Origin of the sequence: Pseudomonas macauensis (assembly GCF_047902425.1) — a bacterium.
Lineage (GTDB): Bacteria > Pseudomonadota > Gammaproteobacteria > Pseudomonadales > Pseudomonadaceae > Pseudomonas.
Genome location: NZ_CP138377.1, coordinates 1,792,048 through 2,019,897 on the forward strand (window position 1 = coordinate 1,792,048; position 227,850 = coordinate 2,019,897).

The 227,850-nt window shown below is 61.9% G+C and carries 207 protein-coding genes, 4 tRNA genes and 1 pseudogene (2 of these 212 cut by a window edge); 136 read left to right on the forward strand and 76 right to left on the reverse strand.

Going from position 1 to position 227,850, the window contains the following annotated elements; translation table 11 throughout:
• The 18 genes from SD196_RS08560 to SD196_RS08645 form a co-directional block, all read left to right on the forward strand.
• Nucleotides 1-289, forward strand: the 3' portion of a protein-coding gene (locus tag SD196_RS08560; protein ID WP_343578003.1) for a succinylglutamate desuccinylase/aspartoacylase family protein. 824 nt of this gene lie to the left of the window's left edge; only the last 289 of its 1,113 coding nucleotides appear in the window; its start codon lies off the left edge, out of view; the stop codon is at nt 287-289.
• A gap of 17 nt (nt 290-306) precedes the next feature.
• Entirely contained in the window at nt 307-1,071 is a 765-nt protein-coding gene (gene aotP, locus SD196_RS08565; protein WP_243808793.1) for an arginine/ornithine transport ATP-binding protein AotP, read from the forward strand.
• Between the two features lie 38 nt (nt 1,072-1,109).
• The gene (gene argR, locus SD196_RS08570) at nt 1,110-2,093 is read left to right on the forward strand and encodes a transcriptional regulator ArgR (protein WP_343578002.1); all 984 of its coding nucleotides are present in this window, start codon (nt 1,110-1,112) and stop codon (nt 2,091-2,093) included.
• Between the two features lie 254 nt (nt 2,094-2,347).
• Nucleotides 2,348-4,300, forward strand: coding sequence for an acyltransferase family protein (locus tag SD196_RS08575; protein WP_343578001.1), 1,953 nt, complete (start codon nt 2,348-2,350; stop codon nt 4,298-4,300).
• 399 nt (nt 4,301-4,699) lie between these two features.
• Nucleotides 4,700-5,920 (forward strand): aspartate aminotransferase family protein, encoded by a 1,221-nt coding sequence (locus SD196_RS08580; protein WP_275607998.1) that lies wholly within the window; start codon nt 4,700-4,702, stop codon nt 5,918-5,920.
• Nucleotides 5,921-6,073: 153 nt separating this feature from the next.
• Nucleotides 6,074-7,090 carry an arginine/ornithine succinyltransferase subunit alpha gene (aruF, locus tag SD196_RS08585; protein WP_275607997.1) on the forward strand — a complete coding sequence of 339 codons (1,017 nt, stop codon included), beginning with the start codon at nt 6,074-6,076 and terminating at the stop codon, nt 7,088-7,090.
• A gap of 11 nt (nt 7,091-7,101) precedes the next feature.
• Nucleotides 7,102-8,121, forward strand: a complete 1,020-nt coding sequence (astA, locus tag SD196_RS08590) for an arginine N-succinyltransferase (protein ID WP_275607996.1) — start codon at nt 7,102-7,104, stop codon at nt 8,119-8,121.
• Nucleotides 8,122-8,146: 25 nt separating this feature from the next.
• Nucleotides 8,147-9,613, forward strand: coding sequence for a succinylglutamate-semialdehyde dehydrogenase (astD, locus tag SD196_RS08595; RefSeq protein ID WP_343578000.1), 1,467 nt, complete (start codon nt 8,147-8,149; stop codon nt 9,611-9,613).
• Nucleotides 9,613-10,959, forward strand: coding sequence for an N-succinylarginine dihydrolase (gene astB, locus SD196_RS08600; protein ID WP_275607994.1), 1,347 nt, complete (start codon nt 9,613-9,615; stop codon nt 10,957-10,959). Before astD ends, astB begins: the two co-directional genes overlap by 1 nt.
• 9 nt (nt 10,960-10,968) lie before the next feature.
• Nucleotides 10,969-11,250 (forward strand): GTPase, encoded by a 282-nt coding sequence (locus SD196_RS08605; RefSeq protein ID WP_275607993.1) that lies wholly within the window; start codon nt 10,969-10,971, stop codon nt 11,248-11,250.
• Nucleotides 11,251-11,300: 50 nt separating this feature from the next.
• On the forward strand, nt 11,301-12,299 hold the full coding sequence (astE, locus tag SD196_RS08610; RefSeq protein WP_275607992.1) for a succinylglutamate desuccinylase: 999 nt from the start codon (nt 11,301-11,303) through the stop codon (nt 12,297-12,299).
• 219 nt (nt 12,300-12,518) lie between these two features.
• Nucleotides 12,519-13,523 carry a low-specificity L-threonine aldolase gene (ltaE, locus tag SD196_RS08615; RefSeq protein WP_331317184.1) on the forward strand — a complete coding sequence of 335 codons (1,005 nt, stop codon included), beginning with the start codon at nt 12,519-12,521 and terminating at the stop codon, nt 13,521-13,523.
• Nucleotides 13,524-13,645: 122 nt separating this feature from the next.
• Nucleotides 13,646-16,270 carry an alanine--tRNA ligase gene (alaS, locus tag SD196_RS08620; RefSeq protein WP_275607990.1) on the forward strand — a complete coding sequence of 875 codons (2,625 nt, stop codon included), beginning with the start codon at nt 13,646-13,648 and terminating at the stop codon, nt 16,268-16,270.
• 245 nt (nt 16,271-16,515) lie between these two features.
• Nucleotides 16,516-17,751: an aspartate kinase gene (locus tag SD196_RS08625; protein ID WP_343577999.1), complete on the forward strand. Its 1,236-nt coding sequence runs from the start codon at nt 16,516-16,518 to the stop codon at nt 17,749-17,751.
• A 185-nt stretch (nt 17,752-17,936) separates the two neighbouring features.
• Nucleotides 17,937-18,122 (forward strand): carbon storage regulator CsrA, encoded by a 186-nt coding sequence (gene csrA, locus SD196_RS08630; RefSeq protein WP_003085981.1) that lies wholly within the window; start codon nt 17,937-17,939, stop codon nt 18,120-18,122.
• A 60-nt stretch (nt 18,123-18,182) separates the two neighbouring features.
• Nucleotides 18,183-18,273: transfer RNA gene (locus SD196_RS08635), tRNA-Ser, on the forward strand.
• Nucleotides 18,274-18,382: 109 nt separating this feature from the next.
• A tRNA-Arg gene (locus tag SD196_RS08640) sits at nt 18,383-18,459 on the forward strand.
• Nucleotides 18,460-18,557: 98 nt separating this feature from the next.
• Nucleotides 18,558-18,634: transfer RNA gene (locus SD196_RS08645), tRNA-Arg, on the forward strand.
• A 70-nt stretch (nt 18,635-18,704) separates the two neighbouring features.
• Here the strand turns inward: SD196_RS08645 and SD196_RS08650 are convergent.
• Nucleotides 18,705-19,217 carry a DUF4124 domain-containing protein gene (locus SD196_RS08650; protein WP_343577998.1) on the reverse strand — a complete coding sequence of 171 codons (513 nt, stop codon included), beginning with the start codon at nt 19,215-19,217 and terminating at the stop codon, nt 18,705-18,707.
• Nucleotides 19,218-19,541: 324 nt separating this feature from the next.
• Between SD196_RS08650 and mgtE the strand changes: the two genes are divergently transcribed.
• Nucleotides 19,542-20,984 carry a magnesium transporter gene (gene mgtE, locus SD196_RS08655; protein WP_275607987.1) on the forward strand — a complete coding sequence of 481 codons (1,443 nt, stop codon included), beginning with the start codon at nt 19,542-19,544 and terminating at the stop codon, nt 20,982-20,984.
• 117 nt (nt 20,985-21,101) lie between these two features.
• On the opposite strand, the gene amrZ is transcribed toward mgtE, so the two are convergent.
• The gene (amrZ, locus tag SD196_RS08660; RefSeq protein ID WP_015476477.1) at nt 21,102-21,434 is read right to left on the reverse strand and encodes a transcriptional regulator AmrZ; all 333 of its coding nucleotides are present in this window, start codon (nt 21,432-21,434) and stop codon (nt 21,102-21,104) included.
• 481 nt (nt 21,435-21,915) lie between these two features.
• Here amrZ and phnN point away from each other — a divergent pair, with 481 nt between their 5' ends.
• Nucleotides 21,916-22,479 (forward strand): phosphonate metabolism protein/1,5-bisphosphokinase (PRPP-forming) PhnN, encoded by a 564-nt coding sequence (gene phnN / locus SD196_RS08665; protein ID WP_343577997.1) that lies wholly within the window; start codon nt 21,916-21,918, stop codon nt 22,477-22,479.
• Nucleotides 22,480-22,482: 3 nt separating this feature from the next.
• On the opposite strand, the gene SD196_RS08670 is transcribed toward phnN, so the two are convergent.
• Nucleotides 22,483-22,968 (reverse strand): GNAT family N-acetyltransferase, encoded by a 486-nt coding sequence (locus SD196_RS08670; protein ID WP_275607985.1) that lies wholly within the window; start codon nt 22,966-22,968, stop codon nt 22,483-22,485.
• A gap of 93 nt (nt 22,969-23,061) precedes the next feature.
• Between SD196_RS08670 and SD196_RS08675 the strand changes: the two genes are divergently transcribed.
• Nucleotides 23,062-23,138: transfer RNA gene (locus SD196_RS08675), tRNA-Arg, on the forward strand.
• Nucleotides 23,139-23,251: 113 nt separating this feature from the next.
• Here SD196_RS08675 and SD196_RS08680 read toward each other — a convergent pair.
• Nucleotides 23,252-24,322 (reverse strand): sensor domain-containing diguanylate cyclase, encoded by a 1,071-nt coding sequence (locus SD196_RS08680; protein WP_275607984.1) that lies wholly within the window; start codon nt 24,320-24,322, stop codon nt 23,252-23,254.
• Nucleotides 24,323-24,518: 196 nt separating this feature from the next.
• Between SD196_RS08680 and SD196_RS08685 the strand changes: the two genes are divergently transcribed.
• The 8 genes from SD196_RS08685 (at nt 24,519) to SD196_RS08720 (ending at nt 35,849) form a co-directional block, all read left to right on the forward strand.
• A complete protein-coding gene (locus SD196_RS08685; protein ID WP_416311262.1) occupies nt 24,519-25,370 on the forward strand; it encodes a LysR family transcriptional regulator in 852 nt (283 codons plus the stop codon).
• Nucleotides 25,371-26,051: 681 nt separating this feature from the next.
• Nucleotides 26,052-27,107, forward strand: coding sequence for a putative 2-aminoethylphosphonate ABC transporter ATP-binding protein (locus SD196_RS08690; protein ID WP_416311263.1), 1,056 nt, complete (start codon nt 26,052-26,054; stop codon nt 27,105-27,107).
• A 1-nt stretch (nt 27,108) separates the two neighbouring features.
• A complete protein-coding gene (locus SD196_RS08695; RefSeq protein WP_343577929.1) occupies nt 27,109-28,812 on the forward strand; it encodes a putative 2-aminoethylphosphonate ABC transporter permease subunit in 1,704 nt (567 codons plus the stop codon).
• Between the two features lie 124 nt (nt 28,813-28,936).
• The gene (locus SD196_RS08700) at nt 28,937-29,962 is read left to right on the forward strand and encodes a putative 2-aminoethylphosphonate ABC transporter substrate-binding protein (RefSeq protein ID WP_416311264.1); all 1,026 of its coding nucleotides are present in this window, start codon (nt 28,937-28,939) and stop codon (nt 29,960-29,962) included.
• Between the two features lie 205 nt (nt 29,963-30,167).
• Nucleotides 30,168-31,298 carry a TIGR03364 family FAD-dependent oxidoreductase gene (locus SD196_RS08705; protein WP_416311265.1) on the forward strand — a complete coding sequence of 377 codons (1,131 nt, stop codon included), beginning with the start codon at nt 30,168-30,170 and terminating at the stop codon, nt 31,296-31,298.
• 183 nt (nt 31,299-31,481) lie between these two features.
• A complete protein-coding gene (locus SD196_RS08710; RefSeq protein WP_275607978.1) occupies nt 31,482-32,504 on the forward strand; it encodes a transporter in 1,023 nt (340 codons plus the stop codon).
• A gap of 519 nt (nt 32,505-33,023) precedes the next feature.
• Nucleotides 33,024-34,262 carry a glutamine synthetase family protein gene (locus SD196_RS08715; RefSeq protein ID WP_331317357.1) on the forward strand — a complete coding sequence of 413 codons (1,239 nt, stop codon included), beginning with the start codon at nt 33,024-33,026 and terminating at the stop codon, nt 34,260-34,262.
• A gap of 252 nt (nt 34,263-34,514) precedes the next feature.
• Nucleotides 34,515-35,849: an MFS transporter gene (locus SD196_RS08720; protein WP_416311266.1), complete on the forward strand. Its 1,335-nt coding sequence runs from the start codon at nt 34,515-34,517 to the stop codon at nt 35,847-35,849.
• 46 nt (nt 35,850-35,895) lie between these two features.
• Here the strand turns inward: SD196_RS08720 and SD196_RS08725 are convergent, their stop codons facing one another.
• The 4 genes from SD196_RS08725 to flgA all read right to left on the reverse strand — a co-directional run bounded on the left by SD196_RS08725 (nt 35,896) and on the right by flgA (nt 38,408).
• Nucleotides 35,896-36,645, reverse strand: coding sequence for a flagellar brake protein (locus SD196_RS08725; protein WP_343577927.1), 750 nt, complete (start codon nt 36,643-36,645; stop codon nt 35,896-35,898).
• A gap of 99 nt (nt 36,646-36,744) precedes the next feature.
• A complete protein-coding gene (locus SD196_RS08730) occupies nt 36,745-37,206 on the reverse strand; it encodes a flagella synthesis protein FlgN (protein WP_275607975.1) in 462 nt (153 codons plus the stop codon).
• A gap of 47 nt (nt 37,207-37,253) precedes the next feature.
• A complete protein-coding gene (gene flgM, locus SD196_RS08735; protein WP_275607974.1) occupies nt 37,254-37,568 on the reverse strand; it encodes a flagellar biosynthesis anti-sigma factor FlgM in 315 nt (104 codons plus the stop codon).
• A gap of 132 nt (nt 37,569-37,700) precedes the next feature.
• On the reverse strand, nt 37,701-38,408 hold the full coding sequence (gene flgA, locus SD196_RS08740) for a flagellar basal body P-ring formation chaperone FlgA (RefSeq protein WP_370601070.1): 708 nt from the start codon (nt 38,406-38,408) through the stop codon (nt 37,701-37,703).
• Between the two features lie 117 nt (nt 38,409-38,525).
• On the opposite strand from flgA, the gene SD196_RS08745 reads away from it, so the two are divergent.
• The 29 genes from SD196_RS08745 to SD196_RS08885 all read left to right on the forward strand — a co-directional run bounded on the left by SD196_RS08745 (nt 38,526) and on the right by SD196_RS08885 (nt 70,403).
• Entirely contained in the window at nt 38,526-39,464 is a 939-nt protein-coding gene (locus SD196_RS08745; RefSeq protein WP_275607972.1) for a chemotaxis protein CheV, read from the forward strand.
• 128 nt (nt 39,465-39,592) lie between these two features.
• Entirely contained in the window at nt 39,593-40,414 is an 822-nt protein-coding gene (gene cheR, locus SD196_RS08750) for a protein-glutamate O-methyltransferase CheR (RefSeq protein ID WP_275607971.1), read from the forward strand.
• 1,069 nt (nt 40,415-41,483) lie between these two features.
• A complete protein-coding gene (gene flgB, locus SD196_RS08755; protein WP_275607970.1) occupies nt 41,484-41,891 on the forward strand; it encodes a flagellar basal body rod protein FlgB in 408 nt (135 codons plus the stop codon).
• 5 nt (nt 41,892-41,896) lie between these two features.
• Entirely contained in the window at nt 41,897-42,340 is a 444-nt protein-coding gene (gene flgC, locus SD196_RS08760; RefSeq protein ID WP_416311267.1) for a flagellar basal body rod protein FlgC, read from the forward strand.
• Between the two features lie 16 nt (nt 42,341-42,356).
• Nucleotides 42,357-43,049, forward strand: a complete 693-nt coding sequence (gene flgD / locus SD196_RS08765; RefSeq protein WP_275607968.1) for a flagellar hook assembly protein FlgD — start codon at nt 42,357-42,359, stop codon at nt 43,047-43,049.
• Between the two features lie 66 nt (nt 43,050-43,115).
• A complete protein-coding gene (locus tag SD196_RS08770; RefSeq protein WP_275607967.1) occupies nt 43,116-44,621 on the forward strand; it encodes a flagellar hook protein FlgE in 1,506 nt (501 codons plus the stop codon).
• Nucleotides 44,622-44,841: 220 nt separating this feature from the next.
• A complete protein-coding gene (locus SD196_RS08775; protein WP_416311268.1) occupies nt 44,842-45,591 on the forward strand; it encodes a flagellar basal body rod protein FlgF in 750 nt (249 codons plus the stop codon).
• A gap of 46 nt (nt 45,592-45,637) precedes the next feature.
• Nucleotides 45,638-46,423, forward strand: a complete 786-nt coding sequence (gene flgG / locus SD196_RS08780; protein WP_275607965.1) for a flagellar basal-body rod protein FlgG — start codon at nt 45,638-45,640, stop codon at nt 46,421-46,423.
• Between the two features lie 63 nt (nt 46,424-46,486).
• Nucleotides 46,487-47,179 carry a flagellar basal body L-ring protein FlgH gene (gene flgH, locus SD196_RS08785; RefSeq protein WP_416311269.1) on the forward strand — a complete coding sequence of 231 codons (693 nt, stop codon included), beginning with the start codon at nt 46,487-46,489 and terminating at the stop codon, nt 47,177-47,179.
• A gap of 95 nt (nt 47,180-47,274) precedes the next feature.
• The gene (locus SD196_RS08790) at nt 47,275-48,357 is read left to right on the forward strand and encodes a flagellar basal body P-ring protein FlgI (protein WP_275611985.1); all 1,083 of its coding nucleotides are present in this window, start codon (nt 47,275-47,277) and stop codon (nt 48,355-48,357) included.
• A 10-nt stretch (nt 48,358-48,367) separates the two neighbouring features.
• Nucleotides 48,368-49,567, forward strand: a complete 1,200-nt coding sequence (flgJ, locus tag SD196_RS08795; protein ID WP_275607963.1) for a flagellar assembly peptidoglycan hydrolase FlgJ — start codon at nt 48,368-48,370, stop codon at nt 49,565-49,567.
• Between the two features lie 12 nt (nt 49,568-49,579).
• Entirely contained in the window at nt 49,580-51,607 is a 2,028-nt protein-coding gene (flgK, locus tag SD196_RS08800) for a flagellar hook-associated protein FlgK (RefSeq protein ID WP_275607962.1), read from the forward strand.
• Nucleotides 51,608-51,622: 15 nt separating this feature from the next.
• The gene (gene flgL / locus SD196_RS08805; protein ID WP_275607961.1) at nt 51,623-52,894 is read left to right on the forward strand and encodes a flagellar hook-associated protein FlgL; all 1,272 of its coding nucleotides are present in this window, start codon (nt 51,623-51,625) and stop codon (nt 52,892-52,894) included.
• A 268-nt stretch (nt 52,895-53,162) separates the two neighbouring features.
• Complete coding sequence (locus tag SD196_RS08810) at nt 53,163-54,659, forward strand: flagellin (protein ID WP_343578020.1); 1,497 nt, start codon at nt 53,163-53,165, stop codon at nt 54,657-54,659.
• Between the two features lie 78 nt (nt 54,660-54,737).
• A complete protein-coding gene (locus SD196_RS08815) occupies nt 54,738-55,073 on the forward strand; it encodes a flagellar protein FlaG (protein WP_275607959.1) in 336 nt (111 codons plus the stop codon).
• Nucleotides 55,074-55,158: 85 nt separating this feature from the next.
• Complete coding sequence (gene fliD / locus SD196_RS08820; RefSeq protein WP_275607958.1) at nt 55,159-56,610, forward strand: flagellar filament capping protein FliD; 1,452 nt, start codon at nt 55,159-55,161, stop codon at nt 56,608-56,610.
• 127 nt (nt 56,611-56,737) lie between these two features.
• The gene (fliS, locus tag SD196_RS08825) at nt 56,738-57,118 is read left to right on the forward strand and encodes a flagellar export chaperone FliS (RefSeq protein ID WP_416311270.1); all 381 of its coding nucleotides are present in this window, start codon (nt 56,738-56,740) and stop codon (nt 57,116-57,118) included.
• A 14-nt stretch (nt 57,119-57,132) separates the two neighbouring features.
• Nucleotides 57,133-57,429, forward strand: coding sequence for a flagellar protein FliT (gene fliT, locus SD196_RS08830; protein ID WP_343577923.1), 297 nt, complete (start codon nt 57,133-57,135; stop codon nt 57,427-57,429).
• Nucleotides 57,430-57,689: 260 nt separating this feature from the next.
• Nucleotides 57,690-59,165 carry a sigma-54 dependent transcriptional regulator gene (locus SD196_RS08835; protein WP_343577922.1) on the forward strand — a complete coding sequence of 492 codons (1,476 nt, stop codon included), beginning with the start codon at nt 57,690-57,692 and terminating at the stop codon, nt 59,163-59,165.
• 123 nt (nt 59,166-59,288) lie between these two features.
• Nucleotides 59,289-60,512 (forward strand): sensor histidine kinase, encoded by a 1,224-nt coding sequence (locus SD196_RS08840; protein ID WP_343578019.1) that lies wholly within the window; start codon nt 59,289-59,291, stop codon nt 60,510-60,512.
• Nucleotides 60,513-60,517: 5 nt separating this feature from the next.
• Nucleotides 60,518-61,933, forward strand: a complete 1,416-nt coding sequence (gene fleR / locus SD196_RS08845; protein WP_331317231.1) for a sigma-54-dependent response regulator transcription factor FleR — start codon at nt 60,518-60,520, stop codon at nt 61,931-61,933.
• A gap of 1,134 nt (nt 61,934-63,067) precedes the next feature.
• Nucleotides 63,068-63,400 carry a flagellar hook-basal body complex protein FliE gene (gene fliE / locus SD196_RS08850; RefSeq protein WP_331317235.1) on the forward strand — a complete coding sequence of 111 codons (333 nt, stop codon included), beginning with the start codon at nt 63,068-63,070 and terminating at the stop codon, nt 63,398-63,400.
• An 11-nt stretch (nt 63,401-63,411) separates the two neighbouring features.
• Entirely contained in the window at nt 63,412-65,193 is a 1,782-nt protein-coding gene (gene fliF, locus SD196_RS08855) for a flagellar basal-body MS-ring/collar protein FliF (RefSeq protein ID WP_416311271.1), read from the forward strand.
• 6 nt (nt 65,194-65,199) lie between these two features.
• Entirely contained in the window at nt 65,200-66,216 is a 1,017-nt protein-coding gene (gene fliG, locus SD196_RS08860) for a flagellar motor switch protein FliG (protein WP_275607952.1), read from the forward strand.
• Nucleotides 66,217-66,999: a flagellar assembly protein FliH gene (fliH, locus tag SD196_RS08865; protein ID WP_416311272.1), complete on the forward strand. Its 783-nt coding sequence runs from the start codon at nt 66,217-66,219 to the stop codon at nt 66,997-66,999.
• On the forward strand, nt 66,989-68,344 hold the full coding sequence (gene fliI, locus SD196_RS08870; protein WP_343577918.1) for a flagellar protein export ATPase FliI: 1,356 nt from the start codon (nt 66,989-66,991) through the stop codon (nt 68,342-68,344). The genes fliH and fliI overlap by 11 nt, the downstream gene beginning before the upstream one ends.
• A gap of 88 nt (nt 68,345-68,432) precedes the next feature.
• Nucleotides 68,433-68,876, forward strand: a complete 444-nt coding sequence (fliJ, locus tag SD196_RS08875; protein ID WP_331317241.1) for a flagellar export protein FliJ — start codon at nt 68,433-68,435, stop codon at nt 68,874-68,876.
• 52 nt (nt 68,877-68,928) lie between these two features.
• A complete protein-coding gene (locus tag SD196_RS08880; protein WP_416311273.1) occupies nt 68,929-69,762 on the forward strand; it encodes an aminoglycoside phosphotransferase family protein in 834 nt (277 codons plus the stop codon).
• Nucleotides 69,750-70,403 (forward strand): DUF1345 domain-containing protein, encoded by a 654-nt coding sequence (locus tag SD196_RS08885; protein ID WP_331317245.1) that lies wholly within the window; start codon nt 69,750-69,752, stop codon nt 70,401-70,403. The genes SD196_RS08880 and SD196_RS08885 overlap by 13 nt, the downstream gene beginning before the upstream one ends.
• A gap of 16 nt (nt 70,404-70,419) precedes the next feature.
• Here the strand turns inward: SD196_RS08885 and SD196_RS08890 are convergent, their stop codons facing one another.
• Entirely contained in the window at nt 70,420-71,136 is a 717-nt protein-coding gene (locus SD196_RS08890) for a TorF family putative porin (RefSeq protein WP_331317247.1), read from the reverse strand.
• Nucleotides 71,137-71,361: 225 nt separating this feature from the next.
• Here SD196_RS08890 and SD196_RS08895 point away from each other — a divergent pair, with 225 nt between their 5' ends.
• The 29 genes from SD196_RS08895 (at nt 71,362) to SD196_RS09035 (ending at nt 98,895) form a co-directional block, all read left to right on the forward strand.
• Nucleotides 71,362-71,667 (forward strand): STAS domain-containing protein, encoded by a 306-nt coding sequence (locus tag SD196_RS08895; protein WP_275607946.1) that lies wholly within the window; start codon nt 71,362-71,364, stop codon nt 71,665-71,667.
• Between the two features lie 29 nt (nt 71,668-71,696).
• The gene (locus SD196_RS08900) at nt 71,697-73,394 is read left to right on the forward strand and encodes an ATP-binding SpoIIE family protein phosphatase (protein ID WP_370601084.1); all 1,698 of its coding nucleotides are present in this window, start codon (nt 71,697-71,699) and stop codon (nt 73,392-73,394) included.
• A gap of 56 nt (nt 73,395-73,450) precedes the next feature.
• Nucleotides 73,451-73,792: an Hpt domain-containing protein gene (locus tag SD196_RS08905; RefSeq protein WP_275607945.1), complete on the forward strand. Its 342-nt coding sequence runs from the start codon at nt 73,451-73,453 to the stop codon at nt 73,790-73,792.
• 81 nt (nt 73,793-73,873) lie between these two features.
• Nucleotides 73,874-75,172 carry a flagellar hook-length control protein FliK gene (locus tag SD196_RS08910; protein WP_416311274.1) on the forward strand — a complete coding sequence of 433 codons (1,299 nt, stop codon included), beginning with the start codon at nt 73,874-73,876 and terminating at the stop codon, nt 75,170-75,172.
• A gap of 350 nt (nt 75,173-75,522) precedes the next feature.
• Nucleotides 75,523-76,044, forward strand: a complete 522-nt coding sequence (gene fliL / locus SD196_RS08915) for a flagellar basal body-associated protein FliL (protein WP_207888084.1) — start codon at nt 75,523-75,525, stop codon at nt 76,042-76,044.
• 9 nt (nt 76,045-76,053) lie between these two features.
• Nucleotides 76,054-77,025, forward strand: coding sequence for a flagellar motor switch protein FliM (fliM, locus tag SD196_RS08920; protein ID WP_152222002.1), 972 nt, complete (start codon nt 76,054-76,056; stop codon nt 77,023-77,025).
• A 15-nt stretch (nt 77,026-77,040) separates the two neighbouring features.
• On the forward strand, nt 77,041-77,511 hold the full coding sequence (gene fliN / locus SD196_RS08925) for a flagellar motor switch protein FliN (RefSeq protein WP_152222004.1): 471 nt from the start codon (nt 77,041-77,043) through the stop codon (nt 77,509-77,511).
• Nucleotide 77,512: 1 nt separating this feature from the next.
• Complete coding sequence (fliO, locus tag SD196_RS08930; RefSeq protein ID WP_416311275.1) at nt 77,513-77,989, forward strand: flagellar biosynthetic protein FliO; 477 nt, start codon at nt 77,513-77,515, stop codon at nt 77,987-77,989.
• Nucleotides 77,990-78,012: 23 nt separating this feature from the next.
• Entirely contained in the window at nt 78,013-78,777 is a 765-nt protein-coding gene (fliP, locus tag SD196_RS08935; RefSeq protein WP_416311727.1) for a flagellar type III secretion system pore protein FliP, read from the forward strand.
• Between the two features lie 166 nt (nt 78,778-78,943).
• The gene (gene fliQ / locus SD196_RS08940; protein ID WP_275607942.1) at nt 78,944-79,213 is read left to right on the forward strand and encodes a flagellar biosynthesis protein FliQ; all 270 of its coding nucleotides are present in this window, start codon (nt 78,944-78,946) and stop codon (nt 79,211-79,213) included.
• Nucleotides 79,213-79,989: a flagellar biosynthetic protein FliR gene (gene fliR, locus SD196_RS08945; protein ID WP_331317256.1), complete on the forward strand. Its 777-nt coding sequence runs from the start codon at nt 79,213-79,215 to the stop codon at nt 79,987-79,989. The genes fliQ and fliR overlap by 1 nt, the downstream gene beginning before the upstream one ends.
• A 6-nt stretch (nt 79,990-79,995) precedes the next feature.
• On the forward strand, nt 79,996-81,132 hold the full coding sequence (gene flhB, locus SD196_RS08950; protein WP_416311276.1) for a flagellar biosynthesis protein FlhB: 1,137 nt from the start codon (nt 79,996-79,998) through the stop codon (nt 81,130-81,132).
• 123 nt (nt 81,133-81,255) lie between these two features.
• Entirely contained in the window at nt 81,256-82,521 is a 1,266-nt protein-coding gene (locus SD196_RS08955; RefSeq protein WP_416311277.1) for a TPM domain-containing protein, read from the forward strand.
• A gap of 265 nt (nt 82,522-82,786) precedes the next feature.
• Nucleotides 82,787-84,910 (forward strand): flagellar biosynthesis protein FlhA, encoded by a 2,124-nt coding sequence (gene flhA / locus SD196_RS08960; RefSeq protein WP_416311278.1) that lies wholly within the window; start codon nt 82,787-82,789, stop codon nt 84,908-84,910.
• A 15-nt stretch (nt 84,911-84,925) separates the two neighbouring features.
• A complete protein-coding gene (gene flhF / locus SD196_RS08965; RefSeq protein WP_331317265.1) occupies nt 84,926-86,236 on the forward strand; it encodes a flagellar biosynthesis protein FlhF in 1,311 nt (436 codons plus the stop codon).
• Between the two features lie 168 nt (nt 86,237-86,404).
• Complete coding sequence (fleN, locus tag SD196_RS08970) at nt 86,405-87,235, forward strand: flagellar synthesis regulator FleN (protein ID WP_015476555.1); 831 nt, start codon at nt 86,405-86,407, stop codon at nt 87,233-87,235.
• Nucleotides 87,232-87,981, forward strand: coding sequence for an RNA polymerase sigma factor FliA (gene fliA, locus SD196_RS08975; RefSeq protein ID WP_275607936.1), 750 nt, complete (start codon nt 87,232-87,234; stop codon nt 87,979-87,981). The genes fleN and fliA overlap by 4 nt, the downstream gene beginning before the upstream one ends.
• A 176-nt stretch (nt 87,982-88,157) precedes the next feature.
• The gene (locus tag SD196_RS08980) at nt 88,158-88,532 is read left to right on the forward strand and encodes a chemotaxis response regulator CheY (protein ID WP_085988857.1); all 375 of its coding nucleotides are present in this window, start codon (nt 88,158-88,160) and stop codon (nt 88,530-88,532) included.
• 19 nt (nt 88,533-88,551) lie between these two features.
• Nucleotides 88,552-89,337, forward strand: a complete 786-nt coding sequence (locus SD196_RS08985) for a protein phosphatase CheZ (protein WP_275607935.1) — start codon at nt 88,552-88,554, stop codon at nt 89,335-89,337.
• Nucleotides 89,338-89,368: 31 nt separating this feature from the next.
• Complete coding sequence (locus SD196_RS08990; RefSeq protein ID WP_416311279.1) at nt 89,369-91,594, forward strand: chemotaxis protein CheA; 2,226 nt, start codon at nt 89,369-89,371, stop codon at nt 91,592-91,594.
• 56 nt (nt 91,595-91,650) lie between these two features.
• Nucleotides 91,651-92,769, forward strand: a complete 1,119-nt coding sequence (locus SD196_RS08995; protein WP_275607933.1) for a protein-glutamate methylesterase/protein-glutamine glutaminase — start codon at nt 91,651-91,653, stop codon at nt 92,767-92,769.
• The gene (locus SD196_RS09000) at nt 92,769-93,509 is read left to right on the forward strand and encodes a flagellar motor protein (RefSeq protein WP_275607932.1); all 741 of its coding nucleotides are present in this window, start codon (nt 92,769-92,771) and stop codon (nt 93,507-93,509) included. The genes SD196_RS08995 and SD196_RS09000 overlap by 1 nt, the downstream gene beginning before the upstream one ends.
• A 14-nt stretch (nt 93,510-93,523) precedes the next feature.
• The gene (gene motD / locus SD196_RS09005) at nt 93,524-94,408 is read left to right on the forward strand and encodes a flagellar motor protein MotD (RefSeq protein ID WP_416311280.1); all 885 of its coding nucleotides are present in this window, start codon (nt 93,524-93,526) and stop codon (nt 94,406-94,408) included.
• Between the two features lie 49 nt (nt 94,409-94,457).
• Nucleotides 94,458-95,246 carry a ParA family protein gene (locus tag SD196_RS09010; protein ID WP_343577910.1) on the forward strand — a complete coding sequence of 263 codons (789 nt, stop codon included), beginning with the start codon at nt 94,458-94,460 and terminating at the stop codon, nt 95,244-95,246.
• A gap of 91 nt (nt 95,247-95,337) precedes the next feature.
• Complete coding sequence (locus SD196_RS09015) at nt 95,338-96,252, forward strand: CheW domain-containing protein (RefSeq protein ID WP_275607929.1); 915 nt, start codon at nt 95,338-95,340, stop codon at nt 96,250-96,252.
• Nucleotides 96,253-96,320: 68 nt separating this feature from the next.
• The gene (locus SD196_RS09020) at nt 96,321-96,800 is read left to right on the forward strand and encodes a chemotaxis protein CheW (protein ID WP_015476565.1); all 480 of its coding nucleotides are present in this window, start codon (nt 96,321-96,323) and stop codon (nt 96,798-96,800) included.
• A 1-nt stretch (nt 96,801) separates the two neighbouring features.
• Complete coding sequence (locus tag SD196_RS09025; RefSeq protein WP_275607928.1) at nt 96,802-97,212, forward strand: DUF2802 domain-containing protein; 411 nt, start codon at nt 96,802-96,804, stop codon at nt 97,210-97,212.
• A gap of 193 nt (nt 97,213-97,405) precedes the next feature.
• The gene (locus tag SD196_RS09030; protein ID WP_416311281.1) at nt 97,406-98,290 is read left to right on the forward strand and encodes a DMT family transporter; all 885 of its coding nucleotides are present in this window, start codon (nt 97,406-97,408) and stop codon (nt 98,288-98,290) included.
• Between the two features lie 119 nt (nt 98,291-98,409).
• On the forward strand, nt 98,410-98,895 hold the full coding sequence (locus SD196_RS09035) for a hypothetical protein (RefSeq protein WP_275607926.1): 486 nt from the start codon (nt 98,410-98,412) through the stop codon (nt 98,893-98,895).
• A 6-nt stretch (nt 98,896-98,901) separates the two neighbouring features.
• Here SD196_RS09035 and SD196_RS09040 read toward each other — a convergent pair whose 3' ends face one another.
• Nucleotides 98,902-99,237 (reverse strand): EscU/YscU/HrcU family type III secretion system export apparatus switch protein, encoded by a 336-nt coding sequence (locus SD196_RS09040; RefSeq protein ID WP_275607925.1) that lies wholly within the window; start codon nt 99,235-99,237, stop codon nt 98,902-98,904.
• Nucleotides 99,234-100,823, reverse strand: a complete 1,590-nt coding sequence (locus tag SD196_RS09045; RefSeq protein ID WP_331317281.1) for a flagellar hook-length control protein FliK — start codon at nt 100,821-100,823, stop codon at nt 99,234-99,236. The genes SD196_RS09040 and SD196_RS09045 overlap by 4 nt, the downstream gene beginning before the upstream one ends.
• A gap of 248 nt (nt 100,824-101,071) precedes the next feature.
• Between SD196_RS09045 and ccmA the strand changes: the two genes are divergently transcribed.
• The 10 genes from ccmA to SD196_RS09095 all read left to right on the forward strand — a co-directional run bounded on the left by ccmA (nt 101,072) and on the right by SD196_RS09095 (nt 108,496).
• Nucleotides 101,072-101,728 (forward strand): cytochrome c biogenesis heme-transporting ATPase CcmA, encoded by a 657-nt coding sequence (gene ccmA / locus SD196_RS09050; protein ID WP_416311282.1) that lies wholly within the window; start codon nt 101,072-101,074, stop codon nt 101,726-101,728.
• On the forward strand, nt 101,725-102,396 hold the full coding sequence (gene ccmB, locus SD196_RS09055; protein ID WP_207888060.1) for a heme exporter protein CcmB: 672 nt from the start codon (nt 101,725-101,727) through the stop codon (nt 102,394-102,396). The genes ccmA and ccmB overlap by 4 nt, the downstream gene beginning before the upstream one ends.
• Before the next feature lie 65 nt (nt 102,397-102,461).
• Nucleotides 102,462-103,208 carry a heme ABC transporter permease gene (locus tag SD196_RS09060; RefSeq protein ID WP_275607922.1) on the forward strand — a complete coding sequence of 249 codons (747 nt, stop codon included), beginning with the start codon at nt 102,462-102,464 and terminating at the stop codon, nt 103,206-103,208.
• Nucleotides 103,205-103,381, forward strand: a complete 177-nt coding sequence (ccmD, locus tag SD196_RS09065; protein ID WP_275607921.1) for a heme exporter protein CcmD — start codon at nt 103,205-103,207, stop codon at nt 103,379-103,381. The genes SD196_RS09060 and ccmD overlap by 4 nt, the downstream gene beginning before the upstream one ends.
• Entirely contained in the window at nt 103,378-103,860 is a 483-nt protein-coding gene (gene ccmE / locus SD196_RS09070; protein ID WP_275607920.1) for a cytochrome c maturation protein CcmE, read from the forward strand. Before ccmD ends, ccmE begins: the two co-directional genes overlap by 4 nt.
• A gap of 2 nt (nt 103,861-103,862) precedes the next feature.
• Nucleotides 103,863-105,836 (forward strand): heme lyase CcmF/NrfE family subunit, encoded by a 1,974-nt coding sequence (locus SD196_RS09075; protein ID WP_275607919.1) that lies wholly within the window; start codon nt 103,863-103,865, stop codon nt 105,834-105,836.
• Nucleotides 105,837-105,838: 2 nt separating this feature from the next.
• Nucleotides 105,839-106,381 (forward strand): thiol:disulfide interchange protein DsbE, encoded by a 543-nt coding sequence (gene dsbE / locus SD196_RS09080; protein WP_331317289.1) that lies wholly within the window; start codon nt 105,839-105,841, stop codon nt 106,379-106,381.
• A complete protein-coding gene (locus SD196_RS09085) occupies nt 106,378-106,848 on the forward strand; it encodes a cytochrome c-type biogenesis protein (RefSeq protein WP_371234366.1) in 471 nt (156 codons plus the stop codon). The genes dsbE and SD196_RS09085 overlap by 4 nt, the downstream gene beginning before the upstream one ends.
• On the forward strand, nt 106,845-108,056 hold the full coding sequence (gene ccmI, locus SD196_RS09090) for a c-type cytochrome biogenesis protein CcmI (RefSeq protein WP_416311283.1): 1,212 nt from the start codon (nt 106,845-106,847) through the stop codon (nt 108,054-108,056). Before SD196_RS09085 ends, ccmI begins: the two co-directional genes overlap by 4 nt.
• 23 nt (nt 108,057-108,079) lie before the next feature.
• The gene (locus tag SD196_RS09095; protein WP_331317296.1) at nt 108,080-108,496 is read left to right on the forward strand and encodes a hypothetical protein; all 417 of its coding nucleotides are present in this window, start codon (nt 108,080-108,082) and stop codon (nt 108,494-108,496) included.
• Nucleotides 108,497-109,612: 1,116 nt separating this feature from the next.
• Here SD196_RS09095 and SD196_RS09100 read toward each other — a convergent pair.
• A complete protein-coding gene (locus SD196_RS09100; protein ID WP_275607913.1) occupies nt 109,613-110,815 on the reverse strand; it encodes a GGDEF domain-containing protein in 1,203 nt (400 codons plus the stop codon).
• 219 nt (nt 110,816-111,034) lie between these two features.
• On the opposite strand from SD196_RS09100, the gene SD196_RS09105 reads away from it, so the two are divergent.
• Entirely contained in the window at nt 111,035-111,763 is a 729-nt protein-coding gene (locus SD196_RS09105; protein WP_416311284.1) for a biotin/lipoate A/B protein ligase family protein, read from the forward strand.
• Between the two features lie 74 nt (nt 111,764-111,837).
• Entirely contained in the window at nt 111,838-113,652 is a 1,815-nt protein-coding gene (locus SD196_RS09110; RefSeq protein WP_416311285.1) for a monovalent cation:proton antiporter-2 (CPA2) family protein, read from the forward strand.
• 45 nt (nt 113,653-113,697) lie between these two features.
• On the opposite strand, the gene SD196_RS09115 is transcribed toward SD196_RS09110, so the two are convergent.
• Entirely contained in the window at nt 113,698-113,928 is a 231-nt protein-coding gene (locus SD196_RS09115) for a hypothetical protein (protein ID WP_275607910.1), read from the reverse strand.
• 195 nt (nt 113,929-114,123) lie between these two features.
• Entirely contained in the window at nt 114,124-114,810 is a 687-nt protein-coding gene (locus SD196_RS09120; RefSeq protein ID WP_331317303.1) for an RNA pseudouridine synthase, read from the reverse strand.
• 103 nt (nt 114,811-114,913) lie between these two features.
• Between SD196_RS09120 and SD196_RS09125 the strand changes: the two genes are divergently transcribed.
• Complete coding sequence (locus SD196_RS09125) at nt 114,914-115,537, forward strand: hypothetical protein (protein WP_275607908.1); 624 nt, start codon at nt 114,914-114,916, stop codon at nt 115,535-115,537.
• A 17-nt stretch (nt 115,538-115,554) separates the two neighbouring features.
• Here the strand turns inward: SD196_RS09125 and SD196_RS09130 are convergent, their stop codons facing one another.
• Together SD196_RS09130 and SD196_RS09135 are read right to left on the reverse strand one after the other, a co-directional pair.
• On the reverse strand, nt 115,555-116,655 hold the full coding sequence (locus tag SD196_RS09130) for an AI-2E family transporter (RefSeq protein WP_343577902.1): 1,101 nt from the start codon (nt 116,653-116,655) through the stop codon (nt 115,555-115,557).
• 153 nt (nt 116,656-116,808) lie between these two features.
• Nucleotides 116,809-117,009, reverse strand: coding sequence for a hypothetical protein (locus SD196_RS09135; RefSeq protein ID WP_370601097.1), 201 nt, complete (start codon nt 117,007-117,009; stop codon nt 116,809-116,811).
• A 152-nt stretch (nt 117,010-117,161) separates the two neighbouring features.
• On the opposite strand from SD196_RS09135, the gene SD196_RS09140 reads away from it, so the two are divergent.
• The gene (locus SD196_RS09140; RefSeq protein WP_343577901.1) at nt 117,162-118,934 is read left to right on the forward strand and encodes an ABC transporter ATP-binding protein/permease; all 1,773 of its coding nucleotides are present in this window, start codon (nt 117,162-117,164) and stop codon (nt 118,932-118,934) included.
• Nucleotides 118,935-119,087: 153 nt separating this feature from the next.
• Nucleotides 119,088-119,924, forward strand: a complete 837-nt coding sequence (locus tag SD196_RS09145) for a S1 RNA-binding domain-containing protein (protein WP_275607904.1) — start codon at nt 119,088-119,090, stop codon at nt 119,922-119,924.
• A gap of 5 nt (nt 119,925-119,929) precedes the next feature.
• Here the strand turns inward: SD196_RS09145 and SD196_RS09150 are convergent, their stop codons facing one another.
• Both SD196_RS09150 and SD196_RS09155 read right to left on the reverse strand, forming a co-directional pair.
• Nucleotides 119,930-120,343, reverse strand: a complete 414-nt coding sequence (locus tag SD196_RS09150; protein WP_416311286.1) for a DUF5064 family protein — start codon at nt 120,341-120,343, stop codon at nt 119,930-119,932.
• 201 nt (nt 120,344-120,544) lie between these two features.
• The gene (locus SD196_RS09155) at nt 120,545-121,099 is read right to left on the reverse strand and encodes a magnesium transporter (RefSeq protein WP_275607902.1); all 555 of its coding nucleotides are present in this window, start codon (nt 121,097-121,099) and stop codon (nt 120,545-120,547) included.
• Between the two features lie 219 nt (nt 121,100-121,318).
• On the opposite strand from SD196_RS09155, the gene def reads away from it, so the two are divergent.
• Nucleotides 121,319-121,858, forward strand: a complete 540-nt coding sequence (def, locus tag SD196_RS09160; protein WP_370601657.1) for a peptide deformylase — start codon at nt 121,319-121,321, stop codon at nt 121,856-121,858.
• Nucleotides 121,859-122,039: 181 nt separating this feature from the next.
• On the opposite strand, the gene SD196_RS09165 is transcribed toward def, so the two are convergent.
• From SD196_RS09165 to SD196_RS09175, 3 genes are all read right to left on the reverse strand, one after another.
• Entirely contained in the window at nt 122,040-122,168 is a 129-nt protein-coding gene (locus SD196_RS09165; protein WP_256676115.1) for a hypothetical protein, read from the reverse strand.
• Nucleotides 122,169-122,249: 81 nt separating this feature from the next.
• Nucleotides 122,250-122,438 (reverse strand): hypothetical protein, encoded by a 189-nt coding sequence (locus SD196_RS09170; RefSeq protein WP_152222082.1) that lies wholly within the window; start codon nt 122,436-122,438, stop codon nt 122,250-122,252.
• 11 nt (nt 122,439-122,449) lie between these two features.
• Complete coding sequence (locus SD196_RS09175; protein WP_275607901.1) at nt 122,450-122,896, reverse strand: hypothetical protein; 447 nt, start codon at nt 122,894-122,896, stop codon at nt 122,450-122,452.
• Between the two features lie 219 nt (nt 122,897-123,115).
• Between SD196_RS09175 and SD196_RS09180 the strand changes: the two genes are divergently transcribed.
• On the forward strand, nt 123,116-123,550 hold the full coding sequence (locus tag SD196_RS09180; RefSeq protein WP_416311287.1) for a PGDYG domain-containing protein: 435 nt from the start codon (nt 123,116-123,118) through the stop codon (nt 123,548-123,550).
• A gap of 164 nt (nt 123,551-123,714) precedes the next feature.
• Nucleotides 123,715-124,620: a YihY/virulence factor BrkB family protein gene (locus SD196_RS09185; RefSeq protein WP_331317319.1), complete on the forward strand. Its 906-nt coding sequence runs from the start codon at nt 123,715-123,717 to the stop codon at nt 124,618-124,620.
• Here the strand turns inward: SD196_RS09185 and SD196_RS09190 are convergent.
• The 3 genes from SD196_RS09190 to SD196_RS09200 form a co-directional block, all read right to left on the reverse strand.
• Entirely contained in the window at nt 124,617-125,168 is a 552-nt protein-coding gene (locus tag SD196_RS09190; RefSeq protein WP_416311288.1) for a hypothetical protein, read from the reverse strand. The genes SD196_RS09185 and SD196_RS09190 overlap by 4 nt on opposite strands.
• A gap of 416 nt (nt 125,169-125,584) precedes the next feature.
• Nucleotides 125,585-126,709 (reverse strand): PilT/PilU family type 4a pilus ATPase, encoded by a 1,125-nt coding sequence (locus tag SD196_RS09195; RefSeq protein WP_416311289.1) that lies wholly within the window; start codon nt 126,707-126,709, stop codon nt 125,585-125,587.
• A 243-nt stretch (nt 126,710-126,952) separates the two neighbouring features.
• On the reverse strand, nt 126,953-128,713 hold the full coding sequence (locus SD196_RS09200; RefSeq protein WP_416311290.1) for a hybrid sensor histidine kinase/response regulator: 1,761 nt from the start codon (nt 128,711-128,713) through the stop codon (nt 126,953-126,955).
• A 25-nt stretch (nt 128,714-128,738) separates the two neighbouring features.
• Here SD196_RS09200 and SD196_RS09205 point away from each other — a divergent pair, with 25 nt between their 5' ends.
• Together SD196_RS09205 and SD196_RS09210 are read left to right on the forward strand one after the other, a co-directional pair.
• Nucleotides 128,739-129,395, forward strand: coding sequence for a response regulator transcription factor (locus SD196_RS09205; RefSeq protein ID WP_331317328.1), 657 nt, complete (start codon nt 128,739-128,741; stop codon nt 129,393-129,395).
• Nucleotides 129,396-129,606: 211 nt separating this feature from the next.
• Nucleotides 129,607-130,239, forward strand: coding sequence for a LysE family translocator (locus SD196_RS09210; protein WP_275607894.1), 633 nt, complete (start codon nt 129,607-129,609; stop codon nt 130,237-130,239).
• Nucleotides 130,240-130,285: 46 nt separating this feature from the next.
• On the opposite strand, the gene SD196_RS09215 is transcribed toward SD196_RS09210, so the two are convergent.
• Nucleotides 130,286-130,567: a peptidylprolyl isomerase gene (locus SD196_RS09215; RefSeq protein ID WP_152222096.1), complete on the reverse strand. Its 282-nt coding sequence runs from the start codon at nt 130,565-130,567 to the stop codon at nt 130,286-130,288.
• A gap of 267 nt (nt 130,568-130,834) precedes the next feature.
• Nucleotides 130,835-131,425: an NAD(P)H-dependent oxidoreductase gene (locus tag SD196_RS09220; protein WP_275607893.1), complete on the reverse strand. Its 591-nt coding sequence runs from the start codon at nt 131,423-131,425 to the stop codon at nt 130,835-130,837.
• A gap of 169 nt (nt 131,426-131,594) precedes the next feature.
• On the opposite strand from SD196_RS09220, the gene SD196_RS09225 reads away from it, so the two are divergent.
• Nucleotides 131,595-131,894, forward strand: a complete 300-nt coding sequence (locus SD196_RS09225; protein WP_331317332.1) for a putative quinol monooxygenase — start codon at nt 131,595-131,597, stop codon at nt 131,892-131,894.
• A gap of 7 nt (nt 131,895-131,901) precedes the next feature.
• On the opposite strand, the gene SD196_RS09230 is transcribed toward SD196_RS09225, so the two are convergent.
• Nucleotides 131,902-133,344: a sensor domain-containing diguanylate cyclase gene (locus SD196_RS09230; protein WP_275607891.1), complete on the reverse strand. Its 1,443-nt coding sequence runs from the start codon at nt 133,342-133,344 to the stop codon at nt 131,902-131,904.
• Nucleotides 133,345-133,582: 238 nt separating this feature from the next.
• On the opposite strand from SD196_RS09230, the gene SD196_RS09235 reads away from it, so the two are divergent.
• Nucleotides 133,583-134,431 carry a CAP domain-containing protein gene (locus tag SD196_RS09235; RefSeq protein ID WP_275607890.1) on the forward strand — a complete coding sequence of 283 codons (849 nt, stop codon included), beginning with the start codon at nt 133,583-133,585 and terminating at the stop codon, nt 134,429-134,431.
• A gap of 4 nt (nt 134,432-134,435) precedes the next feature.
• Here SD196_RS09235 and SD196_RS09240 read toward each other — a convergent pair whose 3' ends face one another.
• The 4 genes from SD196_RS09240 to SD196_RS09255 all read right to left on the reverse strand — a co-directional run bounded on the left by SD196_RS09240 (nt 134,436) and on the right by SD196_RS09255 (nt 137,516).
• Nucleotides 134,436-134,957, reverse strand: a complete 522-nt coding sequence (locus SD196_RS09240) for a hypothetical protein (RefSeq protein WP_275607889.1) — start codon at nt 134,955-134,957, stop codon at nt 134,436-134,438.
• Nucleotides 134,958-135,297: 340 nt separating this feature from the next.
• Complete coding sequence (locus SD196_RS09245) at nt 135,298-136,134, reverse strand: bifunctional allantoicase/(S)-ureidoglycine aminohydrolase (RefSeq protein ID WP_152222109.1); 837 nt, start codon at nt 136,132-136,134, stop codon at nt 135,298-135,300.
• Nucleotides 136,135-136,318: 184 nt separating this feature from the next.
• Complete coding sequence (locus SD196_RS09250; protein ID WP_331317339.1) at nt 136,319-137,203, reverse strand: LysR family transcriptional regulator; 885 nt, start codon at nt 137,201-137,203, stop codon at nt 136,319-136,321.
• Between the two features lie 70 nt (nt 137,204-137,273).
• A complete protein-coding gene (locus tag SD196_RS09255; RefSeq protein ID WP_343577896.1) occupies nt 137,274-137,516 on the reverse strand; it encodes a hypothetical protein in 243 nt (80 codons plus the stop codon).
• A gap of 224 nt (nt 137,517-137,740) precedes the next feature.
• On the opposite strand from SD196_RS09255, the gene SD196_RS09260 reads away from it, so the two are divergent.
• Nucleotides 137,741-138,064, forward strand: coding sequence for a hypothetical protein (locus SD196_RS09260; protein WP_275607886.1), 324 nt, complete (start codon nt 137,741-137,743; stop codon nt 138,062-138,064).
• Between the two features lie 822 nt (nt 138,065-138,886).
• On the opposite strand, the gene SD196_RS09265 is transcribed toward SD196_RS09260, so the two are convergent.
• The 7 genes from SD196_RS09265 to SD196_RS09295 form a co-directional block, all read right to left on the reverse strand.
• Entirely contained in the window at nt 138,887-139,354 is a 468-nt protein-coding gene (locus SD196_RS09265; protein WP_416311291.1) for a Bro-N domain-containing protein, read from the reverse strand.
• Between the two features lie 355 nt (nt 139,355-139,709).
• The gene (locus tag SD196_RS09270; protein ID WP_416311292.1) at nt 139,710-140,243 is read right to left on the reverse strand and encodes an REP-associated tyrosine transposase; all 534 of its coding nucleotides are present in this window, start codon (nt 140,241-140,243) and stop codon (nt 139,710-139,712) included.
• A gap of 154 nt (nt 140,244-140,397) precedes the next feature.
• On the reverse strand, nt 140,398-141,117 hold the full coding sequence (locus tag SD196_RS09275; protein WP_416311293.1) for a cyclodeaminase/cyclohydrolase family protein: 720 nt from the start codon (nt 141,115-141,117) through the stop codon (nt 140,398-140,400).
• A gap of 363 nt (nt 141,118-141,480) precedes the next feature.
• Nucleotides 141,481-143,433 (reverse strand): TniQ family protein, encoded by a 1,953-nt coding sequence (locus SD196_RS09280; RefSeq protein WP_416311294.1) that lies wholly within the window; start codon nt 143,431-143,433, stop codon nt 141,481-141,483.
• Nucleotides 143,433-144,374, reverse strand: a complete 942-nt coding sequence (locus SD196_RS09285; RefSeq protein WP_416311295.1) for a TniB family NTP-binding protein — start codon at nt 144,372-144,374, stop codon at nt 143,433-143,435. The genes SD196_RS09280 and SD196_RS09285 overlap by 1 nt, the downstream gene beginning before the upstream one ends.
• Entirely contained in the window at nt 144,361-146,280 is a 1,920-nt protein-coding gene (locus tag SD196_RS09290) for a hypothetical protein (protein WP_416311296.1), read from the reverse strand. The genes SD196_RS09285 and SD196_RS09290 overlap by 14 nt, the downstream gene beginning before the upstream one ends.
• Nucleotides 146,277-146,900: a TnsA endonuclease N-terminal domain-containing protein gene (locus SD196_RS09295; protein ID WP_416311297.1), complete on the reverse strand. Its 624-nt coding sequence runs from the start codon at nt 146,898-146,900 to the stop codon at nt 146,277-146,279. Before SD196_RS09295 ends, SD196_RS09290 begins: the two co-directional genes overlap by 4 nt.
• A gap of 300 nt (nt 146,901-147,200) precedes the next feature.
• Here SD196_RS09295 and SD196_RS09300 point away from each other — a divergent pair, with 300 nt between their 5' ends.
• Nucleotides 147,201-148,118: a hypothetical protein gene (locus SD196_RS09300; protein ID WP_416311298.1), complete on the forward strand. Its 918-nt coding sequence runs from the start codon at nt 147,201-147,203 to the stop codon at nt 148,116-148,118.
• 54 nt (nt 148,119-148,172) lie between these two features.
• On the opposite strand, the gene SD196_RS09305 is transcribed toward SD196_RS09300, so the two are convergent.
• Nucleotides 148,173-149,087 carry a DNA-binding protein gene (locus tag SD196_RS09305; RefSeq protein ID WP_416311299.1) on the reverse strand — a complete coding sequence of 305 codons (915 nt, stop codon included), beginning with the start codon at nt 149,085-149,087 and terminating at the stop codon, nt 148,173-148,175.
• Between the two features lie 188 nt (nt 149,088-149,275).
• On the opposite strand from SD196_RS09305, the gene SD196_RS09310 reads away from it, so the two are divergent.
• Nucleotides 149,276-150,193 (forward strand): site-specific integrase, encoded by a 918-nt coding sequence (locus SD196_RS09310; protein ID WP_416311300.1) that lies wholly within the window; start codon nt 149,276-149,278, stop codon nt 150,191-150,193.
• Between the two features lie 34 nt (nt 150,194-150,227).
• Here SD196_RS09310 and SD196_RS09315 read toward each other — a convergent pair whose 3' ends face one another.
• Complete coding sequence (locus SD196_RS09315) at nt 150,228-150,713, reverse strand: antitoxin Xre/MbcA/ParS toxin-binding domain-containing protein (RefSeq protein WP_416311301.1); 486 nt, start codon at nt 150,711-150,713, stop codon at nt 150,228-150,230.
• Nucleotides 150,714-150,865: 152 nt separating this feature from the next.
• On the opposite strand from SD196_RS09315, the gene SD196_RS09320 reads away from it, so the two are divergent.
• From SD196_RS09320 to SD196_RS09330, 3 genes are all read left to right on the forward strand, one after another.
• On the forward strand, nt 150,866-151,360 hold the full coding sequence (locus SD196_RS09320) for an HAD domain-containing protein (RefSeq protein ID WP_416311302.1): 495 nt from the start codon (nt 150,866-150,868) through the stop codon (nt 151,358-151,360).
• Nucleotides 151,361-151,381: 21 nt separating this feature from the next.
• Nucleotides 151,382-152,704, forward strand: a complete 1,323-nt coding sequence (locus tag SD196_RS09325) for a type II toxin-antitoxin system HipA family toxin (RefSeq protein ID WP_416311303.1) — start codon at nt 151,382-151,384, stop codon at nt 152,702-152,704.
• A gap of 110 nt (nt 152,705-152,814) precedes the next feature.
• Nucleotides 152,815-153,186 (forward strand): histone-like nucleoid-structuring protein, MvaT/MvaU family, encoded by a 372-nt coding sequence (locus SD196_RS09330; RefSeq protein WP_416311304.1) that lies wholly within the window; start codon nt 152,815-152,817, stop codon nt 153,184-153,186.
• 38 nt (nt 153,187-153,224) lie between these two features.
• Here the strand turns inward: SD196_RS09330 and SD196_RS09335 are convergent, their stop codons facing one another.
• The 10 genes from SD196_RS09335 to pqqA all read right to left on the reverse strand — a co-directional run bounded on the left by SD196_RS09335 (nt 153,225) and on the right by pqqA (nt 160,852).
• On the reverse strand, nt 153,225-153,593 hold the full coding sequence (locus SD196_RS09335) for a molecular chaperone DnaJ (RefSeq protein ID WP_416311305.1): 369 nt from the start codon (nt 153,591-153,593) through the stop codon (nt 153,225-153,227).
• Nucleotides 153,594-153,618: 25 nt separating this feature from the next.
• Nucleotides 153,619-154,269, reverse strand: a complete 651-nt coding sequence (gene hxsA, locus SD196_RS09340; protein WP_416311306.1) for a His-Xaa-Ser repeat protein HxsA — start codon at nt 154,267-154,269, stop codon at nt 153,619-153,621.
• Nucleotides 154,266-155,495: a His-Xaa-Ser system radical SAM maturase HxsC gene (gene hxsC / locus SD196_RS09345; protein WP_416311307.1), complete on the reverse strand. Its 1,230-nt coding sequence runs from the start codon at nt 155,493-155,495 to the stop codon at nt 154,266-154,268. Before hxsC ends, hxsA begins: the two co-directional genes overlap by 4 nt.
• 3 nt (nt 155,496-155,498) lie before the next feature.
• Entirely contained in the window at nt 155,499-156,986 is a 1,488-nt protein-coding gene (hxsB, locus tag SD196_RS09350; RefSeq protein ID WP_416311308.1) for a His-Xaa-Ser system radical SAM maturase HxsB, read from the reverse strand.
• Nucleotides 156,983-157,288, reverse strand: coding sequence for a His-Xaa-Ser system protein HxsD (hxsD, locus tag SD196_RS09355; protein ID WP_416311309.1), 306 nt, complete (start codon nt 157,286-157,288; stop codon nt 156,983-156,985). The genes hxsB and hxsD overlap by 4 nt, the downstream gene beginning before the upstream one ends.
• Nucleotides 157,289-157,572: 284 nt before the next feature.
• Nucleotides 157,573-158,721 carry a pyrroloquinoline quinone biosynthesis protein PqqE gene (pqqE, locus tag SD196_RS09360; protein ID WP_416311310.1) on the reverse strand — a complete coding sequence of 383 codons (1,149 nt, stop codon included), beginning with the start codon at nt 158,719-158,721 and terminating at the stop codon, nt 157,573-157,575.
• Nucleotides 158,693-158,971: a pyrroloquinoline quinone biosynthesis peptide chaperone PqqD gene (gene pqqD, locus SD196_RS09365; protein WP_259754690.1), complete on the reverse strand. Its 279-nt coding sequence runs from the start codon at nt 158,969-158,971 to the stop codon at nt 158,693-158,695. The genes pqqE and pqqD overlap by 29 nt, the downstream gene beginning before the upstream one ends.
• Nucleotides 158,971-159,720: a pyrroloquinoline-quinone synthase PqqC gene (gene pqqC, locus SD196_RS09370; RefSeq protein WP_416311311.1), complete on the reverse strand. Its 750-nt coding sequence runs from the start codon at nt 159,718-159,720 to the stop codon at nt 158,971-158,973. Before pqqC ends, pqqD begins: the two co-directional genes overlap by 1 nt.
• Before the next feature lie 49 nt (nt 159,721-159,769).
• Nucleotides 159,770-160,684 (reverse strand): pyrroloquinoline quinone biosynthesis protein PqqB, encoded by a 915-nt coding sequence (gene pqqB / locus SD196_RS09375; protein ID WP_416311312.1) that lies wholly within the window; start codon nt 160,682-160,684, stop codon nt 159,770-159,772.
• Nucleotides 160,685-160,780: 96 nt separating this feature from the next.
• Nucleotides 160,781-160,852, reverse strand: coding sequence for a pyrroloquinoline quinone precursor peptide PqqA (pqqA, locus tag SD196_RS09380; protein ID WP_416311728.1), 72 nt, complete (start codon nt 160,850-160,852; stop codon nt 160,781-160,783).
• A 614-nt stretch (nt 160,853-161,466) separates the two neighbouring features.
• On the opposite strand from pqqA, the gene SD196_RS09385 reads away from it, so the two are divergent.
• Nucleotides 161,467-161,571: a hypothetical protein gene (locus tag SD196_RS09385; protein ID WP_416311729.1), complete on the forward strand. Its 105-nt coding sequence runs from the start codon at nt 161,467-161,469 to the stop codon at nt 161,569-161,571.
• 66 nt (nt 161,572-161,637) lie between these two features.
• Here the strand turns inward: SD196_RS09385 and SD196_RS09390 are convergent, their stop codons facing one another.
• Both SD196_RS09390 and SD196_RS09395 read right to left on the reverse strand, forming a co-directional pair.
• Nucleotides 161,638-164,727 carry an efflux RND transporter permease subunit gene (locus SD196_RS09390; protein WP_416311313.1) on the reverse strand — a complete coding sequence of 1,030 codons (3,090 nt, stop codon included), beginning with the start codon at nt 164,725-164,727 and terminating at the stop codon, nt 161,638-161,640.
• Nucleotides 164,724-165,815 carry an efflux RND transporter periplasmic adaptor subunit gene (locus SD196_RS09395; protein WP_416311314.1) on the reverse strand — a complete coding sequence of 364 codons (1,092 nt, stop codon included), beginning with the start codon at nt 165,813-165,815 and terminating at the stop codon, nt 164,724-164,726. Before SD196_RS09395 ends, SD196_RS09390 begins: the two co-directional genes overlap by 4 nt.
• A gap of 757 nt (nt 165,816-166,572) precedes the next feature.
• On the opposite strand from SD196_RS09395, the gene SD196_RS09400 reads away from it, so the two are divergent.
• The gene (locus tag SD196_RS09400; protein ID WP_416311315.1) at nt 166,573-167,067 is read left to right on the forward strand and encodes a hypothetical protein; all 495 of its coding nucleotides are present in this window, start codon (nt 166,573-166,575) and stop codon (nt 167,065-167,067) included.
• Nucleotides 167,068-167,477: 410 nt separating this feature from the next.
• Nucleotides 167,478-168,212, forward strand: coding sequence for a hypothetical protein (locus tag SD196_RS09405; protein ID WP_416311316.1), 735 nt, complete (start codon nt 167,478-167,480; stop codon nt 168,210-168,212).
• Nucleotides 168,213-168,954: 742 nt separating this feature from the next.
• Here SD196_RS09405 and SD196_RS09410 read toward each other — a convergent pair.
• The 14 genes from SD196_RS09410 to SD196_RS09475 form a co-directional block, all read right to left on the reverse strand.
• Nucleotides 168,955-170,535 (reverse strand): GMC family oxidoreductase, encoded by a 1,581-nt coding sequence (locus tag SD196_RS09410; protein ID WP_416311317.1) that lies wholly within the window; start codon nt 170,533-170,535, stop codon nt 168,955-168,957.
• A gap of 57 nt (nt 170,536-170,592) precedes the next feature.
• The gene (locus tag SD196_RS09415) at nt 170,593-171,555 is read right to left on the reverse strand and encodes an alpha/beta hydrolase (protein WP_416311318.1); all 963 of its coding nucleotides are present in this window, start codon (nt 171,553-171,555) and stop codon (nt 170,593-170,595) included.
• A gap of 9 nt (nt 171,556-171,564) precedes the next feature.
• The gene (locus SD196_RS09420) at nt 171,565-173,202 is read right to left on the reverse strand and encodes a 3-(methylthio)propionyl-CoA ligase (protein WP_416311319.1); all 1,638 of its coding nucleotides are present in this window, start codon (nt 173,200-173,202) and stop codon (nt 171,565-171,567) included.
• A gap of 99 nt (nt 173,203-173,301) precedes the next feature.
• Complete coding sequence (locus SD196_RS09425; RefSeq protein ID WP_416311320.1) at nt 173,302-174,798, reverse strand: flavin-containing monooxygenase; 1,497 nt, start codon at nt 174,796-174,798, stop codon at nt 173,302-173,304.
• An 804-nt stretch (nt 174,799-175,602) separates the two neighbouring features.
• Nucleotides 175,603-176,007, reverse strand: a complete 405-nt coding sequence (locus SD196_RS09430) for a phosphate ABC transporter substrate-binding protein (protein ID WP_416311321.1) — start codon at nt 176,005-176,007, stop codon at nt 175,603-175,605.
• Nucleotides 176,008-176,018: 11 nt separating this feature from the next.
• Complete coding sequence (locus SD196_RS09435; RefSeq protein WP_416311322.1) at nt 176,019-177,125, reverse strand: hypothetical protein; 1,107 nt, start codon at nt 177,123-177,125, stop codon at nt 176,019-176,021.
• Between the two features lie 83 nt (nt 177,126-177,208).
• Nucleotides 177,209-178,828, reverse strand: a complete 1,620-nt coding sequence (locus SD196_RS09440) for a methyl-accepting chemotaxis protein (protein WP_416311323.1) — start codon at nt 178,826-178,828, stop codon at nt 177,209-177,211.
• Nucleotides 178,829-179,651: 823 nt separating this feature from the next.
• Nucleotides 179,652-180,350 carry a TetR/AcrR family transcriptional regulator gene (locus tag SD196_RS09445; protein ID WP_416311324.1) on the reverse strand — a complete coding sequence of 233 codons (699 nt, stop codon included), beginning with the start codon at nt 180,348-180,350 and terminating at the stop codon, nt 179,652-179,654.
• Between the two features lie 206 nt (nt 180,351-180,556).
• Nucleotides 180,557-181,339, reverse strand: a complete 783-nt coding sequence (locus tag SD196_RS09450; RefSeq protein WP_416311325.1) for an SDR family NAD(P)-dependent oxidoreductase — start codon at nt 181,337-181,339, stop codon at nt 180,557-180,559.
• Nucleotides 181,339-182,523 (reverse strand): acetyl-CoA C-acyltransferase, encoded by a 1,185-nt coding sequence (locus SD196_RS09455; protein ID WP_416311326.1) that lies wholly within the window; start codon nt 182,521-182,523, stop codon nt 181,339-181,341. The genes SD196_RS09450 and SD196_RS09455 overlap by 1 nt, the downstream gene beginning before the upstream one ends.
• 47 nt (nt 182,524-182,570) lie before the next feature.
• Entirely contained in the window at nt 182,571-184,685 is a 2,115-nt protein-coding gene (locus SD196_RS09460; RefSeq protein ID WP_416311327.1) for a 3-hydroxyacyl-CoA dehydrogenase NAD-binding domain-containing protein, read from the reverse strand.
• A 143-nt stretch (nt 184,686-184,828) separates the two neighbouring features.
• Nucleotides 184,829-186,631 (reverse strand): acyl-CoA dehydrogenase, encoded by a 1,803-nt coding sequence (locus SD196_RS09465; RefSeq protein WP_416311328.1) that lies wholly within the window; start codon nt 186,629-186,631, stop codon nt 184,829-184,831.
• 135 nt (nt 186,632-186,766) lie between these two features.
• Nucleotides 186,767-189,433 carry a LuxR C-terminal-related transcriptional regulator gene (locus SD196_RS09470; RefSeq protein ID WP_416311329.1) on the reverse strand — a complete coding sequence of 889 codons (2,667 nt, stop codon included), beginning with the start codon at nt 189,431-189,433 and terminating at the stop codon, nt 186,767-186,769.
• Between the two features lie 195 nt (nt 189,434-189,628).
• Nucleotides 189,629-190,210, reverse strand: coding sequence for a TetR/AcrR family transcriptional regulator (locus SD196_RS09475; RefSeq protein WP_416311330.1), 582 nt, complete (start codon nt 190,208-190,210; stop codon nt 189,629-189,631).
• Between the two features lie 637 nt (nt 190,211-190,847).
• Between SD196_RS09475 and SD196_RS09480 the strand changes: the two genes are divergently transcribed.
• The 6 genes from SD196_RS09480 to SD196_RS09505 all read left to right on the forward strand — a co-directional run bounded on the left by SD196_RS09480 (nt 190,848) and on the right by SD196_RS09505 (nt 197,569).
• Nucleotides 190,848-191,735 (forward strand): phytanoyl-CoA dioxygenase family protein, encoded by an 888-nt coding sequence (locus SD196_RS09480; protein WP_416311331.1) that lies wholly within the window; start codon nt 190,848-190,850, stop codon nt 191,733-191,735.
• A 168-nt stretch (nt 191,736-191,903) separates the two neighbouring features.
• Nucleotides 191,904-192,884 (forward strand): aminotransferase class IV, encoded by a 981-nt coding sequence (locus tag SD196_RS09485; protein WP_416311332.1) that lies wholly within the window; start codon nt 191,904-191,906, stop codon nt 192,882-192,884.
• A gap of 297 nt (nt 192,885-193,181) precedes the next feature.
• Nucleotides 193,182-194,546, forward strand: a complete 1,365-nt coding sequence (locus SD196_RS09490; RefSeq protein ID WP_416311333.1) for an NAD(P)/FAD-dependent oxidoreductase — start codon at nt 193,182-193,184, stop codon at nt 194,544-194,546.
• A gap of 180 nt (nt 194,547-194,726) precedes the next feature.
• A complete protein-coding gene (locus SD196_RS09495) occupies nt 194,727-196,205 on the forward strand; it encodes an FAD-dependent oxidoreductase (protein WP_416311334.1) in 1,479 nt (492 codons plus the stop codon).
• Nucleotides 196,206-196,214: 9 nt separating this feature from the next.
• A complete protein-coding gene (locus SD196_RS09500; RefSeq protein WP_416311335.1) occupies nt 196,215-196,871 on the forward strand; it encodes a c-type cytochrome in 657 nt (218 codons plus the stop codon).
• 35 nt (nt 196,872-196,906) lie between these two features.
• Nucleotides 196,907-197,569, forward strand: coding sequence for a hypothetical protein (locus SD196_RS09505; RefSeq protein WP_416311336.1), 663 nt, complete (start codon nt 196,907-196,909; stop codon nt 197,567-197,569).
• Between the two features lie 224 nt (nt 197,570-197,793).
• Here SD196_RS09505 and SD196_RS09510 read toward each other — a convergent pair whose 3' ends face one another.
• The 3 genes from SD196_RS09510 to SD196_RS09520 all read right to left on the reverse strand — a co-directional run bounded on the left by SD196_RS09510 (nt 197,794) and on the right by SD196_RS09520 (nt 201,435).
• On the reverse strand, nt 197,794-198,882 hold the full coding sequence (locus tag SD196_RS09510; RefSeq protein WP_416311337.1) for an AraC family transcriptional regulator: 1,089 nt from the start codon (nt 198,880-198,882) through the stop codon (nt 197,794-197,796).
• A gap of 25 nt (nt 198,883-198,907) precedes the next feature.
• Nucleotides 198,908-199,993: an AraC family transcriptional regulator gene (locus SD196_RS09515; RefSeq protein ID WP_416311338.1), complete on the reverse strand. Its 1,086-nt coding sequence runs from the start codon at nt 199,991-199,993 to the stop codon at nt 198,908-198,910.
• Between the two features lie 860 nt (nt 199,994-200,853).
• Nucleotides 200,854-201,435 carry a TetR/AcrR family transcriptional regulator gene (locus tag SD196_RS09520; protein ID WP_416311339.1) on the reverse strand — a complete coding sequence of 194 codons (582 nt, stop codon included), beginning with the start codon at nt 201,433-201,435 and terminating at the stop codon, nt 200,854-200,856.
• Between the two features lie 450 nt (nt 201,436-201,885).
• On the opposite strand from SD196_RS09520, the gene SD196_RS09525 reads away from it, so the two are divergent.
• From SD196_RS09525 to SD196_RS09550, 6 genes are all read left to right on the forward strand, one after another.
• On the forward strand, nt 201,886-203,304 hold the full coding sequence (locus SD196_RS09525) for a DUF1329 domain-containing protein (RefSeq protein WP_416311340.1): 1,419 nt from the start codon (nt 201,886-201,888) through the stop codon (nt 203,302-203,304).
• A 79-nt stretch (nt 203,305-203,383) separates the two neighbouring features.
• The gene (locus SD196_RS09530) at nt 203,384-205,000 is read left to right on the forward strand and encodes a DUF1302 domain-containing protein (RefSeq protein WP_416311730.1); all 1,617 of its coding nucleotides are present in this window, start codon (nt 203,384-203,386) and stop codon (nt 204,998-205,000) included.
• Nucleotides 205,001-205,053: 53 nt separating this feature from the next.
• On the forward strand, nt 205,054-207,426 hold the full coding sequence (locus tag SD196_RS09535; RefSeq protein ID WP_416311341.1) for an efflux RND transporter permease subunit: 2,373 nt from the start codon (nt 205,054-205,056) through the stop codon (nt 207,424-207,426).
• A gap of 10 nt (nt 207,427-207,436) precedes the next feature.
• Nucleotides 207,437-208,402 carry a WD40/YVTN/BNR-like repeat-containing protein gene (locus SD196_RS09540; protein WP_416311342.1) on the forward strand — a complete coding sequence of 322 codons (966 nt, stop codon included), beginning with the start codon at nt 207,437-207,439 and terminating at the stop codon, nt 208,400-208,402.
• A 305-nt stretch (nt 208,403-208,707) separates the two neighbouring features.
• Nucleotides 208,708-209,130 (forward strand): hypothetical protein, encoded by a 423-nt coding sequence (locus SD196_RS09545; RefSeq protein ID WP_416311343.1) that lies wholly within the window; start codon nt 208,708-208,710, stop codon nt 209,128-209,130.
• A 708-nt stretch (nt 209,131-209,838) separates the two neighbouring features.
• Nucleotides 209,839-211,797, forward strand: a complete 1,959-nt coding sequence (locus tag SD196_RS09550) for a PQQ-binding-like beta-propeller repeat protein (protein WP_416311344.1) — start codon at nt 209,839-209,841, stop codon at nt 211,795-211,797.
• 287 nt (nt 211,798-212,084) lie between these two features.
• Here the strand turns inward: SD196_RS09550 and SD196_RS09555 are convergent, their stop codons facing one another.
• Entirely contained in the window at nt 212,085-212,711 is a 627-nt protein-coding gene (locus SD196_RS09555; RefSeq protein ID WP_416311345.1) for a GGDEF domain-containing protein, read from the reverse strand.
• Between the two features lie 72 nt (nt 212,712-212,783).
• Nucleotides 212,784-213,575 (reverse strand): LuxR C-terminal-related transcriptional regulator, encoded by a 792-nt coding sequence (locus SD196_RS09560; RefSeq protein WP_416311346.1) that lies wholly within the window; start codon nt 213,573-213,575, stop codon nt 212,784-212,786.
• 129 nt (nt 213,576-213,704) lie between these two features.
• Here SD196_RS09560 and SD196_RS09565 point away from each other — a divergent pair, with 129 nt between their 5' ends.
• Together SD196_RS09565 and SD196_RS09570 are read left to right on the forward strand one after the other, a co-directional pair.
• Nucleotides 213,705-214,520 (forward strand): carbon-nitrogen hydrolase family protein, encoded by an 816-nt coding sequence (locus SD196_RS09565; protein WP_416311347.1) that lies wholly within the window; start codon nt 213,705-213,707, stop codon nt 214,518-214,520.
• A gap of 79 nt (nt 214,521-214,599) precedes the next feature.
• Nucleotides 214,600-215,694 (forward strand): polyamine ABC transporter substrate-binding protein, encoded by a 1,095-nt coding sequence (locus tag SD196_RS09570; RefSeq protein ID WP_416311348.1) that lies wholly within the window; start codon nt 214,600-214,602, stop codon nt 215,692-215,694.
• Between the two features lie 229 nt (nt 215,695-215,923).
• Here SD196_RS09570 and SD196_RS09575 read toward each other — a convergent pair whose 3' ends face one another.
• From SD196_RS09575 to SD196_RS09585, 3 genes are all read right to left on the reverse strand, one after another.
• Nucleotides 215,924-216,094 carry a DUF4917 family protein gene (locus SD196_RS09575; RefSeq protein WP_416311349.1) on the reverse strand — a complete coding sequence of 57 codons (171 nt, stop codon included), beginning with the start codon at nt 216,092-216,094 and terminating at the stop codon, nt 215,924-215,926.
• A gap of 19 nt (nt 216,095-216,113) precedes the next feature.
• The gene (locus SD196_RS09580; protein ID WP_416311350.1) at nt 216,114-216,935 is read right to left on the reverse strand and encodes a DUF4917 family protein; all 822 of its coding nucleotides are present in this window, start codon (nt 216,933-216,935) and stop codon (nt 216,114-216,116) included.
• 159 nt (nt 216,936-217,094) lie between these two features.
• Nucleotides 217,095-218,927: an AAA family ATPase gene (locus SD196_RS09585; protein WP_416311351.1), complete on the reverse strand. Its 1,833-nt coding sequence runs from the start codon at nt 218,925-218,927 to the stop codon at nt 217,095-217,097.
• Nucleotides 218,928-219,210: 283 nt separating this feature from the next.
• On the opposite strand from SD196_RS09585, the pseudogene SD196_RS09590 reads away from it, so the two are divergent.
• Nucleotides 219,211-220,356 (forward strand): annotated as a pseudogene (locus tag SD196_RS09590) (IS1182 family transposase); the annotation flags it as partial.
• A gap of 420 nt (nt 220,357-220,776) precedes the next feature.
• Here the strand turns inward: SD196_RS09590 and SD196_RS09595 are convergent.
• Nucleotides 220,777-222,024, reverse strand: coding sequence for a ribonucleotide-diphosphate reductase subunit beta (locus tag SD196_RS09595; protein ID WP_275607883.1), 1,248 nt, complete (start codon nt 222,022-222,024; stop codon nt 220,777-220,779).
• Nucleotides 222,025-222,359: 335 nt separating this feature from the next.
• Entirely contained in the window at nt 222,360-225,251 is a 2,892-nt protein-coding gene (locus tag SD196_RS09600; protein ID WP_275607882.1) for a ribonucleoside-diphosphate reductase subunit alpha, read from the reverse strand.
• A gap of 770 nt (nt 225,252-226,021) precedes the next feature.
• On the opposite strand from SD196_RS09600, the gene SD196_RS09605 reads away from it, so the two are divergent.
• The 3 genes in view from SD196_RS09605 to SD196_RS09615 are tightly spaced (at most 45 nt apart) and all read left to right on the forward strand, a layout consistent with a single transcriptional unit that may run on beyond the window.
• Nucleotides 226,022-226,726, forward strand: coding sequence for a response regulator (locus SD196_RS09605; protein WP_416311352.1), 705 nt, complete (start codon nt 226,022-226,024; stop codon nt 226,724-226,726).
• Nucleotides 226,727-226,771: 45 nt separating this feature from the next.
• Nucleotides 226,772-227,287, forward strand: a complete 516-nt coding sequence (locus SD196_RS09610; RefSeq protein WP_331320120.1) for a GNAT family N-acetyltransferase — start codon at nt 226,772-226,774, stop codon at nt 227,285-227,287.
• Nucleotides 227,284-227,850 carry the beginning of an ATP-binding protein gene (locus SD196_RS09615; protein ID WP_416311353.1) on the forward strand. The gene runs 1,053 nt beyond the window's last position, so 567 of the gene's 1,620 nt are visible here — the first part of the coding sequence; its start codon is at nt 227,284-227,286; its stop codon lies off the right edge, out of view. Before SD196_RS09610 ends, SD196_RS09615 begins: the two co-directional genes overlap by 4 nt.

The following is a 227,850-nucleotide window of genomic DNA, read 5'->3' on the forward strand; positions in this document are numbered from 1 at the left end:
GGCTCCGGCCGAATGCTGCGAGGGCATGCCCTTCGAAGGCACCGAATACCTCCATGCACCCCACGCCGGTGTCGTGAGCTTCCTGCGTAAGGCGGGGGAGTGGGTGGAGAAGGGCGACGCGCTGTTCGAGGTGGTCGACCCGCTGAGCGACAAGGTCAGCACCGTTTGCGCCGGGACTTCCGGCGTGCTGTTCGCCATCGAGCGTGGGCGCTATGCCCAGCCAGGGCTTTGGCTGGCCAAGGTGGCCGGGCGTGAGCCGTTCCGCAAGGGCCGGCTGATCAACGACTGAATTCGAGAACCGACACCATGTACAAACTGGAAATCCAGGACCTGCACAAGCGCTACGGCAACCACGAGGTGCTCAAGGGCGTCTCCCTGGCGGCGAAGGCGGGCGACGTGATCAGCATCATCGGCTCCTCCGGCTCGGGTAAGAGTACTTTCCTGCGCTGCATCAACCTGCTGGAACAGCCCCACGCCGGCAAGATCCTGCTCAACGGCGAAGAGCTCAAGCTCACCCCGAACAAGGACGGCGCACTCAAGGCGGCCGACGCCAAGCAGCTGCAGCGCATGCGCTCGCGTCTGTCGATGGTGTTCCAACACTTCAACCTGTGGTCGCACATGAGCGCCCTGGAAAACGTCATCGAGGCGCCGGTCCACGTACTGGGCGTGTCGAAGAAAGAGGCGCTGGAAAAGGCCGAGCACTACCTGGCGAAAGTCGGCGTGGCGCACCGCAAGGATGCCTACCCCGCGCACATGTCCGGCGGTGAGCAGCAGCGCGTGGCCATCGCCCGTGCCCTGGCGGTCGAGCCGGAAGTCATGCTGTTCGACGAACCGACCTCGGCGCTCGACCCCGAGCTGGTCGGCGAAGTGCTGCGCGTGATGCAGGATCTGGCCCAGGAAGGCCGCACCATGGTGGTGGTGACCCATGAGATGGGCTTCGCCCGCGAGGTCTCCAACCAGCTGGTGTTCCTGCACAAGGGCCTGGTGGAAGAGGCGGGCTGTCCGAAGGAAGTTCTGGCCAATCCGCAATCGGATCGCCTGAAGCAGTTCCTTTCCGGCAGCTTGAAGTAAGCTGTCTGTCATCCCGTGTCGCCTGGTGACCTCGTCGCATGACCGCACAACGCATCGGATTCCTCCTCTGGCCGCACACTCGTGCGCTGACCCTGGCGCTGGCCGAGGAGGCCCTGCGGGTCGCCCGCCGGCTGCATCCGGAGGCGCTCTACGATCCGGTGTTCATGAGTGCGGAAGCGGTCGCCGAGGCCGATGGCTGGCGCCTGCCGGGGCAGCCTTGGAATGGCGCGCTGGAGCAGTGCCAGCGCATCTTCCTGGTCGCCGACGAGGTTCCCCTGCCGGTCTCCGCACCGCTGGCCGCTGCGCTCAAGCAGCTGTCGCGCAGCGGCGTGAGCATTGGTGCGCTGTCCGCCGGCATCTACCCGCTGGCGCAGCTGGGCCTGCTCGACGGCTACCGTGCCGCCGTGCACTGGCGCTGGCATGACGACTTCACCGAGCGTTACCCCAAGGTCATTGCCACTAACCACCTGTTCGAGTGGGACCGCGACCGCCTCAGCGCCTGTGGCGGCATGGCTGTGCTCGACCTGTTGCTGGCCGTGCTTTCCCGCGACCACGGTGCGGAACTGGCGGGTGCGGTATCCGAAGAGCTGGTGGTGGAGCGCATCCGCGAAGGTTCCGAACGCCAGCGCATCCCGCTGAAGAACCGCCTCGGTTCCAGCCACCCGAAGCTCACCCAGGCGGTGCTGCTGATGGAAGCGAACATCGAGGAGCCGCTGACCACCGACGAAATCGCTCAGCACGTGTGCGTCTCGCGCCGTCAGTTGGAGCGCATCTTCAAACAGTACCTGACCCGCGTGCCCAGCCAGTACTACCTGGAACTGCGCCTGAACCGCGCGCGGCAGATGCTGATGCAGACCAGCAAGTCGATCATCCAGATCGGTCTGTCCTGCGGCTTCTCCAGCGGCCCGCATTTCTCCAGTGCCTACCGCAACTTCTTCGGCGTGACCCCGCGCGAAGACCGCAACCAGCGCCGCGGCCAGAGCGTCGCGGAGGCTACGCCGGTAGTCGCTGAGCGCGGCTGAATTAGCGGTAGCCATCACGTTTGGGCTGCCGATTCGCTTCATGGGCATTTAATGTCTTGCCTTCTCCACTTACCATCGCTCCCAGGCTCGCCTTGGCGGAGCCGCAAGCTGTCGTCCTGACGACCCTATGCGGGAGTCTTGCAGGGTGGCTCCATCTATTGCCCACAAAATGGCCGTAGTCAGGCTCTGCGAACCTTGCCGGTTCCGAGCAGAGGACGCTGAAACGGCGATGGTGGCTGTTTGTCGAGGGATCGATGAAAAGCGGTATTGCATATCGGCCGGATATCGAGGGGTTGCGGGCAGTCGCCATTCTTCTGGTGGTGGCAGCGCATGCGGGAATCCCCGGGCTCCAGGGGGGCTTCGTCGGGGTTGATGTCTTTTTCGTACTATCCGGTTATCTGATCAGCGGGCTGCTCATCAGCGAGATCCATCAAGCCGGCCGACTGGATATCGTCGCCTTCTACGTGCGGCGGATGCGGCGACTGGGGCCGGCGCTGCTGCTCATGCTGCTGGTGATCAGTCTGCTGGCGGTCGTCCTTCTACCGGCGCCCCGACAGCTGGTTCAAACCTACGCTGCAACCAGTGCGGCGTTGTGGGTCAGCAACTTCTATTTTGCCTTCGCCGACATCGACTATTTCTCCGCATCCGCGGTTGAAAATCTGTTCCTGCACACCTGGTCATTGGGCGTCGAGGAGCAGTTCTATCTGATCTGGCCGATGCTTCTGCTGGCTTTGCTGGGGCGGCGAGGGGCGGGTGTCGGGAAGAGGGTGACGGCCCAGGCCGCTATGCTGGTCATTGCAGTGGCGAGCCTCGTCGGTTGTGTTCTGCTCAGCCAGGCTGCACCGAAGCTCGGTTTCTACATGATGCCGGCCAGAATCTGGCAGTTCGCCTTGGGCGCGCTGGCCTGGATCATGGTGGACAGGATTCAGGGCCTGGGGCGTTCCGCCAGTGTGCCGCCGGCGGTCTTGCTGCTGGGCGGTTGGGGTGGACTTGCCGCGATCATCGGTGCCGCCACGCTGCTGAATGAAAATATGCCGTACCCAGGCTGGCGCGCACTGATCCCTTCTCTGGGGGCGGCGGCGTGCATTGCCTCGGGGGCGCTGACGACCCGCGCGGGTTCGGCGGGCCGAGCACTGGCGGTAGCACCTTTGCAATACCTGGGCAAAGTTTCCTACTCCTGGTACCTCTGGCATTGGCCATTGCTGGTATTGGGCGGTCTGATCATCACCGAGTACAGCCTGGGCATGCGTCTGGGGGTGGTGGTCTTGTCGCTGCTGGTTGCCATGAGTTCCTATCATCTGCTCGAGTCACCGTTGCGCCAGCGCGCCTTTTGGCTGATCCGGCCGGCCAGGTCGTTGCAATTGTCGTTTCTTCTCGTCGCAGCGGTAGCAGCGTTGGGCCCGCAGTGGCGCGCCAGCGTGAAAGCTGACCTGCAGCTGCCGGAACAGGTACGCAAGAATCAGGCGAGAACGGACGTGCCGGAGGTGTACTACATGGGCTGCGATGACTGGTACCGCTCCGCCGCACTGAAAGAGTGCTCCTACGGCAAGCCCGACGCCCCACACGTGGCAGTGATAATTGGTGACAGCATTGGCGCGCAATGGGTGCCAGCGATCCAGAAGATCTACAATCGCCCCGACTGGCGGGTGGTCATCTACACCAAGTCATCCTGTCCGATCGTCGATAAGCCGATTTTCTACGCCCGTATCGGTCGGGAGTTTTCCGAGTGCGCGACGTGGCGTCGATCTGTTCTGGAGCGTTTGGAAAACATGCAGCCGGATATTGTCTTCCTCGGGTCGGCTGCCAGTTACGAACTCAGTGAGGCGGATTGGTCCGAAGGGTTGGCGTCCGTCTGGGCGCGCGTCAGTCGTGTGGCCAGGCAGGTGCGAGTCATGCGTGCCACCCCGATACTGCCCTTCAACGGCCCTGACTGCCTCGATACGCCGCGTGCGGTGAAATGGCTGAAGGGGGGCAGCAACTGTGCGGCGCCAGCAGACAATGTGGCCGGCGATCAGTTGTATGGCATCCAGCAGCGCGTGGTCCGGCAATTCGCCAACGTCCAGTTGGTCGATCTGAACGACGTTGTCTGTCCTGGTAAAGAGTGCCAGGCCGAGCGGGATGGAATGGTTATTTTCCGGGACAACCAGCACCTGACCGCGAGCTATGTCGAATCTCTGAGCCCGCAACTGGAACAGCGCGTCCGCTGAGTACCGATCATCGCGGATTCCTGAAATGAAGAAACGGCGCCCTGGCGCCGTTTTTTCTTCCCGGTGCGCAATGGCTGGCCCGCCTGCGGATCGATCGTTCGCATCGGTGAGCTGCAATGGTGCTGGAGAGGTGCGCAGCAGAGCCTTTTATGCCCAGTCGCTCCCGGAGAGGCGCAGGATCTGTTTCGTGGTGCCGGGGATTGTTTCTCTGCAAGGGTTTCTTCGGCGGTTTCTGCGTTTACACTGCGCCTTCCCGACGCTTTCTGTCGCATTTCCGTAAAGCTCGGCAATCCGTGGGTTGGCGCTATAACAAGTTGTCGCATGGCGACAATGCCGACCTGACAATCGTCCCTACAATCCTTCCATCGATAGCCGCCTCAACCAGGCAGGAGAACACCGATGTCCGCTCCGCAAGCTCAGGTCCAACGTTCCGATTTCGACCAGGTCATGGTTCCCAACTATTCGCCGGCTGCCTTCATTCCGGTGCGTGGCGAGGGTTCCCGAGTCTGGGATCAGAGCGGCCGAGAGCTGATCGACTTCGCCGGCGGCATCGCAGTGAACTCCCTGGGCCACGCCCACCCGGCGCTGATGAAGGCGCTGACCGAGCAGGCCGGCAAGATCTGGCACGTCTCCAACGTGTTCACCAACGAGCCGGCCCTGCGCCTGGCCAAGAAGCTGATCGATTCGACCTTTGCCGAGCGCGTGTTCTTCGCCAACTCCGGCGCCGAGGCCAACGAGGCCGCACTGAAGCTGGCTCGCCGTTATGCCCACGACGTCTACGGCCCCGAGAAGTACGAGATCATCTCGATGGTCAACAGCTTCCACGGCCGTACCCTCTTCACCGTCAATGTCGGTGGCCAGGCCAAGTACTCCGACGGCTTCGGTCCGAAGGTGCAGGGCATCACCCACATTCCGTTCAACGACCTCGACGCGCTGAAGGCCGCCATCTCCGACAAGACCTGCGCCGTGATCATCGAGCCGGTACAGGGCGAGAGCGGCGTGCTGCCGGCCGACAAGGCCTACCTGGAAGGCGTGCGCAAGCTGTGCGATGAGAACAACGCACTGCTGATCTTCGACGAAGTGCAGAGCGGTTTCGGCCGTATCGGCTACCTCTACGCCCACCAGTACTACGGCGTGAACCCGGACATCCTGTCCAGCGCCAAGGGCCTGGGCGGCGGCTTCCCGATCGGCGCCATGCTCACCACCGCGAAGATCGCCGAACACCTGGTAGTCGGCACCCACGGCACCACCTACGGCGGCAACCCGCTGGCCTGTGCCGTGGCCGGTGCGGCCTTCGACGTGATCAACACCCCGGAAGTGCTCGAAGGCGTGAAAGCCAAGCATGAGCGCTTCAAGGTCCGCCTGGAGAAGATCGCCGCCGAGTACGGCATCTTCACCCAGGTTCGCGGCATGGGCATGCTGATCGGCGCCGTGCTGGCCGACGCCTGGAAGGGCAAGGCCAAGGACGTGCTGAACGCTGCCGAGAAAGAGGCCGTGATGGTCCTGCAGGCCGGCCCGGACGTGGTGCGCTTCGCGCCCAGCCTGGTGATCCCGGATGCGGACATCGACGAAGGCCTGGATCGCCTGGAGCGCGCCATCGCCAAGCTGACCCGCGGCTAACAGCTGCGACTAAGCTGAATCAGCGGCGGAGCGATTTCGCCGCTTCGCCGGCCGGGATGTTCCGGCCGGTCTTCCGAATGCCCTGGTGAGTGCGGCACAGGCTGTGTCGCGCCCACGAATCATGAACTTTTGTCTGGTTAGAGGAGTGACGCCATGCTGGTGATGCGCCCCGCCCAAGTGGCCGACCTGCAGCAGGTGCAGCGTCTCGCCGCGGACAGCCCGGTCGGCGTCACGTCGCTGCCGGACGACGCGGAACGTCTGCGGGAAAAGATCCTCGCCTCGGAGGCCTCGTTCGCCGCCGAAGTGAGCTTCAACGGTGAGGAAAGCTATTTCTTCGTGCTGGAAGACAGTCTGAGCGGCCGTCTGGTCGGCTGCTCGGCGATCGTCGCTTCGGCCGGCTTCTCCGAGCCCTTCTACAGCTTCCGAAACGAGACCTTCGTGCACGCCTCCCGCGAGCTGAAGATCCACAACAAGATCCACGTCCTCTCGCTGTGCCATGACCTTACCGGCAACAGCCTGCTGACCAGCTTCTACGTCGAGCGCGACCTGGTGAACACACCGATCGCCGAGCTCAACTCCCGTGGCCGCCTGCTGTTCATGGCCAGCCATCCGGAGCGCTTTGCCGACGCGGTGGTGGTGGAGATCGTCGGTTACAGCGACGACCAGGGCCAATCGCCGTTCTGGAATGCCATCGGGCGCAACTTCTTCGACCTCGACTACTCCGAGGCGGAGAGGCTCTCGGGCCTGAAGAGCCGCACCTTCCTTGCCGAGCTCATGCCGCACTACCCGATCTACGTGCCGCTGCTGCCGGACGAGGCGCAGGAGTCCATGGGGCAAGTGCACCCACGTGCGCAGATCACCTTCGACATCCTGATGCGCGACGGCTTCGAATCCGACAACTACGTCGACATCTTCGACGGCGGCCCGACCCTGCACGCGCCCATTTCCAGCATCCGCTCCATCGCCCAGAGCCGGCAGGTGCCGGTGCGCATCGGTGAAGGCGGCAAGGGCAACCGTGGCTACCTGGTCACCAACGGCCAGCTGCAGGACTTCCGCGCCATCGTCACCGAACTCGACTGGGCACCCGGCAAGCCGGTGACCCTGAACCAGGAAGCCGCCGACGCCCTGGGCGTCGGCGAAGGCGCCAGCGTGCGCCTGGTCGCGATCTGAGGGGAGAGAACATGATCGTCCGTCCCGTAACCAGCGCCGACCTTCCGGCTCTATTCGACCTGGCGCGCAGCACCGGCACCGGCCTGACCACGCTGCCGGCCAACGAGCAGCGCCTGCAGCACCGCGTGAGCTGGGCCGAGAAGGCCTTCCGTGGTGAAGCCGAGCGTGCCGACGCCGACTACCTGTTCGTGCTGGAAAGCGACGAAGGCAAGGTGGTGGGGATTTCCGCCGTGGCCGGCGCCGTCGGCCTGCGCGAGCCCTGGTACAACTACCGTGTCGGCCTCACCGTCAGCGCCTCCCAGGAGCTGGGCATCCACCGCGAGATTCCCACGCTGTTCCTGGCCAATGACCTCACCGGGCAGTCCGAGCTATGCTCGCTGTTCCTGCATGCCGACCACCGTACCGGCCTCAACGGCCGCCTGCTGTCCAAGGCGCGCTTCCTGTTCATCGCCGAGTTCCGCGAGCTGTTCGGTGACAAGGTGATCGCCGAGATGCGCGGCATGTCCGATGGCGACGGCCGCTCGCCGTTCTGGGAAAGCCTGGGCCGGCACTTCTTCAAGATGGAGTTCAGTCAGGCCGACTACCTGACCGGCGTGGGCAACAAGTCCTTCATCGCCGAGCTGATGCCCAAGTTCCCGCTCTACACCTGCTTCCTCTCGGAAGAGGCGCGTGCGGTGATCGGCCGCGTGCATCCGGACACCGAGCCGGCGCTGGCCATGCTCAAGGCCGAAGGCTTCAGCTACCAGGGCTACGTCGACATCTTCGATGCCGGCCCCGCCATCGAGGCGCCGACCGACAAGATCCGTCCGATCGCCGACAGCCAGACCCTGGTGCTGGCTATTGGCACGCCGGGCGACGACGCCGAACCCTTCCTGATCCACAACCGCAAGCGCGAGGAGTGCCGCATCACCGCGGCACCGGCGCGGGTGGCCGCCGGCTCGCTGGTGGTCGACGCGCTGACCGCCAAGCGCCTGCGCCTGTCCGCCGGGGCTTCGGTCCGCGCGGTGCCTCTCTCCGGAAAACGCAACTGACGCCGCAAGGCGTCAGGGGAGCCTGATGATGAATACCCACTACATTGCCGGCCAGTGGCTGGCGGGCGAAGGCGAGCCGCTGGAGTCCCTCTGCCCGGTCAGCCAGGCCGTGGTCTGGAGCGGTCGCGCCGCCTCGGCTGCACAGGTCGCTGCCGCCGTTGCAGCCGCGCGTGCCGCCTTCCCGGCATGGGCCCGTCGCCCGGTGGAGGAGCGTATCGCCGTGCTGGAACGCTTCGCCGCCACCCTCAAGGGCCGCTCCGAGGAACTGGCCCGCGCCATCGGTGAGGAAACCGGCAAGCCGCTGTGGGAAGCCGCTACCGAAGTGACCAGCATGGTCAACAAGGTTGCCATCTCGGTTCAGGCCTTCCGTGAACGCACCGGCGAGAAGAGCGGCCCGCTGGCCGACGCCACCGCCGTGCTGCGCCACAAGCCCCACGGCGTGGTCGCCGTGTTCGGCCCGTACAACTTCCCCGGCCACCTGCCCAACGGCCACATCGTGCCGGCCCTGCTGGCGGGTAACGCCGTGGTGTTCAAACCCAGCGAACTGACCCCGAAGGTCGCCGAGCTGACCCTGCAGGCCTGGATCGAAGCCGGCATTCCCGCCGGCGTGATCAACCTGGTGCAGGGTGCCCGTGACACCGGCGTCGCGCTGGCTGGTAACGACGACATCGACGGCCTGTTCTTCACCGGCTCCAGCCGCACCGGCAACTTGCTGCACAGCCAGTTCGGCGGTCGCCCGCAGAAGATCCTCGCGCTGGAGATGGGCGGCAACAACCCGCTCATCGTCGATGAAGTGAAAGACGTCGACGCTGCCGTCTACACCATCATCCAGTCCGCCTTCATTTCCGCCGGCCAGCGTTGCACCTGCGCCCGCCGACTGCTGGTGCCGCAGGGCGCCTGGGGTGATGCGCTGATCGAGCGCCTGGTGGCCGTGGCCTCGACCATCAAGGTCGGCCGCTTCGACGAGCAGCCGGCGCCCTTCATGGGCTCGGTGGTCTCGCTGGCCGCCGCCGAACATCTGATCAAGGCCCAGGAACAGCTGCTGGCCAAGGGCGCCAAGCCGCTGCTGGCGATGACCCAGCCGCTGGCCAGCGCCGCGCTGCTGACCCCGGGTATCCTCGACGTGACCGCCGTGGCGGAGCGCCCGGACGAAGAATTCTTCGGCCCGCTGCTGCAGGTGATCCGCTACGCCGACTTCGACGCCGCTGTGCGCGAAGCCAACGCCACCCAGTACGGCCTGGCCGCCGGCCTGCTGTCGGATTCCCGCGAGCGCTATGAGGACTTCCTCATCGAAAGCCGCGCCGGCATCGTCAATTGGAACAAACAACTGACCGGCGCTGCCAGCAGCGCACCCTTCGGTGGCATCGGCGCCTCCGGCAACCATCGCCCGAGTGCCTACTACGCCGCCGACTACTGCGCCTATCCGGTCGCCTCGCTGGAAAGCGAGAGCCTGAGCCTGCCTGCAACCCTGACCCCGGGAGTGAGCCTGTGATGACCGCCTATGAAATGAACTTCGACGGTCTGGTCGGACCGACGCACAACTACGGCGGCCTGTCCTACGGCAACGTCGCCTCGCAGAGCAACAGCCAGGCTGCGTCCAACCCGCGCGAAGCCGCCAAGCAGGGCCTGGCGAAGATGAAGGCGCTGATGGAAATGGGCTTCAAGCAGGGCGTGCTGGCCCCGCAGGAGCGCCCGGCCGTCGCCTCGCTGCGTGCCCTGGGCTTCTCCGGCAGCGATGCCGAGGTGATCGCCAAGGCCGCCAAGGAAGCCATGCCGCTGCTGGCCGCGGTCAGCTCGGCGTCCTGCATGTGGACTGCCAACGCCGCCACCGTCAGCCCCAGCGCCGACACCGCCGACGGCCGCGTGCACTTCACCGCCGCCAACCTGAACTGCAAGTTCCACCGCTCCATCGAGCACCCGGTCACCAGCCGCATCCTCGGCGCGATGTTCCGCGACGAGAAGCACTTCGCCCACCACGCCGCACTGCCGGCAGTGGCGCAGTTCGGTGACGAAGGCGCGGCCAACCACACGCGCTTCTGCAAGTCCTACGGTGAAGCCGGCGTCGAGTTCTTCGTGTTCGGCCGCAGCGCCTTCGACAGCCGTTTCCCGGCGCCGCAGCGCTACCCGGCCCGGCAGACCCTGGAAGCCTGCCAGGCGGTTGCCCGCCTGCACGGCCTGACGGACGACGGCGTGGTCTACGCCCAGCAGAATCCGGCCGTGATCGACCAGGGTGTGTTCCACAACGACGTGATCTCCGTGGGTAACGGCGAAGTGCTGTTCCACCATGAAGACGCCTTCCTCGACACCGAGCGCGTGCTGGCCGAGCTGCATGACAAGCTGGGCCGCCGCGGCGGCCGCTTCCAGGCCGTGTGCGTGCCGCGCGACCAGGTCACGGTCGAGGACGCGGTGAAGTCCTACCTGTTCAACAGCCAGCTGCTCACCCGCGCCGACGGCAGCATGCTGCTGATCGTCCCGGAGGAGTGCCGCAAGAACGAGCGCGTATGGAACTACTTGTCGCGCCTGACCGCCGAGGACGGCCCGATCCGCGAGGTGAAGGTGTTCGACCTCAAGCAGAGCATGCAGAACGGCGGCGGCCCCGCCTGCCTGCGCCTGCGCGTGGCGCTGACCGACGGCGAGCTGGCAGCGGTCAATCCGGGCGTGATCATGACCCCGACCCTGCACGACACCCTGGTCACCTGGGTCGACAAGCACTACCGCGATCGCCTGTCCGAATCCGACCTGGCCGATCCGCAACTGCTGGTGGAATGCCGTACGGCGTTGGATGAATTGAGCCAGATCCTTAAACTGGGCTCGGTTTATCCCTTCCAGCAAAACTGAGTGACCGACATGACCGAAAGCCTCCCGCTGATTCTCGAAGACAACAAGGGCGAGCGCCGCGAGACCCACACCGCGCGCCTGGCCATCCGCCTGGAAGGGCGCGAGCTGTGGCTGGAGGCCGACGGCAAGGGCGGCCTTACGATCTACGCCGACTCCCATGAGGACGACGCCGAGATCCCGCTGCTGGTGGTGCGCCCGCAGGCGGTGAACCAGTTGGGCCTGACTTTGGAGCTGGAAGCCGCCGAAGTCCACGAACATGGTCCAGACTGTGGATGTGACCATCACCACTGATCGCGGAGTCCACGGCCCATCCGGCCGCTGGGAATGATGGAGGCGTCCGCATGCTAGCCCTGGGCAAACTGCTCGAACTGACCCTCGCCGGCCGTGAGCCGACGGAAAAGATCCAGCTCACCGCGGACGGTACCCGTCTGCACTGGCTGGCGGAAGGCGCACTGGAAATCACCCCGTCCACCCTCCGTGACCAGGGCCGTGACCTGCTGCTTTCGGCTGGTATCCACGGCAACGAGACCGCCCCCATCGAGCTGCTCGACCGCCTGGTGCAGCGCATCGCTCGTGGCGAGCTGAAGCCGGCGGCGCGCATCCTGATCCTGCTGGGCAACCCCGAAGCCATGCGCCGCGGCGAGCGTTACCTGGAACAGGACATCAACCGCCTGTTCTGCGGTCGCCACGAGGAGGGCAGTGGCAACGAAGCCCTGCGCGCCTCCGAGCTGGAGCGCCTGGCCGCAGCGTTCTTCGCTCGCGACGGGCGAACCCGTCTGCACTACGACCTTCACACCGCCATTCGCGGTTCGAAGATCGAGCAGTTCGCGCTCTACCCCTGGAGCGAGGGGCGCCAGCACTCCCGCGACGAACTGGCGCGCCTGCGCAGCGCCGGCATCGACGCCGTGCTGCTGCAGAGCAAGCCGGGCATCACTTTCAGTGCCTACACCTACAGCCACCTGGGCGCCGAAGCTTTCACTCTGGAGCTGGGCAAGGCGCGGCCGTTCGGGCAGAACCAGGCGGTCAACCTCGATCGCCTGGAAGGCATGCTGCAGGGACTGATCCGTGGCGATGCGCCGGAAGCCGATGGTGAGCAACTCGATGGCCTCAAGCTGTTCGCCGTGTCCCGCGAAGTGATCAAGCACAGCGACCATTTCCGCCTGCACCTGGACGATGCGGTGGATAACTTCACCGAGCTGGACCAGGGCTACCTGCTGGCCGAGGACATCGGTGGCACCCGCTGGATCGTGGAGGAGCAGGGTGCGCGGATCATCTTCCCCAACCCTCGGGTGAAGAACGGACTGCGCGCCGGCATTCTGGTCGTTCCCACCGAACTCTGATGGTAGCGTAGGGCGTATAACGTTCGACGTTATACGCCGATTGACCTTGCTCCCAAGGCACTCCAAGTTCAGCCATGGCGCCGACGGCAAGCCAGGGTGAAACGGCGTACAACCGCGAACGGTTGTACGCCCTACGAAAGCCTTGAACCCAACCCTTGTCCCGTCTCTGGCGAGCGCTTAGCATCGGTCCTTTCCGCCTGATGCCCGAGGAGCTCCGCCATGTCTACCATCGACCTTCGCAGCGATACCGTCACCCTGCCCACCGCCGGGATGCGCGAGGCCATGGCGCGTGCCGAACTGGGCGACGACGTCTATGGCGAAGACCCCACCGTCAACCGCCTGGAAGCGACCCTGGCAGAGCGTCTGGGCTTTGCCGCCGCGCTCTTCGTGCCCACCGGCACCATGAGCAACCTGCTGGGGCTGATGGCCCACTGCGGCCGCGGCGATGAATACATCGTCGGCCAGCAGGCGCACACCTATAAATATGAAGGCGGTGGCGCCGCCGTCCTCGGCTCCATCCAGCCACAGCCGATCGACGGCGAAGCCGACGGTTCGCTGGACCTGGCCAAGGTCGAGGCGGCGATCAAGCAGGACGACTTCCACTTCGCCCGCACCCGTCTGCTGGCGCTGGAAAACACCATGCAGGGCAAGGTCCTGCCGCAGGCCTATCTCGCCGCCGCACGGGAGATGACCCGCCGCCGTGGCCTGGCCCTGCACCTGGACGGCGCGCGCTTGTACAACGCGGCGGTCAAGCTGGGCGTGGACGCCTGCGAGATCACCCGCCACTTCGATTCCGTCTCGGTATGCCTGTCCAAGGGGCTTGGCGCGCCGGTGGGCTCGGTACTCTGCGGCGACGCCGAGCTGATCGGCCGCGCGCGCCGTCTGCGCAAGATGGTTGGCGGGGGCATGCGCCAGGCCGGCGGCCTGGCAGCGGCGGCGCTGTATGCGCTGGACCATCAGGTCGAGCGTCTGGCTGAGGACCATGCCAACGCCGAAACGCTGGGCCGTGGCCTCGCCGAACTGGGCTATGCCATCGAGCCGGTACAGACCAACATGGTCTACGTCGGCATCGGTGAGCAGGCCGGTGCGCTGGCTGCCCATCTCGCCGAGCGCGGCATTCGCGTCAGCCCGGCGGCGCGCCTTCGACTGGTCACGCACCTCGACGTGAAATCGGCGGATATTCCGCGTATCGTGGAAGCTTTCGCTGCCTTTCGTCGCGACTGAGCATGCGTGAGGCGCAATAGGCGCCGTCTATCGCACAAACACTCTGTACCCAGTACGCAGGGCCGATCATAATGCGGCCCTTTGCCGGCGATTTGTGGCCGTATTTTTCCGTGGAAGAATCTATGAAAAGCGCTGAAATCCGTGAAGCCTTCCTCCGCTTCTTCGAAGAGAAGGGGCACACCCGCGTTGCGTCCAGTTCGCTGATCCCCGCGAACGATCCGACCCTGCTGTTCACCAACGCAGGCATGAACCAGTTCAAGGATTGCTTCCTGGGCCTGGAAAAGCGCGCCTACACCCGCGCCACCACCAGCCAGAAGTGCGTGCGTGCCGGCGGCAAGCACAACGACCTGGAAAACGTCGGCTACACCGCGCGCCACCACACCTTCTTCGAAATGCTGGGCAACTTCAGCTTCGGCGACTACTTCAAGCGCGACGCCATCACCTACGCCTGGGAATTCCTGACCTCCGACAAGTGGCTGAACCTGCCCAAGGAGAAGCTCTGGGTCACCGTCTACGCCACCGATGACGAGGCCTATGACATCTGGACCAAGGAAGTCGGCATTCCCGCCGAGCGCATGGTCCGCATCGGCGATAACAAGGGCGCTCCCTACGCGTCGGACAACTTCTGGGCGATGGGCGACACCGGTCCGTGCGGTCCGTGCACCGAGATATTCTTCGACCACGGCGCTGACATCTGGGGCGGCCCGCCCGGCTCGCCGGAAGAAGACGGCGACCGCTACATCGAGATCTGGAACAACGTATTCATGCAGTTCAACCGCACCGCGGACGGCGTCATGCACCCGCTGCCGGCGCCGAGCGTGGATACCGGCATGGGCCTCGAGCGCATCAGTGCCGTGCTGCAGCACGTCCACTCGAACTACGAGATCGACCTGTTCCAGAGCCTGCTGAAGGCTTCCGCCGACGCCATCGGCTGCGCCAACGACGGCGCTCCGTCGCTGAAAGTCGTGGCCGACCACATCCGTTCCTGCGGCTTCCTGATCGCCGATGGCGTGCTGCCGTCCAACGAAGGCCGCGGCTACGTGCTGCGCCGCATCATCCGTCGCGCCTGCCGCCACGGTAACAAGCTGGGCGCCAAGGGCACCTTCTTCCACAAGATCGTTGCCGCGCTGGTTGGCGAGATGGGCGAAGCCTTCCCCGAGCTCAAGCAGCAGCAGGCGCACATCGAGCGCGTGCTCAAGACCGAGGAAGAGCAATTCGCCAAGACCCTGGAGCAGGGCCTGAAGATCCTCGAGCAGGACCTGTCCGAGCTCAAGGGCAGCGTCATCCCCGGCAACGTGGTATTCAAGCTGTACGACACCTACGGCTTCCCGGTCGACCTGACCAACGACATCGCCCGCGAGCGCAGCCTGACCCTCGACGAGGAAGGCTTCGAGCGCGAGATGGAAGCCCAGCGCGAGCGTGCCCGCTCCGCCAGCGCCTTCGGCATGGACTACAACAGCCTGGTGAAAGTCGACGGCGACACCCGCTTCCTCGGCTACCAGGGCGTCTCCGGCGCCGGCCAGATCATCGCCCTGTTCAAGGACGGCAAGGCCGTCGAGCAGCTGGGCGAAGGCGAGGAGGGCGTGGTCGTCCTCGACCAGACTCCGTTCTACGCCGAATCCGGTGGCCAGGTCGGCGACTGCGGCTACCTCGCCGGTGCCGGCGTGCGCTTCGACGTGCGTGACACCACCAAGGCCGGCGGTGCGCACCTGCACCACGGCGTGGTTGCCCAGGGCAGCCTGAACGTCGGTTCCGCGGTGAAGGCCGAGGTCGATGCTTCCGTGCGCCAGGCCACTGCGCTGAACCACTCCGCGACCCACCTGCTGCACTCCGCGCTGCGCCAGGTGCTGGGCGATCACGTCCAGCAGAAGGGCTCTCTGGTGAACAGCCAGCGCCTGCGCTTCGACTTCAGCCACTTCGAGGCGATCAAGCCGGAGCAGCTGAAGCAACTGGAAGACATCGTCAACGCCGAGATTCGCAAGAACACCGAAGTCGAGACCGAAGAGACCGACATCGACACCGCCAAGGCCAAGGGCGCCACGGCGCTGTTCGGCGAGAAGTACGGCGACCTGGTGCGCGTGCTGAGCATGGGCGGCGACTTCTCCGTCGAGCTGTGCGGCGGCACCCACGTGTCCCGTACCGGCGACATCGGCCTGTTCAAGATCACCAGCGAAGGCGGCGTGGCCTCCGGCGTACGCCGTATCGAGGCGGTTACCGGCGCTGCAGCGCTGGCCTACCTGAACGGTGCCGAAGAGCAGCTCAAGGAAGCGGCCGGCCTGGTCAAGGGCAGTCGTGACAACCTGCTGGACAAGCTGTCCGGCCTGATCGAGCGCAACCGTCAGCTGGAAAAGGAGCTGGAACAGCTCAAGGCCAAGGCCGCCAGCGCCGCCGGTGACGACCTGGCTTCCTCGGCCATCGAGGTCAGCGGCGCCAAGGTGCTCGCCGCGCGTCTCGACGGTGTGGACGGCAAGGCGCTGCTGGCGCTGGTCGACCAGCTCAAGAACAAGCTCGGCAGCGGCGTGATCCTGCTCGGCGGCGTGTTCGAGGAGAAGGTCGTGCTGGTTGCCGGCGTGACCCAGGACCTGACCGCCAAGCTCAAGGCTGGCGATCTGATGAAGCAGGCCGCTGCGGCTGTGGGCGGGAAGGGCGGTGGTCGCCCGGACATGGCCCAGGGCGGTGGCGTCGATGCCGGCAAGCTGGACGAGGCTCTGGCGCTGGCGCGTACATTTGTCGAACAGGGCCTCTAAGAACCTGCTTACGATCTGCTGCGCGTCGGCATAACGGCGTTGAAATCGGTTTCGGGATGCTCATTTACTGTGTGTAAACTCCGCTCCCTCAACCGATTTCGCCTTGTTCTGCTCTAGCTCGCGAGATCGTAAACAGGCTCTAAAGGCCCTGAAATACCGGGGTCCGCAGCGCGTCCGGCGGGCCTTGGCAGCATGCGGTGATGCATGTTAAATGGGCGCCCTTCAGGAATCAGGCGGCTTTTGAAATGGCTTTGATCGTACAGAAGTTTGGAGGGACCTCCGTCGGCACCGTCGAGCGAATCGAGCAGGTGGCCGAGAAGGTGAAGAAATTCCGTGAGGCGGGCGACGACATCGTCGTGGTGGTGTCCGCCATGAGCGGCGAGACCAATCGCCTGATTGGCCTGGCGAAACAGATCATGGACCAGCCGATTCCGCGCGAGCTGGACGTCATGGTTTCCACTGGCGAGCAGGTGACCATCGCGCTGCTGAGCATGGCGCTGATCAAGCGTGGCGTGCCGGCGGTGTCCTACACCGGCAACCAGGTGCGCATCCTGACCGACAGCTCGCACACCAAGGCGCGTATCCTGAGCATCGACGATGCCAACATTCGCGCAGACCTGAAGGCCGGCCGCGTCGTCGTGGTCGCAGGCTTCCAGGGTGTGGACGAGCACGGCAACATCACCACCCTCGGCCGTGGCGGTTCCGACACCACCGGCGTGGCCCTGGCCGCGGCGCTGAGGGCCGACGAGTGCCAGATCTACACTGATGTCGATGGCGTCTACACCACCGACCCGCGCGTAGTGCCGCAGGCGCAGCGCCTGGACAAGATCACCTTCGAGGAGATGCTGGAAATGGCCAGCCTCGGCTCTAAGGTCCTGCAGATCCGTTCGGTCGAATTCGCCGGCAAGTACAACGTCCCGCTGCGCGTGCTGCACAGCTTCCAGGAGGGTCCGGGCACCCTCATTACCCTTGATGAAGAGGAATCCATGGAACAGCCGATCATCTCCGGCATCGCCTTCAACCGCGACGAAGCCAAGCTGACCATCCGTGGCGTACCGGATACTCCCGGCGTTGCTTTCAAGATCCTTGGTCCGATCAGCGCTGCGAACATCGAAGTCGACATGATCGTGCAGAACGTTTCGCACGATAACACCACCGACTTCACCTTCACCGTGCACCGTAATGACTACCAGGCCGCCCTGGAAATCCTCAAGCAGACCGCCACCAGCATCGGTGCGCGCGAAGCCACTGGCGACACCAACATCGCCAAGGTTTCCATCGTCGGTGTCGGCATGCGTTCCCACGCCGGTGTCGCCAGCCGCATGTTCGAGGCTCTGGCCAAGGAATCCATCAACATCCAGATGATCTCCACCTCGGAAATCAAGGTTTCCGTCGTCATCGAAGAGAAGTACCTGGAGCTGGCGGTGCGTGCCCTGCACACGGCGTTCGAGCTCGACGCCCCGGCCCGACAGGGCGAGTAAGGGGAGTGATACCCGAAAGGCGCGGCTACCCCGCGCCTTTTGTCGTTTTTGATCAGGCGCTAGGAACTTTCATTCCGACAGGACTGGTCAATACTTGGGTGAAGGATTCGCGCACTTGATCTACACGAATCTGCCACCATTTCTTTTTTGCAGACTGTTTATCCGTAATTCGTAAGGAGAAAGGAATGCTGATTCTGACTCGCCGGGTCGGAGAGACCCTGATGGTCGGTGATGACGTCACCGTGACTGTGTTGGGCGTCAAGGGAAATCAGGTGCGAATCGGTGTGAATGCGCCGAAGGAAGTCGCTGTGCACCGTGAGGAAATCTACCAGCGCATCCAGAAAGAGAAAGACCAAGAACCAAACCATTAATTTTTCTAAAATTTTTCTTTGCAAACGGGGAAAACATGGATATCATGCGCCCCGTGTTGCGGAGAGGTGGCCGAGTGGCCGAAGGCGCTCCCCTGCTAAGGGAGTACACCTCAAAAGGGTGTCGGGGGTTCGAATCCCCCCCTCTCCGCCATTGCATCCTCTGGTGCGATGAGTTGTCCGGTTACGTAAGTGACTGAAATGATTGAAAAATCTTGTTGACAGCTCAGAATAATCGCTCTAGAATTTGCGCCCTCATCAGCGCACTCATAGCTCAGCTGGATAGAGTACTCGGCTACGAACCGAGCGGTCGGAGGTTCGAATCCTCCTGAGTGCGCCATATACGAGGCAACGCGAAAGCGGGGCTTCAGTGGCGAAAGGGCTGAAAGGCCAATAGCTGCAACCAGTTGGTGAATCTGGTTAAACTTTACCGACGACGCACTCATAGCTCAGCTGGATAGAGTACTCGGCTACGAACCGAGCGGTCGGAGGTTCGAATCCTCCTGAGTGCGCCATATACGAAAGGGCCTGCAGAAATGCAGGCCCTTTTTCTTTGTGCGGCGAAAAACTTCCCCGTCAGGGTTCTCAGCGTTTCGCCTTGCCAGCCACGCAGCCATCCTCGTCGAAGGTCACGCTGCGCGCGCCGTGCCTCTTGTCCGCCTCATAGTGATAGCGCAGCGTCCCGTTGTTCTGGCTGACCTTGTCCGGCCTGCCGAGGGCGCTTTCCACGTCTCTGCGGGTCATCCCGGTCCTGATCCTGCCTTCGATGATCGCCTTGCGCCTGGCTGCGCCGGTAACGCGATTGCCGCAGCCGTTCTGCTGCTCGCCCACTACCACGACGCCTTCATCGCTCTCCTGGATTTTCCCGCGTGCCGCTGTGCGGGGTAGTGCTGCGGGCCTGGGGTTCGCCAGCGGTACCGGTTTGCCGTTGCCTGGCGTGGGGTTGGAGGCTTCCTGTCGGTCCTGCTGCTGATCGGTGGAGCAGCCATACTGGCTGAAGAGGACTTTCCCCGCGGCGGATGTGCAGCGGAACACCGTTGCCGCTTCGCTGGTCGGTAGCAGAAGCAGGGTCGAAAACAGCAGGGCGGGCAGGCGCATGATGTCCTCCGTGAAGGCGGGCCTGCCAGGCAGCCTAGGACCTGGATTTGTAATCCGGTGCTGGGTGTCTTGTCGGGGATTTCGCGCGTCGAACCGAGCGATGAACCCGTACTGAGCTTTCGGGCGCAAGCGATTGTTCTTGCCGCTATTTTGTAACGCGTATTGCACCCCGGAGTGTTATCATTTCCCGCATCTGCCCTTGATGGGCGCATGGGACAACCACCATGGACTTACCCAGTAGTTACTCAGAACCCCGATTGCGTAAACACGACCTGATGTATTGATCCCCAATGGCGCGTTCTGCCACTGGGGGTGGAGCGTGCTATGACCGAAGTAGAAGCCAAGAAGCCGCAGGAAAGCCTGCAGGACCGCCTCAACCAGGTGGTCGACCTGCTGCACAAGCACAAGCTGGTGGAAGACCTGACGCACCGTCAGGAAGGCCAGCATCACGATCTCGTCGAAAACCTGGTCCACCGCCAGAACCTTGCCGAACTTCAGCGCAAGCTGGACGAGCTGCACCCGGCCGACATCGCCCACATCCTCGAATCGCTCCCGCTGGATGACCGCCTGACGGTCTGGCAACTGGTCAAGGCCGAGCGCGACGGCGACATCCTCCTTGAAGTCTCCGACGCCGTGCGGGAAACCCTGATCGCCGACATGGACGATCATGAGATCCTCGCGGCGGCCAAGGACATGGATGCCGACGAACTCGCGGACCTGGCGCCGGAGCTGCCGCGCGACGTGGTCCATGAGCTGATGGAAAGCCTCGATGCGCAACAGCGCGAGCGTGTGCGTTCGGCGCTCTCCTACGAGGAAGACCAGGTCGGCGCGCTGATGGACTTCGAGATGGTCACCATCCGCGACGACGTCAGTCTGGAAGTGGTGCTGCGTTACCTGCGCCGCCTCAAGGAGCTGCCGGGTCATACCGACAAGCTCTTCGTGGTCGACTATGACGGCGTGCTCAAGGGCGTGCTGCCGATCAAGCGCCTGCTGGTGAATGATCCGGACAAGGACGTGGCCGAGGTCATGGCAACCGATCCGGTGACCTTCACCCCCGACGAGGACGGCTACGATGCCGCCCAGGCGTTCGAGCGCTACGACCTGATTTCCGCCCCGGTGGTGGACAAGAACGGCAAGCTGATCGGCCGTCTGACTATCGACGAGATGGTCGACCTGATCCGTGAGGAGAGCGAGAGCGAAGTGCTGAGCATGGCCGGTCTGCGCGAAGAGGAAGACATCTTCGCCTCGGTCTGGAAGTCGGTGCGCAACCGCTGGGCCTGGCTGGCCACCAACCTGATCACTGCCTTCATCGCCTCGCGGGTGATCGGCCTGTTCGAAGGCTCCATCGAGAAGCTCGTGGCGCTGGCCGCGCTGATGCCCATCGTCGCTGGTATCGGCGGTAACTCCGGTAACCAGACCATCACCATGATCGTCCGCGCCATGGCGCTGGATCAGATCCAGACCAACAGCGCCAACCGCCTGCTGCGCAAGGAACTGGGCGTGGCCCTGGTGAACGGCCTGGTATGGGGGGGGGTGATCGGCCTTGTCGCCTTCTACCTGTATGGCAACTGGGAACTGGGTGCGGTGATGACTGGCGCGATGACGCTGAACCTGCTGCTGGCGGCGCTGATGGGGGTGCTGATCCCGATGACGCTGCTGCGCCTGGGGCGCGACCCGGCCATGGGTTCCAGCGTGATGATCACCGCCATGACCGACAGCGGCGGTTTCTTCATCTTCCTTGGGCTGGCGACGTTGTTCCTGATGTAAGCCGCTCCGCCGAAAAGGCCGCCCGCGAGGCGGCTTTTTTGTGCCCGGGATTTCCCTGGAAATTACAGGCATGAAAAAGCCGGCTCAGGGCCGGCTGTTTTCGGTCTTGCGTACGACTCAGGCGTCGTTTTGCGCCATTTCGGCGTCGTGCGCGATCAGGGCGATCAGCGCGTTCTGCTGGCGATGGGTCAACTGGCGGAAGCGTTGCAGCAATTCGCGTTCGTGCAGGCTCAGCTCGGGGCTGTCCAGGCGAATGCCGAGATTGTCCTGCAATGCGCCTTCCTGAAGCAGGCTCTGCTCCAGGCGCGCGATGATCTCGGAGTTCATGCTGCGATGGTGGCTACGAGCGACTTCAGCGATACGCTCGCGCATGCCTTCCGGCAGACGTACGACGAATTTGTCAGCGGTGCGGCTGGAGTAGGTAGGGGTTGCCTGTTTCAATGGGCGCATACATTAAACCTGTAAGTCAGGGAGGCCGATGCCATGGGTCAGCGTTCGTTCAGGCCCTTTGACAGCGGTTTCCGTTGGTCGTTCAGCGCGTCGTCAACGGTTTCGGAAAAAACCAATAACTTGACGTCAAATCTGCGACATATTGTGGCTCGGGTGAAGGCTAAATGCCAGCACCAATCATCCGAAATGCGACGTCCTCGGCAGACCTTCCTTTCGACGGGTTCAAGTGACGTCAGGCCCGATATTGACAGCGTAGCCGAACTGCGGAGGGCTCCGCTCCGTCACTGCGACGGGGGGAGGCGTGTATCCGATGAGGGGGCGCGCATGATGGCACAGCGGGCAGGCCAGGGGCAGGGTTGGCCGGTGTTAACTGCATTTTCCGACAGCAATTCTTCTGACCTCCTGCGTGGCTGACGGTATCATCTGGCCCGCGGATCAGAAACGACGTAGCGCCGAGCCGCCGGCCCCTCCAGAGAGTGTCATGACCCCAGGCAGACTCATTTACCTGATGGGCCCATCGGGCTCCGGCAAGGACAGCCTGTTGCAAGCCGCCAGTACTCCCCTGGCGGCGCGGGACTGCCGGATCGTCCGGCGCGTCATCACCCGTTCCGCCGAGGCGCGTGGCGAAGAGGCGCATTCGGTGAGTGTCGAGGAGTTCGCCCGGCTGGAGCAGACTGGCGCCTTCGCCATGAGCTGGCGCGCCAACGGCCTGCACTATGGCATCCCCCGCGAGATCGATGACTGGCTCGCCGCTGGCCACGACGTGTTGGTCAATGGTTCACGTAAGTACCTGCCCGAGGCGAGGCGCCGTTATCCGTGGCTGATCGCGGTATTGCTGCGGGTCGAGCCCGAGGTACTGCGGCAGCGCCTGCTGAAGCGGGGGCGCGAGACGCTGCCGGAGATCGAGGCGCGCCTGGCCCGCAACGCGCACTTCGCCGACGGCCTGCCCGGACCGCTGGTGGAGCTGGACAACTCGGTATCCCTCGACGTCACCGTCGGCCATCTGCTGGACCTGCTCGATCCGCCGGATGCCCAGGCGGGCTGAGCGTCAGTCCAGGCGCAGTGACAGGCTGACACCGTGAGGTGCGAACCCCATCGCCGCATAGAAGCGGTGGGCCATTTCCCGGTCCTGGTGGCTGGACAGCGCCAGCTTGTAGCAGCCCCAGCCGCTGGCCCATTCCACGGCGCGCCGGATCAGCGCCTGGCCGATGCCCTGGCCGCGGGCACGGCTGTCCACCACCATGTCTTCGAGAATCGCCGAGCGGGCGAAGCCGTGGGCGATGTGCTCGATGAGGTGCAGGGTGCAGGTGCCCAGCAGGATGCCGTCGCGTTCGGCCACCAGCGTGACCCGTGTCGGGCGCTGGTTGCCCAGTTCCAGCGCGAGCAGCGCGATGTCCGGGCTCGGATCCTGGAGGCCCAACTGCTGCAGCAGGGGCGCAAGGGCAGGGGCGTCGTCCGGCGTGGCGACACGCACGTCGAAGGTGGCGAAGGGCGAATCGGGCGTCGCTTCGTGGTCTGCTGGGCTGCTGTTCACGGTATTCCTCCCCTGTTGAAAAAATTATGGACCCGTCCGGTGGCAGCGGCATGACAAAATCGCCATCGCTCGTTAACATGCCGACCCGATCGTGTCCCGGTAGCTCAATTGGATAGAGCGTCCCCCTCCTAAGGGGAAGGTTGGAGGTTCGACCCCTCTCCGGGACACCAGCATGCCAAGGCCCGCACTCGCGGGCCTTTTGTTTTTTCAGGGGCGGTGAGGCTTTCGCTCGCCCTTGGAATACGACAGGTAATTCGTCGATGCGCTACGGTGCCGGTTGGACTCAGGGACTGTAGCTCACCCGGTTGCGTCCGTTGTGCTTGGCCTCGTAGAGCGCCTGGTCGGCCTTGATCAGGGCCTTGCTCAGGCTGCCGTTCGCGCCGAGGCGAGCGAGGCCGAGACTGATGGTGACCGATGGGGTGCCAGGCTGTTCGGCGACGGCGCGGCGCAGCCGATCCATGTGCTGGCTGGCTTGCTCGGCGCTGATGCCCCAGAGGTACAGGCCGAACTCCTCGCCACCCAGGCGGGCGAATTCGAAGCCGTCCATTTCGCTGCGGATCGCGTGCGCCACGCGGGTCAGTACCTCGTCGCCGACATCGTGTCCGTAGTTGTCGTTCACCCGCTTGAAGTGGTCGATGTCGACCATCGCCAGATAGCGCTCTTCGCTGGCGTCCTCACCCAGGCGCCGGCCGACACGGGCCATGAACGAGCGGCGGTTGGGCAGGTCGGTGAGTACGTCGAGATAGGCCTGGTCCACCAGCAGCCGGGCCATGGCGTAGTTGTGCAGCTTGGCCTGGCTCAGGTGATGGAAGATGTAGACCGTCAGGGCACTGATGAACAGTGGGTAGCAGATCAGCATGCTGCGCCGCTCGTCGAAATGCGGCACGTCGCCCAGCAGCGGGTTGAGCAGCACCCAGGTCACCACCAGCACGGCGAAGAAAGCGGGGCGGTTCAGCGGCATGGCGGTGGCGCTGTAGAGGATGGTCGCCGCGGCAATCACCAGCCAGGTCGAGCGTAAGGCTTCGGGCAGCCCATCGATCACTAGGCGGGCTGCCACGCAGAAGACGGTGACGAAGATCAGGTTGATCACATAGAAATGCTGTGCCTTGCGCACCTTGGCGGACACCAGGGTGATGGCGGCGAAGGCGGCGAGAAAGATCAGCGAGCCGATGCCGAAGCCCTGAAAGGCCTGGAAGCTGACGATCAGGTCGAACAGGAACCACATGCCGATGCTGACGCAGAACACCAGCAGGCTGAGCCCGTGCAGCCGTTCGAAATCATGCTGGAGGAATTCGGCCCGTAGCTCGGGCGATATGCGTTGCTTCAGTACTTCGGATTCAATCGTCTTGAACATTTACCGCCCTGTGCACGAGTGGGTCGCCGGCGCGAGCATAGCCGAACGGCCGAAGCCCCGCGCGGGTCGCTCGTACAGGGCCGTTGCGCTGGTAGCCCGTTCGAAGGATCCCAGCACTTGCTGTAGCATCTCGCGATGCTGGCCTGCGCGCCTGGAAAGTGTGTTGAAGAATTCTACGAACGAGCGGATCTAGCGGATGCTGAGTGCAGAACTGAAGGCCTTCTATCGGGTTGCGAAGCTGGGCAGCATCACCCAGGCGGCGAAGAAGCTCGGCCTGAGCCAGCCCACCGTCACCACCCAGATCCGCAACCTGGAAAGCCAGTACGCGGTGGAGCTGTTCTACCGTGGCGGCCGCCGCCTGACCCTGAGCGACGAGGGCGCGCGCCTGTTGCCGATGGTCGAGGCGTTGTTGCAGCAGGAAGCCGACATCGAGTTCTACCTGCGCAATTGCGGGCAGATGCAGGGTGCGCTGCGCATCGGCGCCACTTCTCCTTATTACGTGCTCGGCCTGATCAAGACCTTCCGTGAGCGCTTCCCGCAGATCGAGGTGTCGGTGGAGATCGGCAACTCCCAGCAGGTGCTCGAAGCGCTGGTGGAGTGTCGGGTCGACCTGGCGGCCTCCTCACAGCAAGTGGACGATGCGCGCCTCACCCGCGTGGTGCTCGGCAGCGATCCGTTGGTGCTGGCGGTGCATCGCAGCCATCCACTGGCGATGCAGCAGTCGGTGGCGTTGGGTGATCTGCGCAGTCACTGCCTGCTGATGCGCGAGGCGGGCTCCACCACCCGCCAGCTTACCGAGGCGATGTTGCAGGACGCCGGGGTTACCCCGGCCTCGATGCTGGAGATCGGCAGCCGCGAGTCGATCCGCGAGGCGGTGATCCGCAACCTGGGAGTGAGCATCATCGCCCGCCAGGAGGTGCCGGATAATCCGCAGCTGTGTGTGCTGGAGATCGTTGGCGCGCGGCGGATCGATGAGTACCTGTATTGCCTGAAGGATCGGCGGCAGGCGCGGTTGCCGAGTGCGTTTCTGGGGTTGGCGCAGGTGTAGGCGTGGGCGCCACGCCTGCGCATTCACCTGTAGGCGCGGATTCATCCGCGATGGATTTCGCGGACAAGGTCCGCTCCTACGGGAGCGCACGTACCGCGCAGGCTCTAACTCTTAGCTTCTGAGGACTTCCAGAGAAACATCCGCACACGCCGGAGCGCCCCTTCAGGAGGCCGAGTGGAATCGGAGTTTCAGGGGTTGAGCGACATGGATGTCGCGAGAGACGCGATGGGCCAGGGATGGCCCTTCGCGGCGTGCCCCTGAAACTCCGATGGAGCGAGGGAATTTTTCGCCTAAGCGAAAAACCGGATGCAGGGGCAAGCGCTTTGGTTACTTTCTTGGGGGCGGCCATCCGTCGTTTGAGAAAGTGACTCGCCCGAGGGGGCGAAACCCAATACATCCGAACACACAGAAGCGGCGCAGACACACCCAATTCCAAAGAAGAGCATCGCGGACGAAGTCCGCTCCTACGGGTGAGTCCTGCGCTTTTCTCGTAGAAACGGCACCCCGCGTAACCCAACCCATCGCAAAATTTTTCATCCCTATACCAAAATTTGCCTATGGATCTATCGGTGCACTTTTCCTCATCGCAATAGAGCCGTCGCATTCGCTCCCTAGCATGAACCTCGTCAAATCACGTCGCTGCCCACGGCGGCGTGAGCCAAAAGAACACGAGGTACCGCCATGCACACGACCATCGCCGGCACGCCGCTCAGCGTGCGCCACATCCGTAAACGCTTCGGCCAGTTCGTCGCCCTCGACGGCGTTTCGCTGGACGTCAAGGCGGGCGAGCTGGTCTGTCTGCTCGGTCCCTCCGGCTGCGGCAAGACCACGCTGCTGCGCTGCATCGCCGGCCTGGAGCGCCAGGACGAGGGCACCTTGCACTTGGGCCAGCGCGACGTGTCCCTGCTGCCGCCGCAGGCGCGCGACTACGGCATCCTGTTTCAGTCCTACGCGCTGTTCCCCAACCTGACCGTCGAGCAGAACATCGCCTACGGCCTGGCCAACGCCAGCAAGGACGAAGCCCGCCACCGCGTAGCCGAGATGCTGGAGCTGGTTGGCCTCTCCGGCAGCGAGAAGAAGTACCCCGGCCAGCTCTCCGGCGGCCAGCAGCAGCGTGTGGCGATGGCCCGCGCGCTGGCGCCGAGCCCGTCGCTGCTGCTGCTCGACGAGCCGATGTCGGCGCTGGACGCCCGTGTGCGCGAGCACCTGTGTGGTGAGCTTCGCCAACTGCAGAAGAGCCTGGGCATCACCACCGTAATGGTGACCCACAACCAGGACGAAGCCATGCTGATGGCCGACCGCATCGCGGTGATGAACCACGGTCGCATCGAGCAGTACGGCACCGCCCAGGAGATCTACAGCACCCCGGCCACGCCCTTCGTCGCCGAGTTCGTCGGCCAGGGCAACTGGTTGCCGTTCGAGCGCGGCAATGATGGCCATGCGCGCGTCGGCAGCCTCAACCTGCGCCTGCAGAACCAGGCCGCGAGCGCCTCGGGTCGGCTGTTCTGCCGTCCGGAGGCGATCAGCGTGAACCCGGTGGTGCATCAGGAAAACCTGTTCCGCGCGCAGATCCGCGAAATCACCTTCCTCGGCAACCGCTGCCGCATGAGTTTCGAGCTGGAGCAGCTGCCGGGCCATCCGCTGCTGGCTGAACTGGCGCCGGAAGACATGCCGCGCCTGGGCACCCCGGATATCTGGGTATCCCTGCCGCCCCGCAGCCTGCAGGTGTTCGCCTGAGATGGATGCCGTGGTGAATCACAATCCGGCGCTGTCCGCCGGCAAGCTCCGTGGAGATCTGGGCGATCGCCTGTTCGTGCGCGGCGGCAAGTGCCTGCTGCTGGTCCTGCTCACCGTTGCGGTGCTGCTGCCGCTGCTGGCCATCTTCTGGCGCGGCTTCAGCAGTGCGGCGGGGCAGGGCGGTGGCGTTGCCGCGATGGGCGAACTGCTGCGCAGCGATAACTTCCACTGGCTTCTGGGCAACAGCCTGAAGGTTTCGCTGAGCGTGGCGTGCATCGTCGTGCCGGCGGCTTACCTGTTCGCCTACGCGCTGCAACGCACGCTGATCCCGGCCAAGGGCCTGTGGCGGGGGATTTCCCTGCTGCCGCTGCTGGCGCCCTCGATGCTGCCGGGCATCGCGCTGATCTACCTGTTCGGCAACCAGGGCCTGCTGCGCGGCTGGGTGCCGGACAACATCTACGGCTTCTGGGGCATCGTCCTGGGCGAAGCCATCTACACCTTCCCCCATGCGTTGATGATCCTGCTGTCCGCGCTGTCGCTGGCCGATGCGCGCCTGTTCGACGCCGCCTCCAGCATGGGCGCCAGCCCCTGGAAAGCCTTCCGCAGCATCACCTGGCCGGGCTCGCGGCAGGGTGTGTTCGCCGCCTTCTGCCTGGTGTTCACCCTGACCATCACCGACTTCGGCGTGCCGGTCGTGGTGGGCGGCGACTATCAGGTGCTGGCGCTGGAAGCCTACAAGGCGGTGGTCGGCCAGCAGCAGTTCGGCCGTGGCGCGCAGATCGGCATGATCCTCCTGCTGCCGGCGCTGCTCAGCTTCGCCGTGGACACCTGGCTGCGTCTGCGCCAACGCGAGGCCATGAGCGGTCGCGCGCAGGTCTACCATCCCAAGCCGTCGCGCCGCCGCGATGCCGCCTTCCTTGCCGTCGTCGTACTGATCAGCACGGTATTGCTGGGTGTGCTGGGCATGGCCGTGTACTCCTCGCTGGTGAAGTTCTGGCCGTACAACCTGTCGCTGTCGCTGCATCACTACGATTTCGACACCACCGCCGGCGGTGGCTGGCTGGCCTACCGCAACAGCCTGACCATGGCCGCCTGTACCGCCATCATCGGCAGCGCGGTGATCTTCACCGGCGCCTACCTGATGGAGAAGACCCGCGAGCAGCCATGGCTGAACCAGCTGCTGCGCATGCTCTGCTTCGTGCCGATGGCCGTTCCCGGCCTGGTGCTGGGCCTGGGCTACGTGTTCTTCTTCAACCTGCCGAGCAACCCGCTGCATGTGTTCTACGGCAGCATGGCGCTGCTGGTGGTGTGCACCATCGCCCACTACCTGACCACCGCGCAGATGACCGCTACCGCGGCGCTGCGCCAGCTCGACGGCGAGTTCGAGGCTGCCGCGCTGTCGCTGAAGATGCCGCTGTGGCGCCACTACCTGCGCGTCACCGTGCCGATCTGCCTGCCGGCGCTGCTGGACATCATCCGCTACCTGTTCGTCTCGGCGATGACCACGGTATCGGCGGCGATCTTCCTCTACAACCCGGACACCATCCTCGCCGCCGTCGCCGTGCTGAACATGGACGACTCCGGCAACGTCGGCGGCGCCGCCGCCATGTCCACCCTGATCCTGATCACTTCCGCCGCCGTGTCGCTGCTGCTGGCCGGCGCCTCGCGCGGCCTGCTGCGCCGCTCCCAGGCCTGGAGGAAGTGATCGCCCAGAGTTTTACGTTGCACGTAAGTAGCGCTTCACCTGCCGCTCTGAACCAGAAACTCAACGTTGCACCTATCGTCATCCCCGCCAAGGTGGGGACCCAGAAAACGCCAAGGAGCTCCACATGTTCAAACGTCTTGCCCTCGCTGCCGCCGTGGTTGCCGGTTTCGCCGCACAGGCCCACGCCGCCGACACCGAACTGACCGTCTACACCGCCCTGGAACCGGAACAGCTGACCGCCTACAAGCAGGCCTTCGAAGCCGAGAACCCGGACATCAAGATCAAGTGGGTACGCGACTCCACCGGCATCGTCACCGCCAAGCTGCTGGCCGAGAAGGACCGTCCGCAGGCCGACGCAGTGTGGGGCCTGGCCGCGTCCAGCCTGGCCATCCTCGATGCGCAGGGCATGTTGGAGAAGTACGCGCCCAAGCACCTGGGCGCCATCGGCAAGAACTACCGTGACCCGGCCGACCCGCCGGCCTGGGTGGGCATGGACGTGTGGGCCGCCACCATCTGCTTCAACACCGTGGAAGCCGAGAAACTCGGCCTGGAAAAACCCATCAGTTGGCAGGACCTGACCAAGCCGGAATACAAGGGCAAGATCGTCATGCCGAACCCGGCGTCCTCCGGCACCGGCTTCCTCGACGTCTCCGCCTGGCTGCAGACCTTCGGCGAGAAGCAGGGCTGGGCCTACATGGACGCCCTGCACGAGAACATCGGCCAGTACGTCCACTCCGGCTCCAAGCCGTGCAAGCTGGCCGCCGCTGGCGAGTTCCCGATCGGCATTTCCTTCGAGTACCCGGCCGTGCAGCTGAAGCGCCAGGGCGCGCCGCTGGACATCGTCCTGCCGAAAGAGGGCCTGGGTTGGGAAATCGAGGCCACCGGCATCATCAAAGGCACCCAGCATGAAGACGCGGCGAAGAAACTCGCCGACTTCTCCGCCAGCCCCAAGGCCATGGAGCTGTACAAGGAAAACTTCGCCGTGCTGGCCCAGCCGGGCATCGCCAAGCCGCAGACCGAGCTGCCGGCCGACTACGAGCAGCGTCTGATCAAGAACGACTTCGCCTGGGCCTCGAAGAGCCGCGACGAGATCCTCGCCGAATGGCGCAAGCGCTACGACGGCAAGTCGGAGAAGGTCGCGCAGAAGTAAGGTCCGGCGCTGGCGGCTCCCTCTCCCCAACCCTCTCCCTGAAGGGAGAGGGGGCTGTTCGGTGTGCTGGTTCGGTTTCAGCGTCTGCCTGTGCCTTTGATGGTTTCAGGATGAACTCAGGGTTTCTCTTCGCAGAGGAGAGCTCCCTCTCCCTTCAGGGAGAGGGCGGGGGAGAGGGGCTCTTCGCCACGCAGGAAATATCCCCATGACCCACACCCACTGCGACGTCGCCATCGTCGGCGCCGGCATCCTCGGCCTTTCCCACGCGTACGCCGCCGCCCGCCGCGGCCTCTCCGTACGCGTCTTCGAGCGCACCGCCACGCCCCTGGGCGCCTCGGTGCGCAACTTCGGCCAGGCACTGGTTACCGGCCAGCCGCCGGGCGTGATGTCGGACCTGGCGCGCGCCAGTCGGCCGATCTGGGCGCAGTGGGCAGAGAGCGCCGGTTTCTCCCTGCGGCGCAATGGTTCGTTGCTGTTCGCCCGCAGCGAAGCCGAGGAGCATCTGCTGGAAGCCTTCTGCACCGGCCGCGCCAGGGAGCTGGATTACCGCGTAGCCCTGCTGCGCGGCAGTGAGCTGAACGACCTCTACCAGGGCCATTTCCGCCACCATCGCGCCGCGCTGCTGGGCTTCGACGACCAACAGCTGTATTCCCGCGAGGCGCTGCCGAGCCTGATCGACTACCTGCGCCGCGAGCACGGCGTGCAGTTCCATTTCTCCACCCTGGTGCGTGACGTCGACACCGGCGTGCTGCGCACCACGGCGGGCAGCTTCACCGCGAGGCAGGTGATCGTCTGCTCCGGGCATGACTACCAGACGCTGTTGGCCGAGGTCATCGCACCGCTGCAGCCGCAGGTGTGCCGCCTGCAGATGCTGCGTGTCCGCCCGCAGGTCGACTTCGGTCTCGCCCACTCGATCCTTACCGGCCTGAGCTGCGTGCATTATGGTGCCTTCTCCGACCTGCCCGAGGCCGAGGCGGTGCGCGAGCAGATTCGCCGCGAGACGCCGGAGCTGGAAGAGCAGGGCATTCACCTGCTGGTCAGCCCGACGCCCCATGGCGAGCTGATCATCGGCGACTCCCACCACTACGGCAACGACGCGGCGCCGTTCAATGCCGAGGCCGTGGACAAACTCATGCTGCAGCTGGCCGAGGACACCCTGGGCATGCGCGTGGACGTGGTCGAGCGTTGGCAGGGCGTTTACGGTTCGCGCGGACCGGGGCCGTTCTCGGTGCTGCAGGCCGCCGACGGGATTACCGCCGTGCTGATGCATACCGGCGTGGGCATGAGCATCGGCCCGGCGCTGGGCGAGCGCACTGTCGCGGCGCTGTTTGGCTGAGGCCTGTCACATGGCTGTCATCCGTCGTTCATGGGCCTCTGATAACACCAGAGGGCGGGCGTGATCTGCTCTTCGTAGGAGCGAGCTTGCTCGCGAACAGTCCGTGCCGTGCGGGTTCGCGAGCAAACTCGCTCCTGCAAGGCCGGTTCAAGTCCGCAGCACGGTCTCAAGAATCGCAGTCCCATGAACCACAGCATCGTCCAGAGTCACCAGGATTCCGACCTGTTCGGCCTGCTTTATGGCTTCAGCTTCCGCCCTGGCCAGCCCGGCCTGGAAATCGACTCGCCCACCGCGCTGCAGCGCCTGCGGGAGCCGCGCACCGAGGATGAGTTCCTCTGGCTGCACCTGAACCTGGCGCACGCGGCCTGCGAGCGCTGGATGAAGTCGCACCTGGAGCTGCCCGACTACTTCTTCGAGACCCTGCGCGAAGGCTCGCGCTCCACCCGCATCGAGCATGTCGACGGCGCGCTGCTGGCGGTAGTCAACGACGTGGTGTTCGACTTCGGCAGCCGCATGTCCTCGGATGTCTCCACCCTGTGGGTCTGCGCCCGCGGCCGCTTGCTGGTGACCGCCCGCGCCCAGCCGCTGCGCTCGGTCGATACCCTGCGTTCCTCGGTCAAGCACGGCGAAAGCTTCCGCTCTCCGCTGGAGCTGCTGGTGCATCTGCTGCGCGACCAGGGCGATATCCTCACCCGCATCCTGCGCGAGACCAGCATCAGCGTGGACCGCATCGAGGACCAGTTGCTGTCGGCGCGCCTGTCCGACAACCGCGCCGACCTGGGCGCCATGCGCCGCGTGCTGGTGCGCCTGCAGCGCCTGCTGGCGCTGGAGCCGGGCTCGCTGATGCGCCTGCTCAACCGCCCGCCGGTATGGCTGAAAGACGACGACGTGCGCGTGCTGCGCGAGGCCACCGAGGAATTCTCCCTGGTGATCAACGACCTCACCGCCCTGGGCGAGCGCATCAAGCTGTTGCAGGAAGAGATCGCCGCCAAGCTCAACGAGCAGAGCAACCGCACCCTGTTCACCCTCACCGTGGTCACGGTGCTGGCGCTGCCGATCAACATCATCGCCGGCTTCTTCGGCATGAACGTCGGCGGCATTCCGTTCTCCAGCGATCCGGAAGGGTTCTGGATTCTCGTCGTGCTGGTGGCCAGCTTCACCGGGCTGGCCGGGCGCTGGGCGTTTCGCAAGCGGGATGATTATTGAGACAAGGTTGCCTGAAACCTAGGGCGCATGACGCTCCGCGTCATACGCCGATTGGCCATGAGCACCTGCTTGCTCGGGGGCGGATAAGGAGCATTTGCCCGGTTCGTGTATGGCGCGGGCGATGCGGCGTACAACCGCGAGCGGTTGTACGCCCTACGTTACTGCTGGCAGCGGCGATCCCGGGGGACACACCGGCTTCACCTGTAGGAGCGGGCTTGCTCGCGAATGAGCAGGCAGCGAGGCAGGTTCGCGAGCAAGCTCGCTCCTACAAGGTTGGGCTCCCCTTGGCGATTTTTCCCGTAGGAAATTCCCTTCTCCGTACCGCTTGAAATATCGAACGCGTGGTGCGTATTTTGTACAGGCGGCGCACCGTGCGCGGCCTCCTGTTACAAAGACGAAGTACAAGGATAAGAAGTCATGAGTAGCGATCTACGCAGCCCGCTCGCCGAGCGCCTGGCTGGAGTCGAAGAGATCGAGTGCGTCACCCCCGACCTCAACGGGGTGCCGCGTGGCAAGGTGATGACCGGGGAAGGATTCCTCACCGGCCGCCGCCTGCAGCTGGCGCGTGGTGTCCTGCTGCAGTGCATCATGGGCGGTTACCCGCCTGCGAGATTCTACGGCAGCGATGATGGCGACCTCGCCCTGGTCGCCGAGCCGACCCAGATCCATCGCCTGCCCTGGAGCGACGAGCCCCGCGCCTTTGCCATCTGCGACGCGGTCGAGCTCGACGGCCAGCCCTCCGGCCTGTCCACCCGCGGCCTGCTCAAGCGGGTGCTGGCGCGCTACGCCGAGCGCGGCTGGAGCCCGGTGGTGGCCACCGAGCTCGAATTCTTCGTCTTCGCTCCCAATCCCGACGCCAACGAGCCCTTCCAGGCTCCGCTCGGCCCGGACGGCCGCCGCGAGATCGGCCACTCGGCCTTCAGCGTATCCTCCAACAACGGCCTGCGTCCGTTCTTCCAGGACGTCTACCGCTGCATGGCGGCGGTGGGGCTGGAGCGCGACACCTTCATGCACGAGATGGGCACCAGCCAGTTCGAGATCAACTTCCTGCACGGCGACCCGGTGCTGCTGGCCGACCAGACCTTCCTGTTCAAGCACCTGCTCAAGGAGGTCGCGCTCAAGCATGGCCTGATCGTGGTGTGCATGGCCAAGCCGCTGGCGAAGACGCCGGGCAGCTCGATGCACATCCACCAGAGCATCGTCGATGGCGAAGGCCGCAATATCTTCACCGACGCCAACGGCGAAGCCACGCCGGCCTTCCGCCATTTCATCGGCGGCCAGCAGGCGTGCCTGGCGGACTTCACCCTGCTATTCGCCCCGAACGTGAACTCCTTCCAGCGCCTGTGCCATCCTTACGCCTCGCCGAACAACGCCTGCTGGTCCTACGACAACCGCGCCGCCGGCCTGCGCATTCCGGCCAGCGCGCCGGTGGCCCGTCGCGTGGAGAACCGTCTGCCGGGCGCCGACGCCAACCCGTACCTGGCGATTGCCGCCAGCCTCGCCGCTGGCCTGCACGGCATCGAGCGTGAACTGGAGCCGACCGAGGCGATCCAGGGTGAGTTCGAGGTGCCCGAGGCACTGCTGCTGCCGTGCACGATGTACGACGCCCTGCAGCGCCTCAAGCGCAGCCAGCTGGCGCGCGAGGTGTTCGGCAACGAGTTCATCGATGGCTACACCGCGACCAAGTCGATGGAGCTGACCAGCTTCTTCGACGAAATCACCCCGTGGGAGCGCCGCGTGCTGGCCGCCCAGGCCTGATCGCTGCGCGGGCACGCCGACACAGTCGCGCCGAAACACCGGCGCGGCTGCGATCGGTGGGCATTTCTCCGACATCCTCGTGCATCCCGCCGCCATCCTTCAGGATGCCCGACGGCACGCGCCGCGACCCCCTCTGTTCCAGGCCCGGCAGGCCTCTCGACGCGCCCTCCGGCAGGCTCTAAGGTGTCACGGCAAGTCCCGCTTTCCGTCACCCGGGTGCCGTCCCGGGGTTGTTCTGGGCCAGGAGGTCCGATGCTCCGGATCGTCACCGCTTTTCGCGCTCTGTACTTCGCCGCCGTCATGCTCCTGACCGGTTCCGGTCTACTCAGTACCTACCTCGCTTTGCGCCTGGGCGCGGAGAAGGTCGATGGGCTGTGGATCGGCGCCATGATGGCGGCCTACTACCTTGGCCTGGTGCTGGGCGGCAAGATCGGCCACCGGCTGATCGCCCGCGTCGGCCACATCCGTGCCTACGTTGCCTGCGGCGGCTTGGTGACGGCGGCGGTGCTGGGCATCGGCCTGTTGCCCTGGCTCGGCTTCTGGCTGGTGCTGCGGACGGCCATCGGCCTGGGCATGATGTGCCAGTACATGGTCATCGAGAGCTGGCTCAACGAACAGGCGGAGGCGCGCCAGCGCGGCCTGGTGTTCGCCGGCTACATGGTGTCGTCCTACCTTGGCCTGGTGCTCGGCCAACTGGTGCTGGTGGTGCACCCGGGGCTGGGGCCGGAGCTGCCGATGATGATCGCGCTGTGCTTCGCCCTGTCGCTGATTCCGGTGGCGATCACCCACAAGGTCCACCCCGCGCCGCTGCGCCCGGCGCCGCTGGAACCGCGCTTCTTCCTCAAGCGGGTGCCGCAGTCGCTGACCACGGTGCTGGTGTCGGGCCTGGTGATCGGCGCCTTCTACGGCCTCGCGCCGCTCTATGCCTCGCGGCAGGGATTGAGCACCGAGCAGATCGGTCTGTTCATGGGCGGCTGCATCTTCGCCGGCCTCCTGGTGCAATGGCCGTTGGGCTGGCTGTCGGACCGCTATGACCGCGCCGTACTGATCCGCAACGCGGCGATTCTGCTGCTGCTCTTCGCCTTGCCGCTGGCGCTGCTGCCTATGTTGCCGTTGCCGGACCTGTCGTTGTCCCTGGCGCTGCTGTTGCCGATGGGCTTCCTGGTCTGCCTGGTGCAGTTCACCCTCTATCCGCTGGCGGTGGCGTTTTCCAACGACCACGTCGAGGGCGATCGCCGCGTATCGCTGACGGCGATACTGCTGGTGACCTTCGGCGTCGGCGCCTGTATCGGGCCGCTGGCGGCCGGCGCGCTGATGAAGCTGTTCGGCGCGAACATGCTCTACGCCTTCGTCTGCGCCTGCTCGCTGATCCTGATCTGGCGCGTGCAGCCGGAGAAGGTCAGTGGCGTGCACCGAGTCGACGAGGCGCCGGTCAAGCACGTGGCTACGCCGGACAGCCTGGCGTCCTCGCCGCTGTCGGCAGCGCTCGATCCACGGGTCGATGACCGCGCAGTGGAGATACAGATGAAGGGCGCCGACAGTTCGGTGGCGGCGCCTGAAGCGGAAGAGGAAAGCCGGCCCGCATAGGGCGGCCGCAAGGGAAGGGCGGCAAGCGCTTGCCGCCCAGGGCGAACTAGAACAGCTCGTCCTTCTCGAAGCGCCGGGCCTCGCGCTGCAACTGGTAGACGAAGCGATCGATATTGCGCTGGACCAGGCCGCTGACCTGCTGGAAGCGCAGGCCAGCGAAGCTGAAGCCGACCTTTTCCTCGAAGTGCACGTGGCGCAGTTCCACTTCCAGGGTGATGGCGCCGAAGGGCAGGCGGGCGGTGAAGCGCTCGTAGACCTGTCCCGGTTGCAGGCGGTCGCTGACGTTGCCGTCCAGGCGAACCTTGCATCCCGTGGCGGAAATATCGATCAGGTTGCCCTTGAGCGGGACCTTGAGCTTGTCGCCGGCGATTTCCACCGCCACCGGCTGGCTCTGGCTGACGCCGGCGCGGTAGGCATTGCGACGCTGGTGGTAGAGCACCTCGTCCGGCACCGGTAGCCAGTAGCAGCGGGCGCCGTCGATCTCGGCGAAATAGGCGTTCTGCTTCGATTCCCAGGCGATGCGCACCCCCTCGTGGAAAGCCTCGATGCGCAGCGGTTCGCCGTTCTGCAGGAAACGCTCGCCGTCGTTGGGGATCAGTTCGTCCAGGGCGATCAGGTTGCGCTCGCGATTGACCTCGACGACGAAACTCTGGAAGCGCTGGCTGCGGCCTTCGAAGGTGACCACCAGGGGATCGTGGCTGTCCATGAGCGTCCGCAGGCTGGCATGGATTTCCACCGGAGCCTTGAGCACTTTCGGTGGTTGAGGGCCGTTTTCCTCGACAAACAGGTTGGCCACGGTCCGCGGATCTCCATCTAGATTGTGTTTGTTATAGGTATGGCACGGGGCTATGCCGATGCTGGCATTGTGCCCAAAGGCGGGCCGTCAGGCCAGTGCTCAGGCCTGGCTGAGCGGACGCTGGCGGCTGCTCTGGGTCGAGCTGCCACGGCGGTCGTAGAGATTGGGGGTGTCCTGCCCACGCAGGATGTCGAGCAGGCGGCCGGTGCTGGCCTGGCCTGCACGGATGATCCGGCCGTTGCGCTGGTTGGCGTCCTGGCACTGGTCGAGCAGGGCGCCCAGTTCGTCGCCACGTACCAGCAGCTCGCCGTTGCCACTGCGCTGGGCGAATTGCTCGAGGCCCTGGCGATCCACGCTGACACCGGCCTGCTGCAGGGCGGCGGCGCGCTCGCGGCCGTTGCGTTCGAGCTGCTGCATCAACGGTACCTTGCGTTCCAGCAGCTGTTGCAGCTGCGCCAGATCACGCGCTTGCAGCGCCTGGTATTCGTCGTCGATCAACTGCAGCAGCTGTCGGGCTGCGTCGATGTCACCGTTGATCAGGGAGAGCAGGGCATCGGACATCTTGGGCTCGGCACTTTTGCTAGCGGGTCCCCGGCGCGACGCTCAGGTCAGCGCTGGGATTCGAAATCGAGCAGCTTGCTGGCGACTTTCTGACTGTCGACCTGGTAGCTGCCGTCGGCGATCGCCTGCTTGATGCGGGCCACTTTTTCCTTGTCGACCACGGGCTGGTCCTTCAGTTGATCGCTGACTTTCTGCAACTGCTGGGCGGTATCGCTGAGCTGTACCGATTCGCCGCTCTTGGCCGGGGCGGTGGTGGCGGCAGACTCGGCCGGGGCTTCGCTGCGACCGTTCTGCGCAGCCCCGCTACGGCCAGTGGTGGCTGGCGTAGAGGCCGGGTTCAGCCGGTTGAAGTCGATAACCATGTTGGAAACCTCTGGAGGTATTTGGACGCTTGCCAAGCTTTTCGGCCGGCTGGCGGAAAACTTTAGGCCGATTTTTTGCGCACCTGAGCACAGTTTAGTGAAGGCTGCGCCCATCATGCCAGACTCGGCGGACTACAGGCTGACTTCGACGGCGCCGGGCTCCACCACACGTGCCTTGACGATACGCTGCGAGCGCAGGTTGCGCACGCGGATCTGCTGTCCGGGCACGCCGTCGGACAGCGCCTCGCCGGGCATCACCACGTTGATGGCGCTGGTGCGCGCGCGGATCACCACCTGGTCTCCCTTGCGGATCGCCTCGGCCTGTTCGAGGAAGACCGGCGCAAGCACCTGGTCGTTCACCGTGGCGCGCTTGAGCTTGAGGCCGATCACCCGCTGCGGGTCGGTCAGGTAGCCCTGGGTCAGCGGACCGACGTCGCGTTCCACCATGGAGATGTCGGCGGCGTCGATGACGTGGTCGCGCTTGAGCGGCTGGGTGGTGACGACGACCTGGCGGAACAGTTTCACCGTGGCCGGCACGAACACCGTCCAGGGCGAGCTGCCGTCGCAGCGCACCCGCACTGTGACGCGCCCGACCGGCTGCGCCGGGCTTTCCAGGGCTTGCGTCAAGTCCTTGTCGCACTGCGCCAGGCGCAGACGGGGATCGATGCGCGCCACTTCGATTTCATAGCGCGCTTCAATTCCGCTGCTCTGCAGATAATCTTCGACTTTGAATTCAAGAAAGCCCTGGGTCGAGCCGATAAGGATTTCAGGCGCGGTGAAGGCGTCGGCCCGCGTGGAGCCGGCACTGAGCGCAGCGCACACACCGAGCAGGGCGGCCATGAGGTCGCGCGCGCTTCGGAGCTGTCGGAAAAATGTCGTTGCCTGTTTCATGCAACGGGTTAAGCAATGGTCGTGCCGCCTGCCAGGTCAGGCGGCGTTGCGTGCAGGGGAGGCTCAATGGCCGGAGTCATGGATTCAGTCAACCAGCGGACGCAGCTGGTCGGCCAGAATCGTCTCGAGCTGCTGCTGTTCCGGCTGAACGGCAGCCAGTTGTACGGGATCAACGTGTTCAAGGTGAAAGAGGTACTGCAGTGCCCGCGCCTGACCGTGATGCCCAAGTCCAGCCAGGTGGTGCGCGGAGTGGCGAACATCCGCGGCGGCACCATTCCGATTCTCGATCTGTCGCTGGCCACCGGGCGCCAGGGGCTGCGCGACATCGGCAACAGTTTCGTGATCATCACCGAGTACAACACCAAGGTGCAGGGCTTCCTGGTGCATTCGGTGGAACGCATCGTCAACATGAACTGGGAGTCGATCCATCCGCCACCCAAGGGCACCGGCCGCGACCACTACCTGACGGCGGTCACCCGGGTCGACAACCAACTGGTGGAAATCATCGACGTGGAGAAGATCCTCGCCGAGGTGGCGCCAACCCCCGAGGATATCTCCGAGGGCGTGCTGGATGCCGAGACCCAGGCCCGCGCGGTGAGCAAGCGCGTGCTGGTGGTGGACGACTCCTCGGTGGCGCGCAAGCAGCTGGTGCGTTGCCTGGAAACCGTCGGCGTCGAGGTGCTGGCGCTGGGCGACGGCCGCCAGGCGCTGGACTACCTGCGGCAGATGGTGGAGGCGGGCGGTCATCCGGGCAGCGACCTGCTGATGGTGATCTCGGACATCGAGATGCCGGAAATGGACGGTTACACGCTCACGGCGGAAATCCGTCACGACCCGCGCATGCAGGACCTGCATATTCTCCTGCATACTTCGCTGTCCGGGGTGTTCAACCAGGCCATGGTGAAGAAGGTCGGCGCTGACGACTTCCTCGCCAAGTTCCGTCCCGATGACCTGGCCGCCCGCGTGGCGGAGCGGATCAAGGCGGTGGATGGCACGGCGGCCTGAGTCCGCGAATTGAATCGAGCGGTGCCGGTGCCGCTCGGGGCCAAGGATTCGGCTATGGTTTTTTGAGCACCGGTCAGGCGTTTGCCGTCGTGTCGACGGCAAACGTCCATGAGTGAAGAGGTCTATCTGTGACATCCACCAATACTGAATTCGAGCTGTTCCGGGATTTCCTGGAGAAGACCTGCGGCATCCTCCTGGGCGCCAACAAGCAATACCTGGTCTCCAGCCGCTTGAACAAGTTGATGGAGCAGCAGGGCATCAAGTCCCTCGGCGAGCTGGTACAGAAGGTCCAGGCCCGCAGCCAGCTGCGCGAGCAGGTGGTGGATGCGATGACCACCAACGAAACCCTGTGGTTTCGCGATACCTATCCCTTCGAGGTGCTGAAGAACCGGGTGCTGCCGGAGATGATCAAGGCATCGCCCGGACAACGTTTGCGCATCTGGTCGGCGGCCTGTTCTTCGGGGCAGGAGCCTTACTCGCTGTCGATGTCCATCGACGAGTTCGAGCGCACCAACCTCGGCCAGCTCAAGGCGGGTGTACAGATCGTCGCCACTGACCTGTCCGGCTCCATGCTCACCGCGTGCAAGGCCGGCGAGTACGACAGCCTGGCGATCGGCCGTGGGCTGTCGCAGGATCGCCTGGTCCGCTACTTCGACCAGAAGACGCCGGGACGCTGGACGGTCAAGCCGGCGATCAAGAGCCGCGTGGAGTTCCGGGCACTGAACCTGCTGGACAGCTACGCCACGCTCGGCAAGTTCGACATGGTGTTCTGCCGCAACGTGCTCATCTATTTCTCCGCCGAGGTGAAGCGCGACATCCTGTTGCGTATCCATGCGACGTTGAAACCGGGTGGTTATCTGTTCCTCGGCGCGTCCGAGGCACTCAATGCGTTGCCGGATCATTACCAGATGGTTCAGTGCAGTCCGGGGATCATCTACAAGGCCAAGTAATTGGTCTTTTCCGCTGCTGGACTGAGGGCATTCTCTGTTCGCGGTGTTCCGGCCCTTCTTCGGGCGTATAACGTTTAATGCGTTATACGCCGTCTTGTTCGGTGTTTCTGCGCCGCAGCGGCGTGTGTTGGGAGATTTTGTTTCGCCCCCTCGGGCGACCTACTTTGGCAAATGCCCCAAAGTAGGCAAAGGTCTCGTCCCGGCATCCGGGTCTTCGCTTCGCTCAGACTTCCCTCCTTCCGGTATCGCTCCGAGGGTCGGCGTAAAGGGCCGTCCCTGGCCCTTTACGCCTCTCGCGGCATCCATGCCGCTCGCCCCTCTGCGCAATACCTACACTCGGCCTCCTGACGGGACTCTGCGCGCGCCTGGGACTTTGGCTGCTTCATGCTGGATTGCTCTTCGTAGTATGGCGTGGAGCGAAGCGATACCCATCACGGCGGATAACGCTGCGCGTTATTCGCCCTACAGGTGTTCATCCTTCGACGCGAGGGCAATAGCGAGCCTTTGCGGACAAAGTCCGCTCCTACGAAAAACGGTTTCCAGAAAAATCTCCGCGCACACCGGGGCGCCCCTTCAGGAGGCCGAGTGGAATCGGAGTTTCAGGGGTTGAGCGGCATGGATGCCGCGAGAGCGTCGTCGGGCCAGGGATGGCCCGTCGACGCGGGCCCCTGAAACTTCGATGGAGCGAGGGAATTTTTCGCCTAAGCGAAAAACCGGATGCAGGGGCAAGGCCTTTTGGTTCCTTTTGGGCCCCAAAAGGGACTCGCCCGAGGGGGCGAAACAAAATCTCTCAGTACACGCCGAAGCGGCGCAGAAATGCCCAACCCCACGCATCGCGGACGGAGTCCGCTCCTACGAAAAGCGACCGGGAGCGGCAATGATGGAAGAGCGCGGCAAGTTTGCCGCTTTATCCCCGGCGGCAAGGGAAACCGGTTGCCGCTTGCCGCTGTTTGCCGCCCTTTGCCGCTCCCGATTTTCTCTCAAGCCATTGAATTAAAAGGATATATAAATCTGGCACGCACCTTGCTGAAGTGTTGGCAAGCCCACACCGGCAAACAGGTTCGCGACCATGAGCATCAGCTTCGACAAAGCCCTCGGCATCCACCAGCAAGCACTGAGCTTCCGCTCCCAGCGCGCTGAAGTCCTGGCCAACAACCTGGCCAACGCCGACACGCCGAACTACAAGGCGCGCGACCTGGATTTCGCCTCGGTGCTGGCCGCCCAGTCCGACAAGCTCAAGAACGGCACCTTCAACGCTACCCGTACCAACGCGCACCACATCGCCGCCGAAGGCTTCGGCATGGGCGAGGATGCCCTCAAGTACCGCACGCCGTTCCAGCCCTCGATGGACCAGAACACCGTGGATGAGCAGATCGAGCAGTCCAACTACGCGGAAAACTCCGTGCAGTTCCAGGCCTCGTTCACCTTCCTCAACAACAAGTTCAAAGGGCTGATGAACGCCCTGCGCGGGGAGTAATCGCCATGTCGCTTGCCAGTGTCTTCAACATCGCCGGTACCGGCATGAGTGCCCAGACCACCCGTCTGAACACCACTGCCTCGAACATCGCCAACGCCGAGACCGTTTCTTCCAGCGTCGACCAGACCTACCGCGCCCGCCATCCGGTGTTCGCCACCATGTTCCAGCAGGCCCAGGGCGGCGACCAGGGTTCGCTGTTCGGCGACACCGACCATGCCGGTTCCGGCGTACAGGTGCTGGGCGTGGTCGAGGACAAGAGATCGTTGATCCCGCGTTACGAGCCCAATCACCCGGCCGCCGACAAGGACGGCTACGTGTACTACCCGAACGTCAACGTGGTGGAAGAGATGGCCGACATGATCTCCGCCAGCCGCGCGTTCCAGACCAACGCGGAAATGATGAACACCGCCAAGCAGATGATGCAGAAGGTCCTGACCCTGGGTCAGTAAGCGCTGAGGAAGCACGATGAGCATCGATAACAGCAGCATCAACGGCGCCAACTCCGTACTGGACCAGTACTCGGTCAAGAAGGAGAGCAGCGGCACCACCGGCAAGAACAACCTTGGCAAGGACGAGTTCCTCAAGTTGCTGGTGGCGCAGATGAACAACCAGGACCCGATGTCGCCGCAGGAAAACGGCGAATTCATTGCCCAGCTGGCGCAGTTCAGCACCGTGGAAGGCATCCAGTCGCTGAACTCGAGCATGGACAGCATGCTCTCCAACTACCAGTCGTCCCAGGCCCTGCAAGCCTCGTCCCTGGTAGGGCGCAAGGTCATCGTGCCGACCGACAAGTCGATGGTCGATACCGCCGAGACCTTCAAGGGCACCTACACGCTGCCGGTTTCCACGGCCAACAGCTGGGTCAACGTCTACGACGACAAGGGCACCCTGGTGAACCGCGTCGAGATGGGCCAGCAGACCGCCGGCAACGTCAACTTCATGTGGGACGGCAAGGATTCGAGCGGCAATCTCATGCCGCCGGGGCGCTACAAGTTCGAGGCGCAGACCAACTACGAAGGCAAGACCTACGCCCTGACCACTTTCCTGCCGGCCAACGTCGACAGCGTGACCCTCGGGCAGAACGGCGGCGAGCTGACCCTGAACCTCGCGGGGCTCGGCAGCATCGGCCTTTCCAAAGTGCAGATCATCGGTCAGTAACCTGCCGCTGGCGGGCTTTTCGCCCGACCGAACAGATTCGTCGGCGATACCGACAAGGAGATAAAGATGTCTTTCAATATCGGGCTCAGCGGTATCAAGGCCGCCTCCAGTGACCTGAATACCACCGGCAACAACATCGCCAACGCCAGCACCGTCGGCTTCAAGCAGTCGCGCTCGGAGTTCTCCGATGTGTATGCCGCCTCCGTGCTGGGTTCCGGCAGCAACCCGGTCGGCAGCGGTGTGCTGCTGTCCAACGTTTCGCAGCTGTTCAACCAGGGCACCATCGATTCCACGCAGAACGCGCTGGACATGGCCATCAACGGCAACGGCTTCTTCGTTACCAGCAACAATGGTGCGGTGAGCTATACCCGTGCCGGTTACTTCGGTACCGACAAGAACGGCTACGTGGTGGACAACAACGGCTACCGCCTGCAGGGCTATGCGGTGAATGCCCAGGGCCAGCTGCAGAACGGCGTGGTCGGTGATCTGCACATCGAAACCGGCAACCAGGCGCCGAAGGCCACCAGCCAGATCGACCAGACCTTCAACCTGAACTCCACCAACACCACGCCGACGGTCACCCCGTTCAACCCCAACGACCCGACCACCTATAACTCGTCCACTTCGGTGAACATCTACGACAGCCAGGGCAACGCCCACGTGCTGACCCAGTACTTCACCAAGACCGGCCCCAACGACTGGACCATGAACGTGCTGGTGGATGGCCGTAACCCGGCCAATCCGACCGACGACACCACGGCCATCAGCGCTGCCACCACGGCGGCCGGTGTTGCCGGGGCGACGGCGGCGGATGTCTCCAATGCCGTGGCGGCCTCCACCGCAACGCCCGCCGCCAAGGCCGCTGCCGCTGCCGCCGCTGCGGCGGCCGGCGCGACTCCGGCCAGCGTGCTGGCTGCCGTCAGTGGGATGGGTAGCAGTCCGTACCAGGTCAACCTGAACTTCAGCGCAGCGGGCCAGCTGCTGACCCAGACCCCGGTGAACAACGGCACTGGCAATGCCTTCTCGGTGAATCCCACCGACGGCACACTGGTCATGGGTGACTGGGTTCCGGCCATCTCCGACGGCAAGACCCCGCCGACCTGGAGCGCCAACGGCGCCACCGCCAACGCCGGCGGCGTCACCCTGGACATCCGCAAGTCCACCCAGTACGCCACCGCCTTCGCGGTGAACAGCGTCAACCAGGACGGCTACACCACCGGCCAGCTCTCGGGTCTGGAGATCGATGACCAGGGCAACATCTTCGCCCGCTACACCAACGGCCAGTCCAAGGTGCAAGGGCAGGTGGTGCTGGCGAACTTCGCCAACGTCCAGGGCCTGACCCCGATCGGCAAGACCTCCTGGGTGCAGTCCTCGGAGTCCGGCGAGCCGGTGATCGGCACCCCGCGCTCGGGCACCCTCGGCGCGTTGCAGTCCGGCTCCCTGGAGGCTTCCAACGTCGATCTGTCCAGCGAGCTGGTGGACCTGATCGTCGCCCAGCGCAACTACCAGGCCAACGCCAAGACCATCCAGACCGAGGATGCGGTCACCCAGACCATCATCAACCTGCGGTAAGGAATCGCCCCTACAGAAAAGCCCAGGCGGCAAATCCCCCTTGCCGGTGGCGGCAGACCATCGCCGCCGGCGGCTTCGAAAGGCTCCTTCGGGAGCCTTTTATTTTTTAAAATCCTTTTATATCAGTGCTTTGGGTGTGAATTTCGATTCTGGCACGCCCCTTGCTGAATAGCCTCCAAGACACCCGCGACCGGCAATCGCCGCGGGCCTGGAGGATTCGATGGACAAGATGCTGTACGTCTCGATGAGCGGAGCGAGCCAGAACACCCTGGCGATGCGCGCTCACGCCAACAACCTGGCGAACATCTCCACCAACGGCTTCCGCCGTGACTTCGAGCAGGCGCGCTCGATGCAGGTGTTCGGCGACAGTTTCCCGGCGCGGGTCTACGCCATGACCGAGCGTCCGGCTACCGACTTCACCCCCGGCAGCCTGCAGGAAACCGGCCGCGACCTCGACGTCGCCGCCAAGGGCGATGCGTGGATCGCCGTGCAGGCGCCCGACGGTGGTGAAGCCTATGTCCGCACCGGCAGCCTGGAGATCGACGCCCTCGGCCAACTGCGCACCGGCGACGGTTTGCCGGTGATCGGCAATGGCGGGCCGATTGCCGTGCCGCCGCAGGAAAAGATCGACATCGGCGAAGACGGCACCATCAGCATCCGCGGTCTGGGCGACAGCCCCAGCGTGGTGGCCGAGGTGGACCGCATCAAGCTGGTCACCCCGGACCCGAAGAAGCTGGAGAAGGGCCTCGACGGCCTGGTGCGCATCAAGCAGGAGCCAGGGCAGCCGGCGCCGCAGGCCGATGCCAACGCCAAGATCGAATCCGGCTTCCTCGAAGCGAGCAACGTCAATGCGGTGGAGGAGATGACTTCGATCCTCTCGCTGTCCCGCCAGTTCGAGCTCCACGTCAAGATGATGCGCACCGCCGAAGACGATTCGGCGGCCATGGCGCGGGTTTTGCAATTTAGCTAATCACCAGATCGAGGCGCCATGAATCCGGCGCCCGAGGAGAACGACGATGCTTTCGGCACTGTGGGTCAGCAAGACGGGGCTTTCGGCCCAGGACATGAACCTGACCACCATTTCCAACAACCTGGCGAACGTTTCGACCACGGGCTTCAAGCGCGACCGCGCGGAGTTCCAGGACCTGCTGTACCAGATCAAACGTCAGCCCGGCGCCAACTCCACCCAGGACAGCCAGTTGCCCTCCGGCCTGCAGCTGGGCACCGGTGTGCGCATCGTCGGCACCCAGAAGAACTTCACCGAAGGCAGCCTGCAGACCACCGACCAGCCGCTGGACATGGCGCTCAACGGTCGCGGCTTCTTCCAGGTACTGATGCCCGACGGCACCGTCGGCTACACCCGTGACGGCAGCTTCCACCTGAACTCCGACGGCCAGATCGTCACCGCCAACGGTTACGCGCTGGAGCCGGCCGTGGTCGTGCCCAACGAGACCCAGACCTTCACCGTCGGCCAGGACGGCACCGTCTCGGTGACCACCCCGGCCAACCCGCAGCCGCAGATCATCGGCAACATCCAGACCGCCGACTTCGTCAACCCGGCCGGCCTGCAGGCGATTGGCAACAACCTGTTCCTGGAAACCGGCTCCAGCGGCGCGCCGCAGGTCGGCACGCCGGGCCTGAACGGCCTGGGCACCGTGCAGCAGAACACCCTGGAAAACTCCAACGTCAATGTGGTCGAGGAGCTGGTGAACATGATCACCACCCAGCGCGCCTATGAGATGAACTCCAAGGTCATCTCCACCGCCGACCAGATGCTGTCGTTCGTGACCCAGAACTTGTAGTGAATGACGGAGCCCCCGGGCTCTGGTGAAACCGTAGTCGCTCTCCCCGAGAGGTAGCTGTAAATGAACCGTTCCCACCTTCTTCCGCTGCTGGCCATCGCCGCGCTGGCCGGGTGCGTCAGTCCTCCGCCGAAACCGGATGACCCCTATTACGCCCCGGTGATGCCGCGCACCCCGATTCCCGCCGCGCAGAATAACGGTTCGATCTACCAGAGCGGTTTCGACAACAACCTCTATGGCGACCGCAAGGCCTTCCGCGTGGGTGACATCATCACCATCACCCTCAACGAGAAGACCCAGGCCAGCAAGAAGGCCAACTCGGACATTTCCAAGGACAGCAAGACCAAGCTCGGCCTGACCTCGATGTTCGGCAGCGGCCTGACCACCGACAACCCCATCGGCGGCGGCGACCTCAGCCTGAGCGCCGAGTACGGTGGCTCTCGCGATGCCAAGGGCGACAGCCAGGCAGGGCAGAGCAACAGCCTGACCGGTTCGGTCACCGTCACCGTGGCCGAAGTCATGCCCAACGGCATCCTCGCCGTGCGCGGCGAGAAGTGGATGACCCTGAACACCGGCAACGAGCTGGTGCGCATCGCCGGCCTGATCCGCGCCGACGACATCGCCACCGACAACACCGTGTCCTCCACCCGCGTGGCCGATGCGCGCATCACCTACTCGGGCACCGGTGCGTTCGCCGATGCGAGCCAGCCGGGCTGGTTCGATCGCTTCTTCCTCAGCCCGCTGTTCCCGTTCTGAGCAGGGTGAATGTCATGGCCATTGTAGGAGCGAGCTTGCTCGCGAAATTCTCTGCTAAAGGTGTTCGCGAGCAAGCTCGCTCCTACATCTTCCTGATGCTCTGCGCGTTGCTGATGATTCCGGCCGCCCACGCCGAGCGCCTGAAGGACATCGCCACCATCCAGGGCGTGCGCAGCAACCAGCTGATCGGCTACGGCCTGGTCGTGGGCCTCGACGGCAGCGGCGACCAGACCACCCAGACGCCCTTCACCCTGCAGACCTTCAACAACATGCTGGCGCAGTTCGGCATCAAGGTGCCGGCCAACGTCGGCAACGTGCAGCTCAAGAACGTCGCCGCGGTGTCGGTGCACGCCGACCTGCCGGCCTTCGCCAAGCCGGGCCAGACCATCGACATCACCGTCTCCTCCATCGGCAACGCCAAGAGCCTGCGCGGCGGCAGCCTGCTGATGACCCAGCTCAAGGGCATCGACGGCCAGACCTACGCCGTGGCCCAGGGCAACCTGGTGGTCGGCGGCTTTGACGCCGAGGGTCGCGATGGCTCGAAGATCACCGTCAACGTCCCCTCGGCTGGCCGCATCCCGGCTGGCGCCACCGTGGAGCGCGCGGTGCCGAGCGGCTTCGACCAGGGCAACAGCCTGACCCTGAACCTCAACCGCCCGGACTTCACCACCGCCAAGCACATCGTCGATCGCATCAACGAACTGCTCGGCCCGGGTGTCGCCCAGGCCATCGACGGCGGCTCGGTACGGGTCAGCGCGCCGCTGGACCCGAACCAGCGCGTGGACTACATGTCGGTCCTGGAAAACCTCGACGTGCAGGCCGGCGAAGCGGTGGCCAAGGTCATCATCAACTCGCGCACCGGCACCATCGTGATCGGCCAGAACGTGCGAGTGTCGCCGGCCGCCGTGACCCACGGCAGCCTCACCGTGACCATCACCGAAGACCCGATCGTCAGCCAGCCCGGCCCGTTCTCCAACGGCCAGACCGCCGTGGTGCCGCGCTCGCGGGTGAACGCCGACCAGGAAGCCAAGCCGATGTTCAAGTTCGGCCCGGGCACCACGCTGGATGAAATCGTCCGCGCCGTTAACCAGGTGGGCGCCGCGCCCAGCGACCTGATGGCGATCCTCGAAGCCCTGAAACAGGCCGGCGCGCTGCAGGCCGACCTGATCGTGATCTGAGGAAGCCGCCGTGGATGCCAAACTCTTCTCCGCCGGTTCCTCCGGCACCAATTCCGGGGCCTACACCGACCTCAACCGCCTGGCACAGCTGAAGAACGGCGCCGGGCGCGACAGCGAAGGCAACATCCGCAAGGTCGCCCAGGAATTCGAATCGCTGTTCATGAATGAAATGCTCAAGTCGATGCGCTCGGCCAACGACGTGCTCGCCGAAGGCAACTTCATGAACACCGCGACCACCAAGCAATACCAGGAAATGTACGACCAGCAGCTGGCCGTCAGTCTCTCCACCAAGGGCCATGGCATCGGCCTGTCGGACGTGCTGACCCGCCAGCTGTCGCACATGAACAGCGGCAAGCGCACGGGCGCCGCGAACCCCTTCGCCAAGGTCGCCCAGACCTCCGCCTGGCCGTCCACCACCGGCGTCAACGCCAGCGGCAAGCCCTTGCCGCAACCCGCTGAAGGCCGCGACGACTCCAAGCTGCTCAACGCCCGTCGCCTGTCCCTGCCGGGCAAGCTGGCCGACCGCGTGATGGCCGGCATCGTGCCGGGCGCCGCCACTGCGGACGAGCAGGGCAAGCCGCTGGCCGGCAACGACTGGCAGACCGCCAAGTCCTACGCCAATGCTGTGGACGCCATCGACGCCGCCGCCGGCGCCCAGGATGTCAGCGGCCGCCGCTACGCCCAGCCGCCGCTGGCGCCGGGCAAGTCGGCCTTCGGCTCGGCGGACGAATTCGTCGCCACCATGCTGCCGATGGCGCAGAAGGCCGCCCAGCGCATCGGCGTCGATCCGCGCTACCTGGTGGCCCAGGCCGCGCTGGAAACCGGCTGGGGCAAATCCATCATTCGCGACCAGGACGGCTCCAGCAGCCACAACCTGTTCGGTATCAAGTCCGGTTCCAGCTGGGACGGCGACTCCGCGCGGGCGGTGACCAGCGAATACGTGAACGGCAAGAAAGTGAAGGAAGTCGCGGCATTCCGCTCCTACGACTCCTTCGAGCAGAGCTTCAACGACTACGTGAGCTTCCTGCAGAACAACGACCGTTATTCGGACGCGCTGGACTCCACCGAGCGCCCCGAACAGTTCATGAAGGAACTGCAGCGCGCCGGCTATGCCACCGACCCGAACTACGCCCGCAAGGTTGCGCAGATCGCCAAGCAGATGCAGGTGTACCAGGCAGTCGCCGCGGCGGACACTCCGCCCCTGGGATAAGGAAATAGGAACATGAGCGATCTACTGTCCATTGGCCTGTCTGGCCTGCGTTCGAGCCAGACCTCGTTGACGGTGACCGGCCACAACATCACCAACGTCAACACCCCCGGCTATTCCCGTCAGCAATCGGTGCAGCAGACCGGCATCCCGCAGTACAGCGGCGCCGGCTACATCGGTTCGGGCAGCCAGGTGGTCGACGTGCGCCGGCTGGCCAGTGACTTCCTGTTCTCCCAGGTGCGCACCGCCACCAGCCAGAGCAATGAACTGAGCGCCTTCCAGGGACAGATCGAACAGCTCGACGCCTTGCTGTCGGACACCACCACCGGCATCAGCCCGGCGCTGCAGAAGTTCTTCGCCGCGCTGCAGACCGCCGCCGCCAATCCCTCCGCCACAGAGGGCCGCGAGGCGCTGCTGGCGGAAGCGCAGGGGGTGTCGAAGTCCTTCAACACCCTGTACGACCAACTCGACAAGCAGAACAGCCTGATCAACCAGCAGCTCGGCTCGCTGGCCAACCAGGTCAATTCCCTGGCGACCAGCGTGGCGAGCTACAACGACGCCATCGCCAAGGCCAAGGCTGCCGGCGGCCAGCCCAACGACCTGATCGACGCCCGCGAGGAGACCATCCGCAAGCTCTCCGAGCTGATCGGCGTGCAGGCCGTGCCCCAGGACGACAGCAGCGTCAACCTGTTCATCGGCACCGGCCAGCCGCTGGTGGTGGGCACCACCACTTCCGCATTGCAGGTAGTGCCGGGCGCCGACGACCCGACCCGCTTCCAGGTGCAACTGGTCAGCGGCAGCGCCGTGCAGACCATCACCAGCCAGGTTTCCGGCGGCCAGATGGGCGGCCTGCTGGCTTATCGCGATACCGCGCTGGATGCCTCGTACAACAAGCTTGGGCAGATCGCCGTGACCTTTGCCGATGTCGTCAACAAGCAGCTTGGCCAGGGCCTGGACCTGTCCGGCAATGCCGGCAGCAAGCTGTTCGGCGACATCAACGACCCGACCATCACTGCGCTGCGGGTCGTCGCCTTGTCCGGCAACACCGGCACCGTCAGCCCCAGCCTGAACATCACCGATACCAGCAAGCTCGGCGTCAGCGACTACCGCCTGGAATACGACGGCACCAACTTCACCGCGCGGCGTCTCTCCGACAACGCGCCAATCAACGTCACCGTGAGCGGCACCGGTCCCTACACCCTGAGCTTCGCCGACGGCAGCGGTGGCGACCAGGGCTTCCAGGTGACCATGAACAGCCTGCCGCCGGCCGGCGACGGCTTCACCCTGCAGCCCACCCGCCGTGGCGCTGCAGACATCGAGACGGTGCTGACCAAGGGCGACCAACTGGCCTTCGCCGGCACCGCCCGCAGTGAGGCCACCACCAACAACCGGGGCACCGGAGCCATCGGCCAGCCCAAGCTCACCAGCGGCCCGTCGCCAGTGGTGAAGGGCGACCTGCAGAACCTGTTCGGCGCGGGTGGCCTGAGCCTGAGCTTCGATTCCACCACCAATACCCTGACCGGCACGCTGCCGCCCGGCGCCACTCTGAACTACGTGTCGCCCTCGACCAGCGGCCTGACCTCCGGGCAGACCAACACCTTGCGCCTGGACTACACCGACCCGGGCACCGGCAACCAATACAGCTACGAATTCACCCTGAGCGGCGTGCCCCAGGCCGGCGACAGCTTCACCCTGGGCATGAACACCAAGGGTATTTCCGACAACAGCAACGCCCTGGCGCTCTCCGGACTGCAGAGCAAACCCACCGTCGGCGGCACCGGCAGCACCGGTGCGAGCTTCAATGATTCCTACGGCGGCCTGGTGGAGCGCATCGGCACCCTGACCGCACAGGTGCGCAACAACGCCGACGCCAGCGCCACCGTACTCAAGCAGGCCCAGGACAACCGCGACTCGCTGTCGGGCGTGAACCTGGACGAAGAGGCGGCCAATCTCATCCAGTTCCAGCAGTACTACAGTGCGTCGGCCCAGGTGATCCAGGTCGCTCGTTCCCTGTTCGACACGCTGATTGGCGCGTTCCGCTGATAGAGGAAGTTGACCATGCGCATCTCCACCATCCAGGCATACAACAACTCGGTCGGCGGCCTGCAGAAGAACTACGGCAACGTCACCCGCACCCAGGAGCAGATCAGCACCGGCAAACGCATCCTCACCCCGGCGGACGACCCGGTGGCCTCGGTGCGCCTGTTGCAGTTGAGCCAGGAGCAGTCGCTCAACGACCAGTACAAGAGCAACATCACGGCGGCGAAGAACAGCCTTAACTCGGAGGAGTCGATTCTCAACTCCGTGGGTAATGTTATTCAGCGTATTCGCGAGATCGCTGTGCAGGCGGGCGATGGTGCCCAGGACAGCAGCGACAAGGGCGCCCTGGCGACCGAGCTCAAGCAGCGCGAAGACGAATTGCTCAATCTGCTCAACAGCAAGGATGCCAGCGGCAAGTACCTGTTCTCGGGCAGTCAGGGCGACAAGCAACCCTTCGTGCGCAATCCTGATGGCTCGTATTCCTACCAGGGAGACGAAAGCCAGCGCCAGGTGCCGATCGCAAGTAGCACCTTGCTGAGCATCAGCGATAGCGGCAAGGCGTTGTTCGATGATGTGACCAACGTCAACCGCGTAACGACTTCGGGGGGCGCCGCCAATACCGGAACGGGGCGCATCTCCTTGGGGACTGTGATCGACAAGCAGGCTTACGACGGCAGCTTCCCTTCCAGTGTGCCACCAGCGGCCAGCGATGGTATCGGCATCCGTTTTCTCGATAACGTCAATTACGAGGTTTACGACCTCAATGACCCGGCACTGCCCGGGGGGTATACCGCGCTTTCGACGGGCGCCATAGACAGCGATGACAAGACTCAGGACAAGATCACCTACGGTGGCGTCAGTGTCATCATCGACGGTCATCCGGCGGCGGGGGACGATTTCAGCATCAAGCGGGATCCGTCCAGCGAGAAGAAGGGGCTGCTCAACGTGGTCGCCGACCTGCGCAAGGCACTGGAGGGGGCTACCGACAACCAGGAAGGCAGCTACGCCATTCGCGACGCGACAGGGATCGCCATGACCAACCTGGATGCCGCCAGTAGCCAGGTGCTCTCCGGGCGCGGGCAGATCGGGGCGCGACTCAATACCATCGACTCCACCGAGACCTTTATCGACGACGTGAAACTGGTGAACACCGGCGTCATCTCCGACCTGCAGGACCTGGACTATGCCGAGGCGCTGTCGCGCCTGTCGATGCAGTCCACCGTCCTCCAGGCCGCGCAGCAGAGTTATGTGAAGATCAGCGGGCTGAGCCTGTTCAACTTCCTCAACTGAGTTCGCCCAGCAAACGAAAAAGCCCACGTGCCTAAAGCCGTGGGCTTTTTTGTCGATAACCCGAATGATCGCAGTTATTCACTGGAAAGTGTCGGTAAGTGGCTGCAAGTGTTTGATCTGGAAGATGAAAAAAATCTCTTGAATTTTTTCTAAAGCTCCCCGGATCAACGCCGATACATAAGTCGAATGCGAATTCTTGGTGTCCCTGAGCAAGCAGGCCGAGATATCGCAAGCTCAGGAACGAACAGGACCTCTGAAGGAGACCATCATGGCCCTTACCGTCAATACCAACATTGCTTCCCTGAACACCCAGCGTAACCTGAACAACTCGTCCAGCTCCCTGGGCACCTCGCTGCAGCGTCTGTCCACCGGCTTCCGCATCAACAGCGCCAAGGACGATGCCGCCGGCCTGCAGATCTCCAACCGCCTGTCCAGCCAGATCAGCGGCTTGAACGTTGCCGTGCGCAACGCCAACGACGGCATCTCCCTGGCGCAGACCGCTGAAGGCGCCCTGCAGCAGTCCACCAATATCCTGCAGCGCATGCGTGACCTGTCCCTGCAATCGGCCAACGGCAGCAACGACTCTACTGACCGCGCCGCCCTGCAGAAAGAAGTAGGCGCCCTGCAAAGCGAACTGAACCGTATCGCTGACACCACTACCTTTGGTGGTCGCAAGCTGCTCGACGGCTCCTTCGGTTCCACCGCCTTCCAGGTCGGTGCCAATGCCAACGAAACCATCAACGTTGCTATCGGTGATGCCAGTGCTACCAAGATTGGTGCTTACACCTCCGATAAAGCAGGCACTGGTTTCGGTGTAGCTACCGCTGCTGCAGCTGATGCCAACATGACCGACTTCAAGATTTCTTCGAACGGCAAGCAGTATGACGTTCAAGATATCAAGGCGGGCGATACTGCTGCTGCTATTGTCAGCAAAGTCAATAATGCAGGCTCCCCGGTCAAGGCCTCTGCCCGTACCGACGCAGTTCTGACCCAGGGTGCAGCTTCGAAGAGCTTCGATCTGAAAATCGAAGTATTCAACTCGGACAGCGGCGCAGCTAGTGCAGACTCCACTATTGATCTGAAGACGGTGACTTCCTTCGATCAGGTAGTCAGCGCAGTGAACTCCAGCGGTGCTGGTATTACCGCCAAGAAGAACGGCGACGGTACCCTGGAGCTGAGCTCGGCAACCGGCGCTACGTTCAAGATCACTGGCAAAAGCTACACCGACGTGGGTGGTACCACCGCTGGTGCAGCTGCTGACATGACTGTACAGGTCCGTTCCGCTGAGGATTCCGATGGTGACAACCTGGGTGATTTGTCTACTGCCGCCAACATCGGTGCGGGTACTGCTTTCGCCAACGGCGCAGTCAAGTTCAGTTCCTCGGCGGCCTACTCTCTGTCGGGTACGGCTGGTGTAGCTGTGCTGACCGGCGAAGCTTCCGGCTCCCTGTCGAAAATCAGCGACGTTGATGTCAGCACCGCCTACGGCGCGCAGAATGCCATCGACGTAATCGACGCGGCCATCGCCTACATCGACTCCCAGCGTTCCGACCTGGGTGCCGTGCAGAACCGCTTCGACAACACCATCTCCAACCTGCAGAGCATTGCCGAGAACGCCGACAACGCCCGCAGCCGCATCAAGGACACCGACTTCGCCGCTGAAACCGCGAACCTGTCCAAGAACCAAGTGCTGCAACAGGCCGGTACTGCGATCCTGGCCCAGGCCAACCAGCTGCCGCAGTCGGTACTCAGCCTGCTGCGCTGATCGACGGCAGCGAGTTGACGTGACCACAGGAGGAGGGGGCGACCCTTCCTCCTTTTCGGCTTTTACGAGGATCGGAAGATGGATGTGAGTAAGGTTACTTCCATTGCCGGGCTGGGATCGTTCGAGCGGACGCCGAGTATTCGTCCGGTCCGGGAGGCAGTTACCCCCGACCAGGCGGCCGATCAGCAGGACTCGAAATCGCTGGACTCCGCTGTATCCGACATCCAGTCGTTCGTGCAGGGGATCCGGCGCAATCTCAACTTCAGCATCGACGACGCCACCGGTGAAGTGGTGGTGAAGGTGATTGATGCCGAGTCCGGCAAGGTCGTGCGGCAAATGCCTTCCGAGGAAGTGCTGAAACTTGCCGCCCGGCTCGACGATATTCGCAGTCTGATGTTCGAAACCCGCGCCTGAGGCGAGGTGTGTAACACTGGCACGAAGCCTGCAGGTCTGCGCGGTGACCGGTGGAGCCGGAACAGGATTTTGACGGAGGTGTGAAATGGGGATGACCATCACGGGTACGGGCACTGGCCTGAACATCGACAATATCGTTCAGACCATGGTGGCTGCCGAAAAGGCGCCCAAGCAGAACCAGCTCGATACCCTGGAAAAAGCCACCACCACCAAGATCACCGGAATCGGCTCGCTCAAGAGTGCCTTGAGCACGTTCCAGACGGCGCTGGAAGCGCTGAATAAGACCGCTAATTTCCAGGCCCGCTCGGCTACTTCTTCCAAGAATGACCTGATCGGCGTCACCGCCACCGACAAGGCCGGCATCGGCAGCTATCAGATCGAAGTCAAGCAGTTGGCCGCTGCCAGCAAGGTTGCGCTCGCCGCGATTCCTGCCAACGGCGACAAAGCTGCAACCTTTGGCCAGGGCACCTTGAGCATCAAGCTCGGCGACACTGCGCTGCCGGACATCAAGATCGACAGCAGCAACAACACCCTGGCTGGCGTGCGCGACGCCATCAATACCGCCGGCAAGGATGCGGGAGTCTCCGCCACTATCATCACCGACGAGCATGGTTCTCGCCTGGTGCTGAGCAGTTCCAAGACCGGCGCCGGCAAGGATATTTCCGTAGCGGTCAGCGGTGATGACGGTAGCGGTAGCGCCAAGCTGACCGACCTTGCCTTCACTCCGCCGGCGGTTCCCACCGACCCGACTATCCAGGATCCGCCCGCCGTCAGCGATCCTTCCGGCGCGCGCATGCTGGTGCGTTCCAAGAGTGCCGAGCTGACCGTCGATGGCCTGAAAATCACCAGCGAATCCAACACCGTCACCGATGCCCTCGAAGGCGTGACCCTGAATCTCAAGGGTGTGACCGAAGCTAGCACCCCGGTGACAGTGGGTGTGAGCCTGGACCAGTCGGGGGTCAAGAAGAACATCCAGTCCTTCGTCGACGCCTACAACGCACTGGTCAGCACCATCAATTCGCAGACCAAGGTCACCAAGGTTGGCGACGACAAGGCGCCGGTGACAGGGGCACTGGTCGGTGACGCGACGGCGCGCGCTATCTCCGCATCCCTCCATCAGGAGCTGGTGAATGTCCAGGGTGACGGCAAGATCCGTGCGTTGGCGGATCTTGGCATTACCACCCAGACCGACGGCACGTTGGCCATCGACAGCACCAAACTGGACAAGGCAGTGACCGGCAACTTCGATGAAATAACCGCGTTGTTCACGGGGGATAACGGCCTGGCTGCCCGCCTGACCGATCGTGTGAAGCCCTATACCATCACTAACGGTATCCTCGATCAGCGCAACAGTTCGTTGCAGGCAACGCTCAAGAGCGTGGATAAGCAGCAGGTGACGTTGGACGCCCGCATGACTGCCTTGCAGGAGCGCCTGTACAAACAGTTCAACGCGATGGATGCCTTGGTCAGTCAGCTCACCCAGACCACCAACAGCCTGACCAGCCAACTGGCCAGCCTGCCGTTCGCCAAGGGCTGATCCGGTAACTGCCGTGCCGCGCCCGGCTTTGTGCCGGGCGTGACAAAAAAATCTCAAGAAGCCTTCAAGCTCCTGCTTCACTGGCCGATACCTTGGTCAGTAGATGAATTCCCCGCAGGAGCCTGCCATGTACGCCATGAGAGCCATGAAGCAATACCAGCAAGTCAGCCTGGAAGCGCGCGTCGCCGAAGCGTCGCCGCACAGCCTGATCCAGATGCTGATGCAGGGTGGTCTGGAGCGCATGGCGCAGGCTCGTGGCGCCATCGAGCGTGGCCAGCTGGCCGAGCGTGGCGAGCTGATCAGCAAGGCCATCGGCATCGTCGGCGGTCTGCGCGAGGCGCTGAACCTGGAGCTGGGCGGCGAACTGGCGTTGAACCTCGATCGACTTTACGGTTACATGACCGAGCGCCTGCTGGAGGCCAACCGCAGTGGCGATGCCGCGATCCTCGACGAGGTGTCCGGCCTGCTGCGTGAAGTGAAATCGGGCTGGGATGCGATCTCCGCCTGAAGGAAGGACGAGTCATGAATCAGGCCATGCAACAACTCAACGAAACCCGCGCCGCGCTCTCCGCCGCGATGCACAGCAAGGACTGGGACGCCATCGGCGAACTGGACCGCATGTGCCGCGAGCAGGTGGACGTGGCCATGCAGGACGCCGAGCGCGACGAGCAGGCCCTGCGTGACACCATGGAGCAGCTGCTGACGCTCTACGGTGAGCTGGTCAAGGTCTGTACCGCCCAGCGTACCGCCATCGGCGAGGAACTGACCGCCGTGCGTCGCTCCAGCCAGGGCGCCAAGGTCTACCAGATGTTCGGCTGATCCGGTCGGATCAGCTTCCCCCCGGCGGCCCGCGGGCCGCCGCCGTGTTTGTGCGAACCGCTCCTCGGTTCGATTGCCATGATCCGGGTCAACGCCCTTCGTCGGGCAGTATCAAAAAAAGCACGCCATAAATTTGACTCTTCCCGTGTTTTTGACTTTACTAGTGGCCAAATGCTGGCGATCACGGGGAATTGTGTCATCGCCAGGCTCGTGTCAGCAGCCGTTCGACGGCCTCAAAGCCCCGGGATGACAAGCTAAAGATGTGGCGCGAAACCAAGATTCTCCTGATCGACGATAACCAGGAACGGTGCCGTGACCTCTCGGTCATCATCGGCTTCCTCGGCGAGGACCAGATCGCCTGCGGCAGCCACGACTGGCGCCAGGCGGTCGATGCGTTGCCCAACGGCAGCCGCGACGTGCTGTGCGTGCTGCTCGGCAACGTGGACAGCAAGGGTGGGGCGCTGGAGCTGCTCAAGCAGCTGGCGACCTGGGATGAATACCTGCCCGTGCTGCTGATCGGCGAGCCTGCGCCTGCCGACTGGCCCGAAGAGCTGCGCCGCCGCGTGCTGGCCAGCCTGGAAATGCCGCCCAGCTACAACAAGCTGCTCGACTCCCTGCACCGCGCCCAGGTCTACCGCGAGATGTACGACCAGGCCCGCGAGCGTGGCCGCCAGCGCGAGCCCAACCTGTTCCGCAGCCTGGTCGGCACCAGCCGCGCCATCCAGCAGGTGCGGCAGATGATGCAGCAGGTCGCCGACACCGACGCCAGCGTGCTGATCCTCGGCGAGTCCGGCACCGGCAAGGAAGTGGTCGCGCGCAACCTGCACTATCACTCCAAGCGCCGCGACGCGCCTTTCGTGCCGGTGAATTGCGGGGCGATCCCGGCGGAGCTGCTGGAAAGCGAACTGTTCGGCCACGAGAAGGGGGCCTTCACCGGCGCCATCACCAGCCGGGCAGGGCGCTTCGAACTGGCCAACGGCGGCACCCTGTTCCTCGACGAGATCGGCGACATGCCGCTGCCGATGCAGGTCAAGCTGCTGCGCGTACTGCAGGAGCGCACCTTCGAGCGCGTGGGCAGCAACAAGACGCAGAACGTGGACGTGCGCATCATCGCCGCGACCCACAAGAACCTCGAAAAGATGATCGAGGACGGCAGCTTCCGCGAGGACCTGTACTACCGCCTCAACGTCTTCCCCATCGAGATGGCCCCGCTGCGCGAGCGCGTGGAGGACATCCCGCTGCTGATGAACGAGCTGATCTCGCGCATGGAGCACGAGAAGCGCGGTTCGATCCGCTTCAACTCCGCCGCCATCATGTCGCTCTGCCGCCACGACTGGCCGGGCAACGTGCGCGAGCTGGCGAACCTCGTCGAGCGCCTGGCGATCATGCATCCCTACGGCGTGATCGGCGTGGGCGAGCTGCCGAAGAAATTCCGTCACGTCGACGACGAGGACGAGCAACTGGCGAGCAGCCTGCGCGAGGAGCTGGAAGAGCGCGCGGCGATCACCGCCGGACTGCCGGGTCTCGACTCGCCGGCCATGCTGCCGGCCGAGGGCATCGACCTGAAGGATTACCTCGCGAACCTGGAGCAGGGCCTGATCCAGCAGGCGCTGGACGATGCCGCCGGCGTCGTCGCCCGTGCCGCCGAGCGCCTGCGCATCCGCCGCACCACCCTGGTGGAGAAAATGCGCAAGTACGGCATGAGCCGTCGCGAGGAGGAGATGGCGGAGGATTGACGCCTCCGTCATGCTCGTTTCTCTAAATCGTTGAAAATAAACGAGTAAATTTTAGGCACGCGGTTTGCTAAGACTCATCCGACCGACAGTTCTACGACGTCGGACGGATGAGAGAACCGCATGATGCCAGTCGCCCAACGCCAGTCCGAAACCACCACCCTTGCGTCTGTTGCAGAGAACAGGCCGGTGGAGGAGAGCAGCCGCGCGAATCTGGAACAGGCTTTCGCCCTGTTCAACCAGATGTCCAACCAGCTCAGTGAGTCCTACAGCCTGCTGGAGGCGCGCGTCACCGAGCTCAAGGGCCAGCTGGCCCTGGTCAGCGCCCAGCGCATGCAGGAGCTGGCGGAGAAGGAGCGCCTGGCCAATCGCCTGCAAAGCCTGCTCGACGTGCTGCCCGGCGGCGTCATCGTGCTCGATGCCCAGGGGGTGGTGCGCGACGCCAACCCGGTGGCCTGCGCGCTGCTCGGCAAGCCGCTGGTGGGCATGCTCTGGCGCGAAGTGATCGCTCGCAGCTTCGCTCCCCGCGCCGACGACGGCCATGAAGTTTCCCTGCGCGATGGTCGCCGCGTGTCCATCGCCATCCGCTCGCTGAACGGCGAACCCGGCCAGCTCATCCTGCTCAACGACCTGACGGAAACCCGTCGCCTGCAGGATCAACTGGCGCGCCACGAGCGCCTGTCCGCGCTGGGCCGCATGGTCGCCTCGCTGGCTCACCAGATCCGTACGCCGCTGTCCGCCGCCATGCTCTACGCCAGCCACCTGAGCGAGCAGGAGCTGCCGCTGGAGCAGCAGCAGCGCTTTGCCGGGCGGATCAAGGAGCGTCTGCACGAACTGGAGAACCAGGTCCGCGACATGCTGGTGTTCGCCCGTGGCGAACTGCCGCTGCCGGATCGCCTGGCACCGACGCAGCTGTTCACCAGTCTGCGGGCCGCCGCCGAATCCCACGTTGCCGGCCTGAACGTCCGTTGGCAGTGCGACGCCCGCGTGGGCGAACTGCTGTGCAACCGCGATACCCTGGTCGGCACGCTGCTCAACCTGGTGGAAAACGCCATCCAGGCCGCCGGTCGCGACGTGCGCCTGAAGGTGCACCTGTATGCGCGCGGCGACAGCCTGCGCCTGTCCATCAGCGACGACGGCCCGGGCATGAGCGCTGAAACCCTGGCGCGCCTGGGCGAACCCTTCTTCACCACCAAGACCACCGGTACCGGCCTCGGGCTGGCCGTGGTCAAGGCCGTTGCCAAGGCCCACCAGGGCGAGCTGCGCCTGCGCTCGCGCCCTGGCCGTGGCACCTGCGCCACCCTGATCCTGCCGCTGATCGTGGCTCAATCCATCGCTCACAAGGAATGAACACCATGGCCGCCAAAGTCCTGCTGGTCGAAGACGACCGCGCCCTGCGTGAAGCCCTGTCCGACACCCTGATGCTCGGTGGGCACGACTTCGTCGCCGTCGACTGCGCCGAGGCCGCGCTGCCGGCCCTGGAGAAAGACGCCTTCAGCCTGGTGATCAGCGATGTGAACATGCCGGGCATGGACGGGCACCAGTTGCTGGGCCTGATCCGCGCACGCCATCCGCAACTGCCGGTGCTGCTGATGACCGCCTACGGCGCGGTGGACCGCGCGGTGGAAGCCATGCGCCAGGGGGCGGCGGATTACCTGGTCAAACCCTTCGAGCCGAAGGCCCTGCTGGAGCTGGTGGCGCGTCATGCGCTGGGTACCGTCGCCAGCAGCGAAGGCGACGGTCCGGTGGCGCTGGAGCCGGCCAGCCGGCAACTGCTGGAGCTGGCCGCCCGTGTCGCCCGCAGCGACTCCACCGTGCTGATCTCCGGCGAGTCCGGCACCGGCAAGGAAGTGCTGGCGCAGTACATCCATCAGCAGTCGCCGCGTGCGGCCAAGCCGTTCGTCGCGATCAACTGCGCGGCGATTCCGGACAACATGCTCGAGGCCACCCTGTTCGGTCACGAGAAGGGCGCCTTCACCGGCGCCATTGCCGCCCAGCCGGGCAAGTTCGAGCTGGCCGACGGCGGCACCATCCTGCTCGACGAAATCTCCGAAATGCCGCTGGGTCTGCAGGCCAAGCTGCTGCGTGTGTTGCAGGAGCGCGAGGTGGAGCGCGTCGGTGCGCGCAAGCCGATCAGCCTGGACATCCGCGTGCTCGCCACCACCAACCGTGACCTGCTGGGCGAAGTGGCGGCGGGGCGTTTCCGCGAGGACCTGTACTACCGCCTTTCGGTATTCCCCCTGGCCTGGCGCCCGCTGCGCGAGCGTCCGGCGGACATCCTGCCGCTGGCCGAGCGCCTGCTGGCCAAGTACAGCCGCAAGATGAACCTGGCGCCGGTCAGTCTCGGCGCCGACGCTCGCGCCGCGCTGCTGGCGCACCCGTGGCCGGGCAACGTGCGCGAGCTGGACAACGCCATCCAGCGCTCGCTGATCCTGCAGCAGGGCGGCCAGGTGCAGGCCGCCGACCTCTGCCTGACCGCGCCCATCGGCCATGCGCCGCGCCCGGCGCTGGCCGCCGTGCCGGCGCCATCGGCGCCGCAGGTTCCGGCGAGCGTCGAAATTCCGTCACCCTCCGTGCTGGAGGCCGGCGCCCTGGGTGAGGACCTCAAGCGCCGCGAGTTCCAGATGATCATCGATACCCTGCGCAGTGAGCGCGGCCGCCGCAAGGAGGCCGCCGAGCGCCTGGGCATCAGCCCGCGGACCCTGCGTTACAAGCTGGCGCAGATGCGCGATGCGGGGATGGATGTGGAGGCGTATCTGTACGCCAGTTGATGGTTTGACTTGTTCCCCTCTTGGCCCGCCGTTGTGCGGGCTTTTCTTTTGGGGACTCTGAGGGGGCAGCCCGTAGGAGCGGACTTTGTCCGCGATGCTTTTGGTTGTTGTTTGGGTGTTCAGCGTCGCTGCGGTGTGCTCGGATGTTTCTTGTTTCGCCCCCTCGGGCGAGTCACTTCTTCCAAACGCCGAAGAAGTAACCAAGAAGGCTTGCCCCTGCATCCGGTTTTTCGCTTAGGCGAAAAATTCCCTCGCTCCATCGAAGTTTCAGGGGCCCGCGTCGACGGGCCATCCATGGCCCAACGACGCTCTCGCGGCATCCATGCCGCTCAATCCCTGAAACTCCGATTCCACTCGGCCTCCTGAAGGGGCGCTCCGGTGCGTGCGGATATTTCTCTGGAAGTCTTTAAAGCCAGAGCCAGAGCCAGAGCTAGAGCTAGAGCTAGAGCTATGCGGTGCGTATGCCTTCGTAGGAGAGACGGGGGCGCCTAGCCCTTGTCCGCGAAATCCGTGCTGACAGGGAGGTGCCCGGGTTTGTCGCCAACCTGTAGGAGCGAGCTTGCTCGCGAACCGAGGCTGATCGCGGACGGAGTCCGCTCCAACAAGAGCCACATGTATCCGTAGGAGCGGACTCCGTCCGCGATGCTCTTGCTTTTCGTAGGGAATAACGCGCAGCGTTATCCGCCGAGATGGGTATCGCTTCGCTCCACGCCATCCTGCGAAGAACACCCACCGTCACCGTCATCGGCGCCGGATGTCGGGGCAAGCCCTTTTGGTTCCTTTTGGGGCTCTATAAAGGGACTCGCCCGAGGGGCGAAACAAAATCTCCCAGCACACACCGATGCGGCGCAGAAACGCCGAGCAAGACGGCGGATAAAGCTCGAGGCGTTATGCGACCTTGCTCCAGGCAGGCGAGATACGTAGGTATTTCCCTGTTGGAGCGGACTCATCCGCGATGGATTTCGCGGATAAGATCCGCTCCTGCGGGAGCCGCGCCTTACGGCTCCGAACACCCCATCCCAGAGCCTTCCCATCAAAAAATCCCCATCCCCCAAACCTGGCACCCAAGTTGCAATCCCCTGTGCAAAGCGCCGCGCGGCGTCAAAAAACCGCGGCCAGTCGGAGGGGTAGGTAATGAGTCAGGGTGTCGAATTCAATCGTCTGCTGCTGGAGATGCGCTCCATGCAGATGGAGGCCATGGCCAAGTCGAAGGCGCAGGCTGCGCAACCGACCGAGCCGGGCGCGCCGAGCTTCTCGCAGATGCTCACCCAGGCAGTCGACAAGGTGAACGGCACCCAGCAGGTCGCCACCGACATGGCTACCGCCTTCGAAGTCGGCCAGAGCGGCGTCGATCTCACCGACGTGATGATCGCTTCGCAGAAAGCCAGTGTGTCCTTCCAGGCCATGACCCAGGTACGCAACAAGCTCGTCCAGGCGTACCAGGACATCATGCAGATGCCGGTCTGAGGTAGCAGGTCATGGCTGACGCCACCGTAGACAGTCAGGTTCCCGCCAAGCTCGGCGCAGCGAAAAAGCCGCTGCTGGGCCTGACCTTCCTCGAAAACCTCGCGGACATGCCGGTGCTGCGCCAGGTCGGCCTGCTGGTTGGCCTCGCCGCGAGCATCGCCGTCGGCTTCGGCATGGTGCTCTGGTCGCAGCAGCCGGACTACAAGCCACTGTACGGCAGCCTCAACGGCGTCGACGCCAACAAGGTGGTCGAGGCGTTGAGCGCTGCCGATATCGCCTACAAGGTCGAACCCAATTCCGGTGCGCTGCTGGTGAAGGCCGACGACCTCGGCCGCGCACGCATGAAAGTCGCCAGCGCCGGCGTTGCGCCGACCGACAACAACGTCGGCTTCGAGATCCTCGACAAGGAACAGGCCCTGGGCACCAGCCAGTTCATGGAAGCGACCAATTACCGTCGCGGCCTGGAAGGCGAGCTGGCGCGCACCATCTCCAGCCTGAACAACGTCAAGGGCGCCCGCGTGCACCTGGCGATCCCGAAGAGCTCGGTGTTCGTCCGTGACGACCGCAAGCCCAGCGCCTCGGTGCTGGTCGAGCTGTACCCGGGCCGCAACCTGGAGCCGAGCCAGGTGATGGCGATCGTCAACCTGGTGGCGACCAGCGTGCCGGAACTGGACAAGTCCCAGGTCACCGTCGTCGACCAGAAGGGCGCCCTGCTGTCCGACCAGCAGGAGCTCTCCGAGCTGACCATGGCCGGCAAGCAGTTCGATTACACCCGCCGCATGGAAAGCAACCTCAACCAGCGCGTGCACAGCATCCTGCAACCGGTACTGGGCAATGGCCGCTACAAGGCCGAAGTCTCCGCCGACGTCGACTTCAGCGCGGTGGAGTCCACCTCCGAATCCTACAACCCGGACCAGCCGGCGCTGCGCAGCGAGCAGACCAACAACGAGGAACGGCAGAACAGCAACGGCCCGCAAGGCGTGCCGGGGGCGCTGTCGAACCAGCCGCCGGGGCCCGCCAACGCGCCGCAGACCACTGCGCAGAACGCGCCGTCCGACTACGTCGCGCCGGGTCAGCCGCTGAAGGATGCCAACGGCCAGCCGATCATGGACCCGAAGACCGGCCGGCCGGAACTGGCGCCGTATCCCACCGACAAGCGCCAGCAGAACACCCGCAACTATGAGCTGGATCGCTCGGTGAGCTACACCAAGCAGCAACAGGGCCGCCTGCGCCGGCTTTCCGTCGCGGTGGTGCTGGATGACCGGATGATCACCGACGCCAAGACCGGCGAGGTGACCCACAAGCCGTGGAGCGCCGATGAATTGTCGCGCTTCACCCGCCTGGTGCAGGACGCCGTCGGCTACGACGCCAGCCGTGGCGACAGCGTCAGCGTGATCAACGCGCCGTTCGCCCCGGAGCAGGGCGAGGAAATCGTCTCCCCGCCGTTCTACTCGCAGCCCTGGTTCTGGGATGTGGTCAAGCAGGTGCTGGGCATTGTCTTCATCCTGGTGCTGGTACTGGGCGTGCTGCGTCCGGTGCTGAACAACCTGTCGGGCAACAAGGGCAAGGCCCTGGTGGCCGGCGGCGCGGGCGCTGACGGACTGGGCGAGCTGGGTGGCCTCGACGGCGAGCTGTCGGACGACCGCGTCAGCCTCGGCGGCCCCGCCAGTATTCTGTTGCCGAGCCCGTCCGAGGGTTACGATGCGCAGCTCAATGCGATCAAGAGCCTGGTCGCGCAGGACCCCGGGCGTGTGGCTCAGGTGGTGAAAGAGTGGATCAATTCCGATGAGTAACCGCACATGAGCGAACCTCGGGCGAACGCCAAACTGAGCAAGGTCGACAAGGCCGCCATCCTCCTGCTGTCCCTCGGCGAGACCGACGCGGCGCAGGTGCTGCGGCACATGGGCCCCAAGGAAGTGCAGAAGGTCGGCGTGGCCATGGCGCAGATGCGCAACGTGCACCGTGAGCAGGTCGAGCAGGTGATGGGCGAGTTCGTCGAGATCGTCGGCGACCAGACCAGCCTGGGCGTCGGCGCCGACAGCTACATCCGCAAGATGCTCACCCAGGCCCTGGGCGAGGACAAGGCCAACAACCTGATCGACCGCATCCTGCTGGGCGGCAACACCAGTGGCCTGGACAGCCTGAAGTGGATGGAGCCGCGCGCCGTGGCCGACGTGATCCGCTACGAGCACCCGCAGATCCAGGCCATCGTGGTCGCCTACCTCGATCCGGACCAGGCCGCCGAAGTGCTCGGCCACTTCGACCACAAGGTGCGCCTGGACATCGTCCTGCGCGTGTCCTCGCTGAACACCGTGCAGCCATCCGCGCTCAAGGAGCTGAATCTGATCCTGGAGAAGCAGTTCGCCGGCAACGCCAACTCCACCCGCACCACCATGGGCGGCGTGAAGCGCGCGGCGGACATCATGAACTTCCTCGACAGCTCGGTCGAAGGCACGCTGATGGACGCCATCCGCGAGGTGGACGAAGACCTCTCGGGCCAGATCGAAGACCTCATGTTCGTCTTCGACAACCTCGCCGACGTCGACGACCGCGGCATCCAGGCGCTGCTGCGCGAGGTGTCCTCCGACGTGCTGGTGCTGGCGCTCAAGGGTTCCGACGAGGCGATCCGCGAGAAAATCTTCCGCAACATGTCCAAGCGTGCCGCCGAACTGCTGCGCGACGACCTGGAGGCCAAGGGCCCGGTGCGCGTCAGCGAAGTGGAAAGCGCGCAGAAGGAAATCCTCACCATTGCACGGCGCATGGCCGAGTCGGGCGAGATCGTGCTCGGCGGCAAGGGCGGCGAGGAGATGATCTAAGTGGTGCCCCCGGCCAAAGACGAGCAGGAGCTCAGCGAGCTGATCCGCGCGCGCGATGTCTCGGGCTTCGACCGCTGGTCGCTGCCCAGCTTCGACCCGATCAAGCCGCTGCCCGAACCCGAGCCGCAACCCGAACCGTTGGCCGAGGAGCCGCAGATCGAGGAAGTGCCGGAGGAAGAGGTCAAGCCGCTGACGCTGGAGGAACTCGAGGCGATCCGCCAGGACGCCTACAACGAGGGCTTCTCCACCGGTGAGAAAGACGGCTTCCATGCCGGCCAGTTGAAGGCGCGTCAGGAAGCTGACGCGGCCCTGCAGCCGCGCCTGCAGAGCCTGGAAACCCTGATGGGGCAGCTGCTGGATCCGATCGCCGAGCAGGACCAGATGCTCGAGGCGGGCATGCTCAGCCTGGTGACCCACGTGGTGCGCCAGGTGGTGCAACGCGAGCTGGCCACCGATTCCAGCCAGATCCGCCAGGTGTTGCGCGAGGCGTTGAAGTTGCTGCCAATGGGCGCCGGCAATATCCGCATCCAGGTCAACCCGCAGGACTTCGAACTGGTGAAGGCCCTGCGTGACCGCCACGAGGAAAGCTGGCGGATCATCGAGGACGACAGCCTGCTGCCCGGCGGCTGCCGCATCGAGACCGAACATTCGCGCATCGACGCCAGCATCGAGACGCGCCTGGCCCAGGCGGTCAAGCAGCTCTTCGAGCAGCAGCGCGACCAGGCGACCCACGCACTGGCGCCGGATCTGCACCTCGACCTGGACGCGCCCGATGCGCCTTGACCGTGTCAGCTTCGCCCGCCGTCTGCAAGGCTACAGCGAAGCGGTGAACCTGCCGGCGCAGCCGGTGGTGGAGGGCCGCCTGCTGCGTATGGTCGGCCTGACCCTGGAGGCCGAAGGCCTGCAGGCCTCGGTCGGCAGCCGCTGCCAGGTGATCAACGACGGCGGCTATCACCCGGTGCAGGTGGAGGCCGAGGTGATGGGGTTCTCCGGCAGCAAGATCTACCTGATGCCGGTGGGCAGCCTCGCCGGCATCGCCCCCGGCGCCCGTGTGGTGCCGCTGCCGGATTCCGGTCGCCTGCCCATGGGCATGTCCATGCTCGGTCGCGTGCTCGATGGCGTCGGCCGCGCGCTGGACGGCAAGGGCGGCATGCGTGCCGAGGACTGGGTGCCGATGGAAGGGCCGATCATCAACCCCCTGGCGCGCGACCCGATCCACGAGCCGATGGACGTCGGAATTCGCTCGATCAACTCCCTGCTCACTGTCGGCCGTGGCCAGCGCCTGGGTCTGTTCGCCGGTACCGGTGTGGGCAAGTCGGTGCTGCTGGGCATGATGACCAAGTTCACCAAGGCCGACATCATCGTGGTCGGGCTGATCGGCGAACGGGGCCGCGAGGTGAAGGAATTCATCGAGCACATCCTCGGTGAAGAGGGCCTCAAGCGCTCCGTGGTGGTCGCATCGCCCGCGGACGACGCGCCGCTGATGCGCCTGCGTGCCGCGCAGTACTGCACGCGCATCGCCGAATACTTCCGCGACAAGGGCAAGAACGTCCTGCTGCTGATGGACTCCCTGACCCGCTACGCCCAGGCCCAGCGCGAGATCGCCCTGGCCATCGGCGAGCCGCCGGCGACCAAGGGCTATCCGCCGTCGGTGTTCGCCAAGCTGCCGCGCCTGGTGGAGCGCGCCGGCAACGGCGAGAAGGGCGGCGGCTCGATCACCGCTTTCTACACCGTGCTCAGCGAGGGTGACGACCAGCAGGACCCGATCGCCGACGCCGCCCGTGGCGTGCTCGACGGTCACTTCGTGCTGTCGCGCCGACTGGCCGAGGAAGGCCATTACCCGGCCATCGATATCGAAGCCTCGATCAGCCGGGTGATGCCCCAGGTCACCAGCCCCGAACACCTGCGCGACGCCCAGCGCTTCAAGCAGCTGTGGTCGCGCTACCAGCAGAGCCGCGATCTGATCAGCGTCGGCGCCTACGTAGCCGGCGGCGACGCCGAGACGGACCTGGCGATCCAGCGCTTCCCGATCATGCGCCAGTTCCTCCGCCAGGCCCTGGACGAGAGCCAGAACCTCGACGACAGCCGTTTGCTGCTCGATGCCGTGGTCAGCGGCAAGGCCGGCTGATGCGCATGATCCCCGGCACTGAGCTTTTCGCTCCCTCTCCCTTAAGGGAGAGGGTTGGGGAGAGGGCCGCACGGCAGAGGGCTAACCTGTGAACCGCCGCGCCGAACGCCTCGCCCCGGTGGTGGACATGGCCCTCAAGGCCGAACGGGAAGCCGCGCGCCAGCTCGGCCTGGTGCAGAACCAGCTGCTGCAGGCGCAGCGCAAGCTCGCCGAGCTCGAACGCTATCGCCTGGACTACCAGCAGCAGTGGATTCGCAATGGCCAGCAGGGCGTAACCGGGCAGTGGCTGATCAACTACCAGCGCTTCCTCTCGCAACTGGAAACCGCCGTCGAGCAGCAGAACCGTGCCGTGGAGTGGCACCAGGGCAGCGTCGACAAGGCCCGCGCGGCGTGGCAGGAGAAGTACGCCCGCCTGGAAGGCCTGCGCAAACTGGTGGAACGCTACCGCGAGGAAGCGCGCGCCGCCGCCGACAAATACGAGCAGAAGCAGCTCGACGAATTCGCCCAGCGCCTGAAGCCTTCGCCGGATTGAGCAGGGGCGCGTGCTAGGCTCCAGTCAGACCTTCGATTGGAATGCCCGCTCCATGCCTGTCCCGCCGTCCGAGTCCGATTTCTCCCGTTACTTGCGCCTGTGGAGCCTTACGCCCGAAGGCGACCCCATCGTCACCCACAGCAGCCATTTGCTGCCGGTGCGCTGGCAGGGGCGTGCGGCAATGATCAAGGTTGCCCTGGAGGCGGAAGAACAGGCCGGCTCGCGGGTCATGCGCTGGTGGGATGGGGAGGGTGCGGCGCGGGTCTATGCCCACGACAGCGACGTGATCCTGATGGAGCGTGCCGAAGGCGGGCGCTCGCTGATGCACATGGCCTTGAACGGCGAGGACGATCAGGCCAGCCGCATCGTCTGCGATGTGGTGCAGCGCCTGCACCGGCCGCGCGGCAAACCCTTGCCGGAGCTGATCGGCCTGCGTGATTGGTTCCGCGATCTGGCGCCCGCCGCCAAGCGTTACGGCGGCGTGTTCCCGCGCTGCCTGGAGACCGCCGAGGCGCTGCTGGCCAGCGAGCACGACAAGGCGGTGCTGCATGGCGATGTCCACCACGACAATATCCTCGACTTCGGCCAGCGTGGCTGGCTGGTGATCGATCCCAAGCGCCTCTACGGTGAGTGCCTGTTCGACTACGCCAACCTGCTGTGCAACCCGGATCTGCCGACCTCCCGCGAACGCGGACGATTTCTCCGCCAGCTGGACGTGATCGTCGAGCATGCCGGCGTGGACCGACGCCGCCTGCTGGAGTGGGTACTGGCTTTCGCCGGGCTGTCTGCCGCCTGGTTCCTCGATGACGGCCAGGGCGCCGATAGCGACCTGGCAGTGGCGCACCTGGCGGCGGCGGAGCTGGAGCGGATGACATGCTGCGCCTGAATCGCGCCTTCCTCAGCGCACACCCGCGCCTGATCGCCGCCTTCGCCGGCGGCCTGCTGGTGACGCTGGCCTGCTACCGCCTGGAACCGATGGTCCGGGTGCTGGTGGGATGGAACAGCATGGCCTGGCTGTACGTGTTGCTGATCGGCTGGCTGGCCTGGCGCGCCGACCCGCAGGAAGTGCGGCGCCTGGCCGAGGTCGAGGACGAGAACGCCGAGGCGGTGCTGGTGCTGATCAGCGTTGCCGCGCTGGCCAGCCTGGTGGCGATCGTCTTCGAACTGGCCGCCGCCGGTCATGCCGAGGGCGGTGAAAAACTCTGGCGCTACGCCTTCACTGCCAGCACCGTGCTGGGTTCCTGGTTCCTCATCGGCATGGTGTTCACCATGCACTATGCGCGGATGTTTTACTCCTCCGAGGACGGCGAACCGGTGCTGCGTTTTCCGGATGGGGAGACGAGCCCGGACTACTGGGACTTCCTCTACTTCTCCTTCACCTTGAGCGTGGCGGTGCAGACTTCCGACGTGGCGGTCGCCTCGCGGGCCATGCGCAAGGTGGTGCTGGCGCACTCGGTGATCGGCTTCCTGTTCAACACGGCGATACTGGGACTTGCGATCAACCTGGGCGCGGGGCTGATCGGGTAGGGAGCATGCCGCCACGTTAGAACAGCGGCTTCGACGCCTTGAACATCACCGCCGTGTCGCAATAGACGTTGTGCCCGGAGTACGCGCTGCAATCGCTGCCAGTCAGGCTGCTGCCGCTGTAGGAGAAGTTCAGGTCGATGCCCAGCCAGGGGCGACTGAGGTTCACTGACCAGTCGCCAAAGTCGCTGACGCTGCCGCCACCGCTCAGGCTCGCCGGCGCGGCGAGGTTGTAGGTGGAGTACTTGAATGACACATCGAAGCCCAGGTCCGGCTCCAGCCCCAGGTCGGTGAACAGCGTGGCGCTGCTGCGGCCGCCCTGGCTGCTGTAGGCCGCGCCGAGGCGGCTGCCGAACACCGAGAGACCGCCGTACAGCGCCTGGCTGTCGAAGTCCGGTTGCTCGGGGCGGGTATAGCGCAGGGTGCCCAGCTCATAGCCCAGTCCACCGTCGCCCAACGGGTGCTTGAAGCCCGCGTAGGTGTCGATCTCCAGGGGCTTTTCCTGCTCCAGGTTCGAGGTCCAGCTGCCGACGTACCAGCCGCTGGCATGGCTGGCGTCCACGCCGCCCTGGGCGCTGTTCGCCTGGCCGGGCCGGACCAGCCCCTGGGCCATGCTGCGGGTCGGCGCATTGGCGAACTTCAGCTCGAAATCACCCAGCTCGCGCTGCATCACCTGGGCATGCGCGACCGGCAGCGTGCTGACAGCGCAGGCCACGACGAGAATGGACTTGTACATGCTCCCCCTCCATTGCCTGGTGCGGCCCGACGTAGACGCATCGCCGTGGACCGAACCTTCGAAGGGTAACGGCATTTGCCACGCCCGTGGGGACCGGTGGTCCATTTCAGCGGAGTTCGACAAGACCGGGTGATGGCGTTCCAATGGCTGCCAAGGTTGCCGCTGTCATGAGTTGCTGCTACATCTTCAAACTCCTGCGTGCCGATCATCGATAAGGAGAATCCCATGGCCATCACTTCCGTTCCTTCCGCTGACGGCCAGGAGCTGACCATCGTGGTCCAGGGTCGCTTCGATTTCGGTGCGCACCAGGAATTCCGCGACGCCTACGAACGCGTCGACATCACGCCCAAGCGCTATGTGGTCGATCTCAAGGGCGCCACCTACCTGGACAGCTCAGCGCTGGGCATGCTGCTCCTGCTGCGCGACCACGCCGGCGGCGAGAACGCACAGATCAGCCTGGAACACTGCAACGCCGACGTGCGCAAGATCCTCGCCATCTCCAACTTCGAGCAGCTGTTCAAGATCAGCTGAACTCGACTGTCCTGCATCCGAGAGCGGCCATGGCTGATTTCCTCACGGTCCTGATCGCCGACGACAACGCCGCCGATCGCCTGCTGCTGTCCACCATCGTCAGCCGCCAGGGGCATCGGGTGATCACCGCGTCCAATGGCCTGGAGGCCCTGGCGCTGTTCGCCCAGGAGCGCCCGCAACTGGTGCTGATGGATGCGCTGATGCCGGTGATGGACGGCTTCGAAGCGGCGCGACGGATTCGCCGGCAGGCCGGCGAGGAGCTGGTGCCGATCATCTTCCTCACCTCGCTGAGCGAAACCGAGGCGCTGGTGCAGAGCCTGGAGGCGGGCGGCGACGATTTCCTCTCCAAGCCCTACAACCGGGTCATCCTCGAAGCCAAGATCCGCGCCATGGGCCGCCTGCACCACCTGCAGCGGATGGTGCTGGAGCAGCGCGACCTGATCGCCCGGCACAACGAGCACCTGCTCAACGAGCAGCGGGTGGCCAAGGCGGTGTTCGACAAGGTGGCGCACTCGGGCTGCCTCAACGCGGCGAACATCCGCTACCTGCAATCGCCCTTCGCGCTGTTCAACGGCGACCTGCTGCTGGCCGCGTTCAAACCCTCCGGCGGCATGCACGTGCTGCTCGGCGACTTCACCGGCCACGGTTTGCCGGCGGCCATCGGCGCCATGCCGCTGGCCGAGGTGTTCTACGGCATGACCGCCAAGGGCTACCCGATGGCGGACATCCTTCGCGAGATGAACGCCAAGCTCAAGCGCATCCTGCCGGTGGGGGTGTTCTGCTGCGCGGCGATGCTCAACCTGAGCTTCCAGCGCGGCCTGGTGGAGGTGTGGAACGGCGGATTGCCCAATGGCTATCTGCTGCGCCACGACAAGCGCGAGGCGCTGCCGCTGGTGTCGCGCCACCTGCCGCTGGGCATCCTCGATGCGGCCGCGTTCAACGAGCACTACGAGGTCTACGCCATGGAGGAGGGCGACCGCGTGTTCCTCTTCTCCGATGGCGTGACCGAGGCGCGCAACGCCGCCGGCGAGATGTTCGGCGAGCAGCGTCTGCGCGAGGTCTATGAGGCGGAGGCTGTGCCGTCGCGCCTGTTCGATAGCATCCAGACGGCGCTGGCGCGTTTCCGTGGCGAGGTGCAGGACGACGTCAGCATGCTGGAGGTTGTGCTGGTGCCGGAGCATTCGCTGCAGCGGCCGCCGCTGGCGTTCTCCGACAGCGGCCTGAGCAGCCCGCTGGACTGGTCCGCCAGCTTCGAGTTCCGTGCGCCGACCCTGCGGCACTTCAATCCGCTGCCGTTCCTGCTGCAACTGCTGATGGAGGTGCAGGACCTGCGGCCCAAGGGCGGCGCGCTCTACACCGTGCTCGCCGAGCTGTATTCCAACGCCCTGGAGCACGGCGTGATGGGCCTGGATTCCTCGCTCAAGTGCGATGCCTCCGGGTTCGCCCGCTACTACCAGCAGCGCAGCCAGCGCCTGGCGCAGCTGCGCGACGGCTTCGTGCGCTTCCATCTCGACCTCGCGCCCCACGGCGAGGGCGGGCGCTTGCTGGTGCGGGTGGAGGACAGCGGCGATGGCTTCGACGTCGGCGCGGTGCTGGCTTCCCAACGCGCCGCCGGCAGCCTCTGCGGGCGCGGCTTGACGCTGGTGCGGCAACTGGCCGACCGCTGCCAGTGGTCGGGTGATGGCAAATCGGTGTCCGTGGAGTTCTTCTGGTCGGCTCAGGCATAATCCGGCCTTCGCTTGCCATCCAGCCCTGTGGCGAGCAGTCCTACCGGGAGTGCCGAATGTCCGTGCCGCATCTCGATGACGCCGTGCAGCGCAACCTGCTGGAGATCATGGAAGACGAGTATCCGCTGCTGGTGGAGACTTTCCTGAGTGATTCCGAGGAGCGTCTGAGCAGCATTCGCGCGGCTTTCACCGCCGCCGACGGCGCCGCATTGCGCCATGCCGCGCACAGCTTCAAGGGCAGCTGCGGGAACATGGGCGCCACCGTGCTGAGCGGGCTGTGCAAGCAGCTCGAAGACGCCGCCCGGCACAACGACCTGGCTGCCGCACAGGGGCTGATCGCGAAGGTCGAGCACGAGTTCACCATCGTTCGCACGCTGTTGCTGCCCGGTCGCGCCTGATCCTCTCCGCCAGATCAAACAGAGAATTGGCCCGCCCCTTGCTATCTCCGTGATGGATATTCACATCAACGGAGAACTCCGATGGCTGTCGCCCCGGATATTTTATTGACGCCCACGCCGGACCCCAGGCCCAAGGCGGCGCTCTCCAAGCCTGCGCAGAATTCGCCCGACCCCGCCAACGACAAGGGTTCCAGCTTTGCCGACGTCTACGCGCAGGAGAAGCGCCCGGCGGCCAGCGAGCGTCCCGACAAGGCGGCCAAGCCCAAGGCCGAGAAGCCCAAGGACGCCTCCGACAAGGACGCCAAGACCAGCGATTCCAAGGATGCCGCTGCCGCCGACAAGCCAGCGATTGCCGATGACGGCAAGGCCTTGCCGGCCGACGGCGAGACCAAGGTGGCCGATAGCGAGGAGAAGCCCGAGGCCACCCTCGACCCGCTGCTGATGCTGGGCATGACCGGCCAGTTGCCGGCCCCGACCAGCGAAGCGCCGCCCCTGGTGATCAGCACTGGCGTGGGCCAGCAGACCGTGGCCAGTACGGACGGCGACCTGGAAAAGCTCAACGCACTGCCGGGCGTGACCCTGGCCCTCGACCAGGGCGCGCAGGACCAGGCGCAGCAGCTCCAGCAGACGCAGGTGGCCGGTGACGTGGCTGCCAAGGGCGCTGACAAGCCGGTGGAAGGCAACGGCAAGGCCGACCTGTCGGCAATGCTTTCGGCGTTGACCCCGGATACGACGGCGAAGGCTGCCGACGGCAAGCTGGCCGAAGGTGCACTGCAGACCAGCGCGGACCTGGGCCAGGCCTTGCCGGAGCTCCAGTCCCAGGCCAAGCCCGAGGCGCCACGCAACGAGTCCTTCGCCGCGCGGCTGGAGTCGCTGACCCAGGCACTGAATACGCCGCAGGCCATGACCAACCGTCCGGTGAACCCGCTGGTGCCGGGGCAGCCGGTGTCGGTGCAGCAGAACGGCTGGACCGACCAGGTGGTGGACCGGGTGATGTGGATGTCGTCGCAGAACCTCAAGTCCGCCGAGATCCAGATGGACCCGGCCGACCTCGGGCGCCTGGAAGTGCGCATCCACATGAGCGCCGACCAGACCCAGGTGAACTTCGTCAGCGCCAACGCCAACGTGCGCGAAGCGCTGGACAGCCAGCAGCACCGCCTGCGCGAGATGTTCAGCCAGCAGGGCATGGGGCAGCTCGACGTCAACGTCTCCGACCAGTCCGCCCGCGGCTGGCAACAGCAACAGGGCGGCGATGATCGCGGTGGCTCGCGCCGGGTCGCCGGCTCCGATGGCGACGACGAGCCGATGATCAGCGGCGTGTCCGAGATCCGCCCGCAGGTGGCGGCGCAGGGCAGGGGGCTGGTGGATTACTACGCCTGATGCTCAAGCCGTAGGGCGTACAACCGTTCGCGGTTGTACGCCGATACACCATGCCTGTCTGCCGCCCCAGGGGCGAGCCGGACGCCCAGTTCATACCCGAGCAGGCCGGCGGCCACGGTTAATCGGCGTATAACGCGGAGCGTTATACGCCCTACGCCTAGGGCAACTCTTGCGTGGCGTGTGCGATCGCGCGTCGATGTGCCTCGGAAATTTCTCTCCCCGCCCCGTGACTTCCTCCGTCTAGCCTGTAATATCCGCGGCGGCGCCAGTCCGACAATTCCAAACTGGCACAGCCCTTGCTCCTACCCCGGTATCTGCGCATCGCGCCGGAAAAGTGACGGATATTTGGCATGGCCAAGAAAGATCAGACGCCTCCCTTCCCAGACGGACAGGCCCCCGGCAAGGGCAAACTGAAGCTCATCATTCTCATCGCCCTGGCATTCCTGCTGGCGGTGGGGCTGTCGGTCGGCGGCACCTGGTTCTTCCTGAGCAAGCACGCCAAGCCCGCCGAGGCGGAGGCGAAGGCCGAGGAAGGCGCCGCACCGGGCAAGAAACAGGCGATCTACGAAATCCTCGCGCCGTCCTTCGTGGTCAACTTCAATCAGAACGGCCGCCAGCGTTACCTGCAGGTGGCGGTGGCGCTCATGGGGCGCGACCAGGCGCAGATGGATGCGCTGCGCGAGCAGATGCCGCTGGTGCGCAACCAACTGGTGATGTTGTTCTCCAGCCAGAATTTCGACTCGCTGGTGACCCCGGTGGGCAAGGAGATGCTGCGCCAGCAGGCGACCTCCAGCCTTCAGGAACTGGCGAAGAAGGCGACCGGTCAGTTGACCGTGGAACAAGTGCTTTTCACCAACTTCGTATTGCAGTAGGTACCCGCCATGGCCATGCAGGATCTACTTTCCCAGGACGAGATCGACGCGTTGCTCCACGGCGTCGACGACGGCCTCGTGGAAACCGAGTCCGACGTCGAGCCGGGGGCGATCAAGTCCTACGACCTGACCAGCCAGGACCGCATCGTCCGGGGCCGCATGCCGACCCTGGAGATGATCAACGAGCGCTTCGCCCGTTACACCCGCATCAGCATGTTCAACCTGCTGCGCCGCTCGGCGGATGTCGCCGTGGGCGGCGTGCAGGTGATGAAATTCGGCGAGTACGTGCACTCGCTGTACGTGCCCACCAGCCTCAATCTGGTGAAGATGAAGCCGCTGCGCGGCACCGGCCTGTTCATCCTCGACGCCAAGCTGGTGTTCAAGCTGGTGGACAACTTCTTCGGCGGTGACGGCCGCCACGCCAAGATTGAGGGCCGCGAGTTCACCCCCACCGAGTTGCGGGTGGTGCGCATGGTCATCGAGCAGGCCTTCGTCGACCTCGCCGAAGCCTGGCACGCGGTGATGCCGATCACCTTCGAGTACGTGAACTCCGAGGTGAACCCGGCGATGGCCAACATCGTCAGCCCCAGCGAAGTGGTGGTGGTCTCCACCTTTCACATCGAGCTGGACGGCGGCGGCGGCGACCTGCACATCACCCTGCCGTACTCGATGATCGAGCCGATCCGCGAGATGCTCGATGCCGGCTTCCAGTCCGACGTGGACGACCAGGACGAGCGTTGGATCAACGCCCTGCGCGAGGACATCCTCGACGTCAGCGTGCCGCTGGGCGCCACCGTCGTGCGCCGCCAGCTCAAGCTGCGCGACATCCTGCACATGCAGCCCGGCGACGTGATCCCGGTGGAGCTGCCCGAACACATGATCATGCGCGCCAACGGCGTGCCTTCCTTCAAGGTCAAGCTGGGTTCGCACAAGGGCAACCTGGCCTTGCAGATTCTCGATCCGCTCGAGCGCCCGCGCTGAGCAAGAGGACCCACCATGGCAGATGAAGACAACGTGACTCCCGAAGAACAGGCCCTGGCCGATGAGTGGGCCGCCGCGCTCTCCGAATCGGGCGACGCCAACCAGGACGACATCGACGCACTGATGGCCCAGGGCGGCGCCACCCCGGTGGCACCGGCCGCGCCGCGTGCGCCGATGGAAGAATTCGGCATGGCGCCCAAGGCGCCGACCATCGCCGGCCTGGAAGGGCCGAACCTGGACGTGATCCTGGATATCCCGGTGACCATTTCCATGGAGGTCGGCAACACCGACATCAGCATCCGCAACCTGCTGCAGCTCAACCAGGGCTCGGTGATCGAACTCGATCGCCTGGCCGGCGAGCCGCTGGACGTGCTGGTCAACGGCACCCTGATCGCCCACGGCGAGGTGGTGGTGGTGAACGAGAAGTTCGGCATCCGCCTCACCGACGTGATCAGTCCCAGCGAACGCATCAAGAAGCTGCGCTGACATGGCCCGCCTGTCCGCGATCCTCAGTGCATTGCCTCTGGCGGGGCTGTCCATGCTGGCGTTCGGCGACGACGCTAAGGCGCCGGTGTCGACGCCGGCCATCGTCCACGCCAGCTCCGCCCCGAGCATGATCACCGGCAGCGCTGGCGCGCAGTTGCTGCAACTGCTGCTGGGGCTGGTGCTGGTGGTTGGCCTGATCTTCCTGCTCGCCTGGCTGGTGCGCCGGGTGCAGCAGGTCGGCCCGCGCGGTAGCCAGGCGATCCGCCTGGTTTCCAGCCAGGCCCTCGGCCCGCGCGATCGGCTGGTGCTGGTGCAGGTGGGCGAGGAGCAGATCCTGCTTGGCCTGACGCCGGGTCGCATCACCCCGCTGCACGTCTTGCGCCAGCCGGTGCATGCCGCCGAGTCGGAGCCGGTGCAGCCGGAATTCGCCCAGCGCCTGCTGGAGTTGCTGAACAAGGACAAGGGCCGCCCGCAGTGACCCGTTCGCCGAATCTTTCCGCTCTGCTCGGCGCGCTCAAGCGCAGCGCGCCGCTGCTTCTGGGGCTGCTGGCGCTGGCCGTGCCGCAGGCCTTCGCCGCCGATCCGACGCAGATCTCGGCGATCACCGTGACCACCAACGCGCAGGGGCAGCAGGAGTACTCGGTCAGCCTGCAGATTCTGCTGATCATGACGGCGCTGAGCTTCATCCCGGCGTTCGTCATGCTGATGACCAGCTTCACCCGGATCATCATCGTCTTCTCCATCCTGCGCCAGGCGCTGGGCCTGCAGAGTACGCCGTCGAACCAGGTGCTGATCGGCCTTGCGCTGTTCCTCACCCTGTTCGTCATGGCGCCGGTGTTCGACAAGATCAACGCCAACGCGCTGCAGCCCTACCTCAATGAGCAGATTCCCGCGCAAGAAGCGCTCAGCCGCGCCGAGGTGCCGCTCAAGGCGTTCATGCTGGCGCAGACCCGGCAGTCGGACCTGGAACTGTTCGTGCGCCTGTCCAAGCGCACCGACATCCAGAGCGCCGACGCCACGCCCCTGACCATCCTGGTCCCGGCGTTCGTCACCTCGGAGTTGAAGACTGCGTTCCAGATCGGCTTCATGATCTTCATCCCGTTCCTGATCATCGACCTGGTGGTGTCCAGCGTGCTGATGGCGATGGGCATGATGATGCTGTCGCCGCTGATCATCTCGTTACCGTTCAAGATCATGCTGTTCGTGCTGGTGGACGGCTGGGCGCTGATCATCGGCACGCTCGCCGGCAGTTTCGGGACGGTGTAGCGATGTCGATTCCCGTCGGCGCAACGGTATCCGGTGGCACCGTAGGATGGCGTGTAGCGAAGCGATACCCATCGATCTCCGGGCCGACTCCGCTGATGGGTATCGCAAGCTCCACCCATCCTACGAATGGGCTTCCCACTGGGGCCGCTGTGCAAGAGGAGCAACCATGACTCCCGAAGTTGCCGTAGACCTGTTCCGCGAAGCGCTCTGGCTGACGGCGATGATCGTCGCCATCCTGATCCTGCCCAGCCTGCTGGTGGGCCTGGTGGTGGCGATGTTCCAGGCCGCCACCCAGATCAACGAGCAGACCCTGAGCTTCCTGCCGCGCCTGATCGTGGTGCTGCTCACCCTGATCGTGCTGGGGCCCTGGCTGATACGGCAGCTGATGGAGTACACCCAGACGCTGATCAGCAGCATCCCGACGCTGATCGGCTGATGCTGGAACTCACCAACGCGCAGATCGGCGGCTGGGTCGGGGCCTTCCTGTTCCCGCTGTTCCGCATCGCCGCGCTGCTGATGGTGATGCCGATCTTCGGCACACAGCTGGTGCCGACCCGCGTGCGCCTCTACCTGGCCCTGGCGATCGCCGTGGTGCTGGTGCCGAACCTGCCACCCATGCCGCAGGTGGATGCGCTGAGCGTCAAGGCCATGCTGCTGATCGGCGAGCAGATCCTCATCGGCGCCATGCTCGGCTTCACCCTACAGCTGATGTTCCATGCCTTCGTCATCGCCGGGCAGATCATCTCCATGCAGATGGGCCTGGGCTTCGCCTCGATGGTCGACCCCACCAACGGCATCTCGGTGCCGGTGCTCGGGCAGTTCTTCACGATGCTGGTGACCCTGCTTTTCCTGGCCATGAACGGCCACCTGGTGGTGTTCGAGGTGCTGGCCGAAAGCTTCGTCACCCTGCCGGTGGGCGAGGGGTTGTCGGGCAACCACCTGATCACCGTCGCCGGCAAGCTCGGCTGGGTGATCGGCGCCGGGTTGCTGCTGGCGCTGCCGGCGGTCACCGCGCTGCTGGTGGTCAACCTGGCATTCGGCGCCATGACCCGCGCCGCGCCACAGCTGAACATCTTCTCCATCGGCTTCCCGCTGACTCTGATCATGGGCTTCATCATCGTCTGGATCGGCAGCGCCGACATTCTGTCGCAGTACCAGTCCCTCGCCAGCGAGGGCCTGCAACTGCTCCGTGAACTGGTTCGAGCGAGGTAGCCAGCGATGGCGGAAAGCGAGAGCGGTCAGGACAAGACAGAGGAACCTACAGAGAAACGGCGCCGGGAGGCGCGCGAGAAAGGCCAGCTGCCGCGTTCGCGGGAGCTGAACACCCTCGCTGTGCTCGTCGCCGGCGCCGGCGGCCTGCTGATCTATGGCGCGGGCCTGGCGGACGCACTGATGCGCCTGATGCGCGGCAGCTTCGAGCTGTCCCGCGAGACGGTGATGAACAGCGACAACATGCTCCGGCTGCTGGCCAATGCCGCGCAGATCGCCGGAGAGGGGCTGTGGCCGATCCTCGCGCTGCTGCTGGTGGCGGCGCTGCTCGGGCCGGTGGCTCTGGGCGGCTGGCTGTTCTCCAGCGAGGCGCTGGCGCCCAAGTTCAGCCGCCTGAACCCGCTGGAAGGGCTCAAGCGGATGTTCTCGGCCAAGTCCCTGCTGGAGCTGTTCAAGGCGCTGATCAAGTTCACCGTGGTGCTCGCCGTGGCGATCCTGGTGTTGCAGTCGGACAAGGACGACCTGCTGGCGATGGCCCACGAGCCCACCGAGCAGGCGCTGGTGCATTGCGCCCGGGTGGTCGGCTGGAGCGCCTTCTGGCTGGCCTGCAGCCTGCTGCTGATTGCCGCCGTGGACGTGCCCTACCAGCTCTGGGACAACCGCCAGAAGCTGATGATGACCAAGCAGGAAGTGCGCGACGAGTACAAGGACTCCGAGGGCAAGCCGGAGGTCAAGGCCAAGGTCCGCCAGATGCAGCGCGAGATGGCGCAGCGGCGGATGATGCAGGCGGTGCCGGACGCCGACGTGGTGATCACCAACCCGACGCACTTCGCCGTCGCCCTCAAGTACGACCCCGGCGCAACGGGGGCGCCCAAGCTGCTGGCCAAGGGCAACGACTTCATGGCGCTGAAGATCCGCGAGGTGGCCCAGGAGCACAAGGTCACGGTGCTGGAGTCCCCGGCGCTGGCGCGGGCGGTGTACTACTCCACCGAACTGGACCACGAGATTCCCGCCGGTCTCTACCTCGCGGTTGCCCAGGTGCTGGCCTACGTGTACCAGCTCAAGCAGTTCCGCGCCGGCAAGGGCAAGCGTCCGGGGCCGATGCCGGACCTGCCGATTCCGCCGGACCTGCGGCGGGACGAGTGAGGCCTGCATCGGTCCGGCGAACGGTTCTGCGGTTTCTGTTCGAGCGTACTATCTGTCTCCAGCATTACGCTTCCCATGGCCGACTCGATTGCGTCGGCCTCACTGCCTTCAGGGATGGAAGGAATGAACGACTGGATTCGCCTCGTATTCTGCCTGCTCATGCTGTTGAGCGCCCCCGTGGTCCACGCCGGAGCATTCAGCGAAGAGCCGGTGGCCGAGTCAGTCGCCGCCGACGCCGCGCGGGAACCTTTTGCGCAGACGGTGGCCGTGCCCGTGCTGGAGCGTCCAGTCACCGACCTGACGATGACCCTGGATGCGGTCTGGATCGCGGCCATGGAGCAACGCCTGCTCGCTCTGCAGCAGCGCAAGGGCTCGCAGGTCGCCGTGCTGATGGTGCCCAGCACCGGTGAGGACAGTATCGAGCAATACGCCACGCGGGTGTTCGAACAGTGGTGCCTGGGGCGCCAGGGCGTGGACGACGGCGTGCTGGTGCTGGTGGCCAAGGACGACCGGACCATGCGCATCGAGGTGGGCTACGGGCTGGAGGGGGCCATCCCCGATGTCACGGCTGGACGCATCATTCGCGATGAGATGGTTCCGGCGTTTCGCCAGGGCGACTTCGCCGGCGGCATCGAGCGCGCGGTGGGCGTCCTGGAGCGGCTGATCGATGGCGAAACGCTGCCGGAGGAGCGTCATGACAGCGGCCTGACCCGCGAGGGCTGGCTGCTGCTGATCGCCCTGGGCTGTGGCGCGGTGGCGGGCGTGGCGTTGCGCCGCAAACTGCTGGCCGCCCGTGTGGTCGTCGCTGTGTCGGCAGGGCTGATGGTGCTGCTGGCGTTTGGCGCAGGCCTGAAGACCGCGCCATTGTTCTTCATGGCCGTGTCGTTCTGCATGGCGCTGGGCGGGGCCGTCGGCGCCCTGGCGGCGTCTTCGCGCAAGTCCGCCTGGATCGTCGGCGCCATCGTCGGCTATCTCGTGGCGCTGTCGGTGGGTGCCAGCCGGTACGGCGCCGAGGTGCTGCTGTATGGCCTGGCAGGCCCCATCGGCCTGACCCTTGGGCTGGCGTTGCTGTGTTTGCCCTTCGTCCTCGCCCATGCCGCCTGGAAGCGCAGCCGGCTGGAGTTCCTCATTCGCCTGGCGCTGGCTTCGGGTATCGGTGCGTTCGTCATGACCATCACCGGTATCGTCGAACACCTCGGCGAATTCCCGGAGTCGCTGGCGCTGCTGCCGATGCTGTACTTCCCGATGCTGTTCGCCTTCATCATCGGCCGAGGCTCCAGTTCGGGCTCCGGTTCCAGTGGTGGCGGAAGCTCGTCATCCAGTAGCGGTAGCGGCTATTCCGGCGGCGGTGGCTCCAGTGGCGGAGGCGGCGCTTCAGGGAGCTGGTGAGGTAGGGCGTATAACGCTCCGCGTTATACGCCGATTGGCCTTGGTTTCGGGGTGCTCCGGGCCGGACTGGGGCATCGTCGGAATGCGTGGTGTATCGGCGTACAACCGCGAACGGTTGTACGCCCTACGGGCCTCTGGAACGGGTATTTCCGCCGCTTCGAAAAAGTTGGAACGCTTCCTGCTAAATCCCCTGCAAACGCCCTCCTGGGCGTCAAAAGTTTGATCCGGCGGGCGCAAGATCCGCCGCAGGGCAGGGGAGTCAAGGGTGGACCGCACGCAACTGATCAGCAACGTTCGCAGCAATCTGGCGGGCCTGGGCCGGGGCAATCTCGGCGTGCCGCTGCTGCTGCTGGCCATGCTGGGCATGATGACCCTGCCAATCCCGCCGTTCCTGCTGGACGTGCTGTTCACCTTCAACATCGCCTTGTCCATCGTGGTCCTGCTGGTCTGCGTGTACGCGCTGCGGCCGCTGGACTTCGCCGTGTTCCCGACCATCCTGCTGGTCGCAACGCTGCTGCGCCTGGCGCTGAACGTCGCCTCCACCCGCGTGGTGCTGCTCCACGGGCATGACGGCCACGCCGCCGCCGGCAAGGTGATCCAGGCCTTCGGCGAGGTGGTGATCGGCGGCAACTACGTGGTCGGTATCGTGGTCTTCGCGATCCTCATGATCATCAACTTCGTGGTGGTCACCAAGGGCGCCGGGCGTATCTCCGAAGTGAGCGCGCGCTTCACCCTCGATGCCATGCCCGGCAAGCAGATGGCCATCGACGCCGACCTCAACGCCGGCCTGATCGAACAGGCGGAAGCCAAGAAGCGCCGCGCCGAAGTGGCCCAGGAAGCCGACTTCTACGGCTCCATGGACGGTGCCAGCAAGTTCGTTCGCGGTGACGCCGTCGCCGGCCTGCTGATCCTCTTCATCAACCTCATCGGTGGCGTGGCCATCGGCATGCTCCAGCACTCGATGAGCTTCGGCGATGCCGGCAAGGTCTACGCCCTGCTGACCATCGGTGACGGCCTGGTGGCGCAACTGCCGTCGCTGCTGCTGTCCACCGCCGCGGCGATCATGGTGACCCGCGTGTCCAGCGCCGAGGACATGGGCCAGCAGGTCAACCGGCAGATGTTCGCCTCGCCCAAGGCGCTGGCCATCTCCGCCGCGATCCTGATCGCCATGGGCCTGGTGCCGGGCATGCCGCACATTTCCTTCGTCGGCCTGGGCGGCCTGGCCGCTGGCGGCGCTTACCTGATCTGGCGGCGCCAGCGCCAGGCGGCGCAGCAGGCCGAGCAGGAAGCCCAGCGCCAGCAGGAGCTGCTGCCGGCCCAGCGCGCCCAGGAAACCAAGGAGCTGGGCTGGGACGACGTGACCCCGGTGGACATGGTCGGCCTGGAAGTCGGCTACCGCCTGATCCCGCTGGTGGATCGCAACCAGGGTGGCCAATTGCTGGCGCGGATCAAGGGCGTGCGCAAGAAGCTGTCCCAGGACCTGGGCTTCCTGATGCCGTCGGTGCACATCCGCGACAACCTCGACCTGCTGCCCAACGCCTATCGTTTGACGCTGATGGGTGTCAGTGTGGCCGAAGCCGAGATCTACCCGGACCGCGAGCTGGCGATCAACCCCGGCCAGGTGTTCGGCACCTTGAACGGCATCGCCGGCAAGGACCCGGCCTTCGGTCTGGAAGCCGTGTGGATCGAGGCCTCGCAGCGCGACCAGGCGCAGTCCCTGGGCTACACCGTGGTGGACGCCAGCACCGTGGTCGCCACCCACCTGAACCAGGTGCTGCACAAGCACGCCCACGAACTGCTTGGTCACGAGGAAGTCCAGCAACTGATGCAACTGCTGGCCAAGACCTCGCCCAAGCTCGCCGAAGAGCTGGTGCCGGGGATGATTTCCCTGTCGACCCTGCTCAAGGTCCTGCAGGCGCTGCTGCAGGAGCAGGTGCCGGTGCGCGACATCCGCACCATCGCCGAGGCCATCGCCAACGTTGCCGCCAAGAGTCAAGATCCCGCCGCCATGGTGGCGGCAGTTCGTGTCGCGCTGTCCCGCGCAATCGTGCAAACCATTGTGGGACTAGAGCCGGAGCTGCCTGTGATCACGCTGGAACCCAGGTTGGAACAGATATTGCTGAACAGTCTGCAGAAGGCCGGACAGGGCTCCGAAGACGGCATGTTGCTGGAACCCGGAATGGCGGAAAAGCTGCAACGCTCGATGGTCGAGGCGGCGCAGCGCCAGGAAATGCTCGGCAAGCCGGCGATCCTGCTGGTGGCCGGTCCCGTCCGCGCGATGATGTCCCGATTCGCGCGGATGGCGGTCCCCACCATGCACGTGCTGGCTTACCAGGAAATCCCGGACAACAAACAAGTGACGATCGTCGCCACCGTTGGGCAGAACTGATTGAGGTCGCAGGCCATGCAGGTAAAACGCTTCTTCGCCGCCGATATGCGTCAGGCCATGAAACTGGTCCGTGACGAGCTGGGCCCGGACGCCGCGATCATCGGCAATCGCCGTGTCGCCGGTGGCGTGGAACTGACCGCGGCGCTGGACTACCAGGCCCCGGCGGCGGCCAGCAAGCCGAACCCGGCGCTGGAAGCCGAGCTGCGCAAGACCCAGGCGCGCATCGCCCAGGCCAGGGCCGAGCTGAGCGAGCCGACCCGCATGAGCGAGGCCGTGAGCAAGGACCGTCAAATGTACGACGCGCCGGCGCCGCGCCGCAGTGCTGCCGAGACCCTGGCGGAAGCCATGGCCGCCCCGGTTGCGCCGGCTGCCGCCAACGTCGGCCAGCAGGCGCTGGAAGCCATGCGCTTCGAGCTCAACGGTCTGCGTGAACTGATCGAAGTGCAGTTGGGCTCCATTGCCTGGAACCAGCTGCAGAACCAGCGTCCGAAACAGGCCAACCTGTGGCGCCGCCTGCAGCGCATGGGCCTGCCGGCGGACCTGTCGCGCAGCCTGCTGGAGAAGGTGGCCTCCATCGCCGATCCGAAGCAGGCCTGGCGCATGCTGCTGGCGCACCTGGCGCGCTCCATCAACACTCCGGAAATCGACCTGCTGGAGCAGGGCGGGGTGGTTGCGCTGGTCGGCCCGGCCGGCATGGGCAAGACCACCACCCTGGCCAAGCTGGCGGCGCGCTACGTACTGAAATACGGTGCGCAGAGCATTGCCCTGGTGTCCATGGACAGCTTCCGCATCGGCGCCCAGGAGCAGATCAAGACCCTTGGCCGCATCCTCAACGTTCCGGTGACCCTGGTCGATCCGGGTCAGTCGCTGATCCAGGCCATGGCGCCGCTGGCGCGCAAGCGCCTGGTGCTGATCGATACCGCCGGCCTGCCCGCCAACGATCCGGCGCTGCGCATGCAGCTCGAAGCCCTGGCGGCGCAGAGCCTGAATGTGAAGAACTACCTGGTGCTGGCCGCGACCAGCCAGAGCCAGGTACTCAAGGCCGCCTGGCAGAACTATCGTTCGTGCGGATTGACCGGGTGCATCCTGACCAAGCTGGACGAGGCTGGCAGCCTTGGCGAGGCGCTCGCTCTGGCAATTGGCCAGCGTCTCCCGGTAGCCTATCTGGCGGACGGCCCGAAGATTCCGGATGATCTGCAGGTTGCGCGCAGCCACCAGTTGGTCAGTCGCGCGGTGAGCCTGCAGGCGCCGGAAGAGCCGAGCGAGGACGCCATGGCCGAGCTGTTCGCCGGCCTGTACCAGCAGCCGGTGCGCCGCGCCAGCTGAACGAATTGAACGGCCCCATGGTGGGGTGACGGGCGGCCAGGTGGGCTGCCCGGCGAGGCGGATGCTCTGGGAGACGATCCGCGAACGCCGGAAGCGGTAGAGCACCGCGGCCGGCAGGGCCGCAGCGCCAGGGGGCGCGGCGGCTGAATGACGAGACAAGGTATTGATATGGGCATGCATCCTGTACAGGTAATCGCAGTCACCGGTGGCAAGGGTGGTGTCGGCAAGACCAACGTGTCGGTGAACCTGTCACTGGCGCTGGCCGACCTCGGCCGCCGCGTCATGCTGCTGGACGCCGACCTGGGCCTGGCGAACGTCGACGTGCTGCTGGGCCTGACCCCCAAGCGCACCCTGGCCGATGTCATCGAAGGCGAGTGCGACCTGCGCGACGTGATCCTCCAGGGCCCCGGCGGCGTTCGCATCGTTCCGGCGGCCTCCGGCACGCAGAGCATGGTGCACCTCACCCCCATGCAGCACGCCGGCCTGATCCAGGCATTCAGCGACATCAGCGACAACATCGACGTGCTGGTTGTGGATACCGCCGCCGGCATCGGCGACTCGGTGGTGAGCTTCGTCCGTGCCGCGCAGGAAGTGCTGCTGGTCGTCTGCGATGAACCCACTTCGATCACCGACGCCTACGCTTTGATCAAGCTGCTCAACCGCGACTACGGCATGACCCGCTTCCGCGTGCTGGCGAACATGGCCCACAGCCCCCAGGAGGGCCGCAACCTGTTCGCCAAGCTGACCAAGGTCACCGACCGATTCCTCGATGTGGCGCTGCAATACGTGGGCGCCATTCCGTACGACGAGTCGGTGCGCAAGGCGGTGCAGAAGCAGCGTTCGGTGTATGAGGCGTTCCCGCGCAGCAAGGCTTCCCTGGCCTTCCGTGCGATAGCGCAGAAAGTCGACAGCTGGCCGCTGCCGGCCAACCCGCGTGGGCACCTGGAGTTCTTCGTCGAGCGCCTGGTGCAGCATCCAACCACGGGTTCGGCCGTATGATGACGGCCTCCGGAGCGCGTATGTACAGCAAGGCGCAGGCGCAGAACTCCCAGGACCAACTGATCCAGCGGTACGCGCCGCTGGTCAAACGTATCGCCTACCACCTGCTGGGCCGCCTGCCGGCCAGCGTGCAGGTGGAGGATTTGATGCAGGCCGGCATGATCGGCCTGCTGGAAGCGGCGAAGAAATACGATGCCGGCAAGGGCGCGAGCTTCGAGACCTACGCCGGCATCCGCATCCGCGGCGCCATGCTCGACGAGGTGCGCAAGGGCGATTGGGCCCCGCGTTCGGTGCACCGCAATACCCGCATGGTCAGCGACGCGATCCGCACCGTCGAGGCCAGAACCGGTCGTGACGCTAAAGATCAGGAAGTCGCTGCCGAACTCAATATGAGTCTCGAAGAGTATTACGGCATTCTCAGCGACACCCAGGGCAGCCGCTTGTACAGCTTCGACGATCTGCTGCAGGACGGCGAGCAGGGCAGTGGCCTGGCCGAAGACGCTTCGCACCAGGGCAACGAGCCCTCCCACGGCCTGGAAGACGAACGCTTCCAGGCGGCGCTGGCCGACGCCATCACCAAGCTGCCCGAGCGTGAGCGGCTGGTGCTGGCCCTGTACTACGACGAGGAACTCAACCTCAAGGAGATCGGCGAAGTGCTGGGGGTCAGCGAGTCCCGGGTCAGCCAGCTGCACAGCCAATGCGCCGCGCGCCTGCGGGCACGTCTGGCGGAGTGGCGCGCGCACTGAGGTTCGGGTAGTTTCGCGTCGGATTTTTCTCAGGCTTCAGACGCAGGTTTCAGAATTCTTCCGGGCGACGTCCCTTTGACGCCGCCCACACGGGATGAGCGCACGGCGCTCGATGAATTGACGGCACGCCCGCCAGGACGTGCCTGGTATCGATGGAGGTCGGTTTGGACAAGAATATGAAAATTCTCATCGTGGACGACTTCTCCACGATGAGGCGCATCATCAAGAACCTCCTGCGGGACCTGGGGTTCACCAACACCGCAGAAGCCGACGACGGCACCACTGCGCTGCCGATGCTGCACAGCGGCAACTTCGACTTCCTCGTCACCGACTGGAACATGCCCGGCATGACCGGCATCGACCTGCTGCGCGCGGTCCGCGCCGACGAGCGCCTCAAGCACCTGCCGGTGCTGATGGTCACCGCCGAGGCCAAGCGCGACCAGATCATCGAAGCGGCCCAGGCCGGGGTCAACGGTTATGTGGTCAAGCCTTTCACCGCTCAGGTGCTGAAAGAAAAGATCGAGAAGATTTTCGAGCGGGTCGGCAGTTAAGGCTGACAGAGAGGGCGTTATGGATCTCGTCAACGAATCCGCGGGTGACTTCGAGTCGACCCTGAAAAAACACGCGCGCGAATTGGTCGATTGCCTGGATCGTGGTGAAGTCCAGACCGCCGTGCAGCTGATTTCCGAGCTCAACCAGGCGCGCGATCGCGGGCTCTACCAGGAAGTCGGCAAGCTCACCCGCGAGCTGCACAACGCCATCGTCAACTTCCAGATCGATCCCAATTCCCGCCACGCCGAGGAAATGTCGCAGATCGCCGACGCCACCGATCGTCTTTCCTACGTGGTGAAGATGACCGAGAAGGCGGCCAACCGCACCATGGACCTGGTGGAAGAGTGCACCCCGGTGGTGATGCACATCGAAACCCAGGCCAAGGAGCTGCAGGAAGACTGGGCGCGCTTCATGCGCCGCGAGCTGGGGCCCGAGGCCTTCCGTGACCTGGCCAAGCGCGTCGAGCAGTTCCTCTACATCAGCGCCCAGGACAGCCGCAAGCTCTCCGCGCACCTCAACGACATCCTCCTGGCGCAGGACTTCCAGGACCTCACCGGGCAGGTGATCAAGCGCGTCACCAAACTGGTCACCGAGGTCGAGTCGAACCTGGTCAAGCTGGTCTGGATGGCCGGCCAGGTGGACCGCTACGCCGGTATCGAGCATGACTACCAGGGCATGAGCGAGGCCGTCGAAAAAGAAAGATCGTCCAAGGGTGAAGGTCCGCAGATCGCTGCCGATACAAGAAAAGACGTCGTATCCGGTCAGGACGACGTTGATGACCTGTTGTCCAGCCTGGGTTTTTAAGCGTCGCCTGACGCTGTAGAGGGAGCACCGAATGAGCTTCGACGCCGATGACGAGATCCTCCAGGACTTCCTGGTGGAGGCCGGCGAGATCCTCGAGCAACTGTCCGAGCAACTGGTCGAGCTGGAAAGCCGACCCGATGACATGGACCTGCTCAATGCGATTTTCCGTGGGTTCCATACCGTCAAGGGCGGAGCCGGCTTCCTCCAGCTGAACGCGCTGGTGGAGTGCTGCCACATCGCCGAAAACGTCTTCGACATGCTGCGCAAGGGCGAACGCCGCGTGGATGCCGAACTCATGGACGTGATGCTGCAGGCGCTGGATACCGTCAACGTCATGTTCCAGCAGGTGCGTGACGCGCAGGAGCCGACCCCGGCTACGCCGGAGCTGCTCGCTGCCCTGTCGCGCTTGGCTGATCCGAACGCCGCGCCGGCCGAAGCTCCGGCGGCCGCCGAGCCCGTAGTCGAGCCAGCGCCGGCGGCTCCGGCAGCCTACGGCGACATCACCGATGCCGAGTTCGAGCAACTGATGGATGCGCTCGAACCCGCCGCCGACGCCCCCGCGGCATCGGCGGGTGCCGGTGGCGACGACATCACCGACGACGAATTCGAGGCGCTGCTCGACCAGTTGCACGGCAAGGGTCAGTTCGGCGGCGTCCAGTCGCCCGCCAGCGCCGCGCCCGCCGCGCCCGCCGCGCCCGCCGCGAGCGAAGCCGCTCCGGCCTCCAGTTCGGGTGACGACATCACCGACGACGAGTTCGAAGCGCTGCTCGACCAGCTGCATGGCAAGGGCCAGTTCACCGGCGCGAAGGAAGAGCCGGCCGTTGCTGCGCCTGTGGATAAAGCAGAGAAATCCACCGAGGCTTCCACTGCCGGCGGCAACGACAACATCACCGACGACGAATTCGAGAAGCTGCTCGACGAGCTGCATGGCAAGGGCCAGTTCACCGGCGCGAAGGAAGAACCGGTCGCCGCCGCCAAACCGGCCGCCGCGCCGCCGCCGGCCAAGCCTGCCGCACCGGTGAAGGCCCAGGCCGCCAAGCCAGCCGAGGCGCCGCGCCCGGTCGCCGCTGCCGAGAAGCCGGCCAGCGAAGCGGAAACCACCGTGCGGGTGGACACCGCGCGTCTCGACGAAATCATGAACATGGTCGGCGAACTGGTGCTGGTGCGTAACCGCCTGGTGCGCCTGGGCGCCAACAGCGGCGACGAGGCGATGGCCAAGGCCGTGTCGAACCTCGACGTGGTCACTGCCGACCTGCAGTCGGCGGTCATGAAGACCCGCATGCAGCCGATCAAGAAGGTCTTCGGCCGCTTCCCCCGTCAGGTCCGCGACCTCGCGCGCAACCTGAAGAAAGAGATCAACCTGGAGCTGATCGGCGAAGAGACCGACCTGGACAAGAACCTGGTCGAGGCTCTGGCCGACCCGCTGGTGCACCTGGTGCGCAACGCGGTGGATCACGGCATCGAAGGCCCCGACGAGCGCGAAGCCGCTGGCAAGGCGCGCTCCGGCCGGGTGGTACTGTCCGCCGAACAGGAAGGCGACCACATCCTGCTGTCGATCTCCGACGACGGCAAAGGCATGGACCCGGACGTGCTGCGCGCCAAGGCCGTGGAGAAGGGCCTGCTGGACAAGGACGCGGCTGACCGCCTCTCCGAGTCCGACTGCTACAACCTGATCTTCGCTCCGGGCTTCTCGACCAAGACCGAGATTTCCGACGTCTCCGGCCGCGGTGTCGGCATGGACGTGGTGAAGACCAAGATTTCCCAGCTCAACGGCATCATCAATATCTATTCCACCAAGGGCCAGGGCTCGAAGATCGTCATCAAGGTCCCGTTGACCCTGGCGATCATGCCGACCCTGATGGTGATGCTGGGCAACCAGGCCTTCGCCTTCCCGCTGGTGAACGTCAACGAAATCTTCCACCTCGACCTGTCGAACACCAACGTGGTCGACGGCCAGGAAGTGGTGATCGTCCGCGACAAGGCCCTGCCGCTGTTCTACCTCAAGCGCTGGCTGGTGCCGGGCGCCCAGTACGAGGAGCCGGGCGAGGGGCATGTGGTGATCCTCTCGGTGGGCACCCAGCGCATCGGCTTCGTGGTCGACCAGTTGGTGGGCCAGGAAGAGGTGGTGATCAAGCCGCTGGGCAAGATGCTGCAGGGCACCCCGGGCATGGCCGGGGCAACCATCACCGGTGACGGGCGGATCGCCCTGATCCTCGATGTGCCGAGCATGCTCAAGCGCTACGCGCGGCGTATCTGATTCTTGCGTGCGCGGGGACGCCCGCGCGCGTGGCAAGGCTTCATTCAGGAGTGTCTATGGCTGTCAAAGTCCTGGTGGTGGACGATTCGGGATTCTTCCGCCGCCGTGTCTCGGAGATTCTCTCCGCCGATCCGCAGATCCAGGTGGTCGGCACGGCTACCAATGGCCGCGAGGCGATCGACCAGGTGCTGGCGCTCAAGCCCGACGTGATCACCATGGACTACGAGATGCCGCTGATGGACGGCATCACCGCCGTACGAACCATCATGCAGCGCTGCCCGACCCCCGTGCTGATGTTCTCCTCGCTGACCCACGAGGGCGCGCGGGTGACCCTGGACGCGCTGGATGCCGGCGCGGTCGACTACCTGCCGAAGAACTTCGAGGACATCTCGCGCAACCCGGACAAGGTCCGCCAGTTGCTGTGCGAGAAGGTCCACACCATCGCCAGGAGCAACCGCCGCTTCGCCGCCTACGCCTCGTATTCCACGAGCGCTCCGGCTTCCGCCCCGGCGCCTGCCGGCAGCGCCCTGCGCCAGACCGCTCCCGCTTCGTCGGGTGGCGGCCATGCGCCGGCCGCCCCGGCCCCGGCGACCTCCGCCGCCCCAAAGCGTAAGCCCTACCGGCTGGTGGCCATCGGTACTTCCACCGGTGGGCCGGTGGCGCTGCAGCGGGTCCTGACCCAGCTGCCTGCCAACTTCCCCGCGCCGCTGGTGCTGATCCAGCACATGCCGGCGGCCTTCACCAAGGCTTTCGCCGAGCGCCTGGACAAGCTGTGCAAGATCACCGTCAAGGAAGCCGAGGACGGCGACCTGCTGCGCCCCGGCGTGGCCCTGCTGGCCCCCGGCGGCAAGCAGATGATGGTCGACGCCCGTGGCGCCGTGCGCATCCTGCCCGGCGATGAGCGCCTCAACTACAAGCCCTGTGTCGACGTGACCTTCGGTTCCGCGTCCAAGGCCTACGGCGACAAGGTGCTGGCGGTGGTCCTCACCGGCATGGGCGCCGATGGCCGCGAAGGCGCGCGCATGCTCAAGCAGGGCGGCAGCCAGGTGTGGGCGCAGGATGAAGCCAGCTGCGTGATCTACGGCATGCCCATGGCGATCGCCAAGGCCGGCCTGGCGGATGCGGTGTACAGCCTGGACGACATCGGTCGCCATCTCACCGAGGCCTGCGGCTGATGGATGTCCTCAGCATTGTCGGCCTGATCCTCGCGCTGGTCGCCATCGTCGGTGGCAACTTCCTCGAGGGCGGGCATGTCGGCGCGCTGGCCAACGGCCCGGCGGCGCTGATCGTGATGGGCGGCACCCTGGCCGCCGCACTGCTGCAGACCCCGGTGGCGGTGCTCAAGCGCTCGGTGCAGATGCTGCGCTGGATCATCCTGCCGCCCAAGGTGGACCTGGTCGGCGGCATCAACCATGTCGTGGGCTGGAGCATGACCGCGCGCAAGGAAGGCCTGCTGGGGCTGGAAACCGTCGCCGACGCTGAACACGATCCTTATGCGCGCAAGGGCCTGCAACTGCTGGTGGATGGCGCCGAGCCGGAGGCCATCCGCAGCATCCTCGAAGTCGACCTGTACAACCAGGAAACCCGCGACCTGGCGGCAGCCAAGGTGTTCGAAGCCATGGGCGGCTACTCGCCGACCATCGGTATCATCGGCGCGGTGATGGGCCTGATCCACGTGATGGGCAATCTCGCCGACCCCAGCCAATTGGGCAGCGGCATTGCCGTGGCCTTCGTCGCCACCATCTATGGCGTGGGCCTGGCCAACCTGCTGCTGCTGCCGGTGGGCAACAAGCTGAAGAGCATCGTGCACCGCCAGTCCTGCTACCGCGAGATGCTGATGGAGGGCCTGCTGTCCATCGCCGAGGGCGAGAACCCGCGCTCCATCGAACTGAAGCTGCAAGGCTTCGTCGGCTGAGGGAGCACACGCAGATGGCTCGCCGCAGACGTCACGAGGAACACGAGAATCACGAACGCTGGCTGGTGTCCTACGCGGACTTCATCACCCTGCTGTTCGCCTTCTTCGTGGTGATGTACTCGATCTCCTCGATCAACCAGGGCAAGTACAAGATTCTCTCGGAAACCCTGACCGGCGTGTTCAACCAGCCAGATCGCGCGGTCCGCCCGATCCCCATCGGCGAGGAACGGCCGCGCACCCAGCAGCCGGACCAGTCGCTCAACGAACCGATGGATGACGGCCAGGCCCAGGGCAGTCCGGATACCCTGGAACAGATCGCCAGCAGCATGCGCGAGGCGTTCGGCGAGCTGATCAAGAGCGACCAGGTCAGCGTGCGCGGCAACGAGTTCTGGATCGAGATCACCCTCAATTCCAGCCTGCTGTTCCCCAGTGGCGATGCGATTCCCAACGACACCGCGTTCAACATCGTCGAGAAGGTCGCCAGGATTCTGGCGCCTTACCGCAACCCGGTGCATGTCGAAGGTTTTACCGACAACGTGCCGATCCACAACAGCCAGTACCCGACCAACTGGGAGCTGTCGGCCGCCCGCGCCGCGAGCATCGTGCGCATGCTCGCCCAGGACGGGCTGGATGCCGGCCGATTGGCCGCGGTGGGCTATGGTGAATTCCAACCGGTAGCGGACAATGCGACGGCCGAAGGGCGCGCCCGCAACCGCCGGGTGGTGCTGGTGATCTCCCGCAACCTCGAGGTACGTCGCGCGGTGAGCGGCGTGGGCAGCGGCAAGGCGCAGCCGGACCCGGCGTTGCGACATGCTGGCACGCAACCTGCACCAGTGGTTGTCAGCGAGGCGCCCGGCAGTGGCGCCGTCAAATCTTCGTCATCGGCGGCAGGGGAGTGAGCGGCATGACACCCCTGAACCGATCCTGTGCCAGCGGGGAGCCAGCACTATGAAAGTCTGGGCGGTAGCCAACCAGAAAGGTGGCGTCGGCAAGACCACATCCTCCATCGCCCTGGCGGGCCTGTTGGCCGACGCCGGCAAGCGCGTGCTGATCGTCGACCTCGACCCGCACGGTTCGATGACCAGTTACTTCGGCCACGACCCGGACACCCTGGAGCACAGCGTCTTCGACCTGTTCCTGCACCAGGGCAACGTCCCCGAGGGGTTGCCGGAGTCGCTGCTGCTGCCCACCAGCCACGAGAACGTGCGCCTGCTGCCATCGAGCACTGCGCTGGCCACCCTGGAGCGCCAGTCGCCGGGGCAGAACGGTCTTGGCCTGGTGATCGCCAAGAGCCTGGCGCAGCTGTGGAACCAATTCGATTACGCGATCATCGACAGCCCGCCGCTGCTCGGCGTGCTGATGGTCAACGCGATGGCGGCCAGCCAGCACCTGGTGATTCCGGTGCAGACCGAGTTCCTCGCCTTGAAGGGCCTGGAGCGCATGGTCAACACCCTGAAGATGGTCAACCGCTCGCGCAAGCAGGCGCTGCCGTTCACCATCGTGCCGACCCTGTTCGACCGCCGCACCCAGGCTTCGCTGGGCGCGCTGCGGGTGTTGCGCGACACCTATCCCGATACGCTCTGGCAGGCGTTCGTCCCGGTGGACACCAAGCTGCGCGACGCCAGCCGCCACGGCCTGGTGCCGTCGCGCAACGATGCCAACAGCCGGGGCGTGATCGCCTACCGCGCGCTGCTCAAGCATCTGCTGGCGCAGGTGCCGGCGGCGCAGGTGGCCTGAGCATGGCGAGCATGAATTTCCGACGGGATGGTTCAAGTCTCGTCATCCGGCGGCCGATAGGCTGGAATGTTCCTTTGCGCGGTCATCAATCATGAGTCGTTCCGCTACCGCCACGCGTCCCCAGCTCGCGCTGCAGTCTTACCTGGATGCGCTGCTGCAGGATGCTTTCGAAGAGTTCGCAGGCGACCCCACCCCGGCTCCCGTTGCCGCGCCCGAAGCGCCGGCGCCGGTCGCCCTGGCCAGCGTCGAACCCGTCGCGCCGGAGGTCGTCGAGGCCCAGCCGTCCCTGGTGGAGCCGCAACGCGACAGCGTCAGCCTGGATGAATTCGAAGCCGCGGTGTTCGAGGAGCAGGTGCGCGATGCCCGCCTGAACTTCGCCCGCGAACCCGTTGCGCGGACGCTGGAGCCCGAGCCCGAACCGATGCTGGCGCCGCCCGCCGAGGTAGTGCCGCCGGCGCAGGGCGCGCAGGTCATCGAGCTGCGCCAGCCGGGCAGCGCCGAGCTGCCATCCGCGCCGCTGGCGCTGCTGGATAACGGTCGCCCGGTGTGGGCCGCCGAACCCTTCGAATGCCTGCTGTTCGACGTCGCCGGGCTGACCCTGGCGGTGCCGCTGGTCTGCCTGGGCTCGATCTACCCGCTGGCGGGCCACGAGCTGACCCCGCTGTTCGGTCAGCCTGACTGGTTCCTCGGTATCCTGCCGGGCAACCAGGGAGGCAACCTGAAGGTGCTGGACACCGCGCGCTGGGTGATGCCCGAGCGCTACCGCGACGACTATCGCGAAGGCTTGCAGTATGTGATTTCCGTGCAGGGCTACGAGTGGGGGCTGGCGGTGCACCAGGTCAGCCGCTCGATCCGCCTGGACCCGTCCGAGGTGAAGTGGCGCACCCAGCGCCAGCAGCGCCCGTGGCTGGCCGGCACGGTGATCGAACAGATGTGCGCGTTGCTGGATGTCTCGGCACTGGCCGAGCTGATCGCCAGCGGCGCAACGCGGCGCCCTCAGCACTGAGTGCGTCGATCCGTTAAACGAAAGCCACCACGCCGCCGCCGGCGTGGTACCAGAAGAGGCGAGGGGATATGAAGAAAACGTCTGCGCAAGGTGCCGAAGATCCGATTCTGCAGTGGGTCACCTTCCGCCTGGACAACGAGACCTACGGCATCAACGTGATGCAGGTCCAGGAAGTGCTGCGCTACACCGAGATCGCGCCGGTGCCCGGTGCCCCGAGCTACGTGCTGGGCATCATCAACCTGCGCGGCAACGTGGTGACCGTGATCGACACCCGCCAGCGCTTCGGCCTGGACCCGGCGCCGGTTTCCGACAACACCCGCATCGTCATCATCGAGGCTGACAAGCAGGTGGTGGGCATCCTGGTCGACAGCGTCGCCGAGGTGGTCTACCTGCGCCAGTCCGAGATCGAGACCGCGCCGAACGTTGGCAACGAGGAGTCGGCCAAGTTCATCCAGGGCGTGTGCAACAAGAACGGCGAGCTGCTGATCCTGGTCGAGCTGGACAAGATGATGACCGAGGAAGAGTGGTCGGAGCTGGAGAGCATCTGACGTGCTGTTGATTGCACTGGCGATCCTTGGCCTGGCCTGCGTGGGCCTTGCCGGGACCTGCGTCTGGCTGGCGGGGCGGCAGCGCGTCCAGCAGGCGCAGACGGCGGCGCAGGCCCAGCAGGTCGATGCGCTCGAACAGCGCCTGAAGGAGCTGGGCAAGCGCATCGAGTCCTACCAGCAGGTCAACGTCCGCATGGGCGAGGAACTGCGCGACCTGGGCAAGCAGCTCGCGCCGCTGCCCGAGCGGGTGACGCGCATGGAGCAGCGCGATCCCGCCAGCCTGTCCTTCAGCCAGGCCGCGCGCCTGGTCGGCATGGGCGCTTCCGCTTCCGACCTGACCCAGAGCTGCGGGCTGTCCCAGGCCGAGGCCGAACTGGTCGCGCGCCTGCATCAGGGCAAAGAGCGCGAGTAGGGTTGCGACCTTGGCGAGTGCGCGTGCGACTCGCCCCGACGCGCTGCTCGACAAAGGCTCCTGGCCGGTGCAACGTGAGCCCCCTTTGTCCGCGCCAATACCGATGAACCCTGCGTGCCGCCATGCCCTTGGCGGCTGAGCCCGTGTGGTGTGCGCATGTCGTTGATCTGCTCAGGGAAAGGCACTGACCCGCATGCACCGCCCGCACCTTGATTCGCGCCTTCCCGGTATCGCCTGTCTGCTGGTCACCGCCACTGGCTGGGCGATCAACTGGCCTGCCATGAAGCTGCTCCTGCAGGTCTGGCCGCCGCTATTCTCTCGCGGGCTGGCGGGGGTGATCGCCGCCGTCGTACTGGTCGCCATCGCCGCGCTGCAAGGGCAGCGGCTGATCCCGGAGCGCCAGGCGTTGCCCCGGCTCACAGCGGCTGCCTTTACCAACGTCTTCGCCTGGATGGGCTTTTCCACGCTAGCCATGAAGTGGATCAACGTCAGCGAAGGCGTGCTGCTGGTGTACACGATGCCGATCTGGGTCACGCTGCTGGCCTGGCCGTTGCGCGGCATACGCCCCACGGCGAGCGGTTTTGCCGCGCTGCTGCTGGGGTTGGCTGGTGTCACGGTGCTGCTGAGCGCCCACGGCCTCTCCATCGCTCCGGGGCAGGCGCTCGGTGTCGGCTTTGCGCTGGCCGCCGCCGTGCTGTTCGCGCTGGGTACGGTGCTCAATGGCGGGCCATTCCCGCTGGCGCCGATCGTCTCGACGGCGTGGCAGGTCGGGTTGGGGTGCCTGCCGATGCTGGTGTTCGGCATCGCCTTCGAGCATCCGCGCCTGGATGCCCTGGGTCCCGGCCCGCTTGCCTGCATGGTCTACATGACGTTCGTCCCCATGGGCGTCTGCTACCTGACCTGGTTCGCGGCACTGCAGCGCCTTCCGGCTTCCGTGGCGGCAACCGGCATGCTGCTGGTGCCCCTGCTGGGCGTGCTGTCCGCCACCGTCATGCTGGGCGACGCCATCGGCACGCGGGAAATCCTCGCCATGACCCTGACACTGAGCGGTGTGGCCTTGGTATTGAAGCGGCGCTGAGGGCCGGCGGCTGGCTCGTTGTAGTCCATTTGTTACGCGCTTTTCGGACTTGTCTGATAAGAAAGTTGTCAGAACGCCGTTAGATTGGTCCCGTCGAAACTTCCGAGAGGGCCACCGATATGGCCGCCATTTCGCGACGGGCCATGGTGCTTTGTTCTCATCCGGGCCGCCTGCTGGACTACAGCGTGCTGCTCAATCGCCTGGAGTTCTATCACCTGAGCCTGTGCCAGGACCTGGATGAGGTGCGCAAGGCACTGTCCAGCCAGCAACGCTACAGCCTGTTCATCCACGATGACTTCGTGCCCGGCGCCAGTGAGCTGATGAGCCTGAAGTCGCTTGGCCAGGGCAACGCCTTCCGCCAGTTCGTCCTGGTCGGGAGCTACAGCCCTGAGCAGAAGAGCGGGTTGTACCAGTGGGCATGGCGCAATCGTGTGCCGTTGCTGCAGGTGCTGGACAAGCCGCTGTCACTGGCGCAACTGCGCGAAGTTACCAGCAGCATGGTGCTCTACCACAGCGAGGACGAGCAGCCGATTCGCTCGTCCGTGGGCGAAATCCGCGATTACCAGGCGCCGGCCGAGGCGCGTCGCAGCGCTGGTCGCCGCTGAGCGGACTCAATCGGCCCAGCTGTCGGGCCCTTCCAGCAGCGGGGTAGCATCACCCACAGGCGCGGCTCCATTGAGCGGGCTCTTGCCCTTGAGGTACCAGGCGAAGGCGATGATCTCGGCGATGGTGCGATAGAGCGCCTCGGGAATCGCCTCGCCCAGCTCCAGCCGCGCCAGCAGGCGCACCAGGTCGGCGTTCTCGTAGATCGGCACTTCATGGTGGCGGGCGATGGCGAGGATGGTTTCGGCCAGCTCGTCATCTCCCTTGGCGGTGAGGGTCGGGGCTGTCTGTCCGTCGTAGTTGAGGGCGATGACCTGGCGGGGGGCTTTCTTCGATTTGCTCATGCGGTTTCATCCACCCAGCGTTGTTCCACGGCGGTGCGCTTGCCCTGGGGCGGCTTGCCCTGGCTGCAGGACAGTTCGCCAACCGTGAGGCCGGCGTCGTTCAGGCGCTGGCGCAGAGTGCCCAGTTCTCGATCGATCAGGCTGGCGGTGCTGGCGTGTTCGGCCCACAGCTGGCTGGCGATGCTGCCGTGGGCGAGGGTGGCCTGAACCTGCAGCGGGCCGAGCGGATCGAGGTCGAAGGCCAGTTCCACGCGCCAGAGCGTGTCACGCTGCTGCTCGCGCTCGCTGGCCTGCCGTTCTTCCTGCTGGATGCGCACCTGCAGCGGTACCAGTTGCTGTTGCTGGCGCAGGGGGATTTCCATCTGCCAGGTGTTGAGCAGGGTGCCGTCGGGCAGCACTTCGTTCTGCGACAGGCTGGACAGCTGATGGGTTTGCAGGCGCGCTACGGCGGCGGCGGCCAGCTTGAGCAGGGATTCCAGGTCGCCGTCCTCTTCCAGCTGGCGCGCCAGGCGGCTGGGCAGCGGGAAGCTGACGGCGGGCGGCGTGCGTCCACCGGTCTGGCCGAGCACGCCGAGGGCGTTGCGCACGAAGGCCGGCAGCGATTGCGCCAGATTGCTGGCACCGGCCAGGGCGTTGCCCGAAAGATTCCCCAGCACCGAGGCGGCGGTGCCGTTCTGCGCCGGCAACAGTTGGGCGATTAGGCGCAGCAGGTTGGCCTTGAGGTCCTGCGGCAGGCCTTCGGCGCCGCGCAGCAACTGGGCTTCGAGGAAGACGCCGCTCTGCTGGATGGCCTGGGCCACGCCCTTGGCGCTGCCAAGCTGGTGGGCGTCGGGGAGGGCGCTGAGCAACTTGTCCACCGCCTGGCGCAGCTCGGGGCTGAGCGATTGGCCGCGTCCGGCGCCCTGGAGGGCATGGAACAAGCCTTCCAGCGAACCTTGCCGGGTCTGCTGGCTGGCCAGTTGTCGGCTGAGGTCGAGCTGATCCAGGCGGCTGGTCAGCGGCAGGAACTGCAGGGCCTGCTGGTCCTGTACCCGCGCGCTGAGCAGGCTGCCCAACGGCAGCGGATGCGGGGATTCAAGACTGAGCTGGCGTCCCGCCAACGGCGTGTTCAACAGGCTGACCAGCACCTTGTAGATGACCTGGTCCGCCTTGCCCTGGGCGATCAACTGGCTGGCTTCGACCTTGCCTTGCAACAGCGTGCCCACCGGCAGCAGGTCGAGGTCCAGGCTTTCCAGCGGCGCCTGGCCGGTCATGGCCTGGTTCGCCGTGGCCTGGGTCAGCAGGGTGGCGGCGAGGTTGGTCTGCGACAGCGCCGACAATTGCAGCGTGCTGCCCTGGGGCAGGGCCTGCGGGCTTTCCGCACTGACCAGGGTCTGCTGCCCGCTGGCCAGCGTCAGGCGCAGCAGGAGCTGGAAGCTGACCTGGGTGTCGCGTACCGCGACCACCTCGGCCTGGGCCTTTTCGCCCGGCGGCAGCAGGTCGCCCAGGCTCTGGGCGAGCTTGAGGGTCAGTTCCGCAGAGCTAGGGGCACTGCGTGAGGGTGGTGTGGGCGGGAGCGGGCGGGAGGCGCCAATTTCGCTCGGCATCGGGAACCTGGCTGGGCATGCGGGACGGGTTGACGCCCAGTGTATCGGCGCGTGTTGCGGGCACTTTAGACCGTCCGGCGGCCAGGCGAGCGCCGGGTGCGCTGTTTTGACGTTACACCCTGTCGAAAAACCTGACGTCTGGCGTAGGAACGCCTGTGTATAATGCGCCGCCCGTGGCGCGCTTGGCGGCCCGGAGCGGTATGGCCGCTTTTTTGCACTACTGACTGTTTTCTGCCCGACGGTTGCCGATGCCCTTGACCCATCCACTTCTCGAAACCGTGGCGCTCGCCTGCGAGCGGGACTGGCGCATGCTGTTCGAGCGTCTCGATTTGCGACTGGGCGCAGGCGAGATGCTACAGATCGTCGGCCCCAACGGCAGCGGCAAGACCAGCCTGCTGCGGCTGCTCAGCGGGCTGATGCAGCCCACCGCCGGCGAGGTGCTGCTCAACGGCAAGCCGCTGGGCGAGCAGCGCGGCGAACTGGCCCGTCTGCTGCTGTGGATCGGCCACGCCGCCGGCATCAAGGGCCTGCTGACCGCCGAAGAGAACCTTGCCTGGCTCTGCGCCCTGCACCAACCGGCCAGCCACGATGCCATCTGGGAGGCCCTGGCCGCCGTCGGCCTGCGGGGCTTCGAGGATGTTCCCTGCCACACCCTGTCCGCTGGCCAGCAGCGCCGTGTGGCCCTGGCGCGCCTGTACCTGGACGCGCCGCCGCTGTGGATTCTCGACGAGCCCTTCACCGCCCTCGACAAGCAGGGCGTGGCGCAGCTGGAAGAACACTTGGCCGGCCACTGCGAGCACGGTGGTCTGGTGGTGCTGACCACCCACCACACCCTGGAACGCATGCCCGCCGGCTACCGGGCGCTCGATCTTGGCCAGCACGCACGGGAGGTCGCGGCGCGATGAGCAACGTCTTCACCCTGCTGCTGGCCCGCGAGACCCGCCTGCTGTTCCGCCGTCCGGCGGAGTTGGCTAATCCTTTGGTCTTCTTTGCCATCGTCATTGCGCTGTTCCCATTGGCGGTCGGCCCCGAATCGGAGATGCTCAAGAATCTCTCGCCGGGCCTGGTCTGGGTCGCTGCGCTGCTGGCGGTGCTGCTGTCGCTGGACGGCCTGTTCCGCAGCGATTTCGAGGATGGTTCGCTGGAGCAGTGGGTCCTTTCGCCGCACCCCTTGCCACTTCTGGTACTGGCCAAGGTGCTGGCACACTGGCTGATTTCCGGGCTGGCGCTGGTGCTGCTGTCGCCGCTGTTCGCCCTCATGCTGGGGCTGCCGGCGCGCTGCCTGCCCGACCTGCTGTTGTCGCTGCTCCTGGGCACCCCGGTTTTGAGCCTGCTGGGTGCGGTGGGCGCGGCGCTGACGGTGGGACTCAAGCGCGGCGGCCTGCTGCTGGCGCTGCTGATCCTGCCGCTGTACATACCGGTGTTGATCCTCGGTAGCGGCGCGCTGCAGGCCTCCCTGCAAGGCCTGCCAACCGCCGGGCACCTGTTGTGGCTGGCCAGCCTGACGGCGTTAGCATTGACGCTGACGCCCTTTGCCATCGCCGCCGGGCTGAAGATCAGCGTCGGCGAGTGAACGAACGATCGCCGGCCTGGGAAGCAGGACCGGCGGCAGACGAGAGCTTTGAATTACAGAGCCTGATGATGAACTGGACTTGGTTTCACAAGCTTGGGTCGCCCAAGTGGTTCTACGAGATCAGCGGACGCTGGATGCCCTGGTTCGCCGTCGCCGCGATCCTGTTGATGAGCGTCGGCATCGTCTGGGGCCTGGCCTTCGCGCCGCCGGATTACCAGCAGGGCAACAGCTTCCGCATCATCTATATCCACGTGCCGGCGGCGTTCCTCGCCCAGTCCTGCTACGTCATGCTGGCGGTGGCCGGCGCCATTGGCCTGATCTGGAAGATGAAGATCGCCGACGTCGCCGTGCAGTGCGCCGCGCCCATCGGCGCCTGGATGACCTTCGTCGCGCTGGTCACCGGCGCCATCTGGGGCAAGCCGACCTGGGGTGCCTGGTGGGTGTGGGACGCGCGCCTGACCTCGATGCTGATCCTGCTGTTTCTCTATTTCGGCGTCATCGCCCTCGGCCAGGCGATCACCAACCGCGACAGCGCGGCCAAGGCCTGCGCAGTGCTGGCCATCGTCGGCGTGGTGAACATCCCGATCATCAAGTACTCGGTGGACTGGTGGAACACTCTGCACCAGCCAGCGACCTTCACCCTCACCGAGAAGCCGCCGATGCCGCCGGAGATGTGGATTCCGCTGCTGCTGATGGTCGCCGGGTTCTACTGCTTCTTCGCCGTGGTGCTGCTGATGCGCATGCGCCTGGAAGTGCTCAAGCGCGAAGCCCGCGCGAGCTGGGTCAAGGCTGAGGTGGAGCGCGCGCTATGAGTTTCCAGTCCTTCGGTGATTTCCTCGCCATGGGCCACCATGGCCCCTATGTGTGGTCGGCTTACGCCATCAGCCTGGCGGTGCTGGCGATCAATGTCGCCTCGCCCATGCTGGCGCGCCGTCGTTACCTGCAAGAAGAGGCGCGTCGTCTGCGCCGGGAGGCCAACAAGTGAATCCGGTTCGCAAGAAGCGCCTGTACATCGTCCTCGCCATCGTCGCCGGCGTGGGCGTGGCCGTCAGCCTCGCGCTGTCGGCCCTGCAGCAGAACATCAACCTGTTCTACACCCCGACCCAGATCGCCAACGGTGAGGCGCCGCACGACACCCGCATCCGCGCTGGCGGCATGGTGGAGAAGGGCTCGCTCAAGCGCTCGGCGGACTCGCTGGACGTGGAATTCGTGGTCACCGACTTCGCCAAGGAAGTCACGGTGAAGTACCGCGGCATCCTTCCGGACCTGTTCCGCGAAGGGCAGGGCATCGTCGCCCTGGGCAAGATCGACGCCAATGGCGTGCTGACCGCCGATGAAGTGCTGGCCAAGCACGACGAGAAATACATGCCGCCGGAAGTCACCAAGGCGCTCAAGGACAGCGGCAAGCTGGAACACTACGAGGCCAGCCAGGCCGGTAGCGGCGCCGCGCAGGGGAGCAACTGAACATGGTTCCCGAACTCGGTCACCTCTCGCTGATCCTGGCGCTGTGCATGGCGCTGGTGATGTCCTTCTTCCCGCTGGTCGGCGCCTGGCGCGGCGACCGCCAGTGGATGAGCCTGGCGCGCCCGGCCGCCTGGGGGCAGTTCGCCTTCCTGGCGTTCTCCTTCGGCTGCCTGGCCTGGGCGTTCCTCCACGATGATTTCTCGGTGGCCTACGTCGCCAGCAACTCCAACAGCGCGCTGCCGTGGTTCTACAAGTTCAGCGCCGTGTGGGGGGCCCACGAAGGCTCGCTGCTGCTCTGGGCGCTGATCCTCGGCGGCTGGACCTTCGCCGTGTCGATCTTCTCCCGCCAGCTGCCGGAAGTGATGCTGGCCCGCGTGCTGGCGGTGATGGGGATGATCAGCACCGGCTTCCTGCTGTTCCTGATCATCACCTCCAACCCCTTCAGCCGCCTGCTGCCGCAGATGCCGGCGGACGGCAACGACCTCAACCCGTTGCTGCAGGACCCCGGCCTGATCATTCACCCGCCGATGCTCTACATGGGCTACGTGGGCTTCTCGGTGGCCTTCGCCTTCGCCATCGCCGCCTTGCTCGGCGGCCGCCTCGACGCAGCCTGGGCGCGCTGGTCGCGGCCCTGGACCCTGGTGGCCTGGACCTTCCTCGGCATTGGCATCGTGCTCGGCTCCTGGTGGGCGTACTACGAGCTGGGCTGGGGCGGCTGGTGGTTCTGGGACCCGGTGGAAAACGCCTCCTTCATGCCCTGGCTGGTGGGCACCGCGCTGATCCATTCGCTGGCGGTGACCGAGAAGCGCGGCGTGTTCAAGAGCTGGACAGTGCTGCTGGCCATCGCGGCCTTCTCGCTTAGCCTGCTGGGCACCTTCCTGGTCCGCTCGGGCGTACTGACTTCGGTGCATGCCTTCGCCTCCGACCCCGAGCGTGGCGTGTTCATCCTGGCCTTCCTGCTGGTGGTGGTCGGCGGCTCGCTGACCCTGTTCGCCCTGCGCGCGCCGGTGGTCAAGAGCCAGGTCGGCTTCGCCCTGTGGTCCCGCGAGACCCTGCTGCTGCTGAACAACCTGGTGCTGGTGGTGACCGCCTCGATGATCCTGCTGGGCACCCTCTATCCGCTGGTGCTCGATGCCATCAGCGGCGCCAAGCTGTCGGTCGGCCCGCCGTACTTCAACGCGCTGTTCGTGCCGCTGATCGCCATCCTCATGCTGGCCCTGGCGGTCGGCGTGCTGGTGCGCTGGAAGGACACCCCGACCCGCTGGCTGCGCAACATGCTCACTCCCGTCCTGATCGGTACCGTGGTGCTCGGCGCCGCCGGTAGCTTCCTGTACGGCGAGCTGCACTGGGAAGTGCTGACGGTGTTCATGCTGGCCGCCTGGGTGGTGCTGGCCGGTGTGCGCGACTTCTTCGACAAGGTCCGCCACAAGGGCGTGATCGCCGGTGCCGCGGGCCTGAACCGCAGCTACTGGGGTATGCAACTGGCGCACCTCGGCATCGCCGTCTGCGCCATCGGTGTGGTGCTCACCAGCCAGTTCAGCGCCCAGCGCGACCTGCGCATGGCGCCGGGCGAGTCGGTGGAGCTGGCTGGCTACCAGTTCCGCTTCGAGGGCACTCACCACTTCGAAGGCCCGAACTTCACTTCCGACAAGGGCACCATCGTCGTGACCCGCGACGGCTCGGAAGTCGCCACGCTGCACCCGGAAAAACGCCTGTACAGCGTGCAGAACTCGATGATGACCGAGGCCGGCATCCACGGCAGCCTGACCCGCGACCTCTACGTTGCTCTGGGTGAGCCGCTGGACAACGGCGCCTGGGCGGTTCGGGTGCACATCAAGCCGTTCGTGCGCTTCATCTGGCTGGGCGGCCTGCTGATGGCCCTGGGCGGCGTGCTGGCGGCGCTGGATCGTCGCTATCGCCTGAAAGTGAAAACGCGTGTACGCGAGGCCCTGGGCCTCGCCGGACAGGGAGCCTGAGTGTGAAGCGTGCGATCCTGCTGTTGCCCCTGGCGATCTTCCTGGTCGTCGCGGTATTCCTCTTCCGTGGCCTGTGGCTGGACCCCAGCGAGCTTCCGTCGGCGCTGATCGGCAAGCCGTTCCCGGCGTTCTCCCTGCCCAGCGTCACCGAACCGGGCAAGACCTACACCGAGGCTGACCTCAAGGGCAAGCCGGCGCTGGTCAACGTCTGGGGCACCTGGTGCCCGACCTGCCGCTTCGAGCACCCTGTGCTGACCGATCTGGCCGCCAAGGGTGTGGTGATCTATGGCATCAACTACAAGGACGATGCCGTCGCCGCGCAGAAGTGGCTGAACGAACTGCACAACCCCTACCTGCTGAACATCGCCGATGCCACCGGCACCCTGGGCGTCGACCTGGGCGTATACGGCGCGCCGGAGACCTACATCATCGACAAGGACGGCATCATCCGGCACAAGCTGGTCGGTGCCGTCGACGAGAAGGTCTGGCGCGAACAGCTGGCGCCGATCTACCAGGGGCTGGTGGACGAGGCGCAGGGCAAATGAAACGTCTTCTCGCCGCCGCCGCGCTCGGCCTTGCCCTTACCGGCATCGCCCAGGCGGCCATCGATACCTACGAGTTCGCCAACGACGCCGAGCGCCAGCGCTTCCGCGACCTGACCACCGAGCTGCGCTGCCCCAAGTGCCAGAACCAGGACATCGCCGACTCCAACGCGCCGATCGCCGCTGACCTGCGCAAGCAGATCTACGCCCAGCTTCAGCAGGGCAAGAGCAACCAGCAGATCGTCGAGTACATGGTCGACCGCTACGGCGAGTTCGTGCGCTACAAGCCTGAAGTCAGCGAGCGCACCTGGCTGCTCTGGTTCGGCCCGGCGGCCTTTCTGCTGCTGGGTGTGGGGGTGATCGGCGTCATCGTCGCCCGTCGCCGCCGCCCGGCCGCCGCCACCTCCACCACGCTGTCCGCCGAGGAGCAGGCGCGTCTCGACCAATTGCTGGATAACCAAGACAAATGATCGACTTCTGGCTCGCCGCTGGCCTGCTGTTGCTGGTGGCCCTGGCATTCCTGCTGATCCCTCTGCTGCGTGGCCGTCGCGCCCAGGCCGAGGAAGACCGCACCGCCCTCAACGTCGTCCTGTACCAGGAGCGCCTGGCCGAACTGACCGCCCAGCGTGATGCCGGCACCCTCGACGATGCCCAGCTCGAAGCCGGCCGCGCCGAGGCTGCCCGCGAGCTGCTGGCCGATACCGAAGGTGCCTCCGAGGACCGCCGCAGCCGTCTCGGCCGCGCCGCGCCGCTGCTGGTGGTGCTGGTCCTGCCGTTCCTCGCGCTGGGCCTGTACCTGCACTGGGGCGCCAGCGACAAGGTGGCCCTGGCCCGCGAGTTCGCCACCGCGCCGCACTCCATGGAAGAAATGACCGCCCGTCTGGAGCGCGCGGTGCAGGCCCAGCCGGACTCCGCCGAAGGCTGGTACTTCCTCGGCCGCACCTACATGACCCAGAACCGCGCCGCCGATGCCGCCAAGGCCTTCGAGCAGGCTGCGCGCCTTTCCGGTCGCCAGCCGGAAGTCCTTGGCCAGTGGGCACAGGCGCTGTACTTCGCCGGTAACAAGTTGCTGAGCCCGGAAGTGCGCGCACTGGCGGACGAAGCGCTGAAGAAGGACCCGCAGGAAGTCACCACCCTCGGCCTGCTCGGCATCGCCGCCTTCGAGGACGAGAAGTTCGCCGATGCCGTCGATTACTGGGGCCGCCTGGTCGCGATACTACCGGCCGATGATCCGTCCCGCGAAGCCATCGCCGGAGGCATCGAACGTGCCCGCCAGCGCATGGTCGAGAAGGGCGAGACGCCACCCGCCGCACCTGCCGCCCCGGCCACCGCCGGCGTGACGTTGAAGGTGAAGGTCGACCTGAGCGCCGCCGTGAAGGGCCAGGTCAAGCCGGACGATAGCGTGTTCGTCTTCGCCCGCGCGGTAAGCGGTCCGCCGATGCCGTTGGCGGTGAAGCGCCTGAAGGTCTCCGACCTGCCCAGCGAAGTGGCGCTCAGCGACGCCGATGCGATGATGCCGCAGCTCAAGCTCTCGGCCTTCCCGCAGGTGCAGTTGGTGGCGCGGATTTCCCGTGCTGGCAATGCGACGGCCGGGGAGTGGATCGGACGCAGTGAAGCGTTGTCTACTGCCCAGGCTGGCGAGCAGGCAGTGACCATCGACAGCCCGGACCAGCGCTGAAACAGATAGAAGAGGGTAGGGTGATGAAGGTTAGATTGCTGGCGCTGAGCGCCTTGCTGGTACTGGGTGGCTGCGTGGTGCAACCGCCGCAGCCGGAGCAGCCATCGGGGCCGACAACGGCACCAACGCAGCCGGGTACCACGACCACCAAGCCGCCGGTCAAGTCGTCTTCCTCGCCGATCACCCCGCAGCCGAGCAAGCAGCAGTCTACCTCCAAGCGCCCGCCCCAGTTCGCCCCGCCCCCCGGCGGCAAGGGCCGCTGGGATGCCAGCCTGGGCGTCTATGTGATGCAGGGGCAGAAAGACACCTATTACCGCCAGCGCACCTACTACCACTGGGATAACGGCTGGTACTGGAGCGTCGGGCCGCAAGGGCCCTGGACCGAGACCGACAGCACCGGCGTGCCGCCGGGGCTGACGCGCAAGTACAGCGCGCCGTAAGGTCTCCTACATAATCCTATCTGCTGCCGCCCTCATCGGAATTGCGGACAGGCTCCGTTCCTACACGGTTTTCGTAGGCGCGGACTTTGTCCGCGATGCTCTTGCTTTTTTCGGTGTCCAGCGTCGCTTCGACGTGCTCGGATGTTTCTTGTTTCGCCCCCTCGGGCGACCTCCTTTGGCAAACAACCCAAAGGAGGCAAAGGTCTTGCCCCTGCATCCGGGTCCCGCTTCGCGGGACTGATTCGCTTCGCTCACCCTTCGGGCCAGCCTTCGGCTGTTACTTCGCTGCGCTCCGTTTCCCTCCTTCCGGCATTGCTCCGAGAGTCGGCGTAGAGGGCCATCCCTGGCTCTCTACGCCTCTCGCGGCATCCATGCCGCTCGCCCCTCTGCGCAATACCTCCACTCGGCCTCCTGATGGGACTCTGCGTGCGCCAGGGACTGTGGGTGTTCTTCGTAGGATGGCGTAGAGCGAAGCGAAACCCATCACGGCGGATAATGCTGCGCGTTATTCGCCCCACAAGAGCATCGCGGACGGATACACGTGACTCCTGTAGGAGCGGACCTTGTCCGCGAAAGCCATCGCGGATGAATCCGATTCAACAGGGAATTGCCTGCGTATCGCGCATGCGTAGGAGCGAACTCCGGCCGCGATCAGCCGTGGTTCGCGAGCCTACAGGTTGGCGACAAACCCGGGTGCTGTCCTGTCAGCGCGGATTTCGCCGCGATGGCTTTCGCGGACAAGGTCCGCTCCTACGAAAAGCGGTTTCCAGAGAAACATCCGCACACGCCGGAGCGCCCCTTCAGGAGGCCGAGTGGAATCGGAGTTTCAGGGGTTGAGCGACATGGATGTCGCGAGAGCGTCGTTGGGCCATGGATGGCCCGTCGACGCGCGCCCCTGAAACTTCGATGGAGCGAGGGAACCCCGGCGAAGCCGGGGCCGGATGATGGGGCAAGACCTTTGGTTACTTTCTGTCGTTTGAGAAAGTGACTCGCCCGAGGGGGCGAAACAAAATCTCCCAGCACACACCGAAGCGGCGCTGGACACCCAAGCAAAAGCATCGCGGACAAAAGCATCATGTCTGGGGAAGAGGCGGTGGATGTAACGCTACCCAGCCCTCAATCAAACGTCCCCATCTGCGCCCCCACCTCGATCAACTCCACTCGATTGCGCCCGCTGGCCTTGGCCCGGTACAGCGCCTTGTCCGCGGCAGCATAGAGCAGCTCATAGGTGCCAGGTATACCAGCCTCCAGGCTGGCGATGCCGAAGCTGGCGGTCAGGTAGAGCAGGCCGTCCTTCATCGGCAACGGGGTTTCCTCCAGCAGCTTGCGGACCTTCTCGGCGATGCTGCGGGCCTGCGACTGGCCCGTGTCGGGCAACAGCAGCAGGAACTCCTCCCCGCCCAGCCGCGCCACGCTGTCGCCGCTGCGGGTGTAGTTGCGCAGCAGGTTGGCGGCATGGCGGATCACTTCGTCGCCCAGCGGGTGGCCATAGCGGTCATTGATGAACTTGAAATGATCCAGGTCCACCATCAGCAGGCTGACCGGCGCCGGCTGCCGGGATACCCGTGACAGCTCCATGGTCACCAACTGGTCGAACTGCCGTCGGTTGAACAGCCCGGTCAGCGGATCATGGCCGGCGAGGTATTCCAGCTGGCGGTTCTTTTCTTCCAGCTCCTGCCGCTGCTGGCGAAGGAACTGGCGCTGGCGCAGGTTGCGTACGTGGCCATGCCAGAGGATCAGCGACAGGATCAGGCCGATGCCGCAGATGGTCAGTCCACCCATCTGGTTGGACAGGCGCAGCTCCGGAGTTGCCTGGGTCAGCATCATCGTCACTTCGAAGGCGCTGAGCGCGAGGATGTAGAGGGTGATGGCATGGCGCGGACGCATCAGGATGATCAGGGCTGCGCCCACGGAACTCATCAGGAAGGGGGTGATGCTGCTGGTGACCTGCTGGTCCGCGCCGGTGATGGCGATGCCGAAGCCGAGCAGGACGGTGGCGGCCAGCAGGCTCAGGAGTTTCATGTACCACAGCGGCGCATTGCGCTGGGGGCGCGAGGCGAGCCAGGCGAGCAGGCCCAGGGCGCTGAACAGGATGGCGATGGTGGCGTGGATGCGGATGATGTCCAGGCGCCAGCCGTCGTGCTCCGGACTTGAGCCCTGCAGGTTGAGCCAGAACACCAGGATGTGGATGAGATCGAAAGCCACGGCGAACGCCGAGGCGAAATACAGCCGTCGCAGGTTTTCCCGGGCAACCGGCAACGCCATCGCGTTATTGACGGCGATGGAGTGCTGCAACTGCTGGAGCCATGTCCTGGACACGATTACTGCCCCTCCCTGGCCCATTCGGGCAGTTGGAGCATAGACAGCGGTGATGGCACTGTCGTGGCAAGGGGGAGAAGAAGTGCTCGGGTTGTTCACTGCCGCACACTGACGCTACCTTCGAAAAGTCGCTATGGCCGCAACTACCCGTCTCTGATCATTGTCGGATTCGCCTGCTGCGGGCATAGTCCGCCCCCCTGGATGCTGAAGGAATCGGTCATGAACAGAGTGCAATGCCTGCCGGTGGAAGAGGGCCTGGATACCGAGCGGGCCCTGCTGGACGATGCCTTCCATGGCCGCCGGGACAGTGGACTGCTGTTCTGGCGCCCGCTCCAGCAGGCGCTGGTGATGCCACGCCGGCTCAGCCGGCTGGACGGTTTCAGCACGGCGGAACAGACCTGTGCCGGCCTGGGCTGGCCGATTGCACTGCGTGACACCGGCGGTGAGCCCGTGCCGCAATCGCCCGCCGTGCTCAACGTCGCCCTGGTCTACGCGATTCCGCCGACGGACAACGAGCAGACGCGCATCGAAACCGCCTATCAGCGCCTGTGCCAGCCGCTCTGTGACTGGCTGGCCGCGCTTGGCCTGGACCCGGGGCTGGGCGAGGTGGAAGGGGCCTTCTGCGATGGCCGCTACAACGTCAACCTGACGGGGCGAAAATTGGTCGGCACAGCCCAGCGCTGGCGCCGTCGCCCCAGCGACGGCCGTTACGTGGTGCTAGCCCACGGCGCGATCCTGATGGAAAACCAGCGCGAGCCGATGGTCGAGGTGGTGAACGCCTTCTACCAGGACTGCGGGCTTGACGCGCGCTGCCGCGCCACCAGCCATGTGGCGCTGGACGAGCGTCACGCACAGCCGTGGGGCCAGGTGGAAGCGTTGGCCGGGCAGTTCCAGCGCCACCTGCTGGCCGAGGGCGTGGCCCTCGATGCCGGATTCGAAGGTACTTGAATCGAAAGCTGCCGGATTTGAACGACGTGGGTGGAGCTTCGTTTAGCCCCACTCCTTTCAAGGAGTCTTGATACATGGAACATGGGACGAATTACCTGCAGTCGGCAGTGGTCTTCCTGCTCGCTGCGGTATTCATGGTGCCGCTGGCCAAGCGCATGCAACTGGGGGCGGTGCTCGGCTACCTGTTGGCCGGCGTGTTCATCGGCCCTTCGCTGCTGGGGTTGATCGACAACCCGGAAAGCGTCGCCAGCCTATCCGAGCTGGGCGTGGTGCTGCTGCTGTTCATCATCGGTCTTGAGCTTTCGCCCAAGCGCCTGTGGGTGATGCGCAAGCAGGTGTTCGGCGTGGGCCTGGCCCAGGTGCTGCTCACCGCGCTGGCGCTGGGCAGCCTTGGTGTGCTGGCGTTCGATCTGCCGGCGAACGCCGCGGTGGTGATCGGTGGCGGCCTGGCCCTGTCGTCCACCGCTTTCGGCCTGCAGATCCTCGCCGAGCGCAAGGAGCTGAACAGTCCCTATGGCCGTCTGGCCTTCGCCATCCTGCTGTTCCAGGACATCGCGGCCATCCCGCTGATTGCCATGATCCCACTGCTGGGTGCGCGCGCCGATTCGGCGGCGGCCGGCGGCGATCTGGCTCACGTCATGGAAGTGGTCGGCAGCATCGCCGTGGTGGTGATCGGCGGGCGCTTCCTGCTGCGTCCGGTGTTCCGCTCGGTGGCGCGTACCGGCCAGGCCGACCTGTCCACCGCCACCGCGCTGCTGGTGGTGGTGGGCACCGCCTGGCTGATGGAAGAGGCGGGTGTCTCCATGGGCCTGGGCGCGTTCCTCGCCGGCCTGCTGCTGGCGGACTCGGAATACCGTCACGAGCTGGAAGCGCAGATCGAGCCATTCAAGGGGCTGCTGCTGGGGCTGTTCTTCATCAGCGTCGGCATGAGCGCCGACCTCAGCCTGTTCCAGAGCGAGCCGCTGCGGGTGATCGGCCTGACTCTGCTGCTGGTGGGCATCAAGCTGCCGCTGCTGTTCCTCATCGGCCGACTTGCCGGTGGCCTGGACAAGGTCTCGGCTCTACGCCTGGGCGTGCTGCTGGGGGCCGGCGGCGAGTTCGCCTTCGTGGTGTTCAAGCTGGCGCGGGCCCAGGGCCTGATGGATGCCGACCTGCATGCGCTGCTGGTGCTGGGCATCACCCTGTCGATGGCGATGACACCGCTGCTGGTGCTGGCCCTGGCGCGCAACATCAAGCCCAAGCCGGCCGTCCTGCGCGAGCCGCCGCCGGAATACCGCCAGCTGCCCGACGATGCACCCCGCGTGGTGATTGCCGGCATGGGCCGGATGGGCCAGGTGGTCGCCCGTATCATGCGCGCCCAGGGCGTGCCCTTCGTCGCGCTGGACACCTCGGTGGACACCATCGAGCTGACCCGCAGCTACGGCAACATCCCGATCTTCTATGGCGACCCGCTGCGCCCGGAAATCCTCCGCGCCGCCCAGGTGGAAAAGGCCGAGTTCTTCGTGGTCGCCACCGACGATCCGCAGACCAACATCGAGACCGCACGGCTGGTGCGCAAGCTCTATCCGCACATGAAGATCATCGGCCGCGCGCGCAACCGCCAGCACGTCTACCACCTGCTCGATGCCGATGCCAACCCGGTGCGCGAGACCTTCCACTCCAGCCTGGAAATGAGCCGCCTGCTGCTGACCGGACTTGGGCTGAGCGAGGAGCAGGTCGCGGCGCGTATCCGCCGCTTCAAGCGCCACGACGAAGCGGTGCTGATGGCCCAGTACCGTGTGTACGACGACGAGAAGGCGGTGATCCAGACCGCCCGCGAGGCGCGCAAGGAGTTGGAGACGTTGTTCGAGGCGGACCACCTGGAAGACCAGGGTATCGGCCATTCCTGAAGCGGGGCGCGACTGCGTCCGACAGGCTTTGTGGTTGGGGCGGCCTCAGGCCGCCTTCGCCAGCGCCGGTTGTTGCACGAGGGCCGGGCGCGGCTTGCGGACCTGCGGCCGGCGACGTTCGGGAATGGTGATCGGTTGGCCCGGCGAACGCAGGGTCAGCACCGCGACCACGCTGGCCAGCACGACGGTGGCCAGGATCACGCTGGCCAGGACGACGTAGAGCAGCAGCTCCACCAGGGAGCCAACCAGCAGCAGGAAGTCCAGTACGATTTGCATGATCCAATCCTCGTTAGAGCCGTGGGCGAATGTCGCGGGTTTCGGGTTCCTGCGAGCTGATGGGGTGAAGATGCCGCCTGGGCCCGGCGAAGAGAACTGAAAGCGCCTGCTGTTCACTATCGATGCCATCGATAGCAGCGCAAAACTGCGTACCAGAGCGGCTCCCCACGTTGCACGGGGAGCCCGGAGCGTCCCTTAGAAGCGTTCGCCCGGCTGCAGGTAGCGCCAGTGGCCGACCGGCAGCTTGGCCATGGCCACGCCGCCCAGGCGGATTCGGCGGATCGCTTCGACGCGCAGCCCGGCTTCCCGGCACAGCTTGCCGATCAGCCCCGGGCGCACTTGCTTGCCGGCGATGCGCAGGCGCTTCTCGCTCTGCCAGCTGGCCTTCAGCGGAAGACCCTGGACCATCTGCTTCAGGCCATGGGCATCCAGCTCGCCGCTGACCTCGATCACATACTCATGCTCGACCCGCGCGGCATCGTCCACCAGTTTGCGAATGACGCCGAAATTCTGGGTGAACACCAGCAGTCCACTGGCGCCGTCCTCCAGCGGGGTGGTCGGGCGTTGCTGGCGGAAGTGCTTGCGCAACAGGCGTTGCGACGAGGGATCTTCGCTCCAGCGTTGCTCTTCCCGCAGCAGCGCCACCGCATCTTCGACGCTGTAGCCGGCGGGCTTGTGCAGCAGCAGGGTGACTGGCGGCAGGGGCTCGGGCAGGGCGCCGGGCAGTAGTGCGACGTGCTCGGCATCGACCTTGAACTGCGGCTCTTCCACCGTCACGCCATCCACCGTCACCCAGCCGCCTTCGATGTACAGCTCGGCTTCGCGGCGCGAGCAGGGCAGCAGCTCGGCGAGGCGCTTGGACAGGCGGATGGGTTCGGACATGACGGAAGACCGCGGCAGGAAAAGGGGCTCCATTGTAACCGCAAGCCATCGGAGTGATCCGTACTCCTGCCGGTCAGACCTACAAACGGACGGGGACGGAACGATGCGGATAACCCTGATCGACGGGCTGCACTGGGATGTGGACGAGCGCGGCAGTGGCGGCCTGATCAACAAACGCGGCGACAAGGTGCACCTGCGCCAGGGCGACATGGACGGCGCCTGCGGCCCCTATTGCCTGGTGATGGCGATGCTGGCGCGCAACCAGCTGGGCCGGCGCCAGGCCAAGGGGCTGGCGCCGGTGGATTCGCGCACGCGCTACGGGCGTCTGATGCAGGCACTGGAGCAGCGCGAGACGCTGATCCGCGTCGGCACCACCGGCGACGATCTGTTGGAGCTGCTCAAGGTGATCAGCGACAAGGAGTTCCAAGTCGTAAGGGGCAGCGGTCGGCGCATGGTCGAGCTGACCCGCCGTTACCTGGAGGCGAACGTCCCGGTGGTGCTGGGCTTCCACGGCCGCAAGGACAGCGACATCCGCCACTGGGGGCTGGCGGTGGGCATGAGCGAGGAGGCGTTCTTCCTCCTCGATCCGGCCCATGACCTGCAGCGCGGCCTGGCCTGGAACGCGGTGCTGACGGCCCGCGCCAACGGCTCGCGGTTCGGCTACCGCTACCTCAATCCGAAAGGCACCTGGGCGGTGACGCTGAAGGAAATGGTCGCGCTGCCCTGAGGACCGGCGAGGGCGCTTCAGGGTGTCGGGTTGGCGGGCGGCTCGGCCAGCGTTTCGCGCTCGCGCACCCAGGACATGAACAGTTCGTAGCCCAGGGCCAGGACCACCGGGCCGACGAACAGGCCGATGATGCCGTTGCTGAGCATGCCGCCCAGGGCGCCGATGAGGATCACGGCCATCGGCACCTTGGCGCCGCGGCCGAACAACAGCGGCTTGAGCACGTTGTCGCTGAGGCCGCCGATGACAGTCCACACGGTGAACAGGATGCTCACCAGCAGCGAATCACCGGTCATGAACACGTAGATGATCGCCGGCAGGGTGATCAGCACGACCGGCAACTGGGTGATGCCCAGCAGCAGTACGCCCAGGGACAGCAGGCCGGCGCCGGGGATGCCCATGACGATGAAGCCGAGGCCGAGGATCATGGTCTGGATGAACGCCACGCCCACCACGCCCTGGGCCACCGCGCGGATGGTTCCGGTGCACAACTCGGCAAGGCCGGGGCCGCGCTCCGGGCCGGAGATACGGATGGCGATGTCGCAGGCAGTGCGGCTACCCAGCGCGCCGTAGGCCATGATCACGCCGGCGATGACGAAGGCGGCGAGGAACTGCATCAGCCCCATGCCGACGCCCGCCGCCTGGCCGGCGATCTTCTTCGCCACGCCTTGCAGATGCGGGGCCAGTTGGTGCGCCACGCCCATGAAGTCGGTGGCCACGCGATGCCAGAAGCGAAAGACGTACTGCCCGATCACTGGCCAGTTCTGTACCGAGTCCGGTGGCAGCGGAATCTGCAGGGTGCGGTTCTGGATCGCCTGCACCAGGTCGCGTACGGACTCGGCCATGGACAGTCCGATCACCACCACCGGCACCAGCAGGATCACCAGGCCCAGCAGCACGATCAGCGTCGCCGCGCTGTTCGGCCGTTCGCCCAGGGCGCGGCTGCACATCTGGTGCAGCGGGTAGAGGGTGATGGCGAGGATCACCGACCACAGCATCAGGTCGAGGAAGGGGTGGAAGATCCTGAAGCAGAAGAGGGCCAGCAGCAGAATCAGACCGGCGCGGATGAGCACATCCAGCAAATTGCGGGACAGCAGCTTTTCCGGGGGCGGGGGTAACATCGAGGGGCTCCTTGCATCGGTGGCCGGGGTGGCCAGGTCCTGACTAGTGGCGGACTCTGCCCGAGAGCAAGGTGTGGAGGCAATAAAAGATGGCGGGAATTGCGTGGGGAAACGGGCAGCCTGCCGGGGACCGGCAGGCTTGCCGAAAGGGGGTTACTTCTTGCCGAGGCTGATGTGGCGGCTCGGTGCGCCGTAGTTCTGACCGGTGACGCCCTTGGCGATCTGCTGGATCTCGCCGCCGGACTTCAGGAAGGCGGCAATCTGGGCGTCCAGGGACTCGCTGGTGGCGGTCGCTGCGGGGGCCTTGGGAGCGGCTTTCTGGCGGGTGGAGGGCTTGGAGGTCATGTCTGCCATACCTGTCTTCGCAAATTGGCCGGCCATTGTACACGAAATGAGCATCCTTCGGGGCGCTAATGGCATGAATGGTTCCAAGCCGCGCCGATCGTCGCCTGGGCGGCGTCCAGGGTGCTACGCTCGTGGGCCCTGATGTGCGCATCGAGTCGTCCATGCCCCTGCTGTCGTCCCGCCAGCGCAACGCCCTGCGCCTGGCCCGCTCGTTCCTCGCCCCGTATCGCTGGCGCGCCCTGGGGGCGCTGGTCGCCCTGCTGTTCACCGCCGCGATCACCCTGTCGCTGGGCCAGGGTATCCGCATGCTGGTGGACCAGGGCTTCGTCACCCAGTCCGAGCCGCTGCTCAATCGGGCCATCGGGGTCTTCTTCGTCCTGGTGGCGGGGCTCGCGGTGGGCACTTTCGTGCGTTTCTACCTGGTGTCGTGGATCGGCGAGCGCTTCGTCGCCGACATCCGCCGGCGGGTGTTCGACCACCTGATCGAGCTGCATCCGGGCTTCTACGAGAACAACCGCGCCTCGGAAATCCAGTCGCGCCTGACCGCCGATACCACGCTGCTGCAGACGGTGATCGGCTCGTCGCTGTCGATGGCTCTGCGCAACACGCTGATGCTGATCGGCGGCGTGGCGCTGATGTTCATCACCAACGCCAAGCTGACCAGCATCGTGGTTGCCGCGCTGCCCCTGGTGATCGCGCCGATACTGCTGTTCGGCCGCCGCGTGCGCAGCCTGTCGCGGCTGAGCCAGGACCGCGTCGCGGATGTCGGCAGCTACGTCGGCGAGACACTCGGGCAGATCAAGACGGTGCAGGCCTACAACCACCAGGCGCAGGATCGCCAGCGCTTCGGCGCCACCGTCGAGCAGGCTTTCGATACCGCGCGGCGGCGCATCATGCAACGCTCCTGGCTGGTCAGCGTGGTGATCCTGCTGGTGCTGGGCGCGGTGGGCGTGATGCTCTGGGTCGGCGGCATGGATGTGATCGCCGGGCGGATCACCGCCGGCGAGCTGGCGGCCTTCGTGTTCTACAGCCTGATCGTCGGCATGGCCTTCGGCACCTTGAGCGAGGTGATCGGCGAGCTGCAGCGTGCCGCGGGTGCGGCCGAGCGTATCGCCGAGCTGCTGCGGGCGCGCAGCGATATCCACAGGCCAGCCAGCGATGTGCTGCAACTGCCGCAGCGAGTCAGCGGCAGCCTCTCGCTGGAAGGGGTGCGCTTCGCCTATCCGTCGCGCCCGGAGCAGTGGGCCATCGACGGCATCGACCTGCGCGTCGAGGCGGGGGAAACCCTGGCGCTGGTCGGGCCCTCCGGCGCCGGCAAGTCCACGCTGTTCGACCTGTTGCTGCGCTTCTACGATCCGCAGCAAGGCTGCATCCGCATCGACGGCCAGCCCATCGCACAGCTCGACCCAGCCGACTTGCGTCGCAACTATGCCCTGGTGTCGCAGAACCCGGCGCTGTTCTTTGGCAGCGTGGAGGAGAACATCCGCTACGGTCGGCCCGATGCCTCCGACGCTGACGTCGAAGCCGCCGCCCGCGCGGCCCACGCACACGAATTCATCCTGCGTTTGCCGCAGGGCTACCAAACCCACCTGGGGGAGAGCGGCCAGGGGCTTTCCGGCGGCCAGCGCCAGCGCCTGGCGATCGCCCGCGCGCTGCTGGTGGACGCGCCGATCCTGCTGCTGGACGAAGCCACCAGCGCGCTCGACGCGGAAAGCGAACACCTGATCCAGCAAGCCCTGCCGGGGCTGATGAGCGGCCGCACCACACTGGTGATCGCGCACCGGCTGGCCACGGTGCTGAACGCCGATCGTATCGCGGTGATCGACCATGGCCGGCTGGTGGCGCTGGGGCGGCACGCCGAGTTGGTGACCAGCAGCCCGCTGTATGCGCGGCTGGCCGAGCTACAGTTCGGTCAGGCGGAACAGAACCTGTAGGCGCGAGCTTGCTCGCGAACCGTCTGATACCGGAGCCGCCGGTGTGAGTTCGCGAGCAAGCTCGCTCCTACAATCCTGCGGCGTTCGGCGGCTGAAGGCGCATCCTGGCGCCATTGCGCGTAGAATGCCCGCCCCGTTCACGAGGTAAGCGTCATGGCAGTCATAGGTCGGTTCAATTCGTTGCAGGTGGCCAAGCACACCGATTTCGGTCTCTACCTGGATGGGGAGAGCCACGGCGAAATCCTGCTGCCCAAGCGTTACGTGCCGAAGAACGAACCCACCGAAGTGGGCGACTGGCTCAACGTGTTCATCTACCTGGACAGCGAAGACCGCCTGATCGCCACCACCCAGAAGCCCAAGGTGCAGGTCGGCGGCTTCGCCAGCCTCAAGGTGGTGGAGGTCAACCGCGTCGGCCTGTTCCTCGACTGGGGCCTGCCCAAGGACCTGCTGCTGCCGCACTCGGAAGAGAAGCGCCCGCTGCAGGTCGGTGACTACTGCGTGGTCTACGTCTACCTCGACGAGCGCACCCGCCGCATCACCGCCACCGCGCGCCTGGACCGCTACCTGGACAACACCCCGGCCCGCTACAAGGCTGGCCAGCAGGTGGACCTGCTCGTCGTGGAACGCACCGACCTGGGCTACAAGGCCATCATCGACGGCAAGCACTGGGGCCTGATCCACAAGAACGAAGTCTTCAAGTTCATGCGTAACGGCCTGCGCGAGACCGGCTACATCAAGGAAATGCGCGCAGACGGCAAGATCAGCCTGAGCCTGCAGCCGGCCGGCGCGGGGCTTTCCGACGCGCTGAGCGAGCAGATACTCCAGGCTCTGCGCGAGGCCGGCGGCAAACTCGCCCTCAGCGACAAGAGCCCGCCGGAGCTGATCGCGCAGCAGTTTGGCGTCAGCAAGGGCAACTTCAAGAAGGCCATCGGCGGCCTGTACAAACAGGGGCTGATCACCATCCTCGACGACGGCATCGAGTTGGTTTGAACGATCTAGCCGCGCCCGCGCACGATGGATTCGGCCACTGCGCAACGCTGTTGCACCGGCGCAAGTGACGCCATGCGTTGCAGGTCCACCGGTTTGCCGGGTTGGGCTCTGAGCTGGCGGCGCAGGTCGTCGAAGACCTGATCGTGTTCCTTGCGAAAGCGCATCACTGGCCCTGGGCGCAGGCGCAGGCCGTGGCGGCGCAGCAGGCGGGTGGCGCTGCTGGCGAAGTTGAAGGCGAGGTCGCCGGGCAGCTCGAAGTCATCCTTGAACGGCTGGCCGTCGATCTCGCCGTCCAGCTGGAATCGCACCCGCGCATCACGGCTGGCCGGGTTCTCCACCTGGTAGCTCAGGCGGATGAGGTACTGCTGGCGGTCGATGCCCGGGATGGATTGAATGATGACCTGGGTGGGGCGGGTCATAGGGGCCTCCTGACGAGTGCTGGCGCCGCAAGCCGGCGTGAAAGCGTGGCCTGACGTGACGCTCGATACACGGGTTGTCCAAGACCTAGTTTCGAGGTTGGGCGCGCTCGTCGGTCTGATATGCATCAAGGAGGGCCGATTCCGGCCGCAGGAGGCCTCTCCGCAGCGCACGGGCGGCGCGGAAGGGGAGGCGCCCGAGCGTCACATCATGTGACGGAAGCGATTCCAGGCGTGCTCGACGGAGACCAGCCAACTCGGCATCGCCGAGCCGAAGCCGGCGATTTCCAGGCGCGGGTGGCTGCGCACCACCATGTCCAGCAGGGGCTCCTGGTCGGGTTTCACGTCGACGAAGAACACATGCTGGCCCGCATGCAGGCTGGGCTCGAAGCGGCGCGCATCACCGCTGGGGCGCTGCAGGCCGACGAAGCTGCCTTCCCACAGGCTGAAGCCCAGCAGCACCGCGGCGAGGAACAGTACCGGAATCCAGCCCGCGGCGGATTGCGTCCAGCCGCTCAGGTAGCCCACCAGCAGCACCAGCACCGCCAGCGCGGCGCCGATCAGCAGGCCGACCTTGCCCCAGTGCACCACGTCCCGCCTCATCATCGATGGCACCTGGTGCAATCGATGGTCCTTCAACTCGGCATCCTGGTCGCTCAGCACGTGCATCTGCTCCATGCTGATACCGCTTTGCGCGAGTTCCTGTTCGACGGTTTCCAGGTCGTCCAGGTTGTCACTGATGTAGTAATGCCTGTTCATGACGAACCTCCGCCCCCAACCGGTCATACCCCCAGGGTTTGACACCGATTTGTCGGGAATTTCGACATATCGCCGCCATTTGCTGAATTTCGTCAGGATTGAGTCTAGCACCGGCGGGGTGCCCTCCGTGGCGCGAGGGCCCAGTGGTCACCTGGCTTGCGCGATGCCCGCGCATGGCCGAGGATGCCGCTTTCCAGCGAGACTCAGGGCGAGGGCGAGATGATCCGCGAGATTCTCAAGATGGGTGATGAACGCCTGCTGCGCGTGGCGCCGCCGGTGCCCGCGTCGATGTTCGGCAGCGCGGAGCTGCAGACGCTGATCGACGACATGTTCGAGACCATGCACCACGTTGGCGGCGTCGGCCTGGCCGCTCCGCAGATCGGCGTGGACCTGCAACTGGTGATCTTCGGTTTCGAGCGCAGCGAGCGCTATCCGGATGCCCCGGCAGTGCCGCCGACCATTCTGCTCAATCCGGTGATCACGCCGCTGGGCGAGGAACTGGAAGAGGGTTGGGAGGGTTGCCTGTCGGTGCCAGGCCTGCGCGGCGCGGTGAACCGCCACCGTTCGATCCGCTACCAGGGCGTCGACCCGCAGGGGCAGCCTATCGACCGCAGCGTCGAGGGCTTCCACGCCCGCGTGGTGCAGCACGAGTGCGATCACCTGATCGGCCGGCTGTATCCGTCGCGGATCACCGACTTCAGCAAGTTCGGCTTTACCGAGGTGCTGTTCCCGGGGCTCGATCCGAAGGCGGATGATTGAGGTTGACCGCCGATTGGGCCGTGTCTGCGGCTCCGTGCATGGCCCCGGAACGATCCGAGGCCAAGGTCAAACGGCGTATAACGTTGAACGTTATACGCCCTACGCTTCAATGACGGGCGGGGTGGAGTTCGATAAGCGGATAGCCTCTCCCAAGGCTATCCGCGTGACGAGGGGCGAGCCCTCAGGACGGTTGCTGCGGGGTGCCCAGCAGCGTCTTGCCGGATTTCTTCTGCCGCTTGGCCATACGCTTTTCGTGTGCGGTTTTCAGCGGCTTCTTCTTGCTTTGCTTCTTCGCGTCGAGACCTTTCATGGCGTGTCCTCCGACGGGACGCCCTCGATCCGAGAGCGGACAGCTACAGCATAGCCTTCGCACGGCGTGCCGCTTCGCCGTTCAGCCGGTGGCGAGGCGTTCCAGCTCGCGGCGGACCATCGCCGCGTAGTGGGGCGGAGTCAGGCGATAGAGCTCCGTGGCCACCCAGGGCAGCCAGCGCGCGCCCATGGCCTCGCGCTCGGCCAGCAGGCGCCGGGCTTCGGCCTCGGCGCGCTGGGCGTGTTCCTGGTGGTAGTCGGCGCGGCTCATGGGGCGGGTGTTCAACTCTTGGCGCAGCTCAGGGCCTGCGGGTCGATGGTGATGCTGGCCAGCGGCTTGCCGTCGCTGCCGGTGTATTCGTGGGTCACGCTCAGGTGATGTTCGCGGAAGCGCTGCAGCAGCTCGGTCTGCTGGCAGGTGGTGCTTTCCAGCTGGGATTTCAGGCCGTTCTCGAACTTGGCCCGAGCGCCCAGGTCCATCTGGTCCATGCGCAGACTGGAAATCGCGTAGCGGTAATACAGCATCTTCTTCGCCGGGTCGAGCTGCACGCTGTTGAGGGTGGTGACCTTGTCCACCTGGTGCGGCAGGTTGGTGCGGGTGACCTGGTCGAAGTAGGCCACCGAGTCCTGGAGGAACTTGGCTTCGTCGGCGGCTTCGTCGGCCTGTACGGCCAGGCTGCTCAGCAGCAGGAGGGGCAGGGCGAGGCGGGGGATCAGACGGATCGGCATGCGATTTTCCTGTACGGCAATAGGATTGTGGCGCACAAGCGCCAGGGAGTTTATAGGCCATGACGCGGCGTTCTGCTGGCTGTTTGGCGAGCCAACCATTGCGTGGGGGCCCGCTCGCGGAGCCTGGCCATTCCGGTTAATCTGGCGGACCGCACGATCCGGGCGCCGGCCCGGTTTCATCCGTCACGCATTTTCGGAGGCAGGCCCGCTGCCGTTGCCATGCTCGAACTGACCCAACTCGACCTCTCCACCGATTCCGCCGCGCAACGTGTGGTCAAGGATGAAACCGTCACCGTCGAATTCGCCGCAACGCCGGGCGAGCTGATGAGCCTCGAAGGCCCGAACCGTTACGCACCGGGCGATGCAATCATCACCAGCGCGACGGGGGAGCGCTGGGTGGTCTCCCGTGAACGTTTCGACCCGAAATATCTGCCCGTCGACGCGGCGCTCGCGCACGGCCGGCCCGGTGCCTATCGCAATCGCCCGGCGGTGGTGCTCGCCCGGCGCATGGACGAGCCGTTCACCCTCGTGCGCTCGGCGGGCGGCGATCGTCTCACCGGTGCGGCTGGCGACTGGGTCATGCAGTACGCGCCCAGCGACTACGGTGTGGTGAAGGCGGAGCGTTTCGCCAAGGTCTATCGGCTGGCCGACTGAGTCGTCCGCGCGCAACTTCCGTCTGGCACCGAAGGCCCCCCAGCGGCTATGGTCTGTCCTGGCGGGCGCTCTGCGCCGCGCTTGTCATTGCAACTTTGCCCGCGCCGCGCAGGTCCACCCTGCAGCCAGCGGTCGGCGGGCGGCCAGCAGAAGGACGGAGCGGGATGCGATTCGTGGACATGCGGGGGCTCAGCCTGGGGCCCTGGAAACTGATCAGCCTGACGGTGAAGGAGTTTCTCGACGATGAGATGCCCACCTACGCCGCCGCGCTGGCCTACCAGGGGTTGTTCTCGCTGTTCCCCTTCCTGCTGTTCCTCATCGCCCTGCTGGGCTTCCTGCACCTGCCGGAGTTCTTCGACTGGCTGCGGGGGCAGGCCGACTACGTACTGCCGGCGCAGGCGCTGGAGCAGGTCAACCCGGTCATCGATCAGTTGCAGCAGCGCCAGGGCGGCCTGCTGTCGATCGGTATCATCGTGGCGCTGTGGTCGTCCTCGGCAGCGGTGCGTTCGCTGATGACCGCGCTGAATGCGGCCTACGACGTGCGCGAGAGGCGCCCGGCTTGGAAGCGCGTGCCGCTGTCGCTGCTCTACACCTTCGGTATCGTCGGCATGCTGCTGGTCATCGCCGCGCTGATGATCCTCGGCCCGCAGGTCATGGGCTGGATCGCCGCGCGGGTGGGGCTGGAGGATTACGTGGTGCTGCTGTGGAGCGTGATGCGCTGGCCGGCCATCGTCCTGCTGATGATGATGGCGGTGGCGGTGATCTATTACGTCACGCCCAACGTGAAGCAGAAGTTCCGCTTCATCACCCCCGGCTCGATGCTCGCGGTGGTGCTGTGGATCTGCGCGTCCCTGGGGTTTGGTTTCTACGTGAAGAACTTCGCCGACTACAACGCCATGTACGGCAGCGTCGGCGCCATCATCGTCCTGCTGCTGTACTTCTACATTTCCTCGGCGGTACTGCTGCTGGGCGCGGAGCTCAATGCGGTGATCGAGCACCATCTGCCCCACGGCAAGAGTCCCGGCGAGCGAACCTTCGAGCAGGCCTCGCCGGAACCGGACGAGCGCTAGCGCCGGACCTGCTGGCTGGCGAGGGCGGAAGGCTTGGCCAGCAGGTTGTCGACCACCGCCAGGGACTGCTCGAACGAGGGATAGCCGCTGCGGGCGACGTCCAGACCCGAGTAGGCCCGCTGGTAGCGCTGGGCCTTGCCCGGGTTGGCCGTGTCCACCAGGTAGGGCTCGGACCAGATCTTGTACAGCAGCGCCACGGCGTAGGGCTGGCCTGCATCGGCGGCCTGCTCCAGCAGCGGCAGCACTTCGTTCACCTGCGGGCCTTCCTTGATCTTCAGCAGCGCCTTGTAAAAGCTCACCTCGCCGCGTTCATCGTAGGGTTGGGCGCGATCGAGCAGGGCGTTCGCCAGCTCGTAGTTGTCCAGGTCGCCGGACGCGATCAACAGCTTGGCCTGCAACATGTCGTTCCGGTAGAGCAGGCGTTCGACATGGCAGCGCTGCCCGCTCATGGTGGCGTCGCACGGTGTGGTGGTGGAGCTGGAACAGCCGGCCAGCAGCAACGACAGGCTCAGAATGGCCGGCAGGTAAGGCGGTTGAGACAAGCCCATGTAAATCCCCCAGGGGCGAATGGCAGGGTTCGACCGGTCTGTGTGCGCCGGTTCTGTCTATTGGCCATCAGCATAGTCGCTTGCCTCTCAAGCAGCTTCGAAAGTGGGCTGCTACGGAAGGGCCGATGAGGGAGTCGATCCGTGCGCGGGGGCTGGTCAGCGGATTGAGGTGGGAAGGGTGAAGTAGCTCGCAGGATGGGTGGAGCGAAGCGATACCCATGCTGTCGGCGCACGGTATTGATGGGTTTCGCTTCGCTCTCCGACATCCTACAGGGACGCCAAAGACAGCACCGTAGGGCGTACAACCGTTCGCGGTTGTACGCCGTTACACCCTGCTCCGTCGTCGGCGCCGAAGCTGAACCGAGGGCAAGCGCCATCAGTTTCCACGAGGGAGCGGATTCTTGTCCGCGCCCGCTTCAGGCGCCGAACACCGGTCCCACGCTGTCGTCGTCCATCCCGCGTTCCAGCTTGATCTTCAGCGCCAGGTCCGTGCGCGAGTCGGCGAACTTGAGCGCGTCGGAGACGCTGATGCGGCCTTCCTCCAGCAGTCTGTAGAGGCTCTGGTCGAAGCTCTGCATGCCGCTTTCCAGGGCGCGCTCCACTGCGCCCTTGAGCTCCGGCAGCTCGTCGCGCTGGATGATGCCGCGGATGTGCGGCGTGCCCAGCATCAGCTCCACTGCTACCGCGCGGCGCTGGCGCGTGCCGGGGACCAGGCGCTGGCCGATCAGCGCCAGCAGGTTCTGCGACAGGTCGGCCAGCACCTGCGGCCGAGCTTCATCGGGGAAGAAACGGGTGACGCGCTCGATGGCATGGCGGCAACTGGTGCCGTGCAGGGTGGCCACGCACAGGTGGCCGGTTTCGGCGTAGTGCAGGGCGTTCTGCATGGTTGGCGCGTCGCGGATTTCGCCGAGCATGATCACGTCCGGCGCCTCGCGCAGCACGTTGCGCAGGGCATCGGCGTAGCTGTGGGTATCCAGGCCGACCTCACGCTGGTCGATGATCGATTTCTGGTGTGAGTGGAGGAATTCGATCGGGTCTTCGATGCAGACGATATGCCCGGAGCGGTGGCGGTTGCGGAAGTCCAGCATGCTCGCCAGGGTGGTGGACTTGCCCGAACCGGCCGCGCCGACCACCAGGATCAGCCCGCGATCCTGCATCGCCAGCTTGTCGAGGACCGGTGGCAGGCCGAGGCTGGCCACGTCCGGGATCACCTGCTTGATCAGCCGTACCACCATCGCCACTTCGCCGCGCTGGTAGTAGATGTTGGCGCGGAAACGGCCGAGCTCCGGCACGGTGATCGCCAGGTTCATCTCCAGGTCACGCTCGAACTCCGTCACCTGCTCGGGCGTCATCAGCTGCCAGGCCAGGGTCTTCACCTCGCCACTGGCCAGCACGCGCTCGCCGACCGGCCGGCTGTGCCCCTCGACCTTGATGTGCGGCGGTGCGCCGACGCTGAAGAACATGTCGGAGCCGGCGTTCTGCGGCAGCTGGCTCAGGTAGGTGAAGACATCGGGCAGGTCGCTGGTGCTGGTATTGATCATGGGAACGTCCTTCGGGCGGCGGTGGGCCCCTGCAAGAAGGGCGCGTCTGTACTCAGACTAGCCGGAGGTGCAGGTTGTAGGACGCAAGCGTAGGAAAGGTACGAAGAGCGCGCCTTGACCCACCGCAGGGCGCGTGAGGATGCGGAGTACGGGGCCTGCGGATGAACTGGCCGGCAGCCTGGGGCGTCTGCCATCCCGCCGGCGGTGTTGCGGTGCCGGTGTTGTGGGGAAGCTGCGTCGGCCCTAGGCCATTTCCGACGGTTGCCGGCAGGCGTTGATCGCCTCGCGCAGTTGCTCGGTGTCCACCGGCTTGTGCAGCAGGCGATAGCCGTGAGCGGTCGCCTCGCGAAGGCGTTCCGGAGAAGTGTCGCCGGTGATGATCAGTGCCGGCACCTGGCGCGACAGGTAGCTGCGGATGCGGCGGATCGCATCCTCGCCGGTCTGTCCTTCGCCCAGCCGGTAGTCGGTGAGGATCAGGTGGACGGGGGCCGGGCCGCGATGACTTGCCTCGATGTGCCGCTGGCAGGCCTGCAGTGCCGTGGTGCCCGGATAGACGCGGTGACCCCAGACCTCCAGCAGGTTGCCCAGGGCGTGCAGCACGTCTCGCTCGTCGTCCACCACCATGATGCCCAGGCTGTCGGTGCCGAACTCTTCGGCGCTGCTGTGGATGACCGGGCAGGGTGCCGGAGCGCGTACCCGCGGCAATCGGACCGCGAACAGCGAGCCGCGTCCGGGCCGGGATTGCAGGTGCAGGCCGTGGCCGAGCAGACGGGCAGTGTGACGGACTATCGCCAATCCCAGGCCGAGGCCCTGCTTGCGGTCGCGCTCGGCGTTGTGCAGCTGGACGAACTCCTCGAAGACCATCTCCTGCTGCTCGGAAGGAATGCCGATGCCGGTGTCCAGCACCTGGATTTCCACCTCCTCGCCGTGGCGGCGGCACCCCAGCAACACGCCGCCGCTCCGGGTGTAGCGGAAGGCGTTGGCCAGCAGGTTGTCCAGCAATCGCTTGAGCAGCACCGGGTCGCTGTCCACCCATAGCCGGCTGCTGCACACCCGCCAGTGGAGGCCGCGCTCGGCGGCGGTGCCGGCGAACTCCAGTTGCAGGTCGGTGAACAGCCGTTGCAGGGCGATGGGCTCGCGGGCCAGCGGCACCACGCCGGCGTCGAGACGGGAGATGTCCAGCAGGCCGTTGAGCAGGCTGCCCAGGTTGCCGAGCATGGCGCGCAGGCGCGTGGCGATATCCCGTGCCTGCACGGCATTCACCGGCCCGCGCTCGGCCAGCGAGGCGAGGGCGCCGACGAACAGGCCCAGGGCGTGAATCGGCTGGCGCAGGTCATGGCTGGCGGCGGCGAGGAAGCGGGTCTTGGCGCGATCGGCGGCCTGGGCGCGGTCGCGCTGCTCGCGCAGGTCCTGCACCAGTTCCGAGTTCTGCTGGCGCAGGCGAATGGTTTCGCACAGGCTGCGGTAGGTCACCCGGCTGTAATACAGGTTCACCCCGGCCAGGCAGGCGATGAAGAAGCTGTAGGTGGTGAACTGCTCGCCAGCCTGGCTCAGGCACAGCACCAGCAATGGCAGGAGCATGGCGGCGAGCGAGCCGATGTAGGCCGGCGGATAGGCCGACAGCGATGGTACCGCGCCGCACACCAGGCCCGTCAGCACGATGCAGGTGAAGGCGAACAGTTGCGGGTCGCCATGGGCGAAGCCGGCCCAGCCGAGCCAGCCCCACAGCAGGCTGCTGGCCCATGACAGCAGGGTGGCCGTCCAGGGCCAATACTTGCCCGGCGTGCCCGCGGGGGCTTGCCGGAAATACGCGCGTGCCAGGACAATCCGCCCCAGCGTCAGCACATAGAGCGCGGCCAGCCAGACGCCCATCATCGTCGGTGACAGGGCGGCCCGGAAGATGTACAGCACGGGCAGGGGTATCACCAGGTTGGCGAACAGCACGGCATAGGACTGGCGGAACAACAGATCGACCAGTTCGCGCTGATGAAGGCGGCTGTGCATTTCGATGGCCTCAAGGAGACGAACGATGGAAGGGAAGCGCTTGCGGGTGCTGATCGCCGACGACCACGGCATCGTGCGCGACGGGCTGCGCCTGCTGCTCTCGACCCTGGAACAGGTGGAGGTGGTCGGCGAGGCCGGCGACGGCATTCGCTTGCAGGCGCTGCTGGCGGAGTGCCCGGCCGACCTGTTGCTGCTGGATCTGAACATGCCGGGGCTCAATCGCCTGCAGGTCATCCACGAACTGCGCCAGCGCCACCCGCGCCTGAAGATCCTGGTGCTCACCGCCAACACCGAGCTGGCCACCGTGCGCTCGGTGCTCGATGCCGGTGTGCAGGGCTACCTGAGCAAGGGCGAGGAATCCGGCGAGCTGCTCGAAGCGATCGACGCCCTGCGTGCCGGGCAGACGTACCTGGCGCGTAGCCTGCGGTTCATCCTCGATGGCCCCCACGTGCGCCCGCGCGACGAAGCCGACCTGCTGGCGGCGGTGGAACTGACCAAGCGTGAACGGCAGATTCTCACCCTGGCCGCCCAGGGCCGCAGCGCGCGGGAGATCGCCGAGCACTTCAGCATCAGCCCGCTCACCGTGCGCAAGCACCGCGAGAACCTGATGCGCAAGCTCGACCTGCACAGCCCCGCGGAACTGACTGCCTACGCCGTGCGCCTGGGTGTCCCCAGCGCCTGATCCTTGCCTGTGCGTGCCACGCGTGCGAGGGCGCATGCCGTCGATTCCTTGCAACCTGTGGGAACACAGCCTAGCGCCGCCCTGGCGTGGAAAAAATACGGCAACCGCCGTATGTGCGTAGCGGGATCACGTCCCTAACCTTCCCGTCACTGGCTCGCCGCTCCCTTGTGAGGCGCCAGACCCCACTCGCGATCAAGGGAAGGATCAGATCATGCTGCAATCTGCCTACTGGGCCTCGTTCGCCTTGGCGACGTTGGCCTTTGCCTGCATGCCAGGCCCCGCCATCCTCTACATGACCTCGCAGACCCTCGCCCACGGCCGTCGCTCCGGCCTGCATGCGGCACTGGGCATCCACCTGGGCTGCTACGTGCACATCCTCGCTGCCAGCGCCGGGCTCGCCGCGTTGCTGCACCATGCGCCCACCCTGTACCTGGCGCTGAAGCTGGCCGGTGCGGCCTACCTGATCTGGTTGGGCGGCTCGATGATCCTGGGCCAGCGCCGACTGCTCGAAGGCGCTGAGGAAGCGGCCGAGGCGCATCCGCAGGTGCTGCGCGACAGCATCGTGGTGGAGATGCTCAACCCCAAGACCGCGCTGTTCTTCCTGACCTTCCTGCCACAGTTCGTCGACCCGGCCGCCAGCCTGCCGGTGGGCCTGCAGTTCTTCATCCTCGGGGTGATCGTCAACCTGGTGTTCTCCAGCGCCGACGTGCTCGCCGTGCTGTTCGCCTCGCTGCTGCTCGGCGTACTAGGTGAAGGGCGCGGAAAGCGCCTGATGCCGCGTGTGTGCGGCTCGATACTGGTGGGGCTGGGGGTGATGCTGGCGGCCCGGGGCGGACCGGTGTGAGGGGAGGCGCCGCGCCCATCGACGGGCACGGCGCGGGCGAAGCGGATCAGTCCTCGCGGCTGGTCACTTCCACCAGGTGGTAGCCGAACTGGGTCTTCACCGGACCCTGGACGACGTTCAGCGGGGCGCTGAACACGACCTGGTCGAACTCGCGGACCATCTGGCCCGGACGGAAGCTGCCCAGGTCACCGCCGCTGCGGCCCGACGGGCAGGTGGAGTTGTCACGGGCCACCTGGGCGAAATCGGCGCCGCCTTCGATGGCAGCTTTGAGTTCATTGCACTTGGCTTCGCTGGAAACCAGGATGTGACGGGCGGATGCACGGGCCATGGGATAACTCCTGAACAGGCAGTAGGAAAGGGCGAAGCCTAGCTGATTCGCGGGCGGAACCCAATGCCGGGCGTCCAGTGGTGCAGGAGATCAAGAGCCCCTAACCCTCTCCCGCAAGCGGGAGAGGGGACTGTTTGGTGCAGGATGAGGCCATGGTGTCAGCCGGCACTGACTGCTCCCTCTCCCTGAGGGAGAGGGCTGGGGTGAGGGGGAACCGCAGGCTCGGACTTTCCCGGACGCAGGCCGTTGCACCTGCGAGAAGCGCAGTCAGGCCTGGGTGCCAAACACCTCGGCCAAGTGCCGCCGGTAGCGCTCCACATCGCCCTCGATATCCGGACGCTTCATCACGTCCACGCAGAGGAAGGTCGGCAGCGGGCTCATGCCCAGGAACTGGTTGGCCTTGTGGAAGGGGAAGTACACCGCGTCCACGCCCTTGCCCTCGAAGAAATCGGTCGGATCGTCGAAGGCTTGCTGCGGCGCGTTCCAGGTGGCCGAGATCATGTACTGCTTGCCCTGCAGCAGGCCGCCGCTGCCGTATTTCTGCGAGGCGTCGGAGCGGGTGCGGCCGTCGTTGGCGTAGAGGCTGCCGTGGCCGGCGGTGAACACCTCGTCCAGGTACTGCTTCACGGTCCAGGGCGCGCCCATCCACCAGCCCGGCATCTGGTAGATCACCACGTCGGCCCAGAGGATCTTCTGCACTTCTTCGGCAATGTCGTAGCCGCCGTCGACGAAGGTTTCCTTCACGTCGCAACCGGCACGGTCGAGGTACGCGATGGCGGCCTCATGCAGGGTGGCGTTGTAGCGGCCGTCGGAATGGGCGAACTGCTTGCCGCCATTGATCAGCAGGATCTTTTTCATCGAAGGGAGTCTCGAAATGACAAATTCTGGATGGCGGCAGGATATCGACGTGCACGAAGCGGAAAAACCCGTTTCCGGACAAAGGATACGTGCGTGAGACTCACGAATGCTGAGCATTGATTTGCGTCAGGATAGGCAATCTTTCCCGCCCATCCCGGAGCCAATCTTCATGTACGCCTTCATCCTCCAGGCCCACACTCGTCCGGAACAATCCGACGCCTTCGAGAACCTGTTCCGTGCCTACCTCGCACCGAGCCGCGCCGAAGACGGCTGCGTCCAGTACCACATGCTGCGCGATGCCCATGATTCGACCCTGTTCACCTTCTTCGAGGTCTGGCAGAGCCGCGAGCATCTGGCCGTGCACACCGCCCTGCCGCACATGCGCGAATTCCATGAACGGCGCATGGACTACCTGCGCCGCGATTTCGACATCCAGGAAGTCGAGGTGATGGCGCCGCTCGCGGGCTGAGGCGTACTCAGGCCACCACCTGGTTGCGTCCCGCCGCCTTGGCCTTGTAGAGGTTCGCATCCGCCGCTGCGATCAGCGTTTCGATGCTGTCCGCCGGGGTTGCCGAGGTGCTCGCTACGCCGACGCTCACGGTCACCACGCCGAGTTTGCCCTTGGCGTGGGGCAGGGCGGTTTCCTCCACGGCGCGGCGGATCGATTCGGCCACGCGCTCGGCGGCAGAGAGGTCGCAGCCGGGCAGGATGACCACGAATTCCTCGCCGCCGTAACGCGCCACGCCATCCTCCGCGCGGCGGCAGCCCTGGCGGATGAGGTGTGCCACGTTGACCAGCGCCAGGTCGCCGCGGGGGTGGCCGTAGTGGTCGTTGTAGGCCTTGAACTGGTCGATATCCAGCATCAGCACCGCCAGGTGGCCGTCACCGCCGCGGCGGCGCTGCCATTCGAATTGCGCCTTCTCGTCGAACCAGCGGCGGTTGTGCAGGCCGGTCAGCGGATCGGTGTCGGCCTCGGCGCGCAGGCGGTCTTCCTTGGCGTCGCGGCGGCGCAGATGGCGACTGAGGCGGAAGGCGAAGAAGATCGTCGCGCTGTTGATCGCCAGCAGCAGCCCGCTGGTGATCCAGTTGCGTGCGCTCCAGGTCTGGAAGATTTCCTCCCGGTACAACTCGACCGATACCGTCACCGGGTAGTCGCCAACGCGCCGATAGCCGCGCCAGTAGGCATCCGAACCATTGGACTGCTGGCGGAAAAACTCCTTCTCGCCGCTGTCGACGAAGCTGCGGAACATCCTGGCCTCATCCTCGCGGTTGCGCGTTGGCGCCGCCGGCCACTGTGCCAGGGCGGTGCCGTCGAGCAGGCGGATCGACACCACCTCGTTCTTGCCCAGGTCCAGTTCGCGGACGAAGGTTTCCAGATGCCGCAGTTCCTTGATCGCCGCGACCACGCCGAGAACCTTGCCGTCCTTGTCCTGCACGGCGCGGCTGAGCGCGGTGCTGGGCGAGGGCGTCGGATAGGAGGGCATGAACGGGTGACTCAGGAACAGGCGCGAAGGGTTGGCACGCGGGCCCTTGAAATACTCGCGCCGGGACAGGTCCCTGTGCGCCTCGCTGACGTGGTTGAGGTCCACCAGCAAGTGGCCGTTCGCGTCGGTCACCACCAGCGTGCCCGCCATCATGGAACTGGCGGCGTGCCCCTGCACCAGTTCCTGCAGCACCTGCCGGGACAGCTCGGGGGTGGCCGAGCCGGCAATGACGTTGGAGAGTGTCTGCAGCGTCTGCAGATGCACATCCAGGTCGCGGTGGAGATCCCGCTCCACCAGTATCAGGGTGTTCTTGCCGCTGGCTTGGGCATAGGCCAGCGCATCCTGCCTCATCTGCAGCATGTGCCAGCCGGCCAGCAGCGACGCAGCCACCGCCAGCAGGAAAGTAATGAAGAAAATCCGGCGCGGGTAGAACACAGCACCTCCCGCCTTGTTCGGAGCCTGTTTGGAAAACGCTCGGTTATTTTCATTGTCCGACAGGCTGGAGGGCGTGCAATCGAAGTCAATCAAAGCCTTGTCACAAATCAGGTCGCCCCGAGAAATAACCCACGTGCAGGCCGCAAAGGCTCCTGACGCGGCCCGGATTGCTCGCCAACGCAGCCAAACGCCAAAGAATCACGCATCATGTACGCCATTTCGCCAAGGGGAATCCCGCATGGGTGCCACGTCGTTCATCCCGCGTAGCCTTCTGTTCTCGCTGGGTCTGCTGTCCGCCACCTTCGCCATTGCCGCCGACCAGGAGCAACTGGTTGACGCCATCAACGCCTATCGCGGCGAGGTGCAGTCCTGCGCCGGCAGCGCCTCGCAGGCCTTGCCGCCGCTGGCGGTGGAGCAGCGCCTGGCGATCCCCGCCGGCGTCGGCGACTGGAAGACCGCGCTGAACCAGACCGGCTATCCCATGAGCAGCGTGCGCATGCTCAGCCTCACCGGTCCGCGCGACGCGAACGCGGCGATGAAGGCGCTGCAGGAAAGCTTCTGCCAGGTGCTGCTCGACCCGCAGTTCGTCGACATTGGCGTGAACCGCGAGGGCGACGACTGGCGCATTCTCCTCGGCCGTCCGCTGCTGCAAGGCAAGCTCGGCACCTGGGAGGCCGAAGGCCAGCAACTGCTGCAGGCGATCAACGCCGCCCGCGGCCAGGCTCGCCAGTGCGGCGGGCAGAACTTCGGCAACGCTCCCGCGCTGACCTGGAACGCCACCCTCGGCAGCATCGCCGAAGGCCATAGCCGCGACATGGCCAACAACAACTACTTCGACCACAAGGGCCGCGATGGCAGTACCCCCGGCGATCGTGCGGAGCTGGGCGGCTACAGCTTCCAGCAGATCGGCGAGAACATCGCCGCCGGCCAGGGCAATGCGCGCAAGGTGGTGGACAGCTGGCTGTCCAGCCCCGGCCATTGCGCCAATCTGATGAACCCGCAGTTCCGCGAACTGGGCGCGGCCTACGCCGCCGACCCGAAGAGCGACGCCGGCATCTACTGGACGGCGATGTTCGGATCGCCCTGAGCCGTCACCGACCGCCGCTGACAGAGCCTGGCTCGCCGGCCTGGCGCTTCACCTTCGCCGCGAGGATGGCCGCCTCCACCGCCGCCAGCGTGCCCGAGGCGGGGGGCCGCTCGAAGACGCGGCTCTCGGCGAGCGAGGAGACGCGCTCGCCGCCGTCCAGCGTGAACTCCACGAACGCCAGGTGCTCCGACCAGGAGCGATAGCGCCGCACCATGAACAGGCTGTGGCGGCTGCGTACCGAGCTGATCTTTTCCAGGGGGATCTGCCGGTGGCTGTCCTTGCCGCACAGCACCAGCTCGCCCTTGTCGATGAAGGCCGGCTCGGCTCGCGAGACCCGCAGCCATTCCACCGTGAAGCGCCCGACCAGCACCAGCAGGCACAGCGGCAGGGCGGAAAACAGCGCGATTACGCCGCTGAACAGCTTGATCAGCGTGAAGGCGACCATTGCCAGCAGGATCAGCAGGGTGACGGCGCGGTAGAAATGGACGTTGTCGAACTCGGTCTGCGGCAAGAACCGAACTTCCATGTGCATGCTTCCTCGGCGAGTACGAAATGTCTATCAGCCAGACTTTTTTAGCAGACCGCGCGCCGCTTGCCACGCGAGGCGCGTCACGGTACGCAGGGACGTAGGGCGTATACCGTTCCGCGTTATACGCCGATTGACCATGGCTTCGCGGGACTTCGAGTTCAGCTGCGGAGCCAGTGCTGGTCGAGGTGAGTCGGCGTACAACCGCGAACGGTTGTACGCCCTACCGAATCCCGGCCACTCAACCCCGAATGCCACCCAAAGAAAAACCGGCGCCTTGGCGCCGGTTTTTCATGTGTCGCTGCGGTAGTCAGAGAGACTTCCCGCCCGAACCTTTCGCTCAGTGCGCTTGGTTCAGGGTCAGGCGCATATGACGGTTCACATCCTTGTACAGCAGGTAGCGGAAGCGACCAGGGCCACCGGAGTAGCAAGCCTGCGGGCAGAAGGCGCGCAGCCACATGAAGTCGCCGGCTTCCACTTCGACCCAGTCCTGGTTCAGGCGGTAGACCGCCTTGCCTTCCAGCACGTACAGGCCGTGTTCCATCACGTGGGTTTCAGCGAAGGGAATCACGCCGCCCGGCTCGAAGTTCACGATGTTGACGTGCATGTCATGACGCATGTCGCTCATGTCGACGAAGCGGGTGGTGCTCCAGCGGCCTTCGGTATCCGGCATCACCTTCGGCTCAATGTCCTGCTCGTTGGTGACGAAGGCTTCCGGCAGCGGTACGCCGTCGACCTTCTGGTAGTGCTTGCGGATCCAGTGGAAGCGGGTGTGCTGGCCGGAGGTGTTGCGCACCTTGTAGTCCGCGCCCGGCGGAATGAAGGCGTAGCCACCCGGCTGCATGTTGTGGACCTGGCCCTGCAGGGTCAGGGTCAGCTCGCCTTCGACGATGAACAGCACCGCTTCGGCGTTGACGTCTTGCTCCGGCTTGTCGCTGCCGCCGTTGGGGGCCAGCTCGACGATGTACTGGGAGAAGGTCTCGGCAAAGCCGGACAGCGGGCGGGCGATGACCCACATGCGCATGTTGTCCCAGAAGGGCAGGTGGCTGGTGACGATGTCACGCATCACGCCCTTGGGGATCACGGCATAGGCTTCGGTGAACATCGCGCGGTCGGTGAGCAGTTCGGTCTGTGCCGGGTGCCCGCCGTGCGGCGCGTAATAGCTGGTTTTGGCCATGGGGGATTTCCTCATTGTTGTCTTGCTGCCCGTCGCATCGCGCCGGGGCGAACAATTCGTGCAGAGCGGCGCGCTGCCTGAGCGCTAGCCGTCGCTGAGAGCCACGATATCCAGCGGCGTGTTCATGCACAAATTAAATGTTGGAATCCGCCGTATTCATTTATCGAATGCGAGGGCGCGCCGCTCAGCCCTGCGTGTCCTGGGCCAGAACCCGCGACAGCACACGGGCGAGCTCCTTCACCTTGGGGTCCGCCGCCGGGCGATGCAGCAGCGCCACCTCGAACACATCCACCGAGGGCAGGCCGGTGTTCTTCGGCAGCACCGTGTGCTCCGTCGTCACCGCTCGCTGCGGCAGCAGGCCGATGCCCATGCCGTCGGCAATGGCCGACTGGATGCCGGAGAGGCTCGAACTGGTGAAGCTGATATGCCAGCGCCGACCCACGGCCTCCAGCGCGGCGATCATCTCGTCGCGGTACACCCCGCGCGGCGGGAAGGTGACGATGGGCAGCGGGTCCAGCTCGATGCAGGGGTTCTTCGCACTGTCCACCCAGCGCGTCTTCTCCGGCCAGCAGGCCACCGCCTCACGGGCGTTCTGCCGTTGCTTGAGCAGCACCAGGTCCAGCTCGCCGCGGTCGTAGCTGGCGGAAATATCGCGGCTCAGGCCGCTGGTGACCTCCAGCTTCACCTGCGGATAGCGCCGGTTGAAGGCCGCCAACTGCTCGGTGGTGCGGCCGCTGGCGAAGTCATCCGGCACGCCGATGCGCACCGTCAGAGCCACCGTGGCGCCGGACAGCGCCTCGACCATCTCGTCGTTCAGCGCCAGCAGGCGCCGCGCATAACCCAGCAGCGTCTCCCCGGCGTCGGTGGGCAGCACATCGCGGTTGCCGCGCTCCAGCAGGCGATGGCCGGCCATTTCTTCCAGGCGGCGGATCTTCTGGCTGATGGTGGACTGGGTGGAGTGCAGGCGCGTGGCGGCCGTGGTGAAGCTGCCGCAGTCGGCCACCGTGACGATGGCCCGGAGCAGGTCGAGGTCGAACAGGCGGGTATTCGATTTTTCACTTTCGCTCATGGCGGTATCGACTTTCTGAATGTCGATTCCGCTTTTAGCAGCTCACCCCTGGCCCGGCAATCATCCCTTGCTAGTTGTCGGTGAACTTCGACCAGGGATCTCCTGAGCCCGCACGCCGGTCACCCTTGCGGCGATCCGCCTCGAAACGGATGCTCTGGCGCCGGTCGGTGCCGCTGCGGCGATCCTTCCCGTGACGGGTATCGACCATGAATTTCGGCTTGGCAGGCGCTGCGGATGCGGACGGCGGCGCCTCGTCTGGCTCCAGGGGGACCAGGCTGAGTTCGTCGAGGTTCAGCTTGCCTTCAGTGCTCATTGCGTCACTCCTGTGCATCGCACAGCACTTAGCGTAGATCAGGGCAGCACATTTGTAGGAGCGAGCCTGCTCGCGAACTCGCGCCATTTGTCATCATCCGCTCCCGGGGCGATCTCGGAGTACCAGGGGATATTTATGTGGCCAGTGCGCAGAACGATGTCGAATCCGCCATCTAGACTCTCCATGCCCAAGACATACCCCGTGGAATCACAAGGAGCGTCACCATGAAAGGTCTTTCCAAACTTCTGCCGCTGCTGGCAGTTACCGCCGCGCTGTCCGGTTGCATGAGCGATCAGGAATTCATCGCCTCCAACCAGCAGGCCGCCATCGGCGCCACCGAGTCGCGGGCGAAGTTCGAGCTCAATTGCCAGCAGGTGACGTCCAGCATCCTGTCGAGCAAGGTCACGCAGAACCGCATTGGCTACCAGCGCACCGAATACACCATCGGCGTTCGCGGCTGCGGTCGGCAGGCGACCTACCTTACCTATTGCCTTGATGCCACCAACTGCAATGCACTGAGCGATACCGCCCGCGTGGGGAACGAGTGAGTCTGCGCCGCTTCGGTGTGTGCTGAGAGTTTTTGTTTCGCCCCCTCGGGCGAGTCACTTTTCTCAAACGCCAGAAAAGTAACCAAAAGGGCTCGTCCCGGCATCCGGCCCCGGCTTCGCTCCGAGGGTCGGCGTAGAAGGGCCATCCCTGGCCCTCTACGCCTCTCGCGGCATCCATGCCGCTCGCCCCTCTGCGCAATACCTCCACTCGGCCTCCTGACGGGACTCTGCGCGCGCCGGCAACTTTGGCTGCTTTATGCTGGATTGCTCTTCGTAGGAGCGAGCTTGCTCGCGAACCGCCTAACGCCGGTGCGGCCGGGTAATTCTGTTCGCGAGCAAGCTCGCTCCTACAAGTGTTCGTCCTGCAACGTGGGCGCAATGGTGGGCCTTCGCGGACAAGGTCCGCTCCTACGAAAGCATGCGCACCGCTCTGGCTCTGGATTTAAAGATTTCCAGAGAAATATCCGAGCGCGCCGGAGCGCCCCTTCAGGAGGCCGAGTGGAATCGGAGTTTCAGGGGTTGAGCGGCATGGATGCCGCGAGAGCCGCGATGGGCCAGGGATGGCCCTTCGCGGCGGGCCCCTGAAACTTCGATGGAGCGAGGGAAGTCCCGCGAAGCGGGACCCGGATGCAGGGGCAAGCCTTCTTGGTTACTTCTTCGGCGTTTGGAAGAAGTGACTCGCCCGAGGGGGCGAAACAAAAACTCTCAGCACACACCGAAGCGGCGCATACACACCCACCCCGAAGCAAACAGAAACACAGGGCATGACCCGCGATCCGCCCACAACACGGAACGATGGGTTTCGCTCCGCTCTACACCATCCTACGAAGAGCCCTCCGGCCCCGGACTCAACTCCGGCCACTGCGGGTAGGGCACCCAGACCACCCCCTGCCACTTCAACACCGACAAGCTCGTCGGCCCTTGCAGTATTTCCCGGCGCGGCCCGCCAAGGCTGATGGGGCGCTGGTCGCGCAGGGTGGGAATGACGTGCAGCGAGAGCCACTGTCGGATGCTGCGGTTTTCCGGGTGGAAGTAGTGGATCAGCGTGGCGTACACCGCCGATTCGCCGAGCAGCAGCTCATCGATGTACTCGCCGCTGCCATCGAGCATCCAGGCGTGACGGAACTGGTCCTCGTCCAGGTTGCGCTCCACGCGCTCGGCCAGATAGGGGTAACCGATCAGCCGACCCAGGTCGTGGGCGCAGAACCAGCACTGGTCTTCCAGCAGCACGGCGCGCAGCTGGCGCTTGTGGCGGGTGAATACGGTGGGGATCAGGACCTCTTCAGACATGGCGCACCTCCGGGAAGGAGGGAGAAGCGGTTGGGCACAGCGAAGCGCCTTCGGGGCGAAGGCAAAGAGGGAAGGGCATATCCATTTCCTCAATGGGTACACCGCTGCTTTCGGGAGCAGTATTGCCGCTACGTGAAGCGTTTCTTAGGCGCTGGCCGCAACGCTATTGGTGGCGGGGAACTCGGTCAATCGTAGGGCGCATAACTGCGAAGCAGTTATCCGCCGATTTCTTCGCCGCCGCGCTGTAGCTGAAACCTGTGGTGCGCTTCTCAAGCACCATCGGCGGATAACGCTTCGCGTTATTCGCCCTACAAGAGCGTCGGCCCGGCATAGACATATAACCGCGCCATCGATCTCATCGCCGCTCCGCCGCCCGCACATCCAACGACAAGTCGCCCGCCCAATCGTGGGTATAAATGCCTTCGGCAACCGCCCGATGGAACGTGGAGTACGGCCAATCCTTCACCGCTGTTACCCAACCGTGTTTCACCGGATTGATATGGATGTAGTCGAAATGCCGCTGATAGTCCGTTTCATCGCGAATCAGGTGCTCCCAGTAGCGCGCCTGCCAGATGCCGCGTTGACCTCGTATCTGCTGTTCGATGCTCCGGGACTCGCCATGGGGAATGCGTCGAGCGAAGCCGGATTTGATGACCTTCCAGCGCGTGGCGAAATCGGCGTCGCTCGGTGGCTGTGTCCACAGGCAATGCATGTGTTCGGGCAGCACGACCCAGGCGTCGATGTAGAAGGGGTGATTGCGTTTAGTCTGCGCGATTACACGGCGCAGCAGGTCGATTTCTCGGACCAAAAGGTTTGAACGGCGGTCACGTAGCGTAACCGTGAAGAAGTAGGTGCCACCTTGCACCCAGGCGCGCCGGTAGTTTGGCATAAGGACCCTCCGCGTTCGGTTGGAGCTTGGAGGGTACCTTGGGAAACGGCGGATAACGCGGAGTGTTATTCGCCCTACATGAGTTTCAGCTTTGGCGTAGGCACGAGCTCAAATGGAGGTCTGGACTACTCGCTGAGGGGCGCAACTTTGAATGTCACTTATCTGCACTCTCTGTTTCAAGCTCCAACTGAATAGACTCTAGAGATTCAGCGCTGATCGCAGTAACACAGCTAAACGCTTTTGTTTGAAGTTCGTTCAGATTGCTCTGTAATCCTTGGAGCTTTTTTAGGTTGTCCGAAGCGTACTTTCTTTTCTTCAATGTCTTCAGGTTTAGATTGGTGATAAAAATGGATGACATGACGCTCGCCATCGCGGAGCTAATTGCAACCCCTGAGTCGCCTCTGATTGCACTCCATCCATGCTCAAACATGGTGATTCCAAATCTCATAAGCCTTAATGAGATATCTGCAATCTCAAAAGTGTAGTCAGTCGCCTTCTCCAAAAGGTCTGAAGACTCTGTTGAGAATCTTTTCTTCTCATTAGGGTCCGTGCTTTTGTCTCGAAGGACGCGTAACTCAACTACTCTTTCAAAGTCTTTGGCGTCTAGCTCAAAAAGCTCTTTCAAACGAGGCTCGATTTGCTCAAGTACAGCCTTCTTGATGAAGCCAAATTCTTTATGGTTATCTATGCATTCAGCTTTGTTGGCGCTTATGTCGCAAACCGTATTTATCATTTTTGCAGCAAGAAGTCCCAGCAATGCAGCTGCGCTTCCAGAGCCTGGAGATGCTCGTCCAGCGCCAAAGTCATTCAGTAGTTGATTCGTAGGACGCTCTAGCAGTTGCTGCTCAGTGTCTTTTAGTTCTATTTGTTGCACTGTTAATTTCCCTGTCAATAAAAAGCCCCGCACAGAGGCGGGGCTTTTATCTTTCTATCGCCGCCCCAACATTCCGTATTGGGTATAAAGCGTTTCTAATGGTCTTGACTTGCGGTCTTGCTACTACCGTGGCTTTTCAGACGAAATGCTTCCAGATGTTTAATGCTATCAGTGGGTTAGCGGTTGGCTAGATCTAAAATATTTCATAAGGATCTGGACTGGGCGCATAACTTTGCACGAAGAGTTGGATTAGATGTTAGTCAGCTGAAAAGAAGCTGCGTGCGCATCCATAGGCTAAAAGGGCTTGTTTGGCTGGAAAAGGAGGGGCAGGTGATAGACGTGATTTGGTATCAATCGTAGTTATTATTGTTTCTTATTGGTTCTTTGGGATGGTCTATAAATAGCGTTGATTTCCTCTCTCGTAAATGTAGTTTGCCCTTGGAGGTAGTCTTTATGGCTGTGAGGCAATGGGTGGATTTTGTTTTTAGCTATTTGCTGCTCAATGCTTCGCGGGCTCAACCAGTATTCTGATCTGGCCGTTTTTTCAGTGGTGTAAATGCTAAAGTGGTTTTTTACCTTTTCGGCATCTAGACGGCTCATTAGTGAGGTGGCTGATAATTTGATTTCCTTAATAAAATTGGAGGATACAAAACGGCAGTGGATCATTTTTGCTGAGCAACCGGATATTTTTGCAACTTCCGAAAATGTGAGAAGCCGGCGCCTCCAGCGAAGCGCTTGGTGCAGGCTTTTACGGGTGCAGAAATCACGGCCTGGAATTCCAGTTTTTCTTGTGGCCGGAGCAGTTATTAAAATACCCATGTTAATTAGAGTGGGAATATCTTTTAGTTCCAAGCTAAGCTTGTTGGCAGCCTCGCTAAATGTTACCCCTAAGGAGTTAGATAGTTTCTTTGGATCTTCACTGCTTCTAGGGGTTGTGAGAAATGAAAGAAGTTCGGGGTGGATGCAATTCTTAGGGTAGGCAATCAGTGAGGAGTTGAAAATCGCATTGCGAATTTCATGGATGCCGACGGATGTTAATAGCCGTTGAGCCGTCTTGGGTTTGATGCCAAGGTTCTTAGATATTTCACGATTGAGCACATAGGTGCGTTGGAAATTCTCAACCTCGCTGCAAGGGATCAGTACACCTATTTTTCTGTTAAATCGCTCACCCTTGAGAAGGCCAAAGTGGTGAAGACGTTGAATAGTTTTCTTGCTCGTGTTTAACGCATGCGCTACCTCCGTAGCGTTCATGAGTCTATTCGCGTTACACGGATAAGGCAGACAGTCAGCATCTTCCCAGGTAATTTTTAGGCTATCCGATAGCGAACGACACAGGTCTTCTACATGATATAGAAAAGCAGCGGAACCGGTGGAGGGCTTTTGGGTGCGAATGCCTTTCTTCGAGGTTTTATCAATGTTAAAGGAGAATCTAATTTCATCAGGGCTAAGTAATAGTTGACTGCAGTTACATGCCTGCGCGTGGAAAGTTGGTCTCTGTTGAGTTGCGGCAAAAAAATACTCGATGGCGTGGGCGCGCAATTGAGTGTTGTCCGACATAAGCCATGGTGCCAAGATCGCTCGACGATGTAGACAGGGATATAGTTTTTGCTGTTTTCGGATGTAACTAAAGAAATAGCCTTTGTCTCCGGTTGCGATATTCTGACAGTCAGTCAGTAATGTATGACGACACACAGAACTTTGCAGGTATCGGGTCGAATTTATCGCAGCGTAGAGATTTTTCATATATGTATCATCGGCCTGCTGGATTGCTTGTACGACAAGCATCGTTGAGTAATTATCCGCTGGCTGGGCCCTAAGTTGACGCAAGTCCTGACCGCACGGGCAGGAGAAGCCTTTTAGTTGGCGCCAACAAAAGGGTGCGTTACAGGTTGGGCACTTCAGATAGTAATACTGCTTGTGCTTTGGGCAAATGTCGCAGAAAACATACGAGTGCATGTAGTGTAAGTGGCCATCTTTCAGGCACTCCGGACAAATGGCCAGATCTTGGCGCAGCAGGTAAGCAGGTATTAGGATACCGTTAATTTTGAATGCGTCTGTACGATAATACATAGGCCTAATATTGAATATGGCTTTGAGAGAGCGTCGATTCTCGCTGCTCAGCGCGGGCTGCTCCATTAGCAACTTATATAATGGTGATCCCACCAATTGATTTTTAGCTATCCCGCCATTACCTAGCCGAAATGCCATGAGGAACTGGCCGACGCTCACGTAGCCATTTTTCTGCGCTAGTCGTAGGATTGTACTGGCAAAGCTTTCCTCGTTCTGGGGGATGGCGATGTATGGAAGTGTTTCCATTATTTTGCTCCATAAATTATTTTCTGCAGATCTGACAATGAGAGTTCGAAAGGATTTTTCTTCGTCAGACTTCGAGAGTAATGAATTCGCGTCGCAGAATAGGCTAGATCTTCAGATGTAAAGTTTCGATCATTTCTTTCCAGTGCACGCTTTAATGCAGAATGCAATAGTAGTCTTAGAATACGAAGGTTGCCGGTGCTGAATATATAAAGTGCGAGCAAAAGCTTTTCGTCGCAGAGCACAGGGATCTCATCAAATGGCATAACTTTGCTAATTTCTTGGGAGAAAGCTGCCACCAGTGTGGCGAAGATATTTACATCTTCCGGTGTACGTAGCGAGAAATTGTGCAGGTAGGCCCGGAAAGGAAACCTGCCGGCTAACTGCTCGTCGTCATCTACTATCATTTCACTTTTTCGAGTGCCGGAGAGGATAACGGTTCCTTTAAACGTATTGATCAATACTTTAACCCAATCGCACACAGCATTGCGCGTAGGCTCGGCTCCCCTTGAGATCAGATGCTGCCACTCATCCAGGATTATGATCTTCGTGTCGCAAGTTGCCAATAAAGTGAACAGCCGACTTTCCAGAGTACTAAGTGGGTGATTGTTCCTGTGTGACCCCAACTCCTTCAAGATATTATCTACAAGCCCTTTGATTGTCGCGCGAGGTGGGACTACGCAACTTATAACCGGCTGCATAGTTGAAACTCCACCATCGTTATGTGCAACGCGTGAGCCGCCGAAACGGGCTGTCAAAATGTCACAAATTCGTGTTTTTCCAGTGCCAGCATCTCCGAGCAGCAGTACTGAACTGGGTTCACGGCGATCCCGCGTTGTTTCGATGGACTCATTGATGATCTCCACTGCACCTTTAAACTCAGGATGGGCAACGGTGAATGAAGAGAATCTGGCGAGAATGTCTGATCTATCAGGGCTCCTCATGGCAGATGTCCTCCACATTAAATGTGTCGAACTTCGCTGACTCGATGATGCTTAGAGAAACCGAAACCGGTTGCTTAATGGCTTCTTCGGAGTGTATGTAGGGGCGCGACGACATTTGACTCTTTCCGGACGCGCGGGCTCTATTGCTGCGTTGCTTTGCAGAGCGCTTTGTGGCTTGCCTTTTGATCTCCTGAATGTCTTCGAACAGTTCTAGGCGCAGTTTCAAGGCCTCGCTGTCTTTGAAGTTGCGTCTGCCGTCATTTATCTCTCGCATGACGTTGAGGTGTACGCTCAACGTCAGTTCATGCTGATACGTAGGCCGGGTTGCATATGCTGGAATTATCTCCTTAGGAGTTTGGCGATGGGCTACCCATACCACGGAGAGGTCGCAAGGGTCATAATAAACGATGGCAGTTTGTTTCTTGCCCAAGCGTGCGGCTATTTCGGCCACGCCGGGTCCGGTCCACGAGAGCCAAAAAAGCTTTACGCGGCCGTTGGTCAGGCGGCGATAACAAATACTGCGGGTCAGCTGCTCGAGGTCTGATTGGCTGTAACGCTCCGGCGGTGGCGATTTGGCGAGGAGTTCCATCCGTTTTTGGTGGGGCGACATGAACAACTCCTCGTGGTAGCTGTTGTGGTAAATCTTTAACCACTTGGCAAATGCCGCCCTTAGCTGCTCGAGAGTGAGACAGGCGTGTTGTCGCGACTTGTAATCGCCGAGCTTAGCTGGCGACCCCTTGGTGGTGCCGGGCAACATATGCACCAGCCCCAGGTCAACGGTTCGGAAGAACCTCTCGACAAAGGCTTTCGCGTCTGGTTGACCAGGGGGGACGTAGCGCAAGGAAATACCAAGAGTTCCAGCGATGTTTTGGAGCCAGTCGTTAACATTCTCCGAGCCATTGTCCAGATCACAGTTGCGCATCTTTCCGCCGCTGTTGGGGTCGTCTTCTTCTCCTCGTATGGCACGAACGAGGGCGGAGACGACAAACTCGGCGCAGGGTGCGCCAATAGCCATATGCCAAGCGACGCATTCACGTGTGGCAGGATTGATGCCCGCAACCAGTACAGGACGTCCGAGCAGCTTGCCCGTTTGATCAACGATCTCCACATCCATAGTTTTCGCATCGAATTGCACGGTGGCGTATAGGTCGTCATCGACATGTAGGGCTCGACCGTGTTTGAACGTCTTATGCGCTGCTCTGTTTCCCTCGCGCATGCGCGCAGTGAGGTAACGATCGGTGTTCAGGACCTGCCGCCAGAACGTGGCGTAGGAAGGGGCTTTTAGCAGCGGAACTTCTGCCTTCATACGCTTTATGTTTTCCGCTTGAATGTGCCCTTTCAGCAAGCGGTAGGTGTACTGGATAGTTGGGCGTTCACGGGTCAAATAAACCGCGTTGATGTAATGCTTCATCAGCTCGATTACTGCGGGCTTAGTGGGACGCGGCCGGTTTTGGGGATAGTTGGGGAGCAACGCCAACGGATTGCGATTGTTGCGCAGATAGCGCATGGTCCAGTGATATACGGTAGCGAAGGATGGTTTGTGCTGATCTCCCAGGGAAGCGGCTGTTGCATCGATCAATTTACACAGACGGTTTCTCGAGCAGCCAGACAGCTCTTTTTGCTCTAGATAAGCGTCCACATAAGCTCGCCGATAATCATATTTCTTCCGGTCGGCTGCCGAGCGCAATAATCGAGAAGCGTCGCTGAGCTCGCCAGGAGCTGCTGCCATTTTGATAATGCTGCCTTGATGCTGCAGCACGGCAAACTCAGCGCGTGATAGATACCGCCGCTGGTATCCAGTGAGGGAGCACAGAGATATCTGGTCATTTAGGACGCAGGTCACGACGTAGGTCGTATTTTCCAGCAGGTACTGGGATCCGACCACTGGGGAATTTGAATTGATCATGATAGAACCTCCAGAACCGTGTCTTGCGTTAACGGGCGATTCAAATCCGCGCCAAAGATCCCATTAAAAATGGCCAGATACTTGGCGGAACAACTTACTGCTGGTAATTGCTGCAACAGCGCAGCGAGCGTCAGGTGCTTCTGCAAAAATTGCGTTCGGCTGACGAGGTATGTGTACTCTTCCGGACTCGTATTGAACGATCGTGAATACAGAATTCTCAGATTGCACAATTTATTATGTGTGCGAATATCACTGCTATCTAGGAGTCGTAATGTACTTCCGCGATCTCGTAGTAATTGCTCTGCAGCTCTAAGTTTTCGGTGGTACTTAGGCGGTAGCCCGTATCTATCTGGTTTTACCTCAACGTAAAAGAGTTCTTCATTGGCTTCGACTGAAAAATCTGGTGTGTAAATAAGTTTTTCTCCGAAATCAATGAGAGTCAACGTCTCGGGTTGGCTTTGGTACTTCAATACCTGTGTGTCGTACTCAAGCAGTATGCAGTAATCCGCCTCCAGCATGCTTTCGCAAATAACTTGGCAGTTATTCTTGCGTGATGGGAAAAGCACGACATTCTTGCCATAATGATATCGAGCCACATTTCTAGCCGCTGCAATAGTCATATCCGCCTCCGCTGCGCAGCACAATTCCCCGACTGAGTTTCAATACATTTTCTGAGCCGCCATTTTCCTTATTCCTTTGAGCAATTAACGACCTCTAATCATGCCTGATAGCTCTAGGAGTTTTGTTACGGATAACGTAACTATCTTAGTTGCATCAGTGTTTCGTGAAGTTTGCTACCAAGGGTTGCCTCTTGTCTCTGCGTGAAATTGTTTGCGATCGTCGGATGATCCGCTCTATTGCGTCGTTTTCAATAGAATAAAATTTCGCAGTATGTCCGGATGAGAGTGAGGACACGATGGATGCGCTACAGAATTCGCAGCGATAAGCAAGTAAACCAGATTAGAGGTATGCTCTTTTGGTATAGCTTGGCCGATGAGCTCGGTGTGCCTAATATATGTCAGGCGGTTCGCGAAGCGTGGGAGTATAAGTACCCGGAGCTAGACTGCCGTGGGCCTAATCGAAAATGGGGCGCGCGCGCGAAAGGTGCGCTACCAAATTATGATGCACAAAAGTTAATGACGGCAGAATTTCCCAAATTGAAGGAAATACTTGAGTCTCCGTTATGGCTGAGCTTGAATCAAACTATTGACCCTGTATTCATAAGTCGCTGCGCATCTACTATCCGAATTAATGGTTCTCCCTTGGCGTTAGATCCAGGGCGGGTTAATACTACTATGGCATTGGTATGTGGGGCACCGCATTGGTCGCGTCTTGCCTTTTTGATTCTCATACTTCGTAGCGAATCGCCTGAGTATGATTTGTATCGTTATTGGGTTGCGCGCAATTTTACATCTTATGTGTGCTTGGTTTTTGCACAAAGGCCGTTTTACTTGGTCAGTGAGAAAGTTTTTGAGGTCATAGATAGCTTATATCGAGCAAAGAAGTTCCGCGTTGATGCCATAGACAGATGGCCTGTCGACTGGCCGGACCTCAACGAAACAGTTTGTGCTGTCTCACGAGCTGCGGATAAATTGCATGCGACAGGGCGCGTAAACAGCTTTGAGGAAGGATTGTTTTTTTTATGGAGTGCTGTGCGCGGATTGAGTGCCAGTGAGAGATTAGGATTATTTGTCTCAATCTTCTTAGGTTTGCCAATATCTGATCGCTATCGAAAAAGCTTTTCACGAGAAAAATCAAAATGCACCGAAGTTGATATGGGAGTTGATGATTTGCTGTTAAGGAAGCTCGGCGGAAGTCGGATTTTTCGATCTCTATAGGCGGATTATAAGTGGTTTTATTCAGTCTGCCATTTCTGGGCTCTAAAATATATATTATTTGTTTATTCGTAGAATGGTTCTATATTTGGTTGAGAGTTTTTTTATTCGCTCTAGGTACATCGCCTTTTCTGCGGTATTTTTTTGTATTGTTTGTTTGAGTTGGTTGGTTTCTTTTTCGTTGAGCCTTACCAATTCTTGCTTTTCATTTTTTGCCTTATCAATTTCTCCTTCTTTAATGCGCAGTTCTTTGGAGTTTTGGCGTGCTTCGAGAAGGAGACGCTCGTTGTCTCTGCTTAGCTGTTCAATCTGAGCATGGAGAGAATAGTTTGCTTGTTGAAGTTGACGGATTTGAAGGTGAAACTGTTGGTATTCTCCTTCGTTCTTGCGTATGTCCTCTGTGCGCTGTCTTTCCACACTCTCTCGATAGTGAGCCAGCACGTCACGGCTATGCCTGTTCTTCTCTTCGAGTGATTGTATTTGGTTTTCTCGTTCAGAAGATATCGCTCTCAAGCTGCTTTCGATGCAGGCTAAACGATCTCGCTCGGCCTCAATTTTCTGCATCTGTTCTTTGAGGCTCTCTTCGCCCAAAAGCAATGCTTGTAGTTGGGTAGCCAAGTTTTCATTCATTTCTTCTAGATGCCGAATTCTTTCTTGAGAAAGTTTCTGTTCTGCACGGTACTCCAACTGCCTTCTAGTTAAATCCTCACGCTCATTTGCGACGGCATATTCTGCTTCTTCACGTATACGCTCTGAGATTTGACATATAAGTATTGATATTTCTTCGCTTAACGCCGGTGGCGTACTTGGCTCGTGCTCCGCTAATTCTTTTAAATATCTTTGAATGGTGGTTTTAGAACCGGTGTTGCCTAGTTCAACGCGTACGGCATCAATCGTCGGCTTATTACCTCGCGCGATAAGCTTATTTCTTGCAATTTTAACCACCGCTTTGTTGATGCCGCCGCGCGCCATTGCTTTGCTCCGACGATTTCGTACTGTATTACAGAGTATGGAAGTTACATGGTAATTTCGCTCGCAAAATCTTCCTGTGTCCGACGAGGTCGCATTTGATAATGGGGAGTTATCTAATGTGACTTTCTGTTTTCGGGTTTTGGGGCGAAAATGAGTTACAGATAGCCGTATGTTGCGGGAGGTGGCCTATGTACGATTCGCTTGAGCGGTACCGGCAAGCTGGTATCCGTCCAAATACGCAGAGAAGCTACCGATCTGCAGTCGAACACTTTGAAATGGAATGGGGTGGGGTCTTGCCTGCGACGAGTGACTCGATCGCCCGATATCTTGCAGACTACGGCGATTCTCTATCGAGTAATACTCTTCGATTACGGTTAGCAGCGCTTGCGCAGTGGCACCTGAATCAAGGTTTTAATGATCCGACTAAGTCACCTCTTGTCCGGCAAGTGCTGCGTGGCATAAGGGCTCTTCATCCGCGGTTGGAAAAGCAAGCAAGACCGCTTCAGGTTACCGAGCTGGAAGTGTGTGTAAATTGGTTGCAGAGTGATTTGCTTTCGATCAACTATCAGGAAGAACCAGGAAGATATCTGCGAGATATCCGAGACCGAGCCTTGCTGTTGATCGGATTTTGGCGTGCCTTTAGGAGTGATGATCTTTGTAATGTCCGTGTAGAGAACATAATGGTAGCGAGGGGGGAGGGGATGCAGGTATTTATTGGGTCTGGGAAAAGTGATAGGGAGAATATTGGCGCCACATATAGAACTCCGGCCTTGGTTAGGCTGTGCCCTGTGCAGGCATATATTGAATGGGTTGAATTGGCTAACTTGAAAGAAGGCGCTGTTTTTAGACCGATAGATCGCTGGGGGCATGTCGGTGATAAGTCGATGCACCCCAATAGTATTATTCCATTGTTGCGCTCGGTATTTTATCGTGCAGGTTTGGATGCATCGCTTTACAGCAGCCATTCCCTTCGACGAGGATTTGCCACTTGGGCGACTAGCGCTGGTTGGGATCTCAAGTCGTTAATGTCTTATGTTGGTTGGCGTGATCCGAAGTCTGCAATGCGATATATAGATTCTGGTGGTGACTTTGTCGGGTTTTTGTAGGGCGCCTCCAAGCGTATTCAGATATTAAATAGTGCTATGTGTAAACTCCATGCTTTATCCTCAATAACACGATGTTTACTGCTTGATGTCCGATTTCGTTGATTAGCAGGTCAATAGGCTTTTGATTGCACAAAGCAATGACGGGATGTGTAAGCCATTCCTCAGCTAATGCTTTTGAACCGAGGGCCTCATGAGCGTTTGCAAAGGTCTGTAAAAATAATATTAGTTTACAGCTTTGTTTTTGGCTTATTCTGCCTCGCGGTTTTTTTAGATGGTTTCTCTTAAGGCATAATATTGATCTAAGTGCGGCGGTACTCTTGAGAAGCGTGTTCTGTGATATCAAGGTTCTTGCGTTTTTTCGTTTTAGTCCTTTGCATGAAAGGAAATAGGTTGAGATATCTCCCGTTAGTATAAGAGGGGATTTTGATAGAATTTGGCATAGCTCGTCCTCCTCTTTCTTTGAGAGTGAAGGGTGGTCTAGGGATTTCCGTGTCTTGCTCTCTATATTGTATAACAACATTCTATCGTCTATTGAGTGCTGTATTATTTTACCGAGTTCCCTGTCGTGTACGGGAGCGTCATACCATTTGACAAGATCAGAGTATGGCGCAACCCTTAGCTTTGGAGCTGCTGGCCGACCAAAGGTTGGTCCCGCTCTGTAGCAGGCACGATATGAACTTCGCGAAGATACTTTTCCTAGATTACGATGGTGTACTTCACCCTGACGAAGTCTATTTGACTAAGAGAGGGCCAGTCCTCAGGACTGATGGCGAGCTATTTATGTGGGCCCCATTACTCACTGATCTTCTCGATGACTTTCCTTCGGTGCGTGTCGTTTTGAGTACTAGCTGGGTTCGTAGGCTGGGATTTCGCCGAGCCCTCAGCTTCTTGCCCATTGCAATTCAGGCAAGAGTTATTGGCGCGACCTGGCACAGCCAGATGTCTAAGGGGTTGGCTGGCGAGAGTGGATGGGACTCGCGCACTCGGTACGGGCAGATCGCCCGTTACGTTGCAAGATCACAGCTTTCGTCATGGCTCGCCATAGATGATGATTCACTTGGATGGCCTCCCGAGGCTGAAACTCACTTGCTCCGGTGTGATCCCGCTCATGGGATTTCGCAGCGTGGTTTGCTTGATGAACTCGATCGGAAATTGAAGGAAATGTAGAACCTAACGAATGAGGAATGTATGCCTGCGAGACTCGTAATTCAGACGTACGTGGCCGGGGAATGGCATGATGCTTTACTTATAAGCGTCTCGGATCATCTGGCGGGGAGACAATGCTCCTGTAGCGCAGTTTATCTGCACGAGTATCTCTATAAGTTTTTCGAGGAAAAAACATTTCCTTTGGAGTCTGCTGTTAGTGTAAACATCCCACTCTCTGAGGTTTGTTATCTGACTAATGGGTTGTTTTCGTTTTTGTACGATATTATTCCGGGAGGTGCTGCGCGCGATTATCTCGGGAGGATCTATGCCGATAGTAAACCTCGCGGGGTGAGTTTGGATTTTTTCCTTCTTAGCCGATGTACTCCGTCTCCTATAGGACATTTGCGCGTTAAGAGTTCTGTAAATGAATGTAGAGTGGTGCAACTAGAACCGTATTCCCGCGAAGAAATTAATAGAGGCGTCAGTATATTTTCTGACTCCGTAACAAGAGGGCGGTATCTCTTAGTCGGGGCAATGAGTGCGCAAGGCGATGCTCCGAAGCTGGCTGTTGTAGAAGGCCCAGATGGCGCCTTTTACGCTGATGCACAGCTTCCTGATTGCATGGCCAGAAGGCATTGGCTGGTTAAGTTTCCGAGGGGGCGTGCCACCGAGCGCGATAAAAATATATTGCGCGCGGAGTATTGTTATTATAAGGCTGTATCGCGAATAGGCTTAAATACAATATCTATTGATGGAATGACCCTTGAAGAGTTTGTCCAGCCGAGTCTTTGGTTGCCACGTTTTGACCGGAGAGTCGTCGAGAGTGGCGTAGAGAGGATTCCGGTTGAGTCATTCTACTCAATTTGCGATGAGTCCACGCGTGGAGCAAGTCTTAAGCATGAGAATGTCCTCCAAAAATTAATTGAGATTTGGACGTATAATGGCCAATCCTTGGATATTGAAGAGTTGATTTTCGAGTATCTTCAGCGTGATTTGTTGAATCGAATTCTCGGAAATTCAGACAATCATGGAAGGAACTCCGCGATCCTTAGAGCGCAAGGAGTTTTGCGCTTGGCTCCTATATACGATCTCGCGCCAATGGTGCTGGATCCCCAGGGCGTCACTCGCATGACTAAGTGGGAGTCGGAACGCGTAGGCAGACTGGATTGGTCTGACATCTGTCGAGGATTGAAGGGGCACATCGAACCGGATGCGTTTTTCGAGCGACTTAGAGCGGCTGCTGAGCAATTTAGAGCGCTACCTGATCTTTTGATTGATCTCCCTTTAGAAGTAAAAAATTCACCCGTGATTCCGCTCAGGTGCCTTGATAGACGATTAGCTGAATGGGACCTGCGCCAGTCGTGATTCGCTGATCATTTGGGCGAGAGTCGAATTTTTACATTGAGGAGTGTTGGAAAGTTATGCAGCACGCGGTAAGCTGGGTTTCATGGTAATCTCTCGTGAGGAAAAAGAAATTGTCAAAACTTGCTGAATTCCGTGCGGCGGAGAAAGCTCTAGCCGAGCAGTTGGCTCATCTGGAGTCTTTGAAGAATGACGGTGCGCTCAAGAAAGAGATTGAGTTTGAAGAAAAGCTCAAGGTCCTGATGGGCCAGTACGGGAAATCTCTGCGCGAAGTCGTTGCTATCCTGGATCCTGACTCAGTGAAGGACGCCGGCCGCCGTAGCTCGCTCGCTAGCCTGCCTGGCCGCCGCGCGCGCGCCGTCAAGGTCTACAAGAATCCCCATACTGGTGAAACTGTCGAAACCAAAGGTGGCAACCATAAGGTACTTAAGGCTTGGAAGGCCGAACACGGCAACGACACTGTGGAGTCTTGGCTCAGCGCCTGAAGCGCTTAAGCCTGTTGAGAATAGCGCCGCGTACGGCGCTAGTTCGTTGAATGGCGCTGAGTCGAGTAGTAGTAAGCCAGAACACTACCGATCAGTGGTCCTGCAAATGCTAAAACTTCGCTGAAGTATCGGCTTTGGAGTGCGCCACAAAGCAGCACTCCTCCCAGTAACATAAAGATGACAATGAACCCGACAAGCGCGGGAATACGCTTGTTGATACGTTCTGTCTTCGGCTCAGCCTGGCCAATCCCGCCGCACACCATACAGGGCAAGCCTGCGAAGCTATTTCCCTTCAGTTCGTTCTCTTTGATGCATACAGCACAGGACAGCTGTTGCTCTCCGTTGCGACAGGTTCCACTGCCTTCGCAGTGGGCGCATGGGTACAAATTCGACTTGATGTCATGCATCGTCATTTTCTTCTCTCACTACGGGTCAGGGAATGCGGATTCCTAACGCATTCAGCGTCGGCGTATCCATTCGCCCATTGATCTGCAGCCCGCTGTCCATTTGGAACGACATCAGCGCGCCGCGCGTCGTCTTGCCCAGGATCCCGTCGATTGATCCTTCGTAGTATTTGCGCACCATCAGTGCGGTTTGCACACGGAGTACAAGATTTGAAAGCTCGCTTGCTGCTGGGCGCGCCGGAGCTGTCCCGGTCATGGTGTCCGTACTGGGGGCGACAGAATAGTTGCTGAAGCTGTTCCCTGATCGCCTGATAGGGCTGGTGCCTCCGCTATCACTCGACCTGCTCGGGGCACTGTAGTAGGTGTTCGGTGTGTAACTCGGCGTAGGAGCGGCCGGAGGGCTGTAATAGCGCGGAGCACTGTAGCCACCCGATCCGCTGTAGTGAGAGCTATGCGAGCTGTGGGATCGATGAGAACTGTGCGAGCGGTGCGCGGCGTAGATATTCACGGCGTCGGGGGCGTTGAGCGTGTTCATGAACACGGGAGGTAGCGCATCGCTGCGTGGTTCCCAGGAGGCATCGGCAAGCGGCAGTTGGTTTGCTTGCGCGAAAGCCGTGCCGGCGACCGGCAGAAGCGTGATATGGCCGATCAGAATTTTCCAGCGATCGAGCAGACTCATGAGGTGCTCCTTGCGTAGGTACTGAGTTCTTCCGTGGATAGCGGACGAATACCGCGGCTCTGCCAACGGTCGGTATGGGATTTGAAGAAGCCTGCACATTGGCTAGCGGCGGCGCAGTTTTGGCACGCATCGATGAACAGATTCTTCCAGTCGGAAATGCTTTTTCGAGCAAAGCCCCATAGATGTGCGGGCAACACGCACAAGGGCAGGTTGTAGATCGAAATCGGCACGCCTCGGTTGTGCAGGAAAAAAACCGACTGGCCGAGCTGCTCCTGGTAATCCAGCGGATCTATCCAGAGTTGCTCATAATGCTTTTTCGCCAGGCCAGTACTTTCGATACCCATCAAGGCCACATGACGGGCGAAGGGAAGATTGCGGAATATGAAATGGGCCAACTCGGGCAACCTGGGCGTGGTCTGGCGATTCAGCACTACGCGTACTTCCACGATCTGATTGGCCCGGGCGAGGTTGTACAGTCCCGTCAGTGTTTCGCTGAACGCCCCGGGCGCCTGAACCAGGTGGTCGTGATCGTCAGCATTGTCAGCGTACAGAGGCACTCCCCAGCTTAATTTTTGGTGGTCCAACTGCTTCAGCTCGGAAATCCAACTGGGATCGCTCAAGAGCCTGCCGTTGCTGAGTAGATGGATCGACTTCTCTGGCAGAACTGACATGCACTTGGTGAGAATCTCCAGCAGCCCTTGGCGATAGAGCGTCGGCTCGCCGCCGCTGATGCCGAGGTGCTCTTCTCCCGGGTCCATCAGATCTATCAGGCGTAGGTTCTCCTCGATGTGCCAGCGGTCATCGACATCCTTTGGTGGTTGCGAGCACATGAGGCACAGACTGTTGCAGCGATCGGTGATGAATAGCAGGTTGGAATTTGCGCCCCTCCGATACAGCACGCGCACCAGATTGCTAGCGGGCGTGAGTGCAATGACGTCGCCGGGGCGGACAACATTGGGATCTTTTGGCGCATGCAGTTGCACTGCCGTACCGGGTAACTCTGGTGCGTCATCGGAGGGGCACAGAAACGCGCCCATTGGAAGCGTGCCCAGGTTCGGATGTTGCAGTAGCTCGTGCGACTCGAACCAGAGAGCCAGGTCCTGAAGCGTTGCAGGACCAGCACAGGCGGCTGTGCCTTTCTCGATGAACTCGCTGACAGTGATTACCTTCAGCAAGCGCGGGGCGGCAAGATTCTGGATGTCGAATTGAGTCTCTCTGCGCAGCATCAGCTACCCCCTGTAACCCACATGGGAGATGTCAGCGACTGAGCGACGCGTCAGCCAGGAGAGCAGAACACGCTGGACGCCATCGTCACCATCTCGCAGCAGGCGGAGCAGGTGTTGAAGCAGTCCCATATTCTTCTCGCAGAAACTGCTGAAGGCGCGATGACCAATCGGATCCCCCTGGCGGGCGAAGTGTTCAACAGGGTCTGCGCCGCAATACGGAACCAGCGCGCAATCGCTACAGCCCGGCAAGGCTTCTGCGATGCCGGCCTCGAGCAGTAGATGCATCACGGGCGCATTCAACAACTCGCGCAACGGTTGCCGGACACTACCCAACCGCAACCCGTCTTCGCCCATTTCAACAAGCATTCGGGCTTCGTCGGAGGGGTAAACATAGCCGTCGTAGTTGTAAACGAGGGCACCGGTCCCTGCGCCCATGGGGGAGCGCAAATCGACGTATCCGGACGAGAAGGGCGTCAGAATGTTGTTCAGCAGCAGCGCGGTGTAGCTCTCGGAAAGGTGGATACCTTGCTGGTTCAACTCCAGGAGATAGGCGAGAGCTTCCTGGTAGAAGAGAACGTAGCGCTCCATCGGGTAATCGAGACGCTGCGCGCTTTTGGAGGCGAAACCATAAGGACTTAGTGGTCGGAGTGAAATACTGGAGAACCCTTGCCGTACATACTCATCGATGATCGCTCGCGGTTGCTCCAGGCTCCTGGCGGTGAGCGTCGTGAGTGCCGATACCGCGCCATGGCCCAACTTAATCCGAACGCGGCGAATGCCTTCCAGGGTCCGTTCGTAGGAGTCGCGAGTAGGAGTGGGGCGATTGGCGTTATGGAGCTCGGCAGGTCCGTCCAGGGAAGTGGAAAACTGGATGCGGTGCTTGTGGGCAAAATCCAGGACTTCATCAGTCAGATGATGCAATGTGCTGGTGATGACGAACTGAATGTCGCGTTGTTCTGTCTCGTTTCGCTCGACAACACGCTCGACGATCTGGCGTATGCGATCAAAGGCGAGCAACGGCTCGCCCCCCTGGAATTCGACGGTGAGAGTGGGAGAGGTGGACTCAAACAGCCGATCTACTGCATCCATTGCATCTTGTGCAGTCAGGTCGTGGCCGTCGCCGGCAAGCGGAGCGCGCGAGACCTGGCAGTACTGGCAGGTGTGATTGCAGCGCAAGGTAACGACAAACAGATGCAAGGCTGGCCCCTGCAGAAGGAAGTCCTTGCGGCTCCGGAATTGCGCGGCCATCTCTGGCAGTGGATCGTGCTTGCCAGGTTCGTAGATGAAGTGCCGCGCCAGTAGGTCCTTGTAGAGTGCGGTGCCTCGCTGCAGGCGCTTGTCCAAGAGATCATGCAGTTGTGCATTCGTTATGGACAGGTGCTCCCCAGCATCACTGATGATCAACACGTCCTGTGGGCAGTCGCCCTGCATGCGCATGAATCTGAAGGGCAACAGCCGATAGCTACTGTCTTTGATGATGACCGCGCTCATTCAGAGCTGCAGCCGATCAGCGCCGTGCGAATCAGTGCTTCTCTGATGCCGGCAGTCTCCTGTTGGATTCGCTCACGCAAAGCGAAATCATTCAGCTGCTGGAGCAGCAGAGCTTTAACCCGATCGACGGAGAGTGTGGCGGCGTTAGCGGAGAGTGGATTCGGAGTGACTACCAGGGTAGTGCGCTGTCCCTGCTGCTGGACCTCAGCAACAAGATCTCTGGCAACGCTATAGGCTGCTCTTTGTATAACGCCGGACGAGTACGCCTGCTCGTCCAGCTGCAAAACGACCTGCCATGTCATGGGCTTCTGTCCCTGAATTCCCGATGCTTTGTCAGGGAGTTTGCCGTGTTTTGTGGCGGAAGGCCATCAAGCAGTGGGAGCGCTTCGCCATGGGGCATATAGGTAGCTATCTCTTGACCCTCCCATGAACTCGACAGCCTGAGCTCTGTGTAAGCTGGGATGTGTTGAGACAGTATGCTTCCGTCCGCTGGATCCTCAGCACGCCGCCATGGGACTTGCAACTATAAGGCTCGGCGATTGGGCGCAGCACGCTCGAAACTTCTGGTCAGAATGCACGGTACTACCTATATCCTGCATATGATCCGTGAAGCGTTTTCGTTGCGATATTGCAGTGAGTCTAAGGCTAGCGCGGCATTCTCGGCCTGCTGACGTGCCTCGAGGATCACGCTGTGGTGTGTCGACTTGGCGCACACCGGGTCGGTGGCCTCGGCGTCGCCGGTGAGCAGGAAGGCCTGGCAGCGGCAGCCGCCGAAGTCGCGCTCCTTCTCGTCGCAGGAACGGCACGGCTCGGGCATCCAGGCGTCGCCGCGGAAGCGGTTGAAGCCGAACGATTCGTACCAGATGTGCTGCAGGCTGTGATCGCGCACATTGGGGAATTTCACCGGCAGTTGCCGCGCGCTGTGGCACGGTAGCGCGGTGCCGTCCGGGGTGACGTCGAGGAACACGCTGCCCCAACCGCCCATGCAGGCCTTGGGGCGCTCCTCGTAATAGTCGGGCACGACGAAGATCAGCTTGCACGGGGTGCCTTCGGCAGCCAGGCGCTCGCGGTATTGCGCGGTGATCCGCTCGGCGCGCTGCAATTGCTCGCGGGTCGGCAGCAGCCCGGCACGGTTCAGCTCGGCCCAGCCATAGAACTGGCAGGTGGCGAGCTCGACGAAGTCGGCCTCCAGCTCGATGCACAGCTCGATGATACGGTCGATGCTGTCGATGTTGTGCCGGTGGGTGACGAAGTTCAGCACCATCGGATATCCGTGGGCCTTCACCGCGCGGGCCATGGCGAGCTTCTGGGCGAAGGCCTTGCGCGAGCCGGCGAGCAGGTTGTTCACCTCCTCGTCGGCGGCCTGGAAGCTGATCTGGATATGGTCGAGCCCGGCGTCGGCGAACTCCTTCAGGCGCTGCTCGTTGAGGCCGATGCCGGAGGTGATCAGGTTGGTGTAGAAGCCCAGCCCGCGGGCGGCGGCGATCAGCTCGGCGAGGTCCTGGCGCACCAGCGGCTCGCCGCCGGAAAAGCCCAGCTGCGCCGCGCCCATCTCGCGGGCCTGGCGGAACACCTCGATCCACTGCGCGGTGCTCAGCTCCTCGCCGCCCCTGGCGAAGTCCAGCGGGTTGGAGCAGTACGGGCACTGCAGCGGGCAACGGTAGGTCAGCTCGGCCAGCAGCCAGAGCGGCGGGCCCACCGGCGCCTCAGCGCAGCTCGATCCAGAATTGCGCATGGGCCACCTCGAGGAATGCCAGGATGTCTTCGTCGATGCCCGGCACGCCGGGGAACTCGGCGCGCAGGCCGTCGATGATGCCGGCGACGTCAGCCTGCCCGTCGACGCGGCCGAGGATCGCCCCGGCGCTCTCGTTGAGCTTCACCATCCCTTCCGGGTAGAGCAGCACGTGGCAGCCCTGGGCCGGCTCGAATTGCAGGCGGAAGCCCCGGCGCAGGGCCGGCACGCTGTCCAGCGAAGGCAGACTCATCACAGCAACCCCCTGTGCCATACGCGCTCGCTCGTCACCGTGTGGTACGGCGGGCGCTTCAGTTCATAGGCCATGCTCATCGCGTCGAGCATGCTCCAGAGCACGTCGAGCTTGAATTGCAGGATCTGGAGCATGCGCTCCTGGGCCTCGCGCGTGCGGTAGTGCTCCAGGGTGATGCGCAGGCCGTGCTCGACATCGCGGCGCGCCTGGGACAGGCGCTTGCGGAAGTAGTCGTAGCCGCTGGCGTCGATCCACGGGTAGTGCTGCGGCCAGCTGTCCAGGCGCGACTGGTGGATCTGCGGGGCGAACAGCTCGGTCAGCGAGCTGCTGGCGGCTTCCTGCCAACTGGCGCGGCGGGCGAAGTTGACGTAGGCGTCCACCGCGAAGCGCACGCCGGGCAGCACCAGCTCCTGGGACAGCACCTGCTCGCGGTCCAGCCCCACGGATTCGGCCAGGCGCAGCCAGGCCTCGATGCCGCCCTCCTCGCCGGGTGCGCCGTCGTGGTCGAGGAGGCGCTGCAGCCATTCGCGGCGCACCTCGCGGTCCGGGCAGTTGGCGAGGATCGCCGCGTCTTTCAGCGGAATGTTCACCTGATAGTAGAAGCGGTTCGCCACCCAGCCCTGGATCTGCTCGCGGGTCGCGCGGCCTTCGTACATGGCCACGTGGTACGGGTGGAAGATGTGGTAGCAGGCGCCCTTCGCGCGCAGGGCCTGCTCGAATTCGGCAGGAGTCATGGCTGACTGGCTCATGCTTAGGTCCTCTAAGGGGAAGTGCGCACTGGAGCTAATTTCTGGCGCGTTACAAATTGATGGCCATGCCGTCCCACGCCACCTCAATCCCTAGAGCATCCAGTTGGGCCCGTTCAGGCGAGTCAATATCGAGGATGGGGTTGGTGTTGTTGATGTGGATAAGCACCTTGCGCGGCCCGTCGATGCCATCGAGCACCTCGATCATGCCACCGGGGCCGCTCTGGGGCAGATGCCCCATCTCGCTGCCGAGCTTTTCGCCCACTTCGCAGACGCGCATCTCGTCGTCGCGCCACAGCGTGCCGTCTACCAACAGGCAGTCGGCGCGGCGCATCCACCCCAGCAATTCGTCGTCCACCTGACCCAGGCCCGGCGCATAGAAAAGCTTGCCGCCGGTGGACAGGTCCTCGATGAACAGGCCGATGTTGTCACCCGGATGCGGGTTGCCGCGGTGCGGTGAGTAGGGCGGTGCGCTGCTGCGCAGGGGGATGGCAGTGAAGCGCAGATCTGGGCAGGTGGGTACTTCGAATATGGGGCTTTCTAAATCAATGAGATTCCGGACCAGTCCGCCGTTCCAGTGTTGGAGCATGGTGAACAGTGGGAAGCCATTAGTCAGGTCCTGATGAACCATCTCCGTGCACCAGATCGAGAGTGGGCAACCCTCGCGCAGACTAAGAAGTCCGGTGACGTGGTCGATCTGGCTATCCATCAGGATAATCGCAGCAATGCCGGTATCGCGCAGGCTGCGGGCTGGTTGCAGCGGCGGAAAGGTTTCAAGCTGGGCGCCAATATCCGGGGAAGCGTTGCACAGCACCCAATCTATGCCATTGGCGCTGACGGCAATGGAAGATTGGGTTCGCGGCTGGGCGCGGACCTTGCCGCTGCGTACACCCTGGCAGTTGCGGCAGTTGCAGTTCCACTGGGGGAAACCGCCGCCCGCGGCTGAACCGAGAATCTGAATATGCATGAGAGGTATGTTCTGCCTCGGAGCTCTATAGAAAGTGCTCCAGGAAGCTGGGGCCGAAAAGCAGCCCCAGCTGTGGTGACGCGATGACTTCAAGCTTCAGCGATTTGCGAAGTACAGGGTCACTTCGAAGCCAAGGCGCATGTCGGTGAAGCTAGGTTTTGTCCACATGGTATGAGTCCTCTCAGTTGTTGATTTACTCGCTGAAGAAGTAGCCCACCAAACAGGTCGAATACGACCAGGTCGAGATTGGGTACTGCTCCTTCATTTGCGCTAAGCACAAGGCTAAGGGCCTTGATATGTCGATAGGCTTGGTTTTTGGTTTTCCGGTGCCGTGAATGTCAATCGGTCGCAGCATGCTGGAGTGGCAACTGGCAGACTTGGTCATTTGACCAACTATAGATTTTGGGACACGCCTAGGCAAGGGGCGTGTCGCATCTTTGGTTGGCTTGTCGTTACTGGGCTTGCCACCTTCCGGACAGCATTCGTGGGACGTTTTGAGGCTGAATGCCCGAAGGAGCGCAGGAGGGCTCTTTCGGGGGCTGGCGGGTGGGCTTGGCGATTCAGGCCGGCTCCATTTCTGCCACCTTGCTGATGGTCGCCGTCTCTGTAGGTACGCGGCGCTGGAAGCGATAGTCCTGCCGGGGCCGGCGCCGGGTGGTGCCGAGGGCAGGTTGCGTCATTGCCTGGCCGGGGAGGGAGGCAGTTTTCGCCAATAACTCGTCGAAGTGCGACTCACCAGAGCGCAGACCTTGCTCGGTGAGTCCCAGCGGTCGGTGGAACAGGTGGTCAAGGCGCTCGGCTATGCCGAGGCCGCCGCCTTCATTCACGCTTTCAAGCGTTGGGTGGGGTGTTCACCAGCGGCGTGGCGACGTGCCCAGCGATCCTGAGGGCACGCCGAAGGAGGGGAATCAATGCTTGGTTCAGCCGCTTTAACCGGGGCTTGGACCTCCAGTTCAGTCAGGTGCAGACCCTTGCCGACTACGCTGCTCCCATTGCAACAGGAGGGAGAGGGCGCTTGGAAGAACGGTGAGTGTCACGATGGTCGCGACTGCAAGCCCTCCAATGACCGCATAAGCCATTGGTCCCCAAAATATCTGCGGTGCAATTGGGATCATGCCGAGGATGGCCGCACATGCAGTCAGCACGATCGGGCGGGCCCTGTGCATTGAGGCATGCGCGATGGCTTCACGTGGCGATTGCCCCGCGTGGATATTGATGTCCACCTCCTCGATCAGAATGATTGCGTTGCGCACGATCATGCCAACTAAGGCAATTACGCCGAGCTGCGCGACAAAGCCCATGGGCGTCCCGGTAGGCAACATGGCCAGTACGACGCCGATGAGGCCGAATGGAGCCATTGCGAGCGCCAGGAACATGCGGGAAAAGCTACGCAGTTGCACCATCAGGAGCACGCACATCACCAGCGCTGTAATCGGCAGAACGGCGAGGACCGACGCGCTTCCCTTGGCGGCCTCCTCGACCACGCCACCTGTTTCGACTTTGTACCCTTTGGGCAGCTCCGAAGAGAATTGCGCTACTGCAGGTGCAAGAGCCTGCACCACCGTCGCAGCTTCCAGTCCTTCACGAATATCACCTTGGACGGTGATCAGAGGGAGACGCTGACGCCGCCAGATGATCGGTTCTTCGACGCCGTAACTGAGCTTGGCGATCTGGGTCAAGGGGATCGTATGGCCCTGGGCTGTTCGGATCTGGAGATTCGCGAGAGTCGCAAGGTTGGTGCGCTCACCGGTCTGCGCCCGAACGATCACATCGACGAGTCTGTCCTGGTCACGCACAGTCGTCACCGCCGAGCCGGAGAAGACGGTCGCCATAGCGCTAGCAACATCTTCGGACGAAAGGCCCAGCGCCCGCGCCTGAGTCTGGTCGATTTGGACGAGGACACTCCTTTGCGGCTCCCCTGATAGGAGATGTATCTCACGCGTGTCCGGGTTGGCGGAGAGCACGTTGGCAAGGCGCGCAGCAATGTCGTGAACCTTTCCCTGATCGGGGCCCGTGACGCGGTACTTGAGCGGCCAGCCGACCGGAGGACCCAGTTCGAGCGGCGTCGCTCGAGCGATAAGCCCTGCGAAGTCGGTTTTGAATATCTCGGCAAGCTTGGCTTGCAGCGCGTCACGCTCCTTTACACCCTTCGCTATCACGACCGTTTGGGTGACGTTTTCGTTCTGGAGCAAGACCTCCATGGGCAAGTAGAAGCGAATTGCGCCGGAGCCAACATAGGTGGAGAAGCGTTCGACGTTGGGGTCGTCCTTGAGCAGCTTTTCGAGTTTTGCCGCCTCGCGCTCCGTCGCTTCCAGCGATGCGTTCTGCGGTAACGTCAGGCTGACCAGCAGCTCGGGGCGGTCAGAGGGCGGGAAAAATTGCTGTTCGAGATGGGTGGCAGCTCCAAGCGACACCAGGAAGGCCGCACCTGCGAGCATGAGAGTCAGCGCACGATGCCCGAGGACCCAGGACAGCGCCCGTTCATAGGTGCCCATGATTGGGCCATTGCCATGGCCGTGATGCGGCAGTGCCTTGGGCAGAAGCAAGGTGCCGAGCAAGGGCGAAAACAGGACAGCGACTACCCAGGAAGCCGACAACGATATCAGCACTACCATGAACATCGAATAGCAATACTCACCTGCGCTCGATGCCGCGAAGCCGACAGGGATGAACCCCGCGATCATGACGAGCGTGCCTGTCAGCATCGGGAAGGCGGTCGACTCGTAAGCGAAGCTCGCTGCCCGTTTCAGGTTCCAGCCTTCTTCCAGCTTACCGACCATGGCCTCGACGGTGATCATCGCGTCGTCGACGAGCAGGCCGAGAGCGATGATTAGTGCGCCCAGGGATATGCGTTGGAGGCCTATGCCGGTCAGCTCCATGCCGATGAAAGTCAGTGCCAGAACAAAGGGGATCGAGATACTGACCACGAGGCCGGCCCGGACACCGAGCGAGAGGAATGACACCGCAAGCACGATCGCGACCGCTTCGGCCAGGACCGTCAAGAAACCGCTGACCGCCTGCTTCACGACAGTCGACTGGTCGGCTACCTGTAGCATTTCAATACCGTGCGGGAGCGCCGTCCTGACCTCATCCATGCGACTGCGTACCGCTTCCCCGAATTCGAGCAGGTTACCGCCGGCATCCATGGAGATAGCAAGGCCGAGTGCCTTTTCGCCGTTGACGCGGAACAGCGGCGCCGGTGGGTCAGCTGGAATTCGCCGGATGGTGGCGAGCTCGGTGAGTGGCACGAAGCGGTCGTTGGCTCGCAAGGTCACATTCCGGATGCTCTCCTCGGATGCGAAGCCGCCACTCACGCGCAATGCGATCTTATCGTCGGGCAGTCGCACCGTTCCGGATGGGATGACCGCATTCTGTGCTTTCAGAGCACGCAGTACCGCTTCTTCGTCAAGTCCGAAGGCGGCCAGCCGGCCAGCCGAGAACTCGACGACTATCTGCTCCTCCTGAACGCCCAGGAGTTGCACCTTACCGATACCAGGGATGCGCAGTAGCTCGGCACGCACACCTTCGAGGTAATCGCGCAGTTCACGGTCAGAGAAGCCCTCGGCCGTAAACCCAAATATCTGTCCGTAGGTGTCGCCGAACTCATCATCGAAGAAGGGGCCTTGTCTGCCGCTTGGGAGCGTCGAGGCGATATCGGCCATTTTCTTACGAACCTGGTACCAGGTTTCGGGGACAACTCGCGACGGTGCGTCATCGCGCAGGTTGACCATGATGACGGTTTCGCCAGGACGCGTGTAGCTATCGAGCCGGTCAAGATAGGGGGTCTCCTCGAGCTTTTTCTCGAGGCGGTCAGTCAGAAGCTTCGTCGTATCGTCAATGGTTGCGCCAGGCCAGCGGGCCGAGACCACCATGGTCTTGATGGTGAATGCCGGATCTTCGTTGCGGCTCAGCTGTGTATAGCTGATCGCTCCGCCGACCAGCGTGATCAGCATGAGGAAGAACATCAACGGTTTCTGGCCAATGGACCAGGCCGAGAGATTGAAGCCGCGCTTTTGCTCCGACAGTGTCGAATTCCGGCTCATTTGGCCACCTGCTCAGCGTCATATGCGACTTTCTGGCCGGGCCTCAGCTTACTGACGCCTGCTGTCACTACAGCGTCTCCGTCGGAGAGCCCGGACTCGACCAGCACCTGCTCGGCCGAATAGCGCGCGACCTCGATCGGCTTGCGCAGAAGCTCGTGAGTAGAAGTCTGCACAACGAAGACCGCGGGTTTGCCATCAACGCTGGTCACGGCCGACGCTGGAAGGGCGATCAGGGGCTTGCCGGGCAGAACGAGGTGTCCCACCACAGTGGCGCCCAGTGTCATGGCTGGCGGCGCGTCGGGGAGGTCTATACGGACACGGTATGTGCGCGTCGCTGCGTCCGCGGTTGGGCTCGCATCACGGATCGGGCCGATGACCTTTATCGAGGGATCGGACACCAGCGCCACTTCGACCTGTGCATCCAGGGGCACGGCAGTATTGAGCCGCTCGGAAACATCGAACACAGCGACTCGCTTGTGCGTTGAAGCGAGCTTGACCGCCAATTGCCCTGCATCGACGACTTGTCCGGTATTGACTGCCACGGCGCTAACGATGGCGTCATCGGGCGCGCGGAGCTCCGTGTATGTCAACTTGTTGCGCGCGGTGAGCAGGCCAGCTTTCGTGACATTGAGCCGCGCCTTCGCAGCACGCCAATTCGCCTCGGCTTCCTCGACCCGGGCGCGGGCGACAAACTGCTTTTCAAAGAGGCTGCGCTGCCGCTCAAGCGCCGATCCCGCAAACTGCTCTGCAGCCTGGGCGCTCATCACCTCAGCTTCGGCGGTCCGCACTTCGTTCTGGACATCGCTTGGATCCAGTGTCGCCAGGACCTGACCCTTAGCGACACTCGCGCCGACCTCCGCGCTGCGGGTCGCGATACGACCGCCGATACGGAAGCCCAGGTCGGTTTCAACCTCTGCCTGGATCTCGCCGGTCTGAGCAAGCTCCTCGCCGATCGTGGCGGACTTGATGATCATCGTCCGAACTGGCCGCGGGGGTTCCTCCGGCCGCTTCTCCTCTCCGCAGCCGACAAGGGTCAGCCCCAGGCTCCCCACTAAACTGCAGGCCAGTAATGTCTTGAACAGTGTCATGTAGGCTTTCCTCGCTTAGAGATGGGCTCCGCACTGCAGCGCATGCGCACTGCCAAGCAGGCGCGCCTCGCTGAAATCGGTCTCATATCGATAGATTCAAGCAAGCAGTCCCATCAGCTGCTTGCCCCTGTTACGCGGGCAACATTCGTGCGGATCAGGCGGACTTAATCGGACAGTGACGCGCTCGTTTACCGGTGGCCGGCGTCGGCCTGCTCGGTGTTGTTGTACGCATCAGATCCTCCTTGAGCAGTCGCGCGATGGCAGGCCACGAATGACGCCATTGCCTGGTCGGGCAACGCTCATCGCGTCACTCCGAACCAAAGGTTTAGCGTAACGAATGTTATATCAATTGTGAGAAGGTTCGAATAAGGCGCAAATGCAGAGCGCTTCCATTCGCTGAAAATTCTAGCGGCCTGTGCTCATGACGCCTGGGCCGTGGTGGAACCCTGCGGACGCTCTGTCTCGGCTACTCGTCAATCTCGCTCACGATTGTTCCAGGCGTAGGGGCCCTCTCCTGGCTGGAGAAACGCGCCAAGTGGTGTGGCTAAAGCCTCCATGCTTAGGCGGTGGTTGTGGCGAGAGCTGCACAAAATGTTAATAAGGTGGCGTGAAATGCCAAGCTGACGGGCTTCGTATTTTGAAAGACTAAAGCGCTTGCATACTAGGGACTGCCGTGTCGTTTTGTCTTTAAGTGAAGGACACATATTGGTCGTAATTTTTATTTTATTGTCGATATTTATTATTTATTGTTTCTGGCGTGATTTGGGTGGAAGCTCCTAGTTCTGAGTTTGTTAAATGGATGGCTTATGAGTTGAATGGTCGTGCAATGATGCATGCCATTACGGCGAATATGTCCCAACGTTTCAATGAAGGGCTGATGCATGCTTATTGGAGTTCCTATCATAAATTGGAGGAATTCAGCAGGCCCCAGTATGAGCGGGTGGCGAAAGTTTTTGAAATTGAGTTGCTTGATAAATTTTTTATTTTAATTAAGTCAAGAGTTATTTGTTGGCTGCCGGACTGCGTGATTCCATTGATTCTTACAGGTCTGCGCAAGAGAACCGTTGCCTATGTTGAGCGTTTGCGATGGCTAGCAGAGATCGGGCCTGCTGAAGAAAGGGAGTTTTTCGAATATATGGTTCGCCAAGAATTGTTGCAGGTAAAGCTGATGGACCTCGCACTTGGCAAGGAGTATCAGCTTGCCAGTCATCTAGTTGAGCGGTTCATAAATCAAGAATCCGCCGTGAGCTAATACTCCTCCATTTTTCGAACCCTCTTCCGGTGGTCTAGCAATTACAGATTCTTCAGGTATTCATTTCGCCGATATTTTTGTTGCGATTTTCTGCGATGACAGGCCACTCCAATACAGCTACTGCGAAAAGCTTGTCGTACCAAACGCTATTCAGCAAGTCTTCTCTGCCGCTGTGGGGATTGGCGAAACACTTAAACGTTTTCTGATCTAGAGGCTTCACCGCTTTAGCCCGCGCTTGGAGGCGAGCCTGATTGCAATGAAGGATCTGGCCAGCGTCAGGGCAAGGAAATTTTCGATATTACCCAGGCAACACAGATTCTCTTTCCAGTCTTTTTGACTGACCGTAAGTGATAAGTATTTGACTAAGAGGCTGCTCGCTTCCGAGGGCTTTCAACAATGGAGAGGTCAGAATGCAAAAAAACTTGACGGCAGCGGCACGTGTAACAGCATATGCTGCCATCCTCGGCGGGATATTGGCTTATACGACTGTCATTCTCTCAATGGTCGTGACGGGCGACGATACCAGTATGGTTCTAAATGGGGCAAAAATGCTTTCTCTCCCCGCCGAAACTCGAGATATTTACCGTTGGTCAATGCTGACAGATATTTTTGGGTTCTATTTACCCACGCTGGTTGTGGGCGGCTATCTCTGGCATGTCTTTCGCGATGAGGCTGGCGCTTTGGGAAGTATTGCTGTGCTAGCTATTGGATTCTACGTCACTGTTGGAATCATTGGTGCCTCCACCCAGCAAGCGGTCATATCGCCTTTGGTGCAACTCCATGAGCAGGGGGATGCGTCGGTAAAAGCGGCTGCGGAAGTGGCATGGTCAGCTATTGCTCACGCAGTGCAGTACGGATTGTGGTGGTCGGAAGGCTTGGTGGTGTTGTTTTGGGGGCTTGTAGTCGGCGGCCAGCTTAAAAAAGCGGGTTGCGGATGGTTCTCTCTACTTCTTCTAAAGCTTGTGGGAATTTCATTTACCTTGTTCCTGATCTTTGGATTCTTTAAGTCTCTTGACGATCTGATGAAGCTTATGGAAATGTCTTTCCTGATACTATATCCGTTGTGGTTGTTGATTTTCGGTGTTCAGTTGCTTCGGGGGAAAGGTGAGGTTTCCAGAGTGAGCGGCAGGGTGGGGGCAATCTGAGTGCCTGGTTTCTTATGGGCGGTTGCGCCACGCTGTAGCAGGGTGTGGTTATGTTGACTTTTTAGCGCCCTGCGGGGCGCTTTTTATTTTCACAGTGATTTGGAGGGATTCTGCTTTCTGCTTCGATACTCCCCATGTATATCCTGCTCAATGCCGCACGAAATGGCTTGTCGCTAACTTCGGGTCTCGCTGTGCCAGATTCCCTTCCGCCGCCTTGCGTCGAATTGCGGTCCAATAGACCCCTGATGTCCCGAGTGGCTCTCTAGGCATCATGGGCGCGCGTGCCCCGCAGTTCAGCCACTCAATGCAGCCCCACGCTCGTGTTCTGATATGCCAGTCGCAGGAGGAAGTCTATGACACCATTGGTGGTCGTTATTATGGATAGCGCTAGCACAGATCACCCCTTCCACCGGGGCTCTCCGCGACCCTAAGGGCTCGTCCGAATGAGTCGAGTGCGCTGGCAAAGAATGTTTCCCGCTTGGAAGCGACCAAGTGAAGCTGGACTCTATTTATTCTAGCCAGTCAGTTCTTCACGCTCGGCGGGTATCAACCACTCGTTGCGACGATTTGGCCGTTGGCGGCCTAGTCATGTCTGGTTGGCGTCCGGATAGGGGCGTCAGTATGGCGTGCCCAACGCTGCGCTAGCGGGATAGCGGACGGAAGTGGAATGGTTCGCTTCGTTCCCATCGAAGGGGCGGGTGGCAGCCAGCCCACGCTTAAGGAGCGTGGGCATTCATACGCTTTAGGCTGAGGTGACCCACTCGGCACCACGTTCGGCGATCATGATAGACGCGGCGTTGGTATTCCCACCGACCAAGGTCGGCATGATCGAGGCATCGATTACCCGCAGTCCTTCAATGCCGTGAACACGCAAGCGGCTGTCGACCACGGCCATCTCGTCCTGCCCCATCTTGCAGGTACCGACTGGGTGGTAGATGGTGTCGGCGCGCTTGCGCAGCAGCTCGATCAACTGCTCGTCGCTGTGCAAGTCCTTGCTGTACATGTCCTTCAGGTCGAAGCGCGTCATAGGGGCCTGGCTGATGATTTCGCGTGTCATGCGGTAGCCTTTGAGTAAGGTCTGCACGTCGTCGTCATGTGTCAGCAAATTGGGATCGATGCGCGGTGGCGCGCTCGGGTCGCCGGAGTTAAGGCCTATGCTGCCGATACTCTTGGGACGAAGCACGCAGACGTGGCAGCTGAAGCCGTGACCCCAGTGCAGCGTGCGGTTGTGGTTGTCCACCGCGCCGATCACCGAATGCAGCTGGATGTCCGGGCGCGCCAGGTCGGGCGACGTCTTGAGGAAGCCCCCGGCCTCCGCACAATTGCTGGCAAGCGGGCCATGTTTGTAGCGCAGGTAATCGACCAGCGCCTTTCCCATTTTCATGCCGCCTGCGAGCGATATGCCCAATAGTGAGGTGTCTCGGCTCTTGTAGCAGAGCACCACGTCCGGATGGTCTCGCAGGTTCTGGCCCACGCCGGGCAACTCGTGCTGCACACCGATGCCTTGAGGCTTAAGCTCTGATTCTGGACCAATGCCGGAGAGCATCAGTAGATGCGGGCTGCCGAAGGCGCCGGCGGCGAGCAAAACTTCTTTGCGAGCGTTCAGCTGCAGACGCTGGCCGTCGACCAGGACCTGCACGCCGACGGCTTGTTTTCCTTTGAGAACTACCCGCTCGGCGTAGGCACCGGTCAGGACGGTGAGGTTGCTACGCTCGCGGATCGGTTTGAGAAACGCAGTTGCGGTACTCCAACGGCGGCCATCTCGGATCGTCACTTCATAGTAGCCAACGCCCTGCTGCTGCGATCCATTGAAGTCGGGGTTGAAGTGATGACCAGCCTCTAGAGCAGCCTCTACAAAGGCTTCGGAAATGGGGTGGCGATGAGCTCGGCCGACGTACAATTCTCCGTCTCCGCCATGGAACTCATTGCTACCGCTGTGGTGCATTTCGCTCCTTCGAAAGTACGGCAGCACATCGGCAAAGGACCAGCCATCGTTTCCCAGGGCCTGCCAATCATCAAAATCGGTGTGGTGGCCTCGGATATAGATCATGCCGTTTATCGAACTACTACCGCCTAGTACTTTGCCGCGTGGCTGGTAGCCAACGCGGCCTCCGAGCCCTGGTTGTGCAACGGTGTGGAAGGCCCAGTTAACGTGACGAGTAGGTACGATTGCGGCTACGCCGATAGGAACATGGATGAGCGGCGAGCGATCTTCAGGGCCGGCTTCGATGAGGCAGACGCGGTTTTCCGGATTGGCGCTCAGGCGGTTAGCCAGGACGCAGCCGGCAGAGCCGGCGCCAACGATGATGTAGTCGTATGCCATTTTTGCGGGCCTTGCATGGGGGCAGGAATGATGTGAGCAGACCGGTTTTCGCTTCTGTCAGCCGTCCCAGGCTGTATGTTCGTTGATGAAGCGGCGGATACGTTGCTCAGCTGTTCGGGCTTGCGGTAGCGCCGGGATAAGCTGGAATACGTGGGGAAGTCGCTCCCAGATCTCCAGCTGCACGGGTACGCCGGCTGCATCGGCCTTGGCCGCAGCGCGCACTGAGTCATCCAAGAGCATTTCCGTGCTGCCTACTTGGAACAGCATCGGGGGGAGGTCGGCGAAATCTCCGAACAGAGGGGATACCGATGGTTGCGAGTAGGTATGGGGTGGCGCGTAGAAGTCTCGGATGGCAACGGCGAAGGGAAGCGTAAAAATAGGGTCTCGCGGAGCGTTGGTTAGAGCGCTCTTGCCACTGAGGGTCAAGTCGAGGAAGGGGGAGAGCAGTACCGCGCAACTCGGCAACGGCTGTTTTCTAGCCTTGAGGTGCTGCAATGTGGCCATGACCAAATTGCCTCCAGCGGAATCGCCTGCGATGACTATGTCTCTTGCCTTGAATCCCTGGTCCAGCAGCCATTGGTAGGCCGCAAGGCACTCATCCAGTGCAGTGGGGTATGGATGCTCTGGAGCGAGGCCGTAATCCACCAGCAGTGCGCGGGTTTTCAGGCCACGGCACCAAGACGCCACCATGGCGGCGTACACATCGGGCGTGTAGGCCACGAACGCCCCGCCATGAATGTAAAGCAGCACGCGATCCGGCCGGTAGCCTTCAGGCGATAGCCATTGAGCAAATGCGCCGTTGCAGTCCACATTTTCTCGTTTCACGTCCGCAAGGAGAGCCGGGGAGGCTTGTCGATTCAACTTGTCGAATCTTTGGCGGAGTTTCGAAATGTCGATGTGTCCTCCAAGCTTCGATTTCACTGTGAGTCGAAGCAGGAGACTGAGCAGTCCGATAGCAAAGCGTCCCTGAGGGTGATGGATAACGTGAGTGAAAGTGTTCGCCTGAATTTGTTGGCTCATGTGGCCACCTCACGCAATAGGGGCGTCGGCAGTGGGCCAGCAATAACCGCGCAGTTGTTCACGCAACTGCACTTTGCTGATCTTGCCGGTAGCGGTATGGGGAAGCTCGTCGATGAACATCACGTCATCGGGAATGCAGAACTTGGCAACCTTGCCCAGGTATTGGTCGAGGATTTCTTTGCGGCTCACGTCCTTGCCGACTTTCCTTACGACCACTAACAGCGGCCGCTCATCCCACTTCTGATGTGCCATTCCCAGTGCGGCGGCTTCAGCGACCGCAGGGTGGCCCATGGCGATGTTTTCCAGTTCGATGGAGCTGATCCACTCGCCCCCGGACTTGATCACATCCTTGGCGCGGTCGGTTATCTGCATGAAGCCGTCCTGGTCCAACGTGGCCACATCGCCGGTTGGGAACCAGCCGTCCACCAGTGGGCATTCGTCCCTGCCGAAATACTGGTGAAGAACCCAGTGACCGCGAACCATCAACGCGCCCGAGGTCTTACCATCTCGGGGTAGCTCATTACCCTGGTCGTCCACGATTTTCAGGTCGATACCGAACGGCGGGCGGCCTTGCTTGAGCTGTATGGCGAAGCGCTTCTCGTCATCAAGCCTGAGCTGCGATTGCTTGAGTGAATTGACCGTCCCGACCGGCGACATTTCCGTCATGCCCCAGGCGTGTTGGATCTTGATGCCGAACTCTTTTTCGAAGCTCTTCATGAGGACCGGCGGGCAAGCCGCCCCACCGACGATCATTCTCTTGATGCTAGAAAGCCCTGTACCGTGCCGTTGCATGTACTGCAACACACTAAGCCACACCGTTGGTACACCCGCTGTGAAGGTGACGCCTTCGTTCTCGAATAGCTCGAAGACGCTCTCGCCATCCAGGGCAGCCCCTGGGAACACCAGCTTGGCGCCAACCAGCGGCGCCGAGTACGGCAAACCCCAGGCGTTGACGTGGAACATGGGCACCACGGGTGCGACCACGTCGCTTGCAGAAAGGGCCAGGGCGTCCGGCAGCGAGCTGGACAGGGCATGCAGCAGGGTTGAGCGATGGGAGTAGAGCACCCCCTTGGGATTACCCGTCGTTCCCGATGTGTAGCAGAGGGCAGCCGCCGAGTTTTCATCGAGCGCAGGCCAGGTGAAGTTCGCGGACTCTTCGCCCAGTAGAGCCTCATAGCACAGGAGGTTAGGGATGCTCAGGGCCGGCATGTGTGCACGGCTGGTCATGGCTACCCAGTACTTCACGCTCGGGCAATTCGCTGCGATGGATTGGACAAGTGGTGCGAAGGTCAGGTCGAAACAGACTACACAATCTTCGGCGTCGTTCACGATCCAGCTGATCTGTTCCGGAAACAGTCGGGGATTGATGGTGTGGGTGACCGCACCCATGCCCGAGATGGCGTAGTACAACTCGAAATGACGATAGCCGTTCCACGCGAGGGTACCGACTCGATCGCCGCATTGAACGCCGAGCCTCTCCAGGGCATTGGCGGCTTGCTTGGCGCGTTGATGCGCCTCGGAATAAGTATAACGGTGGAGCGTATCTTCGACCGTCCGAGAGACTATCTCGGTATCACCGTGATAGCGCTCCGCGTGTTCCAGGATAGAAGACACGATCAACGGCAGCGTCATCATTTGGCCGTGCATGTTGTTTCCGCCTTTTATTTTAATGGGGCTCGACTGCCTGGATTGCCTTGTTGCCGGCGGCAATTGGAGGTCTATGGCGTCTTTCGGAAAGCCGGTGATTCAGCCGGCAATTCGAGAAGGTTGAATTCTGAAGCTCTCTTGCTTGGCGGGGAGAAACTTCAGATAACTGTCCTCGATAGGGTCTTTCAATAGCATCTTTTTGTCGCGCCCGTAGTGATGCAGAACTTCCCAAGGATAGGATTTGCCTTGTCTTGGCAATAAATGTTGATCCCGTTGAATGTATCCGGAGTTCAGGCCCAAAATTCCTTGATCTGTAGCGTTGTTTCCGTTGTCGTACGGAGTCACGACGTCTAGTTTGTAGGCTGCCATATGCTTGAAAAGGCGGCACAGATATTCGGCTGAAATCGTGGACTTCAGCGTCCAGGAAATATTGGTATAACCGAAGATCCAAGCGAAGTTGGGCATGTTTTCCATCAGCACGCCCTTGTAGGTCATCTGTTCGCCAATCGGGCACGGCTGGCCATCGATGGATAGCGACATGCCGCCCAGTAACTGCAATTTCAGTCCGGTTGCCGCGATAATGATGTCTGCCTGCAGTTCTTTGCCGGATTTCAGGAGAATACCTTTTTCGGTAAAGCGCTCGATGTGGTCGGTTTCAACGGAGGCTTTGCCGCTGCGAACGGCCTTGAACAGATCACCATTGGGGACGGCGCAGAGCCGCTCATCCCAAGGCATATACTTGGGAGTGAAATGACGCATGTCGACATCCGGGCCGATTTTTCTGCGGACATGGGAGAGGAAAAATGCGCGCATTAACTTCGGCCAGCGTCGGCACGCAAGATAAATTCCGCGATACATCAAAATGTTGCGCTTACGGCCCAAGCTCTTAGCCCAACTAGCCGGCATGATATACGACAATGCGGCAGTCACCGTGTCGACTGACGGCAATGAATAGATATAGGAAGGGGAGCGCTGCAGCATGGTGACATGTGCGGCGCTGCCTGCCATGGCCGGAATCAATGTAGCGGCAGTTGCGCCGCTGCCGATTACAACCACTTGCTTGCCCTTGTAATTGAGGTCTTCCGGCCAATGTTGCGGGTGGACCCGGACACCTTTGAAGTTCTCTTCGCCTGGGAACTTGGGAAGAAAACCATCGTCGTGGTTGTAGTAACCGGTGCAGCACACAAGGAATTTACATCTGTAGTGTTTGGTTTTGCCGCTCGGCTCATGCAGGACGGTCAGCTGCCACAGCTGTTGTTGACTTGACCAGTCTGCGCTGGTGATTTTATTCCCGAATTGAATTTTATTGGTGATGCCATATTCCGTTGCTGTGTCCTGAATGTATTGGCGAATTTCAGGACCATCGGCCAGCACTTTACGTTTGTTCCACGGACGAAACTTATAGCTGAAGCTGAGCATGTCCGAGTCTGACCGAATCCCCGGATAGCGGAAGAGATCCCATGTTCCACCGATACGGGAGCGGCGCTCAAGGATTGCCAAGCTTTTCCCTGGAAACTCTTTGATTAAGTGGCAAGCGGTACCAATACCTGACAAGCCGGCGCCGATGATCAAAATGTCGTAATGCTGGTTGCTCATACAGATCTCCGTGCTTATAGGGCTAAGCAGGGCAATAGATTGATAGAGGCGGCTCGGTCAGCGAAAAGTGCCTTCGATGATGGCTCTTGATAAGCCGCTTTGCTGGTGCTTGGCAGGTCAAGCAGTGGCAGGAGGCTCCGCTTGGTTCCGTTCGCCTTTTTCCGATCGGCCATGTCGCGTTCATTCGTTGATTGCTGCTGCGAGATTGGAAGGAGCAACAGGTAATCAGTGAGGGGAGTAAACGGTGGGCCAGCGAGGGGTTCCCTTCGGAAACGGCGCGTGGACGTTGAGGCAGGGCGTGCGGCTCGGGCGAGCGATGACTGGCCCACCAAGGCTGCCCTCGAGGATGTCAGGGTGCTTGGGAGCAGAATTTCTTGCGGAGTCTTTCATGAAGCTAGCTCCTGAAGCTTTTGTTGTTTTGCGGGACTCTAATGCGGTTTTCAAATTTACGCAACTAGTGTTATCAAAACTATCGTTTCGCGAATGGTGGGGTATGCATAGCTGCAAGATGGGCCGGTTCCGTGACCCTGCGCCAATGGACTCAAGGACGGTCCCGGCGCCACTGAGAGGAGCCAATGCCAGGTGGGTGCAGAGGACGAGGCGTCGACAGTGTCACTTGGACACGCACGGTGGGTGATAGCCCTGACGTGAGCGCCAGGCAGACAAAGCCTGGGCGCGCCGAAGTGGCGAACCAGGCGAGTTTCGCGTGACAGGCGAAGCAGGGCTGGGTGCGGCGGAGGAGGGCGCTTTGCGCGTGTCTCAGCGAGCGCTGGCTCGCGCATGCTGAGACCCGGCATTCATGGTTTAGGGCAGGGAGAAAAGTACTTTTACCTTATCGTTGATGGCGCCCTTGTCGACGTACCCGATGGCGTTTACCTCAGAGCCAACCATCCCAACTACCGAGGCGTCATCGGGAGCGCTTTCCAGGGGCTGGCCCTTACCTGTGAAGACCAGCCCAGACCAGTACGATTTCAGCTGCGATTCGCTCTTGTTAGTAATGCTGCCGTAGAACTTTTCCTTGGTGGGATTCCAGCCTTTCTGGTCGATTCCCTTGAGGCTGGTGTCCTTGCCCAGAAATATGTTGGCCACGTCCGACTGAGTGGGAGAGGCGGTCGCTCCTGCGTTCACGATCACGACCACCTCGCAATGGGCGATGCTGGAGGCCGTCGCCAGGGTGGTGGCGATAAGTGCGGTGATGAGTGGTTTCATGAGGACGCTCCTTAGAACACGAAGTCGACGCCGAGACTGATTATGTCGCCGTCGTAATTGCGCGAGGGACTGCCCGCCCCGCCATTGCTGGCCGCATACACCGCGTGATCGAAAGTTTCTTGGGCGTTCTCCACGAACGTGCCGCGATACCCCTTGCCACTGGTGTCGATCCGTTTGTACTCACCCTTAAGGACAAGATTCGGCGCCAGGTTGAAGTTCAGGCCATAAGTCCATGAGCTCTGGCGGCCGTTGTCTTCGTCGAGTTGGGCGTAAGTGATGTGGGCCAGTACCTCGCCAAAGCGCCTGCCACCCATGAGATAAAAGGCATCAGTATGACCTTGCTGATCGCCTTCAGTGTTGTTGCGGGTCCACTCGTTGGACGATACCCAGGTGCCGTCGTCGTACTGATAACCTATGGACGTGAACCTGCCTTTTTGACCATGAAGGCTCAGAAAATTAACGTTGGCGGGAGTGCCGTCTGGAGTGATGACAGACGTCGTGAGGTCCGCGTCGATGTCCGCTTCGGCATAACCCACACGTAGCATGCCGAAACCGTTGGTTTCCAGACTAACGTTGGCGGCGAAAATCTTTTTGTAGTCGATGTCGTACAGGTCATCCATAGCGAACAGGTTGCGGTTGACCGCCTGGCCGGCGCCCACCTGGAAAGCCAGGGATCCGATACCGGTAGGTACGGTATAGAGGATGTCTCCTCCCTCGTAGTTGCTCAGTTGCACCTGGCTGTAGACCTCGTCCGGTAGACGCAGCCATGGGTGGGTGAAGCCGACGTCGAGGGTCTCGGAATACATGTAAACCGGCGTACGCAGACGCCCGGCGCGCAGGGTCAATCCGTCCGCAGCTTTCCAGGAGAGGTAGGCCCACTCCAGATTGCCCTTCCAGGAGTCTTGCTCCGGCTTGAGAGTGCCTTGCACGGTCACGCCCAGCGTGTCGGTGAGCCCATACTGCAGCTGGCTACCTAGCCTGGAGAGCTGGTCACCGCGCCAGGAGTCCGTTGTCTGCCCATTGATGCCGAAGCTGCGCCCGTCATCTTCACCTCCTAGATGGCTCAAGGCAGCGGTGCCGAATCCGTTGAACCGATACTCACCCTGTTCCAGGGCCATGGCTGAAGTGCTCGCAATGAGGCCTGCGAGACCGAGTGCTCTAATGCCTTGCATGTGTCTACTGCTCTTGTTGTTGGGATGGGTCAGATACGGAACTGGGCGGTAGCGCTGCGAAGTTGATCTCCAGTGCTGACCAACTGTTCGCCAAGGCGCGCAGTAGCGTCGGCGCCGTGAGTGGTGGCCTGGGTGTCGTGCTGCAGCATCTCGGTGTCTCGCTGAATCGAGCGGGATAGGCCGATCTGCTCCTGAGTGAAACGAGCGATGCCGGCATTCAATTCATCGATCTGGCGAACGGCTAGGGTGATCGCCTCGAGAGTCTGCGTAGCCTGTTCAGAGTGTTCGATGCTGGCCCGAGCCTTGGTGCCATTAAGGGTCATGGCGTGCAGTACCCCGTTGGCGCTGTTTTGCAGACGCTGGATGATGCTCTGGATTTCCGCAGTGGAGGCGGCGGTTTTTTGGGCGAGATTGCGCACCTCGTCTGCCACAACGGCAAAGCCCCGCCCCTGCTCGCCAGCCCGTGCGGCTTCGATGGCGGCGTTCAGAGCGAGCAGATTGGTTTGTTCGGCGATGCTGCGGATGACCGTAAGCACTGATCCGACCTGCTGGGTCTCTTCCTCCAGCTGCTGCATGGCCTGCACCGAACTGAGCACGCTGTTACCCAGATCGCCGATGCTGGAAGAGAGGCTGTCGATATTCTGCCGGGCCTCATCGGCCTGCCGTGTGGCGGAGCTGGCTTCCTCCGAGGCTTGCCGGGAGCGCTGTGCCACTTCCTGGATGCTATTGGTCATGGTGCCGATGTCACGGTTAATCGAATCCGTACGTCCCTGCTGAGAATGCGCACTCTCCTCTGCGCCGCGCGTCAGTCGGTGAAGCTCCCTGGACATCTGCTCAAGGGGACTTGCCGTTTCGATGATCTGGCGAATGGTGCCCTGCAATCTGTCCAGCAATCCGTTGAACAGTCCGATCATTTCGCCAATCTCGTCCCCGGACTCGACATTGACGCGGCGAGTCAGGTCGCCGTCGCCGATGGCAATGGCCTTGAGCGATTCGATAACGCCCCGAACGTTGTTCATCACCTGACGGATTACCAAGATCGAGCCGAGGCTGACCACCAGCAACAGGCCGATGCTGAGCAGATATCCGACCTGGGTGGTGGTGGCATTGTCGGCCCTGACCTGCTTCAGACTGCTCTGGAAATCGGAGTAGGCATGGTTGCGAAACCTATCGCCGGCTTGCTGTGCACGCTTGAGGTCTGCTGCCATGCGATCAAGGTTCGGGCGCAAGTCCTCGAACGAGGCGCCGTTGAGCAATTGTTCGGATGACGCGAACGCATTTTCGGCGTAGCGCTGGATGGCTGATGACCAAGCCTGAAGCTCTTCGCCTGTGCCGCTTTGCTTGTCCGTCAGAGGCTCTAGGTCATGTAGGCTCGCGTTTACATCAGTGAATATCTTGCGTGCTTCATTCAAAGTCTCCCGCTCACCCGCAGCGACGGCGCCGTTCAGCAGTCCGGGAATTCGCGAGAACTCAAAATTCACCTTGTCGGCGGTCTCCAGGGAGGGATAGCTCCGGGTTTCGAGTGCCACCAGCCGACTGTTGTTGTTATCCAGTTGAAGACCCGTGTAGCCCACAAAAAGCAGGAGACCGATTAGGCCCACGGTGGGTGGCAGGGAAAGCTTCAGGGTCAGCGAAATGGCTTTGAACATGGATTCTGCTGCTCTCGACGGAACGAAGGGGCGGTTTGAGACCTGCTTTACCGGACGCGTTGATGAATTTGCCCACTAGCCTCGCCGGGCCCGCAGAGGCCGCAGTCGCTGAGCTACGGGCAAGCAGTGACCATCACAGCCGGCAATTGAATGTCGGTGCGTTAGTGGGCGGGTTATCGCCTCGCTCAGTTCAGGAGGGGCCCTACATAAGGGCAGATCGAGGTAACGTGTTCATTTCGGGCCTGTTTGCAGGCCGCCGGGCGCCGGCCGTATTGACCGTCTGTATCTGTGCCTCAGAGATTTTCGAGGACAGGCGTCGCCGTACCTCTGAGCTCGGCAAAGTGGACGTTCTGGTCTCAGCCAGAAAGAACGGGACTCCAAGCTGTGCCCTATGCGGGCTCTCATTGTGCTGGTTACGGCGTTGGTCGAAGGCGCCTCAATCCCCACTACTTCGACAAAGGACCCCGGCGGCAGTCTTGATTGCCTTCCCCGTGGGTCCCCACCTGTCCGCTTGGACCGCGACAGCGCCTTGATTTCCAGGTCCATCTCCGCTCCCGCCACATGATTGTGGTTTATTTATTATATCGGCTGTTTTGTAAAATACAGGAGTTTCGATTTGATGCAAAGCGGATTGGTGCGTGTGCGCACAGCCGGCACGAGATGCACGGCTGGAGGCATCGCGCTGCGCTGAATTTGCAGAGGGAAAGGGGCGGAAGGAAGGCAGATGCCCAGAGGTGGGCGGAGGATTGTGGCAGCGGGGATGGTTGAGGAGGGCCTGCACGTCGCGACGGATACAGTGTCGGCGAAGCCCTCCGAAGGGCGATTATTCCGCGGTGCTGATTGTCTTGGACGTGCGCCTTGAAGCTTTGGGTGGGGAAATAAGGACAATGAGCGCGTCGAGCAACGCCTGTCCCCGCTCTGCACTGAAGCGCTCGGGGTCGATAGGCAGCATCATGAGCCAGCCATCACTGAAGGCGCTGATCTGATCGGACAACACATCCGCGGGAATATCGTCGCGTATTTTCCCCTGGCGCTGGCCCTCTTCGATCAGCGAGGCAGAGATCTGGCGGAAATGGGTGTAACGCTGTTTGATCACGTTGCTGAATGCAGGCTCGTGGCGGGCATGTGACAGCAGTTGTAACCAGGCGAGCCAGCTGTCCAGATCGTCGAAAGTGATCCACTGGTGCCATTGCTGGATGAGTGACTTTACATCGAGGTGATCACGATTAACTTCCATGAGGGCCTCGACCTTGTCGAACAAGTTCTGGGCCACGGCGCTGACCATCTCCTCCTTGTTGGCAAAGTAGTAGGTCACTGCTCCGGTCGTGCATCCAGCATACTTCGCTACCTTGCGCATCGAGGCGCCGGCGTACCCATCCTCGGCAATAACGGCGATCGCTGCTGCTAGCAGCTCGGCCCGTTTCGCGCTGTGGTCACCAACAGGACGTCCGCGACGAGTGACGGAGTTGGTTTCGCTTTCATTGGCATCAGGTTCGGCGCAGTGGGGACGAGACTCTGGCATGGGGAGTATGTAATTTCATCGGTCAGTAAATCGGGATGGCAGTTGCTGCAATGATGCTGCTATTGCGACAAGGTCCCATTCAGCATAGGGAAAATGACCGAAGAAAGCACGTAGGGGACTCTCTTCCATGAACGATGCGATAAGAAAATGATGCAAGTCCCGCGCACTCATAGGCCAGTTTTTGTCTGGCCCATGAGTGCGTGCTGCTAGAGGCTTCCCACCAGCTGTCCGCCATCTACGGCTAGTACTGCACCGGTCATATAGGCCCCGGCTTCGCTGGCTAATAGCAGGAATGGACCCTCCAGTTCTTCCAATTCGCCAAGGCGGCGCATAGGTACTGCGTCGCGTATGTAGGCTTGACCTTTGTCACCGTCGAAGTAACCGTCGGTCATCTCTGTCTTGAAATAGCCAGGGGCGATGGCGTTCACACGGATGTGGTAGCGGGCAAGCTCCAATGCCAGCGATTTAGTCAGCTGCACCACGCCCGCCTTGGCTGCGCAGTAGTGGCTGTAGCCGGTGCCGACCCGCAAGCCAAGCATCGAGGCGATATTGACGATACTGCCGGGGCGCTCGGCCCTTGCCAGGCGTTGGGCGGCACACTGCGCTACGCGCCAGACGCCGTCGAGGTTGGTCGAGAGCATCATGCGCCACTCGTCTTCGGTAATTTCAAGAGGGCGCTGGCCGCTGCCGATGCCGGCGTTGTTGAGCACGACATCGACCACGCCAAAATGTGCCTCGGCAGCGTCGAATGCTGCCTCCACGCTGGCCCGCTCGGTGACGTCGAGGGCGACGGGCAGAGCCCGGCTACCCTCCCACTCGATGTCCTTGGCGACTTGTTCAAGCCGCTCTACACGACGGGCCGCGAGTACTACGTTAGCGCCGGCGCAGCCGGCGACCCGGGCCAAATGCGCACCGATACCGCTGGATGCACCGGTGACCAGCACGGTGCGGCCGGCCAGGGAAAACAGTTCAGTGAAGTCGCCTTTCATCAGAGCACCTCGAATAGGCCGGCTGCGCCCATACCGCCGCCGACACACATGGTGACCACTACGTACTTCACGCCACGGCGTTTCCCTTCGAGTAGGGCATGGCCAACCATGCGCGCACCACTCATTCCATAAGGGTGACCGATGGCGATGGCGCCGCCGTTGACGTTGTAGCGAGCGTTATCGATGCCGAGCTGGTCACGGCAGTAGATCGCCTGGCAGGCGAAGGCTTCGTTGAGTTCCCAGAGGCCGATGTCATCGACCTTCAAACCGTGCTGCTTGAGCAGCTTGGGTACCGCCAGCACTGGGCCGATACCCATTTCCTCCGGGGCCAGGCCGGCGACGGCGATACCGCGGTAGACGCCCAGCGGTTCCAGATTGCGCTGCTCGGCCAGACGCGCATCCATCAACACGCAAGCGCTGGCGCCGTCGGATAGCTGGCTGGCGTTGCCGGCAGTAATACACCCGCCTTCGACCACCGGTTTGAGTTTACTCAGGTCCTCGAGAACGGTTTGGGGGCGGTTGCCTTCGTCGCGACTTAGAGTGACCTCTTCGTAACTGACCGCACCAGTGGCCTTGTCGACGACCTGTTTGGTTGCGGTAACTGGGACTATCTCTCCTTCAAACAGACCGGCTGCCTGGGCCGCAGCGATGCGCTGCTGGGACTGCAGAGAGTACGCATCCTGGGCTTCACGGCTGATCCCGTACCGCTGGGAAACCAGCTCTGCGGTGTGCAGCATTGGCATGTAAGCATGCTCGGCGTGACGCATCACTTGCTCGTCGCGCTCGGCGATCGACCACTCCATGTGGCGATTCTGCACTAGGCTGATCTGCTCTTGGCCCGCACCGATGGTGACCTGCATGCCATCGACGATGATCTGCTTGGCAGCAGTGGCGATGGCCATCAGGCCGGAGGCGCACTGGCGGTCGAGGGTCTGTCCGCTGACAGACAGCGGCAGGCCCGAGGCTAGCGCTGCCATCCGGCCGAGGTTCCAGCCAGCAGTGCCGCCGGGCATGGAGGTGCCCATCACCAAGTCTTCGATCTCAGCGGCCTCTATGCCGGCGCGCTCGACGGCCGCGCGGATCGCGAAGCTCGCCATGCTGGGTGACTTGAGGTTGTTGAAAGCACCGCGGAACGCCTTGCCAATAGGCGTGCGGGCAGTTGACAGAATGACGGCTTCTTTCATGGAAGGGGAGTCCTGTAGGAGCGGCCCGTTGGGCGGGCCGGAATGATTCAGATCTTCTCGATGCGGTTTTGGCCGGCGGCGACGAGGCGCTCAAGCAGTGGTGCCGGCTGGAACCACATCTCGCCGTAGGCGCCGAGTTCCTGGCGATAGTGGTGGATGCCGGCGAGTACCTTTTCCAAGCCCAGCTTCTCGGCATAGTGCATCGGGCCGCCGAGGTGGGCGGGGAAGCCGTAGCCGTTGATCCAGACCAGGTCGATGTCGCTCGCGCGCAGGGCGATGCCCTCGTCGAGCAGTTGGATGCCTTCGTTGATCAGCATGAACAGGCAGCGATCGTGGATCTCCTGGTGGGAGATCGTTTCGCGGCGGGAAACGCCCAGTTCAACGGCAATGCGCTCGGCCAGGGCCGAGACTTCTGGATCCTCCTTGCGGTCTCGCCCCTCATAGAGGTAGAAGCCGCGGCCGGTCTTTTGGCCGAAGCGCCCCAGCTTGTACAGCTCGTTGCCAATGATGTGGTAGCTCGGATCGTGTTCGGTGGCGGCGCGGTTGGCCTCACGCACGAGGAAATTCACGTCGACGCCGGCCAGGTCAATCATGCTCAGCACGCCCATGTTCATGTCGATGCTGGTGAGCACTGTGTCGACCTGGGCCGGGGTGGCGCCCTCCAGCACCAGGCGATGGGCTTCCCGGTTGTAGGGTTCGAGCATGCGGTTGCCGATGAAGCCGAAACATACGCCGGAGATCACCGGCAGTTTGCCAATGTGCTTGGCGATGTTCATGGTGGTGGCCAGCACGTCCGGCGCGGTGGCTTTGCCACGAACCACTTCGAGCAGGCGCATGACGTTGGCCGGGCTGAAGAAGTGCAGCCCGATCACGTCCTGCGGACGTGAAGTGGTCGCCGCGATGACATCGACATCGAGCGACGAGGTGTTGCTGGCCAGAATGGTGCCTGGTTTACACACCTGGTCGAGAGTGCGGAACACTTGCTGCTTGATCTCCAGTTTCTCGAATACTGCCTCGATCACCAGATCGGCATCGGCCAGGTCGGCGTAATCGACGGTGCCGAACAGCAACTCCATGCGTTGTTCCAGTTGCTCGGTGGTCAGCTTGCCGCGCTTGACGCTGATCTCGTAGTTCTTGCGGATATTCGCAAGACCGCGGTCCAGTGCTTCGCTCTTGAGCTCCAGCAGGGCTACCGGAATGCCGGCATTGACGAAATTCATGGCGATTCCGCCGCCCATGGTGCCGGCGCCGATCACCGCGACTTTGTCGACCTTGCGCAGAGGGGTGTCCTTGCTAACGCCAGGAATTCGCCCGGCCTCGCGCTCGGCAAAAAACACATGACGCAACGCGGCTGACTGCGAGGAAGCCTCGGCTTCCTTGAACAACGAACACTCTCGGGCCAGGCCTTCGCTCAACGGCAGGTTGCACGCAGCTTCCACCGCGGCGAGTACCAGGCGCGGCGCCAGGCGGCTCTTCCAGCGCGGCTCGTTCGCGGCACGGAACTGGGTGAAGAAGTCGGCGGCGACGCTCTCGCCCGGACTATCGAAGCGGCTGGCGCGACGGGCCGGGGCGCCCTGGGCGATCAGTTCACGGGCGAAGGTCCGTGCGTCGTCCAACAAGCTTTCGGTGCTACCGGCCAGTCGGTCGAGCAGGCCTAGTTCGAAGGCGCGACCGGCGCTGATCGGTTGGCCGGAAATCATCATTTCCAGTGCTGGCTCGACTCCGATAAGGCGAGGAAGTCGTTGGGTGCCGCCGGCGCCCGGCAGCAGCCCCAGATTGATTTCCGGCAGGCCGATGCGAGCTTTGGGCTCACTGATCCGGTAGCCGCAGGCCAGGGCCAGTTCCAGCCCTCCGCCGAGGGCGAGGGTGCCAATGGCTGCGATCAGCGGCTTGTCCAGTTCGGTCAGGCGCACCAGCACGCCGGGGAGGTCCGGAGCGGCGAAGGAAGCATCTGTACCAAATTCGGTGATGTCGGCACCGGCGCAGAACAGACCTTGCTCACCAAAGAGGACAATGGCCTGCACGCGGGCGTCATCTGCAGCGTGCTCGCAGGCGTCGAGAATGGCGGCACGCAGGGATTGGCCGAGGGCGTTGACCGGGGGGTGGGTCAGGCCGATCAAGGCAAGGCCGTCTTCGATGCGGTAGTTAACCAATGTGGTCATGTCAGATCCTTCGGTAATCAGATGAAACGTGTTGCGGAAGGGGCGGGGATTGGCCCCTCTCCCTCCAGAGAAGGGCTGAGAGAGGGCGGACGGCGTGGTTCCTGCCTTTCACTCGGACCTGTCCCGGAGGGAGAAGAACGCTTTTAAAACCAGGCGTTCTGCATATCGAAGCACAGCCGATTGCCTGCGCTGAGCAGGCGGGCCTGACTTTCCACTCCGGCCAGTTCCCACTCCATGAAGTAGCGTGCCGCGTGCAGCTTGCCGTGGTAGAAGTCGGCCTCGCTGCCGCAGGCGCCAGCCTCCAGTGCGCGGCTGGCGACAAGCGCCTGGCGCAGCCAGATCCAGCCGACCACCACGCGGCCGAAGAGATCGAGGTAGGCGGTGGCGTTGGAGAGTCCGATATTGATGTCGGTGGCGACTTGAGCTTGGAGGTCGAGGGTGACCTGCTCGAGAATGCTGAGTGTGTCGTAGAGAATGGCGGCCAGCGCTTTACAGGTGGTGTCGCTGGCGGCTTGCTCGAGGGTGTTGCGTGTTTCGGCGAGGAACAGCCGATAACCTTTACCATCGTGGTAGCCGAGCTTGCGACCGAGCAGGTCGAGGCCATGGATACCTTCAGTGCCTTCATGGATCGGGTTCAGGCGGTTGTCGCGGTAGTACTGTTCCAATGGGTACTCGCGGATATAGCCAGAGCCCCCAAGTACCTGAATGCCGAGGTCGGAGGCGATTACGCCGTACTTCGACGGATAGGACTTGACCATCGGGATCAGTAGGTCGAGCAGTTCGGCGGCATCGAGGCGCGCGCTCTCGTCGGGTGCGGTGTGGGCGTCCTCGAACAGGCTGCTGGCGTACAGGCACAGGGATAGGCTGCCCTCGGCATAGACCTTCTGTTGCAATAGCATGCGACGTACGTCAGCGTGCTCGACTATGCGTACCTGGGGGGCCAGCGGGTCCTTCGCGCCTGGCAGTCTGCCCTGGGGCCGCTCGCGAGCGTAGTCGAGGGCATGGAGGTAGCTCTGGTAGGCCAGGGCAGAAGCGCCCAGGGCCACGCCGATTCGCGCCTCATTCATCATCTGGAACATATAGGTGAGGCCCTTGTTGGCCTCGCCCACGAGATAGCCGACCGCTCCTTCCTTTTCGCCGAAGCTGAGCACAGTGGAGGTGGTGTTGCGATAGCCCATTTTGTGCAGGAGACCGGCCAGTGCCACGTCGTTGCGCGAACCCAGGCTTTCATCTTCATTGACCAGAAACTTCGGTACCAGGAATAGCGAAATGCCTTTGACCCCGGCCGGAGCTCCTTCGATGCGGGCTAGCACCATATGCACGATGTTGTCAGTCAGTTCATGGTCGCCACCGGAGATAAACATCTTCTGGCCGAACACCCGGTAGCTGCCGTCGTCGGCCAGTCGCGCCGTAGTCCGGATATCGCCGAGCGCAGAGCCCTGACCCGGTTCGGTGAGGGCCATGGTGCCGCTGTAGCGACCGTCGAGCATCGGCGGCAGGAAGCGCTGGCGCAGCGTTTCACCGGCAAAGCTCCTGACTAGGTTGGCCGCACCGATGGTCAGGAAGGAGTAGCCCGCACTCGCAATGTTGGCAGCGTTGAAATAGGCCATGCAGGCACGTAGGACCACTTCCGGTAACTGCAGGCCGCCGTCTTCTGCATCATGATGCGCAGCGTGGAATCCAGCTTCGGCCAGTGCGTCCCAGGCAGCTTTGGTTTCCGGGATCAGTGTGACCTTCTCGCCGTCGAAGGTGGGTTCGTTCGCATCACCCTTGTGGTTGTGCGGGGCAAGGTACTCCGCAGCGATCCCACGCGCGGTGTCCAGGGTGGCGTCGAACACAGCGCGATCGTGCTCGGCATAGCGCGGACGTTGCAGCAGCGCTTCAGTGTCGAGCATCTCGTAGAGTTGGAAGCTCAGTTCGCGCTCGTTGAGCAGTTTATCGGTCATGAGGTTCTCGTCGGGCGGGGAGTGCAGGACCCTTTTGTAGCAAAGGGTCTATTGCCGACGTATCGAACCGAGGGTGGAAATCAGGGTGGAATTAAAGTTGAAGCGGGTGGAGTAGGGCGTCTCGGTAAGCTCGCCTTAGTCCACCAGCTTCAAAGTCCGGGCAGCTTGCAATGCGCTGTCTCGGTCACCCGCATCGAGTTTGCGGAACAGGTTGTTGATGTGGGTCTTCACGGTGCTCAGGCTGATGTAAAGGCAGTCTGCGATCTGCTGGTTGCCCTGGCCACAAGCCATGCGCCGCAGTACGTCCTGTTCGCGGCGGGTGAGTGGCTCGGCCAGTGGTTGCTGGACGACGTTATGGCGTAGTCCGCGCAACAGGATTGCCAGCCGCTCGGGAGAGGGCAGCGCCTGTTCCAAGCCGAGCTGGCGGCGGGTCTGTGGAGTGAGTAGCTGGCGGAATAGTTCGTCGAGTTGGCGTCCTTCGAGAAACATCAGTTGCCCGAATCCTTGCTGTGCCGCCAGTTGCAGGGCCTGTTCCAGGCGAGCCAGCGCCGCCGCCTGGTTTCCGCTGTCGCGGTAGAGGGTGGCATCGAGCAGGAGCAGGTCGAGGCGCAGGCGCTGAAGGTGCTCAGCCTCGGCCAGTTCATGCAGATTGTCGGCGATATGCCGCGCGCTGGCATGCTGCCCCAGATGGCGCTGAACCCAAGCGTAGGCCAGCCATTCCTCTGGCATCAGCTCAACGCCGTAACGGCGGCGGCATCGGTGCCACTCCTCGAGCCAGACGAGAATGAAGTCCTCGTCGTGTTCACAGCTGGCCAGCCGGACCCGATAGGCGCCGATCTGCCGGTACAAGCCGAACAGCTTGAACTGTCTTGCCAGTCTACGGGCTTCATCCCAGCGAGATCGGGCTGGCTCCTGCTCGCCTTGGGCGAGTAGTCGGCAGGCCTGGAAATGGAGTACCCATGGCAGGCCGGCGCTATGCGGAAAGGCCAGCGCAATGGCTTCGGCCTGGCTCAGGCGCTGGGCGGCCTGTTCCAGATGATTTTGCTCCAGCAAGACAATGCCTTGGCCCAGCAGCTGGAACAGGTCGTAGAAGGAGCCTGGTGCGCCAGGAGGTGAGGGAAGGCCGAGGAACCGCACGCCTGCTTTTTCGACTTCCCCTTGGGCTAACTCGATCTGGCCCAGCAGAAGCAGCAGCATGTTCGTGTAGCCGCTGAATCCCAGCGTCTCCAGTTCGGCAAGAGCCCGGTTCGCTGCAGACCTGGCCTGACGGGCGCGCCCAAGGGAGAACAGGCAGATGGCCCTGTTGAACTGAAGGACTGCTGTGGCTGCGCTGGGGCTGGGGTACTGCTGCAAGGCTCGGTCGACCAGCCGCAGGCCGTGCTCGAAGTTGCCGCCTAGTGCGGCCAGGCGGCTGCGCAGGAAGGCGAGCGTCTGCTGAACGCGCTCGGGGCGTCGCTCGGGTACCTCGTGACGGCGGATCAAGCGTTGCAGTCGCTGCAGGCAGGAGCTCGCATGGGTGATGTCGTTGGTGACTATTACCGTGCTCGCTTCGGTTACTGCCAGGGTGAAATGCTCGGGTCCATTCTCGCCTGGCACGTTGGCGAGGAAGTCGACGATCCTGTTCACTTGCCCTTCGCGCAGCAGGTCGAAACAGTGCTGCTCAAGTGCTGCCAGCAGACGATTAAAGTCCCGGGCACGGCCGAGCTGGTAGACAGCCTCGGCGTAATGGCGCTGGGTGAGCAGCCAGTCGGCAGCCTGCAGGTGCAGCTGGTTGAGCAGGTTTGGGTCCTGCTGGTGCAATGTCTGGTAGAGCGTCCGCCGCAGCAGTGGATGGAGGCGAAACGCCAGTCGTTCGCCCTGTTGTCGCTGGATGAACAAGTCCTGGCGCTGCAGCTGGCGGATCAGTTGGTCGGCGTTAGCCTGGCCGCCAATGTGAGCTGCGAGGTCGGTGTCGAATGTGCTTAGTACGGACAAGCGGGACAGGAAGCGCAGCAATGGGGGCGCAAGATGTTGCAGGACCTCTTCATCAAAGAACCGTGCAATGTGCTCGAAGGCATACTTCGACAGGAAGGATGGGGCTTCGGTCGAGTTGAAGTCGGATAGCCTCGCCCCCGAATAGGTGCCGAGACCGAACAGGACGCCGCTGGCCCAGCCTTCGCTATCGGCCCGTAGCAAATACACGAGGTCGCTGGTCAGGCTTTGCCCCCGGGCGTCCGCCAGCTCTCGAATTTCGCCGCTGTCCAGGAGGAGGTCGTTGGTGTCCAGCGTTTGCAGGCGCTGATCGCGGGACAGGTGGCTTAGTGCAATGGCGGGCTCCCCTTCGCAGGCAGCCACTATGTGCAGATGCTTGGGCGGGTAGTGAAGCAGTTCCTCGAGGTAACGGCCTGCACTACGGGAGCGCAGCAGATGGAGGTCGTCCAGTATCAGTGTGAAGCGATCCTCATGACCTTCCAGTTGGTTGACGATAGCTGACCAGAGATGTGCTTCATCGGCCCGGCCCGGTGTTGTGTCGAGGGTGGGCAGTTCAAGCGCATGGCACAGCTGCACCAGCAGATTGTGTGGCTGGTTGTCGCTCTCATCCAGCCGGTACCAGGCCCAGGGTTGCCCCGAATCCCTGAGATATTGCGCGTACTGTGTAAGGAGAGTGCTCTTTCCGAAGCCCAAAGGCGCCCTGATCAGGCTCAGTAGCACGCCGTTGTGGGCAGCGTCGCTTAGTCGTCTCGACAATGCCGGGCGCGGCAGGCTCATTGTTGGCATTTGCGGCGGGCGGAGCTTGATGCGCTTGGGAGAAGGCTGCTTCATCTCGTGTGCTCAGCATGCCCATCTGGGCTGCGAATAAATCGTAGGGTCGATTGCGACACTGCCCGCCTAGCTAGGTGGCTTGTTGCAGCAACCAGCCCGAGTGCGCCAGTGGTGCTCGCATGGCGCCCGCCAACTAATGTCGAGTCGATGGATTGCGCGTCGCACAGTGGCAGGAGTGCGATGATGGTCGTGGGTTCAGTAGCTCGCCACCAGTAACTCTATTGCTTGGCATGCTGTTTCGGTTTCCGCTTCCAGGCGTTCCAGATCGCAATGGGCGGACCAGGCGAGCAGCAGGCCGTCGAACAAGTTGATGAGTAGCCGGCTGATCGTTGTCAGCGCGGCTTTGTCCAAGCGGGAACCGGTGATTCGCTTGATCGCCTGTTCCGTGGCCTCGCCAGATACCGTGTAGATCTTGCCGGCCATTTCTGGGTTGTTGCGCAACGTCCAGATGAACAACTCGAACTGCGCTGTGGCGAGGTCGGGGCGCGCGGCGAACCACCTAACCAACTGCCGCAGCATTTCCGCTACGGATTTCGCTGATGTGGTGCCTGCCGGCACGTGCTCCAAGGTTGGTTGCGGCATGTTGATCAGTGACTCGTAGACCGCATAAAACAGTTCGTCCTTGGTATGGAATACGTAATGCAGCGAGGCGAGCGGAGAGTCTGCAGCCGCAGCGATACGTCGAGTTGTCGCATTGGCTACGCCATGCTCTGCAATCACTTTTACAGTGGCTTCTATAAAATCCTGCCTACGCAGTTCAGCGCCAATTCTGGCCATACGGCTCTCCTTTTTTCCACGACATAACGGCTTGCTACCCGGCTTGGCATCGTCGGCGTGGTGCTGTCGCGTGGCTGTCTACTGAGCGAGTCACGAGTCCTGCTCGAGCAGGGAGCGCTATTGCGTGCCACCGCGCTTCCCCGTGCACCATTAAAGGTAACGACTGTTTCGTAAATACCCAGCTTGGTGCGCCACTCCGAAACGAACCGGTGCGGAATGTGAGTACGTGAGTATCACTATCCGTGCCTATCTACGCGCCCAACTGCCTGATTTTCCCGGTGTTGCGCCTGTATCTCCTTTTTTGGCACATGATTTGCTTTTGATCAAGTGACTTGTTCAAATGATCATATTTGGAAACAAAATGTCTGGAATCGCACGATGCTCGATTGCTGATTGATCAGGTGGGCAGTTACCGCCTCCATGAGGAGCTTGCAGTTCAACGAGGACGCTGGATGTCAGCGTATCGAGATTCCTATTTGCGGAGCGATCTCTGGATGAGTTCATCGACGCCGGAATACTTCGAGAACGTCAGGCCGTCGCGGCGCTGGTGCTTGCCGGCGAGGACGGAGAGTCAGATTGCACTGCAATACAGGCTCTGGAGTGCTCATAACATCAACTCAGATAATGAGGCGTACAAATGGAAACTGTAAAACTGACGACCTTGGATCACAGCGAACCAGTCGAGCGGGTGGTTGAAGTCATCCAGCGTGATGGTGGTGTGATCATTTCCAATTTTATTTCAGGCGACGATCTTAAGGTTCTTCGAGCGGAGCTTGATCGCTACTTGAATGAAACGCCTTATGGCGAGGACGCCTATTTTGCTGGCACCCAAACTCGTCGTGTCGCCCGCCTGATTGCGAGAAGCGATGCGGTAGTGAGCGTTGCGCTAAATCCACTATTCATCGAGTCTGCGAAGAAGATCCTTCAAACCCCGACCCATGTATGGAGCGGAAGCCAGCGCGTCGAAGTTTCGCCCAACATTCAACTCAGTTTCACGCAGGCTATTCAAATCTGTCCGGGACAAGACTTGCAGCCTCTGCATCGCGACGATGCCACGTCGCTCTGGCGTCATCCGCAGTACGGCCGCGAGGCTCGTCTGCAATTAATGCTTGCCGTTTCCGACTTCACCGAGGAAAACGGGGCGACCCGTGTCATTCCTGGTAGTCATACATGGGACGATGAGCGAATGCCAACTCAGGAAGAAACCGTCCCGGCAGAAATGGCGGCCGGCTCGGCGCTTCTATGGGTGGGCTCGGTTTATCACGGTGGTGGTGCGAATAAATCCGATCGCCCACGAACGGGCCTCTCCATGTCCTATGACTTGGCATTTTTGCGCTCGGAGGAGAACCATCTCATCTCCATTCCGATCGATCGCGTCCGTCAATTGCCGGAAGAAATGCAACGTCTTTTGGGTTGGGGAGCTAGTCAGACATTTCTGGGCTGGGTGGAAATCGACGGCCAAATGCGAGAGCCGCGTGATCTCCTCGATATGCCCTCTTTCACGGAAGTAGGAAAAGGGTTCTAGAACGGCCAGCAGTTAATGGTCGGTGGCCGCTTGATTACAACTGCTGCCTGAGTTTTCGCAGCCGTGCTGCAATGTGAATTATCTCAGGGGCGTTGCTCGATTGGGACGGCCGGAGCAAGGGCGTCTGCCTGAGCTGATCTAACTTGAAATATACGAGGAAGGTTTGCCGTGGAAATTATTCAAGCTGAACACATTATGCAGAGTCACCCAGACCATATTCGTCTGGAGCATGAGTCGAAGTACGCTCACGGATCGGCATTTATTAATGGCGTTTATTGCAGCATAGACGAAGCGGCGATTCCGATTACCGACACTGGATTCATTCACGCCGATGCTGCTTATGATGTTGTCAGCGCTAGCAAAGGGTTTATTTTTAGGCTTGAGGATCACCTCGAGCGTTTTGAAAGAGCTTGTGAAAAGTTTTTCCTGAATAACCCCTACACCAAATCCCAGACGGCGGATATTCTCACCAATCTTGTCAAATTGGCCGGAACCAAAGAGGCATATATCTGGTGGTGTGTGACACGAGGGCAGACGCCAGAAAAACGTGGCGACCTCAGCGCCTACAAGAACTGCTTCTATGCGTTTGTCGTTCCTTACGCATATATTGCAAACGATGAAGTTCGGTCTCGTGGGATCGATCTCATGGTCAGTCAAAAGTATATTCGTATTCCTCCCAAAGCGGTGGACCCGACGGCCAAAAACTTCCACTGGATGGATCTGAAGCTTTCTCTTGTTGAAGCGATGCAGAATGGATGTGACTGGTCCGTGCTTTGCGATGCAGATGGTTATCTGACCGAGTCCCCCGGAGCCAATATATTCCTGATTAAGGACGGTGTGATATTTACTCCGGACAGTGGTTGTTTAGAGGGGATTACCCGAAAAACCGCCCTGGAGCTTGCCTCGGCGATGGGTATGCCGGCTCGTGTCGAGCGTGTACACGTCGAACAATTGAGAAACGCTGATGAGGCCTTTTTGACCTCAACTGCTGGCGGAATCATGCCTATTAACAGCGTTGATGGAAAACTTCTGGGCGGTATTGCTGGGCCAGGCGAACAAGTTACCCAGATCCATAACCTCTACTGGGAAAAACGCTGGGCTGGCTGGTTGGGCACTCCAGTCAATTATCGCGAGCCGGCGAATATATAAAGCGTCTGATGGAGGGCCCTACCATTTTCGTGGTGGGCCATCCTTTGCTTTCCGTCCATTGGCGCCGAGCTTTTTTATTTGGTGGTCCGTCGATACTCATGCCGCTCCCGGCTGTATCGACCCGTATTCTTTCACTCCGCCTCGCGCCCCGATCAGGCGCGGGGAATCGCTGCCAAGACCGAGCTGCGTGGTCGGAGCCTTTGTATTTCATGATTAGATAACGACTGTTGTGTAAATATGGCCCGGGCGTTACAGTACGGTTAAACAACAACTGAACCCGCCCCAGGAGTGCAGTGAATGAGTGGTAGAAATGACCAGGTCGGTAGTGATTTCGGATCGCTGCAATTTCGCAGTCTTGGCGGGTGGGTGGAGCGTCCGGTGGATCAGCAGCCGGAATTGGAACGCCATGACAGCGCGGATGTAATCGTAATCGGAGCAGGTTTTGCTGGTCTGTCGACAGCACTTGAGTTATCTGCACGCGGTGCGAAAGTTATTGTTTTAGAGCAGGAGTTCGGTGGCTTTGGTGCCAGCGGGCGTAATGCTGGATATCTGCTTGGCAGCATGGGCATCGAATTCGAGCTCTTCGTCAGGCGCGTTGGTATTGATCACGCGAAGAGGTTTATCCGTTTTTACGACGACGCCGTCTGTTATGTGGAAAGACGGATGACCGAGTTGGGTATCGATTGCGACTACAATCCTTCTGGCGTCATTCGGGCTGTTGTGCATCCATCTCAGGAAAAATGGTTACGCAAGTGCATGGAACTCGGTAGTGAGCTGGGCTCGGTCACGCGTTTCGTGGACCAAGCCGAGATGCGAGCGCGGGGAATTCCGCCAGCATTCCTATTTGGTTCTGAGCAGCGCGGCGGCACTCTGCATCCGGGAAAATACGTCAGCGGGTTGCGCAGCGCGGCGCTCCGAGCTGGTGTGAAGCTGTACGAGAAAACTCCGCTGCTCTCCTTTGACGACGGGGCGACCATCACCTGTAAGACTCCGCGTGGTAGCGCAAGCGCACCAGTGATGGTATTGGCGACCAATGCTTATACGCCGCAGCTTGGGCTGCTGCGCAATAAGGTTGCGCCAATACGGGTTTCGGCGATTGAAACCCAGCCTCTGTCTTCGAAGCAGTTGGCAGCGCTCGGTTGGCACGGTCGGGAGGGAATCATCACTCCGCACCTGACCATGGAGAGTCACCGTCTTACGCCACATAACACTTTGGTGTTGACCGTCAAGAAGCTGAATTATGTTTATGGTTCAAAGACTCCCAACGTGCCCGACAACGGCGCCTATGGCGCATTGAATAAGACGTTACGCGAGCGCTTCCCCAGCTTGAGAGACTTGGCTATCCAGCATTGTTGGAGCGGGTACGTCAGCGCGGCATATGACGCGTTGCCTGTAGTTGGCGCAACTGGGTTGCAGCAAAACATTCATTATGTGGCTGGTTGTTCTGGCCATGGTCTCGCCACCCATTCTTTCATGGGGCAGCTACTTGCAGAGAGAATTAATGGTGTCGAGAGCCAGCACCTGGCGACATTGCATCACAAGACACCTTCCATGCTGCCTGAGCCATTTCAATGGAGTGCTCTCAAAACCATTTTTGCGGCGACCAAACTGTATGACGGATGGACGGACCGGAAAGTTAGAAATGCCATAGATATGACATAGGTGAGAGCGCCGCCAGGTGCTGCAAACGCGTAGGAACAAGTATCCTTAAATAGAGATTGATCGATCTATTTATATCGACAGCTCTTGCGATTTTCTGAAGTTTGTATTTTTGTCCGCAATTATTGCGGCCAAAGATCATGTCGGCTAGAAAATTAAAAATAATTACCTGAGGTGATGACAATGGCCCGGAATCCCACTTCGGACTCCACGTTGGACTCAAAGCGTCGGCAGCTATTAAAACTTGCCGGGGCCTCTTTAGCTGTGGGAGGTCTAGGCATGAAAATTGGATTGGCACATGCCGAGTCGACCACTGCTAACACAGAGGATGTCCTGGATGTAGCCATCATCGGTGCTGGCTTGGCCGGATTAACCGCTGCGCGGGATTTACTCTCGGTAGGCAATCAGTCCTTCGTGGTCTTGGAGGCCAGGGATCGAGTAGGAGGGCGGACCCTCAACTTCGACGCCGGCGGCGGCCATATCTCCGAAGTTGGTGGGCAATGGATCGGTCCTGGTCAAACCGCCGTAGCAGACTTGGCGAGGCAACTGGAGGTCGGCACTTTTCCTTCGTACTACGAAGGAAGCTCGGTCATTCTGGCAGGGGATGGTCGACTAGAGATTGACTTCCATGGTGGCATGGGTACTGACATGCCTGTAGCTGATAAGTTGAGCGAGATGTCTCGCAGTGTGCCTTCGGGAACTCCGTGGAAATCTTCCAAGGCTGCAGAATGGGATAAGCTCTCGGTCGGAGATTGGCTAGCCCAGCAAAACATTAAGCCGGAAAACCGGCTGGGCTGGGATATGACGGTGACGATTAGTGGTGGGGTTCCAGTGCAGAAAATGGGCCTCTTGCACTATCTGTCCATGATTAATTCAGCCAACTGTGATTTTGAAACCCTCGACTCAATGAAGGACAGCGCGCAAGGCACACGGCTCGTGGGCGGCTCGCAGATACTTAGTGTCAAGATGGCCGAGTCGCTGGGCGACAAAGTGCGTTTGCAATGCCCCGTTCGTAAAATATCCAATTGGGACGGGGAGATTGTAAGTCTGCATACAGATCAGGGGCTGGTACGTGCTCGCAAAGTCATTATGGCGCTCCACCCTGCATTGTGTAATCAAGTGCAGTTTGAACCTGCTCTACCTGCAGCGCGCGCCGCGCTCCAGCGTGCCTGGCCTGCGCATTCTCCGGGACGAAAGGCGGCCATGGTGTATTCCCGTCCGTTCTGGCGGGAAAAAGGACTAAACGGACAAGTCATGATGTCGGAGGGCCCTATTGCTTGGGCATACGACAATTCTCCGCCCAACGGCGAGATCGGCATCATCAATGCGTTCCTTTCAAACGCCAATGTGCCTTCAGATCTAGAGTCCGCCAAACGCGTCATGGTGGATGTCTTGGTTCGAGCCTTTGGGGATGAAGCCCGCCAACCATTGAAATACCACGACCGCGATTGGAAGTTTGCCGATCCGTGGACGATCACATGCGTGTCAGCCATTCCTCCAGGCTTCTGGAGCACACATGGCGAAGCCCTGCGTCCGCCATGCGGGAACCTTTTCTGGTCGGGGACCGAAACCGCAGATATCTGGGCAGGTTACATGGATGGCGCCGTGCGCTCTGGTCACCACAGCGCATTGCAGGTGCTCAACGCCCTGCGTCGGGCGTAGGAGTACGTGATGAAAAAGATAATCGCGCTGTTTGTCGTTGCAGTCATCGCCGGGCTCGTTATTGCGTACGGTCGGGAGGGGCTTGATCTCTATCGCCTGATGAGCTTCATGGACACATCTACTGAGGCAAGGGACGCCGACGAGGGGCATTGGCCTCGACTCACTGAAGTCTGTGTTGGCTGCCATGGTCGCCAAGGGCACTCGCTAAATCAGAACTATCCGAATCTGGCAGGGCAGCCAGCTCCTTACGTGGTCGCCCAACTGAAACGGTTTGCCAGTGGAGAGCGCGCCAGTCCGACCATGGCGCCTTTGGCCATGAGTTTTTCCGACACAGAGATCAAATTCTTGTCGGAGTATTTCGCCAGGCAATTTGCCGCGAGAAACGTAACCTTCAAGCCGGATGCGGCTCTCCAGGCGAAAGGGGAAAAACTGGCTAAGGCTGGAGGATGTGTTGCTTGTCACGGCGAAGGCCTGATGGGGCACGACCAATTTCCTCGCTTGGCCGGGCAAGGACACGAATATCTGTTGAGACAACTGAACGATTTTGCCCTAGGAGCGCGTAAGGATCCGACAGGCTCGATGACGGCTGTTGTCTCGACGTTGTCCGAGGACGATCGCAAGGCGCTGGCCGAATACCTAGCGGCACTTGCTCCTTCGGCGAAGTAATGTCTTTAAGCTCAGTATTTGATGAGGCTGCCGTTATGGAAGTCATTAATGTATGTGCGCTTGTTTCATGTATTGTGTTGGCTCTCTCCGGGTGGGTGTATGGCGCAAAGTTCTTTAAGCAAAAGAATTATTTGCTAGGTTTGGAGTTGTGGATCGTTGGCTTCTCTGCCACGAACTTCACCATCTTTATCGCCACTGGATCTGAGTTTAATTTGGGTATTTCACTCTATCTCGACTCCTTTTCCCGTAGTTTCGGTATGCCGATCATTGCCGTCCTTGGCTTGATGGCGGTTACGCATGGTTATAGGCCGTCAGCTGTCAAGGAAGTCATGCTGTTTGCCGCTGCATTTGCTTGCACCTTCGTGGTGTTCCTGGCCAATTTCCTGGATGGAGTGCGCCCATACTTCTATGTGGTCATGTGGTTGGGTTACTCGATTTTTCTTTGCTACTTCATCTGTCAGCTTATACGTGTTGGTGAGAGCTTGCACGCACTTGCGACAGCAGCGGGAGGAGTTGTCGCACTTGCTGTGGCGATCACATATGATTTCTTCCCAATTCCAGGTGACGATACTCATATGATTTTTATGACTTGGGCTTTCGTCACTTGGTCCTATGGGGCGATTCAAATCTACTACGCCTATGTTGCGCTCTCCCGCGCAAAGATATCTTCTACTCAGTCTCTTGCTATGGCTCGCTAATTGGGCTTGACCAGATCCCGGCAGATGGCTGCGGAGCAGTACTCCATAGTGGGCTGAAAGCCTACTCTTTACCGCCCTACGGGGCGGTTTTTTTATTTGGTTTCAGGGAATTCCGGTATTTGGACAGCGGTACGCGCAATTCTCAAACACAACCTGATTATTTAAGGTAATTCCGCACATCTATAGTCAAGTCAGCACCTCCAGGATTTATGGAGCTCTGCAACTCAGTTAAGAGGCCCCGGACGAGTGTTGCGCAGGAGCCGGGGTTGTCTCTTGATACCGTGCTTCTCTTGCCATTCCAGCGGGCTTATTCCGAACCATCGGTTGAACGCTCGAGCCAATCCGCTGGCGCTCGAATAACCCAGCAGGCCGGCCATTTGCGCGATGCTGATCGCAGGGTTGGTGAGATATTGACTGGCCATTTCCTGGCGGGTCTCATCCAAAAGCTGTTGGAAGGATGTGCCCTCATGTGCCAACCATTGTTGTAGTGTACGTGGCTGGATAGCCAAGCAAGCAGCAATTTTTTCGGTAGTCGTACGCCCGCCTGGCAAAAGATGACGCAGCAGTTGCTTCACGTAGACAGGTAATTCTTCGGCCGCCAAGCGTTCGATCTTACTCATGTGGTCGGCTATCAATCGGTGAAGCGTTTCGTTTGCCGAATTCAAAGGCAGGGAAAGATCAGACGAATCGAACTCCATATCGGAGCAAGAGGCGCCGAAAACTGGAACTTGGCCAAGAATGCGCAGGTAATGTGATTCAGGCCGGAGCGGTAAATGTCGAAAACGGATCGCTTTTGGCTGCCAATGATTGCCTGCAAGAGTCCTCATTAACTGCAACCCAATCCCGCAAGTCGATTCTTCGACTTGGCATACTCCAGGTGTATCGGGTTCGATCGGCCTATAGCTAAGCACGGCTCGCGCGCCTTCGATATCAAGCCCTATCTCGGCGTCGTTGAAGTAGAGCGAATAGCTTGCTTGCAGCTCGGTTAGCGCATCTCCTACCGTTCTGGCGTTGCGTATCAGATACAGCAACTCCCCGAAGACATCGACGCCCTGATGGAGCCCGTACTGCAGGCCGAACAGGGCATTGCCAGAGTACAGTGCGCACAGTTCAAACAAGCCGCAGAACCTACGGTAGGAGAGGAGTCCTTCCTGCCGCCGCAAGCTTTCTTGCGGTAATGACGCGAGTCGAAGCATCTCAATCGGATTGAGACCTTGGCGGGAGGCAAATTCCTCGAAACCCGTGAGGCTGATGGACCGAATCAATGGGGTGAATTGAATGCTTTTGTGCATTTGGGTCAGTTTGACATCCAAGCGGCGGGCGAAGGTCCGGAAACTGTCATTGCTTCCCTTTCGACCTTTCGCTGGATCCTGGTTGCTCGGCCACGAGGCTGCTAGCCGTTTCGTGCGACCTGAAGGAGGCGATCCATTGCGTCCGCCGGTGGTGCTGCTGCCATTTCTGTGGACTCATTCCGTTCCAGCGAGTGAAGGCACGGGAGAAGGCGCTTAGATCCGAATAGCCCAGCAATTCGGAGAGCTGTGTCAGGCTCAAGGATGAATCGCTCATGTAACGAGTCGCCATCGATTGCCGCGTTTCGTCCAGTAAATTTTGAAAGCTCGTACTTTCTGATTGTAGGTAACGTTGCAGGCTTCGAGGGCTGATCTTCATCTGGTCGGCGACCTGAGCGAGAGTGGCTTGGCTATTGGGCAGTTGCCTACGCAGCAGCTTTTTCACGTAGGAAGGGAGTTCTTGCAATGTGATTTGGGCCAGTTCCCCGATATGGCCTTTGGCTAACTCATTGAACCCGTCATCTACTGCACTCAGTGGCGACTCCAGTAGCGATTCATCGAAGACCCAGGCATTGATCGGGCTGCCAAAGTGCGGTGTGACACCTAAAAGCTGTCTGTACTTGCTGGGTTTTTCTCCGGCGGGGTGCTGGAGGTGTAATGCGAGCGGTTTCCAAGAATGCCCAAGTAGCTCTTGAATGAGCCGAGCACAGACGGCCATCGTCAACTCCACGGTCTGCCTTGCTGCGATGACATCGCTATCGGTTACATCGTAGAGAAGCCGCGCGGTTCCACCCTGTCGTTCGAGATGGAGGTCCGCTCCGGTGCTATGAAAATGGAAGCAATGAGCGACTGCCTCGAGCACTTGGCCCAGTGTGCTGGTGCTCTTGACCACATAGAGCAAGCTGCCTAACGCCGTTGGGCCCTGACGGAGGCCTAGCTGAAGCCCAAATAGGTGATTGCGCGATCTCGTCGCGCATAGCTCCAGCAGCGCAACAAACTGAGCGCCCGCAATCAAGCCCTCAACGGCATCGCTGGGGAGTCCGATTTCAGCCAGGAGAGATTGCGGTTCGAGACCTTGGCTGATCGCGAACTTATCAAATCCTGTTAGTGCGACACCGCGGACGAGAGAAGCCATTCTGTTGCCTCAAAATCCACTCAGCGCGGTGCAGTGCTCCGGCCAAGGCGAAAGGGGATGAAGCTCATCGTGTAGGCGTGAGTTTTTCATACTACATGATGGCTTCGCCCCTTTTGGCGTCCCCTTCCGGCATGCGTGAATTGACTTCTTTCTGTCGCGATATGTCAAGCTTTTGGGGCATTCAACGACCAGACTGGAACCCATCAATAATAAAAAGCAACAATGCTGGAGGTTCGGGATGCGCCGTTTCATATTTGCGTGTTTGACTCTTGCCGTCGTTTTCTGCAGCGTCTACGCCCTGAAGCCTGCGAATTCAAGTCGAGTTTATGATCCGCGTATTGGACATCCAGTCGTTAGCATTGGTGAAATATTTAGGCATTATTGAACAATGCATGATGGATGCGAGGCTTCCGGTCACCTGGAGTTAGCAGAACAAAAAACCGGATGTGGTTTGCTGAGTTTGGGCTTCAGGCTAGATATCAGCTAAACCTGAGCTAACTTCGTCGGGCTGCACATCTATAAATTAGTGCGAAATGAATGCGGTTACGTTGTCCTGCAGGGACAGCCACCAAGCAACTGCTTAATTACGTTCGGCAGTATCATTTCCCGGAACGCAAATGGCGGGCTAGTGTACCGGAGGAGTTTACTGTCTGGGCTTTGCTCAATTGGCTGAGCGAGTTAAACGGCCGGCAACTTGGCAAAGATTCCTGATCTTCGTGAGCGCTACAACGGCAAGTTTGGTTCTGAATGGTGGCCTTGCGTTCACCTGCGCGTGATTACTGACGTGGTATCGAGGCGCTGCTCGCAATATTCGAACCCCTCAGCCTGCCTAAGGATGGGCAGGCCATAGATGGGTACGTTTAGATGTTTTCCACCAGCAACTTCAGTGCTAGGCAAGCCGTCTCTGTTTCCGCCTTTAGCCGTTCCAGATCTCCATGGGCGGGCCAGGCTATGAGCAGGCCATCGGCCAGTTGAACGAGTAAGCGGGTCGCTGTAATCAAGCGGGTTTTGTCAAGTTGCGTGCCGACAGCGCGCTCCATTGCCTGTTCTGTGGCCTCCATGGCCATTGTGTAGATTTTTGTCGCCAGTTCCCGATTATTGCGAAGAGTCCAGAAAAACAACTCGGATTGCGCGCGCGCGAGGTCCGGGTGAGAGCTGAACCATGTAATTAATTGGCGAAGCATGTCTGCGGCGCTTTCTGCAGCGGTAGCACCTGTGGGGACATCGTCTAGGGCCAGTTGGAGTTGGCTGAAGAGCGTCTCATAGACCGCATAGAAAAGATCGTCCTTCGTATGAAATACGTAGTGCAAAGACGCTAGCGGACTGCCTGCGGCAGCCGCAATACGCCGAGTCGTTGCATCGGATACGCCATGCTCGGCAATTACTTTAATTGTTGCTTCTACAAAGTCCTGCCTGCGCAGTTCCGCGCCCATTCTGGCCATGTCTAATCGATCTCCAATCTGTGGCAAGGCGTTATGTTGCCGTCCCGGCACCGATGGCGGCGGATGCTACAGCATCTTAATTCTTACAGCCATGGCCCGGACCGCGAGGGTTGGCATCAGCGAAACCACTGCCCACGTTGTGTACTGCGCTCGTGCCGCCCGTTGGGCATCAATTCGTAACATGTGTTTCGTTAATTCCCAAAGTTGTGCGATCTGATCACACAGATGGTGCAGCGCTGGGTGCCCACGTATCGCTGGGTGGCGGCTTCCTATGGCTAATACATTGATAAGAAAGGAAATTTTGTGATCTCTCGGGGTTGGCATGTGGATTGCTTTTAGTCAATAGACTTGGTCGCATGATCATGTCATTTGATTAAGAAGGTGCGGCATTGCCGATTCTTCCTGCCAGGACGAACTCGCCGCCGCTCAAAGCCCCGTGAGGATCCTCCAATGAAAGAAATGATTGAGCGACCAGAAGTCGGCACTTCCACTTGTCGTGGCGTCAGGAATCTGTTCGTGGCCGTTGTCGCATCGACCGCAATCTGTTCGGTTCAGGCTGCGGAAAAGGATCCTTCGCTGCTGGGCAGCAAGCTTACGCCGCTCGGAGCTGAGGTCGCTGCAAGTTCGGATGGGGTGATCCCGGGCTGGGCCCCGCCTGGCCAGCAGGACGTGGGTTGGAGCTACGGTCAGGTGCGTGGTCAGCACTGGAAATTCAAGGGCGACAAGCCGCTGTACAGCATCGATGCCAAAAACGTCTCGCAGTATGCGAGCAAGTTGTCTCCCGGGCAGCTGGAGCTATTCAAGAAGATTCCAGGCTATCGCATGGATGTGTACCCCACCCGTCGTAGCTGTGGTGCGCCTGATTTCGTGGTCGAGAACACCCGTAAGAACGTCGGTTTCGCGACCCTGGATGCGTCGGGTTTGGCCCTGCAAGAAGCCCACGTTCCCGGTATCCCGTTCCCCATGCCTACCACCGGGGCGGAGGTGATGTGGAACATGAAGATGCGCTACCGCGGTCTGGGCCTTGAGATGAAGGGGTACAGGACCGGGATTTCGCCCCGCCAGGGCGGCGAGTGGCTACACACCAAGCTCGACATGTTTGCTCGTACCGGATGGGCCGAGAAGGGGAGCGCCCTGTTCTCCTCGGTCGGGCCCGTTGAGCTCGAATCCTATTTCCTCTTCCAGGAACCGGCCGCCCTGGCTGGCCAGGCTGGGGTGGTGGGAACGAATGCCGGTGAGCAGTCCACCACCTTCTATTACTTCCCGGGTCAGCGCCGTGTGCGCCGCATGCCAGCTTACTCCTACGACGCACCCCAGATTGGCATGGACAACCAGTTCACCATCGACGAGTCGAACATGTTCTTCGGTCCGCTCGACCGTTTCGACTGGAAGCTGGTGGGCAAGCAGGAGCTGCTGGTGCCCTACAACGCCTTCGGTGCATTGGATACATCCGCGAAGATCGAGGACGTCGCCCAGAAGGACTTTGTCGCTCCTGAGTCCCGGCGCTACGAGCTGCACCGTGTCTGGGTGGTCGAGGCCTCGGTGCGCCAGGGTATGCGTCACCAGGCGCCGAAGCGGCTGTTCTATATCGATGAGGACAGTTGGAACCTGCTGGTGGCCAACGACTACGACAAGCAAGGGCAGGTCTGGAAAGTTCGTGAGGCTTTCTCGATCCCGGTCTATGAAACCGGTACGTGCGATATGAGCGCAATGGTGCAGTACAACCTCGCCGATGGGCGTTACCTGTACGACATGTTCACCGTCGGTTCCGGGCAGAACGATCACCATTGGTTGACCGAGCCTGGCAATCCGCGGCTGAAGCATGACTTCTATACCTCCGACAACCTCCGCTCCATCAGCGAACGCTAAGCGCGAATTAGGGGCCGACATGAGAAGAATAATTTCGCAAACATCGGGTCTTGTCCTTGTATGTGCAACGCCGCTGGCTATGGGCTTTACCTTCGAGTCGGAAAACATCCGCGGCTCTTTCGATTCCACCATCGCAGTAGGGATGGGGGTCCGCACCCAGTCTCCGGGATGCGATCTGATCAATGCCGGTGCCGGCGGCCATAATCCCCCCTCAGGATGTCTGGACCCTGCGGTATCCGGGATCGGCGATCAGGGCAACATGAACTACGACAAGGGCGACCTATTCACCAACTACATCAAGGGTGTCCATGAGCTCGTTTTGAAGCTCCCTGAGGACTTTACCTTCATGGCTCGTGGTAACTGGAAGCGTGACTTTGCCGCCACCGATACCACCGGGGCGTTGGCTGCCGAAACGCAATCCTGGCAGGGGATGGGCTCAGATATTGGTAAGGATGGGCTGACCGATGATGCGCGTGACGAGTTGAAGTTCAAAGCGCGCCTCCTTGATCTGTGGGTGAGCAAGACCTTCGACGTCGCTGATCATCAGGTTCGTGCGCGCTTGGGCAACCAGGTGATCAACTGGGGTGAGAGCCTATTTGCGGTAGGCGGCATCAATGCAACCAATGCTTATGACTTCCAGGCGCTTTCCAGTCCGGGGGTGCAGCTCAAAGAGGCCGTGCTGCCGGCACCCATGCTCAGCGTCGCATCGGGGCTGGGCCACGGCGTAAACGTTGAGGTCTACTACCAGTTCGGCTGGAACAAGAGCGAAATGCCCCCGGTGGGTAGCTACTGGTCAACCTACAACATAATCGGCGAGGGCATGAAAGAGTACGGCTACACCGACAAGGACGCCCGTGACAGTGGTCAGTGGGGGCTCTCGGTGCGTTGGCAGCCCGAAGATAGTGACGTCAACTATGGTTTCTACGTGCTGCGCTATCACGACAAGCTGCCGGAACTGACCTACAACCAGACCACATTCGCCCCTAAATGGGTCTACCCGGAAGACCGTATGCTCTACGGCATCAGCGCCAACATGCCGGTCGGCGACTGGGCCGTAGGCACCGAGCTGTCCTATCGGCCCAAGGAGGCGGTGCCGCTCAATCCCGTACCCGGTTTCGCATTTGGTCCAGCTCCTTGCTCGGGGCAAGGAGGCGACTGCTGGAAGGATACTAAGAAGTTCCAGTGGCATCTCACCGGCCTCTACAGCATGACCAACGCCAACTCCCCGGACTTCCTGGAGTTCACTAAAGCCAGCACTGGGACTTTCCTGTCGGAACTAGTGGTAGTGAAGTACCCAGGACTTCATGACAGTTACGACGGCGAGCTGATCTCAGCAGGCGGCAATAGCTGGCTCCAGGACATGTCGCATTTCCCGCCCACGGCTCATGGCGACAAAACCTCCTCTGGCCTCCATTTCGACTTCAGCCTGACCTATGACGGCACGGTGATTCCAGGCTGGACGATGACGCCGGGTATTTACTACCAAACGTCTCTGGGCAGCGGCCGGACGCCGTCGATTTACTCGACCTACACCAAGGGTGCCAGCTCGATGAACCTGTATTTGAACTTCGTGCGCGCTCCGGGTAACTGGCAAGTCAACCTGAACTACGCGAAGTTCAATGACGGCGACACACCTTACGACCAGCTGCTGCGTGATCGGGATTACGTTGGCCTGTCGGTTTCGCACTCTATGTGAGGCATGCTGTGAACACTCCTGTTGTGGATGTAAGTGAAGCGAGGAGGCGTGGCGTGTTGCCACGCCTGGAGGGTTGGCTATTCAAGCAGCGCTGGGTAGTCCTGGCGCTGCTGGCCGTTTTTACGCTGGGCATGGCCTGGTTCGCCGTGCAGTTGCGCATGGACGCTGGCTTCGAAAAGCAGCTGCCGATCGGTCATGAGTATGTCGAGACCTTTCAGGCTTATCGCAATGACCTGTTAGGTGCCAATCGTCTGACCGTAGTGGTAAAGGCGCGCCATGGCAGCATCTGGAGCAAGGCTGGCCTGCAGCGTCTGTATGACGTGACTCAGGCCGTGACCTTCCTACCCAATGTCTCGCGCAGCAGCGTGCGCTCGCTGTGGACGCCAAACGCCTTTGTAAACGAAATCACCGAGGAGGGCTTCCGTGCCGATCCGCTGATCCCCGGCACGGTGACGCCGGAACGGCTCGATGAAAAAACCGTCGGCATGATCGCCAACTCCACTGCCCAGGGAGGGTTCATCGGTACGCTGGTATCTCGGGACCAGAGCAGTGCCATGATCACTGTCGAGCTCAATGAGCTCGATGCATCGGGCAGCCATCTGGACTACGTGGCCTACAACCAGGTCCTGGAAGAGCAGATCCGCCAGAAGTTCGAGAATGGCGACTATGAGATCCAGATCATCGGCTTCGCCAAGCAGATCGGTGACATCGCCAAGGGCGCGTCCTCGGTCCTTGAGTTCTGCCTGCTCGCGCTGCTGCTAACGGCCGCGGCGGTCTACTGGTACTGTCACTCCGTGCGCTTCACCCTGCTGGCCCTGGGCTGCTCGCTGACCTCGCTGATTTGGCAGTTCGGCAGCCTTCGTCTGCTGGGGTACGGCCTGGATCCGTTAGCGGTTCTGGTGCCGTTCCTGGTATTTGCCATCGGGGTTTCCCACGGCGTACAGCAGATCAACTTCATTGTGCGGGAAATCGCCTGTGGCAAGACCGTGGAGGAGGCGGCGCGCTCCAGTTTCAGCGGCCTGCTGATTCCGGGGACACTCGCGCTGGTCACGGCCTTCGTTTCCTTCGTGACGCTGTTGCTCATCCCAATTCCCATGGTGCGCGAACTGGCGATCACGGCGTCCCTCGGGGTGGGTTACAAGATCATTACCAACTTGGTGATGCTTCCGTTGGTGGCGTCGATGCTGAGTGTCGACGGGACTTACGCCCAGGCTGAGGAACTTTCCCGAGAACGCCGCACCCGATGGCTGCACGGGGTGGCGCGCTTGGCGGAATGGCGCAATGCCCGTCTGGTACTGTGCCTGGCTCTGGTGGTGTTCGCCACCGCGGTTTGGCAGAGCCGGGACCGCGTGGTGGGAACCCTCCAGGCCGGCGCGCCGGAGCTTCGCGAAGACTCGCGCTTTAATCGCGATGCGGTGTCTATCGCTAACAGCTACGACATCGGGTTGGACTGGCTCTCCGTGGTGTTCGAGGACAAGCCGAAGGGGACCGGCGATGGTGCAGCGAACGCATGCGAGGACGTTGCTCTGGGGCAATATCAGGACCGCTTCGTTTGGGCCATGCAAGGTGTTCCCGGGGTGCTGTCAGTGGCCTCCTTCTCCACCAACATGCGCCAGTTTAACGAGGGGTACAACGAAGGGAATCCGAAGATGAGTGCGGTTCCCATCGATCCGCTGAACTACTCCGCATTGGCAACCGAGGTCGCGCGTACCTCGGGCATCATGCGGGGCGATTGCAGCATGACCGCTGTGCACCTGTACCTCGCAGACCACAAAGCCACCACTATCAATCGGGTTCTCAAGGCGGCCAAGGACTTCCGCGCGCAGTTTCCCATGCCGGGTATCTCGGTGCGCCTCGCCTCCGGCAATGCCGGTTTGCTTGCGGCGATCAACGAGGAGGTCGAGAAGAGCGAAACGCCAATGCTGCTGTACGTCTACGCCGCCATTGCGCTATTGGTCTTCGCCGTCTATCGCGACCTACGCGCTGTGTTGGTCTGTTGTCTGCCCCTGACTATCGGCACCTTCATTGGTTACTGGTTCATGAAGGAACTGCAGATCGGTCTGACCATTGCGACCTTGCCGGTGATGGTTCTGGCGGTCGGAATCGGCGTGGATTACGCGTTCTACATCTACAACCGCCTGCAACTGCATCTTTCCAACGGCCAGTCGATCGTCAAGGCTGTCGAGCACGCTTTGCTGGAAGTCGGCGTGGCGACCATCTTCACTGCCATCACTCTGGCAGTCGGCGTGGCGACCTGGGCCTTCTCGGAGCTTAAGTTCCAGGCCGACATGGGCAAGCTCCTGGCGTTTATGTTCATCGTCAACATGGTCATGGCGATGACGGTGTTGCCGGCCTTCGCCGTCTGGCTGGAGCGGGTGTTCCCGCGGAAGCGCCGAGTGCGCATGATTGGCGCGCTGGCGCATTAAGGAGAGACGCATGCGATTCATGAACTCAGTCTTGAGTGCCGCGCTTGTTGCCTTACTGCCGTTGGCATCCCCGCACGCTGCTCCCCTTAGCGCGGTGCCGGCTGCGTCGACGAGCAACGCCACCCAGGCAACCATGTTGGATGCCGCTTGGGCAGGAAAACGAATAGTTGCCGTTGGTGACCACGGTGTGGTGTTGCTGTCGGATGATCAAGGGGCAAGCTACCGCCAGGCGCACTCGGTGCCCATCTCCGTGCCGCTCACCGGCGTGAGCTTCGTTGATGCCAATCAGGGGTGGGCCGTCGGTCACTGGGGAGCGATCTTGGCCAGTAACGATGGTGGCGACACTTGGCAGATCCAGCGCCTCTCCAGCGAACAGGACAGGCCTTTGTTCGCGGTGCATTTCTTCAATGACCGTCAGGGCGTCGCGGTAGGCCTATGGTCGTTGGTCTTGACCACCGCCGATGGCGGAAAGACCTGGACCGAGCAGACACTGAAAGCTCCACCAGGGGCCAGCCGCGCCGACCTCAATTTGATGGGACTTTTTGCCGGTAGCCATGGCGAACTTTATGCCACTGCAGAACGCGGCCTGTTATTGCGCTCTGATGACCAGGGAAACAACTGGAGTTACCTGGAGACCGGTTATGAAGGCACCCTCTGGTCTGGCGCAGTCCTGGCCGATGGAAGTCTGCTGGTCGGCGGTCAGCGGGGTACGTTACTGCACGGTTCCGCGGAGGGTAAGGACTTTCGACGTTTGCCGCTGGAGAGCAAGAGCTCAGTTACATCTGTTTCTGTGTTGGGTTCACAGGTACTGGCGGTTGGCCTCGATGGCCTGATGGTGCGCAGTGACAACGGAGGACAGAGTTTCCAGGAGCAGCATTCGATTGAAGGCGTCTCGCTGACAGCTGCACTGCTCAATGGCCATGACGCTCCCCTACTGTTTTCACGACGCGGTGTAGTGTCTCCAGCAGCTAGATAATCATCCGATTTCAGTGTCGAGATACCCTGTGTTCCAACCTGGGATCTACACGGGTATTCGAGGGGCGCGTAGTTAACGGATCTATGGCCCCTCGTTTTATAGTGGTTAGTTGCTGGTAGTGAGGCAGAGTTTGAGTGTCCATATTGGAATAATGAATTAGCTAATCTAGTTGCTTGCAGTCGATTAACTTGTAGTGATCTCCTCCATATACCCTGCGCAGAGCGGCTGGACTTCGTTCCGGACTCTCTGGGCGGGAAGTGCTTGACTCTCCCTTCGCAGGTTTTCTTTCTACCGGAGGCCGCTGAATGATGAAAGCTGTATGTGTGGTCTTGATTATGGTATGGCCAATTTTCGCTTTTGCCCAGGAAAGCACCTCCACCAATACAGAAGCCAGGGAGGCGCAATCAATGCTTGAAGGAGCATATGCACTGCATGCGAGGGTCGCTGAGATCTGTGAGGATGCGAGCGCCATGGGACTACTCTATGATGTTGCTGAGGAAACCTTGAAGAAGTTGGATGGCTGGCAAGAGCAAAAAAACCAAAATCTTACTTCATACAGTTCCTGCCGGCAGTCCATGGTGGACGTCCAAAGTTATGCATATACCTGTGCCCAAGGTGGGTACAAAGGCAAGGCAGTGACCTATATGCAGCGCCGCTGGGCAGAGGATATCGCTAATTGTACCGAGGCCATTCGGGTGTCCACTGTTCAGGGGAGTGGTCGTAACTAATTCGCAAGGGTCGGGGGATATTTGCAGGTTTATGATTTTTATCGTTTTGCTGCTTTAATTGTTTTTCTTCGCTTCGGTCGTTTTTTGTATGCAGCTTGTGATTGCCGGAATATATTTTGGGTCGCGAAAAATTCTGCGTTGCGCCTGTGGTCAGCTTAAATTTCTGATCTTTATGACTGCCCTAATGAAGAGCCAGCAATTGATGCACCTCTACCTCTTGCTCATCGTGATGGCTTTGGGTCCATCTAGCCGGCTGTATCGCTGAATGGACGTGGGTCAGTCAGTGGGTCGTTAGCTGGGTAAATCAACAACTTATTGATTCTAAATGGAAAAAATATTTCTCTGGCGTCATGCTAACGTTGCTGGTCAAATGACCAACATTGGTCTTGATCGCTAGACTTGGCCATTTGACTGCAGGCGGTGGAATTGCCTGTGAGTATTAGGTCTCCACATGGCTCGCACCAGGGAAATCGCGACGCAGATAGTTTTTCATATGTGCGATCGTCTTCGATTTTTCCAGTGGTCTGTTTATGCCTTGACGGAGTTTGCGAAATTCTCGGCTCTGGCGTTGATAAGGTAGAGGGGAATATGAGGGTAATAGTTTTAGCTTCGCTGGCAATTGCCGTAGCGGTTGCAGGTTGTGGAGGTGAGGGTAATTCAGCTCCAAAGCCAAACACTAATTGGGAGCTTCTCGGGAACTCCTATGAGATGCAACACTCTTCGGAGTTAAAGGGAATTAACAAGGAGAACGTCAAGTCTTTAGGGATGGCGTGGTGGGTCGACTTGCCCGTTAGCGATGGTTTGGTTGGTAATCCCTTGGTCAAGGATGGCATAGTATTTCAGGGTGCTCCCAACGGCCAAATAATCGCCAATGATGTAGCGACCGGAAAGTTAATTTGGAATTTTAAAGATGATACCCCGCAAGATGGCGCATCTTTTGCCGGATATTGGGGGCGTCGGTTTAATCGCGGGGTGGCCTTAAGCGGAAGTAATGTCATTGTAGCTTCCGGAGATTGCCGTTTAATTGCTGTCGACCAGCGCACCGGTAAGAAGGTCTGGGAGGCCAAGTCGTGTGACTCAGCAGATATGTACGCAATCACTGCTGCTCCACGCGTGGGTAATGGTCTTGTTTTTACCGGGAATGCCTGTCTCGATACCGGAACGACTCGCGGGTATGTAGATGCTTTCGACGCGAAGAGTGGGGAGCATCGTTGGCGGTTCTATACAGTTCCTGACGATCCCGCGAAGCCTCAACCAGCGCTGTATGAGAATGCTGCTAAAACCTGGGGCAAGGATTGGTATTCGAAATCTCATGGCTGCGGAAGCGCATGGGATGCTTTGACTTACGATCCGAAGCTAAATCTGCTCTATATAGGGGTGGGAGGCCCTGCGCCGTTCGACCCGTCCCGGCGTGGGGAAAATGCAGGCGACGAGCTTTTTACAAACTCCATCGTGGCAGTAGACGCCAGTACTGGAGAGTATAAATGGCACTTTAAACAGACTCCTCAGGATGCTTGGAATTATGACTCTAGTGTCGGGATCATGGTCGCCAATATCACTGTAGGAGGGGAGTCAAAGAGGGCAGTACTCAGTGTGCCCAAAAATGGGTTTGCATATGCCTTGGAGGCGCAGACCGGAAAATTCATTTCCGGGGGCGCTTATATGCCGATGGAGTGGGCATCAGGGTTGGATACCAGTGGTCGCCCCATTATGAGGCGAGAAGGGCAGTACTGGCTGAATCCGAGTAAGAGCTACATGCAGCTTCCCAATGGCCTTGGGGCGCATGGCTGGGAGGCGTTAGCGTTCAACCCTGACGACGAAACGGTATTCATACCGGCTATGTCTCAGCCGACTCTCGTTAAGGATGATCCTAATTCTGCTCTAGGTGGGCAGTCGTTTGAGCCTATCCAGCGCTCTGCCGATGGTAAATACGAAACTTATGGTGAGACAGTTGCTTGGGACGTGCGCAAGAACTCTGTGAAGTGGCGGTCGCGCTTGCCGATGCCCACCAACGGTGGCTTGCTGCACACCGCAGGGGGCTTGGTGTTCCAAGGCACCGGTGACGGCCGTCTCCAGGTTTTGGATGATGCAACGGGCGAAACATTGTGGAGTCATGAGATTGGTGGAGCGGTTCGAGCAGCCCCATCCACTGTCATGGTTAATGGTGAGCAATACGTTCTGCTCGCTACGGGAACAGGTACGGCAGCTGCGACGGGGTCTTTGAATGCCGACGCTGCATCTGCGCTCAAGGCTAGGACTTCGCCACGTCTACTAGCCTTCAAGGTCGGCGGCACGAAAGAGTACCCACCATTTGCAGCGGCGCAAAAAGTCGCTGCTCCCCTCACTCCTCGTCAACCTGAAGACGCAGCAGCAATCGGAAAAGCGCTGTTTGAGGCGAGCGGCTGCATAGAGTGCCATGGCCTTTTCGGCAATGCTGCGGGCGGACGTGTCCCCAACCTCATTTACGCGCCGCCTCCGAGCTACGACTTCTTTGAGTCTGTGGTGCGGCAGGGCGCGTTGTCTAAAGGAGGTGGTGGCATGCCTGCGTTTGCCGACTTCACCGATGATCAGCTCAAGGCGATTTTCGCTTATCTGATTAATCAGGCTTGGGATGCCCATGAGGGCAAGGGGCCGGTTGAGGGGACTCGTTGGAGTACTTCTCAATAGATCATTCGGCGTTTTGGTGACGGACAAGGATGTGCGTCACTATTTATGAAAGAATCCATTCAGATGGGGCGGCGTACACCTATCGTCCATCGGCTGGCCCCGGTAGTTCGATATGCTAGGCAAAAGGCACGCCACGCACCAAGCATGCTTAACCCGGCGACTGGCCGTATTCCGTCTATGCTCAGGTAGCAGCCGTATGGGCTGTTGAGCTGTTTCCCTGTAGTAGTGAAGTCTTGAAGCCTCGCGCCCCAGCGGGGCTTCTCGTATCCCCCAAAGAATTTTTACAGCTACAGGCCCAAGGGGAATGTAATACGGGGCTTCTCAGTGGTTTCTAGCCTGCGCCGCTGTTTCGTCTTATACATTTCATGATCCGCCAGCATGATCGCTTCTTCCACACTCATTTGTTTTGGAATGACGACCGTGACCCCCACGCTGGCACCCGCATATCTGAAGTGGCTTAGGTCATTGCCCAGGTCGTACGTTCCTATTGTCGCCTTGGTCAGGCGTTCTTGAAGGAGATCTGCCGCGTGCCGCATTTCCAGCGCCGGATCGACACAGATGACCGAAGGGCCCAACGCTACGACGACAAATTCATCACCCCCCGTCCTGCCAATCGTGTCGCTCAAGCGGAGATCTCGCTTAAGTTGGTCGGCGACACAACACAAGAGTTTGTCTCCCGCCGCGTGACCAAACGTGTCGTTGATTTGCTTGAAGCCATCCAGGTCGACCACCGCCACGAGAACGCACTTTTCTTCCCGTTCTGCCAGCGCAAGTAGGCGCGCCAAGTTATCTAGAATCGCGCGTCTATTGGAGAGGCCTGTGAGCGAGTCCGTCAGTGCCAGCTTGGCCAATTCGCTATTGGCGGAATGAAGTTGTTCGACTAATCGATCGCACTCCAGGGAGTAGCTCAGCAAAAAATAGCGGACGCTTAGAGTGGAAAATGAATCTGCACTATTGACCGACAGCCGCCCCGCACACCGCCTACTTCAGGCCCTGGTCTGCGCCTTATGGAATATCTTGAACAGCTCCGCCTGCGACTTAACTTTGAGCTTGGCGTAGACGTGGCGGCGATGGACCTTCACGGTCTCGGAGGAAATGTCCAGTTTTGCCGCGGTTTCCTTGTTGGAGTAGCCACTCAAGACCAGCCGGATGACGTCCAGTTCGCGGTCGGTTAAGGGGGTTCCAAGGCGCGCCATCATCTCTTCCAGATTTCCCTGCCAGTGCCCGTTCGATGAGATCGGCGGCTCGCTGACGCCGGCCTCGAAGAACAAACGTTGGCGCATTAGTCCGCAGACCCACGGGCGGACCAAATCCAGTAACGCGATCTGCTGCGGTTCGAAGCGCGTGCGGCTGCCCAGAGACAGACAAACAGTGCGTCCACCGCTCAAGCAGACGTTGTACTGCACCTCGTCCTGCACCACGTTATGGGTGAAGTACAGCCGGTAGTACTCAGTATCGCCAAAACACTCCGGCGCCACCTCGGTCAGGCGGAACAAGCCACTCGCCGGCTTCTCGCGGTTGGCGATGTAGAACGGGTCGAGCAGGTACAGACCCTGCACATAGTCGTGGAACAACGGATCTGGCCCGCCGCCCTCGTAGGGGCTTTCGGCGAAGATGCGCGGGCGCTCGTCGCTGAACAGCAGCGCCACCCAGCTGCCGAGCTGCACATGCTGGTCGAGTACATCGGCCAGCGCGCGCCAGAAATCTGGCTGGTCCAGCCGCTCGGCGAGCTGCCCGAAAGCTCGGTGCCAGGCGACGTCCAGGAGTGTCAATTCCATGCATGTACCCCCAGGGTTAGCTAATCGGCGGAATAGGAAATTCGATGGCGGCTCGCATACTTGCACTGGCCTGGCAGAAAAGTCACCGATTTTCCCGACAGGTACCGGTTCATCGACAAGGTCCGAACAATGAAGCTTGAACTCGTGCAACAAGCCGCCCGCGACGGCGACACTCCCCACAACCTCCACCGCATCCTGCAAGCGATTGCAGGATGTTCGCCGGACACCGATATCGTCGTCTTCCCCGAAGCGCAGATCACCGGCTTCCTCAACGCACAGAACATCGCCGCCAACGCCGAAACGCTGGACGGTCCGAGCGTGAAAGCCGTCCAGCGTGCGGCGCGCGAGCGTGGCGTGGCGGTGGTGGTCGGTCTGATCGAGAACGATGGCGGCCAGTTCTACAACACCACTGTATTCGTCGCCCCCGAAGGGCTGCTGCTGAGCTATCGCAAGACCCACCTGTGGATCTCCGAACCGGGCCTGGTGCTGCCCGGCGACCGCTACGCCACCCTGCAATGGCGCGGCGTGCGAATCGGCCTGCTGATCTGTTACGACAGCGAGTTCCCGGAAAGCGCCCGTGCCCTGGCGGAGCTGGGCGCCGAGTTGATTCTGGTCACCGACGGCAACATGGAGCCCTACGGGCACGTGCACCGCACCTCGATCGCCGCGCGCGCCCAGGAGAACCAGGTGTTCGCGGCGGTGGTGAACCGCGTGGGCGAAGGCGAGGACGAGATCACCTTCGCCGGCTGCAGCGCCGTGGTCGATCCCTTTGGGCACACCCTGTTCGAGGCCGGCAACCGCGAGTGCCGGCACTTCGTCGAACTGGACTTCGGGCAGATCGCCCGTGCCCGCGAGCTTTATGACTACCAGGCGGAGAAGCGCTTCCGCCTGCCCGGGGAACGCATCGAGCACGCCGATGGGCGTCATGAACTGCTGATTCCCTGATCCCAGCGCTTTTCGCTGCCTGCCAATAAAAACAGACTGCCGGCCGTCCACAGCAGGACAGGCCGGCCAGGAGCCCTGCATGAAACACCCGTTTCTCTTCTCATTTGGCCTGGCCTCCGTGCTCGTGCTGGGCAATGCCCAGGCCGAGCAGCCGACCGTGCACCTGTATAACTGGTCCGACTTCCTCGCCCCGGACACGGCCAAGCAGCTTCAGGCCGCCGTGGGGATCACCCTGGTGCAGGACGTCTTCGACGATGCCGAGGTGATGCAAAGCAAGCTTATGGCTGGCCGCAGCGGCTACGACGTGGTCATGGTCCCGGACGACCTGCTGCCCAACTTCGTCAAGGCCGGTGTGCTGCAGGAGCTGGACCGCGCGCGGTTGGCCAACTGGCAGCACCTGGACCCGGAAGTGCTGAAGAAGCTGCAGGTGAACGATCCCGGCAACCGCTACGCGGTGCCCTACATGTGGGGCACCACTGGCATAGGCTACAACGTCGACAAGGTCACTCAGGCGCTGGGGGCCAGCGCGCCGGTCAACTCCTGGGACCTGATCTTCAAGAAGGAGAACATCAGCAAACTGAGCGCCTGCGGCGTGGCCATGCTCGACGCGCCGGTAGAGATCATTCCCATCGCCCTGCACTACCTGGGCCTGCCGCCCAATAGCAAGAACCCGAACGACTACGACAAGGCCGAAGCGCTGCTGCGCGACATCCGTCCGTACATCCGCTACTTCGACTCGTCGAAATTCCCCTCCGATCTTGCCAACGGCAACATCTGTGCGGTCGTCGGCTGGGGCGGTTCGGTGTACAGCGCCCAGCAGACCGCCGAGCGTGCCCACAACGGCATCAAGATCGCATACAGCATCCCCCGCGAAGGCGCGCCGGTATGGATGGAGAACATGGTGCTGCTGAAAGATGCGCCCCATCCGCAGCAGGGTTACGCGTTCATGGACTACATCCTGCGGCCGCAGATCACCGCGCAGAACTCCAATTATGTGGGCTATCCCAACGGCAACAAGGACGCCACCGCGCTGATCGACACTCCTCTGCGCGACAACCCGGCGCTCTACCCGTCCAAAGAGATCATGAACACCCTCTATCCGCTGGAAACCCTGCCCCTGCGCCTTGAGCGCGTGCGTACGCGCAGTTGGACCAAGATCAAGACCGGCACCTGATCGGCCTGGAGTCAACGCATAAGAGGTCGATTTCTGCTGGTTGTCGACGGCGGGAATCGGCCAATAGCTGCCAGTCGAATCGTTACAGGCAATTGGTCAAGGGGGGCAGTCAGTGATCTGCTCTTCTTCAGTGCCTGGTCAGATGAGGGGCAAGCGCGTAGTCCCTGCCTGTCAGTTGCGGTCAAAAAACCTAAATCGCTACTGTAAAAGGGCTGCAGCAATGCTCGCTTCAACCTTGCTCCGGCACCGGATGAATCCAGCAGCCTGGACTTTCGCAGTCGAAGAAATCTATCTGTACCGGCCCCAAGTCATCGCGAATCGTCTGGTAAGCGTAGTTGCAGTAGACCTGATCGTTGCGGAACACTGATACCGCAACTCGCTGGATGCCCGTGTTGCGCATTCGTTGGAGCAGGTGTCGGTCATGCTCGCCAAGGCCCCACCCAAAAAAGCGTCAAAACCGCCCGTGTCGAAGTCAAAACTTCCCGATATACAGTCGACAGGTAGTAGCTGCTCTGGATTGCGGTCACTTTTTGCGGCTTCGTCCCTTCGCTGACAAACAGCGGTACGACCCGTTCACTTCGCCACTCGTCGAGAATGGCCTCAAGAAGCCCGCCTCCGGCAGCATGAATCTTGAACTCTCGCTCCACAGCATCGCGGCAAAGGGCCAAGCTTCCATGGGGATAGAACACCAGCGTATTGGTTCGCTCTTTATAGGGGCGGCGGAATCTCTGCCAGTCATCGTCGAACATGGCATTTCCGAGAAAACAGTCCTTAAAGGCGTGGCCATCCTCAACATTGAGCCCATAGGTCATCGTCCAGTACACCAACAAGTCATAGTTTAGCGAAAGAGCCGTATCGAACGACTTGAGGAATTGGTACATGCGAGGAAGATGGGCCTGCACCTCACCATGCTCCGGATGAACAGCGCGAACGGCCTCAATTAGGCAATCCCGGACTCGCAGATAAGCTGCATGTGTTCGGTCGTCAGGAATTTGCAGAGACCTATTGACGTTGGAGGCCTGCCAAACCAATCGCAGAATCAGCTCGAAATCTTGAGTGTCGAAGAAGTCGAAAAGGCGGCCAACATCCTCAGTAAGAAGACCATTTTGCTGGGCGTGCTCAAGCAATGATCCGTAAGCAAAGCGGGGCGAAACTGCGATGCTGGCTCCGTTGCCCAGCAGAATGGTTCCGCGCTGGTACTCAGCAGCAATCTCGGCCCATTGTGTAACCTGGTGTGGCATATCGGATCCCTCCGGCTCTTCTGAATACGGGATGATATCCGAGCGATTTGCCGCGAACTATGATCGTGCGATCTGTATGGAAGCTGTCCGCTTATGGCCGATTGCTGCCTGTCCTGAGCATCTGGAATCGGCCAAGAGCGGCATTTGCTGTCTCGGAGTTCACGCGACCAGCTTCAGCAAATTCTCCAGCAGTTCCTTAAGCTCAGCGCGATCCTCACCATTTTCAGAATACGTGGAGCGATGGAGGATTTGCTCAGCCGTCATCAGCGGCCAGAATCTATCGATCACATCGTCCGCTTTCATGCCCACCGCCTTGCCAATGATTTTTTTGGCATCACAGGTGTCGGTGAATGCCACCCTTGTCCCGGTTTGAGCATCGATCATGTCGGGGCAGAGATAGTTCTCGATTTCCCGTTTACGCGTCGAGTAGAAAGCACGACCTCGTCCTTCGACTTCCTGCTTACGCTTTACGATTGCGGCTACCTGCTCCGGGCTCCCTCCAATGTCGGAGTCCAGAAATACACACCAGGGCAGCCCGAGATCATCGGCGAGGTTGAGGGTGACCCAGTGCTTCACACTCCCGCAGCCACCAATCAGGATCGGGACAATACCGGCGTCCTCCAAACTCGATGGGAGGTGGCCACCAGCCTTGAGGCTGTTCGAAGTGTGGCGAAGGAAGGTGACATCGGATTTGCCCTCCACCAGCACAACCCCTTTTGCCCGTTCCATCCCTGTCTCGGGTAATACGCCCAGACTCTCTGCGGCCTCCTTGAGTACTTCTTGGCTGGGCATCTTGACGATGGGGATGCCCCCTTCGCTCCGTGTAACGTAACGAATACCTTCAATAGGCATCAGCCCTGCGAGCGCAGGAACGTGGGTGGTGACGATGATCTGTCGATTGGTCTGGTTGGAGAGATCCAGCAGCGCGTTCATCAGCATCATCTGGTAATTAGGATGCTGTGAGGTCTCCGGCTCTTCAATGGCATAGATCACGTTGCGAGGGCTACCAGCCACGGCATTTTTTTCCGCCTCAGCTCGGAAGAAGTTGAGCAAAATTAGGCGGCGCACGCCGCTGCCGCGTTTGTTGATGGGAATGCCGTTCTCGCCCTCCAGAGTGAAGTTGAAGCTCCATTTGGGCTTTTCCTTGAAGCGCGGGGTCAACTCGTTGGCCAGCTCAGGCGCCATTTCCCGAAGCTTGTCGAGGGTGCGTTCAGCGACATCCAGCACGCTACTTTCGATTTGCCGCTCCAGTTCGCTGATCTGAGCCTGAAGCGCGGCCTGGGCTTCCTTGACTGCCTGCTGTAGAGGATTCTTGGCCTCGGCGTCTCCATCGCTACTTTCCCGGTCAGCCTTGAAGAGTGCGAAAGTAGGCAAGTGCGACTCAATTTTCTCCCAGATAGACTTGCCTTCTGTCGATAGCCCTTTGCCGACATCAAGCAACGTCTCTTGGCAGGCAATATCCCCGGCCGCATCGCGAATGGCTTGTCGCCATTGGGAAGCCACTCTCTGATCCGCCACTCGCTCAGCGATCCCAAGTTGCTCGCCAAGCTTTTTCAGATCGGCCATTTTAAGGCTCAGCAGGCTCGCGAGCGCTTTATCTGCGGGGTGCTGACAGCGAATGGCCGTACCGTCCTGTTTGCCAGAGCTTGCCTTAAAGGTTTTAACCACTTCTAAGGCGCCATCAGCGTTAAGCAGGTACTCCTGTGACAGCGAAGTCTGAGCATTTTCATCCAGCACCAGGGCGTCCGGAAGATCGTCGAACTCGCAGGCAATCTCGAACTGGTCATGCCCCTCCAACAGACTGAAGCAGTTCATATCGCTCTTGTCGGGCTTGATATCCGCGCTGTCAAAGAAGATCGCCAGGGCTTCGAGGACTGTCGATTTCCCATAATCGTTTCGGCCCACTATGCCGGTCATGGCTACATCGATCGGAATGACAGCGGTGTTTCGATAACCGCGGAAATGACTGAGCTTGATGGTCTTGAGGCGCATCGTGATTTCCTTATCTGACGTTGTCTTTCAATGCTCTTGGCCAGCCGCCGCTAAGTCCCCGTTAACAGTGAAGATAGTGATGTCGCTTCTGCCGAGAGGAAGCATCGCCAGATGTCTCAGCATTCATCGAAACGAGAAGCTCCACTGCGGGTGCGGGGCTTAAGGACTGGGGTTCAGCGGGGCAGCCAATAGCCCGGCTACAGCTCAACTATAGGAGGCTAATGGCAAAACACTTGGCATGTCCGCTTTTGGCCCAGGCTGTGTAAAAACGTGGCTAGTGCTCTTGCTATCCTGCCGTCGGCAGGCATATCGGGGGCAGTCCACGAAGCGTTTCATCCAAGGCGAGCATCGAGGCCAATGCACACTGCTGCCCGAGAGCCTGGATGATTACGTCGCGGACACCAATCCGGTGCGAGTAGTCGATGTGTTTGTCGATGAACTCGATCTCGGGCGGTTGGGCTTCGGCGGCGTGGTTCCCGCCGAAACTGGCCGCCCTGCGTATCACCCGGCCGTCCTGCTGAAGATCTATATCTACGGTTACCTCAACCGCATCCAGTCGAGTCGCCGCCTCGAACGTGAAGCACAACGCAACGTCGAGTTGATGTGGCTGACCGGACGCCTGATGCCGGACTTCAAGACCATCGCCAACTTCCGCAAGGACAACGGCAAAGCCATTCGTGGTGTCTGCCGGCAGTTCGTGGTGCTGTGCCAGCAGCTCGGTTTGTTCTCCGAAGCGCTGGTGGCTATCGACGGCAGCAAGTTCAAGGCGGTCAACAATCGCGACCGCAATTTCGCCAGTGCCAAGCTGCAACGGCGAATGGAGGAGATCGAATCCAGCATCAGCCGCTACCTCACCGCGGTGGACACTGCCGACCGGCAAGAGCCTGCTGTGGCACGGGCCAAATCCGAGCGTTTGCACAGCAAGATTGCCGCCCTGAAAACCAAGATGCAGGAACTCAGGGATATCGAAGCTCAGCTGGAGGCCACCCCGGACAAACAGATTTCTCTTACTGACCCCGACGCTCGCTCGATGATGACGCGCGGCACAGGCATGGTCGGTTACAACGTCCAGGCTGCGGTTGAGGCGAAGCATCACCTGATCGTGACGCACGAGGTCACCAACAATGGCATCGACCGCGATCAACTGAGTGCGATGGCCAAGCAAGCGCGGGTGGCAATGGGAACGCAATCGCTGTCGGTGGTTGCCGATCGTGGCTACTTCAAGAGCGAGGAAATCCTCGCCTGCCATGAGGCTGGCATCACCGCCTTCGTCCCCAAGGCCAAGACCTCAGGCGCTGCCGCAGCGGGTCGCTTTGGTCGAGATGATTTTATTTACGACACAGCCCAGAACGAGTACCGCTGCCCAGCCGGAGAACGCCTGATCTGGCGTTTTGCGACGGTTGAGAAAGGCCTGAAGCTGCACCGTTACAACTTCAAACGGGTGCTGAACCTGCTGGGCAATAGTGCGCTGATAGCGGCAATGAAGGCCTGAAACCCCATTGGCAGCCCTCCGAACGCCTCGCACAGAATCGTGGAAGCAGCACTTGCCGAATCAACTGAATGCCCCGGATGGACACACCACGCTTCCAGGAGGCCGCCGGATATCGTTAAAACCATTCCATATCCGGCTACCCAGCGCTCGCTGTGTTTTTACACGGCCTGGGCCGATTGCAGCCAATAAAAAGGGCCGGTGAGTATGACTCACCGGCCCTTTTGACTACGCCTCTTCGCTACCGTCCCTAGTTGCTCCAAGGTTCTTGCTTGTTACACTCCGCACTCATTTGGTGCGTTTGTTTCACTTTGAAGTGAAAAAATTTCAAATCTTAGTGAAAAATGACGACTACTTCCGTCAGTCCCAGCTCAGCGCGCCGCCGGTCTGGTACTCGATCACGCGGGTCTCGAAGAAGTTTTTCTCCTTCTTGAGGTCCATGATTTCGCTCATCCACGGGAACGGGTTGCTGGTGCCCGGGTATTCCTCTTTGAGGCCGATCTGGGTCAGGCGGCGGTTGGCGATGAACTTGAGGTAGTCCTCCATCATCGCGGCGTTCATGCCCAGTACGCCGCGCGGCATGGTGTCGCGTGCGTATTCGATTTCCAGTTGGGTGCCCTGGAGGATCATCTGGGTGGCCTCGTCCTTCATCTGGGCATCCCACAGGTGCGGGTTTTCGATCTTGATCTGGTTGATCACGTCGATGCCGAAGTTCAGGTGCATGGATTCGTCGCGCAGGATGTACTGGAACTGCTCGGCGGTGCCGGTCATCTTGTTGCGGCGGCCCATGGAGAGGATCTGGGTGAAGCCGCAGTAGAAGAAGATGCCTTCCAGGACGCAGTAGTAGGCGATCAGGTTGCGCAGGAACTGGCGGTCGGTCTCCGGGGTACCGGTCTGGAACTTGGGATCGGAGATTGAGCGGGTGTACTTCAGGCCCCAGGACGCTTTCTTCGCGACCGAAGGAATCTCGTGGTACATGTTGAAGATTTCGCCCTCGTCCATGCCCAGCGACTCGATGCAGTACTGGTAGGCGTGGGTGTGGATCGCTTCTTCGAAGGCCTGGCGCAGGATGTACTGGCGGCACTCGGGGTTGGTGATCAGGCGGTAGACGGCCAGCACCAGGTTGTTGGCGACCAGGGAGTCGGCGGTGGAGAAGAAGCCGAGATTGCGCATGACGATGCGGCGCTCGTCTTCGGAGAGGCCGTCCTTGCTCTTCCACAGGGCAATGTCGGCGTTCATGTTCACTTCCTGGGGCATCCAGTGGTTGGCGCAACCATCCAGATACTTCTGCCAGGCCCAGTCGTACTTGAAGGGTACGAGCTGGTTGAGGTCGGCGCGGGCGTTGATCATCTGCTTGTCGCCGACCTGTACGCGGGCGGCGGAGCCTTCGAGATCGTCCAGGCCTTCCTGGATGTCCAAGGCGTCGAGGGCCTGCTTGGCACGGGCGACGGCGTCGGAGTCGGCGGCGGAAACGGCGCGGGCTTCTTCCACGGAGCCGGCGGCTTCGGAGTCAAGCTTGTCAGCGCTTTGCGCGGCGGCCTGGGCGACTGCCGGGGCGGCCTTGGTTTCGGTGGCGTCTTCTTTGTCGAATTCGTCCCAGCTCAGCATGGGTCCTCTCCTGTTCTGGATGGCCGTTCTGTGGCGGCCTGATGTCTGGTGGCGTGTGTGAGTGCACGCTAAGAGCTTGTGCTTCTTCCGCTGGCGAATCATCGCGGGCGGGGGAGGCTGTTGTTCTGAGGGCGACGGGGCCCTGAAGAGCCCCTCACCCTAGCCCTCTCCCAGAGGGAGAGGGGACTTTGAAACTCCGTGGTTTCGGCGGTGCCTCGGAGCGAGGCCGCGCTAGGCGCCTGGTAGGTCGGAGCCCCTGAGCGTACGACTGTACGTGATGGGGGCCGACCTGCCGGGCAACGACGCGCGGACCGTTCCGAGGGCCGCTTACACCCTTACTGGCAGGCTTCGCAGTCGGGGTTGTCGATGCTGCAGGCCTTGGGTACAGGGGCCGGCTGCGGCGCGGCGGCCGGAGCGGCTTGCAGGCCTTCGTCGCCACCGGCCGACACGGCGTTGAGCTTGCCGGTGTTGATGGTGGACTTCTCGGTGCTGGTGGCGGCCAGGGCACGGAGGTAGTAGGTGGTCTTCAGACCACGGTACCAGGCCATGCGGTAGGTCACGTCCAGCTTCTTGCCCGAGGCGCCGGCGATGTAGAGGTTCAGGGACTGGGCCTGATCGATCCACTTCTGGCGGCGGCTGGCGGCGTCGACGATCCACTTGGTCTCGACTTCGAAGGCGGTGGCGTACAGGTCCTTCAGGTCTTGCGGGATGCGCTCGATCTGCTGCACGGAGCCGTCGTAGTACTTCAGGTCGTTGACCATGACCGGGTCCCACAGGCCGCGCACTTTCAGGTCGCGAACCAGGTAGGGGTTGATCACGGTGAACTCGCCGGAGAGGTTCGATTTCACGTACAGGTTCTGGTAGGTCGGCTCGATGGACTGCGATACGCCGGTGATGTTGGCGATGGTCGCGGTCGGCGCGATGGCCATGATGTTCGAGTTACGGATGCCTTTCTGTACGCGGGCACGTACCGGAGCCCAGTCGAGGGATTCGGTCAGGTCGACGTCGATGTACTTCTGGCCACGGGCTTCGATGAGGATCTGCTGGGAGTCCAGCGGCAGGATGCCCTTGGACCACAGGGAGCCGTCGAAGGTCTCGTAGGCGCCACGCTCGTCGGCCAGGTCACAGGAAGCCTGGATGGCGAAGTAGCTCACCGCTTCCATGGACTTGTCGGCGAACTCGATGGCAGCGTCCGAGCCGTACGGGATGTGCTGCAGGTACAGCGCGTCCTGGAAGCCCATGATGCCCAGACCGACCGGACGGTGCTTGAGGTTCGAGTTGCGAGCCTGCGGGACCGAGTAGTAGTTGATGTCGATAACGTTATCGAGCATGCGCACTGCGGTCTTCACGGTCTTCTCGAGCTTGGCGGTGTCCAGCTTGCCGTCGACGATGTGGTTGACCAGGTTGATCGAGCCCAGGTTGCAGACGGCGATTTCGTCGGCATTGGTGTTCAGGGTGATCTCGGTGCACAGGTTCGAGCTGTGGACCACGCCCACATGCTGCTGCGGGCTGCGCAGGTTGCACGGGTCCTTGAAGGTCAGCCACGGGTGGCCGGTCTCGAAGAGCATGGAGAGCATCTTGCGCCACAGGTCCTTGGCCTGGACGACCTTGAACACCTTGATCTTGTTGTACTCGGTCAGGGCTTCGTAATACTCGTAGCGCTCTTCGAAGGCCTTGCCGGTCAGATCGTGCAGGTCCGGTACTTCGGACGGGGAGAACAGGGTCCACTTGCCGTCGTCGAAGACGCGCTTCATGAACAGGTCCGGAATCCAGTTCGCGGTGTTCATGTCGTGGGTACGGCGACGGTCGTCACCGGTGTTCTTGCGCAGCTCGAGGAATTCCTCGATGTCCAGGTGCCAGGTTTCCAGGTAGGCGCAGACGGCGCCCTTGCGCTTGCCACCCTGGTTTACGGCGACGGCGGTGTCGTTCACCACTTTCAGGAACGGAACCACGCCCTGGGATTTGCCGTTGGTGCCCTTGATGTAGGAGCCCAGCGCGCGCACCGGGGTCCAGTCGTTGCCCAGGCCGCCGGCGAATTTCGACAGCATGGCGTTGTCGTGGATGGCGTTGTAGATGCCCGACAGGTCGTCCGGAACGGTGGTCAGGTAGCAGCTGGAGAGCTGCGGGCGCAGGGTGCCGGCGTTGAACAGGGTCGGGGTGGACGACATGTAGTCGAACGAGGAGAGCAGGTTGTAGAACTCGATGGCGCGAGCTTCACGGTCCTTCTCTTCGATGGCCAGGCCCATGGCCACGCGCATGAAGAAGACCTGCGGCAGTTCGAAACGGATGCCGTCCTTGTGGATGAAGTAGCGGTCGTACAGGGTCTGCAGGCCGAGGTAGGTGAACTGCTGGTCGCGCTCGTGGTTCAGCGCGGCGCCCAGCTTGGCCAGGTCGAACTCTTTCAGCTTGCTGTCGATCAGCTCGAACTCGGCGCCTTTCTCGACATAGGCGGCCAGGGCCTTGGTGTAGAGGTCGGCCATCTCGTGGTGAGTGGCGCTCTCGGCTACGCCCAGGAAGCCCAGGGCTTCGGCGCGCAGGGTGTCCATCAGCAGGCGGGCGGTGACGTAGGAGTAGTTCGGCTCGCGCTCGACCAGGGTACGGGCGGTCATCACCAGGGCGGTGTTGACGTCCTTCTCGGCCACGCCGTCGTACAGGTTCTTCAGGGTTTCGCGTTCGATCAGGTCGCCATCGACTTCGGCCAGGCCTTCGCAGGCTTCGCGGATGATGGTCTGCAGGCGGCCCATGTCCAGCGGCTGGGTGCTGCCGTCGGCCTTGGTGATGCGGATGCTCGGGTGCGGCTGGGCGATGTCGCTGGCGGTGCCGGCGTTCTTGCGCTCGTTGGCACGGGCTTCGCGGTAGATCACGTAGTCGCGGGCGACTTTCTGCTCGCCGGCACGCATCAGGGACAGTTCGACCTGGTCCTGGATTTCTTCGATGTGGATGGTGCCACCGGAGGGCATGCGGCGCTTGAAGGTCGCGGTGACCTGTTCGGTCAGGCGGCGCACGGTCTCATGGATGCGCGACGAGGCGGCAGCGGTGCCGCCTTCCACGGCGAGGAACGCCTTGGTGATGGCTACGGTGATCTTGTCATCGGTGTAGGGGACTACGGTGCCGTTGCGCTTGATCACGCGCAGCTGGCCCGGCGCGGTGGCGGCCAGATCCTGGGAGGATTCGGCGGCCTGCGGCGCTGCGGCCTGCGGGTTCTCGCGAGTGGTGTCGATTTGCATGGGTGGTGTTCTCCACGTTCTCGTAATTGGTGTGTTACTGGCACTGTCGGTGCCGGCCCGAAAATAAAGAGCGAAAAGAGCAGTGGCCCGCGGCAGGACCGCGAGCTGAAAAATTCTTTTGGAGCAGGGGGATAGAGACCCGAAGCGCCTCCCTGGCCCAAATCGGGTGCCGGCTTTACGGGCCGGGACCACAATACCTAGTGGTGTTGAAGCTATCGTTGCAACACCAGTACCGCGTTTCCATCGACATGAATCGCTCCTTGCGGGTCGCCCCGCCTGGTCCATCAGTACGGCTGGAATACGTTGTGGTTGAACCGGAGGAGCCGTGGAACAGGCTCGCGACTTCGACTTTCTTCTTGTGTCCGGCTCACTGTGACAAACCCAAGATGTAGGGGTAAGCCACAACGGGGATACAAGATAATGCGCTAGTGGGGGGTTTGCAAGGCGAGAGGCTTGGGAAAAGCTGTGGATAAAATGTGGGTGAAATGTGGGTGAAGCGGGGTAACTCGCGCCAGCCCGCATGCTGAGCGCCTTTCACCGTTCGTCGTGGTTGGTGACAGATTTTTCACTCAGTGGGGTGGCGTCGTGAGGGGGAGAACACTACCACAATATGTAGTGTTTTTGCCGCAGCAGCTCTTGACCTTTCCGGGCAATCTCTGTCCATGCCGCCGGCGTGCGACGCGGCGGGCAATCTGGCTACAATGCCGGCCGCTTTCGCGGGCTTTCTGCTTCAGTCAATCAGGAGGGCCCGCCCTGCATCAGGAGGCAAGGTGGAACAAGAAGCGCGCATTCTCATTGTCGAGGACGACCAGCGACTGGCCGAGCTGACCCAGGATTACCTGGAGAGCAATGGCCTGGCGGTGTCCATCGAGTCCAACGGCGCGGCGGCGGTGGAGCGGGTGCTGGCCGAACGCCCGGACCTGGTGGTGCTCGACCTGATGCTGCCCGGCGAGGATGGCCTGTCGATCTGCAAGCGCCTGCGCCCGGACTACGACGGCCCGATCCTGATGCTTACCGCGCGCACCGATGACATGGACCAGGTTCAGGGCCTGGAAATGGGCGCCGACGACTATGTGTGCAAGCCGGTACGCCCGCGCCTGTTGCTGGCGCGCATCCGCGCCTTGCTGCGGCGCAGCGAGCCGGTCGAAGCCGCTCCGGTTTCCGGTGGCAAGCGCCTGACCTTCGGCAAGCTGGTGATCGACAATTCCATGCGCGAGGCCTGGCTGGACGAGCAGACCATCGAGCTGACCAGCGCCGAGTTCGACCTGCTCTGGCTGCTGGCGTCGAACGCCGGGCGCATTCTTTCCCGCGAGGAAATCTTCAACCTGCTGCGCGGCATCGAATACGACGGCCAGGACCGTTCCATCGATGTGCGCATTTCGCGCATCCGCCCGAAGATCGGCGACGACCCGATGCATCCGCGGCTGATCAAGACGGTGCGCAGCAAGGGTTATCTGTTTGTCGGGGAGCTGTGAGCCTTGGCCGGCCAGGGGTTTCCTGAGCTGCACGGCGAGCGCTTCTTGCTGCGTGCGTTTTCCGATGCGGATCAGCCGGCGGTATTTCGCGCGCTGTCGCACCCGCAGGTGATCCGTTACTACGGTGTTTCCTACGCGACGCTCGAAGCCACCCGCGAGCAGATGGAGTGGTTCGAGCGCATCCATGAAGAAGGCAGCGGCATCTGGTGGGCGATCTGCCGGCCCGATACGCGTGCCGAGGTCATCGGTGGTTGCGGCTTCAATAACTGGCTGCAGGGACATCGTCGCCTGGAGCTGGGTTACTGGCTGATGCCGGAGTATTGGGGGCAGGGTGTGATGAGCGAGTGCCTGCCGCTGATCCTGCGGCACGCCTTCGTCGAGATGAAGGTGCATCGCATCGAGGCCGAGGTGGAGACGGAGAACACCGCCAGCAGCCGCCTGCTGCTCCGGCACGGTTTCGTCCATGAGGGACGGCGGCGCGAGTGCGAGGTGAAGGATGGCGCGTTCGTCAGCCTGGATAACTTCGGCTTGCTCGATCCGGCGGCTGTGCCGCAGCCATGAAATCCATCTTCCTGCGCATCTACGGTGGCATGCTGCTGACCCTGGTGCTGGTGGCCGCCCTCGGTGTGCTGACCCTGCACCTGGTCAACGAGGTGCGCGGCGAGCGTTATCGCGAGGACCTGGCGCGCGGCACCTTCCGCCTGATGGCCGATGAACTGTTGCCGATGACGGAAGTGGACCGCAAGCGCGCGCTGACCCAGTGGAGCCGCCTGCTGGGTATTCCGTTGAAGCTGGTCAGCCTGGATGGCCTGGGCATGGAAGGGCGCAGCCGGGCGCGGCTGATGAACGACCAGGTGCTGGTGCAGGCCGTTGACGATACGCACAGGGTGGAGGTGCTCACCCAGGTCAGCGCGGCGGAGGGGCTGATTCTCAACGGGGAGGTGGAGCAGGTCAGCGAGCAGCTGGCGCGGGCCACGATCTACCTGTTGATGGATGAGCTCAAGCGTTATCCGGCCAGCGAGCAGCCTTACCATCTGGCGCGCATCGTTCGCGACAAGCGCTTCGGCTACGAGGTGCACCTGCTCAGCATCAAGGAAGTGGACCTCGACGACGACCAGAGCCGC

What these genes read in the sequence shown, in the direction of transcription:
- SD196_RS08745 (WP_275607972.1), top strand. Translation starts at nt 38,526, where the DNA reads ATGGCCGGAGTCATGGATTCAGTCAACCAGCGGACGCAGCTGGTCGGC.
- SD196_RS09540 (WP_416311342.1), top strand. Translation starts at nt 207,437, where the DNA reads ATGCGATTCATGAACTCAGTCTTGAGTGCCGCGCTTGTTGCCTTACTG.
- SD196_RS09195 (WP_416311289.1), bottom strand. Translation starts at nt 126,709, where the DNA reads ATGATCAATACCAGCACCAGCGACCTGCCCGATGTCTTCACCTACCTG.
- SD196_RS09170 (WP_152222082.1), bottom strand. Translation starts at nt 122,438, where the DNA reads ATGAGCCGCGCCGACTACCACCAGGAACACGCCCAGCGCGCCGAGGCC.
- SD196_RS09585 (WP_416311351.1), bottom strand. Translation starts at nt 218,927, where the DNA reads ATGCGCCTCAAGACCATCAAGCTCAGTCATTTCCGCGGTTATCGAAAC.
- SD196_RS09185 (WP_331317319.1), top strand. Translation starts at nt 123,715, where the DNA reads ATGCGATTCGTGGACATGCGGGGGCTCAGCCTGGGGCCCTGGAAACTG.
- SD196_RS09600 (WP_275607882.1), bottom strand. Translation starts at nt 225,251, where the DNA reads ATGCAAATCGACACCACTCGCGAGAACCCGCAGGCCGCAGCGCCGCAG.
- fliA (WP_275607936.1), top strand. Translation starts at nt 87,232, where the DNA reads ATGATGACGGCCTCCGGAGCGCGTATGTACAGCAAGGCGCAGGCGCAG.
- hxsD (WP_416311309.1), bottom strand. Translation starts at nt 157,288, where the DNA reads ATGACATGGCAGGTCGTTTTGCAGCTGGACGAGCAGGCGTACTCGTCC.
- SD196_RS09120 (WP_331317303.1), bottom strand. Translation starts at nt 114,810, where the DNA reads ATGTCCGAACCCATCCGCCTGTCCAAGCGCCTCGCCGAGCTGCTGCCC.
- SD196_RS09455 (WP_416311326.1), bottom strand. Translation starts at nt 182,523, where the DNA reads ATGAAAGAAGCCGTCATTCTGTCAACTGCCCGCACGCCTATTGGCAAG.
- SD196_RS09145 (WP_275607904.1), top strand. Translation starts at nt 119,088, where the DNA reads ATGGCAGTCATAGGTCGGTTCAATTCGTTGCAGGTGGCCAAGCACACC.
- flgD (WP_275607968.1), top strand. Translation starts at nt 42,357, where the DNA reads ATGAGCATCGATAACAGCAGCATCAACGGCGCCAACTCCGTACTGGAC.
- SD196_RS09045 (WP_331317281.1), bottom strand. Translation starts at nt 100,823, where the DNA reads ATGCCGAGCGAAATTGGCGCCTCCCGCCCGCTCCCGCCCACACCACCC.
- SD196_RS09210 (WP_275607894.1), top strand. Translation starts at nt 129,607, where the DNA reads ATGCTGCAATCTGCCTACTGGGCCTCGTTCGCCTTGGCGACGTTGGCC.
- SD196_RS09505 (WP_416311336.1), top strand. Translation starts at nt 196,907, where the DNA reads ATGGAAGTCATTAATGTATGTGCGCTTGTTTCATGTATTGTGTTGGCT.
- SD196_RS09235 (WP_275607890.1), top strand. Translation starts at nt 133,583, where the DNA reads ATGGGTGCCACGTCGTTCATCCCGCGTAGCCTTCTGTTCTCGCTGGGT.
- SD196_RS09325 (WP_416311303.1), top strand. Translation starts at nt 151,382, where the DNA reads ATGCCTGCGAGACTCGTAATTCAGACGTACGTGGCCGGGGAATGGCAT.
- alaS (WP_275607990.1), top strand. Translation starts at nt 13,646, where the DNA reads ATGAAAAGCGCTGAAATCCGTGAAGCCTTCCTCCGCTTCTTCGAAGAG.
- fliE (WP_331317235.1), top strand. Translation starts at nt 63,068, where the DNA reads ATGAGTCAGGGTGTCGAATTCAATCGTCTGCTGCTGGAGATGCGCTCC.
- SD196_RS08995 (WP_275607933.1), top strand. Translation starts at nt 91,651, where the DNA reads ATGGCTGTCAAAGTCCTGGTGGTGGACGATTCGGGATTCTTCCGCCGC.
- pqqB (WP_416311312.1), bottom strand. Translation starts at nt 160,684, where the DNA reads ATGCATATTCAGATTCTCGGTTCAGCCGCGGGCGGCGGTTTCCCCCAG.
- SD196_RS09220 (WP_275607893.1), bottom strand. Translation starts at nt 131,425, where the DNA reads ATGAAAAAGATCCTGCTGATCAATGGCGGCAAGCAGTTCGCCCATTCC.
- SD196_RS08580 (WP_275607998.1), top strand. Translation starts at nt 4,700, where the DNA reads ATGTCCGCTCCGCAAGCTCAGGTCCAACGTTCCGATTTCGACCAGGTC.
- SD196_RS08980 (WP_085988857.1), top strand. Translation starts at nt 88,158, where the DNA reads ATGAAAATTCTCATCGTGGACGACTTCTCCACGATGAGGCGCATCATC.
- SD196_RS09390 (WP_416311313.1), bottom strand. Translation starts at nt 164,727, where the DNA reads ATGAGCCGGAATTCGACACTGTCGGAGCAAAAGCGCGGCTTCAATCTC.
- SD196_RS09415 (WP_416311318.1), bottom strand. Translation starts at nt 171,555, where the DNA reads ATGAGCCAACAAATTCAGGCGAACACTTTCACTCACGTTATCCATCAC.
- flgG (WP_275607965.1), top strand. Translation starts at nt 45,638, where the DNA reads ATGCTTTCGGCACTGTGGGTCAGCAAGACGGGGCTTTCGGCCCAGGAC.
- SD196_RS09320 (WP_416311302.1), top strand. Translation starts at nt 150,866, where the DNA reads ATGAACTTCGCGAAGATACTTTTCCTAGATTACGATGGTGTACTTCAC.
- SD196_RS09040 (WP_275607925.1), bottom strand. Translation starts at nt 99,237, where the DNA reads ATGAGCAAATCGAAGAAAGCCCCCCGCCAGGTCATCGCCCTCAACTAC.
- SD196_RS09165 (WP_256676115.1), bottom strand. Translation starts at nt 122,168, where the DNA reads ATGAAAGGTCTCGACGCGAAGAAGCAAAGCAAGAAGAAGCCGCTGAAA.
- SD196_RS09250 (WP_331317339.1), bottom strand. Translation starts at nt 137,203, where the DNA reads ATGAGCGAAAGTGAAAAATCGAATACCCGCCTGTTCGACCTCGACCTG.
- SD196_RS09470 (WP_416311329.1), bottom strand. Translation starts at nt 189,433, where the DNA reads ATGAAGCAGCCTTCTCCCAAGCGCATCAAGCTCCGCCCGCCGCAAATG.
- mgtE (WP_275607987.1), top strand. Translation starts at nt 19,542, where the DNA reads ATGACCGAAGTAGAAGCCAAGAAGCCGCAGGAAAGCCTGCAGGACCGC.
- hxsA (WP_416311306.1), bottom strand. Translation starts at nt 154,269, where the DNA reads ATGAGTCTGCTCGATCGCTGGAAAATTCTGATCGGCCATATCACGCTT.
- hxsC (WP_416311307.1), bottom strand. Translation starts at nt 155,495, where the DNA reads ATGCTGCGCAGAGAGACTCAATTCGACATCCAGAATCTTGCCGCCCCG.
- SD196_RS09060 (WP_275607922.1), top strand. Translation starts at nt 102,462, where the DNA reads ATGATGAACTGGACTTGGTTTCACAAGCTTGGGTCGCCCAAGTGGTTC.
- SD196_RS08715 (WP_331317357.1), top strand. Translation starts at nt 33,024, where the DNA reads ATGACCGGGGAAGGATTCCTCACCGGCCGCCGCCTGCAGCTGGCGCGT.
- SD196_RS09260 (WP_275607886.1), top strand. Translation starts at nt 137,741, where the DNA reads ATGAAAGGTCTTTCCAAACTTCTGCCGCTGCTGGCAGTTACCGCCGCG.
- SD196_RS09515 (WP_416311338.1), bottom strand. Translation starts at nt 199,993, where the DNA reads ATGGCTTCTCTCGTCCGCGGTGTCGCACTAACAGGATTTGATAAGTTC.
- SD196_RS09110 (WP_416311285.1), top strand. Translation starts at nt 111,838, where the DNA reads ATGGAACATGGGACGAATTACCTGCAGTCGGCAGTGGTCTTCCTGCTC.
- astD (WP_343578000.1), top strand. Translation starts at nt 8,147, where the DNA reads ATGATGAATACCCACTACATTGCCGGCCAGTGGCTGGCGGGCGAAGGC.
- SD196_RS09315 (WP_416311301.1), bottom strand. Translation starts at nt 150,713, where the DNA reads ATGTTGTTATACAATATAGAGAGCAAGACACGGAAATCCCTAGACCAC.
- ccmB (WP_207888060.1), top strand. Translation starts at nt 101,725, where the DNA reads ATGAGCAACGTCTTCACCCTGCTGCTGGCCCGCGAGACCCGCCTGCTG.
- fliS (WP_416311270.1), top strand. Translation starts at nt 56,738, where the DNA reads ATGTACGCCATGAGAGCCATGAAGCAATACCAGCAAGTCAGCCTGGAA.
- SD196_RS09530 (WP_416311730.1), top strand. Translation starts at nt 203,384, where the DNA reads ATGGGCTTTACCTTCGAGTCGGAAAACATCCGCGGCTCTTTCGATTCC.
- phnN (WP_343577997.1), top strand. Translation starts at nt 21,916, where the DNA reads ATGACCCCAGGCAGACTCATTTACCTGATGGGCCCATCGGGCTCCGGC.
- aotP (WP_243808793.1), top strand. Translation starts at nt 307, where the DNA reads ATGTACAAACTGGAAATCCAGGACCTGCACAAGCGCTACGGCAACCAC.
- SD196_RS09075 (WP_275607919.1), top strand. Translation starts at nt 103,863, where the DNA reads ATGGTTCCCGAACTCGGTCACCTCTCGCTGATCCTGGCGCTGTGCATG.
- fliD (WP_275607958.1), top strand. Translation starts at nt 55,159, where the DNA reads ATGGGGATGACCATCACGGGTACGGGCACTGGCCTGAACATCGACAAT.
- SD196_RS09180 (WP_416311287.1), top strand. Translation starts at nt 123,116, where the DNA reads ATGCTCGAACTGACCCAACTCGACCTCTCCACCGATTCCGCCGCGCAA.
- SD196_RS08955 (WP_416311277.1), top strand. Translation starts at nt 81,256, where the DNA reads ATGAACGACTGGATTCGCCTCGTATTCTGCCTGCTCATGCTGTTGAGC.
- SD196_RS08710 (WP_275607978.1), top strand. Translation starts at nt 31,482, where the DNA reads ATGAACCACAGCATCGTCCAGAGTCACCAGGATTCCGACCTGTTCGGC.
- SD196_RS09255 (WP_343577896.1), bottom strand. Translation starts at nt 137,516, where the DNA reads ATGAGCACTGAAGGCAAGCTGAACCTCGACGAACTCAGCCTGGTCCCC.
- SD196_RS08885 (WP_331317245.1), top strand. Translation starts at nt 69,750, where the DNA reads ATGCTGCGCCTGAATCGCGCCTTCCTCAGCGCACACCCGCGCCTGATC.
- SD196_RS09095 (WP_331317296.1), top strand. Translation starts at nt 108,080, where the DNA reads ATGAAGGTTAGATTGCTGGCGCTGAGCGCCTTGCTGGTACTGGGTGGC.
- SD196_RS08775 (WP_416311268.1), top strand. Translation starts at nt 44,842, where the DNA reads ATGGACAAGATGCTGTACGTCTCGATGAGCGGAGCGAGCCAGAACACC.
- SD196_RS08895 (WP_275607946.1), top strand. Translation starts at nt 71,362, where the DNA reads ATGGCCATCACTTCCGTTCCTTCCGCTGACGGCCAGGAGCTGACCATC.
- SD196_RS09215 (WP_152222096.1), bottom strand. Translation starts at nt 130,567, where the DNA reads ATGGCCCGTGCATCCGCCCGTCACATCCTGGTTTCCAGCGAAGCCAAG.
- SD196_RS09000 (WP_275607932.1), top strand. Translation starts at nt 92,769, where the DNA reads ATGGATGTCCTCAGCATTGTCGGCCTGATCCTCGCGCTGGTCGCCATC.
- flgB (WP_275607970.1), top strand. Translation starts at nt 41,484, where the DNA reads ATGAGCATCAGCTTCGACAAAGCCCTCGGCATCCACCAGCAAGCACTG.
- SD196_RS09030 (WP_416311281.1), top strand. Translation starts at nt 97,406, where the DNA reads ATGCACCGCCCGCACCTTGATTCGCGCCTTCCCGGTATCGCCTGTCTG.
- SD196_RS08890 (WP_331317247.1), bottom strand. Translation starts at nt 71,136, where the DNA reads ATGTACAAGTCCATTCTCGTCGTGGCCTGCGCTGTCAGCACGCTGCCG.
- SD196_RS09550 (WP_416311344.1), top strand. Translation starts at nt 209,839, where the DNA reads ATGCAACACTCTTCGGAGTTAAAGGGAATTAACAAGGAGAACGTCAAG.
- SD196_RS09085 (WP_371234366.1), top strand. Translation starts at nt 106,378, where the DNA reads ATGAAACGTCTTCTCGCCGCCGCCGCGCTCGGCCTTGCCCTTACCGGC.
- SD196_RS09020 (WP_015476565.1), top strand. Translation starts at nt 96,321, where the DNA reads ATGAAGAAAACGTCTGCGCAAGGTGCCGAAGATCCGATTCTGCAGTGG.
- SD196_RS09155 (WP_275607902.1), bottom strand. Translation starts at nt 121,099, where the DNA reads ATGAACAGGCATTACTACATCAGTGACAACCTGGACGACCTGGAAACC.
- SD196_RS09310 (WP_416311300.1), top strand. Translation starts at nt 149,276, where the DNA reads ATGTACGATTCGCTTGAGCGGTACCGGCAAGCTGGTATCCGTCCAAAT.
- SD196_RS09430 (WP_416311321.1), bottom strand. Translation starts at nt 176,007, where the DNA reads ATGAAACCACTCATCACCGCACTTATCGCCACCACCCTGGCGACGGCC.
- SD196_RS09015 (WP_275607929.1), top strand. Translation starts at nt 95,338, where the DNA reads ATGAGTCGTTCCGCTACCGCCACGCGTCCCCAGCTCGCGCTGCAGTCT.
- ccmI (WP_416311283.1), top strand. Translation starts at nt 106,845, where the DNA reads ATGATCGACTTCTGGCTCGCCGCTGGCCTGCTGTTGCTGGTGGCCCTG.
- hxsB (WP_416311308.1), bottom strand. Translation starts at nt 156,986, where the DNA reads ATGAGCGCGGTCATCATCAAAGACAGTAGCTATCGGCTGTTGCCCTTC.
- flgC (WP_416311267.1), top strand. Translation starts at nt 41,897, where the DNA reads ATGTCGCTTGCCAGTGTCTTCAACATCGCCGGTACCGGCATGAGTGCC.
- SD196_RS09150 (WP_416311286.1), bottom strand. Translation starts at nt 120,343, where the DNA reads ATGACCCGCCCCACCCAGGTCATCATTCAATCCATCCCGGGCATCGAC.
- ltaE (WP_331317184.1), top strand. Translation starts at nt 12,519, where the DNA reads ATGTCTACCATCGACCTTCGCAGCGATACCGTCACCCTGCCCACCGCC.
- SD196_RS08625 (WP_343577999.1), top strand. Translation starts at nt 16,516, where the DNA reads ATGGCTTTGATCGTACAGAAGTTTGGAGGGACCTCCGTCGGCACCGTC.
- SD196_RS09405 (WP_416311316.1), top strand. Translation starts at nt 167,478, where the DNA reads ATGCAAAAAAACTTGACGGCAGCGGCACGTGTAACAGCATATGCTGCC.
- SD196_RS09140 (WP_343577901.1), top strand. Translation starts at nt 117,162, where the DNA reads ATGCCCCTGCTGTCGTCCCGCCAGCGCAACGCCCTGCGCCTGGCCCGC.
- SD196_RS08650 (WP_343577998.1), bottom strand. Translation starts at nt 19,217, where the DNA reads ATGCGCCTGCCCGCCCTGCTGTTTTCGACCCTGCTTCTGCTACCGACC.
- fliL (WP_207888084.1), top strand. Translation starts at nt 75,523, where the DNA reads ATGGCCAAGAAAGATCAGACGCCTCCCTTCCCAGACGGACAGGCCCCC.
- SD196_RS09130 (WP_343577902.1), bottom strand. Translation starts at nt 116,655, where the DNA reads ATGTTACCCCCGCCCCCGGAAAAGCTGCTGTCCCGCAATTTGCTGGAT.
- SD196_RS09520 (WP_416311339.1), bottom strand. Translation starts at nt 201,435, where the DNA reads ATGGCCAGAATGGGCGCGGAACTGCGCAGGCAGGACTTTGTAGAAGCA.
- fliM (WP_152222002.1), top strand. Translation starts at nt 76,054, where the DNA reads ATGGCCATGCAGGATCTACTTTCCCAGGACGAGATCGACGCGTTGCTC.
- SD196_RS08810 (WP_343578020.1), top strand. Translation starts at nt 53,163, where the DNA reads ATGGCCCTTACCGTCAATACCAACATTGCTTCCCTGAACACCCAGCGT.
- SD196_RS08730 (WP_275607975.1), bottom strand. Translation starts at nt 37,206, where the DNA reads ATGTCCGATGCCCTGCTCTCCCTGATCAACGGTGACATCGACGCAGCC.
- SD196_RS09290 (WP_416311296.1), bottom strand. Translation starts at nt 146,280, where the DNA reads ATGATCAATTCAAATTCCCCAGTGGTCGGATCCCAGTACCTGCTGGAA.
- flhB (WP_416311276.1), top strand. Translation starts at nt 79,996, where the DNA reads ATGGCGGAAAGCGAGAGCGGTCAGGACAAGACAGAGGAACCTACAGAG.
- SD196_RS09450 (WP_416311325.1), bottom strand. Translation starts at nt 181,339, where the DNA reads ATGAAAGGCGACTTCACTGAACTGTTTTCCCTGGCCGGCCGCACCGTG.
- SD196_RS09280 (WP_416311294.1), bottom strand. Translation starts at nt 143,433, where the DNA reads ATGGAAACACTTCCATACATCGCCATCCCCCAGAACGAGGAAAGCTTT.
- SD196_RS09410 (WP_416311317.1), bottom strand. Translation starts at nt 170,535, where the DNA reads ATGGCATACGACTACATCATCGTTGGCGCCGGCTCTGCCGGCTGCGTC.
- SD196_RS08985 (WP_275607935.1), top strand. Translation starts at nt 88,552, where the DNA reads ATGGATCTCGTCAACGAATCCGCGGGTGACTTCGAGTCGACCCTGAAA.
- flgL (WP_275607961.1), top strand. Translation starts at nt 51,623, where the DNA reads ATGCGCATCTCCACCATCCAGGCATACAACAACTCGGTCGGCGGCCTG.
- SD196_RS08790 (WP_275611985.1), top strand. Translation starts at nt 47,275, where the DNA reads ATGCTCTGCGCGTTGCTGATGATTCCGGCCGCCCACGCCGAGCGCCTG.
- SD196_RS08835 (WP_343577922.1), top strand. Translation starts at nt 57,690, where the DNA reads ATGTGGCGCGAAACCAAGATTCTCCTGATCGACGATAACCAGGAACGG.
- SD196_RS08770 (WP_275607967.1), top strand. Translation starts at nt 43,116, where the DNA reads ATGTCTTTCAATATCGGGCTCAGCGGTATCAAGGCCGCCTCCAGTGAC.
- SD196_RS09035 (WP_275607926.1), top strand. Translation starts at nt 98,410, where the DNA reads ATGGCCGCCATTTCGCGACGGGCCATGGTGCTTTGTTCTCATCCGGGC.
- SD196_RS09105 (WP_416311284.1), top strand. Translation starts at nt 111,035, where the DNA reads ATGAACAGAGTGCAATGCCTGCCGGTGGAAGAGGGCCTGGATACCGAG.
- flgM (WP_275607974.1), bottom strand. Translation starts at nt 37,568, where the DNA reads ATGGTTATCGACTTCAACCGGCTGAACCCGGCCTCTACGCCAGCCACC.
- SD196_RS09580 (WP_416311350.1), bottom strand. Translation starts at nt 216,935, where the DNA reads ATGCCACACCAGGTTACACAATGGGCCGAGATTGCTGCTGAGTACCAG.
- SD196_RS09490 (WP_416311333.1), top strand. Translation starts at nt 193,182, where the DNA reads ATGAGTGGTAGAAATGACCAGGTCGGTAGTGATTTCGGATCGCTGCAA.
- ccmA (WP_416311282.1), top strand. Translation starts at nt 101,072, where the DNA reads ATGCCCTTGACCCATCCACTTCTCGAAACCGTGGCGCTCGCCTGCGAG.
- SD196_RS09125 (WP_275607908.1), top strand. Translation starts at nt 114,914, where the DNA reads ATGCGGATAACCCTGATCGACGGGCTGCACTGGGATGTGGACGAGCGC.
- SD196_RS09395 (WP_416311314.1), bottom strand. Translation starts at nt 165,815, where the DNA reads ATGACACTGTTCAAGACATTACTGGCCTGCAGTTTAGTGGGGAGCCTG.
- SD196_RS08690 (WP_416311263.1), top strand. Translation starts at nt 26,052, where the DNA reads ATGCACACGACCATCGCCGGCACGCCGCTCAGCGTGCGCCACATCCGT.
- fleN (WP_015476555.1), top strand. Translation starts at nt 86,405, where the DNA reads ATGGGCATGCATCCTGTACAGGTAATCGCAGTCACCGGTGGCAAGGGT.
- flgA (WP_370601070.1), bottom strand. Translation starts at nt 38,408, where the DNA reads ATGGCCGCCCTGCTCGGTGTGTGCGCTGCGCTCAGTGCCGGCTCCACG.
- SD196_RS09245 (WP_152222109.1), bottom strand. Translation starts at nt 136,134, where the DNA reads ATGGCCAAAACCAGCTATTACGCGCCGCACGGCGGGCACCCGGCACAG.
- SD196_RS08605 (WP_275607993.1), top strand. Translation starts at nt 10,969, where the DNA reads ATGACCGAAAGCCTCCCGCTGATTCTCGAAGACAACAAGGGCGAGCGC.
- SD196_RS09575 (WP_416311349.1), bottom strand. Translation starts at nt 216,094, where the DNA reads ATGCGCAACACGGGCATCCAGCGAGTTGCGGTATCAGTGTTCCGCAAC.
- SD196_RS09495 (WP_416311334.1), top strand. Translation starts at nt 194,727, where the DNA reads ATGGCCCGGAATCCCACTTCGGACTCCACGTTGGACTCAAAGCGTCGG.
- fliQ (WP_275607942.1), top strand. Translation starts at nt 78,944, where the DNA reads ATGACTCCCGAAGTTGCCGTAGACCTGTTCCGCGAAGCGCTCTGGCTG.
- SD196_RS09335 (WP_416311305.1), bottom strand. Translation starts at nt 153,593, where the DNA reads ATGCATGACATCAAGTCGAATTTGTACCCATGCGCCCACTGCGAAGGC.
- SD196_RS09225 (WP_331317332.1), top strand. Translation starts at nt 131,595, where the DNA reads ATGTACGCCTTCATCCTCCAGGCCCACACTCGTCCGGAACAATCCGAC.
- astA (WP_275607996.1), top strand. Translation starts at nt 7,102, where the DNA reads ATGATCGTCCGTCCCGTAACCAGCGCCGACCTTCCGGCTCTATTCGAC.
- SD196_RS08575 (WP_343578001.1), top strand. Translation starts at nt 2,348, where the DNA reads ATGAAAAGCGGTATTGCATATCGGCCGGATATCGAGGGGTTGCGGGCA.
- amrZ (WP_015476477.1), bottom strand. Translation starts at nt 21,434, where the DNA reads ATGCGCCCATTGAAACAGGCAACCCCTACCTACTCCAGCCGCACCGCT.
- flhF (WP_331317265.1), top strand. Translation starts at nt 84,926, where the DNA reads ATGCAGGTAAAACGCTTCTTCGCCGCCGATATGCGTCAGGCCATGAAA.
- flgH (WP_416311269.1), top strand. Translation starts at nt 46,487, where the DNA reads ATGAACCGTTCCCACCTTCTTCCGCTGCTGGCCATCGCCGCGCTGGCC.
- SD196_RS09295 (WP_416311297.1), bottom strand. Translation starts at nt 146,900, where the DNA reads ATGACTATTGCAGCGGCTAGAAATGTGGCTCGATATCATTATGGCAAG.
- SD196_RS09545 (WP_416311343.1), top strand. Translation starts at nt 208,708, where the DNA reads ATGATGAAAGCTGTATGTGTGGTCTTGATTATGGTATGGCCAATTTTC.
- SD196_RS09500 (WP_416311335.1), top strand. Translation starts at nt 196,215, where the DNA reads ATGAAAAAGATAATCGCGCTGTTTGTCGTTGCAGTCATCGCCGGGCTC.
- motD (WP_416311280.1), top strand. Translation starts at nt 93,524, where the DNA reads ATGGCTCGCCGCAGACGTCACGAGGAACACGAGAATCACGAACGCTGG.
- SD196_RS09205 (WP_331317328.1), top strand. Translation starts at nt 128,739, where the DNA reads ATGGAAGGGAAGCGCTTGCGGGTGCTGATCGCCGACGACCACGGCATC.
- fliT (WP_343577923.1), top strand. Translation starts at nt 57,133, where the DNA reads ATGAATCAGGCCATGCAACAACTCAACGAAACCCGCGCCGCGCTCTCC.
- SD196_RS08990 (WP_416311279.1), top strand. Translation starts at nt 89,369, where the DNA reads ATGAGCTTCGACGCCGATGACGAGATCCTCCAGGACTTCCTGGTGGAG.
- pqqD (WP_259754690.1), bottom strand. Translation starts at nt 158,971, where the DNA reads ATGAGTCTGCCTTCGCTGGACAGCGTGCCGGCCCTGCGCCGGGGCTTC.
- SD196_RS09595 (WP_275607883.1), bottom strand. Translation starts at nt 222,024, where the DNA reads ATGCTGAGCTGGGACGAATTCGACAAAGAAGACGCCACCGAAACCAAG.
- SD196_RS09480 (WP_416311331.1), top strand. Translation starts at nt 190,848, where the DNA reads ATGGAAACTGTAAAACTGACGACCTTGGATCACAGCGAACCAGTCGAG.
- SD196_RS09475 (WP_416311330.1), bottom strand. Translation starts at nt 190,210, where the DNA reads ATGGCCAGAATTGGCGCTGAACTGCGTAGGCAGGATTTTATAGAAGCC.
- SD196_RS09565 (WP_416311347.1), top strand. Translation starts at nt 213,705, where the DNA reads ATGAAGCTTGAACTCGTGCAACAAGCCGCCCGCGACGGCGACACTCCC.
- flgK (WP_275607962.1), top strand. Translation starts at nt 49,580, where the DNA reads ATGAGCGATCTACTGTCCATTGGCCTGTCTGGCCTGCGTTCGAGCCAG.
- SD196_RS08840 (WP_343578019.1), top strand. Translation starts at nt 59,289, where the DNA reads ATGCCAGTCGCCCAACGCCAGTCCGAAACCACCACCCTTGCGTCTGTT.
- SD196_RS08680 (WP_275607984.1), bottom strand. Translation starts at nt 24,322, where the DNA reads ATGTTCAAGACGATTGAATCCGAAGTACTGAAGCAACGCATATCGCCC.
- csrA (WP_003085981.1), top strand. Translation starts at nt 17,937, where the DNA reads ATGCTGATTCTGACTCGCCGGGTCGGAGAGACCCTGATGGTCGGTGAT.
- SD196_RS08685 (WP_416311262.1), top strand. Translation starts at nt 24,519, where the DNA reads ATGCTGAGTGCAGAACTGAAGGCCTTCTATCGGGTTGCGAAGCTGGGC.
- SD196_RS09270 (WP_416311292.1), bottom strand. Translation starts at nt 140,243, where the DNA reads ATGCCAAACTACCGGCGCGCCTGGGTGCAAGGTGGCACCTACTTCTTC.
- astB (WP_275607994.1), top strand. Translation starts at nt 9,613, where the DNA reads ATGACCGCCTATGAAATGAACTTCGACGGTCTGGTCGGACCGACGCAC.
- fliI (WP_343577918.1), top strand. Translation starts at nt 66,989, where the DNA reads ATGCGCCTTGACCGTGTCAGCTTCGCCCGCCGTCTGCAAGGCTACAGC.
- SD196_RS08910 (WP_416311274.1), top strand. Translation starts at nt 73,874, where the DNA reads ATGGCTGTCGCCCCGGATATTTTATTGACGCCCACGCCGGACCCCAGG.
- SD196_RS08705 (WP_416311265.1), top strand. Translation starts at nt 30,168, where the DNA reads ATGACCCACACCCACTGCGACGTCGCCATCGTCGGCGCCGGCATCCTC.
- SD196_RS09305 (WP_416311299.1), bottom strand. Translation starts at nt 149,087, where the DNA reads ATGGCGCGCGGCGGCATCAACAAAGCGGTGGTTAAAATTGCAAGAAAT.
- SD196_RS08900 (WP_370601084.1), top strand. Translation starts at nt 71,697, where the DNA reads ATGGCTGATTTCCTCACGGTCCTGATCGCCGACGACAACGCCGCCGAT.
- SD196_RS09175 (WP_275607901.1), bottom strand. Translation starts at nt 122,896, where the DNA reads ATGCCGATCCGTCTGATCCCCCGCCTCGCCCTGCCCCTCCTGCTGCTG.
- fliF (WP_416311271.1), top strand. Translation starts at nt 63,412, where the DNA reads ATGGCTGACGCCACCGTAGACAGTCAGGTTCCCGCCAAGCTCGGCGCA.
- aruF (WP_275607997.1), top strand. Translation starts at nt 6,074, where the DNA reads ATGCTGGTGATGCGCCCCGCCCAAGTGGCCGACCTGCAGCAGGTGCAG.
- fliG (WP_275607952.1), top strand. Translation starts at nt 65,200, where the DNA reads ATGAGCGAACCTCGGGCGAACGCCAAACTGAGCAAGGTCGACAAGGCC.
- SD196_RS09420 (WP_416311319.1), bottom strand. Translation starts at nt 173,202, where the DNA reads ATGCACGGCCAAATGATGACGCTGCCGTTGATCGTGTCTTCTATCCTG.
- SD196_RS09445 (WP_416311324.1), bottom strand. Translation starts at nt 180,350, where the DNA reads ATGCCAGAGTCTCGTCCCCACTGCGCCGAACCTGATGCCAATGAAAGC.
- def (WP_370601657.1), top strand. Translation starts at nt 121,319, where the DNA reads ATGATCCGCGAGATTCTCAAGATGGGTGATGAACGCCTGCTGCGCGTG.
- ccmD (WP_275607921.1), top strand. Translation starts at nt 103,205, where the DNA reads ATGAGTTTCCAGTCCTTCGGTGATTTCCTCGCCATGGGCCACCATGGC.
- SD196_RS09300 (WP_416311298.1), top strand. Translation starts at nt 147,201, where the DNA reads ATGCGCTACAGAATTCGCAGCGATAAGCAAGTAAACCAGATTAGAGGT.
- SD196_RS09010 (WP_343577910.1), top strand. Translation starts at nt 94,458, where the DNA reads ATGAAAGTCTGGGCGGTAGCCAACCAGAAAGGTGGCGTCGGCAAGACC.
- SD196_RS09240 (WP_275607889.1), bottom strand. Translation starts at nt 134,957, where the DNA reads ATGGAAGTTCGGTTCTTGCCGCAGACCGAGTTCGACAACGTCCATTTC.
- SD196_RS08720 (WP_416311266.1), top strand. Translation starts at nt 34,515, where the DNA reads ATGCTCCGGATCGTCACCGCTTTTCGCGCTCTGTACTTCGCCGCCGTC.
- SD196_RS08700 (WP_416311264.1), top strand. Translation starts at nt 28,937, where the DNA reads ATGTTCAAACGTCTTGCCCTCGCTGCCGCCGTGGTTGCCGGTTTCGCC.
- SD196_RS09200 (WP_416311290.1), bottom strand. Translation starts at nt 128,713, where the DNA reads ATGCACAGCCGCCTTCATCAGCGCGAACTGGTCGATCTGTTGTTCCGC.
- SD196_RS09425 (WP_416311320.1), bottom strand. Translation starts at nt 174,798, where the DNA reads ATGAGCAACCAGCATTACGACATTTTGATCATCGGCGCCGGCTTGTCA.
- SD196_RS08695 (WP_343577929.1), top strand. Translation starts at nt 27,109, where the DNA reads ATGGATGCCGTGGTGAATCACAATCCGGCGCTGTCCGCCGGCAAGCTC.
- argR (WP_343578002.1), top strand. Translation starts at nt 1,110, where the DNA reads ATGACCGCACAACGCATCGGATTCCTCCTCTGGCCGCACACTCGTGCG.
- SD196_RS09525 (WP_416311340.1), top strand. Translation starts at nt 201,886, where the DNA reads ATGAAAGAAATGATTGAGCGACCAGAAGTCGGCACTTCCACTTGTCGT.
- SD196_RS09285 (WP_416311295.1), bottom strand. Translation starts at nt 144,374, where the DNA reads ATGAGGAGCCCTGATAGATCAGACATTCTCGCCAGATTCTCTTCATTC.
- SD196_RS09435 (WP_416311322.1), bottom strand. Translation starts at nt 177,125, where the DNA reads ATGGCCCTGGAACAGGGTGAGTATCGGTTCAACGGATTCGGCACCGCT.
- SD196_RS09460 (WP_416311327.1), bottom strand. Translation starts at nt 184,685, where the DNA reads ATGACCACATTGGTTAACTACCGCATCGAAGACGGCCTTGCCTTGATC.
- pqqC (WP_416311311.1), bottom strand. Translation starts at nt 159,720, where the DNA reads ATGAGCCAGTCAGCCATGACTCCTGCCGAATTCGAGCAGGCCCTGCGC.
- fliO (WP_416311275.1), top strand. Translation starts at nt 77,513, where the DNA reads ATGGCCCGCCTGTCCGCGATCCTCAGTGCATTGCCTCTGGCGGGGCTG.
- SD196_RS09135 (WP_370601097.1), bottom strand. Translation starts at nt 117,009, where the DNA reads ATGGCAGACATGACCTCCAAGCCCTCCACCCGCCAGAAAGCCGCTCCC.
- SD196_RS09440 (WP_416311323.1), bottom strand. Translation starts at nt 178,828, where the DNA reads ATGTTCAAAGCCATTTCGCTGACCCTGAAGCTTTCCCTGCCACCCACC.
- SD196_RS08815 (WP_275607959.1), top strand. Translation starts at nt 54,738, where the DNA reads ATGGATGTGAGTAAGGTTACTTCCATTGCCGGGCTGGGATCGTTCGAG.
- SD196_RS09265 (WP_416311291.1), bottom strand. Translation starts at nt 139,354, where the DNA reads ATGTCTGAAGAGGTCCTGATCCCCACCGTATTCACCCGCCACAAGCGC.
- pqqE (WP_416311310.1), bottom strand. Translation starts at nt 158,721, where the DNA reads ATGCGCAATTCTGGATCGAGCTGCGCTGAGGCGCCGGTGGGCCCGCCG.
- SD196_RS09115 (WP_275607910.1), bottom strand. Translation starts at nt 113,928, where the DNA reads ATGCAAATCGTACTGGACTTCCTGCTGCTGGTTGGCTCCCTGGTGGAG.
- SD196_RS09190 (WP_416311288.1), bottom strand. Translation starts at nt 125,168, where the DNA reads ATGGGCTTGTCTCAACCGCCTTACCTGCCGGCCATTCTGAGCCTGTCG.
- SD196_RS08905 (WP_275607945.1), top strand. Translation starts at nt 73,451, where the DNA reads ATGTCCGTGCCGCATCTCGATGACGCCGTGCAGCGCAACCTGCTGGAG.
- astE (WP_275607992.1), top strand. Translation starts at nt 11,301, where the DNA reads ATGCTAGCCCTGGGCAAACTGCTCGAACTGACCCTCGCCGGCCGTGAG.
- SD196_RS09560 (WP_416311346.1), bottom strand. Translation starts at nt 213,575, where the DNA reads ATGGAATTGACACTCCTGGACGTCGCCTGGCACCGAGCTTTCGGGCAG.
- SD196_RS09570 (WP_416311348.1), top strand. Translation starts at nt 214,600, where the DNA reads ATGAAACACCCGTTTCTCTTCTCATTTGGCCTGGCCTCCGTGCTCGTG.
- SD196_RS08880 (WP_416311273.1), top strand. Translation starts at nt 68,929, where the DNA reads ATGCCTGTCCCGCCGTCCGAGTCCGATTTCTCCCGTTACTTGCGCCTG.
- fleR (WP_331317231.1), top strand. Translation starts at nt 60,518, where the DNA reads ATGGCCGCCAAAGTCCTGCTGGTCGAAGACGACCGCGCCCTGCGTGAA.
- SD196_RS09465 (WP_416311328.1), bottom strand. Translation starts at nt 186,631, where the DNA reads ATGACCGATAAACTGCTCAACGAGCGCGAACTGAGCTTCCAACTCTAC.
- fliN (WP_152222004.1), top strand. Translation starts at nt 77,041, where the DNA reads ATGGCAGATGAAGACAACGTGACTCCCGAAGAACAGGCCCTGGCCGAT.
- fliR (WP_331317256.1), top strand. Translation starts at nt 79,213, where the DNA reads ATGCTGGAACTCACCAACGCGCAGATCGGCGGCTGGGTCGGGGCCTTC.